At 60.3% G+C, this 228,194-nt stretch carries 206 protein-coding genes (2 of these 206 only partly in view); 123 read left to right on the top strand and 83 right to left on the bottom strand.

Features of this window, described 5'->3' with window-relative positions; genetic code table 11:
• From prlC to BLU71_RS22500, 3 genes are all read left to right on the top strand, one after another.
• Positions 1–1,360 carry the 3' portion of an oligopeptidase A gene (gene prlC / locus BLU71_RS22510; RefSeq protein ID WP_065616974.1) on the top strand. The gene continues 692 nt to the left of window position 1, outside the view, so 1,360 of the gene's 2,052 nt are visible here — the last part of the coding sequence; its start codon lies off the left edge, out of view; the stop codon is at positions 1,358–1,360.
• On the top strand, positions 1,357–1,647 hold the full coding sequence (locus BLU71_RS22505; RefSeq protein ID WP_016772316.1) for a YheV family putative zinc ribbon protein: 291 nt from the start codon (positions 1,357–1,359) through the stop codon (positions 1,645–1,647). The genes prlC and BLU71_RS22505 overlap by 4 nt, the downstream gene beginning before the upstream one ends.
• Before the next feature lie 113 nt (positions 1,648–1,760).
• Positions 1,761–3,782, top strand: coding sequence for a M3 family metallopeptidase (locus BLU71_RS22500; protein WP_083353922.1), 2,022 nt, complete (start codon positions 1,761–1,763; stop codon positions 3,780–3,782).
• Between the two features lie 5 nt (positions 3,783–3,787).
• Here the strand turns inward: BLU71_RS22500 and BLU71_RS22495 are convergent, their stop codons facing one another.
• Positions 3,788–4,435 (bottom strand): tyrosine-protein phosphatase, encoded by a 648-nt coding sequence (locus tag BLU71_RS22495; protein ID WP_083353921.1) that lies wholly within the window; start codon positions 4,433–4,435, stop codon positions 3,788–3,790.
• Between the two features lie 278 nt (positions 4,436–4,713).
• Here BLU71_RS22495 and BLU71_RS22490 point away from each other — a divergent pair, with 278 nt between their 5' ends.
• From BLU71_RS22490 to BLU71_RS22480, 3 genes are read left to right on the top strand one after another with little or no spacing between them, the layout of a single operon-like run.
• Positions 4,714–5,460, top strand: coding sequence for a gluconate 2-dehydrogenase subunit 3 family protein (locus BLU71_RS22490; protein WP_083353920.1), 747 nt, complete (start codon positions 4,714–4,716; stop codon positions 5,458–5,460).
• Between the two features lie 2 nt (positions 5,461–5,462).
• A complete protein-coding gene (locus BLU71_RS22485; protein ID WP_064365248.1) occupies positions 5,463–7,247 on the top strand; it encodes a GMC family oxidoreductase in 1,785 nt (594 codons plus the stop codon).
• Positions 7,248–7,259: 12 nt separating this feature from the next.
• Positions 7,260–8,561, top strand: a complete 1,302-nt coding sequence (locus tag BLU71_RS22480) for a c-type cytochrome (RefSeq protein WP_083353919.1) — start codon at positions 7,260–7,262, stop codon at positions 8,559–8,561.
• Positions 8,562–8,628: 67 nt separating this feature from the next.
• On the opposite strand, the gene BLU71_RS22475 is transcribed toward BLU71_RS22480, so the two are convergent.
• Positions 8,629–8,931 (bottom strand): hypothetical protein, encoded by a 303-nt coding sequence (locus tag BLU71_RS22475; RefSeq protein ID WP_042608998.1) that lies wholly within the window; start codon positions 8,929–8,931, stop codon positions 8,629–8,631.
• 246 nt (positions 8,932–9,177) lie between these two features.
• Between BLU71_RS22475 and BLU71_RS22470 the strand changes: the two genes are divergently transcribed.
• From BLU71_RS22470 to BLU71_RS22460, 3 genes are all read left to right on the top strand, one after another.
• Complete coding sequence (locus tag BLU71_RS22470) at positions 9,178–10,236, top strand: PA0069 family radical SAM protein (protein WP_083353918.1); 1,059 nt, start codon at positions 9,178–9,180, stop codon at positions 10,234–10,236.
• 237 nt (positions 10,237–10,473) lie between these two features.
• Entirely contained in the window at positions 10,474–11,202 is a 729-nt protein-coding gene (locus BLU71_RS22465) for a carbonic anhydrase (RefSeq protein WP_064365244.1), read from the top strand.
• 90 nt (positions 11,203–11,292) lie between these two features.
• Positions 11,293–12,819, top strand: a complete 1,527-nt coding sequence (locus BLU71_RS22460; RefSeq protein WP_083353917.1) for a SulP family inorganic anion transporter — start codon at positions 11,293–11,295, stop codon at positions 12,817–12,819.
• A gap of 129 nt (positions 12,820–12,948) precedes the next feature.
• On the opposite strand, the gene BLU71_RS22455 is transcribed toward BLU71_RS22460, so the two are convergent.
• A complete protein-coding gene (locus BLU71_RS22455) occupies positions 12,949–13,599 on the bottom strand; it encodes a hypothetical protein (protein ID WP_083353916.1) in 651 nt (216 codons plus the stop codon).
• Between the two features lie 370 nt (positions 13,600–13,969).
• On the opposite strand from BLU71_RS22455, the gene coxB reads away from it, so the two are divergent.
• The 4 genes from coxB to BLU71_RS22435 all read left to right on the top strand — a co-directional run bounded on the left by coxB (position 13,970) and on the right by BLU71_RS22435 (position 18,386).
• The gene (gene coxB / locus BLU71_RS22450) at positions 13,970–15,097 is read left to right on the top strand and encodes a cytochrome c oxidase subunit II (RefSeq protein ID WP_042609003.1); all 1,128 of its coding nucleotides are present in this window, start codon (positions 13,970–13,972) and stop codon (positions 15,095–15,097) included.
• An 82-nt stretch (positions 15,098–15,179) separates the two neighbouring features.
• Positions 15,180–16,766, top strand: a complete 1,587-nt coding sequence (gene ctaD, locus BLU71_RS22445; protein ID WP_042609004.1) for a cytochrome c oxidase subunit I — start codon at positions 15,180–15,182, stop codon at positions 16,764–16,766.
• A gap of 155 nt (positions 16,767–16,921) precedes the next feature.
• Entirely contained in the window at positions 16,922–17,473 is a 552-nt protein-coding gene (locus tag BLU71_RS22440) for a cytochrome c oxidase assembly protein (protein WP_039757111.1), read from the top strand.
• Positions 17,474–17,498: 25 nt separating this feature from the next.
• Positions 17,499–18,386 (top strand): cytochrome c oxidase subunit 3, encoded by an 888-nt coding sequence (locus BLU71_RS22435; RefSeq protein WP_042609005.1) that lies wholly within the window; start codon positions 17,499–17,501, stop codon positions 18,384–18,386.
• Between the two features lie 83 nt (positions 18,387–18,469).
• Here the strand turns inward: BLU71_RS22435 and BLU71_RS22430 are convergent, their stop codons facing one another.
• Complete coding sequence (locus tag BLU71_RS22430) at positions 18,470–18,673, bottom strand: twin transmembrane helix small protein (RefSeq protein ID WP_016772330.1); 204 nt, start codon at positions 18,671–18,673, stop codon at positions 18,470–18,472.
• A gap of 70 nt (positions 18,674–18,743) precedes the next feature.
• On the opposite strand from BLU71_RS22430, the gene BLU71_RS22425 reads away from it, so the two are divergent.
• From BLU71_RS22425 to BLU71_RS22405, 5 genes are read left to right on the top strand one after another with little or no spacing between them, the layout of a single operon-like run.
• The gene (locus tag BLU71_RS22425; RefSeq protein ID WP_083353915.1) at positions 18,744–19,484 is read left to right on the top strand and encodes an SURF1 family protein; all 741 of its coding nucleotides are present in this window, start codon (positions 18,744–18,746) and stop codon (positions 19,482–19,484) included.
• The gene (locus BLU71_RS22420) at positions 19,450–20,043 is read left to right on the top strand and encodes a hypothetical protein (protein WP_064365240.1); all 594 of its coding nucleotides are present in this window, start codon (positions 19,450–19,452) and stop codon (positions 20,041–20,043) included. The genes BLU71_RS22425 and BLU71_RS22420 overlap by 35 nt, the downstream gene beginning before the upstream one ends.
• Before the next feature lie 10 nt (positions 20,044–20,053).
• On the top strand, positions 20,054–21,133 hold the full coding sequence (locus tag BLU71_RS22415) for a COX15/CtaA family protein (RefSeq protein WP_042609008.1): 1,080 nt from the start codon (positions 20,054–20,056) through the stop codon (positions 21,131–21,133).
• Complete coding sequence (cyoE, locus tag BLU71_RS22410) at positions 21,121–22,020, top strand: heme o synthase (protein WP_083353914.1); 900 nt, start codon at positions 21,121–21,123, stop codon at positions 22,018–22,020. The genes BLU71_RS22415 and cyoE overlap by 13 nt, the downstream gene beginning before the upstream one ends.
• Positions 22,017–22,652, top strand: coding sequence for an SCO family protein (locus tag BLU71_RS22405; protein WP_083353913.1), 636 nt, complete (start codon positions 22,017–22,019; stop codon positions 22,650–22,652). Before cyoE ends, BLU71_RS22405 begins: the two co-directional genes overlap by 4 nt.
• A gap of 325 nt (positions 22,653–22,977) precedes the next feature.
• On the opposite strand, the gene BLU71_RS22400 is transcribed toward BLU71_RS22405, so the two are convergent.
• From BLU71_RS22400 to BLU71_RS22390, 3 genes are all read right to left on the bottom strand, one after another.
• The gene (locus BLU71_RS22400; protein ID WP_083353912.1) at positions 22,978–23,748 is read right to left on the bottom strand and encodes a MetQ/NlpA family ABC transporter substrate-binding protein; all 771 of its coding nucleotides are present in this window, start codon (positions 23,746–23,748) and stop codon (positions 22,978–22,980) included.
• A gap of 65 nt (positions 23,749–23,813) precedes the next feature.
• Positions 23,814–24,488: a methionine ABC transporter permease gene (locus tag BLU71_RS22395; protein ID WP_016772337.1), complete on the bottom strand. Its 675-nt coding sequence runs from the start codon at positions 24,486–24,488 to the stop codon at positions 23,814–23,816.
• Complete coding sequence (locus BLU71_RS22390; RefSeq protein ID WP_016772338.1) at positions 24,488–25,495, bottom strand: methionine ABC transporter ATP-binding protein; 1,008 nt, start codon at positions 25,493–25,495, stop codon at positions 24,488–24,490. Before BLU71_RS22390 ends, BLU71_RS22395 begins: the two co-directional genes overlap by 1 nt.
• A 262-nt stretch (positions 25,496–25,757) precedes the next feature.
• Here BLU71_RS22390 and katE point away from each other — a divergent pair, with 262 nt between their 5' ends.
• Positions 25,758–27,899, top strand: a complete 2,142-nt coding sequence (katE, locus tag BLU71_RS22385; RefSeq protein ID WP_083353911.1) for a catalase HPII — start codon at positions 25,758–25,760, stop codon at positions 27,897–27,899.
• Positions 27,900–27,994: 95 nt separating this feature from the next.
• On the opposite strand, the gene BLU71_RS22380 is transcribed toward katE, so the two are convergent.
• Genes BLU71_RS22380 through BLU71_RS22365 form a run of 4 tightly spaced genes read right to left on the bottom strand, consistent with a single transcriptional unit; the run spans position 27,995 to position 30,794 of the window.
• Complete coding sequence (locus tag BLU71_RS22380; RefSeq protein ID WP_042608299.1) at positions 27,995–28,708, bottom strand: PA5502 family lipoprotein; 714 nt, start codon at positions 28,706–28,708, stop codon at positions 27,995–27,997.
• Between the two features lie 37 nt (positions 28,709–28,745).
• Positions 28,746–29,534: a zinc ABC transporter permease subunit ZnuB gene (gene znuB, locus BLU71_RS22375; protein WP_016772340.1), complete on the bottom strand. Its 789-nt coding sequence runs from the start codon at positions 29,532–29,534 to the stop codon at positions 28,746–28,748.
• Positions 29,527–30,312, bottom strand: coding sequence for a zinc ABC transporter ATP-binding protein ZnuC (gene znuC, locus BLU71_RS22370; protein ID WP_039757132.1), 786 nt, complete (start codon positions 30,310–30,312; stop codon positions 29,527–29,529). The genes znuB and znuC overlap by 8 nt, the downstream gene beginning before the upstream one ends.
• Positions 30,312–30,794: a Fur family transcriptional regulator gene (locus BLU71_RS22365; protein WP_042608298.1), complete on the bottom strand. Its 483-nt coding sequence runs from the start codon at positions 30,792–30,794 to the stop codon at positions 30,312–30,314. The genes znuC and BLU71_RS22365 overlap by 1 nt, the downstream gene beginning before the upstream one ends.
• Positions 30,795–30,860: 66 nt before the next feature.
• On the opposite strand from BLU71_RS22365, the gene BLU71_RS22360 reads away from it, so the two are divergent.
• The gene (locus BLU71_RS22360) at positions 30,861–31,781 is read left to right on the top strand and encodes a zinc ABC transporter substrate-binding protein ZnuA (RefSeq protein ID WP_083354363.1); all 921 of its coding nucleotides are present in this window, start codon (positions 30,861–30,863) and stop codon (positions 31,779–31,781) included.
• 90 nt (positions 31,782–31,871) lie between these two features.
• On the opposite strand, the gene BLU71_RS22355 is transcribed toward BLU71_RS22360, so the two are convergent.
• Positions 31,872–32,825: a homoserine kinase gene (locus BLU71_RS22355; RefSeq protein ID WP_083353910.1), complete on the bottom strand. Its 954-nt coding sequence runs from the start codon at positions 32,823–32,825 to the stop codon at positions 31,872–31,874.
• Between the two features lie 53 nt (positions 32,826–32,878).
• Complete coding sequence (locus tag BLU71_RS22350) at positions 32,879–33,169, bottom strand: DUF2782 domain-containing protein (protein ID WP_042608295.1); 291 nt, start codon at positions 33,167–33,169, stop codon at positions 32,879–32,881.
• A gap of 74 nt (positions 33,170–33,243) precedes the next feature.
• Between BLU71_RS22350 and polA the strand changes: the two genes are divergently transcribed.
• Positions 33,244–36,048 (top strand): DNA polymerase I, encoded by a 2,805-nt coding sequence (gene polA / locus BLU71_RS22345; RefSeq protein WP_083353909.1) that lies wholly within the window; start codon positions 33,244–33,246, stop codon positions 36,046–36,048.
• Between the two features lie 416 nt (positions 36,049–36,464).
• On the opposite strand, the gene yihA is transcribed toward polA, so the two are convergent.
• Positions 36,465–37,109 carry a ribosome biogenesis GTP-binding protein YihA/YsxC gene (yihA, locus tag BLU71_RS22340; RefSeq protein WP_056791221.1) on the bottom strand — a complete coding sequence of 215 codons (645 nt, stop codon included), beginning with the start codon at positions 37,107–37,109 and terminating at the stop codon, positions 36,465–36,467.
• Positions 37,110–37,300: 191 nt separating this feature from the next.
• Here yihA and BLU71_RS22335 point away from each other — a divergent pair, with 191 nt between their 5' ends.
• The 7 genes from BLU71_RS22335 (at position 37,301) to BLU71_RS22300 (ending at position 44,570) form a co-directional block, all read left to right on the top strand.
• Positions 37,301–37,606: a c-type cytochrome gene (locus BLU71_RS22335; RefSeq protein WP_039757140.1), complete on the top strand. Its 306-nt coding sequence runs from the start codon at positions 37,301–37,303 to the stop codon at positions 37,604–37,606.
• A gap of 30 nt (positions 37,607–37,636) precedes the next feature.
• Positions 37,637–38,248, top strand: a complete 612-nt coding sequence (locus BLU71_RS22330) for a c-type cytochrome (RefSeq protein ID WP_083353908.1) — start codon at positions 37,637–37,639, stop codon at positions 38,246–38,248.
• 199 nt (positions 38,249–38,447) lie between these two features.
• Complete coding sequence (locus BLU71_RS22320) at positions 38,448–39,089, top strand: thiol:disulfide interchange protein DsbA/DsbL (RefSeq protein WP_064365235.1); 642 nt, start codon at positions 38,448–38,450, stop codon at positions 39,087–39,089.
• Between the two features lie 14 nt (positions 39,090–39,103).
• Positions 39,104–39,982 carry an endonuclease/exonuclease/phosphatase family protein gene (locus tag BLU71_RS22315; protein WP_083353907.1) on the top strand — a complete coding sequence of 293 codons (879 nt, stop codon included), beginning with the start codon at positions 39,104–39,106 and terminating at the stop codon, positions 39,980–39,982.
• Entirely contained in the window at positions 39,979–41,997 is a 2,019-nt protein-coding gene (locus BLU71_RS22310; RefSeq protein WP_083353906.1) for a diguanylate cyclase, read from the top strand. The genes BLU71_RS22315 and BLU71_RS22310 overlap by 4 nt, the downstream gene beginning before the upstream one ends.
• Before the next feature lie 101 nt (positions 41,998–42,098).
• A complete protein-coding gene (locus BLU71_RS22305) occupies positions 42,099–42,881 on the top strand; it encodes an N-acetylmuramoyl-L-alanine amidase (RefSeq protein WP_042608289.1) in 783 nt (260 codons plus the stop codon).
• A 75-nt stretch (positions 42,882–42,956) separates the two neighbouring features.
• On the top strand, positions 42,957–44,570 hold the full coding sequence (locus BLU71_RS22300; RefSeq protein ID WP_064365233.1) for an EAL domain-containing protein: 1,614 nt from the start codon (positions 42,957–42,959) through the stop codon (positions 44,568–44,570).
• On the opposite strand, the gene BLU71_RS22295 is transcribed toward BLU71_RS22300, so the two are convergent.
• Both BLU71_RS22295 and algB read right to left on the bottom strand, forming a co-directional pair.
• A complete protein-coding gene (locus BLU71_RS22295; protein ID WP_083353905.1) occupies positions 44,567–46,357 on the bottom strand; it encodes an ATP-binding protein in 1,791 nt (596 codons plus the stop codon). The genes BLU71_RS22300 and BLU71_RS22295 overlap by 4 nt on opposite strands.
• Positions 46,358–46,367: 10 nt before the next feature.
• The gene (gene algB / locus BLU71_RS22290) at positions 46,368–47,714 is read right to left on the bottom strand and encodes a sigma-54-dependent response regulator transcription factor AlgB (protein WP_024014980.1); all 1,347 of its coding nucleotides are present in this window, start codon (positions 47,712–47,714) and stop codon (positions 46,368–46,370) included.
• 428 nt (positions 47,715–48,142) lie between these two features.
• On the opposite strand from algB, the gene BLU71_RS22285 reads away from it, so the two are divergent.
• The 5 genes from BLU71_RS22285 (at position 48,143) to BLU71_RS22265 (ending at position 52,611) form a co-directional block, all read left to right on the top strand.
• Positions 48,143–48,427, top strand: coding sequence for a hypothetical protein (locus tag BLU71_RS22285; RefSeq protein WP_039757148.1), 285 nt, complete (start codon positions 48,143–48,145; stop codon positions 48,425–48,427).
• A 75-nt stretch (positions 48,428–48,502) separates the two neighbouring features.
• Positions 48,503–48,667 (top strand): DUF1328 domain-containing protein, encoded by a 165-nt coding sequence (locus tag BLU71_RS22280; protein ID WP_003177151.1) that lies wholly within the window; start codon positions 48,503–48,505, stop codon positions 48,665–48,667.
• Between the two features lie 2 nt (positions 48,668–48,669).
• Positions 48,670–49,134, top strand: coding sequence for an inhibitor of vertebrate lysozyme family protein (locus tag BLU71_RS22275; protein ID WP_042608286.1), 465 nt, complete (start codon positions 48,670–48,672; stop codon positions 49,132–49,134).
• Between the two features lie 716 nt (positions 49,135–49,850).
• Positions 49,851–51,182 (top strand): glutamate/aspartate:proton symporter GltP, encoded by a 1,332-nt coding sequence (gene gltP / locus BLU71_RS22270; protein WP_083353904.1) that lies wholly within the window; start codon positions 49,851–49,853, stop codon positions 51,180–51,182.
• 199 nt (positions 51,183–51,381) lie between these two features.
• Positions 51,382–52,611, top strand: a complete 1,230-nt coding sequence (locus BLU71_RS22265; RefSeq protein ID WP_042608285.1) for a nucleoside recognition domain-containing protein — start codon at positions 51,382–51,384, stop codon at positions 52,609–52,611.
• Between the two features lie 116 nt (positions 52,612–52,727).
• Here BLU71_RS22265 and BLU71_RS22260 read toward each other — a convergent pair whose 3' ends face one another.
• The 10 genes from BLU71_RS22260 to BLU71_RS22215 form a co-directional block, all read right to left on the bottom strand.
• Positions 52,728–53,354: an ABC-type transport auxiliary lipoprotein family protein gene (locus tag BLU71_RS22260; RefSeq protein ID WP_083353903.1), complete on the bottom strand. Its 627-nt coding sequence runs from the start codon at positions 53,352–53,354 to the stop codon at positions 52,728–52,730.
• The gene (locus BLU71_RS22255; protein ID WP_042608283.1) at positions 53,351–54,289 is read right to left on the bottom strand and encodes an MlaD family protein; all 939 of its coding nucleotides are present in this window, start codon (positions 54,287–54,289) and stop codon (positions 53,351–53,353) included. Before BLU71_RS22255 ends, BLU71_RS22260 begins: the two co-directional genes overlap by 4 nt.
• A 1-nt stretch (position 54,290) precedes the next feature.
• Positions 54,291–55,094 carry an ABC transporter ATP-binding protein gene (locus BLU71_RS22250; RefSeq protein WP_064365230.1) on the bottom strand — a complete coding sequence of 268 codons (804 nt, stop codon included), beginning with the start codon at positions 55,092–55,094 and terminating at the stop codon, positions 54,291–54,293.
• A complete protein-coding gene (locus BLU71_RS22245) occupies positions 55,091–56,239 on the bottom strand; it encodes an ABC transporter permease (protein WP_083353902.1) in 1,149 nt (382 codons plus the stop codon). Before BLU71_RS22245 ends, BLU71_RS22250 begins: the two co-directional genes overlap by 4 nt.
• 54 nt (positions 56,240–56,293) lie before the next feature.
• Complete coding sequence (locus BLU71_RS22240) at positions 56,294–57,322, bottom strand: DUF5924 family protein (RefSeq protein ID WP_083353901.1); 1,029 nt, start codon at positions 57,320–57,322, stop codon at positions 56,294–56,296.
• 232 nt (positions 57,323–57,554) lie between these two features.
• A complete protein-coding gene (locus BLU71_RS22235; RefSeq protein ID WP_083353900.1) occupies positions 57,555–58,949 on the bottom strand; it encodes a M16 family metallopeptidase in 1,395 nt (464 codons plus the stop codon).
• Positions 58,950–59,114: 165 nt separating this feature from the next.
• Positions 59,115–60,773 carry a Na/Pi cotransporter family protein gene (locus tag BLU71_RS22230; protein WP_042608278.1) on the bottom strand — a complete coding sequence of 553 codons (1,659 nt, stop codon included), beginning with the start codon at positions 60,771–60,773 and terminating at the stop codon, positions 59,115–59,117.
• 245 nt (positions 60,774–61,018) lie between these two features.
• The gene (locus tag BLU71_RS22225) at positions 61,019–61,648 is read right to left on the bottom strand and encodes a hypothetical protein (RefSeq protein ID WP_042608274.1); all 630 of its coding nucleotides are present in this window, start codon (positions 61,646–61,648) and stop codon (positions 61,019–61,021) included.
• Complete coding sequence (locus tag BLU71_RS22220; RefSeq protein ID WP_065616444.1) at positions 61,648–62,805, bottom strand: DUF2515 family protein; 1,158 nt, start codon at positions 62,803–62,805, stop codon at positions 61,648–61,650. The genes BLU71_RS22225 and BLU71_RS22220 overlap by 1 nt, the downstream gene beginning before the upstream one ends.
• A gap of 17 nt (positions 62,806–62,822) precedes the next feature.
• Positions 62,823–63,320, bottom strand: a complete 498-nt coding sequence (locus BLU71_RS22215) for a PAAR domain-containing protein (RefSeq protein ID WP_083353899.1) — start codon at positions 63,318–63,320, stop codon at positions 62,823–62,825.
• 545 nt (positions 63,321–63,865) lie between these two features.
• On the opposite strand from BLU71_RS22215, the gene BLU71_RS22210 reads away from it, so the two are divergent.
• Positions 63,866–64,231: a DUF6124 family protein gene (locus BLU71_RS22210; RefSeq protein WP_083353898.1), complete on the top strand. Its 366-nt coding sequence runs from the start codon at positions 63,866–63,868 to the stop codon at positions 64,229–64,231.
• 129 nt (positions 64,232–64,360) lie between these two features.
• Here the strand turns inward: BLU71_RS22210 and BLU71_RS22205 are convergent, their stop codons facing one another.
• Complete coding sequence (locus BLU71_RS22205) at positions 64,361–65,128, bottom strand: TerC family protein (protein ID WP_042608270.1); 768 nt, start codon at positions 65,126–65,128, stop codon at positions 64,361–64,363.
• Between the two features lie 85 nt (positions 65,129–65,213).
• The gene (locus BLU71_RS22200) at positions 65,214–66,521 is read right to left on the bottom strand and encodes a CitMHS family transporter (RefSeq protein WP_042608269.1); all 1,308 of its coding nucleotides are present in this window, start codon (positions 66,519–66,521) and stop codon (positions 65,214–65,216) included.
• Between the two features lie 334 nt (positions 66,522–66,855).
• Between BLU71_RS22200 and BLU71_RS22195 the strand changes: the two genes are divergently transcribed.
• Positions 66,856–67,260 (top strand): GFA family protein, encoded by a 405-nt coding sequence (locus tag BLU71_RS22195; RefSeq protein ID WP_083354362.1) that lies wholly within the window; start codon positions 66,856–66,858, stop codon positions 67,258–67,260.
• Here the strand turns inward: BLU71_RS22195 and BLU71_RS22190 are convergent.
• The gene (locus tag BLU71_RS22190) at positions 67,257–67,583 is read right to left on the bottom strand and encodes a DOPA 4,5-dioxygenase family protein (protein ID WP_083353897.1); all 327 of its coding nucleotides are present in this window, start codon (positions 67,581–67,583) and stop codon (positions 67,257–67,259) included. The genes BLU71_RS22195 and BLU71_RS22190 overlap by 4 nt on opposite strands.
• 81 nt (positions 67,584–67,664) lie before the next feature.
• On the opposite strand from BLU71_RS22190, the gene BLU71_RS22185 reads away from it, so the two are divergent.
• A complete protein-coding gene (locus BLU71_RS22185) occupies positions 67,665–68,330 on the top strand; it encodes an NAD(P)-dependent oxidoreductase (protein WP_083353896.1) in 666 nt (221 codons plus the stop codon).
• An 80-nt stretch (positions 68,331–68,410) separates the two neighbouring features.
• Here the strand turns inward: BLU71_RS22185 and BLU71_RS22180 are convergent, their stop codons facing one another.
• Positions 68,411–69,361: a choline sulfate utilization transcriptional regulator gene (locus BLU71_RS22180; protein WP_083353895.1), complete on the bottom strand. Its 951-nt coding sequence runs from the start codon at positions 69,359–69,361 to the stop codon at positions 68,411–68,413.
• 114 nt (positions 69,362–69,475) lie between these two features.
• On the opposite strand from BLU71_RS22180, the gene betC reads away from it, so the two are divergent.
• The 3 genes from betC to BLU71_RS22165 all read left to right on the top strand — a co-directional run bounded on the left by betC (position 69,476) and on the right by BLU71_RS22165 (position 73,636).
• The gene (gene betC, locus BLU71_RS22175; protein WP_083353894.1) at positions 69,476–70,990 is read left to right on the top strand and encodes a choline-sulfatase; all 1,515 of its coding nucleotides are present in this window, start codon (positions 69,476–69,478) and stop codon (positions 70,988–70,990) included.
• 16 nt (positions 70,991–71,006) lie between these two features.
• Entirely contained in the window at positions 71,007–71,927 is a 921-nt protein-coding gene (choX, locus tag BLU71_RS22170) for a choline ABC transporter substrate-binding protein (protein ID WP_083353893.1), read from the top strand.
• A gap of 140 nt (positions 71,928–72,067) precedes the next feature.
• A complete protein-coding gene (locus tag BLU71_RS22165) occupies positions 72,068–73,636 on the top strand; it encodes a SulP family inorganic anion transporter (RefSeq protein WP_083353892.1) in 1,569 nt (522 codons plus the stop codon).
• Positions 73,637–73,744: 108 nt separating this feature from the next.
• On the opposite strand, the gene aroE is transcribed toward BLU71_RS22165, so the two are convergent.
• Positions 73,745–74,566 carry a shikimate dehydrogenase gene (gene aroE, locus BLU71_RS22160; protein ID WP_042608261.1) on the bottom strand — a complete coding sequence of 274 codons (822 nt, stop codon included), beginning with the start codon at positions 74,564–74,566 and terminating at the stop codon, positions 73,745–73,747.
• Between the two features lie 9 nt (positions 74,567–74,575).
• On the bottom strand, positions 74,576–75,490 hold the full coding sequence (hemF, locus tag BLU71_RS22155; RefSeq protein WP_083353891.1) for an oxygen-dependent coproporphyrinogen oxidase: 915 nt from the start codon (positions 75,488–75,490) through the stop codon (positions 74,576–74,578).
• Between the two features lie 150 nt (positions 75,491–75,640).
• Here hemF and BLU71_RS22150 point away from each other — a divergent pair, with 150 nt between their 5' ends.
• Positions 75,641–76,618 (top strand): quinone oxidoreductase family protein, encoded by a 978-nt coding sequence (locus tag BLU71_RS22150; RefSeq protein WP_083353890.1) that lies wholly within the window; start codon positions 75,641–75,643, stop codon positions 76,616–76,618.
• A gap of 171 nt (positions 76,619–76,789) precedes the next feature.
• Here the strand turns inward: BLU71_RS22150 and BLU71_RS22145 are convergent, their stop codons facing one another.
• From BLU71_RS22145 to BLU71_RS22130, 4 genes are all read right to left on the bottom strand, one after another.
• Positions 76,790–77,503 carry a hypothetical protein gene (locus BLU71_RS22145; protein ID WP_231982433.1) on the bottom strand — a complete coding sequence of 238 codons (714 nt, stop codon included), beginning with the start codon at positions 77,501–77,503 and terminating at the stop codon, positions 76,790–76,792.
• A 217-nt stretch (positions 77,504–77,720) separates the two neighbouring features.
• The gene (locus tag BLU71_RS22140) at positions 77,721–78,278 is read right to left on the bottom strand and encodes an L-threonylcarbamoyladenylate synthase (protein ID WP_042608257.1); all 558 of its coding nucleotides are present in this window, start codon (positions 78,276–78,278) and stop codon (positions 77,721–77,723) included.
• A gap of 54 nt (positions 78,279–78,332) precedes the next feature.
• Positions 78,333–79,430, bottom strand: a complete 1,098-nt coding sequence (dprA, locus tag BLU71_RS22135) for a DNA-processing protein DprA (RefSeq protein WP_083353889.1) — start codon at positions 79,428–79,430, stop codon at positions 78,333–78,335.
• Positions 79,431–79,514: 84 nt separating this feature from the next.
• Positions 79,515–80,540 carry a LysM peptidoglycan-binding domain-containing protein gene (locus BLU71_RS22130; RefSeq protein ID WP_064365214.1) on the bottom strand — a complete coding sequence of 342 codons (1,026 nt, stop codon included), beginning with the start codon at positions 80,538–80,540 and terminating at the stop codon, positions 79,515–79,517.
• 159 nt (positions 80,541–80,699) lie between these two features.
• Here BLU71_RS22130 and def point away from each other — a divergent pair, with 159 nt between their 5' ends.
• The 5 genes from def (at position 80,700) to BLU71_RS22105 (ending at position 85,329) form a co-directional block, all read left to right on the top strand.
• On the top strand, positions 80,700–81,206 hold the full coding sequence (def, locus tag BLU71_RS22125) for a peptide deformylase (RefSeq protein WP_042608254.1): 507 nt from the start codon (positions 80,700–80,702) through the stop codon (positions 81,204–81,206).
• A gap of 57 nt (positions 81,207–81,263) precedes the next feature.
• Positions 81,264–82,223 (top strand): methionyl-tRNA formyltransferase, encoded by a 960-nt coding sequence (fmt, locus tag BLU71_RS22120; protein ID WP_042608253.1) that lies wholly within the window; start codon positions 81,264–81,266, stop codon positions 82,221–82,223.
• Positions 82,220–83,530, top strand: coding sequence for a 16S rRNA (cytosine(967)-C(5))-methyltransferase RsmB (rsmB, locus tag BLU71_RS22115; protein ID WP_083353888.1), 1,311 nt, complete (start codon positions 82,220–82,222; stop codon positions 83,528–83,530). Before fmt ends, rsmB begins: the two co-directional genes overlap by 4 nt.
• A gap of 21 nt (positions 83,531–83,551) precedes the next feature.
• Positions 83,552–84,928 carry a Trk system potassium transporter TrkA gene (gene trkA / locus BLU71_RS22110; RefSeq protein WP_042608251.1) on the top strand — a complete coding sequence of 459 codons (1,377 nt, stop codon included), beginning with the start codon at positions 83,552–83,554 and terminating at the stop codon, positions 84,926–84,928.
• Positions 84,929–85,014: 86 nt separating this feature from the next.
• On the top strand, positions 85,015–85,329 hold the full coding sequence (locus BLU71_RS22105) for a tetratricopeptide repeat protein (protein WP_083353887.1): 315 nt from the start codon (positions 85,015–85,017) through the stop codon (positions 85,327–85,329).
• Positions 85,330–85,386: 57 nt separating this feature from the next.
• Here BLU71_RS22105 and BLU71_RS22100 read toward each other — a convergent pair whose 3' ends face one another.
• Positions 85,387–86,274, bottom strand: a complete 888-nt coding sequence (locus BLU71_RS22100; protein WP_024014955.1) for a lysophospholipid acyltransferase — start codon at positions 86,272–86,274, stop codon at positions 85,387–85,389.
• A gap of 40 nt (positions 86,275–86,314) precedes the next feature.
• On the bottom strand, positions 86,315–86,872 hold the full coding sequence (gene tag, locus BLU71_RS22095; protein ID WP_042607974.1) for a DNA-3-methyladenine glycosylase I: 558 nt from the start codon (positions 86,870–86,872) through the stop codon (positions 86,315–86,317).
• A gap of 81 nt (positions 86,873–86,953) precedes the next feature.
• Between tag and glyQ the strand changes: the two genes are divergently transcribed.
• The 4 genes from glyQ (at position 86,954) to BLU71_RS22075 (ending at position 91,365) form a co-directional block, all read left to right on the top strand.
• Positions 86,954–87,907: a glycine--tRNA ligase subunit alpha gene (gene glyQ / locus BLU71_RS22090; RefSeq protein WP_003187265.1), complete on the top strand. Its 954-nt coding sequence runs from the start codon at positions 86,954–86,956 to the stop codon at positions 87,905–87,907.
• On the top strand, positions 87,904–89,958 hold the full coding sequence (glyS, locus tag BLU71_RS22085) for a glycine--tRNA ligase subunit beta (protein ID WP_083353886.1): 2,055 nt from the start codon (positions 87,904–87,906) through the stop codon (positions 89,956–89,958). The genes glyQ and glyS overlap by 4 nt, the downstream gene beginning before the upstream one ends.
• Before the next feature lie 4 nt (positions 89,959–89,962).
• Positions 89,963–90,502: a D-glycero-beta-D-manno-heptose 1,7-bisphosphate 7-phosphatase gene (gene gmhB / locus BLU71_RS22080; RefSeq protein WP_172667891.1), complete on the top strand. Its 540-nt coding sequence runs from the start codon at positions 89,963–89,965 to the stop codon at positions 90,500–90,502.
• 83 nt (positions 90,503–90,585) lie between these two features.
• A complete protein-coding gene (locus BLU71_RS22075) occupies positions 90,586–91,365 on the top strand; it encodes a lysophospholipid acyltransferase family protein (RefSeq protein WP_042607977.1) in 780 nt (259 codons plus the stop codon).
• A gap of 167 nt (positions 91,366–91,532) precedes the next feature.
• On the opposite strand, the gene BLU71_RS22070 is transcribed toward BLU71_RS22075, so the two are convergent.
• Positions 91,533–93,068: a sensor histidine kinase gene (locus tag BLU71_RS22070; RefSeq protein WP_042607978.1), complete on the bottom strand. Its 1,536-nt coding sequence runs from the start codon at positions 93,066–93,068 to the stop codon at positions 91,533–91,535.
• A 164-nt stretch (positions 93,069–93,232) separates the two neighbouring features.
• Between BLU71_RS22070 and BLU71_RS22065 the strand changes: the two genes are divergently transcribed.
• Both BLU71_RS22065 and BLU71_RS22060 read left to right on the top strand, forming a co-directional pair.
• Positions 93,233–93,952: a response regulator transcription factor gene (locus BLU71_RS22065; protein WP_064365207.1), complete on the top strand. Its 720-nt coding sequence runs from the start codon at positions 93,233–93,235 to the stop codon at positions 93,950–93,952.
• A gap of 47 nt (positions 93,953–93,999) precedes the next feature.
• Complete coding sequence (locus tag BLU71_RS22060; RefSeq protein WP_083354361.1) at positions 94,000–95,190, top strand: CgeB family protein; 1,191 nt, start codon at positions 94,000–94,002, stop codon at positions 95,188–95,190.
• Positions 95,191–95,259: 69 nt separating this feature from the next.
• Here BLU71_RS22060 and gyrB read toward each other — a convergent pair whose 3' ends face one another.
• From gyrB to dnaA, 4 genes are read right to left on the bottom strand one after another with little or no spacing between them, the layout of a single operon-like run.
• On the bottom strand, positions 95,260–97,677 hold the full coding sequence (gene gyrB, locus BLU71_RS22055) for a DNA topoisomerase (ATP-hydrolyzing) subunit B (RefSeq protein WP_024014948.1): 2,418 nt from the start codon (positions 97,675–97,677) through the stop codon (positions 95,260–95,262).
• Positions 97,678–97,682: 5 nt separating this feature from the next.
• Positions 97,683–98,786, bottom strand: a complete 1,104-nt coding sequence (gene recF, locus BLU71_RS22050; RefSeq protein ID WP_042607980.1) for a DNA replication/repair protein RecF — start codon at positions 98,784–98,786, stop codon at positions 97,683–97,685.
• A 14-nt stretch (positions 98,787–98,800) separates the two neighbouring features.
• Entirely contained in the window at positions 98,801–99,904 is a 1,104-nt protein-coding gene (dnaN, locus tag BLU71_RS22045; protein ID WP_016772390.1) for a DNA polymerase III subunit beta, read from the bottom strand.
• Positions 99,905–99,943: 39 nt separating this feature from the next.
• Positions 99,944–101,461: a chromosomal replication initiator protein DnaA gene (gene dnaA / locus BLU71_RS22040; protein ID WP_042607981.1), complete on the bottom strand. Its 1,518-nt coding sequence runs from the start codon at positions 101,459–101,461 to the stop codon at positions 99,944–99,946.
• Positions 101,462–102,027: 566 nt separating this feature from the next.
• Between dnaA and rpmH the strand changes: the two genes are divergently transcribed.
• The 5 genes from rpmH to mnmE all read left to right on the top strand — a co-directional run bounded on the left by rpmH (position 102,028) and on the right by mnmE (position 105,952).
• Positions 102,028–102,162, top strand: coding sequence for a 50S ribosomal protein L34 (gene rpmH / locus BLU71_RS22035; protein ID WP_003213577.1), 135 nt, complete (start codon positions 102,028–102,030; stop codon positions 102,160–102,162).
• A gap of 16 nt (positions 102,163–102,178) precedes the next feature.
• Entirely contained in the window at positions 102,179–102,580 is a 402-nt protein-coding gene (rnpA, locus tag BLU71_RS22030) for a ribonuclease P protein component (protein ID WP_039757776.1), read from the top strand.
• Positions 102,573–102,818 carry a membrane protein insertion efficiency factor YidD gene (gene yidD, locus BLU71_RS22025; RefSeq protein WP_027901580.1) on the top strand — a complete coding sequence of 82 codons (246 nt, stop codon included), beginning with the start codon at positions 102,573–102,575 and terminating at the stop codon, positions 102,816–102,818. The genes rnpA and yidD overlap by 8 nt, the downstream gene beginning before the upstream one ends.
• A gap of 2 nt (positions 102,819–102,820) precedes the next feature.
• On the top strand, positions 102,821–104,503 hold the full coding sequence (yidC, locus tag BLU71_RS22020; protein ID WP_064365205.1) for a membrane protein insertase YidC: 1,683 nt from the start codon (positions 102,821–102,823) through the stop codon (positions 104,501–104,503).
• 81 nt (positions 104,504–104,584) lie between these two features.
• Positions 104,585–105,952 (top strand): tRNA uridine-5-carboxymethylaminomethyl(34) synthesis GTPase MnmE, encoded by a 1,368-nt coding sequence (gene mnmE / locus BLU71_RS22015; RefSeq protein ID WP_064365204.1) that lies wholly within the window; start codon positions 104,585–104,587, stop codon positions 105,950–105,952.
• Between the two features lie 44 nt (positions 105,953–105,996).
• Here the strand turns inward: mnmE and BLU71_RS22010 are convergent, their stop codons facing one another.
• The 3 genes from BLU71_RS22010 to BLU71_RS22000 form a co-directional block, all read right to left on the bottom strand.
• Positions 105,997–108,432, bottom strand: coding sequence for a TonB-dependent siderophore receptor (locus BLU71_RS22010; RefSeq protein WP_083353885.1), 2,436 nt, complete (start codon positions 108,430–108,432; stop codon positions 105,997–105,999).
• Positions 108,433–108,550: 118 nt separating this feature from the next.
• Complete coding sequence (locus BLU71_RS22005) at positions 108,551–109,498, bottom strand: FecR domain-containing protein (protein ID WP_083353884.1); 948 nt, start codon at positions 109,496–109,498, stop codon at positions 108,551–108,553.
• Positions 109,498–110,004 (bottom strand): sigma-70 family RNA polymerase sigma factor, encoded by a 507-nt coding sequence (locus tag BLU71_RS22000; protein WP_064365201.1) that lies wholly within the window; start codon positions 110,002–110,004, stop codon positions 109,498–109,500. The genes BLU71_RS22005 and BLU71_RS22000 overlap by 1 nt, the downstream gene beginning before the upstream one ends.
• A gap of 571 nt (positions 110,005–110,575) precedes the next feature.
• Here BLU71_RS22000 and mnmG point away from each other — a divergent pair.
• From mnmG to BLU71_RS21910, 18 genes are all read left to right on the top strand, one after another.
• Positions 110,576–112,474, top strand: a complete 1,899-nt coding sequence (mnmG, locus tag BLU71_RS21995) for a tRNA uridine-5-carboxymethylaminomethyl(34) synthesis enzyme MnmG (protein WP_064365200.1) — start codon at positions 110,576–110,578, stop codon at positions 112,472–112,474.
• Entirely contained in the window at positions 112,471–113,115 is a 645-nt protein-coding gene (gene rsmG / locus BLU71_RS21990; RefSeq protein WP_064365199.1) for a 16S rRNA (guanine(527)-N(7))-methyltransferase RsmG, read from the top strand. The genes mnmG and rsmG overlap by 4 nt, the downstream gene beginning before the upstream one ends.
• An 18-nt stretch (positions 113,116–113,133) precedes the next feature.
• Entirely contained in the window at positions 113,134–113,931 is a 798-nt protein-coding gene (locus BLU71_RS21985; protein ID WP_016772400.1) for a ParA family protein, read from the top strand.
• A gap of 9 nt (positions 113,932–113,940) precedes the next feature.
• Positions 113,941–114,813, top strand: coding sequence for a ParB/RepB/Spo0J family partition protein (locus tag BLU71_RS21980; protein WP_042607989.1), 873 nt, complete (start codon positions 113,941–113,943; stop codon positions 114,811–114,813).
• A 148-nt stretch (positions 114,814–114,961) separates the two neighbouring features.
• Positions 114,962–115,369 carry a F0F1 ATP synthase subunit I gene (locus BLU71_RS21975; protein ID WP_042607990.1) on the top strand — a complete coding sequence of 136 codons (408 nt, stop codon included), beginning with the start codon at positions 114,962–114,964 and terminating at the stop codon, positions 115,367–115,369.
• Positions 115,370–115,385: 16 nt separating this feature from the next.
• Complete coding sequence (atpB, locus tag BLU71_RS21970; protein WP_042607991.1) at positions 115,386–116,255, top strand: F0F1 ATP synthase subunit A; 870 nt, start codon at positions 115,386–115,388, stop codon at positions 116,253–116,255.
• Positions 116,256–116,388: 133 nt separating this feature from the next.
• Positions 116,389–116,646, top strand: coding sequence for a F0F1 ATP synthase subunit C (atpE, locus tag BLU71_RS21965; protein WP_003097235.1), 258 nt, complete (start codon positions 116,389–116,391; stop codon positions 116,644–116,646).
• 58 nt (positions 116,647–116,704) lie between these two features.
• Positions 116,705–117,175: a F0F1 ATP synthase subunit B gene (locus tag BLU71_RS21960; RefSeq protein WP_016772403.1), complete on the top strand. Its 471-nt coding sequence runs from the start codon at positions 116,705–116,707 to the stop codon at positions 117,173–117,175.
• 12 nt (positions 117,176–117,187) lie between these two features.
• Positions 117,188–117,724, top strand: coding sequence for a F0F1 ATP synthase subunit delta (locus BLU71_RS21955; RefSeq protein ID WP_016772404.1), 537 nt, complete (start codon positions 117,188–117,190; stop codon positions 117,722–117,724).
• 21 nt (positions 117,725–117,745) lie between these two features.
• A complete protein-coding gene (gene atpA / locus BLU71_RS21950; protein ID WP_016772405.1) occupies positions 117,746–119,290 on the top strand; it encodes a F0F1 ATP synthase subunit alpha in 1,545 nt (514 codons plus the stop codon).
• Between the two features lie 50 nt (positions 119,291–119,340).
• A complete protein-coding gene (gene atpG / locus BLU71_RS21945) occupies positions 119,341–120,201 on the top strand; it encodes a F0F1 ATP synthase subunit gamma (protein ID WP_065616423.1) in 861 nt (286 codons plus the stop codon).
• A gap of 27 nt (positions 120,202–120,228) precedes the next feature.
• Positions 120,229–121,608 (top strand): F0F1 ATP synthase subunit beta, encoded by a 1,380-nt coding sequence (atpD, locus tag BLU71_RS21940; RefSeq protein ID WP_007911961.1) that lies wholly within the window; start codon positions 120,229–120,231, stop codon positions 121,606–121,608.
• A gap of 45 nt (positions 121,609–121,653) precedes the next feature.
• Positions 121,654–122,079, top strand: coding sequence for a F0F1 ATP synthase subunit epsilon (locus BLU71_RS21935; protein ID WP_016772407.1), 426 nt, complete (start codon positions 121,654–121,656; stop codon positions 122,077–122,079).
• A 119-nt stretch (positions 122,080–122,198) separates the two neighbouring features.
• Positions 122,199–123,566, top strand: a complete 1,368-nt coding sequence (gene glmU, locus BLU71_RS21930) for a bifunctional UDP-N-acetylglucosamine diphosphorylase/glucosamine-1-phosphate N-acetyltransferase GlmU (protein ID WP_064365197.1) — start codon at positions 122,199–122,201, stop codon at positions 123,564–123,566.
• Positions 123,567–123,771: 205 nt separating this feature from the next.
• Positions 123,772–124,548, top strand: a complete 777-nt coding sequence (locus BLU71_RS21925) for a DeoR/GlpR family DNA-binding transcription regulator (RefSeq protein ID WP_083353883.1) — start codon at positions 123,772–123,774, stop codon at positions 124,546–124,548.
• A 2-nt stretch (positions 124,549–124,550) separates the two neighbouring features.
• Positions 124,551–126,383 (top strand): glutamine--fructose-6-phosphate transaminase (isomerizing), encoded by a 1,833-nt coding sequence (gene glmS, locus BLU71_RS21920; protein WP_064365195.1) that lies wholly within the window; start codon positions 124,551–124,553, stop codon positions 126,381–126,383.
• A gap of 75 nt (positions 126,384–126,458) precedes the next feature.
• Positions 126,459–127,385, top strand: coding sequence for a LysR family transcriptional regulator (locus tag BLU71_RS21915; RefSeq protein ID WP_042608016.1), 927 nt, complete (start codon positions 126,459–126,461; stop codon positions 127,383–127,385).
• Between the two features lie 103 nt (positions 127,386–127,488).
• Positions 127,489–128,115: a glutathione S-transferase family protein gene (locus BLU71_RS21910; protein WP_083353882.1), complete on the top strand. Its 627-nt coding sequence runs from the start codon at positions 127,489–127,491 to the stop codon at positions 128,113–128,115.
• Here the strand turns inward: BLU71_RS21910 and BLU71_RS21905 are convergent.
• Positions 128,098–129,534: a glycosyltransferase family 4 protein gene (locus tag BLU71_RS21905; protein ID WP_083353881.1), complete on the bottom strand. Its 1,437-nt coding sequence runs from the start codon at positions 129,532–129,534 to the stop codon at positions 128,098–128,100. The genes BLU71_RS21910 and BLU71_RS21905 overlap by 18 nt on opposite strands.
• Positions 129,535–130,059: 525 nt before the next feature.
• Between BLU71_RS21905 and BLU71_RS21900 the strand changes: the two genes are divergently transcribed.
• The 6 genes from BLU71_RS21900 to BLU71_RS21875 all read left to right on the top strand — a co-directional run bounded on the left by BLU71_RS21900 (position 130,060) and on the right by BLU71_RS21875 (position 138,346).
• A complete protein-coding gene (locus BLU71_RS21900; protein ID WP_231982431.1) occupies positions 130,060–131,637 on the top strand; it encodes a glycosyltransferase in 1,578 nt (525 codons plus the stop codon).
• Positions 131,631–132,932: a glycosyltransferase gene (locus tag BLU71_RS21895; RefSeq protein ID WP_083353879.1), complete on the top strand. Its 1,302-nt coding sequence runs from the start codon at positions 131,631–131,633 to the stop codon at positions 132,930–132,932. The genes BLU71_RS21900 and BLU71_RS21895 overlap by 7 nt, the downstream gene beginning before the upstream one ends.
• Positions 132,929–134,083: an acyltransferase family protein gene (locus BLU71_RS21890; protein ID WP_083353878.1), complete on the top strand. Its 1,155-nt coding sequence runs from the start codon at positions 132,929–132,931 to the stop codon at positions 134,081–134,083. Before BLU71_RS21895 ends, BLU71_RS21890 begins: the two co-directional genes overlap by 4 nt.
• The gene (locus BLU71_RS21885) at positions 134,077–134,904 is read left to right on the top strand and encodes a class I SAM-dependent methyltransferase (RefSeq protein ID WP_042608021.1); all 828 of its coding nucleotides are present in this window, start codon (positions 134,077–134,079) and stop codon (positions 134,902–134,904) included. The genes BLU71_RS21890 and BLU71_RS21885 overlap by 7 nt, the downstream gene beginning before the upstream one ends.
• 135 nt (positions 134,905–135,039) lie before the next feature.
• Positions 135,040–136,224: a DUF3142 domain-containing protein gene (locus BLU71_RS21880; RefSeq protein WP_083353877.1), complete on the top strand. Its 1,185-nt coding sequence runs from the start codon at positions 135,040–135,042 to the stop codon at positions 136,222–136,224.
• Positions 136,211–138,346 carry a hypothetical protein gene (locus BLU71_RS21875; RefSeq protein ID WP_083353876.1) on the top strand — a complete coding sequence of 712 codons (2,136 nt, stop codon included), beginning with the start codon at positions 136,211–136,213 and terminating at the stop codon, positions 138,344–138,346. The genes BLU71_RS21880 and BLU71_RS21875 overlap by 14 nt, the downstream gene beginning before the upstream one ends.
• On the opposite strand, the gene BLU71_RS21870 is transcribed toward BLU71_RS21875, so the two are convergent.
• Complete coding sequence (locus BLU71_RS21870; protein ID WP_042608024.1) at positions 138,343–138,972, bottom strand: LysE family translocator; 630 nt, start codon at positions 138,970–138,972, stop codon at positions 138,343–138,345. The two genes, BLU71_RS21875 and BLU71_RS21870, sit on opposite strands and share 4 nt — an antisense overlap.
• Before the next feature lie 143 nt (positions 138,973–139,115).
• On the opposite strand from BLU71_RS21870, the gene BLU71_RS21865 reads away from it, so the two are divergent.
• A complete protein-coding gene (locus BLU71_RS21865; protein WP_024014870.1) occupies positions 139,116–139,589 on the top strand; it encodes an Lrp/AsnC family transcriptional regulator in 474 nt (157 codons plus the stop codon).
• A gap of 101 nt (positions 139,590–139,690) precedes the next feature.
• Here BLU71_RS21865 and lpdA read toward each other — a convergent pair whose 3' ends face one another.
• Complete coding sequence (gene lpdA, locus BLU71_RS21860; protein WP_083353875.1) at positions 139,691–141,091, bottom strand: dihydrolipoyl dehydrogenase; 1,401 nt, start codon at positions 141,089–141,091, stop codon at positions 139,691–139,693.
• A gap of 202 nt (positions 141,092–141,293) precedes the next feature.
• Between lpdA and hflK (BLU71_RS21855) the strand changes: the two genes are divergently transcribed.
• From hflK (BLU71_RS21855) to cfaB, 5 genes are all read left to right on the top strand, one after another.
• Positions 141,294–143,255 (top strand): protease modulator HflK, encoded by a 1,962-nt coding sequence (hflK, locus tag BLU71_RS21855; protein ID WP_083353874.1) that lies wholly within the window; start codon positions 141,294–141,296, stop codon positions 143,253–143,255.
• Positions 143,252–144,292, top strand: coding sequence for a protease modulator HflC (gene hflC / locus BLU71_RS21850; RefSeq protein WP_083353873.1), 1,041 nt, complete (start codon positions 143,252–143,254; stop codon positions 144,290–144,292). Before hflK (BLU71_RS21855) ends, hflC begins: the two co-directional genes overlap by 4 nt.
• Positions 144,289–145,338, top strand: a complete 1,050-nt coding sequence (hflK, locus tag BLU71_RS21845) for a protease modulator HflK (RefSeq protein WP_083353872.1) — start codon at positions 144,289–144,291, stop codon at positions 145,336–145,338. Before hflC ends, hflK (BLU71_RS21845) begins: the two co-directional genes overlap by 4 nt.
• On the top strand, positions 145,335–147,245 hold the full coding sequence (locus BLU71_RS21840) for a cation-translocating P-type ATPase (protein WP_083353871.1): 1,911 nt from the start codon (positions 145,335–145,337) through the stop codon (positions 147,243–147,245). The genes hflK (BLU71_RS21845) and BLU71_RS21840 overlap by 4 nt, the downstream gene beginning before the upstream one ends.
• 177 nt (positions 147,246–147,422) lie before the next feature.
• On the top strand, positions 147,423–148,610 hold the full coding sequence (gene cfaB, locus BLU71_RS21835; RefSeq protein WP_064365182.1) for a C17 cyclopropane fatty acid synthase CfaB: 1,188 nt from the start codon (positions 147,423–147,425) through the stop codon (positions 148,608–148,610).
• 11 nt (positions 148,611–148,621) lie between these two features.
• Here cfaB and cls read toward each other — a convergent pair whose 3' ends face one another.
• The gene (gene cls / locus BLU71_RS21830; RefSeq protein ID WP_083353870.1) at positions 148,622–150,061 is read right to left on the bottom strand and encodes a cardiolipin synthase; all 1,440 of its coding nucleotides are present in this window, start codon (positions 150,059–150,061) and stop codon (positions 148,622–148,624) included.
• A 131-nt stretch (positions 150,062–150,192) separates the two neighbouring features.
• Between cls and BLU71_RS21825 the strand changes: the two genes are divergently transcribed.
• Positions 150,193–150,711, top strand: a complete 519-nt coding sequence (locus BLU71_RS21825; protein WP_042608032.1) for a DUF3617 domain-containing protein — start codon at positions 150,193–150,195, stop codon at positions 150,709–150,711.
• Between the two features lie 83 nt (positions 150,712–150,794).
• Here the strand turns inward: BLU71_RS21825 and BLU71_RS21820 are convergent, their stop codons facing one another.
• The 5 genes from BLU71_RS21820 to BLU71_RS21800 form a co-directional block, all read right to left on the bottom strand.
• The gene (locus BLU71_RS21820) at positions 150,795–151,670 is read right to left on the bottom strand and encodes a metal ABC transporter substrate-binding protein (RefSeq protein ID WP_083353869.1); all 876 of its coding nucleotides are present in this window, start codon (positions 151,668–151,670) and stop codon (positions 150,795–150,797) included.
• 11 nt (positions 151,671–151,681) lie between these two features.
• Positions 151,682–152,545 (bottom strand): metal ABC transporter permease, encoded by an 864-nt coding sequence (locus BLU71_RS21815; protein ID WP_371919850.1) that lies wholly within the window; start codon positions 152,543–152,545, stop codon positions 151,682–151,684.
• Between the two features lie 5 nt (positions 152,546–152,550).
• Entirely contained in the window at positions 152,551–153,219 is a 669-nt protein-coding gene (locus BLU71_RS21810; protein ID WP_083353867.1) for a metal ABC transporter ATP-binding protein, read from the bottom strand.
• A complete protein-coding gene (gene folE2, locus BLU71_RS21805; protein ID WP_083353866.1) occupies positions 153,216–154,112 on the bottom strand; it encodes a GTP cyclohydrolase FolE2 in 897 nt (298 codons plus the stop codon). Before folE2 ends, BLU71_RS21810 begins: the two co-directional genes overlap by 4 nt.
• Positions 154,113–154,195: 83 nt before the next feature.
• Positions 154,196–154,573: a glutamine synthetase gene (locus tag BLU71_RS21800; RefSeq protein ID WP_083353865.1), complete on the bottom strand. Its 378-nt coding sequence runs from the start codon at positions 154,571–154,573 to the stop codon at positions 154,196–154,198.
• A 209-nt stretch (positions 154,574–154,782) separates the two neighbouring features.
• On the opposite strand from BLU71_RS21800, the gene zigA reads away from it, so the two are divergent.
• Both zigA and BLU71_RS21790 read left to right on the top strand, forming a co-directional pair.
• Positions 154,783–155,988 carry a zinc metallochaperone GTPase ZigA gene (gene zigA / locus BLU71_RS21795; protein ID WP_083353864.1) on the top strand — a complete coding sequence of 402 codons (1,206 nt, stop codon included), beginning with the start codon at positions 154,783–154,785 and terminating at the stop codon, positions 155,986–155,988.
• Positions 155,988–156,638, top strand: coding sequence for a DUF1826 domain-containing protein (locus tag BLU71_RS21790; protein WP_083353863.1), 651 nt, complete (start codon positions 155,988–155,990; stop codon positions 156,636–156,638). Before zigA ends, BLU71_RS21790 begins: the two co-directional genes overlap by 1 nt.
• Positions 156,639–156,641: 3 nt before the next feature.
• Here BLU71_RS21790 and BLU71_RS21785 read toward each other — a convergent pair whose 3' ends face one another.
• The gene (locus BLU71_RS21785; RefSeq protein ID WP_042608130.1) at positions 156,642–156,998 is read right to left on the bottom strand and encodes a hypothetical protein; all 357 of its coding nucleotides are present in this window, start codon (positions 156,996–156,998) and stop codon (positions 156,642–156,644) included.
• Between the two features lie 41 nt (positions 156,999–157,039).
• On the opposite strand from BLU71_RS21785, the gene BLU71_RS21780 reads away from it, so the two are divergent.
• A complete protein-coding gene (locus BLU71_RS21780; RefSeq protein WP_083353862.1) occupies positions 157,040–158,005 on the top strand; it encodes a CobW family GTP-binding protein in 966 nt (321 codons plus the stop codon).
• Between the two features lie 6 nt (positions 158,006–158,011).
• Here the strand turns inward: BLU71_RS21780 and BLU71_RS21775 are convergent, their stop codons facing one another.
• Positions 158,012–158,425: a DUF3301 domain-containing protein gene (locus BLU71_RS21775; RefSeq protein WP_042608041.1), complete on the bottom strand. Its 414-nt coding sequence runs from the start codon at positions 158,423–158,425 to the stop codon at positions 158,012–158,014.
• A gap of 117 nt (positions 158,426–158,542) precedes the next feature.
• Here BLU71_RS21775 and pdxY point away from each other — a divergent pair, with 117 nt between their 5' ends.
• On the top strand, positions 158,543–159,415 hold the full coding sequence (gene pdxY / locus BLU71_RS21770) for a pyridoxal kinase PdxY (RefSeq protein ID WP_083353861.1): 873 nt from the start codon (positions 158,543–158,545) through the stop codon (positions 159,413–159,415).
• A gap of 107 nt (positions 159,416–159,522) precedes the next feature.
• Here pdxY and BLU71_RS21765 read toward each other — a convergent pair whose 3' ends face one another.
• Complete coding sequence (locus BLU71_RS21765; protein WP_016772447.1) at positions 159,523–160,005, bottom strand: acyl-CoA thioesterase; 483 nt, start codon at positions 160,003–160,005, stop codon at positions 159,523–159,525.
• 279 nt (positions 160,006–160,284) lie between these two features.
• Here BLU71_RS21765 and BLU71_RS21760 point away from each other — a divergent pair, with 279 nt between their 5' ends.
• A complete protein-coding gene (locus BLU71_RS21760) occupies positions 160,285–162,048 on the top strand; it encodes a cation:proton antiporter (protein ID WP_083353860.1) in 1,764 nt (587 codons plus the stop codon).
• 21 nt (positions 162,049–162,069) lie between these two features.
• Here the strand turns inward: BLU71_RS21760 and BLU71_RS21755 are convergent, their stop codons facing one another.
• From BLU71_RS21755 to uvrD, 3 genes are all read right to left on the bottom strand, one after another.
• Positions 162,070–162,477 carry an SMI1/KNR4 family protein gene (locus BLU71_RS21755; protein WP_038359443.1) on the bottom strand — a complete coding sequence of 136 codons (408 nt, stop codon included), beginning with the start codon at positions 162,475–162,477 and terminating at the stop codon, positions 162,070–162,072.
• A gap of 136 nt (positions 162,478–162,613) precedes the next feature.
• Positions 162,614–163,489, bottom strand: coding sequence for a Tim44 domain-containing protein (locus tag BLU71_RS21750; RefSeq protein ID WP_016772449.1), 876 nt, complete (start codon positions 163,487–163,489; stop codon positions 162,614–162,616).
• Between the two features lie 300 nt (positions 163,490–163,789).
• Positions 163,790–165,973 (bottom strand): DNA helicase II, encoded by a 2,184-nt coding sequence (gene uvrD, locus BLU71_RS21745; protein ID WP_064365169.1) that lies wholly within the window; start codon positions 165,971–165,973, stop codon positions 163,790–163,792.
• 257 nt (positions 165,974–166,230) lie between these two features.
• Here uvrD and BLU71_RS21740 point away from each other — a divergent pair, with 257 nt between their 5' ends.
• The 3 genes from BLU71_RS21740 (at position 166,231) to BLU71_RS21730 (ending at position 170,535) form a co-directional block, all read left to right on the top strand.
• Positions 166,231–169,104: a GGDEF domain-containing phosphodiesterase gene (locus BLU71_RS21740; protein WP_083353859.1), complete on the top strand. Its 2,874-nt coding sequence runs from the start codon at positions 166,231–166,233 to the stop codon at positions 169,102–169,104.
• A gap of 127 nt (positions 169,105–169,231) precedes the next feature.
• The gene (hexR, locus tag BLU71_RS21735; RefSeq protein ID WP_007962240.1) at positions 169,232–170,098 is read left to right on the top strand and encodes a transcriptional regulator HexR; all 867 of its coding nucleotides are present in this window, start codon (positions 169,232–169,234) and stop codon (positions 170,096–170,098) included.
• 233 nt (positions 170,099–170,331) lie between these two features.
• Positions 170,332–170,535: a PA3496 family putative envelope integrity protein gene (locus tag BLU71_RS21730; protein ID WP_082530340.1), complete on the top strand. Its 204-nt coding sequence runs from the start codon at positions 170,332–170,334 to the stop codon at positions 170,533–170,535.
• Here the strand turns inward: BLU71_RS21730 and BLU71_RS21725 are convergent.
• On the bottom strand, positions 170,477–171,439 hold the full coding sequence (locus BLU71_RS21725) for a LysR family transcriptional regulator (RefSeq protein WP_083353858.1): 963 nt from the start codon (positions 171,437–171,439) through the stop codon (positions 170,477–170,479). The two genes, BLU71_RS21730 and BLU71_RS21725, sit on opposite strands and share 59 nt — an antisense overlap.
• Before the next feature lie 190 nt (positions 171,440–171,629).
• Between BLU71_RS21725 and BLU71_RS21720 the strand changes: the two genes are divergently transcribed.
• Complete coding sequence (locus tag BLU71_RS21720; RefSeq protein WP_024014853.1) at positions 171,630–173,045, top strand: acetyl-CoA carboxylase biotin carboxylase subunit; 1,416 nt, start codon at positions 171,630–171,632, stop codon at positions 173,043–173,045.
• 11 nt (positions 173,046–173,056) lie between these two features.
• Positions 173,057–174,865 (top strand): sodium-extruding oxaloacetate decarboxylase subunit alpha, encoded by a 1,809-nt coding sequence (gene oadA / locus BLU71_RS21715; protein ID WP_083353857.1) that lies wholly within the window; start codon positions 173,057–173,059, stop codon positions 174,863–174,865.
• Between the two features lie 194 nt (positions 174,866–175,059).
• Here the strand turns inward: oadA and BLU71_RS21710 are convergent, their stop codons facing one another.
• Positions 175,060–177,255, bottom strand: a complete 2,196-nt coding sequence (locus BLU71_RS21710) for an autotransporter outer membrane beta-barrel domain-containing protein (protein ID WP_083353856.1) — start codon at positions 177,253–177,255, stop codon at positions 175,060–175,062.
• A gap of 369 nt (positions 177,256–177,624) precedes the next feature.
• On the opposite strand from BLU71_RS21710, the gene BLU71_RS21705 reads away from it, so the two are divergent.
• Both BLU71_RS21705 and BLU71_RS21700 read left to right on the top strand, forming a co-directional pair.
• Positions 177,625–178,974, top strand: a complete 1,350-nt coding sequence (locus BLU71_RS21705) for a HipA domain-containing protein (protein ID WP_083353855.1) — start codon at positions 177,625–177,627, stop codon at positions 178,972–178,974.
• Positions 178,971–179,249, top strand: coding sequence for a helix-turn-helix domain-containing protein (locus tag BLU71_RS21700; protein WP_024014849.1), 279 nt, complete (start codon positions 178,971–178,973; stop codon positions 179,247–179,249). Before BLU71_RS21705 ends, BLU71_RS21700 begins: the two co-directional genes overlap by 4 nt.
• A 15-nt stretch (positions 179,250–179,264) precedes the next feature.
• On the opposite strand, the gene BLU71_RS21695 is transcribed toward BLU71_RS21700, so the two are convergent.
• Positions 179,265–180,101, bottom strand: coding sequence for an amino acid ABC transporter permease (locus BLU71_RS21695; protein ID WP_083353854.1), 837 nt, complete (start codon positions 180,099–180,101; stop codon positions 179,265–179,267).
• Positions 180,098–180,916 (bottom strand): ABC transporter substrate-binding protein, encoded by an 819-nt coding sequence (locus tag BLU71_RS21690; RefSeq protein WP_064365162.1) that lies wholly within the window; start codon positions 180,914–180,916, stop codon positions 180,098–180,100. The genes BLU71_RS21695 and BLU71_RS21690 overlap by 4 nt, the downstream gene beginning before the upstream one ends.
• 113 nt (positions 180,917–181,029) lie before the next feature.
• Here BLU71_RS21690 and BLU71_RS21685 point away from each other — a divergent pair, with 113 nt between their 5' ends.
• On the top strand, positions 181,030–181,932 hold the full coding sequence (locus BLU71_RS21685; protein WP_065616396.1) for a homocysteine S-methyltransferase family protein: 903 nt from the start codon (positions 181,030–181,032) through the stop codon (positions 181,930–181,932).
• A 121-nt stretch (positions 181,933–182,053) separates the two neighbouring features.
• Here BLU71_RS21685 and BLU71_RS21680 read toward each other — a convergent pair whose 3' ends face one another.
• The 3 genes from BLU71_RS21680 to BLU71_RS21670 are packed head-to-tail and all read right to left on the bottom strand — an operon-like array spanning position 182,054 to position 183,818.
• Positions 182,054–182,725, bottom strand: a complete 672-nt coding sequence (locus BLU71_RS21680; RefSeq protein WP_083353853.1) for a GNAT family N-acetyltransferase — start codon at positions 182,723–182,725, stop codon at positions 182,054–182,056.
• 12 nt (positions 182,726–182,737) lie between these two features.
• Entirely contained in the window at positions 182,738–183,184 is a 447-nt protein-coding gene (locus tag BLU71_RS21675; protein WP_083353852.1) for a GNAT family N-acetyltransferase, read from the bottom strand.
• Positions 183,185–183,194: 10 nt separating this feature from the next.
• Entirely contained in the window at positions 183,195–183,818 is a 624-nt protein-coding gene (locus BLU71_RS21670) for an FMN-binding negative transcriptional regulator (RefSeq protein ID WP_042608058.1), read from the bottom strand.
• Between the two features lie 92 nt (positions 183,819–183,910).
• Here BLU71_RS21670 and BLU71_RS21665 point away from each other — a divergent pair, with 92 nt between their 5' ends.
• The gene (locus tag BLU71_RS21665; RefSeq protein WP_083353851.1) at positions 183,911–185,464 is read left to right on the top strand and encodes a PLP-dependent aminotransferase family protein; all 1,554 of its coding nucleotides are present in this window, start codon (positions 183,911–183,913) and stop codon (positions 185,462–185,464) included.
• On the opposite strand, the gene BLU71_RS21660 is transcribed toward BLU71_RS21665, so the two are convergent.
• The 4 genes from BLU71_RS21660 to BLU71_RS21645 all read right to left on the bottom strand — a co-directional run bounded on the left by BLU71_RS21660 (position 185,421) and on the right by BLU71_RS21645 (position 193,532).
• The gene (locus tag BLU71_RS21660) at positions 185,421–190,025 is read right to left on the bottom strand and encodes a dermonecrotic toxin domain-containing protein (protein WP_083353850.1); all 4,605 of its coding nucleotides are present in this window, start codon (positions 190,023–190,025) and stop codon (positions 185,421–185,423) included. The genes BLU71_RS21665 and BLU71_RS21660 overlap by 44 nt on opposite strands.
• Positions 190,026–190,163: 138 nt before the next feature.
• Entirely contained in the window at positions 190,164–191,258 is a 1,095-nt protein-coding gene (locus tag BLU71_RS21655; protein WP_064365155.1) for a polyamine ABC transporter substrate-binding protein, read from the bottom strand.
• The gene (locus BLU71_RS21650; RefSeq protein ID WP_083353849.1) at positions 191,255–192,280 is read right to left on the bottom strand and encodes a histone deacetylase family protein; all 1,026 of its coding nucleotides are present in this window, start codon (positions 192,278–192,280) and stop codon (positions 191,255–191,257) included. Before BLU71_RS21650 ends, BLU71_RS21655 begins: the two co-directional genes overlap by 4 nt.
• Positions 192,281–192,536: 256 nt before the next feature.
• The gene (locus BLU71_RS21645; RefSeq protein WP_083353848.1) at positions 192,537–193,532 is read right to left on the bottom strand and encodes an AraC family transcriptional regulator; all 996 of its coding nucleotides are present in this window, start codon (positions 193,530–193,532) and stop codon (positions 192,537–192,539) included.
• Between the two features lie 405 nt (positions 193,533–193,937).
• Here BLU71_RS21645 and BLU71_RS21640 point away from each other — a divergent pair, with 405 nt between their 5' ends.
• Positions 193,938–194,369 carry a hypothetical protein gene (locus tag BLU71_RS21640; RefSeq protein ID WP_065616390.1) on the top strand — a complete coding sequence of 144 codons (432 nt, stop codon included), beginning with the start codon at positions 193,938–193,940 and terminating at the stop codon, positions 194,367–194,369.
• Positions 194,370–194,441: 72 nt separating this feature from the next.
• On the opposite strand, the gene BLU71_RS21635 is transcribed toward BLU71_RS21640, so the two are convergent.
• The 3 genes from BLU71_RS21635 to aspA all read right to left on the bottom strand — a co-directional run bounded on the left by BLU71_RS21635 (position 194,442) and on the right by aspA (position 198,988).
• Positions 194,442–195,446: an asparaginase gene (locus tag BLU71_RS21635; RefSeq protein ID WP_083353847.1), complete on the bottom strand. Its 1,005-nt coding sequence runs from the start codon at positions 195,444–195,446 to the stop codon at positions 194,442–194,444.
• Positions 195,447–195,616: 170 nt separating this feature from the next.
• Positions 195,617–197,065, bottom strand: a complete 1,449-nt coding sequence (locus tag BLU71_RS21630; protein WP_042608066.1) for an alanine/glycine:cation symporter family protein — start codon at positions 197,063–197,065, stop codon at positions 195,617–195,619.
• A gap of 498 nt (positions 197,066–197,563) precedes the next feature.
• Positions 197,564–198,988 carry an aspartate ammonia-lyase gene (aspA, locus tag BLU71_RS21625; RefSeq protein WP_016772472.1) on the bottom strand — a complete coding sequence of 475 codons (1,425 nt, stop codon included), beginning with the start codon at positions 198,986–198,988 and terminating at the stop codon, positions 197,564–197,566.
• A 180-nt stretch (positions 198,989–199,168) separates the two neighbouring features.
• Between aspA and BLU71_RS21620 the strand changes: the two genes are divergently transcribed.
• The 5 genes from BLU71_RS21620 to BLU71_RS21600 all read left to right on the top strand — a co-directional run bounded on the left by BLU71_RS21620 (position 199,169) and on the right by BLU71_RS21600 (position 202,980).
• Complete coding sequence (locus BLU71_RS21620) at positions 199,169–200,077, top strand: LysR substrate-binding domain-containing protein (RefSeq protein ID WP_083353846.1); 909 nt, start codon at positions 199,169–199,171, stop codon at positions 200,075–200,077.
• A 330-nt stretch (positions 200,078–200,407) separates the two neighbouring features.
• Entirely contained in the window at positions 200,408–200,899 is a 492-nt protein-coding gene (gene purE / locus BLU71_RS21615; protein WP_007920220.1) for a 5-(carboxyamino)imidazole ribonucleotide mutase, read from the top strand.
• A 10-nt stretch (positions 200,900–200,909) separates the two neighbouring features.
• On the top strand, positions 200,910–201,992 hold the full coding sequence (locus tag BLU71_RS21610; protein WP_042608067.1) for a 5-(carboxyamino)imidazole ribonucleotide synthase: 1,083 nt from the start codon (positions 200,910–200,912) through the stop codon (positions 201,990–201,992).
• A gap of 112 nt (positions 201,993–202,104) precedes the next feature.
• A complete protein-coding gene (locus tag BLU71_RS21605; RefSeq protein WP_016772475.1) occupies positions 202,105–202,350 on the top strand; it encodes a GlsB/YeaQ/YmgE family stress response membrane protein in 246 nt (81 codons plus the stop codon).
• Positions 202,351–202,443: 93 nt separating this feature from the next.
• Positions 202,444–202,980, top strand: coding sequence for a DUF3299 domain-containing protein (locus BLU71_RS21600; RefSeq protein WP_065616388.1), 537 nt, complete (start codon positions 202,444–202,446; stop codon positions 202,978–202,980).
• 85 nt (positions 202,981–203,065) lie between these two features.
• Here BLU71_RS21600 and BLU71_RS21595 read toward each other — a convergent pair whose 3' ends face one another.
• Complete coding sequence (locus BLU71_RS21595; protein ID WP_064365147.1) at positions 203,066–203,965, bottom strand: D-hexose-6-phosphate mutarotase; 900 nt, start codon at positions 203,963–203,965, stop codon at positions 203,066–203,068.
• Positions 203,966–204,022: 57 nt separating this feature from the next.
• Positions 204,023–204,427: an acyl-CoA thioesterase gene (locus tag BLU71_RS21590; RefSeq protein WP_003229628.1), complete on the bottom strand. Its 405-nt coding sequence runs from the start codon at positions 204,425–204,427 to the stop codon at positions 204,023–204,025.
• 377 nt (positions 204,428–204,804) lie between these two features.
• Between BLU71_RS21590 and BLU71_RS21585 the strand changes: the two genes are divergently transcribed.
• The 8 genes from BLU71_RS21585 to BLU71_RS21550 all read left to right on the top strand — a co-directional run bounded on the left by BLU71_RS21585 (position 204,805) and on the right by BLU71_RS21550 (position 215,630).
• Positions 204,805–206,103 (top strand): MFS transporter, encoded by a 1,299-nt coding sequence (locus BLU71_RS21585; protein ID WP_064365146.1) that lies wholly within the window; start codon positions 204,805–204,807, stop codon positions 206,101–206,103.
• 231 nt (positions 206,104–206,334) lie between these two features.
• Positions 206,335–207,333 (top strand): phosphate ABC transporter substrate-binding protein PstS, encoded by a 999-nt coding sequence (locus BLU71_RS21580; protein WP_042608073.1) that lies wholly within the window; start codon positions 206,335–206,337, stop codon positions 207,331–207,333.
• Positions 207,334–207,839: 506 nt separating this feature from the next.
• A complete protein-coding gene (locus BLU71_RS21575) occupies positions 207,840–209,873 on the top strand; it encodes an ABC transporter permease subunit (protein ID WP_172667892.1) in 2,034 nt (677 codons plus the stop codon).
• Positions 209,874–209,889: 16 nt separating this feature from the next.
• Entirely contained in the window at positions 209,890–211,560 is a 1,671-nt protein-coding gene (gene pstA / locus BLU71_RS21570; RefSeq protein WP_064365145.1) for a phosphate ABC transporter permease PstA, read from the top strand.
• Positions 211,561–211,691: 131 nt separating this feature from the next.
• Positions 211,692–212,525 carry a phosphate ABC transporter ATP-binding protein PstB gene (gene pstB, locus BLU71_RS21565; protein WP_016772482.1) on the top strand — a complete coding sequence of 278 codons (834 nt, stop codon included), beginning with the start codon at positions 211,692–211,694 and terminating at the stop codon, positions 212,523–212,525.
• A gap of 119 nt (positions 212,526–212,644) precedes the next feature.
• Entirely contained in the window at positions 212,645–213,406 is a 762-nt protein-coding gene (gene phoU, locus BLU71_RS21560; protein ID WP_016772483.1) for a phosphate signaling complex protein PhoU, read from the top strand.
• Between the two features lie 187 nt (positions 213,407–213,593).
• On the top strand, positions 213,594–214,547 hold the full coding sequence (locus BLU71_RS21555; protein ID WP_083353845.1) for a response regulator: 954 nt from the start codon (positions 213,594–213,596) through the stop codon (positions 214,545–214,547).
• A 186-nt stretch (positions 214,548–214,733) separates the two neighbouring features.
• Positions 214,734–215,630 carry a peptidoglycan DD-metalloendopeptidase family protein gene (locus BLU71_RS21550; RefSeq protein WP_083353844.1) on the top strand — a complete coding sequence of 299 codons (897 nt, stop codon included), beginning with the start codon at positions 214,734–214,736 and terminating at the stop codon, positions 215,628–215,630.
• A 107-nt stretch (positions 215,631–215,737) separates the two neighbouring features.
• Here BLU71_RS21550 and BLU71_RS21545 read toward each other — a convergent pair whose 3' ends face one another.
• The 3 genes from BLU71_RS21545 to phoB all read right to left on the bottom strand — a co-directional run bounded on the left by BLU71_RS21545 (position 215,738) and on the right by phoB (position 219,318).
• Positions 215,738–217,078, bottom strand: a complete 1,341-nt coding sequence (locus BLU71_RS21545) for a hemolysin family protein (RefSeq protein WP_042608078.1) — start codon at positions 217,076–217,078, stop codon at positions 215,738–215,740.
• Positions 217,079–217,201: 123 nt separating this feature from the next.
• Entirely contained in the window at positions 217,202–218,524 is a 1,323-nt protein-coding gene (phoR, locus tag BLU71_RS21540) for a phosphate regulon sensor histidine kinase PhoR (protein WP_083354360.1), read from the bottom strand.
• A gap of 104 nt (positions 218,525–218,628) precedes the next feature.
• Positions 218,629–219,318 carry a phosphate regulon transcriptional regulator PhoB gene (phoB, locus tag BLU71_RS21535; RefSeq protein ID WP_007896474.1) on the bottom strand — a complete coding sequence of 230 codons (690 nt, stop codon included), beginning with the start codon at positions 219,316–219,318 and terminating at the stop codon, positions 218,629–218,631.
• A gap of 151 nt (positions 219,319–219,469) precedes the next feature.
• On the opposite strand from phoB, the gene BLU71_RS21530 reads away from it, so the two are divergent.
• The gene (locus BLU71_RS21530) at positions 219,470–219,853 is read left to right on the top strand and encodes a hypothetical protein (protein ID WP_065616386.1); all 384 of its coding nucleotides are present in this window, start codon (positions 219,470–219,472) and stop codon (positions 219,851–219,853) included.
• Between the two features lie 112 nt (positions 219,854–219,965).
• Here the strand turns inward: BLU71_RS21530 and ubiA are convergent, their stop codons facing one another.
• Positions 219,966–220,856 (bottom strand): 4-hydroxybenzoate octaprenyltransferase, encoded by an 891-nt coding sequence (ubiA, locus tag BLU71_RS21525; protein ID WP_064365141.1) that lies wholly within the window; start codon positions 220,854–220,856, stop codon positions 219,966–219,968.
• Positions 220,856–221,416, bottom strand: a complete 561-nt coding sequence (locus BLU71_RS21520) for a chorismate--pyruvate lyase family protein (protein ID WP_083353843.1) — start codon at positions 221,414–221,416, stop codon at positions 220,856–220,858. The genes ubiA and BLU71_RS21520 overlap by 1 nt, the downstream gene beginning before the upstream one ends.
• 201 nt (positions 221,417–221,617) lie before the next feature.
• Between BLU71_RS21520 and BLU71_RS21515 the strand changes: the two genes are divergently transcribed.
• The 3 genes from BLU71_RS21515 to BLU71_RS21505 all read left to right on the top strand — a co-directional run bounded on the left by BLU71_RS21515 (position 221,618) and on the right by BLU71_RS21505 (position 223,420).
• Complete coding sequence (locus BLU71_RS21515; protein WP_016772491.1) at positions 221,618–221,785, top strand: rubredoxin; 168 nt, start codon at positions 221,618–221,620, stop codon at positions 221,783–221,785.
• Between the two features lie 20 nt (positions 221,786–221,805).
• Positions 221,806–222,954, top strand: coding sequence for an NAD(P)/FAD-dependent oxidoreductase (locus tag BLU71_RS21510; protein WP_083353842.1), 1,149 nt, complete (start codon positions 221,806–221,808; stop codon positions 222,952–222,954).
• Positions 222,955–223,144: 190 nt separating this feature from the next.
• Positions 223,145–223,420 carry an HU family DNA-binding protein gene (locus tag BLU71_RS21505; protein WP_003213368.1) on the top strand — a complete coding sequence of 92 codons (276 nt, stop codon included), beginning with the start codon at positions 223,145–223,147 and terminating at the stop codon, positions 223,418–223,420.
• Between the two features lie 94 nt (positions 223,421–223,514).
• Here the strand turns inward: BLU71_RS21505 and BLU71_RS21500 are convergent, their stop codons facing one another.
• The gene (locus tag BLU71_RS21500) at positions 223,515–223,871 is read right to left on the bottom strand and encodes a hypothetical protein (protein ID WP_083353841.1); all 357 of its coding nucleotides are present in this window, start codon (positions 223,869–223,871) and stop codon (positions 223,515–223,517) included.
• Positions 223,872–224,547: 676 nt separating this feature from the next.
• Between BLU71_RS21500 and tssA the strand changes: the two genes are divergently transcribed.
• The 4 genes in view from tssA to tssE are tightly spaced (at most 32 nt apart) and all read left to right on the top strand, a layout consistent with a single transcriptional unit that may run on beyond the window.
• On the top strand, positions 224,548–226,110 hold the full coding sequence (gene tssA / locus BLU71_RS21495) for a type VI secretion system protein TssA (RefSeq protein ID WP_083353840.1): 1,563 nt from the start codon (positions 224,548–224,550) through the stop codon (positions 226,108–226,110).
• A gap of 32 nt (positions 226,111–226,142) precedes the next feature.
• Positions 226,143–226,646: a type VI secretion system contractile sheath small subunit gene (tssB, locus tag BLU71_RS21490; protein WP_064365136.1), complete on the top strand. Its 504-nt coding sequence runs from the start codon at positions 226,143–226,145 to the stop codon at positions 226,644–226,646.
• 28 nt (positions 226,647–226,674) lie between these two features.
• Positions 226,675–228,150, top strand: a complete 1,476-nt coding sequence (gene tssC, locus BLU71_RS21485; protein WP_016772499.1) for a type VI secretion system contractile sheath large subunit — start codon at positions 226,675–226,677, stop codon at positions 228,148–228,150.
• 9 nt (positions 228,151–228,159) lie between these two features.
• Positions 228,160–228,194 carry the 5' portion of a type VI secretion system baseplate subunit TssE gene (tssE, locus tag BLU71_RS21480; protein WP_007920274.1) on the top strand. 373 nt of this gene lie beyond the right edge of the window, so only the first 35 of its 408 coding nucleotides appear in the window; it begins with the start codon at positions 228,160–228,162; the stop codon falls past the right edge of the window.

The following is a 228,194-nucleotide window of genomic DNA, read 5'->3' as shown; positions in this document are numbered from 1 at the left end:
CCGCGCGCTGCGTGAAGAAGTCTACGCCGCCTACTGCACCCGCGCCTCGGACCAGGGCCCGAATGCCGGCCAGAACGACAACGGCCCGGTGATGGAAGAGATTCTCGACCTGCGCCAGGAACTGGCACGACTGCTGGGCTTCGCCAGTTTCGCCGAGCTGAGCCTGGCGACAAAAATGGCCGAATCCAGCGATCAGGTGCTGAGCTTCCTGCGTGATCTGGCCCAGCGCAGCAAGCCGTTCGCCGCCCAGGATCTGCAACAGTTGCGTGCATACGCCGCCGAACAGGGCTGCGCCGATCTGCAAAGCTGGGACAGTGGCTTCTACGGCGAAAAACTCCGCGAGCAGCGTTACAGCGTCGCTCAGGAAACCCTGCGTGCTTACTTCCCGATCGATAAAGTCCTGAGCGGCCTGTTCGCTATCGTCCAGCGTCTGTACGGGATCGAGATCGCCGAGCAGAAAGGCTTTGATACCTGGCACCCGGACGTGCGCCTGTTCGAGATCAAGGAAAACGGTCAGCACGTCGGCCGCTTCTTTTTCGACCTGTATGCCCGCGCCAACAAGCGAGGCGGTGCTTGGATGGACGGCGCGCGCGACCGGCGCCGCACCGTCGACGGCGTGTTGCAAAGCCCGGTGGCCAATCTGGTGTGCAACTTCACCCCGGCCGACAGCGGCAAACCGGCGCTGCTGACCCACGATGAAGTCACCACCCTGTTCCATGAATTCGGCCATGGCCTGCATCACCTGCTGACCCGCGTTGATCACGCCGGCGTGTCCGGCATCAACGGCGTGGCATGGGACGCGGTCGAGCTGCCGAGCCAGTTCATGGAAAACTGGTGCTGGGAGCCGGAAGGCCTGGCGCTGATTTCCGGCCACTACGAGACTGGCGAACCACTGCCGCAGGACTTGCTGGAAAAAATGCTCGCGGCGAAGAATTTCCAGTCCGGCCTGATGATGGTCCGTCAGCTGGAGTTTTCGCTGTTCGACTTCGAACTGCACGCCACCCACGGCGATGGCCGCAGCGTGGCGCAAGTGCTCGAGGGCGTGCGCGACGAGGTCTCGGTGATGCGTCCACCGGCGTACAACCGCTTCCCGAACAGCTTCGCGCATATTTTCGCCGGTGGTTACGCGGCCGGTTACTACAGCTACAAGTGGGCCGAAGTGTTGTCCGCCGATGCCTTCTCCAAGTTTGAAGAAGACGGCGTGCTCAACGCAGAAACCGGTCGTGCCTTCCGCGAAGCGATTCTGGCGCGCGGCGGTTCGCAGGCACCGATGGTGCTGTTCGTCGACTTCCGTGGCCGTGAACCATCGATCGACGCGCTGTTGCGCCACAGCGGTCTGAGTGAGGACGCGGCAGCATGAGTGACGGCCCTGTGATCACCAAGAAGCGCTTTATCGCCGGGGCGGTCTGCCCGGCGTGCAGCGAGCCGGACAAGTTGATGATGTGGAACGAGGACGGCGTGCCGCACCGCGAGTGCGTGGCCTGCGGTTACTCCGACACACTCAACGAGCAGGGCCTGTCGGTGCCCAAAGAGCTGGGTACACGGGTCAATACCAGCGCGCTGAAGCCTGCCGCCGACAAAAAGGTTCAGGCCGTGCAGTTTTTCCCGAACCCGAAGCTCAAGAAAAAGCCTGACGAGCAACAGTAACAACTATCGCCACCTGCCGATGATCGTCGGCAGGTGGCGGTAACTATTTACCCCTTCGCCCCCGCGCTTCCTGATTAGTCTGGTCAATCCAGCCCTCTCTCACGGAAGACGCCATGCCTGACACCAATCCCCTCCTGCAACAATGGCAGTTGCCGCCCTGGTCGGAGGTACGCGCCGAGCACTTGCTGCCGGCGGTCGAGCGCATCGTCGCCGACAACCTGCTGATTATCGAAAACGTTATTGCCACTCAGGTCGATCATCCGAATTGGGATGATGTGGTCATCGCCATCGATGAAGCCGACGCGCGCCTGGGAGAAACCATGGCGGTCATCGAGTTCCTGACGGTGATCCGCTCCAAGGATCCCGACTGGGTACAGCAGAGCGCCTTGAGCAGCGCAGTTGCAGAGCAATTCCTGGGCGCAAAAGCCAGAAATCCTGCGTTGTCACAGACCTTTCAGCGGCTGGCAGGCAGTTCGATCGCGGCCAGTTTCAGTGATTCACGCAAAGCCTCACTGGCGAAGATCCTGCGCGGATTCCACATGGCGGGAGCCGGGTTGGCCAACGCTCAAAGCGAAAAACTGGGGCAATTGAACACGGAGATCGCGCTCATGCAGAAACTGTTCATGAGCAATCTCAAAGCTGCCAGCGCCGCCTGGAGCAAGCACATTGCAGACATCACGTTGCTGGCAGGGCTGAGGCCCGATGTGCAGGAGCATCTGGCTGCCAATGCAAGACAGGCAGGACTCACCGGCTGGCGGCTGACGCTGGAGCAGAACACTCATCAGCAGATCATGACCTTCGCGCAGAATCGTGCGCTGCGCGAGGAATGTTACAACGCTTATTGCACACGCGCCTCGAATCACGGGCCTGATGCGGAGCACTTCGACAATGAGCCGGTATTGATGGTGTTGCTGTTCTTGCGTCACGAAAAAGCCCGGACATTGGGCTTCGACAATTTCGCTCAATTGCGCTTGCACGATCGTATGGCTACAGACACCTCGCAGGTCGGCGCTTTCCTGCGTCGGCAAATAGCCCTCAATGCAGCCTCGCTGGCCCAGGAAACCAAGGAACTGCAGACGTTTGCCCAGAAGCAGGGTATCGAGCAGGTCGAGCCATGGGATCACGATTTCCTGGCTGAACAACTCCGTCGCCAGCGGGCGGACGGCGCACTGGATGACCTGCGCCAATATTTCCCGTTGAACACCGTATTGCGCAGCCTATGCCGGTTCAGCGAGCATTTGCTTGGGATCAGGATCAGCGAAGACACGCAGCGTGATCGCTTCGACGAGAACGTCCGCCTGTTCGAAGTCAGCGAGCACGGTCAACCGATTGGCTACGTTTACATCGACCTCTTCCGCCGCGAGGCTGGCAATGACTTTGCATGGTCGGGCGTGTTGCGTAACCGTCGGGTCAACGCCGAAGGCCGGCCAGCATTGCCGATTGCCTCGCTTCACAGCAACTTTACCGCCGCAGCCGCCGGCCATGAAAACCTGCTTTCACACCAGGATCTGCGCGTACTGCTGCACGAGTTCGGGCACTGCCTGCATCACGTACTGACTCGCTCCCCGCATTACAACCTGTCCGGCATCTCGCAATTGAGCCGCGACGCTGCCGAATTTATCGGGCAGTTGTTCGAACACTGGGCGCAGTCAGCCGAGTTTTTGCGCTGGCTGGGCATCCATCACAAAACCGCCGAAGGTCTGTCCGAGACCCGGATCAAGGTCGCGTTGTCCGCTCTGGGCGCGCAACGAAGCCGGGAAACGGCGATCTTGTTGATGGGCGCGCTATTCGATCTGGAGCTACATAGCGGTGACGGTCGCAGCATTCAGCAGGTGTTCGATGATGTGCAGCGGGAGTTTGCCCACCTGCCGATACCCGCCGATTGCCGGTTCGCCAACAGTTTCGATTTTCTGGCGACCGGCTATGAAGCGTCGGTGTACGCCTACAAATGGTCCGGCGTGCTGGCCAGTGAGGCATTCAAACGCTTTGAGCGCGAGGGCGTATTCAACCCCCGGACGGGCCGCGATTTGCGTGAAACACTGCTTTCGGGTGACATGAAGTCACTGCCCGAGGCGCTGCAAGCCTTTCTTGGCCAACCGATCAACCCAGAACTATTTGCCGCGATGCCGGGCTGAGCCGATCAACGCTGGACATGCGCCGAGTCGAACCAGTTCTTCATCGAGCACATGGCGAATGCACTGGTGCTGCATTCGCCATTGACCAAGGCTTCGTGCAAGCGGTCGACGTCGGCTTGCATCACGTAACGCACGCTGTCGTGAAAGTGCTGGCTGTCACCAAATCCGCCCTCGGTCATCTCCTTGAGCGCCTGCTCTTTGCTCCAGCCCTGCACCACCACCCGGTACATCGCCGCCATCAGACCGGTGCGATCAGAACCGTGCTTGCAGTGCATCAGCACCGGGCCGTCAGCTTCGGCGGACTGAATCGCCCGCAGGGCTTTAAGCACGTCGCTGTCGTCGACGTGACTGGTGCGATACGGCAGTTGCACCTGCCTGATTCCGGGCACGGAGAGCCAGTCGCTATCAGCATCAGGCAGGAAGTTGATCACCGTGACGACATGCAGACTGTTCAACAGCGGCATCGCGCTACGACTCGGCAAGGCGCTGCGATACAGGGTCGGCGACATCCGAAACAGATTGAACTGCGCCTCGACCGGCTGCGCCCACTCGGCCGGGCGAGGCGGCGTGGCGTCGGCAGCCCGGGCGGCAATGCCATGCAGCAGCGCGACAAGCGAAAAACACAACGCGGGAAAAAAACGCACTCGAGACATGCTGGGCTGACCGTTCGGCAATCATCATTGCGGGAATTGCAGCTTCGCTAGTGAGCGGTCAATGCACCGTGAGCCGGCCGTCAAAGAAACGTGAATCGTCGCCTCGCCGGGCTTTTTTCCGCTCAAGCAGTATTTCTTGATGCTTAGCCTGCTACCATTTGTCACATGATGTTGCAGACGTGACGCCCTTCGACGGGCAAGACCCTCGTCATCGCGACGCAAAATTTCTCGAGCCGCTCGCAGAAGCGGCTGCCATCTATGCCTGATGAGGTACTCCCATGTCTGATCAAGATCGAGACAACCCGCGGCGTGAATTCTTGCGCAAATCCCTGACCCTGATTCCGGTGGTCACGCTTGCCGGGACCGGCCTGGGCAGCAGTGTGCTGCAAGCCGCCCCTGAAAGCGCACCGGCGCCTGCCGCGGCAAAAACCGCCCCTGCCAGTGCAGGTGAATATCAGCCAAGCTTTTTCACCGCCGAAGAATGGGCGTTCATCAACGCCGCCGTTGCGCAGTTGATCCCCAGCGATGCGCAAGGCCCCGGCGCCCTCGAAGCCGGCGTGCCGGAATACATCGACCGGCAGATGAACACCCCGTATGCCGCCGGCGCCCTTTGGTACATGCAAGGCCCGTTCAATGCCGACGCTGCGCCGGAAATGGGCTGGCAGAGCAAACTGGTGCCAAAAGACATCTACCGCCTCGGCATCGCCGCCACGGATCAGTGGGTAAAAGGTCTCAGCGGTAAAACATTTGCCGAGCAAGACAGCGCTACCCGAGACGATTTGCTCAAGCAGCTCGAAGCCGGCAAGCCACAGTTCGATGCGGTGCCGGCGAAGATTTTCTTCAATCTGTTGCTGCAAAACACCAAGGAAGGTTTCTTCTGCGACCCGATCCACGGTGGCAATAAAGGCATGGTCGGCTGGACCATGATCGGTTTCCCCGGCGCCCGCGCCGATTTCATGGATTGGGTGGAACGCAACGAGCAATACCCCTTCCCGGCAGTGTCGATTCGCGGCGAGAGGGCGTAAGCATGGCAACGGTAATGAAGAAGGTAGATGCAGTCATCGTCGGTTTCGGCTGGACCGGCGCGATCATGGCCAAGGAACTCACCGAGGCCGGTCTCAACGTGCTGGCGCTGGAGCGCGGGCCGATGCAGGACACCTACCCCGACGGCAACTATCCACAGGTGATCGACGAACTCACCTACAGCGTGCGCAAAAAACTCTTTCAGGACATCTCGAAAGAGACGGTGACCATTCGCCACAGCGTCAACGATATCGCCCTGCCCAACCGCCAACTGGGCGCGTTCCTGCCGGGCAATGGCGTCGGCGGCGCCGGACTGCACTGGTCCGGCGTGCACTTTCGTGTCGATCCGATCGAGTTGCGCATGCGCAGCCATTACGAAGAACGCTACGGCAAAAGCTTCATCCCCAAGGACATGACCATTCAGGACTTCGGCGTCAGCTATGAAGAGCTGGAGCCGTTTTTCGACTTTGCGGAAAAAGTCTTCGGCACCTCTGGCCAGGCCTGGACCGTGAAGGGCCAATTGGTCGGTCAGGGCAAGGGCGGCAACCCTTACGCGGCAGATCGCTCCAACCCGTTCCCGCTTGAAGCGCAGAAAAACACCGTGTCCGCCCAGCTGTTCGGAAAAGCGGCGACGGAAGTCGGTTACAAACCCTACAACCTGCCTTCGGCAAACACCTCGGGGCCGTACACCAATCCCTACGGCGCACAGATGGGCCCGTGCAACTTCTGCGGATTCTGCAGCGGCTACGTCTGCTACATGTATTCCAAGGCCTCGCCGAACGTGAACATTCTGCCGGCGCTCAAGCCGCTGGCGAATTTCGAGCTGCGGCCCAACTCCCATGTGCTGCGAGTCAACCTCGACAGCAGCAAAAGCAAAGCCACCGGGGTCACCTACATCGACGGCCAGGGCCGCGAGATCGAGCAGCCGGCGGATCTGGTGATCCTCGGCGCGTTCCAGTTGCACAACGTGCGTCTGATGCTGCTCTCCGGGATCGGCAAACCCTACGACCCGATCAGCGGCGAAGGCGTGGTCGGGCGTAATTTCGCTTACCAGAACATGGCGACCATCAAGGCGTTCTTCGACAAGGACACCCACACCAACAACTTCATCGGCGCTGGCGGCAACGGCGTGGCGGTGGACGATTTCAACGCCGACAACTTCGATCACGGCCCGCACGGCTTCGTCGGCGGCTCACCGATGTGGGTCAACCAGGCCGGCAGCCGGCCGATTGCCGGCACCTCTAACCCGCCAGGCACACCGGCGTGGGGCAGTGCATGGAAACGCGCTACCGCCGATTACTACACCCATCAGGTGTCGATGGACGCCCACGGCGCGCATCAGTCCTACCGCGGCAACTATCTCGATCTCGATCCGGTGTACCGCGACGCCTACGGTTTGCCGCTGCTGCGCATGACCTTCGACTGGCAGGAAAACGACATCAAGATGAACCGTTTCATGGTCGAGAAAATGGGCAAGATCGCCGAAGCCATGGGCCCGAAAGCCATTGCGGTGATCGGCAAGCAAGTGGGCGACCACTTCAACACCGCCTCATACCAGACCACCCACCTCAACGGTGGCGCGATCATGGGCACCGATCCGAAGACCAGCGCGCTCAACCGTTACCTGCAGAGCTGGGATGTGCACAACGTGTTCGTCCCGGGCGCGTCAGCCTTCCCGCAGGGCCTGGGCTACAACCCGACCGGTCTGGTCGCGGCGCTGACCTACTGGTCGGCGAAAGCGATCCGCGAGCAATACCTGAAAAACCCCGGCCCGCTGGTGCAGGCTTAAGGAGCGATGACCATGAAAAATTTCGTTATCGCCACCGTCGCCCTGCTCGGCAGCACTGCAGTTTATGCGGCTGAAGCTGATCAAAATCTGATCAAACAAGGCGAATACCTCGCCCGCGCGGGTGACTGCGTAGCCTGTCATACGGCCAAGGGCGGCAAGCCGTTCGCCGGTGGCCTGCCAATGGAAACCCCGATCGGCACGATCTACTCGACCAACATCACCCCGGATAAAACCGGCCTCGGCGATTACAGCTTCGAGGACTTCGACCAGGCCGTGCGCCATGGCGTCGCCAAAAACGGTAGTACGTTGTATCCGGCGATGCCGTATCCGTCCTACGCCCGCGTGAACGAAAGCGATATGAAAGCGCTGTATGCGTATTTCATGCACGGCGTCGAACCAGTGGCGCAGGAGAACAAGGCCAGCGACATTCCATGGCCGTTGAGCATGCGCTGGCCGCTGATGGGCTGGCGCTGGCTGTTTGCACCGAAGGTCGAGGATTATCAGGCCACAGGCAGCGACGCGGTGATCAATCGCGGCGCGTACCTGGTCGAAGGCCTCGGCCACTGCGGCGCCTGCCACACCCCGCGCGCGCTGACCATGCAGGAAAAAGCCCTGAGCGCGGCGGACGGTGAACATTTTCTGGCCGGCAGTGCACCGCTGGAAGGCTGGATCGCCAAGAGCCTGCGTGGTGATCACAAGGATGGCCTCGGCAGCTGGAGTGAAGAGCAACTGGTGCAATTTCTCAAGACCGGACGCAGTGATCGCAGCGCGGTGTTCGGCGGCATGAGCGATGTGGTCACTCACAGCATGCAATACATGAGCGACGCCGACCTCACCGCGATTGCCCGCTATCTGAAGTCACTGCCGGCCAATGATCCTGCGGATCAGCCGCATCGGTACGACGAGAAAGCAGCGAAAGCCCTGTGGAACGGTGATGACAGCCAGCGTGGCGCGTCGGTGTACATCGACAACTGCGCGGCCTGCCACCGCACCGACGGCCATGGCTACACCCGGGTGTTCCCGGCGCTGGCGGGCAACCCGGTGCTGCAGACGGACGATCCCACTTCGCTGATCCACATCGTGCTCAAGGGCGGAACATTGCCGGCTACTCACACGGCGCCATCGACGTTCACCATGCCCGGCTTCGCCTGGCGCCTGTCGGATCAGGAAGTGGCGGATGTGGTGAGCTTCATTCGTGGCAGTTGGGGCAATAAAGGTGCGCCGGTCAGCGCCAAGGACGTTGCGCATCTGCGCAGCGAAGATATGCAAAATACCTCCGGCGATGATCTCGGCCAGGTCACCCAACATAACTAAAAACAAACCCCCTGCATGATGTACTCACGCAGGGGGTTTTTATTGGGTTTGTGACGATAATTTCAGCTTACGGATTAATGATGGCCACATAAGCTTTGGCCAGGGCGATCAACTTTGCCTTGTCATCGCTATCAATATCGCCGTCACCGTCGACATCTTTCTTATCGGTGCGAATGGTAAAGGTCTTGCCTTTGTCGGCCGATACCGCCACGACGTAAATCGAATCGACCAGCGCTTCGGTCGACAGCTGTTGCTCTGCGTTCCAGCCCAGTTCCTTGCGTGCCAGTTGCAGCGAAACAATAGTGTTGGAATCGGTAATATTCGGCTGCATCATTTGCAGGAAAACACCGCGTTGATTCAAGTAAGACATTCAATCAAATCCTTTTAATTAGTCGGCCGGAGTCTGTTGCCGGTAGTTCCAGAGCCTATATAGCGGACCTGCGTTCAGCAATTAGGCATCTGTATCCTGGCTTGTCGTCAGTCAGCGAAAAACTTGTCGCACCCAGAACTTCCTCGAAGAAAGACACCGCCATTTTCAATAGCATCGCTGAACGGTACTGGATCACAGCGCACGCCCTCAGATACTGTATGCATATACAGAGCAGAGGTTCGTTCGATGATCACTTCAGTCCCGCCCCGCGGTCGCGGCACCGCCACCAATCCGCACAACCGCTTTGCGCCCAGTCGTTCGGTGGCCGAGGACGACGGCTGGTATCAGGAAGTACCGGCGACGCAAAACACCGAAGTGATCATCGAAAAGGCCAAATCGATCATCAGCCGCAACACCTCGCCGGATCTGCCCTTCGACCGTTCCCTCAATCCCTATCGCGGCTGCGAACACGGCTGCATCTATTGCTACGCACGCCCCAGCCACGCCTATTGGGACATGTCGCCGGGCCTCGACTTCGAAACCCGCCTGATCGCCAAGACCAACGCCGCCCAGGTCCTGGAAGAACAACTGAGCAAACCCGGCTATCAATGCGCGCCGATCAATCTGGGCTCCAACACCGACCCGTATCAGCCGATCGAGCGCGAATATCAGATCACCCGACAGACTCTGGAGGTGCTGCTGCGCTATCGCCATCCGGTGACCATCGTCACCAAAGGTTCGCTGATTCTGCGCGATCTCGATCTGCTCACTGAGCTGGCACAACAGCGGCTGGTTTCGGTAATGATCAGCCTGACCACCCTGGACGACGAGCTTAAACGCATCCTCGAACCGCGCGCCGCGGCGCCCAAGGCGCGCCTGCGCGCGATCCGGGTGATGCGCGAAGCGGGCATTCCAGTGGGTGTGCTGTGCTCGCCGATGATTCCGATGATCAATGACAGCGAAATCGAAAGCCTGCTCAGCGAGGCCCACGCTGCCGGTGCGCAAAGCGCCGCCTACATGATGTTGCGCCTGCCGCTGGAAGTCGCGCCGCTGTTCGAGGAGTGGTTGCAGGCGCACTATCCACAACGCGCCGCGCATGTGCTGAGCCTGATTCGCCAGAGTCGCGGCGGCGAACTCTACGACAGCCGTTTCGGTGCGCGCATGCGCGGTGAAGGACCGTTTGCCGACCTGCTCGCACAAAGATTTGCCAAGGCCATCAAAAAGCTGGGGCTGAACAAACGCGAGGGCTATAACCTCGATTGCACGGCCTTCTGTCCGCCGGGTCGCCAGATGTCGTTGATTTAGCGACAATTGGCTTTGGGTTGACGGGTTGGAATCCTTCCGCCGAAACACGCCAGTCACGTTTTTTGTGACCTGGAACACACGTTCTAGAGCGTTTGATTCAGTTTCAGTTAAGTTTCGGCGGCTACCTTGTTCATCGAGTGACTGACGGGTCGGGATGACCCGGATGGTTTAAACAGCCACTGGCTTCATACCGGAATACCGGGGAAGACTCCCTGAATCCGCACAAGAGGATGAATCATGAGTGACAAGGATAAACAGTCGTTGGCTGCCTCGGCGCAAAGCCCTGAAGCACAATCCGCCGATGCAGCACTGCGACAGATCGTTGATGGCTTTTTACGCTTTCACCATGACGTTTTTCCGCAGCAGGAAGAACTGTTCAAGAAGCTCGCCACCGCCCAGGCGCCCAAGGCGATGTTCATCACCTGCGCCGACTCGCGCATCGTTCCCGAGCTGATTACCCAGAGCTCGCCGGGCGATCTGTTCGTCACCCGTAACGTCGGCAACGTGGTTCCGCCCTACGGTCAGATGAACGGCGGCGTCTCCACCGCGATCGAGTACGCGGTACTGGCACTGGGCGTGCAACACATCATCATTTGCGGCCACTCCGATTGCGGTGCCATGCGCGCGGTACTCAACCCCGACAGCCTGGAAAAAATGCCGACGGTCAAAGCCTGGCTGCGCCACGCCGAAGTCGCGAAAACCATGGTGCACGACAACTGCAACTGCACCGATGAAAAAGAAAGCATGCCGATCCTCACCGAGGAAAACGTCATCGCCCAACTGCAGCACTTGCGTACCCATCCTTCGGTAGCCTCGCGCATGGCGAACGGTCATCTGTTCATCCATGGCTGGGTCTACAACATCGAAACCAGCGAAATCAAAGCTTACGACGCGGACCAGGGTCGTTTCCTGCCTCTCGACGGCAGCCATCCGATTCCTGTGGCGACGCCCAAAGCGCGCTTCTAAATCTTCCCAACAATCTGTGTGGTATGACGCCGGCCGCTGATTCAGCGGCCCGGCCTCGCCACGCCTGAAGAAAACTTCGGGAGAATCGCCATGCGTGCGGCTCAATTGAAAGCTGTGTTGCCACGGGAGCTGCTCGCCTCCGTGGTTGTGTTTCTGGTCGCCCTGCCGCTGTGCATGGGCATTGCGATTGCGTCAGGGCTGCCGCCGGCCAAGGGTCTGATCACCGGCATCATCGGCGGTCTGGTGGTCGGTTGGCTGGCGGGTTCGCCGTTGCAGGTCAGCGGTCCGGCGGCGGGGCTGGCGGTGTTGGTTTTCGAACTGGTGCGCCAGCACGGCATCGAGATGCTCGGGCCGATTCTGTTGCTCGCCGGATTTCTGCAACTGGTCGCCGGACGTCTGAAGCTTGGCTGCTGGTTCCGGGTGACGGCGCCAGCGGTGGTCTACGGCATGCTCGCGGGCATTGGCGTGTTGATCGTGCTGTCACAGGTGCATGTGATGCTCGATGCCAAGCCGCAACCGTCAGGTCTGGACAACCTCACGGCGTTCCCGGCAGCCGTGGCGCAAGCCTTGCCATCGTTCGGCTGGCAAGCCGGTCTGCTCGGTCTGTCGACGATTGCCGTGATGTGGCTGTGGGAAAAATTCCGCCCGCATTCGCTGCGCTTCATTCCCGGCGCATTGCTCGGTGTGGGTCTGGCCACAGTGGCGAGCCTGATGCTGGCGTTGCAGGTCAAGCGCGTGGAGGTACCGGCGAATCTGGCCGAGGCGATCGATTGGCTGAAACCTGCCGACCTGATGAATCTGGCCGACCCGACCCTGCTGATTGCCGCCTTTGCCGTGGCGTTTATCGCCAGCGCCGAGACGCTGCTGTCCGCCGCAGCGGTGGATCGCATGCACAGCGGTGTGCGTTCGGATTTCGACCGTGAGCTGTCGGCGCAAGGTGTCGGCAACATGCTCTGCGGTCTGGTCGGCGCGTTGCCGATGACCGGGGTGATCGTGCGCAGCTCGGCCAACGTTCAGGCCGGGGCGACCACACGTTATTCGACGATTTTCCATGGCCTGTGGCTGCTGGCATTCGTGTTGTTGCTGTCGAGTGTGCTGCAGAGCATTCCGGTGGCGAGCCTGGCGGGTGTGCTGGTGTATACCGGTTTCAAACTGGTCGACCTCAAAGCCTTCCGAGGTCTCGGCCGTTACGGACGGATGCCGATGTTCACCTATGCCGCCACGGCGTTGGCGATCATCTTCACTGACCTGCTCACCGGTGTGCTGATCGGCTTCGGTCTGACCATGTTGAAGCTGGCATTCAAGGCTTCGCGTCTGAAGATCAGCCTGATCGACCTGCCGCAGGAAGGCGAGATGGAGTTGCGCCTGGTGGGAGCAGCGACGTTCCTCAAAGTGCCGGCGCTGACGCAGGTGCTGGGCAGCATCCCTCACGGCACCACGGTGCATGTGCCGCTGAACAACCTGAGTTACATCGACCATTCGTGCCTGGAATTGCTGGAAGAATGGGGCCGGGCGAATGCGGCGAAGGGTTCGAAGCTGTTGATTGAGTCGCGCGGGTTGAAGCGCAGGCTGGAAGGACGGGTGCGAACCAATACCGGGATTGGTGCGGCAGGATAAATCTCCGGGTTGAACTCGACCCCTGTAGGAGTGAGCCTGCTCGCGATGGCGATGGAACATTCAACATCTTCGTTGATTGATCCACCGCTATCGCGAGCAGGCTCACTCCTACATTGGATCGTGTATGACTCAGGCAGCAGGCTGATCCAGCTCCAGCCCCACGCCCAACCGGCGGCTCATGCACGGCCAGCGTTTCCACGCCGCGCCGGTATCCGGGCTGCTGAGTTTTTCGCGGTAGGCTTCTACCGACTCCAGGGCAAAACTCTCGTCATTGAGCATCTCGTCAATCGCGTGATGCACCGCCTCGTCCAGTTGGTTGGCGAACTCCTCACCGATCAACTGGTGCGCAATCAGGTTGGCGACCGTCATGTCCAAAGGGATCAATGGCTGGCCGAAGTGTTTGATGTACAGATCGTTGACCTCTTCGACAAAACGGTGCGCCAGGTAGGCTTCGTCGAGCAGGCTGTCCAGGCCGACATGTCCGGCCATGATCGCCGGCGGCTGGAGGAAATACTGCTCGGCGATTTTCAGCACCGGTTTGATCTGCGATTCGATTCCCGCTTCCCTGGCGACTTCATTGGCTGCGTCCAGCAGGTCGGGTACTTCATCGATGTAGGCGGCGACAAAACGCGTCAGCACGCCCTGGGCGTCGGCTTCCGGCAACTGGATCGCCGGATGCAGGTGAGGCAACTTGCTTTCCAGCTGACGGGTCAGCAGGCCGGTGTCTTTTTCGTGCTGTTGGGCTTTTTGGGTCTGCTCGCGCAATGCGGCGGTGTTCATGAAAACTCCAGGAAACAAGGCAGTGAAATAGGGAAGACATAACTTAGCTGGCTTACAAAAAACGCTAAGACGCATTTGTCATAATTATTTCATCCTTGATGCAGCTGCGTTATATCCATTTGCCACCACTCGTCTGCATCCTTCTCCAATCGGGCACTTGAACGCAAGCGCCAGTTGTTGCAGCTCATTTACCTGCGCAAGTTGCATTTCCCGGGCGCTGTCTATACTCGCCAATGAATGGAGTTAGCTGATGACGCCCGACTGCACCCGCAGCAAGGCCCGGCGATTCAAGTTCGTAGTCTGATGCAGCCGCTCCCTTGCCGCAGGCGATACGCCGGCGGGATAACAAGAACGATAAGGGGAACCCGCAATGATGCGACATCCACATGTCTGGATGGGCCTCCTGTTGTGGTCGATTTTCAGCCCGGCCAATGCGGCTTGGACTGTGAATATGGCGCCTGGAGCGACTGAAATCAGTCACGCAGTATTCGACCTGCACATGACCATTTTCTGGATCTGTGTGGTGATCGGGGTGGTCGTCTTCGGCGCCATGCTCTGGTCGATGATGGTGCACCGCCGCTCCACCGGCCAGGTCGCGGCGAAATTCCATGAAAGCACTGGCGTCGAGATCATGTGGACCATCGTGCCGCTGCTGATCCTCGTGGCCATGGCCGTCCCCGCCACCGCGACGCTGATCAAGATGTACGACACCAGCGAGCCGGACATCGATATCCAGATCACCGGTTATCAGTGGAAGTGGCACTACAAATACCTGGGCCAGGACGTCGAGTTCTTCAGCAACCTGGCCACCCCCGCCGAGCAGATCCACAACAAGGAAGCCAAAGGCGAGCATTACCTGCTCGAAGTCGATAAGCCGCTGGTGCTGCCGACCGGCGCCAAGGTGCGCTTTCTGGTGACCTCCGCCGACGTCATTCACTCCTGGTGGGTACCGGCGTTTGCGGTCAAGCGCGATGCGATCCCGGGATTCGTCAACGAAGCCTGGACGCGGATCGACAAGCCCGGCCTCTACCGGGGCCAGTGCGCCGAATTGTGCGGCAAGGATCACGGCTTCATGCCGATCGTGGTCGAGGTCAAGGAACCGGCCGATTACGAAAAATGGCTCGCCGAGCGCAAGGCCGAGGCCGCGCAACTCAAAGAACTGACCAGCAAGGAATGGACCCTCGACGAGCTCAAGGAGCGCGGCGACAAGGTCTACCACACCACTTGCGTTGCCTGTCACCAGGCTGAAGGCCAGGGTCTGCCGCCGATGTTCCCGGCGCTCAAGGGCTCGAAAATCGCCACCGGGCCGATCAAGGATCACCTGGGCATTGTCTTCCACGGCAAACCCGGCACCGCCATGGCGGCGTTCGGCAAACAGCTGTCGGAAGTCGATATCGCAGCGGTCGTGACCTATGAACGTAACGCCTGGGGCAACAATAAGGGCGACATGGTCACGCCAAAAGAAGTGCTGGAGCTGAAACAGGCGGAAAGCAAATGAGCCGGTCAATTGCGTACTCAGTGAACCGGTCGGGGCAGCACGTCCCGGCCTGCCCCGTGCACTTTCGTGAAGGAGACCGGCCATGAGCGCTGTCATCGATGACCACGGTCACGCCGACCACGCCCACGGCCCCGCCAAAGGCCTGATGCGCTGGGTGCTGACCACCAACCACAAGGACATCGGCACGCTGTACCTGTGGTTTGCCTTCTGCATGTTCCTGCTCGGCGGCTCGTTCGCCATGGTCATTCGCGCCGAGTTGTTCCAGCCCGGCCTGCAGATCGTGCAGCCGGAATTCTTCAACCAGATGACCACCATGCACGGCCTGGTCATGGTGTTCGGTGCGGTGATGCCGGCGTTCGTCGGCCTCGCCAACTGGATGATCCCGCTGATGGTCGGCGCGCCGGACATGGCCCTGCCACGGATGAACAACTTCAGTTTCTGGCTGTTGCCGGCAGCATTCCTGCTGCTGGTCTCGACGCTGTTCACCCCCGGTGGCGGGCCGAATTTCGGCTGGACCTTCTACGCGCCGCTGTCGACGACCTATGCACCCGAGAGCGTGACGTTCTTCATCTTCGCCATCCACCTGATGGGGATCAGTTCGATCATGGGTGCGATCAACGTGGTCGCGACCATCCTCAATCTGCGCGCCCCCGGCATGACCCTGATGAAAATGCCGCTGTTCGTCTGGACCTGGCTGATCACCGCGTTTCTGCTGATCGCAGTGATGCCGGTGCTGGCCGGCTGCGTGACGATGATGTTGATGGACATCCACTTCGGCACCAGTTTCTTCAGCGCTGCCGGCGGCGGTGACCCGGTGCTGTTCCAGCATGTGTTCTGGTTCTTCGGCCACCCCGAGGTGTACATCATGATCCTGCCGGCGTTCGGCGCGGTCAGCCAGATCATCCCGACCTTCGCGCGCAAGCCGCTGTTCGGCTACACCTCGATGGTCTACGCCACGGCGAGCATCGCGTTCCTGTCGTTCATCGTCTGGGCGCACCACATGTTCGTGGTCGGCATTCCGCTGGTGGGCGAGTTGTTCTTCATGTACGCGACCATGCTGATCGCCGTGCCGACCGGGGTGAAAGTCTTCAACTGGGCGAGCACCATGTGGCAAGGCTCGATGACCTTCGAGACACCGATGCTGTTTGCCGTGGCGTTCGTCATCCTGTTCTCGATCGGCGGATTCTCCGGGCTGATGCTGGCGATCGCCCCGGCGGACTTCCAGTATCAGGACACCTACTTCGTGGTCGCGCACTTCCACTATGTGCTGGTGCCCGGGGCGATCTTCGGCATCTTCGCCTCGGCCTATTACTGGCTGCCGAAATGGACCGGACACATGTACGACGAAACCCTCGGCAAGCTGCATTTCTGGCTGTCGTTCGTCGGCATGAACCTGACCTTCTTCCCGATGCACTTCGTCGGGCTGGCCGGGATGCCGCGACGGATTCCGGACTACAACCTGCAGTTCGCCGACTTCAACATGGTCTCGTCGATCGGCGCGTTCATGTTCGGCGCCACGCAGATCTTTTTCCTGTTCATCGTCATCAAGACCATCCGTGGCGGCGAACCGGCCCCGGCCAAACCGTGGGATGGCGCCGAAGGGCTGGAGTGGAGCGTGCCGTCACCGGCGCCGTATCACACCTTCACCACACCGCCGGAAGTGAAATGAAACGCTCTTCTGCTACCACATCCCCTGTGGCGAGGGAGCTTGCTCCCGCTGGGTTGCGCAGCAGCCCCAAAGACTCTGTGGGCGCTGCGCACCCAAGCGGGAGCAAGCTCCCTCGCCACAAAAGCTTGCTCGCAGTTTCGGAGGAGGCATGAACCATGGCTGACTCGATCTCGCTGAAGAAACTCGTCACTCGCCTGCTGCTGGTGGTAGTGGCGATGTTCGTCTTCGGTTTCGCGCTGGTGCCGATCTACGACGTGATGTGCAAAGCCTTCGGCATCAACGGCAAAACCGGCGGCCAGTACGAGGGCGAGCAAGTCGTAGACACCTCGCGCCAGGTGCGGGTGCAGTTCCTGTCGACCAACACCGCCGACATGCCGTGGGACTTTTACCCAAAACACGACGAGCTGACCGCCAACCCCGGCGCAGTCAACGAGATGGTATTCATCGCGCGCAATCCCACCGACAAACCGATGAGTGCGCAAGCGGTGCCGAGCATCGCGCCGAGCAATGCGGCGGCGTTTTTCCACAAGACCGAATGCTTTTGTTTTACCCAGCAGGTGCTGCAGCCCGGTGAACAGATCGAGATGCCCGTGCGTTTCATCGTTGACCGCGACATGCCCAAGGAAGTGAAGCACCTGACGCTGTCTTACACGCTGTTCGATATCACCGCCCGACATCCTCCGGTGGCTGTTAACACTGGCGGTTGAGCGTGGCCGATAAGGAGAACAAGAAATGGCAACTCATGAGCATTATTACGTCCCGGCCCAGAGCAAATGGCCGATCGTCGCCACGGTCGGGATGTTCGTCACCGTGTACGGCCTCGCCACCTGGTTCAACGATCTGAAGGCCGCGCGTCCGGAATCCCACGGCCCGCTGATCTTTTTCGTCGGCGGCCTGCTGCTGGCGTACATGCTGTTCGGCTGGTTCGGTGCGGTGATCAAGGAAAGTCGCGCAGGGTTGTACAGCCCGCAACTGGATCGCTCGTTCCGCTGGGGCATGAGCTGGTTCATCTTTTCCGAAGTGATGTTCTTCGTCGCCTTCTTCGGCGCGCTGTTCTACGTGCGCCACGTATCCGGGCCGGCGCTGGGCGGTGAAGGGCCGAAAGGCATCGCGCACATGCTCTGGCCGAACTTCGAATTCGTCTGGCCGCTGCTGCACACGCCAGACCCGAAACTGTTCCCGCCGCCCAAGGACGTCATCAGCCCGTGGGGCCTGCCGCTGCTCAACACGATCCTGCTGGTCAGCTCCAGCGTGACCATCACCATCGCCCACCATGCGCTGAAGAAAGGCCATCGCGGCGCGCTGAAACTGTGGCTGGCGATTACCGTGCTGCTGGGCATCGCGTTCCTCGGTTTCCAGGCCGAGGAATACATCCACGCCTACAAGGAGCTGGGGCTGACCCTTGGCTCGGGCATCTACGGCGCGACGTTCTTCATGCTCACCGGGTTCCACGGCGCCCACGTGACCATCGGCACGATCATCCTGTTCGTGATGCTGATGCGGATCATGAAGGGCCACTTCGACAACGAGCACCAGTTCGGCTTCGAAGCGGCGAGCTGGTATTGGCACTTCGTCGACGTGGTGTGGATCGGCCTGTTCTTCTTCGTTTATGTGCTTTGACAGCAGCTGCAAGTGGCGAGCTGCAAGCTTCAAGTCAAAGCGGGATGGCTTCTAACTTGTAGCTTGCCGCTTGCAGCTTGCAGCTACCACGGCGCATGGGACACCAGTTGGCCGCTGTAGAAACCCCAGGCCATCAGGCCGACGGTGACCACGGCCAGTGCCACCCGAACACTCAGGGCGATGACCAGGCGATTGGAGCTGCTGTCGTCCTTGACCAGGAAAAACAGGCCGCTGAACAGGCTGACGACCGTGGCAATCAGCATCAGGACGATCGCTGCTTTGAACATGGCAAGACTCCGGGGGACAGGCGATGCACTTGAGTATAGCGATCGCGGTGACTGACTTTATGGCGCGGCCATGAAGCGCTTTCGCCCGGGCGTGATTCCCACTGTCGTGGTGGCACTGTTGCTGCCACTGATGGTTGCGCTGGGCTTCTGGCAACTGGGCCGGGGCGCGGAGAAAACTGCGCTGCTCGCCAGTTACGCCGAACGTCGGGTAGGCGAACCGATGGCCAGCAGTGAATTGCTCGGCAGCGCCGACCCGGCTTATCGCCGCGTGCGCCTGCACGGTCAGTTCGATGCCGCTCACAGCCTGTTGCTCGACAACCGCCAGCGTGGCGGCAAGGTCGGCGTCGAGTTGCTGCAACCGTTTCAGGATCAGCGCAGCGGCCTGTGGCTGCTGGTCAATCGCGGCTGGCTGCCATGGCCCGATCGGCGCGTGCCGCCGCAATTCACGACACCCGCCGAGACACTGACGCTCGATGCCTGGGTTTATGTCGCTCCCGGCGCGACGTTCCAGTTGCACGCCGATCCAGTCAGCAGTGTCTGGCCGCGAACCATCACCGCCGTCGAGCCGAGCAAATTGTGGCAGACCCTGGAGCGCGACGGTTTCGCCTTTGAGCTGCGCGCCGAACCCGGCCCGGCCAGCTATCAAACGGACTGGCCGGTGGTCGCGATGGGCCCGGAAAAACACCTCGGCTATGCCGTGCAATGGTTCGCCATGGCCACGGCGTTGCTCGGTCTCTACCTCTATTTGGGCTGGCACAACGCAAAGGAGAAACGCCATGGGAAGCGCCATGAATCCACCCAGCATGTCTGAGGCCAAACCTGCCCCCAGCCGCCGGCGCGGGCGCATTCAGTTGCTGTTGATTGTGCTCGGTGTAGTGGGGCCGATGCTCCTCGCCACCGGCATGTACAAATTGCAGTTCTGGGTGCCGGAAGGACGCAGCTACCACGGCGAACTGATCGGCAACGGCCAGACCCGCGCCGGCCTTGGCGTGCAGGCCGATGAGCAGCGCTGGCAGATTCTGGTCACGGCGCCGAAGGACTGCGCTGTCGATTGCCAGCAACTGGTGTATCTGGCGCGGCAGATCCAGATCAGCCTCGGCCGCGAAGCCGGGCGCGCCAGCCACGCCCTCGCCGCCGCGCAACCTTTGAGCACCGACTACGCCGCCAAGCTCGACCGTGAATACCCGCAACTGCAGCGTTACCCACTGGATGCCGGGGTGTTCGCCAGGACCACCGGCGACAAAGCCGTGCCGCAGCTGTGGATCGTCGACCCCCACGGCAATCTGGTATTGCGTTACGAGCCGAATGTGAAGGGCAAGGATCTGCTCAACGACCTGCGTCATCTGCTGAAACTGTCGAACATCGGATAAGGGCATCGTCATGGCCAAACCTGGATTTCGCCTCGCGCTGTTTGCCACCCTGCTGGCACTGGTTGTGGTGCTGCTCGGTGCCTACACCCGCCTGACCCACGCCGGCCTCGGCTGCCCGGACTGGCCGGGCTGCTACGGGTTTATCAGCGTGCCGAAAAGCGAGGCGCAACTGGCCCATGCCGAACTGCATTTCCCTGATGCGCCGGTGGAGGCGCACAAGGGCTGGAACGAGATGATCCACCGCTACTTCGCCGGCACCCTCGGTTTGCTCATTTCAGTGCTGGCCGGGCGCGCGTGGGTCAATCGTCGCGATCCGGGGCAACCGGTAAAGTTGCCGCTGTTTCTGCTGGCAGTCGTCATCGCCCAGGCGGCGTTCGGCATGTGGACGGTGACGCTCAAGCTCTGGCCGCAAGTGGTCACCGGGCATTTGCTCGGCGGTTTCGCCACGTTGAGTCTGCTGTTTCTGTTGACGCTGAGGTTGTCCGGCGTGCTGCCAGCGCTGACCGTGCCCAAGCGCCTGCAATATTGGGCGACGGCGGGTCTGTTGCTGGTGATCGGCCAGATCGCGTTGGGCGGCTGGGTCAGCTCCAATTACGCAGCGGTGGCGTGCATCGACTTCCCCACCTGCCATGGCCAATGGCTGCCGCCGGCGGATTTCGCCAACGGTTTTCACCTGACCCAGCACATCGGTCCGAATTATCTCGGCGGCCAACTGGACAGCGACGCGCGCACGGCGATTCACCTGACCCACCGCATCGGCGCTCTGCTGGTGACGGTCGTGCTGCTCGGTCTGGCCTGGCAATTGAAGATGGTCGGCATGACGCGCCTGGCCGGGCTGGTGCTGATCGCCCTCGCCGCGCAGATCACCCTCGGCATCAGCAATGTGCTGTTCCATCTGCCGCTGCCGGTGGCCGTCGCCCATAACGCCGGCGGGGCCGCGCTGTTGCTAACCTTGGTGCTGGTCAATTATCACGCGCGCACCAGCCTGTTGCGGGTGACCCAACCGGTACTCGCGCGCTGGCGCTTCAGTGCGCACAAACCCGCCGTCGCGCCCATCGCATTGAAAGGAGAAACTCCATGGCGAGTCTGATCGGCGAGCGTCCGGCGCAAGCGCTGTGGCGCGATTATCTGGAGCTGACCAAACCGAAAGTCGTGGTGCTGATGCTGATCACTTCACTGGTCGGCATGTTCCTCGCCACCCGCGCCGGGGTGCCGTGGACGGTGCTGGTGTTCGGCAATCTTGGGATTGCTCTGTGCGCAGGCGGCGCGGCGGCGGTCAATCATGTGGTCGATCGGCGCATCGATGCGGTAATGGCGCGCACGCATAAACGGCCATTGGCCGAAGGCCGGGTTTCGCCTGCAGGGGCGCTGAGCTTCGCCCTGGTGCTGGCGCTGCTTGGCCAGGCGCTGCTGCTGACCTTCACCAATCAGCTGACCGCGTGGCTGACCCTCGCCTCGCTGCTCGGTTACGCGGTGGTCTACACCGGTTTTCTCAAACGTGCGACGCCGCAGAACATCGTCATCGGCGGCCTCGCGGGCGCAGCCCCACCGCTGCTCGGCTGGACCGCCGCCACCGGCCATGTCAGCGCCGAACCGCTGTTGCTGGTGCTGATCATCTTCGCCTGGACCCCGCCGCATTTCTGGGCGCTGGCGATTCATCGCAAGGAAGAATATGCCAAGGCGGATATTCCGATGCTGCCGGTGACTCACGGCGAGCACTACACCAAAGTGCACATTCTGCTGTACACCTTTGCGCTGTTGGCGGTGAGTCTGCTGCCCTACGTGATTCACATGAGCGGCGTGCTCTATCTGGTCTGTGCGCTGGCCCTGGGCGCGAGGTTTCTGCAATGGGCCGTGGTGCTGTACCGTGGCACTCGGCCGCACGCGGCGATCAACACCTTCAAGTACTCTATTTGGTACTTGTTTCTGCTGTTCATCGCCCTGCTCGTAGACCACTACTTACTGTTGAACCTATGACTCGAACCCAGAAAACCGTCTTCATCCTCGTCGCCGTGATCGCGCTGATCCTGGGACTTACCGTCAACAAAGTGCTGAGCGGCAAGGGCCAGGGCGACCCGACTGCGCTGATCGACGCCGGCATCATCCTGCTGCCGCAGAGCCGCAACTTGCCGGACGTGACGATGACCGATCAGGACGGCAAACCGGTGGCCATCGACGAGTTGAAGGGCAAGTGGAGCCTGCTGTTTTTCGGCTACACCTTCTGCCCGGACATCTGCCCGACCACGCTGGCGCAGCTGCGGCAGATCAAGAGTGAATTGCCCAAGGACGCTGTGGACAAGTTGCAGATCGTACTGGTCAGCGTTGACCCGAACCGCGATAACCCGAAGCAGTTGAAGCAGTATCTGGGCTATTTTGATCCGCAGTTTGTCGGCCTGACACCGACCTCGATTGAAGAGCTGCAGAAGGTCGCGAACGCGGTGAGTATTCCGTTTATTCCGGCGGATACCAGTAAGCCGAATTACACCGTCGATCATAGCGGCAATCTGGCGGTGATCGGGCCGGACGGGACGCAGCGTGGGTTTATTCGGGCACCGTTGAACAACGCCAAACTGGTTGCGCAACTTCCGGTGATGCTTAACCGCAAATAAAAGCTGAAGAGCGAAAAGCCCCTCACCCTAGCCCTCTCCCAGAGGGAGAGGGGACTGATTGGGGGATATTGGGGAGCCACACCGAATTGAACGTCCTGCTTTGAATCCATAATCGCCAAGATCGGTCAGGTCGATGTGCTGTGCCGAATCCATAATCGACTCGATCTTTCAGGTCGATGCATAGCGCAAGACATCTCGGTCGGCCCCCTCTCCCTCCGGGAGAGGGCTGGGGTGAGGGGTCGCTTCACAACAGCTCTAAAGCCAAGCATCAGACAAAAAAAGGGGCGCATATAAATGCGCCCCTTTTTCATTGCAGCAACCCAAATCAGAACGCCGGCAATACCGCGCCTTTGTACTTCTCGGTAATGAACTGCTTCACTTCCGGGCTGTGCAGGGCTGCAGCCAGTTTCTTCATCGCGTCGCTGTCCTTGTTGTCCTGACGGGACACGAGGATGTTCACGTACGGCGAGTCGTTGCCTTCGATCACCAGCGCATCCTTGGACGGATCAAGCTTGGCTTCCAGCGCGTAGTTGGTGTTGATCAGTGCCAGATCGACCTGGGTCAGCACACGCGGAATGGTTGCGGCTTCCAGTTCACGGAATTTCAGGTCTTTCGGGTTCGTCGCGATGTCCTTGAGGGTCGACAGAATATTGGTCGGGTCCTTCAGGGTGATCACGCCCGCCTTGGCCAGCAGCATCAGTGCACGGCCGCCGTTGGTGGCGTCGTTCGGGATTACCACGTTCGCACCGCTAGGCAGCTCTTCGATTTTTTTAAGCTTGCTCGAGTACGCACCCAGCGGTTCCAGGTGCACGCCGGTCACAGCGACCAGATCAGTGCCCTTGGCCTTGTTGAACTCATCAAGGTACGGCTGGTGCTGGAAGAAGTTGGCGTCGAGGCGCTTTTCCGCAACCTGTACGTTCGGCTGAATGTAGTCGGTGAAGACCTTGACCTTAAGATCCACGCCTTCCTTGGCCAGGGCCGGCTTCACGAACTCAAGGATTTCCGCGTGCGGCACCGGGGTGGCGGCGACGGTCAGGGTTTCGGCGTGGGCCGAGAACGCAGCAACGGCAGCGAAAGCAGCGATCAGTTTTTTCATTCAGCTAACTCCTGTTCAGGGCGCCCGCCATCTTGGCCAGCGCCTCTCTAGATGATCGAAACCAGTTATTTGCGCGAGAAATGCACGACCAGACGGTCGCCGACCATTTGCAGCACCTGCACCAGAATCAACAGCAGCACCACGGTGACGATCATCACGTCGGTCTGGAAACGCTGGTAGCCGAAACGGATCGCCAGGTCACCCAGACCACCAGCGCCAACCACACCGGCCATCGCCGTGTAGGACACCAGTGTAATCGCTGTCACCGTAATCGCTGCGAAGATGCCCGGACGGGCTTCCGGCAGCAAGGCGTTCATGATGATCTGCCGCGTGGTCGCGCCCATCGACTGGGTCGCTTCGATGATGCCGCGATCGACTTCGCGCAGCGCGGTTTCCACCAGACGCGCGAAGAACGGCGTGGCGCCGACCACCAGCGGCGGAATCGCCCCGGCCACACCCAGCGAGGTGCCGGTGATCAGCACGGTGAACGGGATCATCACGATCAGCAGAATAATGAACGGCAGCGAACGCAAAATGTTCACCACCAGCGACAGCACGGCGTAGAGGCCACGGTTCTCCAGCAACTGACGCGGGCTGCAGAGAAACAGCAGCACGCCCAGCGGCAGGCCGAGCAGCACGGTGAACAGCAGCGAACCGCCGAGCATCAGCATGGTGTCGCCAGTCGCCAGCCAGATTTCGTACCAGTCGATATTGGCGAAGAAACTCATCAGATCAGCCATTAGCGCAACACCTCCATGTGAACGTCAGCGGCGGTGAAGCGGGCAAACGCCGCCTCCATGTCGCCACCGGTGACAGCGAGGGTCAGTTGCCCGTACGGAATGTCTTTGATGCGGTCGATGCGACCGGCAAGGATGCTGTAGTCAACGCCGGTTTCCCGGGCGACAGTGCCGAGCAACGGCGCGTAGGTCGCTTCGCCCTGGAAGGTCAGGCGCACGATGCGCCCGGGTACATGGGCGAAATCGTCGCGCTGTTCGCTCTCGTCGATCTGCTCGCTTTCCTGGACGAAACGCTTGGTGGTCGGGTGCTGCGGATGCAGGAACACATCGGCTACCGGACCCTGCTCGACGATCACGCCGGCGTCCATCACCGCGACCTGGTCGCAGACGCGACGGATCACGTCCATCTCGTGGGTGATCAGGACGATGGTCAGTTTCAGTTCGCGGTTGATTTCGGCCAGCAGTTGCAGGACGGAAGCGGTGGTCTGCGGGTCGAGGGCGCTGGTGGCCTCGTCGCACAGCAGGATCTTCGGTTTGGTCGCCAGCGCACGGGCGATGCCGACGCGCTGTTTCTGGCCGCCGGACAATTGCGCCGGGTACTTCTTCGCGTGGTCGGACAGACCGACCCGCGCCAGCAACTCGGCGACGCGTTGGTTGATTTCACTGCTCGACAGCTCACCGGCCAGGGTCAGCGGCAAGGCAACGTTGTCGGCGACTGTCTTGGAGGCGAGCAGGTTGAAGTGCTGGAAGATCATCCCGACCTGCTGGCGGAAACGGCGCAGGCCGTTGGCGTCCAGTGCAGTGACTTCTTCGCCGTCGACGATGATCTTGCCGCCACTGGAGTCTTCCAGGCGATTGATCAGACGCAGCAGGGTACTTTTGCCCGCACCGGAATGGCCAATCAGGCCGAACACCTGGCCGTTCTCGATGGCGAGACTGGTCGGGTGCAGCGCGGGAATATCCTTACCGGCGACGCGGTAAGTCTTGTGGACGTTTTGAAACTCGATCACGTAGCGAACCTTGTGGGGCGCGTTGGAAAAGGATCAGCGGTTAGCCGGGCGCGCATTTTAGCCTGTCCGTATAGAGGTTCTTAGCATTTATTTCGCAATTATCCTTCGATTTGGCAATAACGCGATCAAAGGTCAGATAAACGGAACGGCTGAAACGCTCATCAGTCACTACTTAAGCGACTTGAAACCCTGGGTGCCGTGCCCGGGAATCACTCAAGGGTCTGCGGAAGGCATCCGGGGCCAAACGAGGAGTTTACGTCTGATGAGCATCAAAAAGCCTGCACCCGATAAAAGCGAAATGGCCGGGACCGATACCCCGGATCGCGCCAACACCAACTCCAAGCTCGACAGCCTGGAAGAATTCCGTTCCGACGCCACCGGTCAGGCCCTGCGCACCAACCAGGGTGTGAAGATCGCGGACAACCAGAACACCCTCAAAGCCGGGCCACGCGGGCCTTCGCTGCTGGAAGACTTCATCATGCGTGAAAAGATCACGCACTTTGACCATGAGCGGATTCCGGAGCGCATCGTCCACGCACGTGGTACCGGCGCCCACGGTTTCTTTCAGACCTACGAGAACCATGCAGCGCTGACCAAGGCTGGTTTCCTACAGGATCCGGGCAAGAAGACGCCAGTGTTCGTGCGCTTTTCCACGGTGCAGGGACCACGCGGTTCCGGCGACACCGTGCGTGACGTGCGTGGCTTTGCGGTGAAGTTCTTTACCGACGAGGGCAACTTCGACCTGGTCGGCAACAACATGCCAGTGTTCTTCATTCAGGACGCGATCAAGTTTCCTGATTTCGTGCACGCGGTGAAACCCGAGCCGCACAACGAAATCCCCACCGGCGGCTCGGCTCACGACACGTTTTGGGACTTCGTTTCGCTGGTGCCGGAATCTGCGCACATGGTGATCTGGGCGATGTCCGACCGGGCCATCCCGAAAAGCCTGCGCAGCATGCAGGGTTTCGGCGTGCACACCTTCCGCCTGATCAATGCCGAGGGTAAGTCGCGCTTCGTCAAATTCCACTGGCGCCCAACCGCCGGCACCTGTTCGCTGGTGTGGGACGAGGCGCAGAAGCTCGCCGGGAAAGATACCGACTACCACCGTCGCGACCTGTGGGAAGCGATCGAGATGGGTGACTACCCGGAATGGGAACTGGGCGTGCAGATCGTCGAAGAAGAGAACGAACACGACTTCGACTTCGACATCCTCGACCCGACCAAGATCATTCCCGAAGAAATCGTGCCGATCACCCCGCTGGGCAAAATGACCCTGAATCGCAACCCGGACAACTTCTTCGCGGAAACCGAACAGGTCGCCTTCTGCCCAGGCCACATCGTGCCGGGTATCGACTTCTCCAATGACCCGCTGCTGCAAGGTCGGCTGTTTTCCTACACCGACACGCAGATCAGCCGGCTCGGCGGGCCGAACTTCCATGAGCTGCCGATCAACCGTCCGGTCGCGCCGTTCCACAACGGCCAGCGCGACGCGCAACACCGCACCACTATCGACAAGGGCCGCGCTTCCTACGAGCCGAACTCGATCGACGGCGGCTGGCCGAAAGAGACCCCGCCGGCGGCACAGGACGGTGGTTTCGAGAGCTATCCAGAGCGCATCGACGCCGCGAAGATCCGTCAGCGTAGTGAGTCGTTCAGCGACCACTTCTCTCAGGCGCGCCTGTTCTTCAACAGCATGAGCGACCATGAGAAAGAGCACATCATCGCCGCGTACAGCTTCGAGCTGGGCAAGGTCGAGCGTGAGTTCATCCGTGCCCGTGAAGTGAACGAGATCCTCGCCAATATCGACCTGAACCTGGCCAAACGCGTGGCGGAGAACCTCGGTTTGCCGGCGCCAGCCAAAGGCACGGTCGAAGTGCGCAAGACCTCGCTTGAGCAGTCGCCAGCGCTCAGCCAGGCGAACCTGCTGCCGGGCAATATCAAGACGCGCAAAGTGGCGATCCTTGCTGCCAACGGTGTTGACGCTGCGGCCATCGATGCGATGAAACAGGCGCTGGAAGCGGAAGGCGCCCATGCGAAACTGCTCGGCCCGACCTCGGCGCCAGTGAAGACCGCTGATGGCAAGGCATTGCCGGTGGATGCGTCGATGGAAGGCATGCCTTCAATTGCGTTCGATGCGGTGTTCGTACCGGGTGGCGCAGCGTCGATTACCGCGTTGAGCGGTGACGGTGTGGCGCTGCATTACCTGCTCGAGGCGTACAAGCACCTGAAGGCGATCGCACTGCACGGCGAGGCCAAGCAATTGCAGGACTTGTTGAAGCTGGATGCGGATGCGGGGTTGTTGCAGGGCGCTGATGTCGGCGCGTTGACCAAGCCGTTCTTCGCCGCAATTGGCGAGCATCGGGTCTGGGCGCGGGAGCCTAAGGCCAAGGCGATTCCGGCTTAAGATCTTTATTGGCTGAGAGGACGCTTTCGCGAGCAGGCTCGCTCCCACAGGTATGCTGTTGCACCTGTGGGAGCGAGCCTGCTCGCGAAGCTTTTTTAGGGTTTACGCGGGCTCAACACCATCTGCGCCGGCACCGTGCGCAAGATCTGCTTCTCGATCTGCAAATCAAAGTCAGGATCGAGCTTCTTCACTCGCTTGGTCAGCAAGGTCGCCAGCCACGGATAATCCGCGGTGCGTGGGGCCTGGATGCTGACGGCGCACTCATAATTCACCACATCGGCGGCAATCGCATCGAGTTGGCGTTGCAGCTTGTGAATATCACCAATGTTCAGCGCAACCGTGGTGCTCTCGGCAGTGGGGTCGATGACCTTGGCTTTCGGCCGGGCCTCGGCAGCCAGCAGCGCGGCTTCAGCCTTTTCCAGCTCGGCCTTGCGCGCTTCAGTGATCGCGCCGTTGACACCGCCAGTCAGCGCGGGGGCCTTGGGCATCAAGGCGCGGGCACGGCTCAATGCAGTGGCCGCAGCGTTGACATCACCTTTCTGCAGGACGATCTGGCTGCGGCGCAGGTACGCCTCCGCCAACTGCCGCTGATACTGCTCGAGGGATTGATCGTTAGGGGTTTCGGCCTGCAACGCGGCCAACTGGTCTTCGGCGGTGGCCAGTTCGCTGCTGGCCAGGCTTTGCTCCAGCTGTGCGATGGCCGTAGCCCGCGCATCCGGGACTTCAGCCACCGGCGGCGTGCTTTGGCAGGCGCCCAGCAGCACTGAAAATGCGACAAGGAGCAGATAACGGGAGGCGAACGGCTTCATTCCTGCGACTCTCTAATTGCGCAAAAAGCGGCCAAGTCTACACCCCACGACGGGGCAGAACAAAACTCAACAGAAACAGCGCGGCCGCCGTCACCACGATCGACGGCCCCGCCGGGGTGTCCTTGAACCATGACAACGCCAGCCCGCCGCACACCGCGAGCATGCCCAGCAGGCTCGCGCCCAGGGCCATCTGCTCCGGCGAACGGGCGTGACGCTGTGCCGCAGCGGCCGGAATGATCAGCAGCGAAGTGATCAACAATACCCCGACGATTTTCATCGCCACTGCGATCACCACCGCGATCAACAACATCAGTGCCAAGCGCAGACCGGCCACCGGCAGGCCCTCGACCCGCGCCAGTTCTTCGTGCACGGTGACCGCCAGCAGCGGCCGCCACAGCGTCACCAGCAACACCAGCACCGCCGCGGTGCCGCCGAGGATCCACGCCAGGTCGCTCGGACTGATCGCCAGCAGATCGCCAAACAGATAGGCCATCAGGTCGATCCGCACTTCATGCATGAAGCTTAGTACCACCAGGCCGAGAGAGAGCGTGCTCGGCGCAAGAATTCCCAACAGCGTGTCAGACGCCAGTGGCTGGCGCTGTTGCAGGGTCACCAGCAGCACCGCCAGCAGCAGGCACCCGACCGTCACCGCTACAGTCGGGCTGACATCCAGCAGAAAGCCCAGTGCCACGCCGAGCAGCGCGGCGTGGGACAGGGTGTCGCCGAAATAGGCCATGCGCCGCCACACCACAAACGAGCCGAGCGGTCCGGCCACCAGCGCCAGCGCCAGACCTGCAAGCAGGGCATACAAGAGAAAATCAGCCATGCTTGCAGCCGTCTCCATGAACATGAGGTTGCCCGCTCAGCGGGCCTTTGACCACCGAACCGTGCAGGTCGTGGGCGTGGTCGTGATGGTGGTGATAGATCGCCAGGCTCGGCGCATTCTTGCCGAACAGCTCGACGAATGCCGGATCACCGCTGACCTGCTCGGGATGCCCGGAGCAGCAGACGTGGCGGTTGAGGCAGACCACCTGATCGGTGGTGCTCATCACCAGATGCAAATCGTGGGACACCATCAGCACGCCGCAACCGTGGCGGTCGCGCAGACGGGTGATCAGGCTGTACAGCTCGGCCTGCCCAGCCACGTCGACGCCCTGCACCGGTTCGTCGAGCACCAGCAGCTCAGGCTCACGCAGCAGGGCCCGAGCCAGCAGCACGCGCTGCATTTCGCCGCCGGAAACACTCTGCACCGGGCTGTCGATCACGTGTTCGGCGCCGACTTCCTTCAATGCCGCCAAGGCACGCGGGCGATCCACACCGGGTACCAGGCGCAGAAACCGCAGGACTGACAGCGGCAGCGTCGGATCGACGTGCAGCTTCTGCGGCATGTAGCCAACGCGCAGTTTCGGCTTGCGCCAGACGCTGCCGCTGTTCGGCTTCAACAGCCCGAGCACGGCGCGCACCAGCGTGGTCTTGCCGGCGCCGTTGGGGCCGATCAGGGTGACGATCTGCCCCGGCTCGACGCTCAGCTCGATGTTGTCCAGCACAGTCTGCCCGGCAAACGTGACGGCGACCTGCTCCAGACGGATCAGCGCATTGCTCATCAGGCCCCCTGGCAACCGGCGCACAGGCCGACCACTTCGACCGTCTGCGCTTCGACGATGAAGCCGACGTCTTTGGCGCTGCTGATAATTGCGTCGCTGATCACTTTTTGCTCAAGTTCGATAGCGGCGTGACAGTCGCGGCAGATCAGGAACTGACCCTGATGCGCATGCTCGGGATGCACGCAGCCGACGAAGGCGTTGAGCGACGAGATGCGATGAACCAGGCCGTTTTCCAGGAGGAAATCCAGCGCGCGGTACACGGTCGGCGGCGCGGCCCGGCGGCCGTCCTGCTCGCTGAGCACGGCGAGGATGTCGTAGGCACCCAGTGGCTTGTGGCTCTGCCAGACCAATTCCAGCACGCGGCGGCGCAGAGCGGTCAGACGCAAACCTTTTTGCGCGCACAAGGTATCGGCCTCGGACAAAGCGCTGTGCACGCAATGGGAGTGGTCGTGGGGACGGCTGGCAATCGGTGTAATAGGCATGAGCGGCGACGAGATTTGCTGGAGACGTTATTATGTTACCCGTTCTCGCTTCCTTGAGTGGTCATCGTGTCCCGACTTTTTTCTGTTTTTGTGGCCTTTGTTGCCGTTTTTCTGCTGACCGGTACGGCTCAGGCCGAGGTCAAAGTGCTCACCAGCATCAAACCGTTGCAGTTGATTGCCGCTGCCGTGCAGGACGGCGTGGCGATTCCCGAGGTGCTGTTGCCACCGGGTGCCTCGCCGCACAATTACGCCCTGCGCCCCTCCGACGTACGGAAGGTGCAGTCGGTCGATCTGCTCTACTGGATCGGCCCGGACATGGAAGGCTTCCTGCCGCGGGTGCTCAGCGGTCGCAGCCTGCCGAGTGTCGCGGTGCAGGATCTGCCGGGGCTGAAATTGCGCCATTTCGGCGCAGACAACCATTCCCACGCCGAAGAGGCCGATGAGCATGACCACGACCATCGCCCCGGCTCGCTGGACGCGCACTTATGGCTGTCACCGGTCAACGCCCGGGTGATCGCCGAGAAAATGGCCGCCGATCTCAGCGCGGCCGACCCGGCCAATGCTCAGCGTTATCAGAGCAACGCCAAAGCCTTCGATGAACGTCTGGGTGCGCTGGATCAGCGCTTGAAGAAGCGTCTGGCCAATGTCGAAGGCAAGCCGTACTTCGTCTTTCACGAGGCGTTTGATTATTTCGAAGACGCTTACGGCCTGAAGCACGCCGGGGTGTTCGCCGTCGCGGCTGAAGTGCAGCCAGGCGCTCAGCATGTGGCGGCGATGCGCAAGCGCTTGCAGGAAGTGGGCAAGACTTGCGTATTCAGCGAGCCACCGTTGCGTCCGCGTCTGGCGGAAACGCTGGTGGCCGGTTTGCCGGTGAAACTGGCCGAGCTGGATGCGCTGGGTGGGTACACCCCGGCGACGGCTCAGGGGTATGAGCAGGTGCTGGAAAAACTCGGCAATGATCTCGCCGGATGCCTGGAATCGCTTTAGGGCTGATTCGGCTTCGCCTCAATCGCGAGCAGGCTCACTCCTACATTTGGAATGCATTCCCTTGTAGGAGTGAGCCTGCTCGCGAAGCTTTTAAAGGGCGAAAGGCAACGGTGTGCTGACCTTCTGCCGCTGTACCAGCCGCTGCTCGAACTCCCGCGGGTCGTGAATCAACACGTCCTGCCCGGCGAACTGCTCGGCGGCAATCAAGCGTGACAACCAGAACCGCACACAAGCCACGCGCAGCATCGTCGGCCACAGTTCAGCTTCCGCCGCCGTGAATGGGCGCAGCGCGGCGTAGGCACCGAGAAACGCTCGGGCCCGCGGGCCATCGATCACGCCCGCTTCATCCGAGCACCAGTCGTTCAACGCGATTGCCACGTCGTACAGCATCGGCCCCGAGCAGGCGTTGTAGAAGTCGATCAGCCCGGTCAGGTGAGTGCCTTCGAACATCGCGTTGTCGCGGAACAGATCGGCGTGGATGTTTGCCCGCGGCAGCGCGAGGATTCTGTCCTTCTGCGCGGTGATTTCGTCCAGCGCCTTTTGCAGCAAGGCCTGCGGCTCTTCGCTCAAGTGGGACAACAACTCGCCGCCCTCCTCCAGCATCCAGTCCAGACCGCGATCGGTCTTGCGCTTGATCATGCGCTCGCCCTGGGTCGCCAGGTGGAGATGTGCCTGCAATTCGCCGACCTGGGCGCAATGCTGGGCATTGGCGACCTTGATGTGCTTGCCCGACAGGCGCGGTTGCAGCAGCGCTGGCTTGCCTTTGAGTTCACGCAACGCCACGCCGTCACTGGTGCGCAGGGCATACGGCACCGGCAGGTCGGCTTCGTGCAGCACGTCGAGCAGGTCGATGAAGAACGGCATCTCCTGCACCGGACCGCGCTCGACCAGGGTCAGGACGAATTCGCCCTGCTCCAGGCTGATAAAGAAGTTGGTGTTTTCGCTGCCGGCGGCGATCCCCTGGAAATCAAGCAGGCGGCCAAGCCCGTATGGGGCGAGAAAGGTTTCCAGCTCGGGCCGAGCCAGGGGAGTGAACACAGACATGTCTTAACTGCCAGTACGGGCGCCGCAACGGCGGCGCCGGGTGAATTAAAAACCTACTTCCATTCGAAGATCTTCCATGACGGGATCAGCATATCCGGCTGATCCGAGCGGATGAAATTGGCATCCGTCCCGTCGGCGCGCACCAGAAAATACGGCGGCGCGCCCTTCGGCGTGACTTTGATCGCATACAGGAAACCGTTCTGGCGGTACTCCTGAATGGTCTTGTCGCCCTCCGTGCGGATGGTGACGTCGGGGTCGGCGCCAGGCGCATCATCCGCCGCCATCGCGGCCAGTGGTGAGACAGCGATCAACCCGACCAGCAGCAAGCGATTTAACGTACGCATGATAACCTTGTCCCTTTGTCGTCAACGGTCCCGCTATTCTAGCCCCGGACCCGCCGAAAAGGTTGATCCTGCTCATGAGCCAAGCCCCCCTCGTCCTGGTGGACGGTTCGTCTTACCTGTACCGCGCCTTTCATGCACTGCCACCACTGACCACGTCCAAAGGCCTGCCGACCGGTGCGGTCAAAGGCGTGCTGAACATGCTCAAGAGTCTGCGCAAGCAGTACCCGGACAGCCCGTTCGCCGTGGTATTCGACGCCAAAGGCGGGACATTTCGCGATGAGATGTACGCCGAATACAAGGCCAACCGCCCGAGCATGCCCGATGACATGCGCGTGCAGATCGAGCCGCTGCACCAGAGCGTGATCGCCCTCGGCTTCCCGCTGCTGTGCGTGGACGGCGTCGAGGCCGACGACGTGATCGGCACCCTGGCGCGCAGCAGCGCGGCGGCGGACCGCCCGGTGATCATCTCCACCGGTGACAAGGACATGGCGCAATTGGTCGACGGCCACATTACCTTGGTCAATACCATGTCCGGTAGTTCGATGGATGTGGAGGGCGTCAAAGAGAAATTTGGCGTCGCACCGGAGCAGATCATCGATTATCTGGCGCTGATGGGCGATTCCTCCGACAACATTCCGGGCGTGCCGGGCATCGGCCCGAAGACGGCGTCCGGCCTGCTGGTCGGCGTCAACGGCGGTCTGACCGAGCTGTACGCCAACCTCGACATCGTGCCGACCTTGCCGATTCGTGGGGCGAAAACCCTGGTGGCCAAGCTCGAAGAGCACAAGGAGATGGCTTTCCTCTCCTATCAACTGGCAACCATCAAGATCGATGTGCCGCTGGATATCGGCCTCGATGATCTGCAGATGGGTCAGGAAGACCCGGCCAGACTCTACGAGCTCTACACCCTGCTGGAATTCAAGAGCTGGCTCAACGACCTCGATCGCGATGCCAAACGCCTGGAACTGAGTGCGGCTGCCGAACCTGCGCCCGTGCATGATCTGTTCAGCGCCCCACCCGCCGAGGCAGCCGTTGCTCCTGTCGAAGCCGCGTACGAAACCATCCTCGATCAGGCCCGCTTTGACGTCTGGCTGGAAAAACTGCGCAACGCCAAGCTGATCGCCTTCGACAGCGAAACCACCGGCATCGACGCGCAGCGGGCACAACTGGTCGGTCTGTCGTTCGCCGTACAGGCCAACGAAGCCGCCTACATTCCGCTGACCCACTCCTACATCGGCGTACCGGAGCAACTGGATCGCGACACCGTGCTGCGCGCACTCAAGCCGATCCTGGAAGACCCGAACAAGCTCAAGGTCGGCCAGCACGCCAAGTTCGACATGAATATTCTGGCCAACTGCGCCATCGGCGGCGACCAGAACGAAGGCATCAGCGTGCGCGGCATCGCCTTCGACACCATGCTTGAGTCGTACGTGCTCAACTCCACCGCGACCCGTCACGATATGGACAGCCTCGCGCAGAAGTACCTCGACCACACCACGGTGAGCTTTCAGGACATCGCCGGCAAAGGTGCCAAGCAACTGACCTTCGACCAGATCGCCCTGGAACAGGCCGGTCCCTACGCCGCCGAAGATGCCGACATCACCCTGCGTCTGCACCAGGCTCTGTTCGAGAAGCTAAGCGCGATTCCGAGCCTGGCCAGCGTGCTGACCGACATCGAAATCCCGCTGGTACCGGTGCTGGCGCGCATCGAGCGCCAGGGCGCGTTCGTCGATGCCGAGTTGCTCGGGATCCAGAGCATCGAGCTGGGCAACAAAATGGTCGCGCTCGAGCGAGAGGCCTTCGAGATTGCCGGGGAGGAATTCAACCTCGGCTCGCCGAAGCAACTGGGGGTGATCCTCTATGAAAAGCTTGGCCTGCCGGTGCTGAAGAAAACTGCCAAAGGCCAGCCGTCCACCGCTGAAGAAGTGCTGGCGAAACTCGCCGAAGACGATCACCGCTTGCCGAAAGTGCTGATGGAGCACCGTTCGATGAGCAAGCTGAAAAGCACTTACACCGATCGCCTGCCCGAGCAGATCAACCCGCGCACCGGGCGCATCCACACGTCCTATCATCAAGCCGTGGCTTCGACCGGTCGCTTGTCCTCCAGTGATCCGAACCTGCAGAACATCCCGGTGCGCACCGCCGAAGGCCGGCGCATTCGTCAGGCGTTCGTCGCGCCGAAGGGTTACAAACTGCTGGCGGCGGACTACTCGCAAATCGAGTTGCGGATCATGGCGCACCTGTCCCGCGACGAAGGCCTGATGAACGCCTTCCGCAACAACCTCGACGTGCACACCGCGACCGCCGCCGAAGTGTTCAAGGTCGAGCTTGAGCAAGTGACCTCGGACCAGCGCCGCAGCGCCAAGGCGATCAACTTCGGTCTGATCTATGGCATGGGCGCGCAGAAGCTCGGCAAGGACATCGGCGTCGACACCAAGACCGCCAAGGCTTACATCGATACTTACTTCGCCCGTTATCCAGGCGTACGCGAGTACATGGAGCGCACTCGCGCACAGGCGGCCGATCAGGGCTACGTCGAAACGTTCTTCGGTCGTCGCCTGTACCTGCCGGAGATCAACTCGAACAAGCCGCAGGAACGCGCCGCCGCAGAACGCACGGCGATCAACGCGCCGATGCAGGGCACGGCGGCGGACATCATCAAGAAAGCCATGGTCGCCGTGGACAACTGGCTGGCGACGTCGGGGCTGGATGCCCGGGTCATCCTGCAAGTGCACGATGAACTGGTGCTGGAGGTTCGCGAGGATCTGGTCGAGCAGGTCAGCACCGAGATTCGCCTGCACATGAGCGAAGCGGCGAAACTGGACGTGCCGCTGCTGGTGGAAGTCGGCGTCGGCAACAATTGGGATGAGGCGCACTGAGCAGGGTGCAGCGTGGCCGCGACACGGCGTCGCGGCAAGCCCGGGAAACCGGCTTAGACCGATAAATGCTTGAGGCTATTCCAAAGCTTTTTGAAAAAAATCTGAACTAATCTGCCGGTGGAACACTCAGAGGTACTGAATGGCTGGTGAAGCCCTTCGATGCTCCTATGTTGTGTTAAGTGTTGGCAGATATCTGAACCCCGCCCTAGCGGTTCGGAACTTAGACCCCGGAATTCTCCCTCCCCAATGAATCCCGGGGCTTTTTTTGCCTCAAAACTGGCTGTGATGCCGTCATGCCGCGTTAAAAGCACCGCTAAAAATGCTCATTTAGGTCCCCTAAAGTCGAGCGCGACCCCGGCCGTTTTAGCGGTGCTTTTGCCTTGCCTGACAGCACCACAGACAGTTTTGAACTTGTCTTACTCGGCGGCGGCCTCGGTGTTTTTGTCTGCCAGTTCCATCCAGTCGGCCAGTACGGTGTAAGCCTCTTCCAGGCCCATGCGTTTTGGCGCGGAGAAGAGTTGGATGGTGATCGAGTCGCCCCAGCCTTTGCGGATTTCCGACTGTACTTTCAGCAGTGTGTTCTTGGCTGCGCCGTAGGTGAGCTTGTCGGCCTTGGTCAGCAGGATGTGCATCGGCATGCCGGCGGCGACGGCCCAATCGAGCATCAGCAGGTCGAAGTCGGTCATCGGATGGCGGATGTCCATCATCAGAATCAGACCTTTCAAACTCTCCCGACCGCCGAGGTAAGCCTCGAGGTGGCGCTGCCAGTGTTGCTTGAGCGGGATCGGTACTTTTGCATAACCGTAGCCCGGCAGGTCGACCAGACGGCGATCATCGTCTAGCTTGAAGAAGTTCAACAGCTGTGTGCGACCCGGAGTTTTCGAGGTGCGCGCCAGACTGGCGTGGGTCAGGGTGTTCAGCGCGCTGGATTTGCCAGCGTTGGAACGACCGGCAAACGCCACTTCGAAGCCTTCGTCGTCCGGGCATTGGTCGACTTTGGCGGCACTGAGCATGAATGTGGACTGTTGGCACAGGCCGAGGATGGGATTCTTGAGTTGCATGGGATTTCCGATGTGGGCGGCGCCGGGAATGGGCGCGGAACGCGGTGTCGCTTCCGTTTCAGTGACGCCAGTATATAATGCCGCAGATTTTGTGTGTGCTTTGTCCCAGCGAAGGATGAAGTTCACGAGAGCGCCAGACTTTGATTGCGCATTAGAACGCAGAACGCTCTCAACCCTGAAAAGGTCGTTTTATGACGAAATGGCTGCTGGCTGCCGGAGTCTTGGTGCCGCTTTACAGCGCACAGGCTACACAGGATCCGGAAGCTGTGTACAACCGTGTTTGTGGTGCCTGTCATTCCGGCCAACTACCCATGGCGCCCGCAAGAGGCGACCAGGAAGCTTGGACGCCGAGGTTGGCGAAAGGTATGGGGACGCTGGTGCAACACGTGACCCAGGGTTTCAAGGCGATGCCGCCGCGTGGTTTGTGCATGGACTGCAGTGCCGAGGATTACCAGGCCATCATCCTGTGGATGAGCGAGAGTAAGCCCGGTCCATAACTTAACCCTTAGCCGTAGTTGGATTAGCTGATGAACAAATTGATCGTGAGTCTGCTGTTGACCGTGGGAATTTCAGGCGTCGCCCATGCTGCCGGCGATGCCGCAGCAGGCCAGGCCAAAGCCGCCGTGTGCGGGGCCTGCCATGGCCCGGACGGCAACAGCATGGCGCCGAACTTTCCGAAACTGGCAGGTCAGGGTGAACGCTACCTCGACAAGCAATTGCACGACATCAAGTCGGGCAGACGCGTGGTTCTGGAAATGACCGGGCTGCTGACCAACCTGGATGATCAGGATCTGGCCGATATCTCCGCATACTTCGCCAGCCAGAAAGGCAGCGTCGGCGCCGCCGATCCGAAGATCGTCGCGCGCGGTGAAGCGCTGTTCCGTGGCGGCAACCTGGAAAAAGGCCTGCCAGCCTGCACCGGTTGCCACTCGCCGAATGGCGCCGGCAACGCCGCCGCAGGCTTCCCGCATCTGGGTGGCCAGCACGCTCAATACATCGCCAAGCAGCTGACCGATTTCCGCAAGGAAGTCGACGGTCGTGCCAATGACGGTGATGCCATGACCATGCGCACCATCGCGCGCAAGCTGAGCGACGAAGACATCGCTGCGGTTTCCAGCTACATCCAGGGCCTGCACTGAGGCCCTTGTTCGAGTGTTGAGCGAGGCGCGCAACGCCTGCCACGTTAACGCTCGATTAATCCTTCGCAGCAAGTATAAAAAGGGTGGCTTTGGCCGCCCTTTTTTGTGGCCGCTACCGTTACACTACAGCACTCATGCCCGCCAGGATCTGTGTCGAAACAGGTCGAGCGAGGCGACCCAAATTGTCCAGGAGTAAAGCATGCGTAATCTGATCATCAGCGCCGCCCTCGTCGCTGCCAGCCTGTTCGGCTTCACCGCCCAGGCCGCTGAAGCCCCTGCCGCCCCTTATGTCGAACTGGCCAACCCGGTCCCGGTTGCAGTGCCTGGCAAGATCGAAGTGGTCGAGCTGTTCTGGTACGGCTGCCCGCATTGCTACGCCTTTGAACCCGTCATCAACCCGTGGGTTGAAAAACTGCCGTCCGACGTCAACTTCGTCCGCATTCCGGCGATGTTCGGCGGACCGTGGGACGCTCACGGCCAGATGTTCCTGACCCTCGAAGCGATGGGTGTCGAGCACCAGGTTCACGCTGCGGTATTCAACGCGATTCAGAAAGAACACAAGAAGCTCACCGACAAGAACGACATGGCTGACTTCCTCGCCACTCAAGGCGTGGACAAGGACAAGTTCCTCGCCACCTTCGACTCGTTCGCGATCAAAGGTCAGATCAACAAGGCGAAAGAACTGGCCAAGAAGTACGAAATCACCGGCGTGCCAACCATGATCGTCAACGGTAAATACCGCTTCGACATCGGCTCTGCCGGCGGTGCCGAGCAAGCGCTGAAACTGGCTGACGATCTGGTCGCCAAAGAGCGAGCAGCAACCAAGGCGGCTGCCAACTAAGCGCGGCATTCGCCATGCGCCGCTGGAAGTCCGAACGCATCGTTGGCCTGCATGATCCGCAGGTCAACGAGCATCACCTGGCGTCTACGGGCCTGCCCGCAGACCAGCGTCTGCGCTTGCTCAGTTTCAACATTCAGGTCGGCATCAGCACCGAGCGCTATCGGCATTACCTGACCCGCAGCTGGCAGCATCTGCTGCCGCACACCGGGCGTTCCGGCAATCTGCAGAAGATCGGTGACCTGCTCGGCGACTTCGATCTGGTCGCCCTGCAGGAAGTCGATGGCGGCAGCCTGCGTTCGGGCTACGTCAATCAGGTCGAACACCTGGCCCACCTCGGCGCCTTCCCCTACTGGTATCAACAACTCAATCGCAACCTCGGCCGGCTGGCCCAGCACAGCAATGGTGTGCTCAGTCGCCTGAAGCCGTGGGCGATCGAGGATCACCCGCTGCCCGGTCCAAAAGGTCGCGGCGCAATCCTGCTGCGCTTCGGCGAAGGTCCGGAAGCGCTGGTGGTGGTGATGATGCATCTGGCCCTTGGCGCGCGGACGCGCAGCCTGCAACTGGCCTACATTCGTGATTTGATCAGCGGCTACAAGCATCAGGTGCTGATGGGTGACATGAACACCCACGCCAGCGACCTGCTCGAACACTCGCCGTTACGCGATCTCGGCCTGCTGGCCCCGCAGGTGGAAGCGACCTTCCCCAGCTGGCGCCCACAGCGTTGCCTTGATCATATTCTGCTCAGCCCGACCCTGACCCTGGAAAAGGTCGAGGTGCTGGCCCAGCCCATTTCCGATCACCTGCCGGTCGCGGTGGAAATTCGTCTGCCGGGTTCGCTCACGGCCGACGCATTGCCCGCGTTGAGCCCTGCCCCTTGCGGAACCTGTGAATGAGCGACGACGCCCAGCGCTGGAAAGAGAAGTACCTCAAGAGCATCGAACAGCAGGACAAGCTCGAACGCCGCTGGGCCGCGCGACTCGACCTGCTGCGGCGCGGGCTGGTGCGCAGCACGCTGGCGGCCGAAGGCACCGACAAGGCTGTCGATCAGTGCATGAAGGAAATGCGCGAAGTCGTGCGCACCGATGACATGGACGCAGGGCTCGCCGCCCTGCTGCCGCGCCTGGAAAAAGCCGTGCTCGATTCCGAGCAACGCCGCGAAACCCGCATCGATCAGGTCAGTACCGCGCTGACCGCACTGGTCACCCAGTTGCAGGCCCTTCCCTTGCCGCGGGAAGTCGCGCAACCGCTGAAGAAATTTGCCAAACAACTGGACAGCCGCGTCGGTCAGGCGCGGGAAATGCCCCTGCTGCTGAGCGAGCTCAGTGGCTTGCAGGGCAAGGCCTTGAGTCAGCTAGAGACGCCTGCCGAATCGGGCCGGCCGGGGTTGTTGCAGCGTCTGTTTGGCAGTCGCGAGAGTGAGGAAACCACCGCACCCACGGCAGACATTCCAGCACCACCCGTGCCGCAGCCGGTCGAAGCTCAGCAACCCGAACCGCAACCCACGCAAACGGCAGCGGTCACAGACCCTGAACCGGCGATTGATGCTCCCGCCGCGACCGTCGAGACGCCTGTGCAGGTCGCGCCCGAACCGGAAGTCGTCGCGTTCGCGACGCCTGTTGTCACTGTTGAAGCCGAACCAGCGCAGATTGAGCCAGGCGCATCCGCGGCGCCAGGCGCCTCGGCGCAATCGCCCACCACCGAGGCAGTCAATCCCGACGAACTGAGCCACCCCGGCGATCCGGCCGCGTTGATTCTCGACAGCCTGCCTTTGCCCGAGCCGATCGCCCAGGCTTTGGCCGCCATCGACCCGGATCAGCCGGAACACGACATCCTCTTCGCCTTGCCGGACTCGCCGGAGCCGTCCTACAGCTCCGTGGCCAGGCATATCGAAGACACTCTGATCGGCCTGCTCGACGACCTGACCCTGCCCGAGCGTCACCGGCCCCAAGCCGAAGCCATGCGCGAACGGCTGAAGCACGGCTTGAACTGGTACGAATTGCTGCCGATCCTCGACGATCTCGCAACCTTGATGCTGGCGATTACCGACAGCGGTCAACATGAGTTCGAAGCCTATCTGCAACAGCTCAACGAACGCCTCGAAGCGTTTCAGAGCAACCTGCAAGCGGCCAGCGAAGGGCATGCCGACAACAGCTCGGCGGCGCGGGCCATGGATTCGCAGATCCGTGAACAGGTCGACGGCTTGCAGAGCAGCGTCCAGCAAGCAGCCGACCTCGATGACCTCAAGCATGTGCTGGAGAATCATCTGGAAGGCCTGCTCGGCACCATGGATCAGCACCAGAAACAGCGCGACGCCCGCGAGCAGGAAGTCGCCGCCAGACTGAAGAGCCTGTCGGAGCGCGTGGCGCATATGGAACAGGAAGCTCTGGGTTTCCGCGAACATCTCGAGGAGCAGCGGCAGAAAGCCCTGATCGACCCGCTGACCGGCCTGCCCAACCGCGCGGCGTGGAGTGAACGCCTCGAGCATGAAATCCAGCAGTGGCAGCAACACGGCAATACCTTGAGTCTGGCCATGCTCGACCTCGATCACTTCAAGCGCATCAACGACAGCTACGGCCACCTGGCCGGCGATAAAGTCCTGAAGATCATCGCCACGGTGCTGCGCAAACGCCTGCGCGGCTCGGATTTCATTGCTCGCTTCGGCGGCGAAGAGTTCGTGCTGTTACTGCCGGCAACGCCGCCAGCGGCAGGCGCGAAGCTGCTGGAAACCCTGCGTGCGGCGATTGAGGCCTGCCCGTTTCACTTCAAGGGCGAGCGGGTGACCATAACGATTTCCATGGGGCTGGCTTCTTTCAGGGTGGGCGAACACAGCGATCTGGTGCTGAAAAGAGCCGATCAGGCGCTGTATCGGGCGAAAAACGCCGGACGCAACCGCGTGGAGCTGGGCTGAGGCAATTGTTCCATTTTGTTTAAATCCGCCCGCTGGCGGACTCTGGCCAGATCCATACGTTACACTGTTGCATTATTGTCTTTTGCGTATCGTCCTTTGCCATGAAATTCTTTGCCCTGTTTGCCTCGCTGCTCGTCCTCGCTGGTTGCGCCAGCGGCCCGCGCTACGACACCAGCCATCCTTCGACCAATTACGACAGCCGCATCCAGTTCGTCGTGGTGCATTACACCTCGGCATCGCTGGAGCGTTCGCTGCAATTGCTGACCCATGGCGAGGTCAGCAGCCATTACCTGATCGGCGATGACAAGGGCGCCACGATCTATAAGTTGATGGACGAAAACCAGCGCGCCTGGCACGCCGGCGAAAGTCAGTGGCAGGGCCGTACCTGGCTTAACTCCAGCTCCATCGGCATTGAAATCGTCAATCCCGGCTACAAGGACACCCCGACCGGGCGCCTGTGGTACCCGTACAGCGAAGCGCAAATCCAGTCGCTGATCACCCTGCTCAAGGACATCAGCCAACGCAACGGCATCAGTCCCCGACACATCATTGGTCACAGCGACATCGCGCCTCTGCGCAAGCTCGATCCGGGTCCACTGTTCCCGTGGAAACGTCTCGCGGATGAGGGCTTGGGCCTATGGCCGAACGAACAAGCCGTGGCGCGTCAGCAAGCGGTGTTCAACAGCAGTCCACTGCCGGAAATCGGCTGGTTCCAGGCGCAACTCGCCCGGCTGGGCTACGACACGCCGCAGACCGGTGAGCTGGATGTAGCCACCCGCCATGTCCTTGCCGCATTCCAGATGCACTACCGCCCCGCCCGTTTCGACGGCACGCCGGATGCGCAAACGGCCGCACTTCTTTTGGTCCTCAACCAGACAAAATAATGACGCCCGCCCGACGGTCAGGGCGAAATCGCAATCAGCAGCTATAACTCATGGTAATTCTTCGGAAATTCCTTGATGGCTGCTACCCGAGAAACGCTGCGTAGCTGGTTTTATCGCCCCGGTTTTTTGGCGATGATCGCGGCTGTCCTCAGTGCCAGCCTGTTGATCGCCGGCAGTATGTTCGCGGCGATGCGGCAGATGGAGTTGCGCGAGAGCCAGGAAATGAACGCGCAGGGTGAGCGTTTCCTCGCCCGCCTCGAACAATTGTTCGGCCAGTTGCGCGAAAGCCTCGACGATCTCGAAGCCCAGCCCCTGCGCGGCTGCGACGAAGAAATGATCGCGACCTTGCAGCAAGTCACTTTCAACTATCGCTTCGTCTACGAGGCCGCCTACATGGACGCCTCGCGGTTCTGCTCCAATCGTCCGCGTCAGGAAGGCCTGTCGCTGGATCGTGCTCCGGACATCCAGGGCCCGACATACAGTTATTGGCTGAACACCACCACTGAACCTGATGAAAACCGCGCGGCGCTCATGCTCGGTCGCGGCAATTTTCGCGTCGCCACCTCGCGCGGGCATTTGACCGACATGGTCGATCTGTCGCCCGGCAGCAGCCTGCTGGTGGTGCTCGATCACGGCACTCGCGCGATCCCGGTACTTGGCTTTGCACAGGTCTGGCCGCCCACCGAACCCTGGCCACCGAAAAGTCGTGATGCACTGCAGGTGACGCAAACGCGGTTGATCTATCGCATGCCCACCGATAATCCGGAATACCAGCTGGTATTGATTACGCCGCGCACTGGCGTGCATATCCCTGCGGTGTGGTGGTGGCTGTTGCCGGTGTGCCTGATTGCCGGGGCCATTGTCGGGTTTCTGACCTTCCTGCTGGTGCGCCAGCGGCAATCGCTGGATGCCGAGTTGCACGGGGCGATCCGTCGGGGTGAGTTACAGGTGCTGTATCAACCGATCTTCGACCTCGACAGCCGCAACTGCGTCGGCGCCGAAGCCCTGCTGCGCTGGCGGCGCCCGGACGGCACGCTGACCAGCCCCGACCTGTTCATTCCGATGGCCGAGAACACCGGACAGATCCGGCAGATGACCGACTTCGTGTTGCAGCGTTTGCTCGAACAACTGGGCCAGTTATTGCGCGCCAATCCGCAGCTGTATATCTCGGTGAACCTCGCGGCGTGCGATGTCATGGTGCCGCGCATCGGCCAGGTCATGGCGCGCCTGCTGGCGCTGCACCGTGTTGCGGCGCGGCAGATTGCCTTCGAAGTCACCGAGCGCGGCCTGATCGATGTGGTCGTCGCTCGGGAAAACCTGCAAGCCTTGCGCGACGTTGGCCATCAGGTACTGATCGACGACTTCGGCACTGGCTACTGCAGCCTCGCCTACCTGCAGACCCTGCCAGTGGATTGCCTGAAGATCGACAAGGCCTTCATTGATGCGCTGGGCCATGACGCGGCAAGCAGCGGCGTCGCGCCGCACATCATTCACATGGCGCAGGCGCTGGATCTGAAGGTGATTGCTGAAGGCATCGAACTGGAATCCCAGGCGACCTTGCTCAGCAGTGAAGGGGTGAAATTCGGTCAGGGCTGGTTGTTCGCCCATGCGCTGAGCGCCGTGCAGTTCATCGAACTGATCACCCGCGGACGCCGGCTCGCAGGACGGCGTATGGACGACGAAGCCTAAACCGCCAGCGCCATGTAGAACTGGGTGCCCTGCCCCGGCCGCGAATAAACGCCCATGCGTCCGCCGTGTAACTGGACGATTTCCTTGCACAGCGCCAGGCCGAGCCCGGCGCCACCCTTCTTGCGACCGACCTGCACGAACGGCTCAAAGATCCGCCCCTGCTGGCCGTAGGCAATGCCTTCACCGTTGTCTTCGACGCTGATGATCACCCGCTCGCCATGACGACGCGCCTGCAGACGGATCTGCCCATCGCGTGCAGTGTGGCGCAACGCGTTGTCGATCAGGTTGTCGAGGACACGATCGAGTTGCGCCTGATCGGCCTGCAAACGTGGCAACGGCCCTTGAATCTCGACGTTCAGCGCCACACCTTTGGCCGCCGCCGCTTCGGCAAAGCGCAGCTGCGCCTGCTCCAGCAAGTCCTCGATGGAACATGGCGCCAGGGTGAGTTTCTGCAAACCGTTCTGGTAGCGCGAGAAATTGAGCAAGTCGTTGATCAACTGCATCAGGCGCTGCATTTCCTCGTTGACCGTATCCAGCAGGTCAGCCTCGCGCGACTCCGCCGGAAACTTGGCCCGCTCACGAAACAGCCCGAAAGCCATGTGCATGCCCGTCACCGGCGTACGCAATTCATGGGAAGCGCGCAGAACAAATTCGCTGCGAACCCGCTCGAAGGCACGTTGTTCGGTGACGTCGTGCAGCACCATGACCGCGCCGAGAATATGCCCCTGGGTGTGGCTGACCGGCGTCAGGCTATAAGTCAGAAGGCGCGATTCACCATCGACTTCGATACTCAGATCTTCCGGCGCCCGCTCCAGCGTGCCGCCGCGCAGCACCAGTTGCAGTTGTGCATCCAGTTCCGGGCGACCGAGTGCGGTGCCCAAGCCCTGGCCGAGACGATCATCTTCCCAGCCCAACTGACGCTGAGCGACCGGGTTGAGGTGTTCGAGCTGGCCTTGGCGATCGATCATCAACAAACCGTCGTCGATACTGTCGAGCACCGCTTGCAGGCGTTGCTGACCGGCCAACAGCTCGTCGACATTCATCGCCTGGTGTTCGCGCAACGCCTCGGCCATCAGACCGAAGCGCCGCGACAGCAGGTTGACTTCCATGGCGGTGGAAATCGGCAGGGTCACGTCATAGTTACCCTGCCCTATGTTATCGGCAGCCTTGGCCAGCGCTTCGATCGGCGCGCCGAAGCGGCGGGCAATGCCTTGCGCTGTGACAAAACCGATGATCAGCACCGCCAGCCCGACCAGACCGAGCAGCCCGGCGATCAGCAAGGCACGTTCGCGGGCGGCGTGCTGCACCTCGTTGATACTGTCCAGCGCGTGCTTGTGTTCCGCAATCAAACCGTTGCGCAGGATATTGAAGCGCTCGCGGAAATCCGCGCTGGTACTGGCATCCTTCGCCGCTTCGGCGCTGACATCGAAGGAGTCGAGGAAGTTAAGGTAATCGGCCTTGGCCTGGCGGAAACCGTAAGGCTGATCTTCACCCTCCGACTGCTGGGCGATGCCTTGGTCGAGCAACCGGAAGTAATGCTGCTTGGACGCTTCGAAGGCAACGGGGTCGGGCTTTTCCGCGAGCATGATGATCAACTGATCGCCGAGGGTCTGGCGCAATTTGAGGCCCAGATCCAGGGTGACGAAGTTGCTGCGCACCAGCGCTTCCTGCGACCCGGCCATCTGCATCACGCTGACCAGCCCGAGCAGAAGCCCGAGCAAGGCCACGGTGATCAGTGCAGAAATGCTCAGGAACAGGCGCGTGCGCAGCTTGATCGCCAGTTTCATCGCGCAGTGCTCACAGGTTGTACTGCTTGCGTTTGCGATACAGGGTCGAGGCGTCGATGCCGAGGGTTTTCGCCGCTTGATCCAGTGTGCCAGCGGTGGCCAGAACCGCCCCGATGTGCGCTTTCTCCAGCTCATCCAGGCTCAGCGCCGCACCGACCCGTGGCGCGTTGTTGGCCGGTTGTTCGGCCATGCCCAGGTGGCTGATTTCCACGCGCTCCTGCGGGCAGATGATGCTCGCCCGCTCGACCACGTTGCGCAGCTCGCGAATGTTGCCCGGCCAGCGATAACCGAGCAGCGCTTCGCGCGCCTCATCGCTGAAGCCGCGCGCTGGACGCGCGTACTCTTTGACGAAACGTGCGAGGAAGCGATCGGCAAGGGTCAGGATGTCTTCGGCGCGCTCACGCAATGGCGGCAGATGCAGGGTGATGACGTTGAGACGATAGAGCAGATCCTCGCGGAAGCGACCGTCGCGGACCATGTCTTCGAGGTTGAGGTTGGTCGCTGCGAGAATGCGCACATCGGCACGGCGAGTGACCGGGTCGCCCACCCGCTCATATTCCTTGTCTTGGATGAAACGCAGCAACTTGGGTTGCAACGTCAGTGGAAAGTCGCCGATCTCGTCGAGAAACAGCGTGCCACCGTCAGCCTGGTTAACCCGACCGAGCGTGCTTTCGCTGGCCCCGGTGAAGGCGCCACGGCTATGGCCGAACAGCTCGCTTTCCATCAGCTCGGCAGTCAGCGACGGGCAGTTGATGGTCACGCAGGACTTCTTCTCGCGCTTGCTCCAGCCGTGGATTGCACGGGCCAGTTCACCTTTACCGGTGCCGGATTCGCCGAGGATAAGAATGTTGGCGTCAGTGCTCGCGACCTGGCGGGCTGTCTCCAGTACGACCTTCATCGCCGGGCTATGGGAATCGAGGCCGTCTTTCGGTTTGCGGATCTCGCCTTCGAGGGCTTCAAGACGCGCCGACAGCTGCCGCACTTCCAGCTGCTTGGCGGTGGCCAGACGTAGTTGGTCGGGGCTGCACGGTTTGACCAGATAGTCGGCGGCGCCGGCCTGGATGGCATCAACGGCGGTGTCGACCGCCGAATGCGCGGTGACGATCACCACGCGCATCCAAGGCGCCTGAATGCGCATTTGCGCCAGGACGTCGAGACCGTTGTCCTCGCCCAGGCGCAAATCGAGGAAGCACAGGTCGAAGACCTGGCGTTGCAGCAAAGCATCGGCTTGCGCCGCGCTGTTGGCCGTGGCGACCGTATAGCCTTCGTCTTCGAGGCAATAACGAAACGTACGCAGGATGGCGGATTCATCGTCCACCAGCAGAATGCGGCCTTGTTGCTCAGTGGCAGATTCCATTTTTCCTACGCTCCATAGTGATTAGTCTTGGGTTAGTCCCGGAAAAATCGGGCAAGTTGCATGGTTGATTCTGAACGATACCAGCCATAGGAGGGTAGCTCTCTACTGCCATAACGGCCAATTCATTGATTTCGTTGAGTTTTAAAACAGCCAGCGATTTGCAGGGCAGATCCTGCGTCCTCTTCTGACATCTGCGTACCGGTAGCAATTCCATATCATCGAAATTTCCCACGAAATAATCGTGCATTGCGCACGACCGCAGAAGAGCCATCGTGCAGGATGCGTCGCAGGAAATTTCTCAAGCGTACGTAAGCCATTGTTTTTATTGATATTTTCAGACAACAAAAAACTGGCATGCAGGCTGCAATACCTCACTCAGCCCGGGCAGATCAGCACTGCCCCAACCGAACAAGCGTGAGGAACACAGGATGACTCGCCCAACTGCCGCCCAAGTACGTATCTCGCCACTGCAGATCCAGCAAGGTCTGTTCGGCGTACTGGCGTTGTTGATCACCCTGATCGTCTGCCAGCAATACATGAGCTGGGAAAACAGCCGCAAACCCGAGCCACTCATTTCGATGCAGCACAGCACTCAAAAGCACTTCAGTGCCGTGAGCAGCAGCCAGGCCGAAAACGCTTCGATGCACATGATCGATGTAGACCAGGCGCAACCGCTGGACCAACTGCCACGGGAAGAGCGCTGGGTTTTCTAAGTCGTTGAACAGATTCGGACGCCTGAGCGTCGGAAACCGCAAACACCCCTAAATAGAGAAGTAAGGAGAATCACCATGTTGAGCTGGGCAATTACATTCTTGATCATTGCCATCATCGCCGCCGTACTGGGCTTCGGTGGTATCGCGGGCACCGCCACGGGTATCGCCAAGATTCTCTTTGTCGTGTTCCTGGTGATGTTCATCGCTTCCTTCTTCTTTGGCCGTCGCGGCCGAGGTTAACGATGATCGGTCTCAAGACATTGGCCGCCGCCCTGCTTCTGGGCGGCAGTGCCATGGCCATGGCGGCCAATGACGGCCAGGCCCGGGTCAACGAACTGCTCGCTTCCGACGAGCAGTATCGCGAAACCTGGGAAGGTGTGATCAAAAAGGAAGAGCGCGTACCGGAGTGGGTGATCAACCTGTCCGGAACCTCTGAGCAACAGATGAATGCCGTTACGGAAGATGGCGACAAGTATCTGGTCGGTCCGCTCTGCGAGAGTCAGGACAAATGCCTGAATCACCGTTTGATCGTTGCCTTCAGCTTCGACAAGGATGACGCCTACGCCATGCTGGTCGATGTCCCGGAAGGTCTGCCGCAGGACAAGTCGCCAACGCGACACGCGACGTATCGCTTCTTCGGCAAACCTGATCAGGGCATGCAGGATCTGCTGATGGAAACCCTGAAGAAAGATCCCAAGTGGTACTGATGCAGGACGCACAGGATTCTTGAACACGAAAGCAGCGCCCCGCTGCTTTCCATTGCGCCACCCGATGAGGGCCGGTGCATGACCAGGGGGCCGGGACGTTCTGACTGCTACAGGGTCGGAGTGACCTACGGGTACAGGGAGTACCTGCGCAAGGGCCGGGTCAGGGTAAAAGCTGCGCCGCAGGTTCGTCGACCCGATGGTCTGACGAATCTGCGCTGGGCTTTGAATCAGCCAAATCATTGATCCAGCACGCTAATCCTCTTCTTCGAATCGTCGACACTGCGCGGGAAAACATTTCGCGGTGTTTCCTGACGACCGTATATCGACAAAGATCGCGCTCGATTCGTGTGACTTATAGGCTTTCAATTCAGACTTTTTCCGGAAATTTCCGCCGATTCTCGCTGTGCGAAATTTAACCAGCCTACGCTGTAATGGCCGGTTCACGGCACTTATGCCGGCTGAAATGTCACAATCGAACCGCTTGGGACGCCAGTTTCAATTGAAAAAGCTCATGCCGATTCGGCATAGGGCAGGCGTTTACGGCATTAGACGGCGCCACCTTGCATCGGAATAGTTGCGCCTTTTTTCGCCTGCCGAAGAGCCGTAAATACGCACTTCGGGGCACCTTATACGGAGGCAGATGCACAGACTTTTCCGCTGATGAGCGTTCCAGTTCCTGCATGTGCCTGAGTCAAACGCAAGTAAGGGTAAAGATAATGAAGAAGGCAAAAATCAGCCTCGCCTGGCAGATCCTGATAGGTCTGGTTCTGGGGATTGCACTGGGTGCGTTGCTCAACCACTTCAGCGCCGAGAAGGCCTGGTGGATCAGCAACGTCCTGCAACCGGCAGGCGATATCTTTATCCGTCTGATCAAGATGATCGTCATCCCGATCGTCATTTCTTCTCTGATCGTCGGCATCGCCGGCGTGGGCGACGCCAAGAAGCTCGGGCGTATCGGCCTGAAGACCATCATCTATTTCGAAATCGTCACCACCATCGCCATCGTGGTCGGCCTGGCGCTGGCCAACGTGTTCCACCCGGGCACCGGCATCGACATGAGCACTCTGGGCACGGTCGATATCTCGAAGTACCAGGCGACCGCCGCTGAAGTGCAGCATGAACATGCGTTCATCGAGACCATCCTCAACCTGATCCCGTCGAACATCTTCGCAGCCATGGCCCGCGGCGAAATGCTGCCGATCATCTTCTTCTCCGTTCTTTTCGGTCTCGGCCTGTCGAGCCTGCAGTCGGACCTGCGCGAGCCTCTGGTGAAGATGTTCCAGGGCGTCTCGGAAAGCATGTTCAAAGTCACCCACATGATCATGAACTACGCCCCTATCGGCGTGTTCGCCCTGATCGCGGTGACTGTCGCCAACTTCGGCTTCGCCTCGCTGCTGCCGCTGGCGAAACTGGTGATCCTGGTTTACGTCGCCATCGCCTTCTTCGCCTTCGTGGTGCTGGGCCTGATCGCCAAGCTGTTCGGCTTCTCGGTGCTCAAGCTGATGCGCATCTTCAAGGATGAGCTGGTGCTGGCCTACTCCACCGCTTCCTCGGAAACCGTGCTGCCACGGGTGATCGAGAAAATGGAAGCCTACGGCGCGCCGAAAGCCATCTGCAGCTTCGTGGTGCCGACCGGTTACTCGTTCAACCTCGACGGCTCGACCCTGTACCAGTCGATCGCGGCGATCTTCATTGCCCAGCTGTACGGCATCGACCTGTCGATCAGCCAGCAACTGCTGCTGGTGCTGACCCTGATGGTCACCTCCAAAGGCATCGCCGGTGTACCGGGCGTGTCCTTCGTGGTGCTGCTGGCGACGCTGGGCAGCGTCGGCATTCCGCTGGAAGGCCTGGCGTTCATCGCCGGTGTCGACCGCATCATGGACATGGCGCGTACCGCACTGAATGTGATCGGTAATGCCCTGGCGGTGCTGGTTATCGCGCGCTGGGAAGGCATGTACGACGACGCCAAGGGCGAGCGCTACTGGAACTCCCTGCCGCACTGGCGCAGCAAGGAAAAACTGCCAACTGGCGAAATTTCCAAGAACTGACACAAAAACCCTGTAGGAGTGAGCCTGCTCGCGATGGCGGTGTATCAAACAACAGAGATGTTGAATGTGCCGCCCTCATCGCGAGCAGGCTCACTCCTACAGTGGACCGAGTCAGCCATACAAACCCCGGAGCAATCCGGGGTTTGTCGTTTCTGGCGACCCCGCTATCATTCGCCGCATTCTTCGGGGGATTTGACTGATGCTTAATGGCCTGTGGCTTGGCTTCTTCATCGTGGCAGCCGTGTCGGCGCTGGCGCAGTGGCTGATCGGCGGCAATGCCGGGATCTTCGCGGCGATGGTGGAGAGCATTTTCGCCATGGCCAAGCTCTCGGTCGAAGTCATGGTGCTGCTGTTCGGCACCCTGACCCTATGGCTGGGCTTTCTGCGCATAGCCGAGAAAGCCGGGATCGTCGAATGGCTGGCCAAGGTGCTCGGCCCGCTATTCCTGCGGCTGATGCCGGAAGTCCCCGCCGGCCACCCTGCCCTTGGCTTGATCACGCTGAACTTCGCTGCCAATGGCCTCGGCCTGGACAACGCCGCCACGCCGATCGGCCTCAAAGCCATGAAAGCGCTGCAGGAGCTCAACCCCAGCGCCACCATCGCCAGTAACGCGCAGATCCTGTTCCTGGTGCTCAATGCCTCGTCGCTGACCCTGCTGCCCGTGACCATCTTCATGTACCGCGCCCAACAAGGCGCGCCGGACCCAACCCTGGTGTTCCTGCCGATTCTGCTGGCGACCAGTTGCTCGACCATCGTCGGTTTTCTCTCCGTGGCCTTCATGCAACGGCTACGGATCTGGGACCCGGTGGTGCTGGCCTATCTGGTGCCCGGCGCCCTGATCCTCGGCGGCTTCATGGCGCTGCTCGGCACGCTTTCTGCCACTGCGCTGGCGGGATTGTCGTCGATCCTCGGCAATCTCACGCTGTTCGGCCTGATCATGCTGTTTCTGCTGATCGGTGCAATGCGCAAGGTCAAGGTTTACGAAGCGTTTGTCGAAGGCGCGAAAGAAGGCTTCGATGTGGCGAAAAATCTTTTGCCCTATCTGGTCGCGATGCTATGTGCGGTTGGCGTACTGCGCGCCTCTGGAGCGCTGGATTTTGGCCTGGACGGCATTCGCCATCTGGTCGAGTGGGCCGGTTGGGACACGCGCTTCGTCGACGCATTGCCGACGGCGATGGTCAAACCGTTTTCCGGCAGCGCCGCGCGGGCAATGCTCATTGAAACCATGAAGACCTCAGGCGTCGACAGCTTCCCGGCACTGGTCGCCGCAACGATTCAGGGCAGTACCGAGACCACGTTCTATGTGCTGGCGGTGTACTTCGGCGCGGTGGGGATTCAGCGGGCGAGGCATGCGGTGGGCTGCGCGTTGCTGGCGGAGTTTGCTGGTGTGGTCGGCGCCATCGGGGTCTGCTACTGGTTCTTCGGCTGATCACAGATCCACTGTAGGAGTGAGCCTGCTCGCGATAGCGGTTTTTCAGTCGCCATCATCGGTGATTGAAAAACCGCTATCGCGAGCAGGCTCACTCCTACAGGGGTTGTGGTGTGTCAGCGGGGTTGTGGGGCCAGTTTCTGGCCTTGTTCGACTGCCCAAGCCACAACCCTGGCCGTGAGGCGATCACTGGCCTGGCCAAACCCGGCAACCACCGCCGGCACCTGCACATCATTCAACGCCTGACGCTCTTCAAAACGGCGGCTGGCGAGAATGCGCTGATCGTAGCCACGCACCAGCAACGCATCGACCCGCACCACGACGCCGGCCTGGGTGCCCTGATATTCGGTCTGGAAAGCCTGCAAACTGCCGCCCAGCTCCAGATCCGCCTGGAAGTTGCTGTCGTCGGTGCTCAGCAGCGTCACCCGACCATCCCGCGCAAAGCCATCCAGCAAGCGATTGCGCAGCAGCACCGGCGCCGGATCGCTCCAGCGCGAGCCCTTGTAGCTGCTGATCACATCGCCCTGCGGGATCACAGCAATGCTCGGCCGGTTCAGCGCTTCGCTGGCCTGCAATTTATTCAAGCGCAGCGACCACGACTGAGCCGTCGTCGGGCTGGCCGAGGCGGGCGCCGGTGCGGCGGGCAGCCGATAGACATCCGAGGGTTCCGACTCGGGCAAAATCGAGCACGCGCCGATCAGGATCAGGCCGGCGCCGAGGAGGGCGATTCGAGTCAACTTCATGGGGTGAATTCCTTGTTCTTGTCGCTGCCCAGCAGATACCCGCTGGGATTGGCCTCGAGGCGTTGGGAAATGGCACGCAGCGAGGTCAGCGTCTCGCGCAGTTCGCGAATCGCCGGGGCCAGGCCGTTGAGACCCTGCATGCCGTTATCCAGCGAATTCTGGTTTTTGCTGAGCAAACCATTGATGGTCACGCTGCTTTGCTCCAGCGATTTCATCGCCTGTTCGGCGCTGCCCAAGGCCTGCTTGCCCTGATCGTTGAGCAAGCCATTGGCGTTGCGCATCAGCAGCGAGGTCTGCTCGAGCATGCTGCCGGCCTGTTTGCCCACCGTCGCCAGTTGCTGCATCGCTTGTTTGATGTCACCGCGCTGGTCGTTGATGGTGCCGGTGGTTTGCTCCAGATGAGCGAGGGTCTTGCTCACGCGCTCGACGTTTTCCGCGGAGAACATATGGTTGGCGTTCTGTAGCAGAGCGCTGATGCCGGTCATCAAGTCGCTGCTGTCGTTGAGCAGACGCGAAATCGGCGAGGGCGAGGCGATCAGGGTCGGCAACTGACCGTCATGCCCGCGCAGTTTCGGACTCTGCGGGGTGCCGCCACTGAGCTGGATGATCGAGGTGCCGGTGATCCCGGTCAGTGCCAGTTTCGCTTGGGTGTCTTCCTTGACCGGCGTGTCGCCCGCCAGACGAATCCGCGCCAGGACCCGACGCGGGTCCTGCGGGTCGAGGCGCAGGCTGACCACATCACCGACCTTGATCCCGCTGTACTGCACCGAGCTGCCCTTGGACAGACCGCTGACCGCCTCGTTGAACACCACTTCGTAATCCTTGAACTCGGTGTCGACGCTGGATTTGGCCAGAAACAGGCCGAAGAGCAGGGCGCCGGCCACGACGATCACCGTGAACAGGCCGATCAACACATGATGGGCTCGGGTTTCCATATCAGACCTCGTTGAGCAGTTTGGCGGCGTCCAGCGCCGAGCGGCCGCGCGGGCCGTGGAAGTATTCGTGAATCCACGCGTCGTCGGTTTCCGAGACGACGTCGATCGGGCCGGCCACCAGCACTTTCTTTTGCGCCAGCACCGCCACGCGATCGGTGATGGTGTAAAGCGTGTCGAGGTCGTGGGTGACCAGAAACACGCTCAGACCCAGCGCATCGCGCAGGGTCAGGATCAGTTGATCGAATTGCGCCGCGCCAATCGGATCGAGGCCGGCGGTGGGTTCGTCGAGAAACAGGATGTCCGGGTCCAGCGCCAGGGCCCGCGCCAGCGCCGCGCGCTTGATCATGCCGCCGGACAGTGACGCCGGGTACTTGTCCGCCGCCGACAACGGCAGCCCGGCCAGCGCCAGTTTCACCGCCGCCAGATGCTCGGCGTCCTGACGGCTGAGGCCGGCGTGTTCGATAAGGGGCAGGGCGACGTTCTCGGTCACGGTCAGCGACGAGAACAGCGCGCCTTTCTGGAACAACACACCGAAGCGCCGTTCGATCAGCGAGCGTTCATGCTCGGGCAGATTCGGCAGGTTCTGGCCGAAGACTTTGACCATGCCTTCGCTGGGCCGATTCAGCCCGACGATGCTGCGCAGCAGCACCGATTTACCGGTGCCGGAGCCGCCAACCACGGCGAGGATTTCGCCTTTGTACACGTCCAGATCAAGGTTCTCGTGCACGCTCTGCGGGCCAAAGCGATTGCACAGGCCACGGACTTCGATCACCGCCTCGGAAGGCGCGCGGGGTAGACGACTCACCAGCCCATCTCCATGAAAAACAGCGCAGCCACCGCATCGAGCACGATCACCACGAAAATCGACTGGACCACGCTGGAGGTGGTGTGCGCGCCGACCGATTCAGCGCTGCCGCTGACCTTGAAGCCTTCCAGGCAACCAATCGCGGCGATCAGGAAGGCAAAGATCGGCGCCTTCACCAACCCGACCAGAAAATGCTGGATGCCGATGTCCGATTGCAGCAACGAAAGGAACATCGCCGGCGAGATGTCCAGCGACACTGCGCAGACCACGCCGCCGCCGACGATCCCAGAGAGCATCGCCAGAAACGTCAGCATCGGCAGCGCCACCAGCAGCGCCAGCACCCGCGGCACCACCAGCAATTCGATCGGGTCGAGGCCGAGGGTGCGGATTGCGTCGATCTCTTCGTTGGCCTTCATCGAGCCGATCTGCGCGGTGAACGCACTGGCGGTGCGCCCGGCCATCAGGATCGCCGTGAGCAGCACGCCGAATTCGCGCAGGAACGAGAAGCCGACCAGATCCACGGTAAAAATCGTTGCGCCGAAACTGGCCAGTACCGTGGCGCCAAGAAACGCCACCACCGCACCGACCAGAAACGTCAGCAAGGCCACGATCGGCGCAGCGTCGAGGCCGGTCTGCTCGATGTGCGCGATCATCGGCGTGATGCGCCAGCGCCTGGGCCGGAACAGGCCGCGGACGATGACTTCGAGAATCAGCCCGACGAAGCCGAGCAGCTGCAGCGTGTCGTTCCAGACCTTATCTACTGCGCGGCCAATGCGCGTCAGCAATTGCACGCTGACGCTGACTTCCGGCTCTTTGATCGGCACGCAGAAATCGTTCAGCGAGCAATACACGGTTTGCAGCAACGCGCGGTCGGCCGTAGAAAGGGTGCAATCGGGGTGTTCAGCGGTCTTGCCCAGGCGTTCCGACCCGAGCAGTTCGACCAGCAACGAGGCGCCAGCGGTGTCGAGGGCACCGAGGCCGTTGAGGTCGATCGGGGTATTGGCGTCGTACTGGCCGTGGAGCTTTTCGCTCAGGTGCTTGAGCGCCGTGTAGTGGGCAAGCGTCCAGTCACCGCTGACCCGCAGGCGGGCAGGGCTGAGCGCGGTGTCCAGGTGGGCACTGCCGGGGGTTGGGCTGCTGGTCATAAGCTCCGTGCTTGTACGGCCGTTACGAGATCCTACGTAATAGCACGAACCGGATTACTTTTCTTTGGCCGGTGTGCTGTCAGTGATCGCGAAGCGCAGCACACCGATCAACTGCCCGTCCTCGGTCAGCACCCGCACCTGCCACTTGCCCGACGGGTTGCCGGGGAAGTTCTGCTTGTGCGTCCACGCCCGGTAACCCTCCTTGCGCCCGCCATGGATATCGAGGGCGATGCGGTCGACCTCTTTGCCGTTGAAGGTCCAGACGTGATAAATGCGCTCGTCGAGACCGCGCGGCGCGTTGATCGCGGTGTAGGCGTAGAGCCCGCCGCTGCGGATCTGCTCGGCGCTGACGGTATCGAGGCTGGCGCCGGGGGTGCGATCCTGCAGTTGCGTGCTGATCGCCACGTCGGTCATCCACAGCGTCGCCGGTGGCACCCACGAACGCAGCGCCCAACCGACGCCGCCGATGCCAAAGGTGATGAACAGAATCGCCAGGGCGTTGCGCACGGTGCGGATCGGGAAGATCGACGCCAGGCTCGGGAACGACAGCAGCACGGCAATCCCCAGCGCCCATTTGAAACTCTGCGCGGTGGTCAGGTGCATGATCACCGGCAACGCGGTGAGCAGGGCGGCGAACAGGGTCAGGGTATGCAGCGCGAGAAACGCCCAGCGCCGTGGCGCCAGCCATTTGTAGTACAGCGGATCGACGATGGAGATCAGTGCGGCAATGCCGAGCAGCCCCGTGAAAATCAACTGGCCGCTGTTCCAGGTGGTGGTGATGAAGAAGAACGGCAGAACGAAAAACAGACTTTCCTGATGGATCATCTGCGTCGCGTAGCGCAGCAGCGGCTGGGGAATCTCGCGCTTGAAGATCCGCGTGAATAGCCCGGTGAGGGTGTTTTCCAGCATCAGCCAGATCCAGCTGAGCAGCATGATCACCGTGATCCAGCTCGCCAGCCCCTGTTGGCGATCAACCAGGATGAAACTGCCGACTCCGGAAATGAAACCACCCGCCGCAATAACCCCGGGGTAGCGCTTGATCAGCTCGAGAATGCGCTGGACCAGGAGGGTTAGTTTCGACATGTGGGCGCTTCACTGCAGGCTAAGGAAATACCCCGACAGAGTAGCGTCCGCCGGGCGTTGTGGCGAGGTTCACGGTTAGCAACCCCCACGAGAACCTGTGGCGAGGGGGCTTGCTCCCGCTCGACTGCGCAGCAGGCGCAGGATTTGCGGACACGGTGTCTCTGGAATGTTGAGTCGCCTGAATCGGGGCTGCTTCGCACCCCAGCGGGAGCAAGCTCCCTCGCCACAGTGATCAGGTGTTTCCCGCTGGTTTTCGGTGGCGATGCAGGCGCCAGCCGATCACGATCAGCAGCAAGACCCCGACACCACCCGCGACCAGCCACAACACCTGATCATCACTGATCAAGGGCTTCTCGATCCTGATGTACCCCGGCTGTAACAACAGTTCGCGCATGGCCTTGTTCGCCGCGTCCAGCGTAACCCCTTGCAGCTCACGCGCCGGGTTGGCAAAGCGGCCGTCCTGATAATCGGCCAGGGCGCTCCAGTAATAGTCCGCCAGTGCGCTGTTGCCCTGCACGGCCCAGGCCTGATGGGCGATGGCGGCTTGTTTGATGCGGGCGAAGGTGTCTGCATCGAGGCCGTTTTTCAGCAAGTCGGCCTTGAGGTCTTCCAGCACTTGAATGGCTTCGTCGACGTCATCGCGATCGAGGTCAGCGTTGAGGCTCATGAAGCCGACCCCGCCGAACACTTCGCGTTCGGCCCATGGCCCGTACGACAAACCGTGGTTGAGGCGAATCTGCCGATACAGCGCCCAGTCGAGGTAATCCTTGAGGATGTCGAACGTCTGGTCGTACTGATCGTTGAGCACCGGTTCCGGCACCAGCCAGTGCAGCTTGGCGCTGTCGCCGATGAAGCCCCGGGTGAGGGTGCGTTCATGGGCGGCGCTGGTGCGGATGTCCGGCAACGCCCGGTGTTCGCTGGGCTCGACCGGCTCCAGCTCGCCCCACGTGCGCTCGAGATAGGCCGGCAGCAGTTTGTCGAGTTCGCCGACGACGATCAGGGTCATGTTGTTCGGTGCGTACCAGGCCTTGCGCACTTTCTCCAATTGCTCTTGGGTCAGATGGCCGACTTCGGCGCGCTGCGGGCATTTCAGTCCCAGCTCGACAGCCAGCTGATTGCTCGCAGTGTGGCCGAGGTCCTGACGGTCGAGGAAACGCTGCAGTTTGGTGTAGTGCCCGCCGTCCTCACGCTCGACCACCCGTTTCGCCGCGTTGATTGCGTTGTCGTCAATGCGTGTCTGGGTCAGCAGCGCGAGCAGCAGGTCGAGCACCTTGCGCTGGTTCTTCGCCGGGGCTTCGATGACGAACGTGGTGTCGGCATTGCTGGTGAACGCGTTCCAGTCACCACCCAACGCCTGCATGCGCTCTTCCAGACCGCCTTCACCGGTGGCATCGATGCCGCTGAACAGCAGGTGTTCGAGCAAATGCGGCAGCTCCTTTTCGTCGCAGTCGAAGTCATCGAGACCGACGCCGACCACCAGCCGGATCGCCACATGGCCACGTTCGGTGCCGGGTTTGAGCATCAGTTGCAAACCGTTGGGCAGCGCATAGCCTTCGACCTGAAACCGATCCAGGGCGAAGGCGGGCAGGGAACCGAGCAACAGACAGGCGAACAACAGGCAACGCATAACAGGCTTCCATACGGCTGATTTGGAGATCCGTGTCGTGGTCAGCCACCAGCGCGGGCTGACCCGACTCTACATTTGGAATGCAATCCCTGTAGGAGTGAGCCTGCTCGCGATAGCGGTCTCAAGGCTGAACCACTGTAACTGACTGACCCCAGCCCCAGACGTTCAAGGCGAATGCGTAATGTCCGCCATGTCATCCACCGCCAGCGCGCCAGTGTCCGCCGTTTCCAGCACCACATAGGCGCTGCTGCAGAACAGCGAATTGAGCCGCTTCATGTCGGCGATCAACTCCAGATGCAGCGAACTGGTCTCCAGACTCTGGACGATCTTGCGTTGCAAACGGCTGACATGCGCATGGGCCAGACGCCGTTCCTGCGCACGAAACCGGCGTTTCTCCCGCAACAACTGCCGCGCGCTTTCGCGGTCGCCACTGAGAAACACCGACAGGCCGAGCCGCAGGTTGGCGATCAGTTGCTGTTGCAGCCCGGCGAGGTCTTCCAGGCCCTCTTCGGAAAACGAACGGCGTTGCGAGGTCTTCTGCTGCTGGATCTTGCGCAGCATGCGCTCGATCAGGTCGGCGGCGAGCTTCAGGTTGATCGCCAGCTCGATGATTTCGGCCCAGCGCCGACTGTCCTGCTCGCCGAGATCCTCGCGAGGCATCTGCGCCAGATACAGTTTGATCGCGCTGTACAGCGCCTCGACGTCGTCGGTCAGTCGACGCATTTCCTGAGTGACGGCGGTCTGCTTGCCGCGCAGCACATCGAGGGAAGCGTCGAGCATGTTGTCGAGCAGATCGCCCATGCGCAGGGTTTCCCGCGCGGCATTGGCCAGCGCCAGACTCGGCGTGACCAGCGCGGTCGGGTCGAGATGACGCGGTTTGGCGGTGCCGTTGACTTCCGGGCGCTCCGGCAGCAGCCACGCACAAAGCCGCGCCATCGGCCCGACGCTCGGCAGCAGGATCAGGCAGCGCGCGGTGTTGTAGAGCAGGTGGAAGCCGATGACCATTTCCTGCGGGCTGAAATCGAGGCTGTCGATCCAGTGCACCAGCGGGTCGAGCACCGGGATGATCAGCAGCAGGCCGATCAGTTTGTACAACAGACTGCCCAGCGCCACCTGGCGGCCGGCAGCGTTCTGCATGCTGGTGCTCATGAAGGCGAGGATGCCGCTGCCGATGTTCGCGCCGATCACCAGACCGATCGCCACCGGCAGGCTGATCACCGCAGCGCCGGCCAAGGTGGCGGTGAGCAGCACGGCGGCGAGGCTGGAGTAGGAAATCATCGCGAACAACGCGCCGACCAGCGCATCAAGGAGGATGTCGCCAGTCAGCGAGGCAAAAATCACCTTCACCCCCTGCGCATGGGTGATAGGCGCAGCGGCCTCGACGATCAATTGCAGGGCGAGAATGATCAGCCCCAGCCCGATCGACACTCGACCCATCTGTCCGAGCCGCGTCTGTTTGCGCGACAGAAAGAAAATCACCCCGAGGAAAATCAGCAGCGGCGACAGCCACGACAAGTCAAACGTCAGCACCCGCGCCATCAACGCGGTACCGACGTCGGCGCCAAGCATGGTCGCCAGCGCCGGGGTCAGCGCCATCAGGCCCTGGCCGACAAACGAGGTGACCAGCATCGCCGTGGCGTTGCTGCTCTGCACCATCGCGGTGACGAGAATACCGGCGATGAACGCCAGCCATTTCCTCGACATGTTCTGGCCGATCACATGTCGCAGATTGGTGCCGTAAACCCGCAGGATGCCGGTTCGGACGATGTGCGTGCCCCAGATCAACAGGGCGACGGCGGATAGCAGATTGAGCAGGGTGAGCATGCAGACCCCCTGTAGTAGCAGCGCCCCAGAGGGGCAAGTGGACGGCACCGCGCGGTTTCTACGTTTTTGATACTTAAGCTGTAGTTGGCTAACGGTCTCGGCGCCAGCATTGCACAGCTAAAGCGTGGATTGAAACAAAAGTGTCATGAACAAGTTCACCACCCAGCAAAATCGTAGCGGCGCCCATCGACAGCCAATGCTTACCTGCCAAAGCCGTCGACTTCCTCTAAGACGATTGAAAACGGTCAATCACTGAAGTGATCTTCACCAAAACCCACATCAATCAAATATTTGGCCGTATCAGGATTTCGTTCGTCGCAACGTGCGTAGCATTTGATGTGGAGGAACAGGCTGTACTTATGCGGAATCAACAGAATGACACCGTCCAACTGGTCAAAAAGCTTGGCTTGAAGGCGCACCTTGTCTTCTTGAGTTTCAGTCTTGAGCCAATCATTCCCTTCAACAGCTTCTGGCGACCAGCCTGCCTTTTTGAACGTCTGCTGCAGCACTCCCAGCAGATTCACTGCCTGCTCGAAAGGTAACGTTTCCAGCATTGGTGAGGTAGAAAGGGTGATCGCTTTGAAATCAGACCAGCCAATCGCACCGAATTTTGTAACGGGCAACGTGAACCCGTGTTGTTCGTCATCGAATGTGATGACCACTGGGCTACTGATCCAAGTCGAACTTGGGTGAGGTGGATCACCGGGATAGATGGCAGTTTTATCCGTCACAGGAAATGATGAGTCGCGCACGACATCGTCATATGTTTTTCCAATGTGGAAAGAAATTTGTTGCGGACCTCTTCCGAAATAGAAGGTTAGCGCGATAGCTCCCAATACGGCGGCGGCAGCAACGTAGAAACTGCGTCTATGCATCACTTAACCCCCCCGCCAGCTGCAATTTCTCGGATAGATTGCTCAAGTTTTGCGCGAGAGGACGGCTGTTTAAGCAGTTCGTTGAATTGAGTGGCAGCGCGCAGTACGAACTCCATTCGCTGATCCTTATCGGCAAGGTTAGCCAGCGGATTGCTGCCAAACGCGACTTTTCGACTGTCGGGCGCTTTACATTGGCTAGCGAGAGTAAGCTGGATCTCCTCGGCAGCACCTGGCAACAATCCGGTCACAACAGAAATCACGTCACCGCCATGTGTGCCTCGCATCAACAGGGCAAAGTGGGTTTCGTCGTACATCGCCGGCTGAAGGATGTTGACTTGTTCATGAAGCGCCATTTGTTCAACGCTACCTGAAATGTTCCCTTGATCAATGGCTTTGAAGGTCGCGTAAATCTCAGGATTATCACGGCCAAACTCTACCTTCTCAGCAATCGGCCACATTACATCCTTCCCAATGCCACGCCGGCTTCTCAAACACTTTTCCATTTCCTTGTACCCCCGCACCATGAAAAACCGGTGCAACGGATAAACGTCGAGAAACAGCGACGTATTACCCAGCGCCAACATCTCATACACATAGTCCAGTTGCTGCTGAACCACTGAGCGTGGGTTGTCGCCGAAGGTGATGTCCTCCGTCGGCATCGGATTGGCTGCCCGAGCCTTGGCCAGCTCCTGCTCTGCCTCGGGATTGGTCTTGCTGAACTTGAACCCAAAGCCTTCGAACAGAGTTTCCGATGGTGCGGTTCGCAGCTTTTCCTGTGCCGCCTTCTGTGCAGCGATGGCGGTCTGCAGTTTGGTGGCGTGGATCAGCCCACACCCCACCTGCTTAGAAGCAAACGCCGCCAACCCTGCCCACTGAAAGCGGTTATCCGCCAACCACAACTGCGCGTAAGCGGCGTTGATCTTGCGGTTACGGGCCTGGGGGTCGGCGATGAGGACGCCGCCGGGGGCGACCCAGTCTTCGGCTTCTTTCTGGAAGCGGCGCCACAGGCAGTTGCAGGTCAGCAGCGGGACTTCGACGCGGGTTTTCGGGTTGGGGCCGGCGGTGCTGGTTTCGCGTTTGCAAGTGGGCAGCTCACAGGTGCTGTCCCAGAGCTTTTTCATGTCCAGGTCGTCTGGAGCGATGCATTGTCCGGTCATTGTTTCTTCCTTGAAGCTCAGGCGGTCCAGCGAACGATGGCGAGATCGGGCTGCAGGGTGGCGACGCTCTGGGTCATGCCCTGCGCATTGGTCAGGCCTGTGACGATACGGCCTTCGGCGGTTTCGATTTCATAACCCTGTTCGGCGATGGGTTCGCCATTGCCGGCGCTGACTGCTTTGAATTCGACCAAGGGCTGGCCGATGATTGGTAACGGTGGAACGAACGGAGCAGGGGTGTGCGAGCTGCCGATGATCACATTAGCCGAGCCGCCAATTACGACGCCGCCATGGCTGGCGGTGCTGTCGAGGGTCATGGCGTTCTTGCCATTGATGAACACGGTGGACGAAAAGGCACCGCTGAGCGCCTGGCCGCAGGTGCATTTGTCGCCCAGGCGAGCGGCGGCGAGGCCGTTGAAGAAAACGTCGCCGGAACCGCTGGCAATCGGGTTGGTACCGTGGCCGGGAATCGGGCAAGTGGTCGGGTCCGTGACGCGCGCGGCGGGTTTTCCAGACATGAACGTTCCTTGTTTGTCGTTTGAGGCGAGCGGGGGACGCTAACGATCATTGCTTTGGGCGTCAACCTGTAGGAGTGAGCCTGCTCGCGATTGCGGTCTGACAGCCACCATTACTGTTGAATGAGAAAATGCTATCGCGAGCAGGCTCACTCCTACAGGTTTTGCGGTGATGTTTTGAATGGGGATAAACACGGATTGCGCTGGGTGTTTATGCACACGCCGTGTTACGCGGCGACAGGCTACAAATCCTTGCGCCGTTGCCTACGGCTACGCCAGAATCCGCCGGCTTGTGCGCTTTGGGGCTGGTCTCTATCGTTTGCTGACCACTGCTCATCAGTGGTCGGGTTTAGTCGCCCGTTTGTTCCACGACGTACAAATCTCTGTCAGTCAGGTATCTCTTCCTGCACTTGATGGTGGCTGTGCGCAGGGCGCCTTCGGGCGCGCCGATTTCGTGGCTCATCGGTCGACTAACCTGCGTACAGCTGCCTCCCATTCGTTTAGTCGCGAGCGGTTTGCAGCCTCACTCTGTAAAGAGAATAGAGCCAATGACAAAGATAACGCCCGATCCACCCGATACCGATTTCTCCCGCCACGACCCCGACCTCGAAGCGCAAAGACTCAAACAAGCCGCCGACCGCGCCCTCGATTTCTACCTATGTCCCGGTCTCAAGCAAGACCCCGGCGCCGCGCGCAAGCCCAGCACCATTTTCCTCGTCGATCCGGCTGTGGATAACGAAACGCTGCTGGTGCACGCCTGCGAATCTTTGGCGTCGGCGAGCATCATGGCCAGCGATCTGGCCGGGTTTATTGATGGACCGCAACGCAATTCACTGCTGGGGATCCAGCAAGTCATCATGTTGGGTGAGCTGGCCGTCAACCGCGTCCTCGACAACCTCGTTCCTCCTGCCTGAACGCAGAAACAAATGTAGGAGTGAGCCTGCTCGCGATAGGGCCCTCAGCTTCAACATCATCGTTGACTGACAGACCGCTATCGCGAGCAGGCTCACTCCTACAAGGGGTGTTGCCTGAAGACTACCGGGTTATTGGCCCGGCACATCCTTGCGCAGTTTCACTGGATCCTGCTGTTGTTTCTTCTTGGCCATCGCGCCGCGCAGTTTGATGTTGATCGCTTCCACCGCCAGGGAGAACGCCATGGCGAAGTAGACGTAGCCCTTTGGCACGTGCACGTCGAACGATTCGGCGATCAGCACGGTGCCGACCACCAGCAGGAACGACAGGGCGAGCATTTTCAGCGACGGGTGCTTGTCGATGAATTCGCTGATCTTGCCCGACGCCAGCATCATCACCAGCACCGCCACGATGATCGCCGCGACCATCACCGGCACATGGGAAACCATGCCGACTGCGGTGATCACCGAGTCCAGCGAGAAGACGATATCGATGATCGCGATCTGGATGATGGTGTAGAGGAAGTTGCCGCCCTTGCCCGAAGGCGCGTCGTCGCTTTCGTCTTCGCCTTCCAGCGCGTGGTACATCTCCTGCGAGCTTTTCCACAGCAGGAACAGGCCACCGAAGAACAGGATCAGGTCACGACCGGAAATACCCTGGCCGAACACTTCGAAGAGGTCGGCGGTGAGGCGCATGACCCAGGTGATCGACAGCAGCAACAGGATCCGCGTGACCATGGCCAGGCCAAGCCCGAAGATCCGGGTGCGCTGCTGCATGTGCTTGGGCATGCGGCTGACCAGGATCGAAATCATGATGATGTTATCGATGCCGAGGACGATTTCCAGGGCGGTCAGGGTAAAGAAGGCAACCCAGATTTCGGGGTTGGTCAGCCAATCCATGTGTATTCCTTTGAGCAATTGTTGAACCGCAAAAGGTCCGGGCTTCAAACCGCGAAGCCAGGACCCGCAACGGTGAGTCTTGGGCTTATAGAGTGCTGAACACCGGGAAAGTCCCCAACAGCAGTGCAGCAATCAGAATGCAGATACACACCAGGATCGCCCATTTCAGGGTGAAACGCTGGTGATCACCAAAATCGATGCCGGCCAGCGCCACCAACAGATAGGTCGACGGCACCAGCGGGCTCAGCAAGTGGACGGGCTGGCCGACGATCGAGGCACGGGCCATTTCCACCGCAGTGATCCCATAGTGGCTGGCCGCTTCGGCCAGCACCGGCAACACGCCATAGTAGAACGCGTCGTTGGACATGAAGAAGGTGAACGGCATGCTCACCAGCGCCGTGATCACCGCCAGGTACGGGCCGAGGAACTCCGGAATCACCGCCAACAGGCTTTTCGACATCGCATCGACCATGCCGGTGCCCGACAGGATACCGGTGAAGATACCGGCCGCAAAGATCAGCCCGACCACTGCCAGCACGCTGCCGGAATGCGCGGCGACGCGATCTTTCTGCATTTGCAGGCAGGGATAGTTGACGATCATCGCGATACTGAACGCCACCATGAACAGCACTGGCAGCGGCAACAGGCCGCCGATCAGCGTGCACATCAGGCCGAAGGTCAGCGCAGCATTGAACCAGATCAGCTTCGGACGGCGTGCGTCGGGGAATTGCGAGACGCTGATTTCGCTGTGATCGATCTCGTCGCCGACCAGATGCAGCTCGCCGAGGCGGGCACGTTCGCGTTTACCGTAGAAGTAGGCAATCAGCAGGATCGCCACGACACCGGCGGCCATGGCCGGGATCATCGGTACGAAAATGTCCGACGGATCGACATGCAGCGCACTCGCGGCGCGGGCGGTCGGGCCGCCCCACGGGGTCATGTTCATCACGCCACCAGCGAGGATGATCAGACCGGCCATGATCCGCGGGCTCATGCCGATGCGGCTGTACAGCGGCAGCATCGCGGCCACGCAGATCATATAAGTGGTCGCGCCGTCACCATCGAGGGAAACGACGAGCGCCAGAACGGCGGTGCCGACCGAAACTTTCAGCGGATCGCCCTTGACCAGTTTGAGGATCTTGCGCACGGCCGGGTCGAACAGGCCGGAGTCGATCATCAGGGCGAAATACAGAATAGCGAACATCAACATCACGCCGGTCGGCGCCAGTTTGGTGATGCCCTCGAGCATCATCGGACCGATCTTCGGCGCGAAACCACCGAATAGGGCGAACAGAATCGGGATGATGATCAGGGCGATCAGCGCAGACAGGCGCTTGGTCATGATCAGGAACATGAACGTGATGACCATGGCGAAGCCAAGGAAAGTCAGCATGGGAATACTCCAGGCGTAGCGCGGCTAATGGAATGAGCGGATCGGGCGGGATCAGCGCAGAACGGGAGGCGCGAGGCGTACGGGCGGAGTAATAAGCAGGAAGCGGGAGAGACGGCGGGTTGCAGAGGACATCAGAATCACCATTGTTGTTGTTAATTGGGCCGGGCCTGTGGGGAAAACACAGGCCTTGGGCCAACCGGTCTGTTGCCGGGAGTGAGGCGATCCTAATCGGGGAAGCTTTCAGCTACCTTTCGCTAATGAACACGAAGAATGAACGGTCAACCGGCGGTCGGATGCAGCGAGCGTCAATAAAAACGGGAGAAGGGCGGTGGAAATCAACCATGCATACAACGGCGGCTGTCACTGCGGACACATCCGCTATCAGTTCAGCGGTCCGTTGCGCGATATCGCTCATTGTCACTGTTCGATCTGCCGCAAGGTCAGCGGCGGCATCGTCACCACCTGGATCACCGTGCCGGCGGCGAACTTTCAATGGCTGGCCGGGACGCCGGCACGCTATGACTCGTCGGCCAGTTGCGCGCGGTTCTTCTGCGCAAACTGCGGCGCACAACTGGCGTTGGTGACCTCGCTCAGCCCCGACAGCATAGACGTGACCATCGCCACGCTGGACCACCCGCAAACGGCGCCGGCCGAGCGGCATATCTGGACCGACAGCCGCTTACCCTGGCTGCATCTGGATGAACATCTGCCCGGCGAAGCTGAAGAAACCCTCGATTAAAACACCGACAGATTCAGAGGCCGCACCGCGCCCATCCAGATCGCATGTTCGGTGTGGTCGAGCAAGTCATCGCCCGTGTCCGGGTGCAGGAACACCACCAGGCCCTTACGGTTGAGCGCCAGCCACGGCAGCACCTCGCCGATCAGCTCGGGGCCGAAGGCCAGTTGGCAGCTCCAGTCGGGGTGCGGCCCTACCGGGCGTTCGTGCACGCGGCCCATTTTCAGCGCAAACAACTGCGCGGCCTGTTCGCACAAGGCCCGCGCCTGGCCGATGGTTTTCGCGTCGAAATAGACATGGGCGTGATAGCCCTTGATCCCTTGCATCGTGTCGCCTCTCAATCGGTTCGAACCCTTGGCTGATTCCACCGTCACAGGCCATATAGGACAACTATAAGGAAAACAGCCATGAAAAATGCCGAAACCCCAGTGGTGAAAGTGGTGCTCTATGGTGCCATGGCCAGCCTGGGCGGTGCGTTGATGGCTGAATTGCTGCGCCGCCAACACGAAGTCATCGCCATTCTCGACGATCTCACCGCACTCGCGCCGCGTCCGGGGTTGCGCACCAAGACCGGCGATCTGTTCGATGCCGAGCGGGTCAATCAGAGCGTCGCCGGCAGTTCGGCGGTGATTTGTCTGCTGGACGCGCCGGGGCTGCCGTTCAGCAGCGACCATGTCGAGCGCTCGGTGACACTGGGGCCGGTCGAGCAGGTGCTGGCAGTCGACGCACTGGTCGAAGGTTTGCAACTGGCCAGCGTGCCGCGCTTGTTCCTGGTGGGCAACTTTGGCGTGCTCGACGAGCCTGACAGTGATGATCGCCTGCAACGGCACGCCGCCGAAGAAATCCTCGAAGCGGTGCAAAGCAGCTCACTGCGCTGGACCTTGGTCAACGCGCCGCATGGCGTTGCCGGGTTGAGCATTGAGCACTTCAGTCAGGTTGGCGGCAATCTCGAACCGGGTCTGGCCGAACCGCTGGAACGCTTGAACCGTGTGGCGGTGGGGATTGCCGATGAGCTGCGGTTGAATCTGCATGTCGGTGAACATGTGAATTTTGTGGCGGCTTCTGATTCGTAAAAGATCGCAGCCTGCGGCAGCTCCTACATGAGATGGCATTCCATTTGTAGGAGCTGCCGAAGGCTGCGATCTTTTGCTCTTCATACCGCAATAGAAGGCAACGCCAAGCCGTTCAACGATTGCGCACTGCTGGCCTGCTCGGCCATCAACCAGTCAACGAACAGTTGAATCAACGCACCGCGGCGCTTGCGTTGCGGCAACACCACGTAATACCCCAGCCGCGACAACGTGGTTTGCGCCAGCGGCCGGCACAGCAGCCCCTGCACCAGCAAGTTATCCACAAGGTGACGCCAGCCGATCGCCACGCCTTGCCCGCCAATCGCCGCTTGGATCAACAACGTGTAATTGTCGAAGCGCAACTGCCCCGGCGCCGGCGGCGTGGTCAGGCCCAGTTGGCGGAACAGCCCGCTCCAGTCAAACCAGTTGCTGCTGTTTTCGCCGCGCAAATGCAGCAGTGGAAATTCCAGCAAAGCCTGCGCGGGCAGCGGCAGTGAGCGGTCCTTGAGCAACAGCGGACTGCACACCGGGAAGACTTCTTCACTGAACAGCCAATGGCTCTCGCCCTGCTTGAAGCGACCGTCGCCAAACAGGATCGCCACGTCGATATCGGTGCGCAGCATATTGTGGTTGCGCTCGCTGGTGACCAGGCTGACATCAATGTGCGGATTGGCCTCGTGGAAGCGGTGCAGGCGCGGCATCAACCAATAGGCGGCGAAAGCGAAATCCGTGGCTACCTGAAGCACTTCATGTTGCTGCTGCGCGCTGATTGCGTTCAAGCCTGCGTCGATATTCTGCAAACCGAGGGCAACTTGCTCGAAGAGCAGGGCGCCGACTTCTGTCAATTCGATGCCCCGATAAATCCGGTCGAACAGACGCGTGCCGAGCTGTTCTTCCAGGCGCTTCATCTGCTGGCTGATCGCCGGTTGCGTGGTACCGAGCTCTACCGCAGCGGCGGTAAAGCTGCGATGACGTGCCGCCGCCTCAAAGGCGCGCAGTAGATCGAGGGACAGGTCACCGAGGGCGTCATACATAAGCTGTGCTTATCCTAGTCATTGTCCGGCGCGGGCTTTACCGGAACAGGCATGGACTCCATGCTCGATCGCAGCACTCTCGCATAAATATTCAACATGGAATGCCGCGATCACATGAAGCGCAAGAACATTCTTTTCATCATGGCCGATCAAATGGCCGCGCCAATGTTGCCGTTCTACGGCCCGTCGCCGATCAAACTGCCGAATCTGTCCCGCCTCGCCGCCCAAGGCGTGGTCTTTGACGCTGCCTATTGCAACAGCCCGCTGTGCGCGCCCTCGCGTTTCACCCTGGTCAGTGGTCAGTTGCCCAGCAAGATCGGCGCCTACGACAACGCTGCTGATTTCCCTGCCGATATCCCGACTTACGCGCACTACCTGCGCCGTCTCGGCTACCGCACCGCGCTGTCGGGCAAGATGCACTTCTGTGGGCCGGATCAGTTGCACGGTTATGAAGAACGCCTGACCAGCGATATCTATCCGGCCGATTACGGTTGGGCGGTGAACTGGGACGAGCCGGATGTACGGCCGAGCTGGTATCACAACATGTCGTCGGTACTCCAGGCCGGGCCGTGCGTGCGCACCAATCAGCTGGATTTCGACGAAGAGGTGGTGTTCAAGGCGCAGCAATATCTGTTCGATCACATTCGCGAGGACGGCGATCGGCCGTTCTGCCTGACCGTGTCGATGACCCACCCTCACGATCCGTACACGATTCCCAAGGCTTTCTGGGATCTGTATGACGATGCCGATATCCCGTTGCCTACAGCCTTGAACCAGGACGAACTCGACCCGCACTCGCAACGGCTGCTCAAGGTTTACGACCTGTGGGACAAGCCACTGCCTGTGGATAAAATCCGCGATGCGCGTCGCGCCTACTTTGGCGCTTGCAGTTATATCGACGCCAACGTCGGCAAATTGCTGCGAACCCTTGAGGAAACCGGACTTATCGACGACACCATCATCGTCTTCTCCGGTGACCATGGCGACATGCTCGGCGAGAAGGGCCTCTGGTACAAAATGCACTGGTTCGAGATGGCTGCGCGGGTCCCGCTGCTGATCAGCGCACCGGGACAAATCAAGGCGGGCCGGGTCAGCGCCGCCGTTTCCACCGCCGACCTGCTGCCGACTTTCGTTGAACTGGCCGGAGGCACGCTCGAACCGGGCTTGCCCCTGGACGGCCGTTCGTTGCTGCCGCATCTGCAAGGGCAGGGCGGGCACGACGAGGTGTTCGGCGAGTACATGGCCGAAGGCACCGTCAGCCCGTTGATGATGATTCGCCGGGGCGCCTATAAATTTATCTACAGCGAAAGCGACCCGTGCCTACTCTTCGATGTGGATAACGATCCGCGCGAAGAAGAGGAACTAAGCCAATCGGCGCAACATCGTCAGCTGTTCGAAGAGTTCCTCGCTGAAGCGCGGGCCAAATGGGACATTCCAGCGATCCATCGGGATGTCCTGGCCAGCCAGCGCCGACGCCGTTTCGTCGCCGACGCTTTAACCATCGGCAAGCTGAAGAGCTGGGATCACCAGCCGCTGGTCGATGCCAGTCAGCAGTACATGCGCAACCACATCGATCTTGATGACCTGGAGCGCAAGGCCCGTTATCCACAACCCTGCCAAAACCAATAATGTTAAGGGGAAGTCCATGCGCAAGTTATCCACAGCTGTGACCGTCGGCCTGATTGCGTTGAGCAGCGCTTCGGCCTTCGCCGAACAGGGCTGCGAAACCGTGAAAATGGCCGATCCGGGCTGGAGCGACATCGCCGCGACCAATGCCATCACCGGTTTTCTGCTGGACGGCATGGGCTACAAGGCCAAGGTCGACACCCTTGCGGTGCCGATCACCTTTGGCGGATTGAAGGATGGTCAGGTTGACGTGTTTCTCGGCAACTGGATGCCAGCGCAGCAGGGCTTCTACGACAAGTTCGTCGCCCCCGGGGACGTGACGCAGTTGGCGAAAAATCTGGAAGGCACGGAATTCACCCTCGCCGTTCCTGACTATGTCTGGGAGGCAGGTGTGCATGACTTTGCTGACCTGAACAAATTCGCCGACAAGTTCGACAAGAAAATCTACGGCATCGGTTCGGGGGCGCCGGCGAACATTTCGTTGCAGGAAATCATCAAGAAGAACGACTTCAACATGGGTCAGTGGAAGCTGATCGAATCCAGCGAGCAGGCGATGCTCGCCGAAGTATCGCGGGCGGTGAAGAAACAGAAATTCGTCACCTTCCTCGGCTGGACCCCGCACCCGATGAACGTGCAGCTGAAAATGCACTACCTGAAGGGCGGCGAAAAATACTTCGGCGACACCGGCAACGTCTTTACCCTGACCCGCAAGGGCTACGCCGAGGCCTGCCCGAATGTGGGCAAGTTGCTGACCAATCTGGCATTCACCCAGGACATGGAGAACAGCATCATGGCCGAGGTGGTGAACAGGAAAGTCAGCAATGCCGAAGCGGCAAAGGCGTGGATCAAGGCGAACCCCGCGGTGCTGGACAAGTGGCTGGATGGCGTGAAGACCATGGATGGCAAGGATGCGTTGGCGGCGGTGAAGGCCAAGCTTTGATCTCAGGGTTGTTTTTCAGGTCGATGTTCCCAGCTCAAACACCGCGGTCAGTTCCCTCTCCCTCCGGGAGAGGGCTAGGGTGAGGGGCTTTTCCACCTGACACCCTGATAACCTTGAACAAAACCCAACCGCGAGGACCCATGGCCTTTCCCAGCCGTCATTCCCTATTCCCGTTCCTGACCTGGCTGCCACGACAGACCCGCGCCAGCGTCGGGCGGGACCTGATTGTCGGCCTCAGCGGTGCGATTCTCGCGTTACCCCAGTCGATCGCCTACGCACTGATCGCTGGTCTGCCGCCGGAATACGGCCTGTACGCGGCGATCCTTCCGGTGTTGATCGCCTGCCTGTGGGGTTCCTCATGGCACCTGATCTGCGGTCCGACGGCGGCAATTTCGATTGTCCTGTACGCCAGCGTCAGCCCGCTCGCTGTGCCGACGTCTGAGGACTACATCACCCTGATTCTGCTGCTGACGTTCCTCGCCGGGATTTTCCAGTGGCTGCTCGGTCTGCTGCGCTTCGGCGCGCTGGTGAATTTCGTTTCGCATTCGGTGGTGCTCGGCTTCACCCTCGGTGCCGCCGTGGTGATCGCCATCGGGCAATTGCCCAATCTGTTGGGGCTGGAATTGCCGGCCAACACCACGGCGCTCGCCAGCCTGATGGACCTGTTGCGGCATCTGGGGGCTGTGGATAAACCGTCGCTGATGCTTGGCGTCGCAACGGTGATCGTCGGCGTAATACTGAAAAAACTCCTGCCGCGCTGGCCGACGCTGTTGATCACGCTGGTGCTGGCCAGCCTGCTGGTGTGGCTGTGGCCGGCGATGTTCGGCCATGTGCATCTGGTCAGTGCTTTCGTCGGGCGCTTGCCGCCGTTCAGCACTTTGCCGCTGGATCTTGAAGTGATCCTGCGCCTGCTGCCGAGCGCCGTGGCGGTGGGCATGCTCGGGCTGGTGACCAGTCTGTCGATCGCCCGTTCGATTTCGGCGCGCTCGCAGCAGCTTCTTGACGCCAATCAGGAAGTCCGCGCACAGGGCTTGTCGAACATTGTCGGTGCGTTCTTTTCCGGGTCGCTCTCAGCCGGATCGTTTACCCGTTCGGGCCTGAGCTACGAGGCGGGCGCCTGCTCGCCGCTGGCCGGGGTGTTCTCGGCGATCTGGGTGGCGTTGTTCGCAGTGTTCGGCGCGGGGCTGATCGCGCACATTCCGATCCCGGCGATGGCCGGCAGCATCCTGTTGATCGCCTGGGGCCTGATCGATCACCGCGGCATCCGCGCCTTGCTGCGAGTCAGCCGCGCCGAGTTCGTGGTGATGGCTTTGACTTGCCTTGCGACCTTGCTGCTGGAATTGCAGACGGCGATCTACGCCGGGGTGCTGGCGTCGCTGTTCTTCTACCTCAAGCGCACCTCGCAACCACGGGTGCAGCACTGGCGCGACGGTGACGACGATGTGCTGCGGGTGGGCGGCTCGATCTTTTTCGGCGCCAGCCATTATCTGCAAGTGCGCCTGCAACGCTTGCACGGCGCGCGAGTGGTGATCGAGGCGCAGCAGATCAACTTCATCGATTACTCGGGGGTGGAGATGCTGCATCAGGAAGCGCGGCGCCTGCTGGGCCAGGGGCGCAGCCTGACCTTGCGCCGGGCACGGCCGCCGGTGGTGGAGGAGTTGAGGAAGCTGGAAGGGGCGCAGAAGTGTCCGATCCGGTTTGAAGACTGAGCACCGCATGCCCCCTGTAGGAGTGAGCCTGCTCGCGATTGCGGTGTGTCAGTTGAAACTTTGTGCCTGACACACCGCAATCGCGAGCAGGCTCACTCTTACAGGATATTATTGCGCCAACTGGCGGCGCAGCTCGGCCAGTACCGGCGCGGTATCCGGGCGCACACCGCGCCACAGCCAGAACGCCTCGGCCGCCTGTTCGGCGAGCATGCCCAGACCATCCATCGCCAGCGCCGCGCCGTGCTCAGTGGCCCAGCGGCAGAACGCGGTCGGTTCCTTGCCGTACATCATGTCGTAGCACAGGGTCTGGCCCGGCTCGATCAGGCTTGGCGCGATCGGCGGCACGTCGCCGGTCAGGCTGGCGGAGGTGGCGTTGATGATCACGTCCACCGGCTCGCGCAGCCAGTCGAAACCACTGGCCGACACCGGTCCCAGGTCGCAGAACAACTCGGCGAGCAGCTCAGCCTTGTCCACCGTGCGATTGGCGATGATCACCGAGGCCGGTTTCTCCGCCAGCAACGGCTCCAGCGCACCCCGCACCGCGCCACCGGCGCCAAGCAAAAGGATACGTTTACCTGTCAGGCTGAATCCGGCGTTCACCGTCAGATCGCGGACCAGCCCGGCGCCGTCGGTGTTGTCGCCGAGCAGTGAGCCGTCGTCCAGTTTGCTCAAGGTGTTCACTGCACCGGCGCGCTGCGCGCGTGCGGTCAGGCTGTTGGCCAGACGGTAGGCATCTTCCTTGAACGGCACCGTCACGTTGGCGCCGCGCCCCTCTCGAAAGAACGCGGTGGCGCAGCCAGCAAAATCGTCGAGCGGCGCCAGCAGCGTGCTGTAGTCGAGGCGCTGACCGGTCTGCTCGGCGAACAGCTGGTGAATCATCGGCGACTTGCTGTGGCCGATCGGGTTACCGAAAACAACGTAACGATCCATCACCCGTCCTCAGGCCTCGGCCAGCCAGTCGCGATCCTGCAGGAAGTACTCGGTCAGGCGCGCCTCTGCGCTGCCAGGTTCAGCCTTCCAGTCATAACCCCAGCGCACTTGCGGCGGCAGCGACATCAGAATCGATTCGGTACGCCCGCCAGATTGCAGGCCGAACAGGGTGCCACGGTCGTAAACCAGGTTGAATTCGACGTAGCGGCCACGGCGGAATTCCTGGAATTCGCGCTGCTGAGCGGTGAAGGCGTCTTTCTTGCGCCGTTGCACAATCGGCAGGTACGCCTCGATGTAGGCGTCGCCGATAGCCCGCATGAACGCAAAACTGGTGTCGAAATCCCACTCGTTCAGATCATCGAAGAACAATCCGCCAATGCCGCGCGGCTCGTGCCGGTGCTTGATGTGAAAGTAGGTGTCGCACCAGGCCTTGTAACGCGGATAGACGTCCGCACCGAACGGTGCACAGGCTTGCTCGGCGACGCGGTGCCAATGAATGCAATCTTCCTCAACGCCGTAATACGGGGTCAGGTCGAAACCGCCGCCGAACCACCAGACCGCTTCTTCGCCTTCTTTTTCAGCGATGAAAAAGCGCACGTTGGCGTGGGAGGTCGGCACATGCGGGTTGTGCGGGTGGATCACCAGCGACACACCGAGCGCCTCGAAACCACGTCCGGCCAATTCCGGCCGATGGGCGCTGGCCGATGGCGGCAGGCCGCTGCCAAACACGTGGGAGAAATTGACGCCGCCCTTTTCGATCAGCGTGCCGTTTTCCAGCACACGGGTACGCCCGCCACCGCCCGCCGGCCGGGTCCAGGCGTCTTCGACGAAGCATTTTCCGCCGTCCTCGGTTTCCAGCGCAGCGCAGATGCGGTCTTGCAGATCGAGCAGATAGGCCTTTACGGCGTCGGTGCGGGTCGTCATGGCTTCACCTTGAATCGGGCGGCGCCCCGGCAGGCGGGCGGCGCAAATGGGCGCACAGCATACCATCGCAGACCGCCGCGCCGCAGTTGACGAAGATCAACCAGCGGAGTTGGATAGAGGGCTTACCGAAGACCCAAGGAGAGCAGGCAGATGGCAAAGCGTATCCAGTTCCGCGCCCACGGCGGTCCCGAAGTGCTCGAATATGTTGACTACGAACCCGCTGCGCCCGGCCCTAATCAGGTGCGCGTGGCCAACCAGGCGATCGGCCTGAACTTCATCGACACCTATTACCGCAGCGGCCTCTATGCCCCACCCGCGTTACCGTCTGGTCTGGGTTCGGAAGGCGCCGGCACCGTCGAGGCAGTGGGCAGCGACGTCACCCGGTTCAAAGTCGGCGATCGCGTGGCATACGGCAGCGGCCCGCTCGGCGCCTACAGCCAGGTGCATGTGCTACCGCAGGACAATCTCGTGCACCTGCCCGATGAAATCAGTTTTGAAACCGCCGCTGGGGTCATGCTCAAAGGTCTGACCGTGCAGTACCTGCTGCGCCAGACCTACGAACTGCAGGGCGACGAAACCATTTTGTTCCACGCCGCGGCGGGCGGCGTCGGGTCGCTGGCCTGCCAGTGGGCCAAGGCGCTCGGCGTGAAGCTGATTGGTACCGTCAGTTCGAAGGAAAAAGCCGAACTGGCCAAGGCCAACGGCGCCTGGGCCACCATCGATTACAGCCACGAGAACGTTGCCGAGCGCGTGCTGGCCCTGACTGACGGCAAGAAAGTCCCGGTGGTGTATGACGGCGTCGGCAAGGACACCTGGTTCACATCCCTGGACAGCGTGGCGCCACGTGGCCTGCTGGTGAGTTTTGGCAATGCTTCGGGCGCGGTCGACGGCGTCAATCTGGGCATTCTTGCCGCGAAGGGCTCGCTGTACGTCACCCGGCCTACGCTGGCGACCTACGCCAACAGCGCCGAGAACCTGCAGCGCATGGCCGACGAACTGTTCGATATGATCATCAGCGGCAAGCTGAAGGTCGACATCAGCCAGCGCCATGCATTGGCGGATGCGGCGAAGGCACAAACCGAACTGTCGGCACGGCGCACCACCGGCTCCACGATCCTGTTGCCGTAAGTTGATAATCGGCGAACTCTTCCATGAGTTCGCCGATTATCTTCCAGCTATATCAAGTACATCTTCCGGTGAAGTTTCTTCGCCGCCGGCCTACGACCGGCAAACTTCCTGCGCAACTTCTTCGATTCATATACAAGCCATTTCTCCGCCCACTCTTCGATCACTGGCGGATCAATACTGACGGTTATATTCATCACGATACTCCGGCTGATGCGCGTTCATGTTCACAGGCTGATCCAGAGCCATCAATATCTGTCGCCACTCGGCGGACAACAGCCAATAATCGCCCCGGGCCCGTTGTTCGATATGCATCGCGTGCGAAGCGATCGGACTCAGGCCGAATCGCTGAAACAGTTGCCGCTGCGGCGTTCTGCACAGAGCCGTCACCCCCTGATAGCCACGATCGATCGCCCATTGCGCGGCGGTGGCGAGCAGGCCATTGATCGACACTGGGCGGTGCTGTTGAGAATGGGTGATCAGGCGACTGAACTCGACGTGCCGGGCCAATGCCACGGTAGGAGAAACATGATGCTGCGCCAGTGAGGCCCATTCGAACGGCGCCGGGGTTGCCCGCAGCACTGCAATGAGTTGATCTCGCTGGTACAGCAAAAAGTGCGTGCTGCGTGAGGCGATCGCCAAGCGGGTATCCAGTGCCCGGGCTCTGGAGGTCAGCATGTAATGCTGCAATCGCAGGCGAAACTGCCGATTGATGAAGCGTTCAAATTCCCCGGCATCCGACCCGGCCTCAAGAATGGCCACACGGTAATCAGCCTGTTGATTCTTGAGTGTCTCCTGAAAGCCCTGCAGATAATCCTTGAGGTGTAAATCCGTAATATCCATTACTTCTCCGCAGCCATTAACATTTCGAAGTTGTTTCAAGCACATTGAAAGAATGGATGCTTTTGGAAATCTCGCCACTGCACGCGTTCTGATAATCCCGTGGGAAAATTTACGGCTATTTCAGACTCAGAGATTCATCTGACGCAGGAAAGAACAATGGCGACGGATAAGTGTTAAACAGATGCAGGACTAAATTGCAGGCATGCGCAGAACTCCTCGTCTATACCGCCGAGGAGTGCGCAAAAAATATAAAAGAATGGCGTCAGTCAGGACGAATGACGTTACCGCTGGCCAGATCGCGGATCACGCTGGGATTCTTGCGTCCGCCAAGGCTGCCGCCCAGCACCAGGTCGACCTGCCCACGGAAATACTGCTCGACGCGCAAGCGCGTGCGCGCTGGCGGTCGCCCCTGGGGATTGGCCGATGTCGAGATCAGCGGCCCGACCAGCGAGCACAAATCGCGCACTTGCGGGTGGTCACTGACCCGCAGCGCCACGGTGTCATGCACACCTGTCACCCATTCCGGCAACAGGTTCTGATGGGGTACCAGCCAGGTGTTCGGCCCTGGCCAGGTGCTGGCCATGCGGTCGATCCAGTCCTGCGGAAAGTCTTCGAACAGGAAATCGAACTGGCGGATATTGTCGGCGACCAGGATCAGCCCTTTGCTGACCGAGCGATTCTTGATCGCCAGCAAGCGATCCACTGCGTCTTCATTCCACGGGTCGCAACCCAGCCCCCAGACGGCTTCGGTTGGATAGGCAATCACCGCGCCGGCGCGAACTTCACGCGCGGCTTGTTGCACACGCCAACTGTTGACCATGAAAAACTCTCCACAAACAGGTTTCGCGCAGTTTACCGATCTTCCCCGTAAAACCTAGCTCGACCGTGCCAGCCAGCGACCGTTTTCGCATACCGCCCGGCCGTCGATCTCAAGTTCGGTCAGCGTCGCCAGCACTTTGGACAGCGCCCAGCCACAGCTCGCGGCCAAGGCTTCGCTGGTGTGCGGCGCCGCGTGAAGCAGCGCAAGCAACGGATGGTCGGCCTGGGTTGGCGCTGTGGATAACAGCGGCTGCTGCCAGCCACGCAGGGCTTCGAGGATGTGTTCGATGGTTTCCACGAGCACCGCGCCGTCGCGGATCAACTGGTGACAACCACGCGCACCGGGATGATGGATCGAGCCCGGAATCGCATAAACTTCACGCCCTTGCTCAGCCGCCAGTCGCGCGGTGATCAATGAGCCGCTGGCTACGCTGGCCTCGACCACCAGCACACCGAGGGACAAACCGCTGATGATGCGGTTGCGCCGTGGAAAGTTGCTCGCGGTTGGCCCGGCGTCCAACGGGAACTCGGAAAGCACCGCGCTGCCCGAGGCAATCATCGCCTCAGCCAGGCGTTTATTGCGTTGTGGATAAAAATTTTCCAGCCCGGTGCCGAGCACGCCCACGGTGAGCCCGCCGACGTCCAATGCCGCCTGATGCGCAGCAGCATCGATGCCCAGCGCCAGCCCACTGGTGATGACAAAACCGGCCCCGGCCAGACTGCGGGAAAACGCAGCCGCCGTGTCCATGCCCGGACGCGAAGCGCGGCGGCTGCCGACCATCGCCAGCTGCGGCTTTTCCAGAATCGACGGATCGCCGGCGACGAACAACAGCGGCGGTGGATCGGGAATTTGCGCCAGCAACGCTGGATAATCCGCTTGATCCCACATCAGCAAATGCTGATCGGGACGCTCTAGCCAGCGCATTGCGTGGCTGGCGCCGTCGCGCACCGTCGGACAACGCCGTGCCTCGGCACAGGCCGCCGGCAACCCCAGCGAGCGCCAGGCACTGGCCGGCGCACTGATGGCTTTCGACGCCGAGCCGAAGGCTTCGAGCAGTTTGGCAAAACGCTTGGGGCCGATATCCGGCATGCGGTGCAGGCGCAGACGCGCCTCCAGTTCCGCCGGGGAAATGGCCGTACTGACAGACAACATGAATGGATCATCCTTGATCGTTCTATGCTCCGAACCATTCGGAACAAGCTGTGGATAACTCTGTTGGTAACTTGTTAAGCAAGCTTACGGATTTCGCACCTTGTCGAGCACCGCCAGCGAACGTGAAGCGTTGAGCACCAGGCCGTAACTGAGTTTGTCGTAGGTGCGGAATACCATCAGCAGGCCGGCGCGTTCATCGGGAATCTTCAGCGGCTGGCCGGTGATCCGGTCACGCACCGTTTCACCGGTTTTCATCACCGCCAGTACGTTGCCTTCGGCCAGTCCGTCGCGTTTGCCCTTGTTCAGGGTGACCACGTCCATCGCGCCGATCTGCGTGACACCGCGGGGCACATCGATGATCAGACCGTCGATCGAACGCTTCGGCGCGCTGGGCATGAAAGTCGAATTGATCGAGCGTTCTTCACCGCCGAACAGGCGGTCACCGAGGCGCACTTCCTGGGTGGTGCGCTGCAGGGCGAGGGTGGCGACGTCGCCTTCGGTCGCAACAATCTCGCCACCACCGATATCGTCGGCGTTGATGCCGAGAAACTCCTTGGTCTGCGGGTCGGTGTAGACCTTGCCCTGGCGGAAGATGCCGTACACCGGCTGCTCCGGATCGAAATGGCCGCGTGCGAAGATGCGGTCACCGGTGCCACTGAGCACCCGCTCGGCATCGCCGGCGACGATGTACGGCGCCTTCTCGAAGTCTTCGGCCTTGTCGACGATGCGGTTGCTCAGCAGAAAGCTGTTGATCGATTTCAGCGGAATGCTCGGAATCGCCTCGGCCACCGGGCTGGTGCGAATTCGTGGCGAGAGCTTGATGGTGCCGCGCGACTCGCCACGATTGACGGTCAGTTGCGGCTGGCCGTCGACGTAGCTGAGGGTCAGCGTGTCACCGGGATAGATCAGGTTGGGGTTTTCGATCCCCGGGTTGGCGCGCCACAGTTGTGGCCATTGCCAGGGCTCGCGCAGGTATTTGCCGGAAATGTCCCAGAGGGTGTCTCCGGAAACCACCGTGTATTGCTGTGGAAAACCATCCCTGAGTTGCACTTGCCCTTGAGCGGCGCCGGCCGAAGCCAGAAGCAGCAGGGCGAGTAGTGTTTTCCTCATGCAGTGAATCCCTTTATCATGTGCATTCGCGTGAATCGTCAGAGCCCCCGTGGCTCGCTTCTGTTTTTCAGAAGCTACGCTTCACAACGGTAGCCTGCATCTTCGGACCCGCCAGGCCATCGACCCGACTTTACTCAACGTGTGCAGCAATCGAAGCCTATGGCCATTTTAAACATCCTCGAATTTCCGGACCCACGTCTGCGCACTATCGCCAAACCAGTGGCCGTAGTGGACGACGAAGTGCGTCAGTTGGTCGACGACATGTTTGAAACAATGTATGAAGCGCCGGGCATCGGCCTCGCCGCGACCCAGGTCAACGTGCACAAACGTATCGTCGTGATGGACCTGTCCGAAGACCGAACCGAGCCACGGGTGTTCATCAACCCCGAGTTCGAACCGCTGACCGACGACATGGACCAGTACCAGGAAGGCTGCCTCTCGGTACCGGGCTTCTACGAAAACGTCGACCGCCCGCAGAAGGTCAAAATCAAGGCGCTGGACCGCGACGGCAAGCCCTATGAGCTGATCGCCGAAGGCCTGCTCGCGGTGTGCATCCAGCACGAATGCGACCACCTCAACGGCAAATTGTTCGTCGATTACCTGTCCACGCTCAAACGCGACCGGATCAAGAAGAAGCTGGAAAAGCTGCACCGCCAGAACGCTTGATGCCCCTCTTCAAAGGCTTGCTGCGGCAAGCCTTTTTCTTTTTATGAGACGCCTTTCATGACTGAGCCACTGCGCATTGTTTTTGCCGGTACCCCGGAATTTGCCGCCGAACACCTCAAGGCCCTGCTGAGCAGCCCGTACGAGATCGTCGCGGTCTACACCCAGCCGGATCGCCCGGCCGGCCGTGGGCAAAAACTCATGCCGAGCCCGGTCAAACAACTCGCGTTGGAAAATAATATCCAGGTGTTGCAACCGCCGACCTTGCGCAATGCCGACGCCCAGGCTGAACTGGCCGCGCTCAAGCCGGACTTGATGGTGGTGGTCGCCTACGGTCTGATCCTGCCGCAAGCGGTGCTGGATATTCCGCGCCTGGGCTGCATCAACAGCCATGCGTCGCTGCTGCCGCGCTGGCGCGGTGCGGCGCCGATCCAGCGCGCCGTCGAACACGGCGATGCCGAAAGTGGCGTAACCGTGATGCGCATGGAAGCCGGCCTCGATACCGGGCCGATGCTGCTCAAGGTCGTCACTCCGATCAGCGCCGAAGATACCGGCGGCAGTCTGCATGATCGCCTCGCCGAGATGGGTCCGCCCGCCGTGGTCCAGGCGATTGCCGGTCTGGCTGCCGGCACGCTTGAAGGCGAGGTGCAAAACGATGAGCTCGCCACCTACGCGCACAAACTGAACAAAGACGAAGCGCGCATCGACTGGAGCCGTCCGGCGCTTGAGCTTGAACGCCTAGTACGCGCCTTCAACCCGTGGCCGATCACCCACAGCACGCTCAATGGCGAAGCGTTGAAAGTGCTGGCCGCGACAGTGGCCGAAGGCACTGGCGCTCCGGGCGAAATCCTCAGCGCCAGCAAGGACGGCCTGATCGTCGCCTGCGGTGCCCAAGCGCTATGCCTGACCCGCCTGCAACTGCCCGGCGGCAAAGCCCTGAACTTCAGCGATCTGTTCAACAGCCGCCGCGAGAAGTTCGCCGTCGGCAGCGTGCTCGGCGCAGCGGTGGACGCGCAATGAACCCGCGTCTGGCCGCCGCCAAGGCCCTCGCTGCCGTACTCAGCGGCAAGGCTTCGCTGAACAGCTCACTGCCGACGCAACTGGACAAGGTCGAGGATCGCGATCGCGGTTTCACCCAGGATCTGGCCTTCGGCACCGCACGCTGGCAGCCGCGTCTTTCAGCGCTGGCGGAAAAACTGCTGCAGAAACCATTCAAAGCCGCCGACGCCGATGTCGAGGCGCTGCTGCTGGTTGGTCTGTATCAATTGCTCTACACCCGTGTACCGGCCCACGCCGCCATCGGCGAAACCGTCGGTTGCGCCGACAAGCTGAAAAAGCCTTGGGCCAAAGGTCTGCTCAACGCCGTGCTGCGAAATGCCCAGCGCGAAAGCGAGACGATTTTCGCCGAACTAGAACGCGACCCCGTAGTGCGCACCGCTCACCCGCGCTGGCTGCAAAAATCCCTGAAAGCCTTCTGGCCGGAACAATGGGAAGCGATCTGTGCAGCGAACAACGCGCATCCGCCGATGATCCTGCGGGTCAACCGCCGCCATCACAATCGCGACGCTTATCTCGCGCTGCTGGGGGAAGCCGGGATCGCCGCGACACCTTGCGTGTACAGCCGCGACGGCATCGTCCTCGAAGCCGCCGCCGATGTACGCAGCCTCCCGGGTTTCGCCGAAGGCTGGATCAGCGTGCAGGATGAAGCCGCGCAACTGGCCGCCGATCTGCTCGATCTGGCGCCCGGCCAACGGGTGCTCGACGCCTGCTGCGCCCCGGGCGGCAAGACCTGCCATATCCTCGAAGCCGAACCGGCGCTGGCCGGCGTAGTCGCGGTGGATCTGGAAGCCAAACGGCTGGTGCGCGTTAAGGAAAACCTCGAACGCCTCGGCTTGAACGCTGAACTGATCGCCGCCGACGGCCGCGATACGGCGAAGTGGTGGGACGGCAAACCGTTCCAGCGCATCCTCCTCGATGCGCCGTGCTCGGCCACCGGGGTGATCCGCCGCCATCCGGACATCAAGCTGACCCGCCAGCCCGACGACATCGTCGCCCTCGCGCAACTGCAAGGCGAACTGCTCGACGCCATGTGGAAAACCCTTGAGGTCGGCGGCATCCTGCTCTACGCCACCTGCTCGACGCTGCCGACCGAGAACACTGAAGTCGTCGCCGCGTTCCTTGAGCGCACTCCGGGTGCCCGCGAACTGGATCTGGCCACCAGCGCCGGGATCAAGCAGCCCCATGGTCGCCAATTGCTGGCCCAGCAGGGCGGGCATGACGGGTTCTACTACGCCAAGCTGATCAAGATCGCTGCCGCGCGCGGCTAAACGGATTCATGGAGTGACTGGATGAAAATCATCATCCTCGGTGCGGGACAGGTCGGCGGTTCGCTGGCCGAACATCTGGCCAGCGAGGCCAACGACATCACCGTGGTCGACACCGACGGCGAGCGCCTGCGCGACCTCGGCGACCGCCTCGACATCCGCACTGTGCAGGGCCGCGGCTCGCTGCCGTCGGTGCTGCGTCAGGCCGGTGCCGACGACGCCGACATGCTGGTCGCGGTGACCAACAGCGACGAGACCAACATGGTCGCCTGCCAGGTCGCGCACACGCTGTTCCACACGCCGACCAAGATCGCCCGGGTGCGCGAAGCGTCGTACCTCAACCGCGAGGAACAGCTGTTCCAGAACGAAGCGATTCCGGTCGACGTGCTGATCAGCCCCGAGCAAGTGGTGACCAATTACATCAAGCGCCTGATCCAGCATCCCGGCGCCTTGCAGGTGATCGACTTCGCCGAAGGCGCGGCGCAACTGGTGGCGGTGCGCGCCTATTACGGCGGGCCGCTGGTGGGTCAGCAACTGCGCCAGTTGCGCGAGCACATGCCGAACGTCGAAACCCGCGTGGCGGCGATCTTCCGCCGTGACCGGCCGATCCTGCCCCAGGGCGACACGGTGATCGAAGCCGATGACGAAGTGTTCTTCATCGCCGCCCGTGAGGACATCCGCGCGGTGATGAGCGAAATGCGCCGTCTCGACGAGACCTACAAACGCATCGTCATCGCCGGTGGCGGGCAGATCGGCGAGCGCCTGGCCGAGGCCATCGAAAGCCGCTATCAGGTGAAGATCATCGAGATGAGCCCGGCGCGCTGCCGCTATCTCTCCGACACCCTCGACAGCACCGTGGTCTTGCAGGGCAGTGCCTCGGACCGCGATCTGCTGCTGGAGGAGAACATCGCCGACGCCGATATCTTCCTCGCCCTGACCAATGATGATGAAGCCAACATCATGTCCTCGCTACTGGCCAAACGGCTGGGGGCGAAGAAGGTCATGACGATCATCAACAACCCGGCTTATGTCGACCTGATCCAGGGCGGCGACATCGACATCGCCATCAGCCCGCAACTGGCGACCATCGGCACCTTGCTCGCCCACGTGCGCCGCGGCGATATCGTCAGCGTGCACTCACTGCGACGGGGCGCGGCGGAAGCGATTGAAGCGATTGCCCACGGTGATGCGAAATCCAGCAAGGTGATCGGCAAGCCGATCGAGAAGATCGGCCTGCCGCCGGGCACCACCATCGGCGCGGTGATCCGCAACGAGAAAGTGATCATCGCCCACGACCACACGGTGATCGAAGCGGGCGACCATGTGATTCTGTTCCTTGTGGATAAAAAACATATTCGCGATGTGGAGAAGCTGTTTCATGTGGGTCTGAGCTTTTTCTGATCCGATTTTCGTGTGTCCAGCCTGCTCGCGAAAGCGGTATGAAAGACTCGCAGGTTCTCTGACGAACAAAAGAAAGGAATCCACCAATGCTCGAATCCCTGGAAAAAATGCTCGCCAAGGGTGTGGATAACGCTCTGTTGCGCTTCGGCCTGGGCAAGGGTTATCTGGATCTGGGTGAAAACGCCAGGGCTGCCGAGCATTTTCAGCGCTGTGTGGCGTTCGATCCGAAATACTCGGCAGCGTGGAAATTGCTGGGCAAGGCGCAGCTGGCGCTGGGCGATCACGCCGCTGCGCGTCAGGCCTGGGAACAAGGCCTGGAAGCGGCCCGCGCCCAGGGTGACAAACAGGCCGAAAAGGAGATGACGGTGTTCCTGAAGAAGCTCGAGCGACAGGCGCCTTGAGCTACCGATTGAGCAAGGCGAGCCCGTCTGCATCAACCGTCACGCTATCGAGGTTGCTCAGTACCAACGCGCCTCACCCGGCGGACGCTTCTTGAAGCGTTTCATGCTCCACATGTACTGGCTCGGATACGCCGCGACGTAACGCTCGACCACTTTGCTCATGGCTGCGCAGGACTCTGCGGTATCGGTGCTGTACATCGCTTCTGGCGCGGCTTCGAGGATCACTTTGTAGCCTGAGCCGTCAGGCAGGCGCAGGGCGTGCAGGAACACTCCGACCGCTTTGCCGCCGGCGAGCATGTTCGGCACGAATTTGCTGGTCAGTGCCTGAGTGGCGAAGAACGGCACGAAAATCCCGGCGGACTCGGCCGGTTCCGGGTCGGCGGGAATGCCAACTGCACCACCCTTGCGCACTTCCTTGATCACACTGAGGATGCCCTCCTTGGTGGAAGCAGCGACCTTGTTGCCCAGTTGCACGCGCTGTTTGCGCAGCAATTCATCCACAGCCTTGAGCTTCGGCGGACGGTAGAAAATGATCGGTTTGCACTGGCTGCAATAGAAATGGTTGAGCACTTCCCAGTTGCCCAGGTGGCTGGTGATGCCGACCACGCCTTTGCCCGAAGCCAGCGCATCCTTGAGCACATCGAGGCCTTCGACTTCGCGGACCAGATCAATCGAACGCTGCGCCGGCCAGATCCATGCGCAGGCGCTTTCTGTCAGCGACTTGCCGATGTCCTTCAGACTCTGACCGACCAGACGCTCGCGCTCGGCCGCATCCATCTGTGGAAAACACTTGGCAAGGTTGATCCGCACCACGTCGCGGGAGCGGTTGGGGGTTTTCCACATGATCCAGCCGATCGCCGAACCCACGGCTTGCACGGCTCGCCATGGCAGCAGGGCAAACAGCCGCAGAGCGCCTACCAGCAAGGCGCCTTTAAACTTTTCCACAGGTCACTCCTGATTATGTGCGATGCGCGAGGCGGGCATTCTAACCGCCGTTGGCAAGCTGCGCGTAGCGGTCGCAATCCTGGGTGTGGTCCATGACCATGCCCGAGGCCTGCATCAGCGCGTAGCAAATGGTCGGGCCGACGAAGGTGAAGCCGGCCTTTTTCAGCGCTTTGCTCATCGCCAGCGCTTGGGGGGTGATCGCCGGGACTTCGCTGCGATCCTTGAAATGATTGATGATCGGTCGGTCGCCAACGAACGACCAGAGGAACGCCACCGGATCCTCCAGCGCCAGCCAGGCTTGCGCATTGCGCCGGGCAGCGTTGAGTTTCAGGCGGTTGCGGATGATGCCAGGGTCGAGCATCAGTTCATCGATCTCGGCGTCGCTCATCTGCGCCACGCGCTGCACATCGAAGCCGAAGAGCACCTGACGATAACGCTCGCGCTTGCGCAGCACGGTGATCCACGACAGCCCGGCCTGGAACCCTTCGAGCAAAAGCAACTCGAACAAACCCTGCGCATCGCGTAGCGGCGTGCCCCACTCCTGATCGTGATAAGCCATGTACAGCGGATCTTCGGTACACCAAAAGCAGCGTGGCATAAGGCTCCAGGGGGCGTGCGCAGCAACGAATCGGGTATACTCCCGCTCTTTAAATCGCAGCCCAAGAAACAGGTGAATTTCGTGAGCCAGCCTACGCCAGCCGTGCGTACCTTCCAAGACTTGATCCTCGCGCTCCAGCAATACTGGGCCGAGCAAGGTTGTGTGGTACTTCAGCCCTACGATATGGAAGTAGGCGCCGGCACTTTCCACACCGCGACCTTCCTGCGCGCCATCGGCCCGGAAACCTGGAACGCCGCTTACGTACAGCCAAGCCGCCGTCCGACTGACGGCCGTTACGGCGAAAACCCGAACCGTCTGCAGCACTACTACCAGTTTCAGGTGGTGCTCAAGCCGAACCCGGACAACTTCCAGGAACTGTATCTGGGCTCGCTCAAGCATGTCGGCCTCGATCCGCTGGTCCACGACATCCGTTTCGTCGAAGACAACTGGGAATCGCCGACCCTCGGCGCCTGGGGTCTGGGCTGGGAAGTCTGGCTCAACGGCATGGAGGTCACCCAGTTCACCTACTTCCAGCAAGCGGGGGGCATCGAGTGCTACCCGGTGACCGGCGAGATCACCTACGGTCTCGAGCGCCTGGCCATGTACCTGCAAGGCGTCGATTCGGTCTACGACCTGGTCTGGGCTGACGGCCCGTTCGGCAAAGTCACCTACGGCGACGTGTTCCACCAGAACGAAGTGGAGCAGTCCACCTACAACTTCGAACACGCCAACGTCGACAAACTGTTCGAACTGTTCGACTTCTATGAAAGCGAAGCCAAGCGCCTGATCGAACTCGACCAGCCGCTGCCGTTGCCAAGCTACGAAATGGTGCTGAAGGCTTCGCATACCTTCAACCTGCTGGATGCGCGCCGGGCGATCTCGGTGACTGCGCGTCAGCAATACATTCTGCGCGTGCGCACCCTGGCGCGTTCCGTTGCGCAAGCCTACCTGCTGGCACGCGCCAAGCTGGGCTTCCCGATGGCGACCCCGGACCTGCGTGACGAAGTACTGGCCAAGCTGGAGGCTGCACAATGAGTGCGCAAGATTTTCTGGTTGAACTGGGCACCGAAGAACTGCCACCCAAAGCCCTCAATACGTTGGCTGAAGCGTTCCTCGCCGGTATCGACAAGGGCCTGCAAGCCGCCGGCCTGAGCTACGAAAGCAAAACCGTTTATGCCGCGCCGCGTCGCCTGGCCGTGCTGATCACTGCGCTGGCCACTCAGCAGCCGGATCGCAGCATCAACCTCGACGGCCCGCCACGTCAGGCCGCGTTCGACGCTGACGGCAATCCGACTCAGGCCGCCCTCGGCTTCGCCAAAAAGTGCGGCGTCGACTTGAGCGAAATCGATCAAAGCGGTCCGAAACTGCGCTACAGCCAGAACATCGCCGGCAAACCGACCGCGAGCCTGCTGCCGACCATCGTCGAAGATTCGTTGAACGACCTGCCAATCCCGAAACGCATGCGTTGGGGTGCGCGCAAGGAAGAGTTCGTGCGTCCGACCCAGTGGCTGGTGATGCTGCTCGGTGACCAGGTCATCGACTGCACCATCCTCGCGCAGAAGGCTGGCCGAGATTCCCGTGGTCACCGTTTCCATCATCCGGAAGCCGTGCGCATCGGTTCGCCGTCGAGCTACCTCGCCGACCTGCGTGCCGCGTACGTATTGGCCGACGCCAACGAGCGTCGCGAAATCATCAGCAAGCGTACCGAAGAACTGGCCACGCGCCAGGAAGGCACTGCGATCGTGCCACCGGCGCTGCTCGACGAAGTGACCGCGCTGGTCGAATGGCCGGTTCCGCTGGTGTGCTCGTTCGAGGAGCGTTTCCTCGACGTGCCGCAGGAAGCGCTGATCACCACCATGCAGGACAACCAGAAGTACTTCTGCCTGCTGGATGCCGACGGCAAGTTGCTGCCACGTTTCATCACTGTGGCCAATATCGAAAGCAAAGACCCGCAGCAGATCATCGCCGGCAATGAGAAAGTCGTGCGCCCACGTCTGACCGACGCCGAGTTCTTCTTCAAGCAGGACAAGAAGCAGAAGCTCGAAGCGTTCAACCTGCGCCTGCAGAACGTGGTGTTCCAGGAAAAACTCGGCAGCGTCTACGACAAGGCCGAGCGCGTATCGAAACTGGCCGCGTACATCGCCGCACGCATCGGCGGCAACGCTTCGTGGGCTGCCCGCGCAGGCCTGCTGTCGAAGTGCGACCTGGCCACCGAAATGGTCGGCGAGTTCCCGGAGATGCAAGGCGTCGCCGGTTATTACTACGCCCTCAATGACGGCGAGCCGCAGGACGTCGCGCTGGCATTGAACGAGCAGTACATGCCACGCGGTGCCGGCGCGGAATTGCCGGCGACCCTGACCGGTGCAGCCGTCGCCATCGCCGACAAACTCGACACCCTGGTCGGTATCTTCGGTATCGGCATGCTGCCAACCGGCAGCAAAGACCCGTATGCCCTGCGCCGCGCGGCACTGGGTGTGCTGCGTATCCTGATCGAAAAGAAACTCGATCTCGACCTGAACGACGCCGTGGCCTTCGCCGTGACTGCGTTCGGCGGCAAGGTCAAGGCTGCCGGCCTCAACGAGGCGGTGCTGGAGTTCATCTTCGACCGTCTGCGAGCGCGCTATGAAGACGAAGGCGTCGATGTCGCCACCTACCTGTCGGTACGTGCGCTCAAGCCGGGTTCGGCGCTGGACTTCGACCAGCGTGTACAAGCGGTGCAGGCCTTCCGCAAACTGCCGGAAGCGGCAGCGCTGGCGGCGGTGAACAAGCGGGTGTCGAACCTGTTGAGCAAAGTCGAAGGCTCGGTACCCACTGTGGTCGAAGCCAAGTACTTCGACAATGCCAACGAGTTCTCGCTGTATTCGGCGATCCAGCAAGCGGATCAGGCGGTGCAGCCGATGGCCGCGGCGCGTCAGTACAACGAATCGCTGGCGCGCCTGGCGGCACTGCGCGAGCCGGTCGACGCGTTCTTCGACGCGGTGATGGTCAATGCCGACGACGCCAATGTGCGGGCCAACCGTTACGCGCTGCTGGCGCGCCTGCGTGGCCTGTTCCTCGGCGTTGCCGACATTTCGCTGTTGGGTTGAGGGATTGCTGTTGAAACTGCTGATTCTCGATCGTGACGGCGTGATCAATTACGACTCCGATGCCTACATCAAGTCGGTGGAGGAGTGGATTCCGCTGCCCGGCTCGATCGCAGCGATCGCGCAGTTGAGCAAGGCCGGCTGGACGGTGGCGGTGGCCACCAACCAGTCGGGCATTGCTCGCGGCTATTACGACCTCGCCACCCTCGACGCCATGCACGCGCGCCTGCGCGAGCTGGTGGCGGAGCAGGGCGGTGAAGTCGGCTTGATCGTTTACTGCCCGCATGGCCCGGATGAAGGTTGCGATTGCCGCAAGCCGAAACCGGGGATGCTGAAAACCATCGCCGCGCATTACAACGTCGAGCTGACCAATGTCTGGTTCGTCGGCGACAGCCTTGGTGACCTGGAGGCCGCCAAAGCCGTCGATTCACAGCCAGTTTTGGTGAAGACCGGAAAAGGCGAGAAGACTCAGGGCAAGACCCTGCCGGTTGGCACTCTGATTTTTGACGATCTGGCGGCGATTGCCGCAGAACTTATCCACAACTAGAGTACTTCTGAATTTCCTGGCCAGGGATTGCTCGGGAGTGCGCTTGAACAGTCGGGCATTGCCCCGTAACGGTAACCGTCGCCATGTCGATACTGCGGGCCTTCAGAATCTTTCTTTTCTATCTGCTGCTGGGCACAACAGCGTTGCTGTGGTGCAGCCTGAGCTTTTTCATTGCGCCCTTTCTGTCTTTCAAAGCGCGCTATCGTTTTATCAACGTGTACTGGTGCCGTTGCGCCCTGTGGCTGACCAAGGTGTTCCTCGGTATCCGCTACGAAATCAAAGGTGCGGAAAACGTGCCGGACCGGCCCTGTGTGATTCAGTCGAACCACCAGAGCACTTGGGAGACGTTTTTTCTCTCCGCTTATTTCTCGCCCTTGAGCCAGGTGCTCAAGCGCGAACTGCTTTACGTACCGTTCTTCGGCTGGGCCATGGCCATGCTGCGCCCGATCGCCATCGACCGCGACAACCCCAAAGCCGCGCTCAAACAAGTCGCGGCCAAAGGCGACGAGCTGCTCAAGGACAACGTCTGGGTGCTGATCTTCCCTGAAGGCACACGAGTGCCCTACGGCACCGTCGGAAAATTCTCCCGCAGTGGCAGCGCATTGGCAGTGAATGCGGCGCTTCCGGTGCTGCCGATTGCACACAATGCCGGCAAATTCTGGCCGAAAATCGGCTGGGGCAAACAGTCCGGAGTTATCACCGTGGTCATTGGCGAACCGATGTATGCCGAAGGTAGTGGGCCGCGGGCCATCGCTGATCTGAATGACCGAGTGCAAGCGTGGAACGAGAAAACCCAACGCGAGATGGGCTCGCTGCCACCGGCGCCACAGGCGCCGGCCGCAAGTGATCGACTGGCTGTCTGAATTTTGTGGATAACCTGTGTACGCTTTCGCCTGAAATGACCGTAATCGTTCTATAACTTGCTGATTTTTATACATATTTCAAAATCGATAAGTTGAACGAAATCCGTGCATAAGTTTTATTCGGATGTAAAAAAACCGGCCGTTATAGCCGGTTTTTTTGTGCCCCTTCATTCTGCAATCAGCGGCAACTCGATGCAGAAGGTGGTTCCCGCATCGACCACGCTGTGACACTCGATCGTGCCGCCATGATGATCGATCACCGCCTTGACCATCGACAGGCCCAGGCCCACGCCGTCGATGCCCTGGGCCGAGGAGAAGCGCCGATACTGGCTGAACAGGTCAGGCAATTCATCGGCAGCGATGCCCTTGCCCTGGTCGGTCAATTCGCAGCGCAGCCATGGCCCGTGACAAGTCACCTTCAGTTGCACAGTTGTGTCTGCCGGACTGTACTTGATCGCGTTCTCCAGCAGGTTGAACAGGGCGCGCGTCAGCAACCCCTGATCGGCGAGAATCAGCCGCTCCTGACATTCCTCGTCGACTTGATTCAGCAGTTCGATACGTTTCTGCTGGGCGATGGGTAAGGCCTGATCCAGCACGTCCAAGACCAGCATCGCGAATAACGTCGGGCGGAACTGGTAGGTCTCGGACTCAGCTCGCGCCAACAGGACAAAACCATCGGTCAGATCCAGCGCGCGGCGAACCTGGCGTTCGATCTGCTCGAACAACGGTGCGTCGGCCCCCGCCTGGTGACGATGCACATCGAGCAGGGCGAGGATCGCCGAATGGGGGGCGCGCAGGTCGTGGGAAAGAAAACGCAGCAGCACGCCGCGCTGTTCCTCCGCCGCGCGTTCAGCGCTCAAGTCAGTCAGGCTGAGCAGCCAACCGATTGGCGTATCGCCGTCGACCGGCAGCAGCGCCGCTCTTTCCAGGCGCAGACTGCGTTCCTTGTGATCACGAAATTCCAGCAGCGCCAGCGTTGCCAGCGCTGGTCGCGGCGCTGTGGATAATTCCGGATAGCCGAGTCGTGCCAGTTGATCGAGTACGTCATCGCCCACCAACGGATCGTCGAACAACTCACGTGCTTTACGATTGCCTAGCAGAATCTTGCCCTGCGGGTCGCTGATCAGCGTCGCCACAGGCAAATACTCCAGGCCATCGGCAATGAAGCGCCGCGTATCGCGGGTGCGGCTCATGGCTTGTTCGAGCGCCATGATCTGTCCCTGCAAACGGTCAGCGCCGGTGAAGCGGGTCCGGCGTCGCTCCGGGAAGACCTTCGGTTCGCTGTCCAGACGCGCCAGCTCCCAGCCGAAGTAGGTGAGCACCACACTCAGGCGCCGCCAGTTCCAGATCAGGTAACCGAACAACATGCCCAGCGCGGCAGACGTGGGCGACCACCAGTAGCGAATCTCAGCGAGTATGGCGCTGCTGATCAGCGTACACGCCATACCAGTCAAGGTTACCCACAGCGCCCAACGCGGCCGCCACAGCAATAATCCCAGCACACCCGCGACCATCGCCACCGACAGCAGCGCGCCAGAGGCAGGAGAGGGATTGTGCAGATTGTCCTGGGCGCGATAAGACAACAGGGCAGTCAGCGGCAATAGCACTAGACTTATCCACAACCACTCGCGCACCAGTCGCCGGAATAGACGCTGCACCTGGCTTGGCTCACGACTTTCATGTCGGCGTTGAGGTTTACGCATGGCGCGAACGGCAAGGCCGTGTGGTGGGTTTCATAGGTCTCAGGTCTGAGGCGTGGACCCGAAGAATCATAGCGGACGTCGAACGCCAACGGGCCGCTTCTTTCATCGTGGCTGTAGAGTGGTTATTGTCGACATCCCAGCCCCAGCGACAAGGAACACCGCCGATGCGCGTTGCCATTCTGGACGACGAACCCGCCGAGCTGCGCCGGGTCGAGCAAACCCTGGAGCAAATGGCCGAGGCCGGAGAACAGCCATGGTCACTGCACAGCTTCGAGCGCGGCGAAGACTTGTTGCGCCAGCTGCGTCGGGAGACTTTCGACCTGCTGATCCTCGACTGGCAACTCCCCGACCTGACAGGTCTGGCGCTGCTGCGCTGGACCCGCGAACACATGGATGCGCCACCGGCAGCGATCATGCTGACCAGCCGCGATGGCGAGAGCGATATCGTTCAAGCCTTGAATGCCGGCGCCGATGATTATGTCAGCAAGCCGTTTCGCCCCAACGAGTTGAAGGCGAGGGTGGCGGCGGTATTGCGTCGGCATAGCCAACCGCGCAGCGCGGCGGGTGAAGTGCAGACCTTTCACGATCTGACTTTCGACGACGCCGAACTGACCGTCACCCGTGAAGGCAAACCGATTCTCATGACTGAACGCGAGTATCGCCTGGCGCGGTGTCTGTTCAGTAATCTGGGTCGGCCGTTGTCGCGGGATTATCTGTATGAGCGCTTCTGGCCAAACGAAGAGACCACTTCCTCGCGACCGCTGGATACGCACATCTACCGGCTGCGCAACAAGCTCGGGCTGACCGCGGATCGGGGTTGGCAACTGCTGACGATTTATGGCTATGGGTATCGGTTGGAGAGTGTGGCGACCGGGAATGAGTGAGCCACGACGGCCGGAAAATTATCAAAGATGAAAAAGGTCTGAGGGAATTGACTGCGTATTCCGAACAATCAAAAACCGCCGCCTCTATAGTAGTGTTCGAGGCCACCGTCATCTCGGGTGACTGTGCCGAGGCATTGCAGGCCCTGGGTCTGCGCGTGACAACGCTGGCGCTGAACGAAGACAACGTCATGGGCCTGATGAGCACGCGACCCGACTATGTGCTTACCATCAACTTCAATCAGTACATCAGTGAAGTCTGCGAGCTGCTGAAAATCCCTTACCTGGCCTGGGTGATCGATACCCCGTGTTACCCGATCTACGACAAGGCCATCAATCATTCGCACAGCTTTACCTTCATCTACGACGCGGCAGTGGCCCGGCGGCTGAGGCAGAGCGGGGTTCGTCAGGTTTACCATCTGCCGGTCGCGGCGAACCTGGAGCGCATCAGCCAGATCGATGTTCACGAGCAGCATTCACTGGCGGAACATGACATCAGCTTCGTTGCGAACCTGACCCGCACTGAGTTTCGCACCTCGATATTGCCGCATCTGTCGTCGCAGACCGGTGAGCGTTGCAAGCGACTGATCGACTCGCTGGATCAGTCCGACGGTTTCTTCAACCTGTCGGCGCAACTGGCTGATGAGTTCATCAGCACCATCAAGCTGGAGTCCAACTACCCGCTGGCGGGCGATCGCTATTTGTCGGTGGCGGAAAAACTCGCTTACCTGCTGGGTAGAGAGCACTCGTGGCAGGAACGCATCGAGGTCATCCAGCGGCTTGAAAAACGTTTCAGGGTTGCCGTGTATGGCAATGATGAATGGCAGGCCCAGGTAAGCAGCTATGTCCAACATGCCGAGCACTTCACTGAGATGCCAAGGATTTTCCAGCGCTCGAAAATCAACCTCAACATCATCCGTTCGTTCGTCGAATCCGGTCTGCCGATGCGCGTCTTCGATGTGCTCAGCTGTGGCGGCTTCCTTGTCACCAACGACAAGGAGGATCTGCACAGGCTGTTCACCGATGGCAAAGATCTGGTGATCTACCGGGACACTCAGGACTTGCTGGAGATCTGCGCTTATTACCTCGAGCACGATGATGAGCGCAGGACGATTGCCCGGCAGGGGCGGGTGACATTGGCGCAAAACCATACGTTTGTGCAGCGCATGAGCGACATGTTGACCACGGTGCAGAGCGAGCTGCGCGGAGAGCCGGGGGCGCTCAGCCGCTGGTATCGCTGAGCTCGTTCCTTCAGACATAAAAAACCCCGGCGCACTGGCCGGGGTTTTTCTGAGCGGGTAGCAACCAGATCAGAAGTCCAGGTTGGATACTGCCAACGCGTTGCTTTCGATGAAGTCCCGGCGAGGTTCGACCGCATCACCCATCAGGGTGTTGAAGATCTGATCTGCGCCGATGGCGTCTTCGATGGTGACTTTCAGCATGCGGCGCACGCTTGGGTCCATGGTGGTTTCCCACAGTTGATCCGGGTTCATTTCGCCCAGACCTTTATAGCGCTGGATAGTGTGGCGCTTGGTACTTTCGGCCATCAGCCAGTCGAGCGCTTCCTTGAACTCGGTAACGGCTTTCTTGCGTTCTCCACGCTGGATGTACGCACCTTCGTCGAGCAGGGTGCTGAGTTGCGCGCCCAGGGTGACCACGGTTTTGTAGTCGTTGCTGCCGAAGAAGTCGCGGTTGAAGGTGACGTAGTTCGACAGGCCGTGGGAGATCAGCTCGACCTCTGGCAGCCAGACGCCACGTTCACGGTCTTCGCGCAGGCTGGCCTTGTAGACCAGGCCGGACTTCTCGTTGGTACGCAGGCGAACTTCGTACTGGGCCAGCCACTCTTGCATCGCTGCGTGGTCGCCCAGTGTTTCCAGGCTGACGGCTGGCAGGTAGATGAAGTGCTCGGTCAGCTCCTGTGGGTACAGGCGCGACAGACGCTTGAGGGTCTTCATGACCATGCGGAAGTCATTCACCAGACGCTCCAGCGCTTCACCGGAAATGCCCGGGGCTTCTTCGTTGAGGTGCAGGCTTGCATCTTCAAGGGCCGACTGCGTCATGTACTCTTCCATGGCGTCGTCGTCTTTGATGTATTGCTCTTGCTTGCCTTTCTTGACCTTGTACAGCGGCGGCTGGGCGATGTAGATGTAGCCCCGCTCGATCAGCTCCGGCAACTGACGGAAGAAGAAGGTCAGCAGCAGGGTACGGATGTGCGAACCGTCGACGTCAGCATCGGTCATGATGATGATGTTGTGATAGCGCAGCTTGTCGATGTTGTACTCTTCGCGACCGATGCCGCAGCCCAGCGCGGTGATCAGCGTGCCCACTTCCTGGGACGAGATCATCTTGTCGAAACGGGCCTTCTCGACGTTGAGGATCTTGCCCTTCAACGGCAGGATCGCCTGGGTCTTGCGGTTACGTCCCTGCTTGGCAGAGCCGCCCGCGGAGTCACCTTCCACGAGGTACAGTTCGGACAGCGCCGGGTCTTTTTCCTGGCAGTCAGCGAGCTTGCCCGGCAGGCCGGCGATGTCCAGCGCGCCTTTGCGGCGGGTCATCTCACGCGCCTTGCGCGCGGCTTCACGGGCACGCGCGGCGTCGATCATCTTGCCGACCACCAGCTTGGCTTCGTTGGGGTTTTCCAGGAGGAAGTCGGAGAAGTATTTGCCCATCTCCTGCTCAACCGCAGTTTTCACTTCGGAAGACACCAGCTTGTCTTTGGTCTGCGAGCTGAACTTCGGATCCGGGACTTTCACCGAGATGATTGCGGTCAGGCCTTCACGGGCATCGTCACCGGTTGTGGCGACTTTGTGCTTCTTCGCCAGACCTTCCTGCTCGATGTAGTTGTTCAGGTTACGAGTCAGTGCCGAACGGAAGCCCACCAGGTGAGTACCGCCGTCGCGCTGCGGAATGTTGTTGGTGAAGCACAACAGGTTCTCATTGAAGCTGTCGTTCCACTGCAGGGCGATTTCCACGCCGATGCCGTCTTCACGCTGGATATTGAAGTGGAACACCTGATTGACCGCAGTCTTGTTGGTGTTCAGATATTCAACGAATGCACGCAGGCCGCCTTCGTACTTGAACAGCTCTTCCTTGCCGCTGCGCTCATCCTTGAGGACGATGCCGACACCGGAGTTGAGGAAGGACAGTTCACGAATGCGCTTGGCGAGGATGTCCCAGCTGAAGTGAATGTTCTTGAAGGTTTCGCTGGAAGCCTTGAAGTGAATCTGCGTACCGGTGGTCTCGCTGTCGCCAACGATGGCCATTGGCGCCTGAGGTACGCCGTGGACGTAGGTCTGTTCCCAGATCTTGCCGCTACGGCGAACGGTCAGAACCAGCTCTTCGGACAGCGCGTTCACTACCGACACACCTACACCGTGCAGACCGCCGGATACTTTATAGGAGTTGTCGTCGAACTTACCGCCAGCGTGGAGGACGGTCATGATGACCTCGGCGGCGGACACGCCTTCCTCTTTATGCACGTCTACCGGAATGCCACGACCGTTGTCTTTAACGGTGATGGACTCGTCCGGGTGGATGATGATGCTGATGTCGTCGCAATGGCCGGCGAGGGCTTCGTCGATCGAGTTGTCGACCACCTCGAACACCATGTGGTGCAGACCGCTGCCATCGTCGGTGTCACCAATGTACATACCGGGACGTTTGCGTACGGCATCCAGGCCTTTCAGCACTTTAATGCTCGTTGAGTCGTACGTATTTTCTTCGCTCAATGCCTTCACTCCCGATGGTCGTGGGTCTGGGTGATACGGCCCTGTTCCACGTGGAACAAAGCGACCGGCGTTTCCGTCTGCCAGCCTTCCCTCAGTAATTCGTGATCTACACAGGTGATGAACACCTGGCAGCGTAAGTCTTCCAGCAAGCGGCACAGCGCGCGACGATGGCTCTCGTCCAGTTCGGACGGCAAGTCATCCACCAGATAAATACACTGACCGCGGCGGGCCTGGCTGACCAGGTGGCCTTGGGCAATCCGCAGCGCACAGACCACCAGCTTCTGCTGACCCCGGGACAGGATGTCCGCGGCATTGTGTGCGCCCAATCTGAGACGCAAATCAGCGCGTTGCGGGCCGGCCTGGGTATGCCCCATCTGCTGGTCCCGTTGCACGGATCCAGCCAGTACGGCGCTCAAATCGCGGTCCTTGTCCCAGCCTCGGTAATAGCTGAGCGTCAAACCCTCGAGCTCAACCAGTTCGCTCAAGGTCTGTTCGAAGACCGGTTTCAAGGCTGTGATGTAAGCGCGGCGGTATTCATCGATTTCAGCGCTGGCCTGGCACAGTTCCCTGTCCCAAACCGCTTGCGAAACGGCGTCAAGTGTACCATGCCGCAGCCAAGAATTTCTCTGGCGCAAGGCCTTCTGAAGCCGCTGCCATGTGGCCATGAAACGCGGTTCGACGTGGAACACGCCCCAATCGAGAAACTGCCGGCGAATCTTCGGCGCACCTTCCAGCAGACGGAAACTGTCCGGGTTGATCAACTGTAGTGGCAGGATCTCGGCCAGTTGTGCAGCGCTGCGGGCGTTCTGGCCATCGATGCGAATCTGGAACTCGCCCTGACGGTCTCGAGAAATCCCCAAGGCACTCTGACCACCTTCCGCCAGTTCAACCTGACCGAATACGGTACAGGCGAGTTGTTCGTACTGAATGACAGGCAACAGCCGCGTGCTACGAAACGAACGGGCAAGCCCCAGCAGGTGAATGGCTTCCAGAACACTGGTTTTGCCGCTGCCGTTGGCGCCGTAAAGGATGTTGATGCGGGGGGAGGGGGAGAAGGTCACCGGGTGCAGATTGCGCACCGCGGTGACCGAAACACGACTTAACGACATTCAGGATCAGCTGATTACAGACGCATCGGCATGACAACGTAAGCCGAGTCGTCATTGTCGGACTCTTGCACCAGCGCACTGCTGTTGGAGTCGGACAGGATCAGGCGTACCTGCTCGGTGGTCATCACGCCCAGCACGTCGAGCAGGTAGCTCACGTTAAAGCCGATTTCCAGGGAACCGCCGTTGTATTCAACACCCACTTCTTCTTCCGCTTCTTCCTGCTCCGGGTTGTTGGCCTGGATTTTCAACTGACCGCTGGCCAGTTGCAGACGGATACCGCGGTACTTCTCGTTGGACAGAATCGCGGTACGGCTGAACGCTTCACGCAATGCCTGACGATCGCCGAGTACCAGCTTGTCGCCACCTTTCGGCAGTACGCGCTCGTAATCCGGGAATTTACCGTCGACCAGTTTCGAGGTGAAGGTGAACTCGCCGGTGGTAGCGCGGATATGGTGCTGACCGAGGACGATGCTGACGTTGCCATCGGGCTCGGTGAGCAGACGCGCCAGTTCGAGGATACCTTTGCGCGGCACGATCACCTGATGACGATCCGGCTGACCGATATCGGCCTGCATCGAGCACATGGCCAGACGGTGACCATCGGTGGCCACGGCGCGGATCACGCCCGCGGAAACTTCCAGCAGCATGCCGTTGAGGTAATAACGCACGTCCTGCTGAGCCATGGCGAAGCTGGTGCGCTCGATCAGTCGACGCAGTTTGCTCTGCTCCAGGCTGCAGGTCAGCGAGCCCGGGCCTTCTTCGACGGTCGGGAAATCGTTGGCCGGCAGGGTCGACAGGGTGAAACGGCTACGGCCGGCCTTTACCACCAGCTTCTGCTCGTCGACCTTGATGTCGATCAGCGCATCGTTGGGCAGGCTTTTGCAGATATCCATCAACTTGCGCGCAGGCACGGTAATGGAACCAGTTTCGGCCGGCTCTTCAAGTTGCACACGACCGACCAGTTCGACCTCAAGGTCGGTACCGGTCAGCGACAATTGCTGGCCTTCGACGACCAACAGCACGTTGGACAGTACCGGCAAGGTCTGTCGACGCTCGACGACGCCTGCGACCAGTTGCAGGGGTTTCAACAGGGCTTCGCGTTGAATGGTGAAATGCATGGTCTAGTCCCTTGCCTTAATAAGCTGCGCTGGTGTTCATCAAGTGGTCAGTGTACGCAGCAGGTTCTTGTAGTCCTCGCGGATGTCCGCGTCGGATTCCTTAAGTTCGTTGATCTTGCGGCAGGCGTGCAGCACGGTGGTGTGGTCGCGGCCGCCAAACACATCGCCAATTTCCGGCAGGCTGTGGTTGGTCAGCTCCTTGGACAACGCCATGGCCACCTGACGCGGACGTGCCACCGAGCGCGAACGCCGCTTGGACAGCAAGTCGGAAATCTTGATCTTGTAATACTCGGCGACGGTGCGCTGAATGTTATCCACAGAGACCAGTTTGTCCTGCAATGCCAACAGGTCTTTCAGGGATTCGCGAATCAGCTCGATGGTGATGTCGCGGCCCATGAAGTGCGAGTGGGCGATCACGCGTTTCAGCGCGCCCTCCAGTTCGCGGACGTTGGAACGGATGCGCTGGGCAATGAAGAACGCGGCGTCATGGGGCAACTCGACTTTGGCCTGGTCGGCCTTCTTCATCAGGATCGCCACGCGGGTTTCGAGTTCCGGCGGCTCGACGGCCACCGTCAGGCCCCAGCCGAAGCGGGATTTGAGGCGTTCCTCAAGACCTTCGATTTCTTTCGGGTAGCGGTCACTGGTGAGAATGACCTGCTGGCCACCTTCAAGCAGAGCGTTGAAGGTGTGGAAAAACTCTTCCTGGGAGCGCTCCTTGCGGGCAAAGAACTGAATGTCGTCGATGAGCAAAGCGTCCACCGAACGATAGAAACGCTTGAACTCGTTGATCGCGTTCAGTTGCAGCGCCTTGACCATGTCGGCCACGAAACGCTCGGAATGCAGGTACACGACCTTGGCATTCGGATTCTTCTTTAATAGATGGTTGCCCACCGCATGCATCAAGTGGGTCTTACCCAGACCGACGCCACCATAAAGGAACAGCGGGTTGTAACCGTGCTTGGGATTGTCCGCCACCTGCCAGGCCGCCGCACGGGCGAGCTGGTTCGACTTGCCTTCGACGAAATTCTCGAAGGTGAAGGTGCGGTTGAGATAACTGGTGTGCTTGAGCGCACCTTCTACCTGCACGGTGCGCTGTTCGGCGCGAACCGGGGCCTGCTGCGAAGCGGCACCGGCCATCGGGTCGAAGCTGTCGCGGGACGGCTCTTCGCTGACTTCAGCGGTTTTCTGCGTGGAACGCTTGGCCGGAGCGGGCGCGGGCGCCGGGTTACTCGCAGGTACGTTATTAGCCTGCGCCTGGGAAACCTGCGCGGCCGCCAGTGGCGCGTTCGGTGCGGCACGGGGTGCCGAGCTGCGTTTGCTGCCTATTAACAAGGACAACGCCGGCGTCGAGCCATTGCCGTGCTCATCCAGCAACTCAATGACGCGACCCAGGTACTTTTCGTTGACCCAGTCCAGCACGAAACGATTCGGTGCGTAGACGCGCAACTCGTCGCCTTCGGCTTCGACCTGTAGTGGACGGATCCAGGTGTTGAATTGTTGGGCAGGCAGCTCTTCGCGCAAAAGCTCCACGCACTGCTGCCAAAGTTCCACTGACACGGATATCCCCTAAGTTGAAAGCCGGTGAGGCAAAAACAAGCGGCCATTGTAGCGGCGAGCGGTTCACTTATCCACATGCAGGTAGCGCCGTCGCCATCATTTATCAATGCACTATCGCTGCTAAAAGCGACCAACGGCGTGTGAATAAGCCCTGTGGATAAACGCCCTTGAGGGCACTGGACAACTGGGGGGTGAACTCGGTGGATAACCTCGCTGTGGATAACCACCCATTCCACACACAGCTTATCCGAGGGCGCAGCACAGGCTGAACACGGTTTTCCACTGTAGTTGTCATTCTCTGTACACCAGAAGCAACAAGGCCTGGTGGCACTTATCCACAGAAGATGCCGTGTCTAGCTTTTACAAGCTTTACAGAAAAGCTTTAAATACTTCCCTTCTTTATTTCTATATCTGGCGGACAGGCTTTCGAGCTGAAACCGTGCCGAGATCTATTTATAAGGAAACGCTGGTTGGAAATTGACCTGAAGGCTTGCTTTCTCTAGAATCCCCGGTCTCTTAAAACGGGGGCCATTCCGGCCCGTTGTGGACGAACCAGGTAACACGACATGAAACGTACTTTCCAACCAAGCACTATCAAACGCGCTCGTACCCACGGTTTCCGTGCTCGCATGGCTACCAAGAACGGCCGCGCAGTCCTGTCGCGTCGTCGCGCCAAAGGTCGTGCGCGTCTGGCAGTTTGATAATCCGGTACTGGAGGTGAGTCAGGACTTCAGTCGGGAAAAGCGTCTGCTTACCCCCCGGCATTTCAAGGCAGTCTTTGACTCCCCTACCGGCAAGGTTCCGGGGAAAAATCTCCTGCTCCTTGCACGCGACAACGATCTTGATCACCCCCGTCTCGGGCTGGTTATCGGGAAAAAGAGCGTAAAGCTTTCCGTTGAGCGCAATCGCCTCAAACGTCTGATGCGCGAATCGTTCCGTCTGCACCAGGATTCACTGGTCGGCTGGGACATCGTTATCGTCGCGCGCAAAGGTTTGGGTGATGTAGAAAACCCCGAATTGATTCAGCATTTCGGCAAACTCTGGAAGCGTCTGGCGCGCAACAAGCCCGTTCCGGCAGTCAAAACCGAAACTGTAGGGGTAGACAGTACCGATGCGTAAACTGGCCCTCGTTCCGATCCAGTTTTATCGCTATGCCATTAGTCCTTTAATGGCCAGCCACTGTCGCTTCTACCCCAGTTGTTCCTGCTACGCGTATGAAGCCATTGAAAATCATGGCCTTCTGCGCGGTGGCTGGCTGACCTTTCGTCGTTTAGGTCGCTGTCATCCGTGGAATCCCGGTGGTTATGACCCGGTTCCACCTGTCCCTACCTCCCGTTCTTCTTCGATGGCCGAGTAATCATGGATATCAAACGCACGATCCTGATCGTCGCCCTGGCAATCGTGTCCTACGTCATGGTTCTTAAATGGAACCAGGATTATGGCCAGGCTGCCCTGCCGACTCAGAATGTTGCTTCCAGTACGACTACATCCGGTTTGCCGGACACCGCCACTGGCACCAGTACTGCCGCCAGTGACGATATTCCGCGCGCCGCCAGCGATACCACCGCACCAGCCGAAACGCCGGTCGCCGCCAGCAAGGACCTGATTCAGGTCAAGACCGATGTGCTCGATCTGGCGATCGATCCACAGGGTGGCGACGTTGCACAACTGACTCTGCCTCTGTATCCACGTCGCCAGGACCGTCCTGATGTGCCGTTCCAGTTGTTCGATAACGGCGGCGAACGTGTATATCTGGCTCAGAGCGGTCTGATCGGCACCAACGGCCCGGATGCAAATCCGGCCGGTCGTCCGGTTTACTCGTCGGAGAAGAAGGTTTACCAACTGGCTGACGGTCAGGATCAACTCGTCGTTGACCTGAAATTCAGCAAGGATGGCGTCAACTACATCAAGCGTTTCACCGTGAAACGTGGCCTGTACGACGTGGCTGTCTCCTACATTGTGGATAACCAGAGCGCTCAGCCCTGGAACGGCGCAATGTTTGCCCAGTTGAAGCGCGACGCCAGCGCTGATCCATCGTCGACAACTGCTACCGGCACCGCGACTTACCTGGGCGCCGCCCTGTGGACAAGTTCCGAGCCGTACAAGAAAGTGTCGATGAAGGACATGGACAAGGCGCAGCTCAAGGAAACCGTCACCGGTGGTTGGGTGGCCTGGCTGCAGCACTACTTCGTGACTGCGTGGATTCCGGCGAAGGGCGAAAACAACATCGTCCAGACCCGTAAAGACAGCAAAGGCAACTACATCATCGGTTACACCGGTCCTACCTTGACCGCTGCTCCGGGCGCCAAGGTTGAAACCAGCGCTGTGCTGTATGCCGGTCCGAAAAGTCAGGCGGTACTGAAAGAGTTGTCCCCAGGTCTGGAACTGACTGTCGACTACGGCATCCTGTGGTTCATTGCCCAGCCGATCTTCTGGTTGCTGCAGCACATCCATGCCATCGTTGGTAACTGGGGCTGGTCGATCATTTTCCTGACCATGCTGATCAAAGGGATTTTCTTCCCCCTGTCGGCGGCCAGCTACAAATCGATGGCGCGCATGCGTGCCGTGGCACCGAAACTGGCAGCGCTGAAAGAGCAACATGGCGATGACCGGCAGAAAATGTCGCAAGCCATGATGGAGCTGTACAAGAAAGAGAAGATCAATCCGCTGGGCGGCTGCTTGCCGATCCTCGTGCAGATGCCGGTCTTTCTGTCGCTGTACTGGGTTCTGCTGGAAAGCGTGGAAATGCGCCAGGCGCCGTTCATGCTGTGGATCACTGACCTCTCGATCAAGGATCCGTTCTTCATTCTGCCGATCATCATGGGCGCGACCATGTTCATCCAGCAGCAGTTGAACCCGACTCCTCCGGATCCGATGCAGGCGAAAGTGATGAAAATGATGCCAATCATCTTCACCTTCTTCTTCCTGTGGTTCCCGGCGGGCCTGGTACTGTACTGGGTTGTGAACAACTGCCTGTCGATTGCACAACAGTGGTACATCACGCGTAAGATCGAAGCGGCGACGAAAAAAGCCGAGGCGTAACTTGCACTGTGGATAACACCACTCAAAACGCCCCCTAGTGGGGCGTTTTGCTATCTGCCACTTTTGTCTGGATGCCGCTTTATGAGCACACCCCGTGAAACCATCGCCGCTGTCGCCACCGCTCAAGGTCGCGGCGGTGTGGGCATCGTCCGTATTTCCGGGCCGTTGGCCAGCGTGGCGGCAAAGGCCATCAGCGGCCGCGAACTGAAACCGCGTTACGCCCATTACGGGCCGTTTTTCAGTGACGATCAGCAGGTACTGGATGAAGGTCTGGCTCTGTATTTCCCGGGTCCGAACTCGTTCACCGGCGAAGACGTTTTGGAATTGCAGGGCCACGGTGGCCCGATCGTATTGGACATGTTGCTCAAGCGCTGTCTGGAACTGGGTTGCCGCCTCGCTCGGCCAGGGGAATTCAGCGAACGTGCTTTTCTCAATGACAAACTCGATCTGGCCCAGGCCGAGGCGATTGCCGATTTGATCGAAGCGAGTTCCGCACAGGCTGCGCGCAATGCCTTGCGCTCATTACAGGGTGCGTTTTCCCAGCGTGTTCATAACCTGACCGAACAGTTGATCGGCCTGCGTATCTACGTCGAAGCCGCGATCGACTTTCCGGAAGAGGAAATCGATTTCCTTGCCGATGGCCACGTGCTGAGCATGCTCGACAAAGTGCGCAATGAGTTATCCACAGTGCTTCGCGAAGCCGGGCAGGGTGCGCTGTTGCGCGATGGCATGACGGTGGTGATTGCCGGTCGGCCGAATGCCGGCAAATCCAGCCTGTTGAATGCATTGGCGGGGCGCGAAGCCGCCATCGTCACCGAGATCGCCGGTACCACGCGGGATATCCTGCGCGAACATATCCACATCGACGGCATGCCATTGCACGTGGTCGATACTGCAGGGCTGCGGGACACCGATGATCATGTGGAAAAGATCGGGGTGGAACGGGCGTTGAAAGCCATTGGTGAAGCGGATCGGGTTTTACTGGTGGTCGATGCGACCGCACCGGAGGCATTGGATCCCTTTGCTCTTTGGCCGGAATTCCTCGAAACCCGACCGGACCCGGCAAAAGTGACGCTGATCCGTAACAAGTCCGACCTCTCGGGCGAAGCGATCGCTTTGGAAACCAGTGACGACGGTCATGTAACCATCAGCCTCAGCGCCAAATCCGCGGAAGGCCTCGACCTGCTGCGGGACCATCTCAAGGCGTGCATGGGTTACGAGCAGACGTCGGAAAGCAGCTTTAGCGCACGTCGCCGGCATCTGGAAGCACTGCGTCACGCCAGCGCGGCATTGGAGCACGGCCGCGCCCAACTGACCCTGGCCGGTGCGGGCGAATTGCTCGCCGAGGATTTACGCCAGGCTCAGCATTCGCTTGGAGAAATTACCGGTGCGTTCAGCTCGGATGATTTGCTGGGGAGGATTTTCTCCAGCTTCTGCATCGGCAAATAATGAAAAGGGGCTGTGGATAATTCATCCACAGTCCCTTTTTTTTTTCACCAGTTATAAGACACCGTACCGAGCAGGGTACGATCCTCACCCCAATAACAGCGGCCTGCGTCGTTGCAGCCCGACACATATTCCTTGTCGAACAGGTTTTTCGCATTCAGATCGACACTCCAGTGTGTATCGATCTGATAACCAACCGCCGCGTCTACCAACGTGACGTCGCCGGCATCCAGCTTTCCGTACAGCGAAGGCGATGTATAAGCGAATGCGCTATCGAAATAACGCACACCACCCGCGACATACAAGCCTTTCAGATCACTGTCGAGGAAGCGGTATTTCGCCCAGACCGAGGCCTGATTACGCGGCACTCCGGTCATTTGATGGCCCTTGACCAGCGACGTCGCCGCATCCTTGGTGATTTTTGCATCGGTGTAGGTATAAGCCGCCGTGACATTGAGGTTCTGCGTCAGATTGCTGTTGAGTTCCAGCTCCACACCCTTGGCACGGCTTTCACCCACCTGGCGATAGGTCGACGTCGTTGCGTCGAAATAGGTGTCGTCCTTCTTGCGCAGGTCATACACCGAAGCGGTGAAGGCTGTATCCCAGCCGATCGGTTCGTATTTGAGGCCCACTTCGTACTGGCTGCTGGTAATCGGATCAAGTGGGGCGCCGGCATTGGAAATCTGCTGCACCGGCACGAATGCTGTGGAATAGCTGACATACGGCGTCATGCCGTTGTCGAACTGATACATCACACCGCCCTGGTACGTGAACTTCTTGTCTTCGGAGCTGATGTTGCTGCCTCGGGCCACCTTGTCGCGGAAGTCGCTGTCGACCCAGTCCTGACGCCCTCCCAGCAGGAACAGCCAGTGGTCGTACTTGCTCTGGATCTGTGCATACACGCCCTTCATCTGCTGCTCGAGCAAGGTGTTTTGCACGGCAATCGGCGTGGTCGGATCGCGCAGGTAAACCGGGTCATACACATTGATCGGTCCGACAACCCCGGCATTCCAGTCCTGATTGAACGAGGTGCGATCGTAGCTGGCGCCAAACAGCACGGTGTTTTCCAGCTCGCCCGCCTCGAACTTGCCTTCCAGCTGGTTATCCAGCGAATACACCATGGATTTGTTGAAGCGATCATACGCAGTCATGTTCAACCGCGTGCCGAAGCCTGCGTTGTTCAGATTGCCCGGCCAGGTTTCGTGACGGGTAATGCGCGACTGCATGTAGCGCGAGTTCTGGCGGAACTGCCAGTCATCGTTGAACGAGTGGCTGAACTCGTAACCGGTGCTCCAGGTTTCCCGCTCGAAAGTATTCCAGTCCGGGTCACCGAGCATGGTGTCCTTGGACAGCTTGCCGTTGGGGTTGCTCAGCAACGTGCCGGCGGCCGGCAGACCGAGCTCCATATTGGTATGGTCTTTCTGGTAGTTGGCCAGCAGGGTCAGCGTATTGAAATCGTCGAAATTGAGGGTCAGCGAAGGGGCGATATAAATGCGGTCGTCAGGAACGTGATCGGTCTGGGTATCGGATTTGCGTCCGAGCATCACCACGCGCCCGAGCACATTACCGCTGTCATTGAGCGGGCCGGAGACATCGACGCCGATCTGCCGGCGGTTGTTCGAGCCGTAGCCCAATTGCACTTCGCCCCGTGGCGCGGCCGTCGGGCGCTTGCTGACCAGATTGACCAGACCGCCCGGCGCGTTTTCGCCATACAACAGCGAAGAAGGACCACGGAATACTTCGACGCGTTCAAGTCCGTACGGCTCGGTGCTGGTGTCATAGCGATTGCCCTGCACGCGCAGTCCATCCCGGAGCAGGCCATAGCCGTAATCGGTGGCGTTGAAACCGCGGATGTAAAACAGATCGCCGGCCAGACTGTCGCCGGCAGCGAACGGCGGGGCGAAGATTCCCGGCACGTAGCCGAGTACGTCGGTGAGTGTCTGGGATTTCTGATCCTTGATGCGCTGCCCGGTCACTACTGACACCGAACGCGGCGTTTCCGACAGCGGTGTGCTGGTTTTCGTACCGATCCGGCTGTTTTGCGCTTTGTAGCCAACGTCGGCGGCGTAATCCAGATCCATTGGATTGGCCAACTGTGCATTGATGTTGGTCGGCGCCAGTTCCAGGGTATCTCCCTCAGGCAAGGGCTGCAGGATGTAGCTGCCGGGTGCTTGCGGCACCGCCTGTAAACCAGAACCTTGCAGCAACTGGGCGAAGCCTTGTTCGACGCTGAAGTCACCGCTTAACCCGGCGCTGCGCAGGCGGCTGGTCTGTTGCGGCGAGAACGACAGAATCACATTCGCGGTAGAGGCGAACTGGCTCAACGCATTGTCCAACGGGCCGGCAGCGATGGCATAGCGCTGGGATGCGGTCGCCGCGAAGGCGCTGTGGCCGGTGACCAGACAGGACACAGCGCTGGCCATCAATAAGCTGTAGGCAATGCAGTGGGGAGAAAAACGCTGACGGAACGTGGGAAGACGCATGTGTGGATTAGCCCTGAAGGTGGCGAAGAGCCGCGTTTATCGCGATTACCTGTAGGGCCGGGTCAGGGCAAAAAAAGATAACCCTGTCGGCAATTATTTTTCCCTGGCCTTGTTTCAATCAAGCGCTGTAGCTGATCGAGACCCAGTAACGGCTGAAATAGCGCACGTTGATTGGCAACGAAGCCTGAAGGTTGGCCAGCACCGCGTCGGTCGAATCGAGCCGGAAGGTCCCGGAGACGCGCAGATCCCTTGCCCGACGATCGCAATGCAATACACCGCTGCGATAGCGTCCCAACTCTTCGAGGACATCGCCCAAGCGGGCATCGAGGACGATCAACTGGCCGTTGATCCAGGCCACTTCTGCTGACTGGAAGGGATGAACAAGGCCGACATGCCGACTATCGAAATCCGCACCTTCGCCTGCTTTCAGCATGAGCGGAGCAATGGAGGACTGCGCAGGTTGAACGCTGACTCGATCTTCCAGCACCCCGACCCGTGTTGAGTTGGGCATTTGATGCACCGAGAAGCGGGTGCCCAACGCTTGGATCCGCCCGTCACGGGTCTGCACATAGAAGGGTCGCTGATCCCCGAGCTTGCCGGTTTGAACGAGAATTTCACCGCCGCGCAGTCGAATCAGGCGTTGCGCTGCGTCGAAAGAAACATCGATCGCAGAGTCGGTGTTGAGCTGGATCTGGCTGCCATCGGCCAGGCTGATGGTGCGACGCTGGCCCACCCCGGTTTTATAGTCGGCCCAGACGTTTCCGAGGGACGTGTGTCGTTCAACATTCCAGCCCACGAAGCCTGTACCCGCTACGAGCAGCAACAGCTTGAGTACCTGTCGCCTGTGTTGGCCGCTATTGAGCGCACGTCGCTTCAGATCCTGCGGCAGCGTTCCCAAGTGGCGCTGCAATTGTTCCATCTGGTTCCACGCCGCCAGATGCGCCGGATCGCTATCTATCCACAGCTGCCAGGCTTTTTGTTCGGCAAGGCTCGGAGGCTGGGATTGAAACTGCACATACCAGCTGGCAGCGGTTTCGAATACCTGGCGGTTGGCAGCGACGGCCATCAGTGCTGCGCCATGATCAGGGCGCATTCCGTGAGGGCGCGGATCATGTGTTTCTTGATTGTGGTCAGCGATACCTTCATCTGCAGAGCGATCTGTTGATAAGTCAGGCCGTCGACCTGCGAGAGGATGAATATCTGCCGTGTGCGCGTGCCCAGCCCGGCCAGGGCTTTATCCACAGCGAGCAGGGTTTCGATGATCAGCGCCTTGTCCTCTTCGCTGATAACCGCCGCTTCGGGCCGTGTGGCCAGTGTCTGCAAATACGCGGCTTCAATGGCGCACCTTCTATAGCGGTCGATGACCAGACCGCGTGCGATGGTCGCCAGATAATCCCTCGGCTCTCGAATATGCGCAGCATTGCGCGCCGCCAGAATGCGCAAAAAGGTGTCATGCGCGACATCGGCTGCATCGCAGGTGTTGTGTAGTTTGCCTTTGAGCCAGCCATACAGCCACGAATGGTGTTGCTCGTAGATTTGCTCGATCGCAGCGGTATGGGCGGGTAGGGGCATGGGAGAAACTGGCAAGTTAATGATAATGGCTATTATTAGCCTCTGTTACGTTCTCTCACAATAGCCTTTTGATGTCCTGTCGCAGGCTTTCCAGGCGTCACCGATCCTTCGGTGACGTTTTTTCTTTGCGCATGGAAACATCCATCCAGCGGTTTTTTGCAGATCAAGCCCTGTGAATAACTGGCGCTAAGGTCGGTTGATAACAAGGCCTGAAAACTGGCTATAATCCTCCCTGTGGATAAGCATACCTTTAATCCACAGGCTTACACCGGTTATCCAAGGGCCTCCTCGGCACCTGAGCACAGGGTTTTGAATCCCTGTACACATTGATAAATAAGGCGTGTAGCGATCTATCCACAGAAAGGTTGCTCAGTAAGAATAAACATAAAAACAAAGGTTTTATAAATTTCTCTCTTTTTTATTCTTTTAACCTCGAGTTCTCCACAGCTGGTTAAATTTTGTGCAGAGGGTTCTTTAGAAAGGGCGAAGTCCCTATACTTGCCGACCAGGTCCAGAAACCTGAGCTCAAATTTTTCCTGAATGACCTACTTAAGCAGGCACGAGGTGCGTGGTGGATTTCCCTTCCCGTTTTGAAGTGATCGTCATCGGCGGCGGTCATGCCGGTACCGAGGCAGCACTGGCGTCAGCACGCATGGGGGCAAAAACCCTGTTGCTGACGCATAACGTGGAAACCCTCGGTGCCATGAGTTGCAACCCGGCCATCGGTGGCATCGGCAAGAGCCATCTGGTCAAGGAAATCGATGCCCTCGGCGGCGCGATGGCTACGGCCACAGATTTGGGCGGCATCCAGTTCCGTGTGTTGAACAGTCGTAAAGGCCCGGCGGTACGGGCGACCCGTGCGCAAGCCGACCGGATTCTGTACAAGGCAGCTGTCCGTGAAATCCTGGAAAACCAGCCGAACCTGTGGATATTCCAACAAGCTGCTGATGACTTGATCGTCGAGCAGGAACAAGTCCGCGGTGTTGTCACGCAAATGGGTCTGCGTTTCTTCGCCGATTCCGTGGTGTTGACCACCGGTACGTTCCTCGGCGGACTTATCCACATTGGTTTGCAGAATTTTTCCGGCGGTCGCGCCGGTGATCCGCCGTCAATCGCGCTGGCTCATCGTTTGCGTGAACTGCCACTGCGTGTCGGTCGCCTGAAAACCGGCACACCGCCGCGTATCGATGGCAAGTCTGTGGATTTCTCGGTTATGACCGAGCAACCAGGTGATACACCGATTCCAGTGATGTCGTTCATGGGCAACAAGGAACAGCATCCACGGCAAGTCAGTTGCTGGATCACTCACACCAATGCCCGCACCCACGAAATCATCGCGGCGAACCTTGATCGTTCGCCGATGTATTCCGCTGCCGGTGAAATCGAAGGCGTCGGCCCGCGCTATTGCCCGTCGATCGAAGACAAGATCCACCGCTTTGCCGACAAGGAAAGCCATCAGGTGTTCATCGAACCGGAAGGTCTGACCACCCATGAGCTGTATCCGAACGGGATATCCACAAGCCTGCCTTTCGACGTGCAATTGCAGATCGTGCAATCGATCCGCGGCATGGAGAACGCGCACATCGTGCGTCCGGGTTATGCGATCGAGTACGACTACTTCGATCCGCGCGATCTGAAGTACAGCCTGGAAACCAAAGTCATCGGCGGTCTGTTCTTCGCCGGGCAGATCAACGGCACCACCGGTTACGAAGAAGCCGGCGCTCAAGGTCTGCTCGCCGGGGCCAACGCTGCGCTGCGCGCCAAGGGCAAAGAAGCCTGGTGCCCACGCCGCGATGAAGCGTACATCGGGGTATTGGTCGACGACCTGATCACCCTTGGTACCCAAGAGCCGTACCGCATGTTCACTTCTCGTGCCGAGTACCGCCTGATTCTGCGCGAGGACAATGCCGATCTGCGTCTGACCGAAAAAGGTCGCGAGCTCGGTCTGGTCGATGACGCGCGTTGGGCGGCCTTCTGCAAGAAGCGCGAAAGCATCGAACTGGAAGAACAGCGCCTGAAAAGCACTTGGGTTCGTCCGAATACCCCTCAGGGCGATGCGATTGCCGAGAAATTCGGCACGCCACTGACTCACGAATACAATTTGCTCAACCTGTTGAGCCGTCCGGAAATCGACTACGCCGGTCTGGTCGAAGTGACCGGGCAGGGCGCGGAAGATCCACAGGTCGCCGAGCAGGTGGAAATCAAGACCAAGTACGCCGGTTACATCGACCGTCAACAGGACGAAATCGCCCGTCTGCGCGCCAGTGAAGACACGAAATTGCCTGTGGATATCGATTACACCAACATCTCCGGCCTGTCCAAGGAGATCCAGAGCAAGCTCGGCGCCACGCGTCCGGAGACACTGGGCCAGGCGTCGCGGATTCCAGGGGTAACCCCGGCGGCGATCTCGCTGTTGATGATTCATTTGAAAAAACGCGGCGCGGGCCGTCAGTTGGAGCAAAGCGCTTGAGTGCCAAGGTCACTTCGCAACACGCCGAAGAGTTATCCACAGGAGCCCGCGAGCTCGGGGTCGATCTCACCCCAATCCAGCACGAACGGCTGCTGGGCTATCTGGCCCTGTTGATCAAATGGAACCAGGCCTACAACCTGACCGCCGTACGAGATCCGGACGAAATGGTTTCGCGCCACCTGCTCGACAGTCTCAGCGTGATGTCGTTTATCGAAAACGGTCGCTGGCTCGACGTCGGCAGCGGTGGCGGCATGCCTGGCATTCCGCTGGCCATCCTGTACCCGGACTCGCAGGTGACCTGTCTGGACAGCAACGGCAAGAAAACCCGCTTCCTGACTCAGGTCAAACTCGAACTGAAGCTGGATAACCTGCAAGTTATCCACAGTCGCGTCGAAGCTTTCCAGCCTGCACAGCCTTTCAACGGAATCATTTCCCGGGCATTCAGCAGCATGGAAAACTTCACCAACTGGACTCGCCACCTCGGCGATGCCGATACACGCTGGCTGGCAATGAAGGGCGTTCATCCCGCCGATGAGCTGGTAGCATTGCCGGCAGATTTCAAACTCGATAGCGAACACGCCCTGGCCGTCCCCGGTTGCCAAGGCCAACGCCATCTGCTGATACTGCGCCGCACGGCATGATTGGGAACACAAGCAAGAATGGCTAAGGTATTCGCGATAGCGAACCAGAAGGGTGGTGTGGGCAAGACCACCACCTGCATCAACCTCGCAGCATCCCTGGTCGCGACCAAGCGCCGGGTGCTGTTGATCGATCTCGATCCACAGGGCAACGCCACCATGGGTAGCGGTGTGGATAAACATGGCCTGGAAAACTCGGTTTACGATCTGCTGATCGGTGAATGCGATCTGGGCCAGGCCATGCACTTTTCCGAGCACGGCGGTTATCAGCTGCTGCCGGCCAACCGCGACCTGACTGCGGCTGAAGTGGTATTGCTGGAAATGCAGATGAAGGAAAGCCGTCTGCGCAGTGCGCTGGCGCCCATCCGCGATAACTACGATTACATCCTGATCGACTGCCCGCCGTCGCTGTCGATGCTCACGCTCAACGCTCTGGTCGCCGCTGACGGGGTGATTATCCCCATGCAGTGCGAATACTTTGCCCTCGAAGGCTTGAGCGACCTTGTGGATAACATCAAGCGCATCGCTGAGCTGCTCAATCCGAACCTGAAAGTCGAAGGCCTGCTGCGGACCATGTATGACCCGCGCCTGAGCCTGATGAACGATGTCTCGGCGCAACTCAAGGAACACTTCGGCGATCAGCTGTACGACACGGTGATCCCGCGCAACATTCGCCTGGCCGAAGCACCAAGCTACGGCATGCCGGCGCTGGCTTACGACAAGCAATCGCGTGGCGCCCTGGCCTATCTGGCTCTGGCGGGCGAGATGGTTCGCCGTCAGCGCAAAAATTCACGCATTGCTGCTGCTCAGCCAACTTAAGGAATCCCCATGGCCGTCAAGAAACGAGGTCTCGGACGTGGACTGGATGCACTGCTGAGTGGTCCGACGGTCAGCGCGCTGGAAGAACAGGCAGCGCAGGCTGACACCCGTGAACTGCAACATCTGCCGCTGGACCTGCTGCAGCGTGGCAAATATCAGCCGCGCCGCGACATGGACCCGCAGGCACTGGAAGAGCTGGCGCAATCGATCAAGGCTCAGGGCGTGATGCAGCCGATCGTGGTGCGCCCGATTGGCGGCGGTCGTTTTGAGATCATCGCCGGTGAACGCCGCTGGCGCGCCAGTCAGCAGGCCGGGCAGGAGACGATCCCGGCGATGGTCCGCGATGTGCCGGATGAAACCGCCATCGCGATTGCGCTGATTGAGAACATCCAGCGCGAAGACCTCAATCCGATCGAAGAAGCGGTGGCTTTGCAGCGTTTGCAGCAGGAATTTCAGCTGACCCAGCAGCAGGTCGCCGAGGCTGTGGGTAAGTCGCGGGTGACTGTGGCTAACCTGTTGCGACTTATTGCACTGCCCGAAGTCATCAAAACCATGCTCTCGCACGGTGACCTGGAAATGGGTCATGCGCGCGCCTTGCTCGGTCTGCCGGACAATCAGCAGGTTGAAGGGGCGCGACATGTTGTCGCACGAGGGCTGACCGTGCGCCAAACCGAGGCACTGGTTCGGCAGTGGTTGAGTGGCAAGCCGGAGCCTGTGGAAGCAACAAAACCCGATCCGGACATCGCTCGCCTCGAGCAGCGCCTGGCCGAGCGGCTGGGCTCTGCGGTGCAGATTCGCCACGGCAAGAAGGGCAAAGGCCAACTGGTGATTGGTTATAACTCTCTCGATGAGCTTCAAGGTGTGCTCGCACACATCCGCTGAAACATTTCCTCATGTAGCGCGCAGTCGGAAATCACTACCTGACAGTTGAATAGGGGCAGAACCGCCCCTATACTCTGCGCGCATTTTGTCGGCACAAATTATGCCAAGTTATTGAATTTTGGCAGCCGACCATTGGAGAGCAATTGTGATGGAAACCCGCACGCCAAACCGCTTGCCTTTCCATCGCCTGGCGGTTTTTCCGGTGTTGATGGCTCAATTTGTCATTTTGCTCATTGCCGCTTTGGCGCTCTGGCAATGGCATGGAGTCGTTGCCGGATACTCGGGACTCTGCGGAGGCCTGATAGCCTTGCTGCCCAATGTTTATTTTGCTCACAAGGCATTTCGGTTTTCCGGCGCCCGAGCAGCCCAGTCCATCGTCCGGTCTTTCTATGCCGGCGAGGCAGGCAAACTGATTTTGACGGCAGTGCTGTTTGCACTGGTGTTTGCAGGTGTGAAGCCACTGGCGCCGATCGCAGTATTCGGCGTGTTCGTGCTGACGCAGTCGGTCAGCTGGTTCGCTCCCCTGCTGATGAGAACAAGACTTTCGAGACCTTAGGGCGTTTGAGGCAACCATGGCAGAAACAACCGCTTCGGGCTATATCCAGCACCACTTGCAGAACCTGACTTTCGGTCAGCTACCCAACGGCGGCTGGGGCTTTGCCCACACCGCAGCAGAGGCCAAGGAAATGGGCTTCTGGGCTTTCCACGTCGATACCCTCGGCTGGTCGGTCGCGCTGGGTCTGATCTTCGTTCTTCTTTTCCGCATGGCGGCAAAGAAAGCGACGTCGGGTCAGCCGGGTGCCTTGCAGAACTTCGTTGAAGTATTGGTCGAATTCGTCGATGGCAGCGTGAAAGACAGCTTCCATGGCCGTAGCCCGGTGATTGCACCGCTGGCACTGACCATCTTCGTCTGGGTGTTCCTGATGAACGCCGTCGACCTGGTACCGGTCGACTGGATTCCTCAGTTGGCCATCCTGATCTCCGGCGACCACCACATCCCGTTCCGCGCCGTGTCGACTACCGACCCGAACGCGACCCTGGGCATGGCGTTCTCGGTGTTCGCACTGATCATTTTCTACAGCATCAAGGTCAAGGGCATCGGCGGCTTCATCGGCGAACTGACCCTGCACCCGTTCGGCAGCAAGAACATCTTTGTTCAGGCGCTGCTGATTCCGGTGAACTTCCTGCTGGAATTCGTCACCCTGATCGCCAAGCCGATCTCTCTGGCTCTGCGTCTGTTCGGCAACATGTATGCCGGCGAGCTGGTGTTCATTCTGATCGCTGTGATGTTCGGCAGCGGCCTGCTCTGGCTCAGCGGCCTGGGCGTTGTTCTGCAGTGGGCGTGGGCGGTGTTCCACATCCTGATCATCACCCTGCAGGCGTTCATCTTCATGATGCTGACCATCGTCTACCTGTCGATGGCGCACGAAGAAAACCATTAAGGCCAGTCTCGACTAGTCTGATGTTCCTCCCGGTCAAACGGGAGGGAGCTCCTTGCGGGGCAACTGAAACGATTTGTTTTACCGCTTTAATCTAAAAAACCTAAACCATACGACGTAAAAGTCGGGAGGAAAGATGGAAACTGTAGTTGGTCTAACCGCTATCGCTGTTGCACTGTTGATCGGCCTGGGCGCACTGGGTACCGCAATTGGTTTCGGCCTGTTGGGCGGCAAGTTCCTGGAAGGCGCAGCGCGTCAGCCAGAAATGGTTCCAATGCTGCAAGTCAAAATGTTCATCGTTGCCGGTCTGCTCGACGCCGTAACCATGATCGGTGTTGGTATCGCTCTGTTCTTCACCTTTGCGAACCCGTTCGTTGGTCAGATCGCTGGCTGATTACTCGGATCTTCCGGGTAATTTGGTGTGATGGACAACGTAACTGCGAGGTGTTGGCGTGAACATTAATGCGACCCTGATTGGCCAGTCCGTTGCGTTCCTGATTTTTGTACTGTTCTGCATGAAGTATGTATGGCCTCCGGTCATCGCTGCTCTGCACGAACGTCAAAAGAAGATCGCTGATGGTCTGGACGCTGCCAGCCGTGCAGCTCGCGACCTGGAGTTGGCCCAAGAGAAAGCGGGTCAGCAACTGCGCGAAGCGAAAGCTCAGGCAGCTGAAATCATCGAGCAAGCCAAGAAACGCGGTAACCAGATCGTCGAAGAGGCTGTTGAAAAAGCCCGTATCGACGCTGACCGTGTGAAGGTTCAGGCTCAAGCCGAGATCGAACAGGAACTGAACAGCGTCAAAGACAAGCTGCGTGCCCAAGTGGGCTTGCTGGCTGTTGGCGGCGCCGAGAAGATCCTGGGTGCCACAATCGATCAAAACGCGCACGCAGAGCTGGTTAACCAACTGGCTGCTGAAATCTAAGCGAGGGCGATCATGGCAGAACTGACCACGTTGGCCCGACCTTACGCTAAGGCGGCCTTCGAGCACGCTCAGGCCCACCAGCAACTGGCCAATTGGTCAGCCATGCTCGGCCTGGCAGCAGCGGTGTCGCAAGACGACACCCTGCAGCGCGTGCTCAAGGCCCCGCGACTGACGAGCGCAGAAAAGGCCGCCACGTTCATTGACGTGTGCGGCGACAAGTTTGATGAAAAGGCACGCAATTTCATCAACGTCGTTGCCGAGAACGACCGTCTCCTGCTTCTGCCGGAGATCGCCGCTCTGTTCGACCTGTACAAGGCCGAACAAGAGAAATCGGTAGACGTTGAAGTAACCAGTGCATTTGCATTGAACCAAGAACAGCAAGACAAACTCGCCAAGGTTCTCAGTGCACGACTCAACCGGGAAGTGCGCCTGCAAGTTGCGGAGGACGCTGCCTTGATTGGTGGTGTCGTGATCCGCGCCGGCGACCTGGTTATCGATGGCTCGATTCGCGGCAAAATCGCGAAACTTGCCGAAGCATTGAAATCTTGAGTTTGAAGGGGCAGCAGAGCAATGCAGCAACTCAATCCTTCCGAAATAAGTGAAATTATCAAGGGCCGCATCGACAAGCTCGATGTGACCTCCCAAGCCCGTAACGAAGGCACTGTCGTCAGCGTATCTGACGGCATCGTGCGGATTCACGGTCTGGCCGACGTCATGTACGGCGAGATGATCGAGTTTCCGGGCGGCGTCTACGGTATGGCCCTCAACTTGGAGCAGGACTCCGTAGGTGCCGTGGTATTGGGCTCCTACCAGTCGCTGGCTGAAGGCATGAGCGCCAAGTGCACCGGCCGCATCCTCGAAGTTCCTGTTGGTAAGGAATTGCTGGGCCGCGTAGTCGATGCTCTGGGTAACCCTGTTGACGGCAAAGGTCCACTGGGCAACACCGAGACCGACGCGGTCGAGAAAGTTGCTCCAGGCGTGATCTGGCGTAAGTCGGTAGACCAGCCTGTACAGACTGGCTACAAGGCAGTCGATGCCATGATCCCTGTCGGCCGTGGCCAGCGTGAGCTGATCATCGGTGACCGTCAGATCGGTAAGACCGCTCTGGCGATCGACGCGATCATCAACCAGAAAGACAGCGGCATTTTCTGCGTCTACGTAGCCATCGGTCAGAAGCAATCGACCATCGCCAACGTGGTTCGCAAGCTGGAAGAAAACGGCGCACTGGCCAACACGATCATCGTGGCTGCCAGTGCTTCGGAATCTCCTGCGCTGCAATTCCTGGCACCGTACTCCGGTTGCACCATGGGTGAATTCTTCCGCGACCGCGGTGAAGACGCGCTGATCGTTTATGACGATCTGTCCAAGCAAGCAGTGGCTTACCGCCAGATTTCCCTGCTGCTGCGCCGTCCACCAGGCCGTGAAGCTTACCCAGGCGACGTGTTCTATCTCCACTCCCGTCTGCTGGAGCGCGCATCCCGCGTTTCGGAAGAATACGTAGAGAAGTTCACCAACGGCGCAGTGACCGGCAAAACCGGTTCCCTGACCGCACTGCCGATCATCGAAACCCAGGCTGGCGACGTTTCCGCGTTCGTTCCGACCAACGTGATTTCCATCACCGACGGTCAGATCTTCCTGGAATCGGCCATGTTCAACTCGGGCATCCGCCCTGCAGTGAACGCCGGTGTTTCGGTATCCCGTGTGGGTGGTGCCGCTCAGACCAAGATCATCAAGAAGCTCTCCGGTGGTATCCGTACCGCTCTGGCTCAGTACCGTGAACTGGCGGCATTCGCCCAGTTCGCTTCTGACCTGGACGAAGCGACCCGCAAGCAACTTGAGCATGGTCAGCGCGTTACCGAGCTGATGAAGCAGAAGCAATACGCACCAATGTCGATCGCTGACATGGCGCTGTCGCTGTATGCCGCTGAGCGTGGGTTCCTGACTGACATTGAAATCGCCAAGGTCGGCAGCTTCGAACAAGCGCTGATCGCTTTCTTCAACCGCGATCACGCCGATTTGATGGCCAAGATCAACGTTAAAGGTGACTTCAATGACGAAATCGACGCTGGCATGAAAGCCGGTATCGAGAAGTTCAAGGCCACCCAAACCTGGTAAGCCGCAGCGGGAGCCGCGAGGCTCCCGCTTGCTAACCTGATAGGTGTTACATGGCAGGCGCAAAAGAGATTCGCAGTAAGATTGCGAGCATCAAAAGCACGCAAAAGATTACCAGCGCCATGGAAAAAGTGGCGGTCAGCAAAATGCGCAAGGCACAAATGCGCATGGCTGCTAGCCGTCCTTATGCGGAGCGTATCCGCCAGGTAATTGGGCATCTGGCCAACGCCAACCCGGAATACCGCCACCCGTTCATGATCGACCGCCAAATCAAGCGCGTCGGTTATGTCGTCGTGAGCAGTGACCGTGGTCTGTGCGGCGGCTTGAACACCAACCTGTTCAAGGCCCTGGTCAAGGACATGGCGGTAAACCGCGAAAACGGCGTCGAGATTGATCTGTGTGTAGTCGGTAGCAAGGGTGCGGCCTTTTTCCGCAACTTCGGCGGTAACGTCGTTGCAGCTATCAGCCACCTGGGTGAAGAGCCGTCGATCAATGATCTGATCGGCAGCGTCAAGGTGATGCTGGATGCCTACCTGGACGGCCGTATCGACCGCCTGTCCGTGGTGTCCAACAAGTTCATCAACACCATGACGCAACAGCCTACCGTGGAGCAGTTGATTCCACTGGTGGCGACCCCGGATCAGGATCTCAAGCACCACTGGGACTATCTCTACGAACCGGACGCCAAAGAGCTGCTTGACGGCTTGATGGTCCGTTACGTCGAGTCGCAGGTCTACCAGGCGGTGGTCGAGAACAACGCGGCTGAACAGGCTGCGCGGATGATCGCGATGAAGAACGCTACCGACAACGCCGGTGATTTGATCAGCGATTTGCAGCTGATCTACAACAAGGCGCGTCAGGCTGCGATCACCCAAGAGATCTCGGAAATCGTCGGCGGCGCTGCCGCGGTTTAACGGTTCAAATATTCAGAGGATCCAGCTATGAGTAGCGGACGTATCGTTCAAATCATCGGCGCCGTTATCGACGTGGAATTTCCACGCGACAGCGTACCGAGCATCTACAACGCGCTGAAAGTAGTGAGCGCGGCTGAAACCACTCTGGAAGTTCAGCAACAGCTGGGCGACGGCGTGGTTCGTACCATTGCGATGGGTTCCACCGAGGGCTTGAAGCGCGGTCTGGAAGTTACCGACTCTGGCGCAGCCATCTCCGTACCGGTCGGTAAAGCGACCCTGGGCCGGATCATGGACGTCCTCGGTAACCCGATCGACGAAGCAGGCCCGATCGACACCGAAGAGCGTTGGGGCATTCACCGTCCAGCGCCTTCGTTCGCTGAGCAAGCAGGCGGCAACGACCTGCTGGAAACCGGCATCAAGGTTATCGACCTGGTCTGCCCGTTTGCCAAAGGCGGTAAAGTCGGTCTGTTCGGTGGTGCCGGTGTAGGCAAAACCGTAAACATGATGGAACTGATCCGTAACATCGCCATCGAGCACAGCGGTTATTCCGTGTTCGCCGGTGTGGGTGAGCGTACTCGTGAGGGTAACGACTTCTACCACGAGATGAAGGACTCCAACGTTCTGGACAAAGTGGCACTGGTTTACGGTCAGATGAACGAGCCGCCGGGAAACCGTCTGCGCGTAGCACTGACCGGCCTGACCATGGCCGAGAAGTTCCGTGACGAAGGTAACGACGTTCTGCTGTTCGTCGACAACATCTATCGTTACACCCTGGCCGGTACTGAAGTATCCGCACTGCTGGGCCGTATGCCTTCGGCAGTAGGTTACCAGCCGACCCTGGCTGAAGAGATGGGCGTTCTGCAAGAACGTATCACTTCGACCAAGGAAGGTTCGATCACCTCGATCCAGGCGGTATACGTACCGGCGGACGACTTGACCGACCCGTCGCCAGCGACCACCTTCGCCCACTTGGACGCCACCGTCGTTCTGTCCCGTGACATCGCTTCCCTGGGTATCTACCCGGCGGTAGATCCACTGGATTCGACTTCGCGCCAGCTGGACCCGAACGTGATCGGCCAGGACCACTACGACACCGCTCGCGGCGTCCAGTATGTTCTGCAGCGTTACAAAGAGCTGAAAGACATCATCGCGATCCTGGGTATGGACGAGCTGTCGGAAGCCGACAAACAGTTGGTTAACCGTGCTCGTAAGATCCAGCGCTTCTTGTCGCAGCCGTTCTTCGTGGCTGAAGTCTTCACCGGTGCTTCGGGTAAATACGTTTCCCTGAAAGACACCATTGCTGGCTTCAAAGGCATCCTCAACGGTGACTACGACCACCTGCCAGAACAAGCGTTCTACATGGTTGGCGGCATCGAAGAAGCGATCGAGAAAGCCAAGAAACTGTAATCCCGGCGCCCGGCAACGGGCGCTAATTTAGGTTGAGGCAATCAGATGGCTATGACAGTCCATTGCGATATCGTCAGCGCGGAAGGGGAAATCTTTTCCGGCCTGGTCGAGATGGTGATTGCGCACGGTGCACTGGGTGATCTTGGTATCGCTCTGGGTCACGCGCCGCTGATCACTAATCTCAAGCCGGGTCCGATCCGCCTGATCAAGCAAGGCGGGGAAGCCGAGGTGTTCTACATCTCCGGTGGTTTCCTCGAGGTTCAGCCGAACATGGTCAAGGTACTTGCCGATACCGTGCAACGTGCCGCCGACCTGGATGAAGCTCAGGCTCAGGCAGCTCTCAAGGCTGCCGAGAATGCCCTGAACGAAAAAGGCGCGGACTTCGATTACGGCGCCGCTGCCACTCGTCTGGCCGAGGCTGCAGCCCAGCTGCGCACCGTCCAGCAGATCCGCAAGAAGTTTGGCGGTTAATCCGTCAGCCGCTTGTTGTGCGATTGATAAAAAAGGGTAGCCTCGGCTACCCTTTTTTCTTTTCCGAATTCCCCAAAAACCGGTCGCAGTCGCTGACCACCCAGGATTGGTAGCCAGTCATGTCTCTTGAAATCGTTATCCTCGCGGCCGGTCAAGGCACTCGCATGCGCTCGGCGCTGCCCAAGGTGCTGCACCCGATTGCCGGCAACTCCATGCTCGGTCACGTTATCCACAGCGCTCGGCAACTGGATCCCCAGCGCATTCATGTGGTGATCGGTCACGGTGCCGATGTGGTGCGCGAGCGCCTGGCGGCCGATGACTTGAATTTCGTGCTTCAGGACAAGCAACTGGGCACAGGCCACGCCACTGCTCAGGCCGTGCCGTTCATCGATGCCGACACCGTGCTGATCCTTTACGGTGACGTGCCACTGATCGAAGTCGAAACCCTGCAGCGTCTGCTCAAGCACGTCGTGCCGGGACAAATGGGCCTGCTCACCGTAGAGCTGGATGACCCGACCGGTTATGGCCGCATCGTGCGCGATGCCGACGGCAAGGTTGCGGCGATCGTCGAGCACAAAGACGCCAGCGAGGCGCAACGTGCGATCACTGAAGGCAACACCGGAATCCTCGCCGTGCCTGCCAATCGCCTGGCTGACTGGATGAGTCGCCTGTCGAACAACAATGCGCAGGGCGAGTATTACCTGACCGACGTGATCGAAATGGCGGTCAGCGATGGTCTGGTGGTTGCCACCGAACAACCGCATGATCCGATGGAAGTGCAGGGCGCCAATGATCGCAAGCAATTGGCCGAACTCGAGCGTCATTATCAGTTGCGCGCTGGCCGTCGCCTGATGGCTCAAGGCGTGACCTTGCGTGACCCGGCGCGTTTCGACGTGCGTGGTGAAGTCACCGTCGGCCGCGATGTGCTGATCGATATCAACGTAATCCTTGAAGGCAACGTGGTCATCGAAGACGACGTTGTGATCGGTCCGAACTGCGTGATCAAGGACAGCACCTTGCGCAAGGGTGTGGTGATCAAGGCCAACAGTCATATTGAAGGCGCGATTCTCGGCGAGGGCAGCGACGCCGGTCCATTCGCACGTCTGCGCCCAGGCACGGTGCTCGAAGCTCGCGCCCATGTGGGTAATTTCGTTGAGCTGAAAAATGCGCACATGGGCGAAGGCGCGAAGGCTGGCCACCTGACTTATCTGGGCGACGCTGAGATCGGCGCGCGCACCAACATTGGCGCCGGCACCATCACCTGCAACTACGATGGCGCCAATAAATGGAAGACAGTAATGGGCGCTGATGTATTCATCGGTTCGAACAACTCGCTGGTTGCGCCTGTGGATATCTCCAGCGGTGCAACCACTGCGGCCGGCTCGACCATCACGCAAAATGTGGATAACGCCCAACTGGCGGTGGGCCGTGCGCGTCAAAAGAATATCGACGGCTGGAAGCGTCCGGAAAAAATCAAAAAATCCTGAGTTATCCACAATCTCTGTGGGAGCGAGCCTGCTCGCGAATGCGGCTGATAAGCCACTTATTCAGTGGCTGATCCCCCTTTCGCGAGCAGGCTCGCTCCCACAGCAGCTTCTATCTTTCTGAATTTTTCTCCTCGCGTCTTGACGGCAACCTTTCGATAGAGTTTCATTGCTTCACGTTATCTTTCGAATCGAAACTTAAGCCGCCATGTCCAAGCGCAACACACCCCAGCGTCGCCACAACATTCTCGCCCTGCTCAACGAGCAGGGCGAAGTCAGTGTGGATGAACTGGCCAAGCGCTTCGAAACTTCCGAAGTTACGATTCGCAAGGATCTCGCCGCGCTGGAAACCCACGGCCTGTTGCTGCGTCGTTATGGCGGAGCGATCAGCATGCCGCAGGAACTTGTCGCGGAAACTGCGCAGACTATCTCCAGTTACAAGCAGGCGATTGCCCGCGCAGCGGTCCAACGCATTCGCGAACACGCACGCATCATCATCGACAGCGGCAGCACCACCGCCGCAATGATTCCCGAACTGGGCCAGCAACCGGGGCTGGTGGTGATGACCAACTCCCTGCACGTCGCCAACGCCCTGAGTGAACTCGAACACGAGCCAGTGCTGCTGATGACCGGCGGCACCTGGGATCCGCATTCGGAATCCTTCCAGGGTCAGGTCGCCGAGCAGGTACTACGCTCTTACGACTTTGATCAACTGTTCATCGGCGCCGACGGCATCGATCTGGTTCGCGGCACCACGACCTTCAATGAATTGCTCGGTCTCAGCCGAGTGATGGCTGACGTTGCACGCGAAGTCATCGTGATGGTCGAGGCGGACAAGATCGGCCGCAAGATTCCCAATCTGGAGCTGCCGTGGAGCAGCATCCATACCCTCATCACCGATGATCGCCTGCCTCAAGAGGCGCGCGATCAGCTTCAGGCCCGCGGGATCACCTTGATCTGTGCGGCTGTCAGTCAGGAGAAATAACCATGTGTGGCATTGTCGGCGCTGTAGCTGAACGTAATATCACCGCCATCCTCCTCGAAGGCCTGAAGCGCCTCGAATACCGCGGCTATGACAGCGCCGGTGTGGCGGTTTATACCAACGATGAAACCCTGGAACGCATGCGCCGTCCGGGCAAGGTCAGTGAACTGGAAACGGCGCTGGCCGAACACCCGCTGGCCGGCCGTCTCGGTATTGCCCACACCCGTTGGGCCACCCATGGCGCGCCGTGTGAACGTAATGCCCATCCACATTTTTCCGGGGACATTGCGGTGGTGCACAACGGCATCATCGAGAACCACGAAGCCCTGCGCGAACAACTCAAAGCACTGGGTTATGCGTTCAGCTCGGACACCGACACTGAAGTTATCGCCCACCTGTTGACGCACAAGCTCAAGGAACAACCGGACCTGGCGGCCGCACTCAAGGCTACGGTCAAGGAACTGCATGGCGCTTACGGGCTGGCGGTGATCAATGCGCAGCAGCCGGATCGTCTGGTCGCCGCGCGCAGTGGCAGCCCACTGGTGATCGGTCTGGGCCTGGGCGAAAACTTCCTCGCTTCCGACCAGTTGGCCCTGCGGCAGGTCACTGACCGTTTCATGTATCTGGAGGAAGGCGATATCGCTGAAATCCGTCGCGACAGCGTGCAGATCTGGGACGTGAACGGCAACGCTGTCGAGCGCCAGACCGTGCAGTACACCGATGGTGCCGAAGCCGCCGACAAGGGTGAGTTCCGCCATTACATGCTCAAGGAAATCCACGAGCAGCCGGCCGTGGTCCAGCGCACCCTCGAAGGTCGCCTGGGCAACAATCAAGTGCTGGTTGAGGCCTTCGGTCCTCAAGCCGCCGAACTGTTCGCCAAAGTGCGCAACGTGCAGATCGTCGCCTGCGGCACCAGCTATCACGCCGGCATGGTCGCGCGTTACTGGCTCGAAGAGCTGGCGGGTATTCCGTGCCAGGTCGAAGTCGCCAGCGAGTTCCGTTATCGCAAAGTCGTAGTGCAGCCAGACACGTTGTTCGTCACCATCTCGCAATCCGGCGAAACCGCTGACACCCTCGCGGCCTTGCGCAATGCCAAAGAGCTGGGTTTCCTCGCCAGCCTGGCGATCTGCAACGTTGGCATCAGCTCGCTGGTGCGTGAATCCGATCTCACCTTGCTGACCCAGGCCGGTCGCGAAATCGGCGTGGCCTCGACCAAAGCCTTCACCACGCAATTGGTCGGTCTGTTGCTGCTGACGTTGTCGCTGGGTCAGGTCCGCGGGACTTTGGCTGATGGCGTCGAGGCGACGCTGGTCGAAGAGCTGCGTCGTCTGCCAACTCGCCTGGGCGAAGCGCTGGCGATGGACAGCACCGTGGAAAAAATCGCCGAGCTGTTCGCCGAGAAAAACCACACCCTGTTCCTCGGCCGAGGTGCGCAATTCCCGGTGGCGATGGAGGGTGCCTTGAAGCTCAAGGAAATCTCCTACATCCACGCCGAAGCCTACCCGGCCGGAGAATTGAAACACGGCCCGCTGGCGCTGGTGGATAACGACATGCCGGTGGTCACCGTGGCGCCAAACAACGAACTGCTGGAAAAGCTCAAATCCAACCTGCAGGAAGTCCGCGCCCGCGGCGGCGAGCTGATCGTGTTCGCCGACGTAAAAGCTGGCATGACCGACGGCGAAGGCACTCACGTGGTACAAATGCCGCACATCCACGACATCCTCTCGCCGATCCTCTACACGATCCCGCTGCAACTGCTGTCGTACTACGTGGCTGTGCTCAAGGGCACTGACGTCGACCAGCCGCGTAACCTGGCGAAATCGGTGACTGTGGAATAAGTTATCCACCGTTGATCTACGCTCTCACAATCGCAGCCTCGGCTGCGATTGTCGTATCCGCCGCCGAGGAATCCCATGGACCGCTTTCAGGAAATGCAGATCTTCGTTGTCGTCGCCCAAGAGCAAGGCTTTTCGGCGGCGTCGCGGCGTCTGGGGCTGTCGGCGGCGAGTGTCACCCGCGCAGTAGCGGCGCTTGAGCAGCACATCGGTACGCAGTTGCTGGTGCGCACCACGCGCACGGTGCATCTGACCGAAGCCGGGCAGCGTTACTGCGATGACTGCCGACGGATTCTCGCCGAAGTCCAGGAGGCCGAGGATTCGGCGGCAGGCAGTCATGCGTTGCCGCGGGGGCAGTTGACGATCACTGCGCCGGTGCTGTTCGGCGATCTGTTCGTAACCCCGGTGATGGCCGATTACCTGTGTCGTTATCCGGATGTGTCGATCAACGCGCTGTTGCTCGACCGGGTCGTCAATATGGTCGAGGAGGGCATCGATGTCGCGGTGCGCATCGGCGAACTGCCGGACAGCAATCAGCATGCGATCCGCGTCGGCGAAGTGCGGCGAGTGATCTGCGCCTCGCCGGATTTTCTCGCCAGGCATGGCCGACCGGATCATCCGCAGGCGTTGGCCGGACTGCCGGTGGTGGCGACGTCGGCGATCGGTCAGCAACGCAATTGGCCGTTTCTCGACGCGGGTGAAGCACTCAGCGTGCGCACCGAACCGCGTCTCACCGTGACTGCCAATCAGTCCGCGATAACCGCTGCACGCAAAGGCCTGGGACTGACGCGAGTGCTGTCGTATCAAGTGGCGGACAAGGTTGCGGCAGGCGAACTGGAAATCGTCCTCGCCGAATTTGAATTGCCGCCGTTGCCGATTCATGTGGTGTATCAGGGGGGGCGCAAGGCGCCGGCGCGGATCCGCAGCTTTGTCGACTTCGCCGTGAAGGCGTTGCGCGAGCATCCGGCCTTGAACACGGCGGCGTTATTGCAGCCACTGAAATAATCGATTGCATTGGCTGGTGATTCTTTAGTTTTGCCGATCCGTAGATGATGACTCCATCGGCGCGCTCATTCCGTAGCGTCGTCACTTTCCAGCGGAGTCGACCATGCAACCGATCAAACTCTACAACTTCCCCCGTTCCGGCCACGCCCATCGCGTCGAGTTGATGCTGTCCCTGCTGCAGCTACCGACCGAGCTGATCTTCGTCGACCTGGCCAAGGGTGAGCACAAGCAGCCGCAGTATCTGGCGATCAACAGTTTCGGCCAGGTGCCGGCGATTGATGACAACGGTGTGGTGCTGGCCGATTCCAATGCGATTCTGGTGTATCTGGCGCAGAAGTATGGCAACGGTCGCTGGCTGCGCACCGATCCGGTGGGCGCAGCACATGTGCAGCGCTGGCTGTCGGCAGCGGCGGGGCCGATTGCCTTTGGCCCGGCGGCGGCACGCTTGATTACGGTGTTCGGTGCGCAACTGAATGCCGAAGAAGTCATCGGCCGCGCGCACAACCTGCTCAAGGTCATGGAGCTGGAGTTGGGCAAGACCGCCTATCTGGCAGGCGATGAGCCAACCATCGCTGATGTGTCTGCCTACAGCTACATCGCGCATGCGCCGGAGGGCAATGTCTCGCTGGAGGAATACGCCAATGTCCGGGCCTGGCTGGCACGCATCGAGGCCCTGCCCGGTTTTGTGGCGATGCCGCCTACCGCGGCCGGGCTACTGAAAACTGCCTGACGCGCGCATTCGTGAATACTCAGGGGGCGTCGGCAACGCTTCACCCGGTGCACTGATGCCCTCAAGCGTAACGGCCGGTTGCGCCGCCTCTCCTAGCAGGACATGCCGCGCGCTGCGCTCGACCAACTGTTGGCTGGCTTGGCGCCAGTCAATCCAGCGCCAGTCGCGTACATCCTTGCCGGCGGGGAACTGACCACTGGCCTCGAAGGCCGTGATCAGTTCGGTCAGGCTCTGCGGCTCCTGCAGATCGAAATAGGCCATGTACTTGCCGCCGATTTCGCGAAACACCGGGATGTCACTGCCCATTGCCGGCAAACCGCGCTGCATGGCTTCCACCAGCGGCAGGCCAAAGCCTTCGACGAATGATGGGAAAACCAGCGAACTGGCGTGGGCGTAAGCATGCTCCAGACTGGTGTCGCTGAGGTTGTTGAACATGAACAGGCGCCGGTTCAATTCCGGATGGTGGCGTATCCGTGAGAGCAGCTCGTCGCACTTCCAGCCGATATGTCCAGCGATACACAACCTGGCGCTGGAACCACCTGCCCAGGCACGCTCGAAAGCATCCAGCAGATAAGCATGGTTCTTGCGCGGCTCGATCGTGCTGACCATCAGGAAAACCGGGCCGGGTGCCTCGAACATCTGGCGCAACGCCGGTTCCACGGCCGCGGTCGAGCTGTGCAAGTCCAGCTCGGAACCCAAGTGAAAGTAGTCGAACCAGCGTTTTCCCGCCTGCAGGGGCCCAAGCCGTCGCTGCAGCTCATTGCGCACCTCGTCGCGCACGGTGGCGGAAATGGCCATGTAGCCGTCGGCAGTGCGGCAAATCCAGTCAAACCATTCCCCGAACACCTGCGCCGGTCGGGTTTCGTAAAAGTGTGGATGCGTCATGGGAATCAGGTCATAGATCACCGCAATGATCCCGACGCCATCACGCTTGAGTCGCTCGACATGAGGAAAGAAATCCGAATGCCACGAGGAGTCGAGCAGTATCAATTGATCATCGGCCTGATGCTGCAAGGGCGAGCAGCGCTTGAGCAACTGCAAGTGCCTCAGGCGTTTGAACAGCCTCAACGGGATCCCGAATGCGGTGAACGAGGTCAGGCGGTAGGCAACATATACAGCGCGGCGAGCCAGCTTCGACTCACATTGGGCCTCGCGCCGCTGGTGCCATTGCCCAAAACGATGGGCAAGGCGTTCCAGGCGGTCAGCGAATGTCGCGAAGGCGTTGAAAACCGGCGTGTTCAGAGGGGCCAGGCGCAAGACCCGGTAGAGTTGGCCGTTGACGAAAACCACCGGCATGCATTCGACATCAGCAGCACCGGACGGCAATTTATTGATGACATTGCGCACCACCCGCTGAATCCCCGAGTTGAGTTTCGGGTGGTTGAAAACGTGGGTGCACTCCACCAACAGTCGAGTCATAGCGCGCGCTCCGTGTTCGCCGATCCGGCGGGCAACAGGGGTGTCCGCAGAGGGTATTGCGCGAAACTGGCGAGACCTGTGGCGACCAGGCAATTTTTCAAAACCGCGACCCCTTGGGCTTATGTTTCGCTATTTCCTACAGCTGGTGTAGGAGGGTCTGTCAGACCGAGACGAAAGCTCGGTAGGACAACAGGCGAAACAGTTGTTGTATTTGTTCTGCGATCAATCTGTGCCAATTACACGACAATTTCAACAGGGCAAACCGTGACCGGTCAGTTCTGGACAGCGTAGACCGAATTATTCACGCCCGATGGTTCCCGAACCCTCAATGGATGTGTTTAGAATGCCCCTCGTCGCGATATTCCGAAGTTGAACACGGGGGTTGCGACGCAGAGTGAAACTGACCACTAAAACAAGAACTAAGACGTGTCTGATGAAGGACGCCGTGTCGGGATTCCCGGCCCGATCCATCTCTGGCCGTCACAGCATGAAGTTGCCGGAATGGCAGCTTTATCGTGGGATGCCATGAATTTCATTCTTTACTCGGACGTCAGCGACAGCTCCATCAGCCAGAGTCTCGGCCGTCCCGAATACAGTTATTACTTCGTGCTCAAGGCCTATCGTCCGTTGCTGGAAAGTCTTGGTCGTGTGCATGTCGTATCCGCCCCGGCAGAAGTCGATCCCCTCTACCGCCGATTGCTCGCCGCAGGCGAAGACAGCGTATTCCTGTCGTTTGCCCCACCGCAGAAAACCCCGGCCGATCTGCAATGCCCGACGGTCTGCGTCGTGGCGTGGGAGTTCGACTCGATTCCCGATGAACAGTGGGACAACGACCCGCGCCAGGACTGGACGCAAATGCTCGCGCGCCAGGGCCGGGTCATCACCTTGTCGAGCCACACTGCCCGGGCGATCCGGCGGGCCATGGGTGAGGATTTTCCGGTGCTGGTGCTACCGACAGCGCTATGGGAAAGGTTTTCGGATATCCGCCAGGCGCATGTCCCGACACCGATCAATGCGGGGGTAACCCTGGCGATCAGAGGCTGTATTTTCGATAGCCGCGAACTTGGCTTGTCCGCCGATGCGCTGAGTCCCGTCCCTTTGACACCTGAAGAAGAAGCTGCGCTGGCGGCTGAAATAGAAGCCGCGCGTCCACCGCCGCTGACCCTGAAGCGCCGGTTCGTCATCGCCCGGCATTATCTGCGGCTATGGGCACTGGATCTCGGGCGTGACCTGGCAGAGCCGGTCCCACGGGTGAAATACCTGCAGAACTGGTACTGGGAAGGGGTTCGTGATCGCGTTCCCGACAACCTTCACGCCTGGCTCGAGCAACGTCTGCCCGCCATTTGCGGCGCGCAACCGATTCCGCTCAGCGAACCACCGCCGCTGGACCTGCCGGCCACCGACGGCATCGTTGAAACCCGTGTCGACGGTGTGGTGTACGTCTCGGTCTTCAATCCCAAGGATGGCCGCAAGAACTGGCATCAACTGATTACCGCGTTTTGCTGGGCATTTCGCGAGCAGCCGGACGCGACCCTGGTGGTCAAGATCACCCAGAACGATCTGGCCTTGTATTACAGCGAATTGATGACGTTGCTCGCGCAGCTCAGCCCGTTCGCTTGCCGCGTTGTGGTGATGCACGGCTACCTTGACGACGCGCAGTATGCCGAGCTCTACAAGGCGGCGACGTTCTACGTCAATGCCTCGCGCTGCGAAGGCCTGTGCCTGCCCTTGATGGAGTTCATGTCCAGCGGCAAACCGGTGATCGCGCCGGCCCACACCGCCATGGAGGATTACATCGACGACTCGGTGGCATTCGTGGTCAGGTCCAGCGAAGAGTTGACGATCTGGCCCCAGGACACGCGGATTATTTACCGCACCCTGCGCTACCGACCGGACTGGGGTTCGCTGAAAAGCGCCTACGAAAACAGTTACCGCATGGCCACTGCGCACCCGCAGGACTATCAGCGGATGTCGGCCGCCGCCATCGAGCGGATGCACGATTACTGCGCGTTCGCGCCATTGCAGACACGCCTGGCGGATTTTTTCGCGCTGGCTCCCACGGCCGCTGATATCGAGCCTGTTCTGGATAACGCCTCATGCTGATCATCATTCATTCTGAAACCAATCAGCACACCATCACGCAAAACCTGGGGCGTTCCGAATACAGCTATTACTTCGTCCTCAAGGAATATCGACCGGTTCTCGAACGAATCGGGCGGGTTATCGAAGTGGCTGATCCGCAGACGCAAGTCGATGCGCTCTATGGCGAATGCCTGGCTCGGGGCGAGCCCTGTGTGTTCCTGTCGTTTTCCCCGCCGCACCGTACGCCCGTTGATCTGGCGTGTCCGACCGTGCCGGTGTTTGCCTGGGAGTTCAGCACGATCCCCAACGAGCCGTTCGCCGGTGAGCCACGCAACGACTGGCGCAGCGTTTTGCACGCCTGCGGCGCGGCTGTCACCCATTCCAGTTATACCGTCGCTGCGGTCCGCGAAGCCATGTCCGCGGACTACCCGATCAGCGCTATCCCGGCGCCGGTGTGGGACCGCTTCGCCGCACGCGGCAGGCAAGCACAGGATCATTGCGCTGCCGAGCCGCTGCGGCTGACGATCAAAGGGGTGGTGGCCGACAGCCGTCAGCTCGACTTGAATGCCTTCGCCCCAGAGCATTTGCGCAGCGGCGAGGGGATTGATTTTGCCGCACCAGTGACCGAGCAGACCCTGTCCCTTGAGGGCGTGGTGTATACGTCAGTGTTCAATCCCGGCGATGGCCGCAAGAACTGGGAGGACATGCTCAGCGCGTTCTGTGTGAGCTTTCGCGAAGTCGAAGACGCTACCCTGGTGCTGAAACTGACGCACTTCGATGCTGAAGAGGCGCTGGCTGACATCCTCCATCATTTGTACAAAAACCAGTCCTATCGATGCCGTATCGTGTTGATTCACGGCTATCTCGCCGATCCGGACTACGAGCGACTCGTGCAGGCGACTCGTTATGTCGTGAACACGTCCTACGGGGAAGGCCAGTGCCTGCCTCTGATGGAATTCATGTCTTGCGGCAAGCCCGCAGTAGCGCCTCGAACCACGGCAATGATCGATTACCTGAACGCTGAGAACGCGTTTCTGATCGAGTCCACCGACGAACTGACCGCCTGGCCGCACGATCCGCGCAAGGCATTTCGCACGCTGCGGTACGTGACCAACTGGGCATCATTATGTGAGGCCTACCGGGCCAGTTACGACGTTGCAAAAAACCAGCCGCAGCGTTATGCCGCGATGTCCGCACAAGCGGTCGACAGCCTGCAGGCTTTTTGCAGTCAGGCTGTGGCCGAGCAGCGCCTGCGGGCATTTCTTGCACAGTTGTTCGAACACCGTGCCGCTGCGGGGGAAGCCTGCCAAGCATGAACGGCAAGCGCATCATGGATATAGAAGTGCTGCGCGCCGTCGCCGTGCTGGGGGTATTGTTCCATCACCTGCAGGGCAGTCTGTTCGCGGACCCGGTGCCTTTGCTGGACAGCATTCACGGCAGTCTGCAAACGTGGTGGGGCGTCGATCTGTTTTTCGCCATCTCCGGCTTTGTCATCGCTCGCAGCCTGGTTCCGGCGTTGCAAGGTTGTACCAGTCGCCAGGAGTGCTGGCAGCAGACGCGCAACTTCTGGCTGCGCCGCGCCTATCGCCTGTTGCCGTCGGCCTGGCTATGGCTCGCGCTGATGCTGCTGGCCTGTGTGTTCCTCAATCGCTCCGGCGCTTTCGGTACCTGGCATGCCAACTTGCAAGCGACCCTGGCCGGCGTGTTGCAATACGCCAATTTCCGTTTTGCCGACAGCTTCTTCCGATACGAATACGGCAGCAGTTTTGTCTACTGGAGCCTGGCGCTGGAGGAACAGTTTTATCTGCTGTTTCCGCTGCTGATTCTGCTGTTTCGCCAGCGTCTGGTCTGGGCACTGCTGGCGCTGGTCGCGGTGCAGATTCTGACCGTGCGCACCCCGTTGCTGATGGTGGTGCGCACCGACGCGCTGGCCCTTGGCGTGCTGTTGGCGATGTGGAGCGCACGGCCCGGCTATCAGCGCTGGCAGCCAACCTGGCTGGCGCGGCCGTGGGCCGGGATTTCAGCCTTCATCGCCATCGCATTGCTGCTCAGCTTCATGGCCACCGATCGTTTCACCTTCGCGCCTTATCGCATCGGTTCAATCGCGCTGCTCAGTGCCGTGCTGGTGTGGATCGCTTCATACAACCGCGATTACCTGGTGCCTGCCGGTGCGGTGCAACGGTTGCTCGCGTGGGTCGGCAGCCGCTCCTATGGCATTTATCTGATCCATATCCCGGCCTATCAACTGGTGCGTGAACTGATTTTCCGTTTGCAGAGCGCCGGTCTGCCGAGTCCGGCCGGGCATCCGGTGGTCACGCTGTTGCTGGGATTCGGCCTGATCGTGCTGTTCAGTGAACTGAATTACCGCTTGATCGAAATGCCGATGCGCAACCGTGGCGCCGCGCTGGTCAAGCGCCTCGGCACGCCCCGATCCGCCCTTCCATCCCCTGGAGCCACCTCATGCTGAGCCTTTTGAAGAAACTCACGAACGCCACGCCGGCGCAGCCTGTTGTGGCGGTTGCCGAGAAGACCGACCCGTACATGCTCGGCCTGCACGATGCGATGCTCAGCGGCTGGTTCAATCAGCAAACCGGCGAACTGTTCACAGGGTTCCCGGTGACCCCCGACGACACGCTGCTCGATGTGGGCTGCGGCGATGGCGGTAACGTGCATTTCTGCGGCATGCGCGGGGCGAAGATCATCATTGCCGATATCGATGCGGCCAAGGTCGAAGCCACCCGTCAGCGCTTGAGCGATACCCCGGCGCGCGAAGTCGAGTGCCACGTCACCGATTGCAATCCGCTGCCGATTGCCGACGCCACGGCGACACGTGTGGTCTCGACGGAAGTGATCGAACATGTCGACGACCCTGCGCAGTTTCTCGCTGAGCTGGTGCGGGTCGGAAAGCCTGGCGCGTTGTACCTGCTCAGCGTGCCGCACCCAAGCTCCGAAGACCTGCAAAAGGACATCGCCGCGCCCGAGTACTTCCAGAAACCCAATCACATACGCATCATCAGTGAAGAGCAGTTCAAGGCAATGGTCGGCGACGCCGGGCTGGAAATCATCAGCCATAGCCAATACGGCTTTTACTGGTCGATGTGGATGATGCTGTTCTGGGAAGCCAAGGTCGAATTCAGCAACCCTGATCACCCACTGCTCAATCACTGGGCCGACACGTGGCAAGCGGTACTCGACTCCCCGCGCGGGGCGCAGATCAAACAGGCGCTGGATGCGGTGGTGGCGAAGAGTCAGGTGATCATTGCGCGCAAGCCTGCGGCATCCCTGTAGGAGCTGCGGCACGCTGCGATCTTTTGATCCTGATTGTTAACGCACGATCAAAAGATCGCAGCCTCGTTTCACTCGTCAGCTCCTACGGGGTTTTTGTGTAACCTTGCGGCTTGTGGTCTCAGGGATTTTCAGGGTATGCGGTTTATCGTGGGTCTGTTTCTTGGCGTCTTGCTTGCGGGTTGCGAGCAACACGTCGCACCTGCCCTGGACCAGCAACTCTATGTCTGGCAGCGCCAATGGACGTCCGCGCACGCGCCGGCATTGAGCGACAGTCGCAGTGACTTCTCGACGTTGCGGGTGCTGGCATTGCAGGGTTTTCCCGGTACCCGTTGGAGCAGGGCGCAGGTCGATCCAGCGTTACTGAAAGCGGATGACCGACCTTTGATCGCGGTGGTTCGCCTCGACGGTCAGCTTCGATCGCTGGATCAGGAGCAGGTCACCGCGCAGATTCTGCAAGTCATCGCCGACTGGCAGGCGCGGGGCCTCACGCTGAGCGGCGTCGAGATCGACCACGATGCCGGCAATGCGCGGCTGCCCGCATACGCTGACTTGCTCAAGCATCTACGCTCCGTCTTGCCGCCATCTCTGCCTCTGAGCATCACCGCGCTGCCGGCCTGGCTCGACAGCCCTCGGCTGCCGGCACTTTTGCAGAGCGTCGACAGCAGCGTGCTGCAGGTTCACGCGGTGAGCGATCCGCGACGAGGTCTGTTTGATCCACAGCAGGCCTTGAAGTGGGCCAAGGCCTGGGCACGTGCCAGCGACAAACCGTTCTATCTGGCGCTGCCGGCTTATGGCGTTGCGCTGTTGGCAACTGACGGTGGTGCGCCGGTGGTGGAAAGCGAAGTGCAACTCGAGCGCGGCGGACAGCGCCGGGAGCTGCTCGCCGATCCGCTGCAACTCAGCCAATTGGCCAAGACCTTGCGCGACGACCCGCCCGAGCATCTCGCCGGGCTGATCTGGTTTCGTCTGCCGCTGGCCAACGATCGTCGCGCCTGGAGCCTGACGACTTTACGCGCCGTGGCTCGAGGTGATTTGCTCAGCAGTCATTTCGGCCTGTCGCTCAAAGAGCAGGCGGGACTCTATGACATCCAGCTCGAAAACCGCGGCAATCTCGACATCCCGTGGCCCGCGCAAATCACGCTGAAGGTGCAGGACTGTGCTGGCGCCGATGCGCTCGCCGGTTACTCGTTGCAACAAAGTGCCAATCTGCTTACCTTCACCCGCCTGCGTGACGGCCGCTTGCCGGCGGGCGGGCAGCGCGCTATCGGTTGGGCGCGTTGTGCACATATTGATCAAGGAGGTTCGCATGTTGACCCGTAACTGGCCCCGCCATCTGCTGTGCCTGAGCCTCAGCCTGCCGCTGGGCTCGGCGTTGGCCTGCGGCCCGGACTTCCCGATGCGCCTGCTCGACAATCGCGCGCAGACGTTGGCCGATTTGCCCGAAGGCAGCTTCAGCTTCGAAATCAGTCGCCTCGGCAAAACCATTGCCGGGCTGAAAAATGTCACCGCCGCGACCCATAACCCCAACGATTACGCCGAAGACAACGCGTCGGAGCTGGCACGGGAACAGGCTGAACAGGTCGGCCTGAGCGCCGAGCAGCAAGCCTTGGTCAAGCGCTTGCGCGGGCTCAACGACGCGCGTCAGGCTGACGAGCAGGGCGCCGGTCTGCCGGCGGAAATCCGTTTGTACGTCGCCGGCGCAGTGGCCTTTGCCAGCGGCGATCAGCAATCGGCCACGGATTATTTCAACAAGGTGCTGGCGCTGCCGGCAGAGCAGCGTCCGTTGCGCAGTACCTGGGCGGCGTATTCCCTGGGGCGCATCGCTTTCGCCATGAGCACCGAGGCGCATGACCGTATCGAAGCGCTGGAACAGGCGCGCGCTGCCTTTCGTCAGGCCCGGCAGCTGAGCATCGATGGCTTCAGCGATCCGCTGGAACTGGGCGTTGCCAGCCTCGGTGAAGAAGCGCGGGTGTTGCGCAGCGCGGGCGACTGGAGCGGCGCCATCGAACTGTACGAAGCGCAGAACCTGCACGGCTCGGCGGTCGGTTACACCTCGCTCAAGCAACTGATGAACGAACTGGCTGAATTGCCCCAAGCCCAATTGGCGAAGCTGCTGCAGCAGCCAGCGGTGCAGCAACTGGTCACGGCGTCGCTGGTCAGTCGTCAGGGCTGGTCATTCGGTGAACAGCCGCCGAATGAAAAGAAACTGGTAAGACTGTTGCAGAACAGCACACATGGCAGCCTCGACAATGCCGATCGATTGGCGGCAATGAGTTATCAACAGGGCGATTACGCGTCTGCCAAGGCCTTCCTGGAAAATGCCGGGGACGGCGGGCTCGCTTGGTGGTTGCGGGCAAAACTGGCGGTGCGTGATGGCGACACGACTGCCGCCGCGGCAGCCTACGCCAAAGCCGCCCAGGCTTTCCCGCAGAACGAAGACTGGGGTTATCGCCGCACACCGGACTGGGCGTTTGAAACCGTGCAGCCGAAATGCCGGGTCGAGGGCGAAAGCGCGATCCTGGCGTTGCAACGCGGCGAATACCTGCAAGCCTTTGTCCAGTTGTACCGCAGCAACAGCATTTACTGGTTCGATGCCGCCACCGTTGCCGAGCGGGTGCTGACGGTCGATGAGCTTAAACAGTATGTTGATGAGAACGTGCCGGCGCCGCCGCCATTGACGCAGCAGGAACGCGATAACTACGTGCCGCTGTCGGTGGCCGCCAATCTGCGCAACCTGCTCGGTCGACGGTTGCTGCGTGAGGGACGTTACGAGGAAGCGGTCAGTTACTTTGCCAGTGACGATCTGCAGCACAAGGCCCGGCTCTATGGCGAGCAACGGCTCAAGGCCAAGGCGGCATGGTGGCCGAGCAAACGCGCCAGTGCGTTGTACAACGCCGCATGGACAGCCCGGGAGTGGGGCATGGACATCCTCGGTTATGAGATGGCGCCTGATTACGCCACATTCGGCGGCAGCTACACGCTGGAGAGCACGAAGCTGGATGTCGGCCCGCTGATTTCCGCAGCGGAAGTGCAGCGCCAGCAGGCCAGCGCCGCGCAACCGGATCAGCGTTATCACTATCGTTTTGTCGCCACGGCATTGGCCAGTCGCGCCGCCGATCACCTGCCGCACACCAGCCAGGCATTTGCCGCGGTGCTGTGCAACGCTGCCGGCTGGAACAGCAGCCTTGCAGACCAGAGTGCGCTTTATCAGCGCTACGTCAAAGAAGGTCCTTACGTGGCGTGGGCGCAAGACTTCGGCAATCAATGCCCGTACCCGGACTTCGAAAATGCCGACAAGCGCTACGTCACCCAAGTCACCGACGCGGTGCGTGCGACGCTGCGACCTTACAAGTGGCCGGTGCAGATTGGCGCGATGGTGCTGGTCGCTCTTGCCGCGCTTGTGTTGATCACCCGTCGTCAACGCAAGGTGCGCCAGGCTTAAGCCTGCTGAAGGAAGCTCAGGCGTACGGCGAAGCCGATCAACAGGCTGCCGAACAGCCATTGCTGAACGCGCTGGGCTGTTGGACTGTGTTGCAGCCAACGGCCCAGTGCCGCGCCGGTCAGGGCGACAACACTGTCAAACAGCAGGCCGACGCTGACCAGCACCAGGCCAAGTACGGCGAACTGGCTCAACACCGGCGCGCCGTGACTGACGATGAATTGCGGCAGCAGCACCGAGCAGAACAACAAGGCCTTGGGGTTGAGCAGGTTGGTCAGCAGGCCGCGCTGGATCGCTTCGCGCCAGTGGCCGTGTGCAGGTGCCCGCTCTTGGGATTGCAGGCTCGGCACCAGCGAGCTGCGAAAACATTGAATGCCGATCCACAGCAGGTACGCCGCACCCGCGATGCGCACCACATCAAACGTCCACGGTGCCGTTTTGAACAGCGCTGCCAGCCCCAGCGCCGCCAATGCCACATGACAGGCCCGTGCGATGGCCAGGCCCACGGCTGTGGCCAAGGCAGCGCCGCGCCCCTGCCGCGCACCGGTTTGCAAGAGCAGGATCATGTCCGGCCCCGGCAATAAAAGCACCACAGCCAGGGTCAGGATAAACAGCCAGAGACTTGCCACGTCGCGCCCTCTCATTGTCGATTTGGTCGCGCCAGTCTAGAGCGAGAGGGCAGGGCAGGTGCTTGCGTAGTCAGCTTCAAAACCCTCCGTGTTTGGCATAACCTGCTGGTTTTCCAGCGTGTAACTATCGGAATCTGCCAAAGATGAAACTTGACGCCTATGACCGCAAGATTCTCGCTGCGCTGCAGCGCAACGGCCGCCTGAGCAACGTCGAGCTGGCGGAGGAAATCGGCCTGTCAGCCTCGCCCTGCCTGCGGCGGGTGCGCATGCTTGAAGAAGCAGGAGTGATCCGCGGCTACCAGGCCAATCTCGACCGTGATGAAGTCGGGCTGGGGCTGACGGTGTTTGTCGGGGTCAAGGTCGAGCGGCATAACGAAGAACGCGCCGAGGCTTTTTATGCCGCTGTCACTGCGTTGCCTGAAGTGGTCTCAGCGTTTCTGGTGTCCGGGGAGTCGGATTTCCTGTTGCAAGTGGTGGTGCCAGACTTGCGCGCTTACGACCGCTTTGTCAGCGCGCACCTGCTGAAGCTGCCGGGGGTGAGCGATATTCGTAGCAACTTTGCCATTCACACAGTGAAAGCGCCGGGGGCGTTGCCGTTGGGGCATCTGCCGCTGTAGACCGGGTGGTGCCATTCGCGAGCAGGCTCGCTCCCACAGGGGTAACGCATTCCAATGTGGGAGCGAGCCTGCTCGCGAAGGAGCGCGCAAGGCTTGGAGATTTACATCTGCGTCGCCATCCCCTCGACATTCATCGCTGCCTGACGCAAAGCTTCCGAGCGCGTCGGGTGGGGATGGCAGGTCAGGGCGATGTCCTCGGCCGATGCGCTGAACTCCATCGCCACACAAAACTCGCCGATCATCTCGCTAACGCTCGGGCCAACTAGGTGCACGCCGAGCACTTCGTCCGTGCGCTCGTCGGCGAGGACTTTGGCAAAGCCTTCTGTTTCGTGATTGATCTTCGCCCGGCTGTTGGCAGTGAAGGGAAACTTGCCGACCTTGTAGGCGCGCCCTTCGGCCTTGAGCTGTTCTTCGGTCTGGCCGACGCTGGCCAGTTCCGGCTGGGTGTAGATGACGTTGGGAATCAGCGCGTAATTGACTTCGCCGGCCTTGCCGTGGATCTGTTCGACGCAGGCCATGGCTTCGTCTTCGGCCTTGTGCGCGAGCATCGGCCCGGACGTGACGTCGCCAATCACCCAGATCCCGGCGGCTTCGGTGCGATGTTGCTTGTTGGCGAGCATGCCGCGTTTATCGGTGCTCAGGCCGACATTCTCCAGACCCAGGCCTTGGGTGTACGGCCGGCGCCCGATGGCCACCAGCACATAATCGGCTTCAATCAGCTCGGCAGCGCCGCCTGCGGCAGGTTCGACACTCAGCTGCACGCCTGAAGCGGAGCTGGTGGCGCTGGTGACCTTCGAGCTCAATTTGAAGGCAATGCCTTGTTTGCTCAGCGCGCGTTGCAAGGTTTTGCCGGCCTCGCCATCGACGCCGGGGCAGATACGATCAAGGTATTCGACCACGGTGACCTGCGCGCCGAGTCGCCGCCATACCGAACCCAGCTCCAGGCCGATCACTCCGGCGCCAATCACCACCAAATGCCTGGGCACTTCACCGAGCGACAGCGCGCCGGTGGAATCGAGGATGCGCTGGTTGTCGATCTCGACCCCGGGCAGGGGAGTGGGCTCGGAGCCGGTGGCAATGATGATGTCCTTGGCGCTGAGCTCGGTCTTGTTGCCTTGAGCGTCGGTCACCGTGACCTTGCCCGGGCCGTCGATATGGCCCCAGCCCTTGATCCAGTCGACCTTGTTCTTGCGAAACAGAAACTCGATGCCCTTGGTCAGGCCGGCGACGCTTTCGTCTTTCTGTTTCATCATCTGCGCCAGGTTCAGCGTCGGTTTGACCTCTATGCCGAGGTTGGCGAATTCCGTACCGGCCGCAGCGGCGTATAGCTCCGAAGCGTGCAGCAAGGCTTTGGACGGCATACAACCGACGTTCAGACAGGTGCCGCCGAGGGTCGAACGTCCTTCGACGCAAGCGGCTTTGAGGCCGAGCTGGCCGGCGCGGATGGCCGCGTTATATCCACCGGGGCCACCGCCCAGAATCACCACGTCATAGTTGCTCATGCGCTTGCTCCAGATTGCTCGATGGGGATAGCCAAGATTAGTTGCGATAAAAATTATGTGCGTAATATGAGCGTTGACGAACATTTCGGTCAAGGCTTCAGGCAAGCGACAGCTGCGGCGTCTTTGAATAAGTGTAATTGTGTACGAATATTTCACAGCCTTCGTTATATCGTAACGTCAAGAACAATGTAGCCGGGGTGATATGCAAGTCGATCTTGAGTTGGACGCCACGCCAGTGACCGGGCTGCCACGCTTTCAGCAAGCAGCCGCGCAGGGACGCCAGTTGCGTCGGCTGGCTTATGGCCTCGGTGGATTAACAGCGGTGGGCTGGGTGTTGGCGTTTTTCGTCGGCCTGTTTGCGCCACGATCACTGTGGTTGCCATTGTTGATCAATCAAAGCGCAGCGTTGCTGGTGCTCGTCGCCGGGTTGCAATCGGCCTGGTGGGTGACGCAATGGCGCGCGCGAGTACTGCATCCGTTGAGTTCGCAACCGGCAGTTGTGGAGGAGGGCGCCACAGCCGATGGCTGGTACGAAAGGCTTCTGGAGCGCCTGAATCAGCGCAGCCGGCATCTGCTCGGACAAATCGGCGCGCCGACGTTGTGGCTCGGCGGCTGGGCGTTGCTGGTCCTGCTCAGTATCGAGCAAGTATGGAATCTGGCGTTACCCACAGCGGCGTTGGGTATTTCGGCGAGCATCGCTGCGGCATTGGCGTTGTTGATGGCGTTCGCCTTGCTGGTGCTGGAGCGGCACCTGGCACAGGAGCCGCCGGCGCAATGGCCGGAAGCGGCGGCGCTCGGGCAACTGGCCCGGGTGGTGATCTTCTCGCTTCTGATCGGTGCACTGTGTCTGTTGTTCGCCAGTGAACACGCGGTTTGGCCAGTTCGCATCGCGGTGATCAGCGCGATTCTGCCGATGTTGGTTGCCATCGAACTGTTGTTGCGCGCGGTGCTGTCAGTCTTCAGCCCGCGCCGCGAACAACTCGAACCGACCCTGCTGGCGCGCAGTTTTATCGCCGATATGCTGCGCTGGCCGCCGCAACCGTGGCTGGCGCTGCAGCATGAAATGCACAACCGTTTCGGCATCGATCTGCGCCAGATCTGGGCGTTCAGTTACATGCGCCGGGCCCTGTTGCCAGTGATGGCAGTGGTCGCACTGGTCGGGTGGATGCTGACCGGCTTACATGAAATCCCTCTGCAAGGTCGCGGCATCTATGAGCGCTTCGGTAAACCGGAGCAGGTGTTCGGCCCAGGTTTGCACGCCGGATTGCCTTGGCCGTTGGGGCGCGTGCTGAGCGTTGAAAACGGCGTCGTCCACGAACTGGCAACCAGCGTCGGCGACAAGCCGTTGGCCGTGCAGTCCGATTCCGCTGAAGGCCCGGCACCGCTGACCTCCAACCGTTTGTGGGACGCCAGCCACGTCAATGACAAATCCCAGGTCATTGCCAGCAGCCGCGACGCGCAACAGGGGTTGCAGATCGTCAATATGGACGTGCGCTTTGTCTATCGCATCGGTCTGAACGACGAGGCGGCGCTTGCAGCGACCTATAACAGCGCCGATGTACCGACGCTGCTCCGCAGCACTGCCAGTCGCATTCTGGTTCACGATTTCGCCTCGCGTACCCTCGACGGATTGCTCGGCGACGATAGGGCAGGGCTTGCCGAGGAAATCGGTCGCGCGGTGCAAAGCGATCTGAACCAACTGAACAGCGGTGTGGAGATCCTCGCCACCGTTGTCGAAGCAATCCATCCACCGGCCGGCGCGGCGAATGCCTACCACAGTGTGCAAGCGGCGCAGATCGGCGCCCAGGCGTTGATCGCTCGCGAACGCGGGGCGGCTGCGCAGGCCAGCAACGAAGCGCAGTTGCAGGCGAGCACGGTTCGCGACCAGGCGACGGCAAACGCTCGGGAGATCAATGCCGCCGCGCAAACCGCGGACCTGAAATTCAGTGCCGAACAGAAAGCCTTCGCCAGTGCCGGCCAGGCTTTCGTGCTGGAGCAGTACTTCGATCAGCTCAGTCAGGGCTTGAGTAAGGCCAGGTTGCTGGTACTCGATCATCGACTCGGCGGCAGCGCCAATGCGCCAACCATCGATCTGCGCACTTTCACGCTGCCGGCTGATCCGTCGCCCGCACGTATCAACGCTCAACCAGGAGCCACCCATTGAGCCAGTCGCCTGTGCATGACGTTCACGACCACCGCAGCCACGACCATGGCCACGGCGGGCATCACCATCACCATGGTCACCACCATCATGGCGATGCCCAGGACGCCGGGCCATTTCCCTGGCGGCGCATGGGTTGGGCGGCGTTGCTGGTGGCGTTTGCCATCGCTGCCGCGAGTCTGGTGCAAGTGCGCTCCGGCGAAGCCACGGTCATCACCCGTTTCGGTAATCCCTCGCGGGTCTTGCTTGATCCCGGATTGAGCTGGCGCTGGCCTGCGCCGTTCGAGGCGGCAATTCCGGTGGACTTGCGTCTGCGGACAACCTCCAGCGGTTTGCAGGATGTCGGTACTCGGGACGGTTTGCGCATCATCGTTCAAGCGTATGTGGCGTGGCAGGTGCAGGGTGATCCTGAACACGTGCAGCGCTTCATGCGTGCAGTGCAGAATCAGCCGGACGAAGCGGCCCGGCAGATTCGTACCTTTGTCGGCTCGGCCCTGGAAACCACGGCCAGCAGTTTCGACCTGGCCGATCTGGTCAACACCGATGCCAGCCAAGTGCACATCAGCGATTTTGAAGCGCAGTTGCGTCAGCAGATCGATCAACAATTGCTCGCCACTTATGGCGTGCGCGTGGTGCAAGTCGGCATTGAGCGGCTGACGTTACCTTCGGTCACGCTCAGTGCAACGGTCGATCGTATGCGCGCCGAGCGTGAAACCATCGCCACCGAACGCACAGCGATCGGCAAACGCGAGGCGGCGCAGATCCGCTCCGCTGCCGAACGCGATGCGCGAATTGTCCAAGCCGATGCCACGGTAAAAGCCGCCGACATCGAAGCGCAGTCACGGGTAGAGGCTGCGCAGATTTATGGTCGCGCCTACGCCAGCTCGCCGCAGCTGTACAACCTGCTGCGTTCGCTCGATACCCTCGGCACCATTGTCACACCGGAAACCAAACTGATTCTGCGCACTGATGCCGCGCCGTTCCGCGTGCTGGTCGATGGCCCCCCGAGTCTCGACAGCAAATCCGGATCGCAACCATGAATGAACAAGTTCCACGTGGAACACATGCGTTGAACAGTCCGTGGATTCAGGCGGGGCGTCTGGCGTTTATCGCCCTTTACGCGGTAACCGTGTTGGCCGCCTTGGCGTGGGCGTGCTCGAATGTGCGGCAGATCGATCCGCAGAACCGCGCCGTGGTGCTGCACTTTGGGGCGCTGGATCGCGTGCAGAATGCAGGTCTGTTATGGGCATGGCCGCAACCCTTTGAACAGGTAATTCTGTTGCCAGCTGCGGATCGGGTAATCGAGCGTCGGGTGGAAAATCTGTTGCGCAGTGACGAGGCGCTGAAGGCTGATCGTGTGGCTTCTTTCGCCACGCCATTGAGCGATGCTCTCGCCGGGTCTGGTTATTTATTAACCGGTGATGCCGGCGTGGTGCAACTGGACTTGCGAGTGTTTTACCAGGTCTCCGATCCCTATGCGTTCGTGTTGCAGGGCGAGCATGTGCTGCCAGCGCTCGACCGGGTGGTGACACGCAGTGCGCTGGCGCTGTCCGCCGCGCGGGATCTCGACACTATTCTGGTCGCTCGTCCGGAGCTGGTGGGCGCCGACAATCAGGCGGCCGAGAGCCGCGAGCGATTGCGCGGTGATCTGGTGCAAGGCATCAACGCGCGTCTCGCTGAGCTGAAAGCGAGCGGGCAGGGCATCGGCATCCAGGTGTCGCGGATGGATGTGCAATCGAGCCTGCCGGAACCGGCGGTCAGTGCCTTCAACGCCGTTCTGACCGCCAGTCAGCAGGCCGATAAAGCGGTAGCCAACGCGCGTACCGATGCAGAAAAACTCACTCAATCGGCCAACGAACAGGCCGACCGTGCGCTGCAAGTGGCCCACGCGCAGGCGGGTGAGCGTGTTGCAAAAGCTTCGACCGATACCGCAACCGTCTCGAGTCTCGCCACGTCTGCCGACCCGCAAATGCTCCTGCGTCTGTATCGCGAACGCGTGCCAAAGATTCTCGGCCAGGCCGGGTCGGTCACCACTGTTAACCCGAAAGACGATTCCCGGTTGATCATTCAAGGAGCCAGTCAATGACGGCGACCACCGCAGCGCCGAGTCTGTTGTCCTCGGCCGAACAACGCCGCGCCGCGCGCCAATTGACCCTGGCGATGCTCGCGCTCGGGCTGTTGGGTCTGGGGCTGGTCTGGCGCTGGATGCTGCCGGAGCAGGTAGGTGTCAGTCAGTTATTGCTCGGTTCTGCTTCTTTATTGGTAGCGGTTCCGGTGATGCGTTCGGCGTGGTACAGCCTTCGTTACCCCAGCCTGCACGGCATCACCGATCAGTTGATCGCGCTGGCCATGCTTGGTGCCTGGGCGACCGGCGATTTGCTCACCGCAGCGTTGTTGCCGATCATCATGATCTTCGGCCATGTGCTGGAAGAGCGCAGCGTCATCGGTTCCCAGGAAGCGATTCACGCACTCGGCCAGTTGACCCGCAGCCATGCGCGCAAGCTGCAAGCAGACGGCTCGATCATCGAAGTGGACAACGGCACGCTCAGCACTGGCGATATCGTCGAAGTGCGGGCCGGCGATCGGGTACCGGCGGACGGTCGTGTGTTATCCGGACAGGCGAGCCTCGACACCGCGTCGATTACCGGTGAGTCGGTGCCGGTGGAAGCTGGCCTCGGCATGCCGGTCTTCGGCGGTGCGATCAACCTCGATGGATTGCTGCGCATCGAAGTCACCCGCACTGGCGGCGAATCGACCTTGGGCAAAGTCATCGCTCTGATGCAAAACGCCGAACGCTCGAAACCGCCGATCACCCGTTTGCTCGAACGCTACGCTGGTAGTTACATGGTGCTGGTGTTGCTGCTGGCGGCGGTGACCTGGTTCGTCACCAATGATGCCCAGGCGATGCTCGCGGTGCTGGTGGCGGCGTGTCCCTGTGCGCTGGTGCTGTCTGCCCCGGCCACGGCGATTGCCGGTGTCGCCGTCGCCGCGCGCCATGGGATTCTGATTCGCAGCTCGGCGTTCCTTGAAGAACTCGCCGATCTGACCTCGCTGGTGGTCGACAAGACCGGCACGCTGACTTACGGCACTTTGCGTTTGCAGTCGATCGCCAGCCTGAACGCGGACGCCGGCGAAGTGCCGGAGCTGGCCGCCAGTCTTGGCGCGGCGAGCAGTCATCCGGTGAGCCGGGCGCTCTCTGGATTGGTCGATCAGCAAGCCTATTGGCCTCTAACCAATATCCATGAGCGCCAAGGCTTGGGTGTAGTGGCGATGACAGAGAAGGGCGAAGCTGCGCTCGGTCGGCCTGAATTATTCGCGCAGCTGGGTATCACAACGACCCTTGTTCCTGAACACGACGGCCCGATCGCGGGTCTGGCTTTGCACGGTGAATTCCTCGCATGGCTGTTGCTCGCTGACAGCATCAAACCTGAAGCACGCTTTGCCTTGAGCGAACTGCGCGAGCTGGGGCTGGGTCGACAACTGCTGCTGACCGGTGATCGTCAGAGTGTGGCCCGAACCCTGGCGCAAGAAGTCGGACTCAACGAAGTCCAGGCGCAAGCGCTTCCCGAGGACAAGCTCAATCGAGTGCTCAAGGAAATCGATCACGGCTTCCGCCCGATGGTGGTTGGCGACGGTATCAACGATTCCCTCGCGCTCAAGGCCGGTGTGGTCGGCGTGGCGATGGGCGCTGGTGGCGCCGACATTGCTCTTGCGTCGGCAGACATCGTCTTGATCGGCAGCGATTTGCGTCGCCTCGGTACTTGCATCCGCTTGAGCCGTCAGTGCCGGCGTACCTTGCAGGTCAATGTGGTGATCGGCCTGGGCTGGACGCTGGCAATTGTGGTTTTTGCAGCTTTCGGCTGGCTCGGCGCGGCTGGGGCGATGATTGCGGCCCTGCTGCACAATCTGAGCACCCTGTTGGTGTTGGGCAACGCCGGACGTTTGCTGCGCTTTCAAGAGCCTTTGCTCAAGGCAGATGCTCAGGAGAGATGAAAGAAAATTCATCGAACCGCAGGCTGCAAACCCAGTCATCTGTCGTGTGGCGCGTGGTGTCTGGCGTGCAGCCGCGGCGCCGGTAATGATAGACAAGGCTAATCGAATCGATAGCCTGCTATTTTTCCAGGTTGGTCTACCCTCAGATCAGACGTCTGAAACAAGGGGGGATTTTCCATGCTCGCGCAACTTCCACCGGCCTTACAGAATCTGCAGCTCCCACTGCGCCTGCGACTCTGGGATGGCCACGAGTTCAACCTGGGCCCGGCGCCCAGCGTGACCATCGTGGTCAAGGACCCGCAGATGGTCACCCAGTTTACCCACCCGAGCCTGGATGCGCTGGGTGCGGCGTTCGTCGAGGGCAAGCTGGAACTGGAGGGCTCGATCAGCGAAGTCATCCGCGTCTGTGACGAGTTGAGCAGTGCGCTGCTCGACGAAGACGAAGGCAGTCAACCGGTGCGTGCGCATCACGACAAGGACACCGACGCCAAAGCCATTTCCTACCATTACGACCTGTCGAATGCGTTCTACCAGCTCTGGCTGGACAGCGACATGGCCTATTCCTGTGCCTATTTCGAAACCGGCAGCGAAACTCTCGAACAGGCTCAGCAAGCCAAATTCCGCCATTTGTGCCGCAAGCTGCGCCTGCAGCCGGGTGAGTATCTGCTGGATGTCGGCTGTGGTTGGGGCGGTCTGGCGCGGTACGCGGCGCGAGAGTTCGGCGTGAAGGTGTTCGGTATTACCTTGAGCAAGGAACAATTAGCGCTCGCGCAGGAGCGGGTCAAAGCCGAAGGCCTGGAAGATCAGGTCGAACTGCAGTTGCTCGATTATCGCGATCTGCCGCAGGACGGTCGTTTTGACAAAGTCGTAAGCGTTGGCATGTTCGAACACGTCGGCCACGCCAATCTCGCCGAGTACTGCAAAACATTGTTCGGTGCGGTGAAGGAGGGTGGTCTGGTGATGAACCACGGGATCACCGCCAAGCACACCGATGGCCGCCCGGTTGGGCGCGGTGCCGGAGATTTCATCGAGAAATACGTGTTCCCCAACGGCGAGTTGCCGCATCTGGCGATGATCTCCGCCCAGATCAGTGAAGCAGGGCTGGAGATCGTTGATGTCGAGAGTCTGCGTCTGCATTACGCACGTACGCTTGATCACTGGAGCGAGCGGCTGGAGGACAACCTCGAAGCTGCGGCGAAACTGGTACCGGAGCAGGCGCTGCGGATCTGGCGTCTGTACCTGGCCGGCTGCGCTTATGCTTTCGCCCGAGGCTGGATCAATCTGCATCAGATCCTTGCCGTGAAAGCGCACCCGGATGGCAGCCACGAACTGCCCTGGACCCGCGACGACATCTACAACCCCTGAGACCGGGACGTTCAAAGTATCGGCGAAATCAGCCGGGCGATCCGCATGCCGACCTGTTGCAGGCGGTGGATCTCCCGGCTTTCTTCTTTGGCTACTTCATCGGCCTGAGCGAAATCATCATTGAGCATGTGTTCCACAGCGGCGGCGAACGCGCTGTCGACGGTGAGCAGCATCACTTCGAAGTTCAGGCGGAACGAGCGGTTATCCAGATTGGCGCTGCCGATAGCGCTGATCTCGCTGTCGATCAACACCACTTTCTGATGGAGGAAGCCCGGTCGATAGCGGAACACCCGAACGCCGGCCCGCACCGCTTCAAACGCATACAGGCTGGACGCTGCATAGACGATTCTGTGATCCGGCCGCGACGGCAACAGCAGGCGCACATCGACCCCACGCAAAACCGCCAGCCTCAGGGCGGCGAAGACGGCTTCGTCCGGGACGAAGTATGGGCTGGTGATCCATACCCGCTGCGTCGCCGCGTGAATGGCTTCGACGAAAAACAGCGAGCAGGTTTCGTAGGCATCGGCCGGGCCGCTGGCGAGCAATTGACAGAGCACGCCGTCCGCCGGGTACTCATCCGGCAGAATCAACGGCGGCAAAGTGCGTGCGGCCCAGAACCAGTCTTCGGCGAACGATTCCTGCATACACGCCACCACCGGCCCGCGTACTTTGACGTGGGTATCGCGCCAGGGCGCCAGCGGCGGTTTCTCGCCCATGTATTCGTCGCCGACGTTATGCCCGCCGACAAAGCCGACCACGCCATCGACCACGACGATTTTGCGGTGGTTACGGAAATTCACCTGAAAGCGGTTGAGCCAGCCACTGCGCGTAGCAAAGGCTTTGACCTCGACACCACCATCGCGCAGCGCCTGCACGTAGTGATGGGGCAGGGCATGACTGCCAATGCGGTCGTAGAGCAAGTGAATGGACACCCCTTCGGCGGCTTTCTTCAACAGCACATCACGCAAGCGCTGGCCGAGGCGATCATCGTGGATGATGAAGAACTGGATGAGCACTGCTTCCTTCGCTTGTTCGATCGCCTGAAAAATCGCCTCGAAGGTCGCCGTGCCGTTCACCAGCAGTTGCACTTCGTTATTCGCCAGGCACGGCATGCGCCCCAGTTTCGGCATCGCGCGGAGTGAGGCGTAGGCACTCGAAGCGCGGGCGGCCAGGGCTTCTTCCACCCACGGGCGCCAGTTCAGTTCGGATATCGCCAGGCGCATCTGCTCGTTGGCCTGGCGCCGCGCCTTGATGTAACCATCGAAGGTGCTGCGACCGAACACCAGGTACGGAATAAGCGTGAGGTAGGGAATGAAGATCAGCGACAATGCCCAGGCGATCGAGCCTTGTGCGGTGCGCACGGTAAGCACTGCATGGATCGCAGCGATCGAACCGAGTGTGTGCAACAGGGCGATCAGGTAACCGAAAATATGCGGTCCGAAAAAATCCATGGGGCAGCCTTGCTCCGCGAGATGCAATGCTTAACAGACCATGTTCTGCTGCGAATGTCTCTATTTAATCGGTGCATGAACCGACGCAACCGGCCGGCGTCTAACGGCCACAACTGATCAGGAGTTTCTCGATGAACGTTCGTCTGCTGGGTTTGGCGCTGGGCCTGGGTTTGGCATTACCGGTGGTTGCGCAGGCGCAAATGCTGCAGCCGGGGTTGTGGGAGATGACTTCAAGCAATCTGAAGGTCGATGACCAGGCCATGGACGTGCAATCGATCCTTGGCCAGATTCAGGGCCAGATCACCCCACAGCAGCGGGCGGCGCTGGAAAAGAACGGCATCAATATCGGCGGTAAAGGCATCCGCGCCTGCCTGACGCCACAGCAAGTGGCGACCAACGATATCCCGTTGGCCGATCCGCAATCGGGCTGCAAGCAGCAGATCACCGAGCGTACCGGCAACCAATGGAAATTCCGCTTCAGCTGCCCGAAGGCCCAGGGCACCGGCGTAGCGACATTCCTCAGTGACCGCGAATTTACCACCGTCGCCAATGGCACCTTCAACGCCATCGGCATCAACCAGAAGGGCAGCCTGGAAACCCGTGCGGTGTGGCTGGGTCAGGATTGCGGCACCGTTAAACCCCGCGCTTAAAACCTCTGCGACTCCCACAGCTGGAACCCATTCCAACTGTGGGAGCGAGCCTGCTCGCGAATAGATCGGAAGTTCGCCTCTGGTCATGGCTGACTCAACGCCTTGTACAGCGTATTGAGGTTGTATTCGAACAGCCCGGTAAAGGTGCTCGCCGGGCCACTCGCCGCCAGCGCATCCGAATACAGCGTGCCGCCGATGTGCGCGCCGCTTTCATCCGCGATCTGCTTGAGCAGACGCGCGTCCTTGATGTTCTCCATAAACACCGCTTTGACTCTGGCCTGGCGAATCTGCGTGATCAACGCAGCGACTTCAGCCGCCGACGGTTCGCGTTCGGTGGACAACCCCTGTGGCGCCAGAAAGTCGATGCCATAGGCCTGGCCGAGGTAGCCGAACGCATCGTGGCTGGTAACGATCTTGCGGTTGCCTGGCGGCAGCGCACCGAGTTTGTTTTTGGCTGCGGCGAGCAGCGCGTAGATCTGTTTGAGATAGTTCTGGCTGTTGCGCTCGTAGTCGGCCTTGTTGGCCGGGTCGGCAGTGACCAGTGCCTTGGTGATGTTGCCGACATACAACTCAGCATTCGCCAGATTGTGCCAGGCGTGTGGATCCGGCACGGTTTCGCCGTCCTCATCGAGCGAACGTGGAATCACCCCGCGACTGGCAGTGATCACCGTCGCCTTACTGTCGGTGCTGGTCACCAGCCGATCCAGCCAAGGCTCGAAACCGAGCCCGTTCTTGATGATCAGCCGCGCCCTGAGCAGGGCCTTGGCATCGTCCGGGGTCGGCTCGTAGGTGTGCGCATCGGCGTCCGGGCCAACCATGCTGGTGATTTGCACGTGCTCGCCGCCGACCTGCTGAACCATGTCGGCGAGGATGCTGAAGCTGGTGACCACCGGCAGTTTTTCGGCAGCCGACAACGTCATCGACAGCATCAGGCTGAACAGCACGAGTAGAGCGCGCATCGGGAAACACCTCATTGGGATGTGAGCAAGGGCGGACGGTGCAGCAAACCGTGAACCGGCCCGAACACCACTGAAAGCAGATAGCCGACCCCGGCGACCAGCACGATGGCCGGGCCGCTAGGCAGCGAGTAGTAGAACGACAGCAGCAAGCCGAGCCACACCGACAGGCAACCCATGACGGCGGCGACAGCAATCAGTACCGGCAGGCGGCGGCTCCAGAACCTTGAGGCAGCCGCAGGCAGCATCATCAGTCCGACCACCATCAGTGCGCCGATGGCTTGAAAGCCGATCACCAGATTCAGCACGACCAGAGTGAGAAACACGGCATGGGCCAGCGGCCCGAGACGGCTGACCGTGCGCAAGAACAGCGGGTCTAGTGTGTCCAGTAACAACGCTTTGTAGATCGCGGTCATGGCCACGAGGCTGAGGGCCGAGACCCAAAGCATGCCGGTCAGCGTCGGCCCGTCCACGGCCAACGCAGAGCCGAACAGCAAATGCAAAAGGTCGAGGCGTTTGCCGGCCATGCCAAGAATCAGCACGCCGCTGGCCAGTGAGATCGGATAGACAGCGGCGAGGCTGGCGTCTTCGCGTAGGCCCGTGCGCCGGGTGATCCAGGCGGCGAGACCGGCCATGCTCAGACCGGCGCCGAGGCCACCGAGCGTAAGGGCGGGGAGGCTCAAACCGGCGAACCAGAATCCCAATGCCGCACCGGGGAGAATGCCGTGGGCCACCGCGTCGCCGATCAGGCTCATTCGCCTGAGAATCAGGAACACGCCCAAGGGCGCCGTGCTGCATGCCAGCACCAGTCCGCCGAGCAAGGCGCGGCGCATGAATACGAATTCGCTGAAGGGCTGCCAAAAATGGCTGACGGTCATGAGCATCAGGCCACCCGCATGGACGGTGTCGGCTGGATCAATTCTCGGCTGGTCCCGTACACGCAGTGGCCGTTTCTGATCAGCAGCGCATGCGGAATATGTTGTCGCACCGCGACCAGGTCATGGCAGACCACAACCAGTGTTCGGCCCTCCGCCTGCCAGTGGTGAATGTGTTGCCAGAGCAATTGCTGCCCGAGTTCATCGAGTGCGGCATGCGGTTCATCCAGCAACAGCACTGGGGCGTCTGCGAGACTCAATCGCGCGAGCAGCGCGCGCTGTAATTCACCGCCGGACAGGGCCATCAAAGGACGCTGTTCAAGTCCACTCAAGTGCCAGTCTTCCAGTGCGTTTTTCAAGCGCTGCGTGCGCAATTGAGTCGAGAGCCGACGACCCCAGAAACCTGCAGCGATGAGTTCTTCGAGGCTGATCGGGAATTGTCGATCCAGGTGCTGCTGTTGCGGCAGAAAGGAAATGCCGCTTTGCCGTGGAACAGCCATTTCCACTTTGCCAGCCAAGGGCTTTTGCAATCCGGCGATGACTTTCAGCAAACTGCTTTTGCCGCAGCCGTTGGCGCCGATGACGGCAGTCAGGCTGGCGCTTTCGAACTCCAGGCTCAGAGGTGTCGTCAACGGTTGTCCGGGCGCGCCCCAGACCAGCGATTGGCAGCGGATCATGGTTGCTCCCGCCGCCAACTGCTCTCGGCAACGGCGTCGTGAGCGTGCAGGCTTTCGGCATGGATCACGCGGATATGGAATCGGTTGATACCCGGCGTGCGCTGCAGTGCCAGGTTGAGACGGCGGGCTGCGTCTTCGCAGAACATCAGATTTTGCCCGTTGGCGAGAGCGAAGGCCTGCTCGTCGGGGCGCTTTACTGCGGTCTGAACGGCGGTGCCGAGAGCGGCTTCGGCGTCATTGATGATTGCGGTCAGCGGAAGCTCATCGATGAAGTCATCAAGATGCAGGCGAAGTTGCGCATAACTGCGTTGGCTATGCGGTGTCGCTACGATCCCTTTGGTTGAGCCGAGCCATGCCAACACCTCAGCGTGCTGCAGAGACTTATTGGCGAAATCGTCGACGAATTGCTGCTGGATCAATTGCCTTGCCAAGGCTGCGGAGCACGGGCATGTCGAGGAATAAGGCACCTCGACTTTTAGTTCCACGTGGAACATCCGCTGTTTCAGGCTGGCTGAGATGGTAGCCGGATAGGATTTCCAGCCTGCCAAGGGACTGATCAGCGCGGGTCGCTTGAGTAGCAAGTCAGTATGAATGTTCAGATATGCGCAGTCGGACAGACCTTGATGACTGGCCAGAAAACGCTTAAGTACTTCCCGCAACTGCGCCGGGGAAAGGCTTCGCTGCTCGAGCGTATCGAGTGCCAAGTACAACCGCGACATGTGAATACCGCGCGCTTCACCATCATCAAGGCTCACGCCAGCGTCTACTTTGGCACTGAGGCGTTGGCCTTCAAGCAAAACAGGTAGGGCAATCCCACGCATGCCTACCCAATCGAGTGGCAATGCCTGGCGTGCAGATTGGTTGGCGATATCCGGTAGCGTAAGAGCGTTCATGGTTGAGACCGTCGTGTTGATCTCATTTTACGTTACATTATAACACTGCATGCAGCGAAGCTTTTTTCATGAAAAGGTTTTCACTAGCAGCCCGTCATCCGGCTGCAAGTGAACCTTGCGCTGTTGCCTCCCGAGCTTGAGAAGCGGTTGATGGTCGTCCAGCCAACACGCCGGGTATAGCCGACCCAAGCCTCGCCATCCGAGGCAATGCCGGTAAAAAACGTCAGTTGGCCGAACCGGCTGTTGGTTTGCGCCCAGTAACGATGGCCATTCTTTTCGAATCCCCTGAGATACAGCGTGGTGCCGACCGTATTGACGCTATAGGCGTTGCCTTCGGCGTCCACGCAAGCCAGCAGGTTAGCGCTGCGCGTGCAGTGCGCGAGACCGGGAACGTGCGCTTCGGCTTGGCCGGTGAGCGCCATGCCGGAACTCAAAAGCAGGTATTTCAGCGCATTGTTCATCGCGGTTTCCAGGATAGGTGGCGAGACAAATCGTGAAATCTTCCCGCTCGGGCTAGCAACTCTGCATTGTTACACTATAACATAAAGCGCAAACCAGCCGGAGCTGCCGATAACAACCGTTGCCTTCTTCACTCCCAAGACATGAAGCGCAATACGTCATGCGCAAATCACCAAAGCGCATATCGGCGGCAATCAACGAGGATTATCCAATGTCAGAGAAACTGCCCGTCACCGTACTTTCAGGATTTCTCGGCGCCGGTAAAAGTACGCTTTTGAATTACGTACTACGTAACCGCAAAGGTCTGCGCGTTGCGGTAATCGTCAACGATATGAGCGAAATCAATATTGATGGTAGCGAAGTCCAGCGTGATGTCAGCTTGAACCGCGCAGAAGAAAAACTCGTTGAAATGAGCAACGGCTGCATTTGCTGTACGTTACGTGAAGACCTGCTTGAAGAGGTCAGCAAGCTCGCAAGGGAAGGACGTTTCGATTACCTGCTGATCGAATCCACCGGCATCTCCGAACCGCTTCCAGTCGCCGAAACTTTCACCTTCCGCGATGAACACGAACAAAGCCTCGCCGACATCGCCCGTCTCGACACCATGGTCACAGTCGTCGACGGCGTGAACTTCCTGCTCGATTACCAGGCCGCCGAAAGCCTCGCCTCTCGCGGCGAAATCCTCGGTGAAGAAGACGAGCGTTCCATCACGGACCTGTTGATCGAACAGATCGAATTCGCCGACGTCCTGCTGATCAGCAAAATCGACCTGATCAGCCAGCATGAGCGCGAAGAGCTCATAGCGATCCTCAAGCGCCTGAATGCCCAGGCTGAAATCATTCCAATGGTGATGGGCGAGGTGCCGTTGGAGAAAATCCTCAACACTGGCCGTTTTGATTTTGAAAAAGCCGCACAAGCACCCGGATGGCTACAGGAATTACGCGGTGAGCACGTCCCGGAAACTCAAGAGTACGGCATCGCCTCGACGGCGTACCGCGCCCGCAGGCCCTTCCACCCACAGCGCTTTTTCAGCTTCATCGACCGCCCATGGCTGAACGGCAAGCTGCTGCGCTCCAAAGGCTTCTTCTGGCTCGCCAGCAAGCCTACCGATGCTGGCAGTTGGTCGCAGGCCGGTGGTTTGATGCGGCATGGATTTGCCGGTCGCTGGTGGCGTTTCGTGGCGAAGAATCAATGGCCTGAGGATCAGGAAAGCGTACAGGCCATCATGGGAAGCTGGACTCCGAGCGTAGGAGATTGTCGCCAGGAACTGGTTTTCATCGGTCAGAACATCGATTTCCTACAGCTCGCAGCCGAGCTGGATGCCTGTCTGCTCACCGATGAAGAAATGGCAGTGGGTGTCGAAGGCTGGCGCTTGCTGCCTGATCCCTTCGGCCCTTGGCACGAAGAGGCCGCCTGATGCTCGCACTCAAAGATCAGCACCTCCTTACCCGTCATCAGCATCAGGGCCTGAGCCCGCAAACGCTGACGCGAATCCTTGAGGACGGAACCAATCTCGCCGTCTGGCAACGCCAGCTGCCTTTGCACATCGCCGATTTCGCACAATTAGTGCTGTCGCTCAACGAGCCCTTGGCCGAGTCGCTTTGCCTGGAATTACCTGACGAAGACGCCGAACCGGATCTCGACGGACTGGCTTCAGGGCTGCGTGATCTTCAAGGTTACGAAGGTTTCATGAGCGACCTTAAATGGCTGATCAGTGCCTTCGCCTGCCTGCTCGGCGCGCGGCGTATCGGCGTGCGCTTGCGCGTGCTGGACAAGGCCATGTGTCCGCGCTTCCACGTCGATCACGTACCCGTGCGCCTGATCACGACCTATGCCGGGGTCGGTAGCCAGTGGCTTGAAGAGGGGGCGATGGATCGCATGCGACTTGGTCAGGCCAATGCCGAACCGCAAGATGCAGCGACGATTCGTCAGCTCGACAGCGGCGACGTCGCGCTGGTCAAAGGCGAAAAGTGGCACGGTAATGAAGGCTTCGGCCTGATCCATCGTTCGCCGCAACCGGCACCCGGTGAGCGCCGTCTGTTGCTCACCCTCGACTGGCTCGGCTGACACTCAGGGCTTGCGCCAGGCACCCTGGCTCTGGCCTTCGCAATACGGCTTGAGATACGCCGCATCAGTGGCCACGCCGTAATAGTGGATATCCTGGCGATAGGGCATATTGGCGACTTGCGCGTTGCTGCACACACCGAAAGCCCCGCTCGGGCACTGATCGACGTATTGCACCTCGACCTTCTGCCCGGCCAGCGTCGGTTGGCAGAAGCCGTCGTTGAACAATTTCTGCGGAATCGTCCTGTTCTGCTGACAGACTTTGACGTCGAGCCGTTCGCCCTGTGTGTGCACCACGCAGGCCTGGGCCCACGCTTCACTCGACAGCAGCGTCAACAGCAACGACCATCCCCACCAGCGCATCATCAGTCTCCTCAATAACTGTCCGCAGAAAAGTACCCGCCATGTTGCAGAACATTCCGACCCACGTCATCGCCGGCCCGTTGGGCGCGGGCAAGACCAGCCTGATTCGCCAGTTGTTGGCGCAGCGGCCCGCGGACGAACGCTGGGCGGTGCTGATCAACGAGTTTGGCCAGATCGGTCTGGATGCCGCGCTGCTGACTCGCGATGCCGATGGTATCGCACTGGGTGAGGTGGCCGGGGGCTGCCTGTGTTGCGTCAATGGCGCGCCTTTCCAGATCGGCCTTGGCCGCTTGCTGCGCAAGGCCCGACCGGATCGACTGTTTATCGAGCCATCCGGGCTGGGCCATCCCGCACAGTTGCTCAAGCAATTGAACACGGCGCCTTGGCTGGGCGTGCTGGCGGTTCAGCCGTGTGTTCTGGTCCTGGATGCTCAGGCATTGCATGCAGGTAGAGGCTTGCCGGAGCCCCAGCAGCAAGCGTTGGCCAGCGCGGGGTTGTTGCTGTTGAACAAGGCAGACGACCTTGATGAAACGGTTCGGGAGAACATCGCTCGCCAGCTGCCACCGGTCAGGATGATCTGGACGCAGCAAGCCCAGTTGCCTCTGGATGAGCTGCCGGGGATGACAGAAAAAGCAACCGAAGGCGTGGTTAATCTGCCGCTGCCCACGGGCTTGGCGCAGCTGCCGGCCGTCTGGAGCGACCCGAGCGTGCCGATTTGCCTGAGCCAGGCGCAGGAGGATGGCTGGAGCATCGGGTGGCGCTGGCATCCTGGACAGATATTTGACCAAGGACGCATCGTTGATTGGCTGGCCGCTCTCGAGTGGAAGCGGGCCAAACTGGTTATCCACGGCAGGGATGGCTGGGTTTCAGTCAATGCGCTGGAAAATGCAGATCTGATTTGGCAGGCCAGCGAATGGCGAAAAGATTCGCGAATTGAGCTGATCTTTACCGGGCCGCAGAACATCGAACAGCTAGACGCCGATTTGACTCAATGCCGAGTTCGGTGAATCAGCTCAAGGCTTCCACTTGGTATGTTCCTGCCGCCACTGGCTCAGCTCGATGACTTCCGCGCGAGGCTTGTGCACTTCGACCACCGGCGGCGTATCGTCGAACGGTGCCGGGTAGGGTGCCAATTCAATCTGCGCACTGTGCGCGCCGAATTGGGTCACGGTGCCGTTGTGGCGGCTCTCGCCAGTCACGGTGAATTCGAAGTTGTACACCCGCGCCAGTCGGCGGCGACCGTTGGCATCCTTGATCAAACCGATCTTTTTCAGCGCGACGTTACCGTCCAGCAATTCGACGCCGACGTTGCTGCAATGCTGTTTGACCCGCTCCAGCGCGCGCTCGCGCAAGCCGTGGTTGTGCCAGAACCAGGCACCGGCAGCGGCGAACAGCATCAGCACGAAGATGTTTTCCAGGGTCAGCATCTACATCGAACTCCAAAAGATGGCGTCAGCTTAACTGTCTCGCCGGTCTGTCGTACAGGCTGTGTTTCGTCGCATACTGCGCGGCTTGAATTTCAATCGTTTTACGGAATGACCCGAATGAAACGTACGCCTCATCTGCTCGCCATCCAGTCCCACGTGGTGTTTGGCCACGCCGGCAACAGCGCTGCGGTTTTTCCGATGCAGCGCGTCGGGGTCAACGTCTGGCCGCTCAACACCGTGCAGTTCTCCAACCACACCCAGTATGGTCAGTGGGCCGGTGAAGTGCTGGCGCCGCAGCAGATTCCCGAACTGATCGAAGGCATCGCCGCGATTGGCGAGCTGGGCAACTGCGATGCGGTGCTGTCCGGCTATCTCGGCAGCGCCGCGCAGGGCCGGGCGATTCTCAGCGGTGTGGCGCGGATCAAAGCAGTCAATCCGAAGATGTTGTATCTGTGTGACCCGGTCATGGGTCATCCAGAGAAGGGTTGCAGCGTGCCCACCGAGGTCAGCGATTTCCTGCTCGATGAAGCGGCCGCCGTGGCGGACATCATGTGCCCGAACCAGTTGGAGCTGGACAGTTTTTCCGGGCGCAAGCCGCAGTCGCTGTTTGATTGCCTTGCCATGGCGCGGGCGCTGCTGGCGCGCGGGCCGAAAGCAGTGCTGGTCAAGCATCTGGATTACCCGGGCAAACCGGCCGATGGTTTCGAGATGCTGCTGGTGACGGCCGAGGGCAGCTGGCATCTGCGCCGTCCATTGCTGGCGTTTCCGCGTCAGCCGGTGGGCGTGGGCGATCTGACATCCGGCCTGTTCTTGGCGCGGATACTGCTGGGCGACACGCTGTTGGCGGCATTCGAATTCACTGCAGCGGCGGTGCATGAGGTGTTGCTGGAAACCCAGGCGTGCGCCAGTTATGAGCTGCAACTGGTGCGGGCGCAGGACCGGATTGCCCATCCGCGGGTGAAGTTCGAGGCGACAGCGATCAGTCTCTAAGAGCTAGTCGTCTGTATTCGCGAGCAGGCTCGCTCCCACAGGAACAATGCATTCCCAATGTGGGAGCGAGCCTGCTCGCGAAAGCGATCAATCGAGCGCTCTCCATTTCAAGCGTCGCCCTTGATCTCCTGATAACGCTTCTCCAGCTCCTGACGAATCTGCCGACGCTGTTGCGCCTGCATGAAGCGGCGCTTGTCTTCGCTGTTCTGCGGTTGCAGCGGCGGTACGGCGGCCGGTTTGCGCTGGTCGTCCACGGCGACCATGGTGAAGAAGCAGCTGTTGGTATGGCGCACCGAGCGTTCGCGGATGTTTTCCGTGACCACTTTGATGCCGACTTCCATCGACGTGTTGCCGGTGTAGTTGACCGAGGCGAGGAAGGTCACCAGTTCGCCGACATGAATCGGCTCGCGGAAAATCACCTGATCAACCGACAGTGTCACCACGTAGCGCCCGGCATAACGGCTGGCGCAGGCGTAGGCCACTTCGTCGAGGTATTTGAGCAGGGTGCCGCCGTGGACATTGCCAGAGAAGTTGGCCATGTCGGGGGTCATCAGTACCGTCATCGACAGCTGGGCGTTTCCGGGTTCCATAACGTTCTCACGGGTCAAGGCTGATGGCTGGAAGCGCCTCTGCGGGCGCTTGGTGGCTTTTCAGAAAGCACCGTTATCGGGACGCCGGGCAACGGGCCGCCGTCACGCCGGTAGCGATCTGTTTCCATATATTGCACCGGCTTCCAGAGCGAAGTCGCGGTGTTAACCTGCAAAAGCCCTGCCCAAGGGCAATTCCCACATCTAAAGCGGATTTTTAACCTGCTCGCGCGGACTTTTCTGACGTCTGCCTGCGACTGTCGTGATCAAGGAGCCCACGCCATGCATGCCATCAGTTTTATTCAGGATCTGGCAGTGATCATGCTGGTCGCAGGTGTGGTCACCGTGCTGTTCCACCGTTTCAAGCAACCGGTGGTGCTCGGCTACATCGTCGCCGGGTTCATCATCGGCCCGCACACACCACCGTTCGGCCTGATCCACGACGAAGAAACCATCAAGACCCTGGCCGAACTCGGGGTGATTTTCCTGATGTTCTGTCTCGGTCTGGAGTTCAGCCTGCGCAAGTTGTTCAAGGTCGGGGCCACAGCGTTTATTGCCGCGTTCCTCGAAATCATTTTGATGATCTGGATCGGCTACGAGATTGGCCGCTGGTTCGACTGGAACACCATGGATTCGCTGTTCCTTGGCGCGATTCTGGCGATTTCCTCAACCACCATCATCGTCAAAGCCCTCAACGATCTGAAGATGAAGAACGAGCGTTTCGCGCAGTTGATCTTCGGGGTATTGATTGTCGAGGACATCCTCGGCATCGGCATCATTGCGCTGCTGTCGAGCATCGCGGTCAGCGGCACGGTGAGCTCGGGCGAAGTGTTCTCCACGGTCGGCAAGCTGTCGCTGTTCATGATCGTCGCGCTGGTCATCGGCATCCTCCTGGTGCCGCGTCTGTTGGCGTATGTAGCGAAATTCGAAAGCAACGAGATGCTGCTGATCACTGTGCTTGGCTTGTGTTTCGGCTTCTGCCTGCTGGTGGTCAAGCTCGAATACAGCATGGTCCTCGGCGCCTTCCTGATCGGCGCGATCATGGCCGAGTCGCGACAGCTGCTGAAAATCGAGCGCCTGGTCGAGCCGGTTCGTGACTTGTTCAGTGCGATCTTTTTCGTCGCGATCGGGCTGATGCTCGACCCGCTGATTCTCATCGAATACGCCTGGCCGATTGCGGTGATCACCGTCGCCGTGGTGCTGGGCAAGATGTTGTCCTGCGGCCTCGGAGCATTTATCGCTGGCAACGACGGACGAACCTCGCTGCGGGTCGGCATGGGCCTGTCACAGATTGGCGAATTTTCCTTCATCATCGCCGCGCTGGGCATGACCTTGCAGGTGACCAGCAACTTCCTCTATCCGGTCGCGGTGGCCGTGTCGGTGATCACCACGCTGCTGACGCCGTACTTGATTCGCGCGGCGGATCCGCTGTCGATCAAGCTCTCGGCAGCCGTACCCAAGCGTCTCGGCCGGGTGCTCGGCATGTATGGCGAATGGTTGCGCAGCATTCAGCCGCAAGGCGAGGGCGCGATGCTGGCGTCGATGATCCGGCGGATTCTGTTGCAGGTCGGGGTCAATCTGGCGCTGGTGATTGCGATCTTCTTCGCCGGCGCGTATTTCGCCGAGCGCATGTCGTTGTGGCTGCAGGACTGGATCAGCGATCCGAGCTGGCAGAAGGCGTTGATCTGGGGCGGGGCGTTGTTGGTTTCGCTGCCATTCCTGATCGCGGCATATCGCAAGCTCAAAGCGCTGTCGATGCTACTGGCGGAGATGGGCGTCAAGCCGGAGATGGCCGGGCGTCACACGCAGCGAGTGCGCCGGGTGATCGCCGAAGTGATCCCGATTCTCTCGCTGCTGGTGATTTTCCTGCTGTTGGCGGCGTTGTCGGCCAGTATCCTGCCGACCAACAAGCTGCTGGTGCTGATCGCCGTAGTCGCCGCTGCGGTAGCGGCGCTGCTCTGGCGCTGGTTCATCCGCGTGCACACGCGCATGCAGGTGGCCCTGCTGGAAACCCTCGACAACCACAACGAGTCGTCGGGGCACTGACCACCCGGGGCGTCTGGCGGATCAGCTCTCCAGCCAGACGTCCCGCGCCCAGTGCCATACCGATTCCCAGGTTTCCTCGGCGATCAATTCTTCTTCGGCCTGCCACAGCACCACGGTGCCGTCTTCTTCGACACAGTAGTAGTCGTCGCCGTCCTGACAGATCGGGATCAAGCTGCGATCAACGCCCACATCCCACGCATTGGCCGCGACGTCCGGCAAATAGGTGTGTGACTGCGGGTCGGTGACCGTCACGGGTTCGAGGCTGCCATAGACCACATCGCTGACGGTCAGCAAAAATTCCTTGAAGACAAACGGAATGTCGATGAACAGTTGTTCTTCGATTTCCACCAGCAGGTCTTCGTCAGGCAATTCCAAAGGAACCGGCACGGGTTCGTTGGCTTCGCGCAGTTGTTCGATAATTTCTTCCACGTCCGGGATCCTCTTGCTTGAATGGCGCGGTTTATATGGGCCGGTTTATACAGTAGCTCGCTACAGATGCAACCGTGAAATGAAAAACCCCGGCCGGGGCCGGGGTTCTGTTACCGCAAGTGAAGCGCAGCAGGGATCAGCCGTTCTGGCGGATACCGGCGACCAGCCAAGGCTGGTTGTCGCCCTGCGGACGTTCCATGTTCCAGCTTTCGCTGAACACTTCGCCCTGGTCGAAACGCGAGGTTTTCGACACGCCGGTGAAGGTCAGGGTGGCGATGGTCTTGTCGGCACGATCGTCGACGCCGTCCAGCTGCACCTGCAGATTGTCGATGTAGGTCGACTGGAAGCCGTCGCCCAGATCGGCACGCTCACGCTTGAGGAACTCGAGCATTTGCGGGGTCACGAACTCGGCGATCTTGTCCATTTCGTTGGCGTCCCAGTGCTGCTGCAGCGACTGGAAGTGGCTGCGTGCGGCTTCAAGGAAGCGCTCTTCGTTGAACCAGGCCGGTGCGTTTATCACCGGACGGGCGGCAGCCGGAGCAGCCGAACCACCGAAGATCGAACCCATGGCGGCTGGCTTCTGCTCGAACACTTCACGCTGCATCGGCGCGCCGGCCGGAGCGAATTGCTCCTGCTGCTTGCGACGACGGGCGGCAATGAAGCGGAAGATCACGAACGCGATCAGCGCCATGATCAGGATGTCGAAGATCTGCATGCCCTGGAAGCCGTCGCCCATGAACATCGACGCGAGCAAGCCACCGGCGGCGATGCCCGCCAGAGGGCCGAGCCAGCGCGAAGCACCGCCGGCCTTGGCCGCGGCGCCAGCAGCACCGGCAGCGCCAGCGGTCGCTGCTGCACCGCCCACGCCTGGAGAAGAAGGAGCCATCTGGCTGGTCTGGTGCGTCGGCGCAGCGCCGGCGCTTTTGCCACCACCAAAGCGCTTGGCGTTGGCGTCGAGGCTCATCGTCAGGCCGATGCACAACGCCATGGCGATGCTAAGAAAACGTTTCATAAAGGGTATTCCCGTTTTGTGGAGACACGCGCGCCATGTTGCACAGCTGAAGTGTTACTGGCTAGCGAGAGAGTGTTTCGGGCTTTTGCCTGACAGGTTGCGTTCAGCTTGGCGAGGCAATCAGCCGATGTACTTTTGTCTGTAGGAAAAGGCGATAGGTTCAGAGCGATTGTGGGTCAGAACACCGAACTCTGTGGGAGCGAGCCTGCTCGCGAAAGCTGCACCGCGGTGTATCAGATCAACCGCGTTGATTTCATTCGCGAGCAGGCTCGCTCCCACAAACAAACAAACAAACCGGGGTCAGATGGCTTCCAGCTTGGCATAGCCGAGCATCAGCCATTTGCTGCCTTCGCTGAAGTTCACTTGGACTCGGGCCTGGGCGCCGGAACCTTCGAAGTTGAGGATCACCCCTTCGCCGAAGATCGAATGACGTACGGCCTGACCCAGCACAAAACCGGTTTCCGGTATCTCGCTGCCGCTGAACAGATTGCTGCCGCTCATCGACTGGTTGCCGCCGAACGGTCGGCTGACGCTATTGGACAGACGCACTTCCTGAATCAGGCCCTTCGGCACCTCGCGTACGAAACGCGACACCTTGTTGTAGGTTTCGCTGCCGTACAGACGCCGGGTTTCCGCGTAGGTCATCACCAGATTCTGCATGGCCCGAGTGATACCGACGTAGGCCAGACGCCGTTCTTCTTCAAGACGCCCGGGCTCTTCCAGGCTCATCTTGTGCGGGAACAGGCCTTCTTCCATGCCCACCAGGAACACGTAAGGGAACTCCAGACCTTTGGCGCTGTGCAGGGTCATCAGCTGAACGCTGTCTTCGTGCTCGTCGGCCTGAGTGTCGCCGGCTTCCAGCGATGCGTGGCCGAGGAATGCCGCCAGTGGCGTCAGCTCTTCGTCCTCTTCGGTGTTCTCGAAGTTGCGCGCGGCGCTGACCAGTTCCTCAAGGTTTTCCACTCGAGCCTGACCTTTTTCACCTTTTTCCGCTTCGTGATAGGCGATCAGGCCGGACTGCTCGATGACGGTTTGCGTCATCAGGTGCAGCGGCATCTCGGCGCACTTGGCGGCGAGGTTCTCGATCAGCTCGATGAATGCACCGAGCGCACTGGCGGCGCGGCCGGTCAGGCCTTTGTTGGCGACCAGTTGGCGCATCGCTTCCCACATCGATACATCGCTGTGTCGCGCGTGCTCGCGGATCGCTTCGACGGTTTTCTCGCCGATGCCACGGGCCGGCACGTTGATCACCCGTTCCAGCGCCGCATCGTTGCCGCGACCTTCAAGCAAGCGCAGGTAGGCCATGGCGTTCTTGATTTCCGCGCGTTCGAAGAAGCGCTGCCCGCCATAGATGCGGTACGGAATCCGCTCGCGCAGCAGGGCTTCTTCGAGCACTCGCGACTGGGCGTTGGAGCGGTACAGAATCGCGATATCGCTACGGGCCAGGCCGGTTTTCAGCGCACTTTCGATGGTTTCGACCACGTAGCGTGCTTCGTCGTGTTCGTTGAACGCCGCGTACAGGTTGATCGCTTCGCCGTCGCCGCCGTCGGTCCACAGCTCTTTGCCCAGGCGCCCGGTGTTGTTGGCGATCAAGGCGTTGGCGGCTTTGAGGATGCCGGCGGTGGAGCGGTAGTTCTGCTCCAGGCGAATCGTCTCGGAATCCGGAAAATCCGAAGAATACTGATGGATGTTTTCAATCTTCGCGCCGCGCCAGCCGTAAATCGACTGATCGTCGTCGCCCACCACCATCAGGCTGTCACCGCCCTTGCCGAGCAGGCGCAACCAGGCGTACTGCACGGCGTTGGTGTCCTGGAACTCGTCGACCAGAATATGACGGAAACGCTTTTGATAGTGGGCCAGCAGGCCCGGATGATCACGCCACAGGTCGAGGGCGCGCAGCAGCAGCTCGGAGAAATCGATCACGCCGGCACGCAGGCACGCCGCCTCGTAGGCTTCGTAGATGCCGCGCATGGTGGCGAGGAACAGGTCGCCGCTGGCCTGAATGTGTTGCGGTCGCAGACCTTCGTCTTTCTGGCCGTTGATGAACCACTGCGCCTGACGCGCCGGCCAGCGTTGCTCATCCAGACCCAGTTCGCGGATCACCCGCTTGACCAGACGCTGCTGGTCATCGCTGTCGAGAATCTGAAAGGTCTGGCTCAGGCCCGCTTCCTGCCAGTGCGCCCGCAGCAAGCGGTGCGCGAGGCCGTGGAAGGTGCCGACCCACATGCCGGCCGGGTTGATGCCCAGCAACTGCTCGATGCGATGACGCATCTCGGCAGCGGCCTTGTTGGTGAAGGTCACCGACAGGATGGAGTGAGGCGAGGCGTTCTCGACCTGGATCAACCAGGCGATACGGTGCACCAGCACTCGGGTTTTACCGGAACCGGCGCCGGCCAGGACCAACTGACGGCCAACGGGGGCCGCTACGGCCTGGCGTTGGGCATCGTTGAGGGAGTTCAGCAGAAGGGAGAGATCATCGCGCATCGGGGCATTCTAGGGTGCGCCGCGGGCCCGGGCAAACCGCGCGTTGCATTAGCCGATGAAAGTGCTGCCGAGGACGACCGGTCGGTCATTGGCTGCAGGCTTCGGCCTGTCTCGCCTGGGGGGTGGCAGCGGGGCGTTGGCGGCGGAAATTTTCCCTGCAATTGTGATCGGCAGCAGTTTGGCAACGGGGTCGGCTTGTGTATGCTCCGTCCACGTTTCGGGCGCACGCCCTCCTTATAAGAACAAGAACGTTGCCCATGACCCTCAGCGCCGAACTGTCGGGGCCCTCCGTGGACCCTCGGGTGATCCGCAAGCACTATGCCGTCGAAATGGCGGTGGAGCGCACGCGTCTGCTGTATCAGGGCTCGTTGTTGCCCACGCTGTTCATGTTGATCAATGGTCTGGTCTGCGCCGCTTTGCTCTGGAGCCCGCAGCGCTACTTCGTGGTCAGCGTCTGGCTGGTGTGGCTGCTGTCGCTGGTCGCGTTGCGGGTGATCCAGGTGGCCGCGTTCGATTCGGCGATTCCCGATCGCCAGGCCCGGCCGATCTGGTTTCGCATGTTTCTGCTCGGTTCGACCATGACCGGTCTGACTTTGGCCGGTGCCGGCATCGCCCTCGTTCCCGCCGACAATTTCATTCAGCAGGCCTGGGTATTCGGCCTGATCGGCGCGGCAACGCTGTCGGCCAGTGTCGCCTACGCCGTGAGCCTGCCGGCGTTCCTGTCGTTTACCTTGCCCTGTCTGCTGCCAGCGATCGGCTACCTGTTCTGGGGCGGCGACGATCAGGCACGGGGCTGGGGCTGGCTGGGGTTGATCCTGCTCGGTTCGCTGAGCGTGGTCGCGTGGCAGGTCAATCGGCTGATCGATCGCGGTTTGCTCCGGCGTTTCCAGAACCAGCACCTGATCGAGCACCTTCAGCAAGCACAGGCCCGCAGCGAACAACTCAATCAGGAACTGGGCAAAGAGATCGAGCAGCGCCGCTGTGCCGAAGCCCGGTTGCGTGAAGCGCAGGTTGATCTCGAAGATCGCGTGGCCCAGCGCAGCCGCGAACTGGATGCAGCCAACCAGGCCTTGAGCAAAAGCGAAGCGCGGTTGGCGCTGGCACTGAAGGCCAGTGAGCTCGGCTTATGGGACTGGAATCTGCAGACCGACGAAGTCCACCACACGCAGGTTCAGGAACTGTTCGGCCTCGCCCCGGAATACGTGACTGCGCTTCTGCGCGATCTGAAACCGCGACTGCACCCCGAAGACGTGCCGTCACTCCAGTTCGCGCTGGTCGAGCATTTGAAGGGGCGCACCGAGGATTATCAGGTCGAATATCGCTTGCGCCACGGCGACGGCCACTGGGTGTGGATCGAGGACCGCGGCCGCGCCGTCGAGCGCAGCGCCAGCGGCCGGGTGATCCGCATGGTCGGTACCCGCCGCGATATCAGCGCCGGCAAAAGCCTCGAAGAGCAGCAACGGCTGGCGGCGACGGTGTTCGAGGCGGCCAGCGAAGGCATCGTGATTCTCGATCCTGACTACGCGTTGATTGCGATCAATCAGGCTTTCAGCCGGGTTACCGGTTACGAGATTGACGACATGCTCGGGCGCAACGTTGTCGAGTTGCCGTGCAGCCGCGATGCCCGTCGTCACTACGTGGCGATCCGGCATGCGCTGGAGCAGCACGGCAGCTGGCAGGGCGAACTGGTGGAAACCCGCAAGAACGGCGAGTTGTACCCGCAATGGTTGCAGCTCAATGCGGTGCGCGACAGCCGCGGCAATGTCAGCCATATCGTTGGTTTCTTTGCCGATCTCTCGGCGCGGCGGGCGTCGGAAGAACGCCTGCGCTATCTGACCCATTACGACGAGCTCACCGGTCTGGCCAACCGCTCGCTGTTCCGCGAGCGCCTGCATGAAGCCCATCAGCGGGTTCGCCAGGGCGGGCGCCGCAGTCTGGCGTTGCTGCACATCAATCTGGACCGTTTCAAATTGCTCAATGACAGCCTTGGTCATGAAGTCGCCGATCAGTTGCTGCAGAAGATGGCGCGCCGGCTGGTCAATGCCTTGCCGGAGGCCGACACCATTGCGCGCTTGTCGGGAGACGAGTTTGCCGTGCTGTTCGATGCCTACGGCAATCTGTCGAGCCTGGCCCGGGTCGCCACACGGTTGTCGGCCAAGCTGCGTTTGCCGCTGAGTGTTGACGGGCATGAGCTGGTGGTGAGTGCCTCGATGGGCATCAGTCTGTTGCCCGACAACGCGCGGGAGATCTCGACGCTGGTCAGCCAGTCGAACATGGCCATGCAACATGCCAAACATCTGGGCGGCAACAACTTCCAGTTCTACACCGACAGCCTGCAAGCCAGCACACTCGAGCGTTTGCAGCTGGAAAACCACTTGCGCCGGGCCATAGAAGAGCAGCAACTGACGGTGTTCTACCAACCGAAACTGTGCCTGCAAAGCGGTCGTTTGAATGCTGCCGAGGCGCTGGTGCGCTGGGATCATCCGAGCATGGGCCAGGTGCCGCCGGCGGATTTCATCGGCCTCGCCGAAGAGACCGGGCTGATCGGCCCGATCGGCGAATTCGTCCTGCGTCAGGCGTGCTGGCAAGCGTGCGAATGGCAGCGTCAGGGCCTGGCGCCGATCCGCGTGTCGGTGAACCTTTCCGTGCATCAGCTGCGTCAGGGCAAACTGGTCAGCCTGGTGCGGCAAGTGCTGGAAGAAACCGGCCTAGCGCCGCACTGCCTTGAGCTCGAGCTGACCGAAAGCCATTTGCTCGACAGCGTCGAACACATCATTGCGACGTTCCAGCAACTGCGCGATCTGGGGGTGAAACTGGCGATCGATGATTTCGGTACCGGTTATTCGTCTTTGAGTTATCTCAAGCGTATTCCGGTGGATTACGTGAAGATCGATCAAGCGTTCATTCGCGGCTTGAGCGCGGGCAGTGCGGACGCCGCGATCACTCGCGCGATCATCGCCATGGCGCACGGGCTGGCCCTGAAAGTCGTGGCCGAGGGCGTCGAACGGCAGGATCAACTGGAATTTCTCCGCGTCGAGCGTTGCGACGAGGTGCAGGGATACCTGATCAGCCGGCCAGTGGACGCTGCCAGTCTGGCCGGGCTTTTGCGCGGTCAGGAAAATCCGCAGTAAGGGCTACATGCACCTCAGCAGGCCTGATACAGGGACATTGAGTTACGCATTGAGCAGGCAAAATGCCCATTCATGTAGTATAACTACAAGCTTGCTACATCCTTGCCCACAAGAAGAGTCCAGCCCCTTGAATCTGCTGCAACACATCGCCCAGTCACGTCACCTGTTACGCAAGTCGGAGCTCAAGGTCGCCGACCACGTGCTGCTTGACCCTGCGGCAGTGATGCACAGTTCCATGGCCGACCTGGCTCACAGCGTCGGCATCAGCGAGCCGACCATCGTGCGTTTCTGCCGCGCGATCGGTTGTTCCGGCTTTCAGGACCTCAAGCTGAAACTGGCGCAAAGCCTGGCCGCCGGCGCCAGCTTCGGCCAGTTCGCGATCCACGAAGATGACTCCGTCGCCGACTACAGCCTGAAGATTTTTGACACCACGCTGCACACCCTGATGGAAGTGCGCGAGAAGCTCGATCCAGTGGAGCTGCAGCGCGCGGTGACGCTGATGTCCCAGGCGCAGCGTGTCGAGTTCTATGGCTTCGGTGCTTCCGGAGCGGTGGCCGCGGATGCACAGCACAAGTTTTTCCGTTTGCTGCTGACCGCGGCGGCGTATTCCGATCCGCACATGCAGGCGATGTCGGCTGTGACGCTGAAGCCGACCGATGTGGCGATCTGTATTTCCCAGTCAGGGCGCTCCAAGGATTTGCTGATCACCGCTAACCTCGTTCGCGAGAGCGGGGCATCGCTGATCACCCTGTGCCCGAGCCAGACGCCGTTGGCCGAACTGTCGACCGTCAATCTGGCGATCGATGTGCATGAAGACACCGAAATCTACACGCCGCTTACCTCGCGAATCGCCCATCTGGTGGTGATCGACGTGCTGGCGATGGGCGTGGCCATGGCGCGCGGGCCGAGCCTGGTCAATCATCTCAAGAGCGTGAAGCGCAGTCTGCGCAGTCTGCGTTTGTCGCCCAAGGCCGTGAAAGCGCTGGACGATTGAGCAAGGTCGTTCCGACCTTGTTCGCGAGCAGGCTCGCTCCCACAGGGGGGCTTCTGAGAACATAAATTCTGGGTCATAACGGGATCAAATGTGGGAGCGAGCCTGCTCGCGAAAGCGTCCTCAACAACAGCACATCCCTGCGCACATTTCATCACATTGTCATCCCCGCGCAGCCAAACCGTCATCCCCCACGCCTATCGTAAAACTCCCGTACTCGCCCTGGGAGACTCGAAATGGCTCAGCCCTACGAAGAACGCAACAGCGCCGCGAAAACCCGTCGTCAGCAGGAAGATCAGCGCCGCATGGAATTTCGCCGCGCAATCGAGGATCGCTTCGAACTTCGCCAGCTTCAGGCCGAGATCGGCGATTTTCCCGAGATCACGCATTGGCAGGCAACGCCCGCCGCTTCCCGTCGAAACGCTCAACCAGCGCAATAATCTGCGCCCGCTCGCTGCGGATGAACGCCAGGAAGGCGTGCGCCACCGGTGACAGCCGTTTGGCTTTGGCTTGCACCAGACACCAGCTGCGCATCAGCGGCAACTCTTCGACCGGCAGCTCGACCAGGCCGCCGGTCGCCAGCTCCAGGTTCAGGGCGTGGCGCGTCAACAGCGCCAGGCCCAGGCCCGCCACCACGCATTCACGCTGAGCTTCGGCGGACGCCACCTCTTGGGTCTGAGTGAAGTGCACGCGCTTTTCCTTGAAGTATTCCTCGCAGGCCAGACGCGTACCCGAGCCCGGCTCGCGGATCAGCAGCGTATACGGCTCCAGATCCTGCAAGCGCAACGGGCCCATGTGCGCCAGCGGGTGATCCGGACGCGCCACGGCGACAATCGGATTGTTGAGGAACGGCAGAAATTCCAGGCCCATGTCCTGCGGCACCATCGACATGATCACCAGATCATCGCGATTGTCCGAGAGGCGGCGGATGACCTGGCCACGGTTGACCACGGTCAGCTGCAAATTGACTTCCGGATGCTGGCGCTTGAACGCGGCGAACAGATGCGGCACGAAATATTTGGCGCTCGATTCCACCGCCAGTTTCAGCTGACCCTGCAGTGAACCCTGCATGTCCGACAGTTGCATGTCGAGGTTTTCCAGGCGCCCGAAAATGTCGCGGCTGGCGCGCTGAAGCGCTTCTGCCGCCTCGGTCATGTAGAGTTTTTTGCCGACATAGTCGAACAGCGGCTGGCCAATCAGCTCTTCCAGCTGACGAATCTGTAGGCTGACGGCCGGTTGTGTGAGGGACATTTCCTCGGCGGCGCGACTGTACGAGCGTAAATCACACACCTCATTGAAGATCTGCAATTGACGCAATGTCATACGCATCAATGACTTACGCATAGTTTTCAGGCTCGGTCAGCGGTCAGTTGTTTCAACTATAAGTGTTTGCTTATGCCTGACCCAATTTTTATTCATTTTTGTTAATCCCTCAGCAGCGCTAGTGTGGACCTGCGACTGAATTGAAACATTTGGTCACGCGTCGACCTGGGTCTAGCAGGTCGTGGTGCCACCGGCTCAAGGGAACCTCCAAGTGATAAAAAAGATCCTGATCGCCAACCGTGGTGAGATTGCCGTACGCATCGTACGAGCCTGCGCCGAAATGGGCATTCGCTCGGTTGCGATTTTCTCCGACGCCGATCGCCATGCCTTGCATGTGAAGCGTGCGGACGAGGCCCACAGCGTGGGTGCCGAGCCACTGGCCGGCTATCTGAACCCGCGCAAGCTGGTGAACCTGGCGGTGGAAACCGGCTGCGATGCGCTGCACCCCGGCTACGGCTTCCTTTCGGAAAACGCCGAGCTGGCGGAAATCTGCGCCGAGCGCGGCATCAAATTCATCGGCCCGTCGGCGGAGGTCATCCGGCGCATGGGCGACAAGACCGAAGCGCGCCGCAGCATGATCAAGGCCGGCGTACCGGTAACGCCCGGTACCGAGGGCAACGTCTCCGGCATCGAAGAAGCCTTGGTCGAAGGCGACCGCATCGGTTACCCGGTAATGCTCAAGGCCACCTCCGGTGGTGGCGGTCGCGGTATCCGTCGCTGCAACAGCCGCGAAGAACTCGAACAGAACTTCCCCCGGGTCATCTCCGAAGCCACCAAGGCGTTCGGTTCGGCGGAAGTGTTCCTGGAAAAATGCATCGTCAATCCCAAGCACATTGAAGCGCAGATCCTTGGCGACAGCTTCGGCAATGTCGTGCACCTGTTCGAGCGTGACTGCTCGATCCAGCGCCGCAACCAGAAGCTGATCGAGATCGCGCCGAGCCCGCAGCTGACCCCGGAACAGCGCGCCTACATCGGCGACCTGTCGGTACGTGCAGCCAAGGCTGTGGGCTACGAGAACGCCGGCACCGTGGAGTTTCTGCTCGCCGAGGGCGAGGTGTACTTCATGGAAATGAACACGCGGGTGCAGGTGGAACACACCATCACCGAAGAAATCACCGGCATCGACATCGTCCGCGAACAGATTCGCATCGCTTCCGGCCTGCCGCTATCGGTGAAGCAGGAAGACATTCAGCACCGTGGCTTTGCATTGCAGTTCCGTATCAACGCCGAGGATCCGAAGAACAACTTCCTGCCGAGCTTCGGCAAAATTACCCGTTACTACGCCCCCGGCGGCCCGGGCGTGCGCACCGACACGGCGATCTACACCGGCTACACCATTCCGCCGTTCTACGACTCGATGTGCCTGAAACTGGTGGTCTGGGCGCTGACCTGGGAAGAGGCGATGGACCGTGGCCTGCGCGCCCTCGACGACATGCGTCTGCAGGGCGTGAAGACCACCGCCGCGTACTACCAGGAAATCCTGCGCAACCCGGAATTCCGTAGCGGCCAGTTCAACACCAGCTTCGTTGAAAGCCACCCGGAGCTGACCAACTACTCGATCAAGCGCAAACCCGAAGAGCTGGCCCTGGCCATCGCCGCCGCCATCGCCGCCCACGCAGGCCTGTGAGGAATACAAGAATGAGCAAGAAAATCTTCGTAACAGACACCATCCTGCGCGACGCTCACCAATCGCTGCTCGCCACCCGCATGCGCACCGAAGACATGCTGCCGATCTGCGACAAGCTCGACAAGGTCGGCTACTGGTCGCTGGAATGCTGGGGCGGCGCGACGTTCGACGCCTGCGTGCGCTTTCTCAAGGAAGACCCGTGGGAGCGCCTGCGCCAACTGCGTGCGGCGCTGCCCAACACCCGCCTGCAAATGCTCCTGCGCGGGCAGAATCTGCTCGGCTATCGCCACTACAGCGATGACGTGGTCAAAGCTTTCGTCGCCAAAGCAGCGGTGAACGGCATCGACGTGTTCCGCATCTTCGATGCGATGAACGATGTGCGTAACCTGCGCGTTGCCATTGAAGCAGTGAAAGCTGCCGGCAAACATGCGCAAGGCACCATCGCCTACACCACCAGCCCGGTGCACACCATCGACGCTTTCGTCACCCAGGCCAAGCAAATGGAATCCATGGGCTGCGACTCGGTAGCGATCAAGGACATGGCCGGTCTGCTGACCCCGTATGCCACTGGTGAACTGGTGCGTGCTCTGAAAGCCGAGCAGTCGTTGCCGGTGTTCATCCACTCCCACGACACCGCCGGCCTGGCCGCCATGTGCCAGCTCAAGGCGATCGAAAACGGCGCCGATCACATCGATACCGCAATCTCCAGCTTCGCCTCGGGCACCAGCCACCCGGGCACCGAATCAATGGTCGCCGCGCTCAAGGGCACCGAGTACGACACCGGCCTGAATCTGGAGCTGCTCCAGGAAATCGGCCTGTACTTCTATGCCGTACGCAAGAAGTACCACCAGTTCGAAAGCGAATTCACCGCCGTCGATACCCGTGTGCAGGTCAACCAAGTGCCGGGCGGGATGATCTCCAACCTCGCCAACCAGTTGAAAGAGCAGGGCGCTCTGAATCGCATGGGCGAAGTGCTCGCAGAAATCCCGCGCGTACGTGAAGACCTCGGCTTCCCGCCGCTGGTGACCCCAACCTCGCAAATCGTCGGCACCCAGGCGTTTTTCAACGTACTGGCCGGCGAGCGCTACAAGACCATCACCAACGAAGTGAAGCTGTATCTGCAGGGCGGCTACGGCAAGGCACCGGGCGTGGTCAATGAAAAGCTGCGGCGTCAGGCGATCGGCAGCGAAGACGTCATCGACGTGCGCCCGGCCGATCTGCTCAAACCGGAAATGACCAAGCTGCGTGCCGATATCGGCGCACTGGCCAAATCCGAAGAAGACGTACTGACCTTCGCCATGTTCCCGGACATCGGCCGCAAGTTCCTTGAAGAACGCGCCGCCGGCACTCTTACGCCGGAAGTGCTTTTGCCGATCCCGGAAGCGGGCGCCGTTGCCTCGGCGAGCGGCGAAGGTGTGCCGACCGAGTTTGTCATCGATGTGCACGGCGAAACCTACCGCGTCGACATCACTGGTGTCGGCGTCAAGGCCGAGGGCAAGCGCCACTTCTATCTGTCCATCGACGGCATGCCGGAAGAAGTGGTGTTCGAACCGCTCAACGAATTTGTCGGTGGTGGCAGCAGCAAACGCAAACAGGCCTCGGCACCGGGCCATGTCAGCACCACCATGCCGGGCAACATCGTCGATGTGCTGGTCAAGGAGGGCGATACCGTCAAGGCAGGCCAGGCGGTACTGATCACCGAAGCGATGAAGATGGAGACCGAAGTCCAGGCTGCCATTGCCGGCAAAGTCACCGCGATCCATGTGGCCAAGGGCGACCGGGTCAACCCGGGCGAAATCCTTATCGAGATCGAAGGCTGAGATAACGGCCGCGATCCAACGCTTTAAACCTCGGGGGGGCATGTGCTCCCCTTTTTTTGCCTGTGATTTACCGCGATGACGAAGATCCCTTGTAGGAGTGAGCCTGCTCGCGATGGGGTCGTGTCAGTCAATGATTGCTCGTCTGACACACTGCTATCGCGAGCAGGCTCACTCCTACACAGGAACGCGCTCCGTCAGAACGCCATGCGCCATTGGCCCGCCACGCCATACGTTCGGCTGTCATTACCCAGCTCACCGGTTAAGCCCACGCCCAGCGTGTGCGCCGCCGACAGGCCAAGATCGAGCCCCGCATCCACCGACAGACTGTTCCGGTCCAGCGCCGCGCCGGTCACTTCGAAACGCTTGCCGCCCTTGCGCAGTTGCTGGTGGGTGTCGCTGTCGATGTCGCCGAAGGTATGTTTCCAGCCTGCGCTCAATCGCGGCGTCAGGCGCATGCCGTTATCCAGCGTGTTGACCTGCGCAAGCCGTAGACCGAAGGTGCTGCTGAAGTTGTCGCGGGTCTGCCCATAAACTTTCAGCGCTGCGTCGCCACCTTTCTCGTTATAGCTGTCGCGTTGATAACGTTGATAGCCGAGGCTGGCGTAGGGTTCGAGGGTTACGCTGTCGCGGCCCAAATTGAACCCGGCTTCGGCGAATGCCTGCTGAGTATTGGCGTCGTAGTTGCCCTTCAGACGATCGCTGAAACCCTTGAACGCGACCCGTCGTGTGCTGCTACCGTCATGGCTGGCGTAGGTGGCGCCGAGACGCAACGACAGTGGGCCGTCCTGACGCACGGCGTAGGCGCCCAAGTGCCAACTGTCGAGATCGCCGTCGTACTGGCGAGCATCCAGTTTCGTCTGTGATTTGCCGCCGAGCAGGCCGACGTGCCACTGCTCGTCGAGTCGCCAGTCAGCGCCCACGACCAGACCTTGCGTGGAGTGTTGGAGGATGCCGTCACCGTCCCGATCAACCTTGCCGCCGTTACCCAGCGCTTGAATCCACACCCGCCCGGAGTCTCCGCTGCCTGCGGCCTGACCCGGTGAACTGCGCGATCCGTCCGTTGCGCCGGGACGGTTGTCCAGTTGCCGCATCGCCGAGAGCATGCTCGCACTGACCGGTGTGACACTGTTCAGAGTGGCTTTGGCGAGGTTGGCATTGCTGCCGGCAGCGAGTTGGTCGAGCGCGATAGGCGCGGTGGTTTTATCGCTGGTCAGCAGTGCGGCTACAGCGGCGTTAGCAGGCTTTGTAAGTTCAGGCACAGGCTGGGCGGCGGCTTCGCTGGTTTGCGCAGTCACGATTTCGTTTAGTGTCGATGATCCCACCAATGCGGAGTCTTCAATCAAGTTCGCGACTGAGGTCGGGACCGGCGCTGGAGCTGCGATCACCGCTGTCAGTGAGGCGGGAGCAGGCGTTGGCGATATGGGTGTTGAGATCGGGTCGGGCTCTGGCTCGATGATACTGCCTGCAAGCGCGCCTGCATTTTCGGTAGGCGCGAGGCTTTCAAGCGCTACGTCATTGCGAGCGTACGTCAGTGCAACCGATTTCTTGTTGTATTGAGCCGTGGCCGTCATATACGCCAGATCATTCTCGATCCTGCCAAACTCGCCTTTCACCTCACGGGCTTCGATGATTTTGTACTGGCTGCTCTGCGGAAATTCACCCGCAGCTGCGACGACCTTGAGGGTGGCGCCGTCAAGCTGGGCTGTGCCATCAACCTTGATTGTAGGGCTACCGGTGGGTGTGACCTCGTAAGCCAGTTCGGCACCAGGCGCCAAATGCAAATTGCCTTTTACTCGGGGAGCGCCAAGCGCTGCATTGACGGTGAGCAGCCCACCCACCTCAAGATTTGCCACCGTGCCTTTACCGGCGAAACTGCCGCCATTCTGTACATACACATCACCCTTGATGCTGCCGAGGTTGGTCAGCGCTCCGCCACTATTGACCATAACGCCTTCATGAAAATCACCTTTGGGACTCAGCGTCCAGTCTCCTTGGGCGACGAATAATCCATTGAAGTTGCGTGTGTCGCTCAACGTGCCGCCGTTCGCAGCATCCAGGAACAGCACATTGTCGCCCTTGCCCCCATCCAGTCGGCCAGTGAAGCTCGCGCCGTCTTTAAGGGTAATCAAGTCGTTGACGTCAGTACCCTTGAATACAGTTTCCGGTGTAATGAAGGTAATCGGAACCGTGCTTGCGGCGTTGAGAAAACCCTGGAGCCGTTCCAACGCCTGTTGCTTGGGGCGGGTTTCGAGCTGCTCTATCGTTTCCACGCTTTGAGGCTGCTCGATTGCTTCGCTGGATTGCTCGGCATTAGCCAGCGCTACGCCACCCAGCGCCAGTGAAATAGCCAGAGCCAGGTGTTTTGGTGCGAATAGGTGTTGAGTGGGCATGAGGTTCGATTTCCGTATCGAGAAAACCCAACTCTATTGCTGCCCGAAAAAAACCGATGTCGGCTGCTTCCCCCAGCCACGCAGGCGACGTCGGATCGTTTTGTGGAAAATCCTCACTGGCTTTCGCAAACAATTCTTTTGCGCGGCGCCAGTTGTTCTTTTTCCTACAGCTTTCGCTTGAAGAAGGCATTTTTATCCGCGTGATGTTAAATGCTTTTCTGCATTATTTTGCACTTAGTAAGTCAATAGCGAGGGCTGATGTGCATTTTGTTGCAGATTCACAGCGTGTTTAGCTGCAAGAATGCACTATATTGCAATTATCGAAGATTTCGCTTTTTTGAAACGCATTAAAATGCACACGGAATCAACATGTATAACCTGACACTCCAGATCTTCACCGCCGGGCAATGGCACGACGCGATGACTCTTGACTTCGATGATCCGGAAAAAGGCTTTGAAAGCCGCTGCAGTTTTGGCTATGAAGCGGACTATCTGGTGGAAAACATTGAGTTGATCGGGTCGCCTTTTTCCCAAGCCGTGAGTGCCCTGTATCCGCTGGATTGGGAAGGTCGGCGCGCGAAGACACCAGCCTTTGTCCACGACATCGCACCGGCAGGCGCAGCCAAGCGGTTTCTCCTCGCCCGCCTGGGTCAGGAAAGACCCGCCGAGATCAGCGCCGATCTGTTTCTGCTGGGTCGCAGTACACCGGCTCCCATTGGCAACATGCGAATAAAGGAATCGGCGGAAGCAGTCGATGAGAGGAAGCCGATCGGATTCAAGCGCGAAGAGGTCATTAGCCGCGACAACCGCTTTCTTGAATATGCCTACGAGCTGGGCGCGGCCATCGGTGGCGCGACGGGGGCAGGTGGTGAAGCTCCGAAGCTATTACTGGCAGAGAACAGCGCCGGGCTTCTGTATCCCGACGCGGTATTGGACGATGAAGAAGTGCGACAGCACTGGTTCGTGAAATTCGCCAGAAACAGGGGCGGGCAGACCGATCAGGACATCCTGCGCAGCGAATTCCATTACTACAAAGCGCTGCAGACATTGGGCATCGAAACGGTCGCGGCAGAAGGCCTGGCCTTGGAAGAGGCGAACAAACCGAGTTTGTGGATGCGGCGTTTTGATCGACAAGTGGAAGATGGGGCGGTGTCGCGTTTTGCCGTCGAATCGATTTATTCGCTGGCTGAAGTGACGACGCCTGGCAGCGCCATGAATCATCTGGACGTGATCCGCATGCTCGCCGGGCTATGGCGCAAAGCGGGTCAGGCCAGCCAGATTCCCGGCCTCGTCGCCGATTACCTGCGTCGCGACCTGATCAATAAAATCCTCGGAAACTCCGATAACCACGGTCGTAACACGGCGATCATCCGGCAAGAGAACGCTTTCCAACTCGCGCCTATTTATGACCTCGCCCCGATGGTCATGGATGACGAAGGCGTGACGCGTACGACCAAATGGCCAAAAGAGTTGGAGCGGGCGGGCGATGTCGATTGGCGAGGTGTCTGCCGCGTATTGGCCGATAGCGCAGATCCGCACGATTCGTTGGCGGGGCTGGATGCCTCTGCGCTGTTCGAAGGCCTGCGCGCGGATGCCCGCCGTCTGGCCGCACTGCCGGATATTCTTGCGGCCAGCGGTTTGCCCGCCAGAACCATGAATCACCCGAGCGTTCATCTGAAAAACCTCGAGCAACGTTTGAAAGAGTGGGACCTGCAATGAGTCTGACCGTCCTCGAGCGCACGGCGCTCATCGAAAGCATTCAGCAATCACTGGCCGAAGGCACTCTGGAAATCGGTGACGCCGTGCGCCGTTTACGGGTCGAAGTCACCGGTCTGCATCAGACCCAGTTTGCGAAGATGTGCAAGATTTCAGTGCGCACGCTGGTGCATATCGAACATGGCGAAGGCAACCAGACATTGAAGTCGCTGAACGCGGTGTTCCGCCCATTCGGCATGAAAATGGGTGTTGTGCGAATACGCCGGGACACCGTTTAAAACCTGCGCGACTGTTTAACCACGCCGCACATACGCCTTGCCGTAATGCCGCTCCATCCGTGCCTGAATCAGCTCCAGCCCGATCGACATCAGCCAGTAGATGATCGCCGCGGTGGTGAGCATTTCGATGTAGCGATAGCTTGAGCGGCCGTAGGACTGGGCGAGAAACATCACTTCCCAGACGCCCATCACCGAGATCAGCGACGAGTCCTTGAGCATCGAGATGAACTGATTGGTGGTCGGCGGGATGATCGTGCGCATGGCCTGGGGCAGGGTGATGCGCCAGAAGATCACGCTTTCGCGCAGGCCCAGCGCCAGGGATGCTTCGCGTTGGCCGTGATCGACGCCGAGGATGCCGGCGCGGAAGATTTCGCTCAGGTAGGCGCCATAGTTCAGCGACAGGGCAATGATGCCGGCGACGATGGCGCCGGGGACGATGCCCAGTTGCGGCAGGCCGAGGTAGATCAGCAGGATCTGGATCAGCAACGGCGTGCCACGGAAGAACGAGGTGTAGAAACTGGCAATGCCAAACGCCACGGCGCTGTTGGACAGGCGCGCCAGCGCGGTGATGAAACCGAGCAGCGACGACGCGATGATCGAGCAGGCGCAGAGGAACAGCGTCAGCGCTGCGCCCTGCAGGAAGCCGTTCGGCGCCAGCTTCAGGCCAACGAGGTTGGGCAGCTTGTCGAGGATGATCGCGAACTTCAGGTCGAAGCTGAGGAAAAATCCGGCAAACAGACAGAACAGCGCAGCCCACGTCAGGTACAGGCGCGTACGGAACCCGAAAAGCTTTTGCAGGCGGGTTTCAGCCACCGGTTGCGGTGGCTGTGGCGGGGTTGGAAAAGAACTCATTGGCTGATGTCGGCGCCGATCCATTTCTGCGACAGCTTGCTCAGGGTGCCGTCCTGTTTCAGCTGGGCGAACACCTCGCGCACCCTGGCGTCCCACTGCGGGTCACCCTTTTCGATGGCCACCGAGTTCGGCTCCGAGTACAGCGGTTCGCCGGCCAGTTTGAAGCGCTGGTCCTGGTTCAAACGCGGTTGTGCGGTGACCAGATTGGTGAGGATCGCATCCAGGCGCACGCCGGCGCCGAGACCCAGATCCTGAAAGGCGACGTTGTCGGTGTCGTACGGAGCGATCTGCACATCCTCGAACGGATACTGCAGCTGTGTATCCTCGGCGCCTTCGATGACCAGATTCTTGTTCAGATAACTTTCATAGCTGGAGGCGCTGGTCAGGCCGACTTTCTTGCCGCTCAGGTCCTTGGCGCTGTGGATCCGCTCATCCTTGGCATTGACCACGATCACTGCTGGCGAGGCGTAGTACTCGACCGGGAAATCGAACACTTCGGCGCGGGCCTTGCTCGGGGTCATCGAGCAGATGCAGATGTCGTAGCGCCCGCTCCAGCGGCCGGCGGCGATCACGTCCCAAGACGGCGTTTCCAGACGAAGTCTGACCCCGAGCTTATCCGCCACCGCTTTGGCAACGTCGACATCGAAACCGTCGAGTTGATTCTGTTCATTGAGGAACGAGAAGGGCGGATAACTCTCCATCAGCACGCCAACCAGTTCTTTTTTCTGCTCGACACGGTCCAGCGTCGCGCCGCCGAAGGCTTGGGTGGAGGCCAGAACGGTCAGGCCCAGGGCCAATAGCGGTTGGAATTTCACAGTCGCTTCCTGTTGAAAAAAGAGGTTGTTATTAACCGAGTGGTGCGTATTAAATAGTTATAAGAACGGCTCCGATAGTGAGTTATTTTCATAAGCATATGAGTGAAACGCATATGAGCGCAGCAGGAACGGTCATTCTCGATGGCGGCATGGGCCGTGAGTTGCAACGCGCCGGTGCGCCATTTCGCCAGCCCGAGTGGTCGGCACTGGCGCTGAGCGAAGCGCCGCTAGCGGTCGAGGCGGTGCATGCCGCTTACATCAATAGCGGCGCCAATGTGATCACCAGCAACAGTTACGCAGTGGTACCGTTTCACATTGGTGAAGAGCGCTTTGCCGCTGAAGGTCAGGCGCTTGCAGCACTGGCGGGGGAAGTGGCGCAGCGCGCGGTGCAGGCTTCAGGTAGATCCGTACGCGTTGCCGGCTCATTGCCGCCGCTGTTCGGCTCGTACCGTCCGGATCTGTTCGAGGCTGCTCGCGTGACCGAACTGTTGACGCCTTTGGTTAACGGTCTGGCCCCATATGTCGACCTGTGGCTGGCAGAAACGCAAAGCTCGATCGTCGAGGCGCGCGCCATTCACGCCGGGCTGCCGAAGGATGGCAAACCGTTCTGGCTGTCATTCACCCTCAAGGACGAAGACACCGATGAAGTGCCGCGCCTGCGCTCCGGTGAGCCCGTTGCCGAAGCGGCGGCGGTGGCGGCTGAGCTCGGCGTTGAAACGTTGCTGTTCAACTGCAGCCAGCCTGAAGTGATTGGCGCGGCCATCGACGCGGCGCGCGCAACGTTCGAGCGTCTCGGCGTGAACATCAACATCGGCGCGTACGCCAATGCGTTTCCTCCGCAACCGAAGGAAGCCACGGCCAACGACGGACTCGACCCGCTGCGTGACGATCTTGATCCGCCGGGGTATCTGCACTGGGCGCTGGACTGGCAACAGCGCGGCGCCACTCACTTGGGCGGCTGCTGCGGGATCGGGCCGGAGCATATTGCGGTGCTGGCGCAGGAACTGCGTCGATAAGCCTGACCCCGCCAATTGTGGGAGCGAGCCTGCTCGCGAAAGCGGTCAGTCAGTCAACATTCGCAGTGACTGACATACCGCCTTCGCGGGCAGGCTCGCTCCCACAGGGTATTTGAGAAATTCAGCTACGGCACTCGGCCAAGCCTTTCACTTGGCCACCCGGCGTCTGGTTTTCATCGCTCAACCAGCGCTCGAACCCGGTACCAATCGCCGGCCATTCCGCATCCAGAATCGAATACCACGCGGTATCGCGGTTCTGTCCCTTGACCACCATGTGCTGGCGGAACACTCCTTCGAAGCTGAAGCCCAAACGCTCGGCCGCGTATTTGGAGCGGGCGTTGCCGTTGTTGCACTTCCATTCCAGGCGCCGGTAACCCAGCTCGAACGAGTACTTGGCCAGCAGGTAAACCGCCTCGGTGCTTTTCGGCGAGCGCTGCATGGGTGCGCCGAAGGTGACGTGACCGATTTCAATACGACCTTGGGCCGGGACGATCGACATCAGGCTGAGGATGCCCTGGACCTGATCAGTCGCGCGGTCGATGACGCTGAAGAAATACGGGTCGCTGTTGGCCGCATGGTTGTTCAACCAGTCGTTGAACGCGCTGCGCTCGCGAAACGGCCCGTAAGGCAGATAATCCCAGAGTTTCGGATCGGCGCCCGGCCCTTCGAGGGCAGCGAAGAGTTGCTCGCCATGCCGCTCCGGGTCGAGTTTCTCCAGACGAATGAAGCGGCCGTCGAGCAGGGTGGCGGAGGGGGCGGGGACGCCTTTCCAGTCAGCGAGTGAAGCGGTCATGTGCGCGTCTCCTTAAAGGGCTTGGCGAAACTGAATGAGGCCTGGGCGTTCGGCGATGCGCTCGTAAAGCTGGATCGCGGTGGCGTTGGTTTCGTGGGTCAGCCAGTGGACTTTGCAGCAGCCATCAGCCTTGGCGGTAGCGTAGACATGTTCGATCAACAGGCGACCGACACCCGTGCCCCGCGACTCCGGCACGACCAACAGATCCTGCAGGTAGCAGGAGTTTTCGATGCTCCAGTTCGAGCGATGATAGATGTAATGCACCATGCCCAACGCTTTGCCATCAGCCCAGGCGATGGCCGCGTGGGTCGGTTCGTTCGGGTCGAGAAAGCGCTGCCAGGTGCTTTGGGTCACGGTGTCCGGCAGCTCGGTGTTGTAAAAGCGCAGGTAGGCCTGCCACAGCGGCAGCCAGGCGGCGTGGTCATTGGCGCTGACCGGGTGAATATCGATCTGGGTCATGCGGGTCTCCTTAGCGCATCAAGCGAGCGAGGGTCTGGTCGTTGGCGTCGGGGCTGGCGGCGAGGCCTTCGCGCACCCCGGCAATGTCTTCGGCGCTGCGGTTCTGGCTGAGCTTGCGTTTGCCTTCGAGGCGATCGATGGGAATGGCAAAACCGACAATGGCCTTGAGCATGCCGTCGATGTAATCGGCCGGCGCATCTTCCACCGACCAAGGCTGGGCGCGGCCCGCTTCGTGACGGTCGGTCAGGGTGCTGACGATGTCGAGCAGCCGCCCGCCATCGCTGAAGGTCTCGGCATGACCGTAGGCGTGTACGGCGATGTAGTTCCAGGTCGGCACGACTTTGCCGTGTTCGGCTTTGCTCGGATAGAAGCCTGGACTCACGTAGGCGTCTGGGCCAGCGAAGATCAGCATCGCTTCGGCGCCGTCGCGCAGGTCTTTCCACTGCGGGTTGGCTTTGGCCAGATGACCGTAGAGCGTGCCGTATTCGCCCTGTTCGCGATGCAGCAGCACTGGCACATGGCTGGCTTGCAGTCCGCTCTCACCGTGGCTGACCAGAATGGCCAGGCGAGTGGCAAGGATCAGTTCGTGCAGTTGGGACAAGTCTTCGATGGCAAAGGCGCGTGGTGTGTACATGGACAGATTTTCCTTGGCGAATGCCTGCATCCTAGGCAGGCTATTGGTCTGTTGTAAGAGCCATTGCCGAGCCATTTCACAGGTCCATTGCCATGTCTGATCTGCCACCGCTGTCGATGCCGTTCAATCCGGCCGGAATCGCGCTTGATCGCCGTCAGGGCTTGAGTCGCCAGCTCTATCAGGCGCTGCGTCTGCGTGTACTCGACGGACGTCTGGTCAGTGGCACGCGATTGCCGGCAAGCCGCGACCTGGCCTCGGCTCTGGGAATATCCCGCAACAGCGTGGTGCGCGCCTACGATCAGTTGTATGCGGAGGGCTTTATCGAGGGACGCGTGGGCGACGGCACCTATGTCGCGCAATTGGCTCAGGGTTCCACCTCGAAGAAAAAACTATCCACAAATCCATCCACAGGCTTGTCAACAGGCTTACCCACAGCCTTATCCACAAATTGGCTGGATTTACCTGTGAATCCATCCAGCAAAGTTATCCACAGTGGTGGATTTTCCCGTATCGAAAAGCATCATTTGCCCCGACCACCGAGCGGTCCGCCGCGGGCTTTTCGGGTGGGCGTTCCAGCGTTCGATCTGTTCCCTTTCGAGGTGTGGGCCAAGCTGAATGCGGCTTTCTGGCGCAAACCGGATCTGCAGCAACTGTGTTATGGCGACCCGTCCGGTGATGCGCGGCTGCGCGCAATGATCGCTGCTTATCTGCGCAGCTCGCGGGGCATGCAGTGCTCGGCTGAGCAAATTGTGATCACCAGTGGCGCGCAGCAGGGCATAAGCCTTTGTGCACAGCTGCTGGTCGAGCCGGGCGACGGGGTGGCGATCGAGAATCCGGGCTATCGCGCCGCCGGGCATGCCTTCGCCGTAGCGGGGGCGAAGTTGCACGGCGTGGCGGTAGACGGCGAGGGCATCGATTGCAGCGCCATGGCTCAGCTCAGCGACTGCCGTGTGGCCTACGTCACGCCGTCTCATCAGTACCCGACCGGCGTGGTGATGAGTCTGGCCCGGCGTCTGGAGTTGCTCGCCTGGGCCGAGCACGTCGGTGGCTGGATCGTCGAGGATGACTATGACGGCGAATATCGATACACCGGCGCGCCGCTGGCGCCGTTGGCCGCACTTGATCGTCAGGGTCGTGTGCTCTACGTCGGCACGTTCGGCAAAGTCGCCTTTCCGGCGTTGCGCCTCGGTTATCTGGTGCTGCCGCCAGCACTGGTCGAGGCGTTCTCGCAACGCCGTGCCGTCGACGTGCGGCATTCGGAAGTCAGCACCCAGGCGGTGATGGCCGAGTTCATGGCTGCCGGGCATTTTCAGCGGCATATCCGCCGGATGCGCCGGGCTGCGCTGAGCCGGCGCAATTGCTTGCTCGAAGGTTGGCCGACAGCAATCGCCGGTGTCGGTCAATTGCCCGCCGTGTCCGCCGGGCTGCACCTGACCGTCGCTGTGGACACCGTAGAGCGCGAGCAAGAGTTGATCGCTCAGGCCGCTGATGCCGATGTCGAGATCAACGGCCTGAGTACTTACTGGTTGCCGGACTCAACCACACCCATGGCCCGGCGCGCCGGCCTGGTGCTGGGTTTTGCCGCGGTGCCGGAGGCTGCGATCACAGCGGCACTGGCGCGCTTGCGCCAGGCTTGGGGAGGTTGAAGAACAACGCCTCGGCCGAGCGACTGGAAATTTCGCTGCGATGGATTTCAATCAGTTGCTGGTTGCTTGGCTGGCTGGGCTCGTAGGCGCCGCCCATTCGCTGTTGGGCGACGGTTTTCATGTGCCCGCGAACGAACGATGGATCATGCGCCTCAGCGCTGCTGTAGTGAAAATGGGCGTAGCACAGGACCTTGTCATTATGGGCATCACGAATCCGGTACTCGTCGAGGAAATCATGCTGACGGCGTCTGATCGGCCGTCGGGTGACGGTTTTGTCGATGGTTATTTCTCCCTTTTCCTTGAGCCATTGCATGCCCGCCGCCGTGGGTAATTGCTGTTTGACCAGGCGAATGCGCGTGCTGGTGCCTTTTTCTTCCAGGGTTTTCGCTGCTTTGTCGAGCGCGTGGCTGAGCGTTTCGGAGGGTTCATGCGGGCCCGCGGTGAGGTTCCTGGCGGTCAGTGCTTCGTCGATCGCCGCAATGGCCTTGCGCAAGAGTGCGGCATGCTGGTGGTATTCCTCCTCGACCTCCACCGGGATCCGCGCGCCGCGTTTGAGGCGCGCCTCGATGCGCCGATGAAATGCCGCCAGGCCATCGATCAGTGCCTGGCCCTCGCGAACACTGTTTTTCAAGTCGACGGGAGAGGTTGGCGCCGGCGCCGGCGGCGTACGCTGTTCGACCCAGACACCGGGCGACTCTTCGTGGAATGTGGCAATGACGCCCGTCAGATGGGTGCGCACTTCCATCGTTTCGGTAGCGTCATCGCCGACGCTTTTCTTGCGTTCGCCGACCACGGTGCCCCTAGATCGTGTGTGGATGATCTGTCGATTCGAGGCAGACGCGGATGGCGTTGACGGACCGGCCTGCGGCACGAGCAGATGCCGGTAGCGCAACAGGTCGGCGAGGCGATTGTCGGCGGCGGCCTTGAAGGCAATCACCCGCGCTTGTACATGTTTGAGTCGGTCTGTGTGGAGCTGGTCGGAATATTCGCTGGCCAGATCGCTGAAGCGTTTGTTCACTGAATCGAACTGCTGGGCAACGTTGCTCAAGGCATCGATGCGTCCACGCAAGTCGCCCAGGCTTTCATCGGCGCTCAAGTCCAGCGAGCTCTGGATATTCAGCGCAGCGTCTGCGATGAGATCGGCCAGTGCCTGTTGAGCGCTGGCATGGTCCGTGGTGTCGCCCGGCTTGATACATATTCTCTCGGCGAGGCTGATTTGCAGCACTTTGAGGTCGTTCAACCGGTAATCCGGCAAAGCGTCCCGATAGACACGCATGGCTTGCACGGCGTCTTTTCCCAACAGCTTCATTTCTTCGAAGCAGACGTGTGCCGCCTCGATTTTCTCGATGATGCTCTGAGTGGTGTCATTCAGGCTGACCGCCGCCTGGCTGAATGCTTCAGGCTCGACGGTGCGCCCATCCGCGATCATTGTCTGCATGGCCTCGACACTTTGTTGAAAGTGTGAGGAGTGCTCGTTGAGCCACTCCTGGCCCAGAAACAATTGCATTTGCAGGCGCTCGGTCATGACGGTGCGGTAATTGGGAATGGTCTGATTGAGATTCAACTCTCTGATCTGCTGAATGTTCGCTGCGTACTCCTTGTACTGGGCGTCGAGTGTGGCGAGGTACTGAGTGCGCGCCTGTGACTGCGCCTGCGGCAAAGCATCGCTCAAGGCATCACGGTCCGCGTTCAGACGTAGCTCCTTGGCATGCATGGTGTCATCGAAGGCGGTGATTTTTTCGGTCAACGCTTTGGCGACGGTCTGCCTGCTGCCACGGGATTTTTGCAGGGCCGAGTCCAGGCCCCCGCCGCGCAGACGCAGGCGCATATCGATCACCCACTCGCCCCTGACGGAATAGGCCAGTGTCGGACCGAAGCGGCGTGGTTGCTGGCGCGAGTCGATAATCTGCACTTTATCGTGTTCGTTGCGCATCACCTCGAACCAGCGCTCGCCGACCTGCACGTACCAGGTGTCGCGATGAGGGTGCAGGCCCCGGTGCGTGCCGTCGCTGGCGGCGGCGCCAAGATCTTTCGGTCGGTCGAGCTTGAAGCTGTCGAGAACCTTGGCCAGTGCCTGCGGCGAGCGTTTCAGTGCGGTGACGATATCGATGGTGGTCGCGTGTACGCCGGTCATTTCAGCGCCGATGACATCGGGCAATTGCAGCGCCTTGGGTACTTTTACGGCCGGGTTGAGGGACGTTGTTTGTTTTTCTGGCTGCGCCAACGATTCATGTGCTGGTGCCTCGCCGACTGCCGCGCGATGCGCAAGGACCATGCCCAGCGCCAGAAGGATGTCGGCAATTGCCGTCCACGCGATCTTGCCCGACTGCTGATTGGCAACGTCGGTGACTTCTTGCAGATCGTCCATGATTTGCCAGATCCACGCCGCCGTGCCGACGCTGCGCCCCAGAAACGGCAGAGCGGCATTGAACATCAGCCAGCCGCCCTGTTTCAGGCTGGCCCAGCGTGCCTCGGCGTTGGACACCGATTGCCGGTCGGCCTGGGTCAGCAGGGCCTGTACGTTGCGGTCATGAAGGGTCTCCAGCACGTCGCCGGTCAGCACTTGGGTACCCAGCGCGACGGGGCCCGACATGTCGAGTGCCGTCGTCGGATTGACCAGCATCTGTGGAATTGTCCACACCGACGGCAGCCTGGCGGTAAAGACAAACTGGCTGTAATTGAAACGTACGTCATCGGGCAACCACGCCAGCACCGAGTCGCGTAAATGTCGCGAATGCTCGATCGCGTAGAGGAGGTTGGCGTGCCCGGGATATTGCATCAACGGCATCTCGAACAGTGGACGGTACAGCAGGCAGGGGCCCTTGTTCGCTTCGCGCGGGCCGATGACGTACATGTTGACGACGCTGTCGGCCACGGAACTGCTGCGGTGCGTGACAAAGGCCAGCGGGCGGATCACGATTTCCTCGCCATCGACGTAGCGCTCTGCGCCGGTCGTCGCCAGCGCCGCTGCCACGTAGCGATACCCCGACTCATCAAGGCCGCCCCGGCCCTGGATCTTGTGCTGCAACGCCAGCAATGGCAGCTCGATGCGTAACTGGCTCTTGTATAACTCTTTCAAGGCCGACGCCTGATCGGTGTCGTCTACCAGGCATGCCTTCAAGTGCGCTGGATAGGTCTTGCCGATATCCACCGTCCTGACCAGTTTTTCCAGGTAGGCCACGGTCATCCACGCAGGCACTGCGCTGGCGTTTTTATAGCTCACGGTCTTGTTGCCCAGTGGCAGTCCGGCGAGATTCTGCAGGGCAAGTTCCGGCAACGTCAGGGACTGGACGCTGGTGTTGCCGGGCAATACGAACGTGCCCCAGACCACCAGGCTGGTGATGGTGATCAGAATGTCATCGGGGTTGATGTCCTTGGCGCTCGGCTGGTCCTTCGCCACCTGTTGCATCAAGGCGTCGCGGGTGTACGCGCGCAGGTCGATGACCTCGCTCTGGAACGATTTGCCGTCGTGTTCATGCGCAAACGTGGTCAGGTCCAGCAGATGCCGGCTATAGCGTGCCTGATCGACGGGCAGCGCATCGTTCAGCCACTGCGGCAGCATCGGTCGCAGTCGCTCGAAATGGGTCTCAAGGCGCGGCGTCGGTTCAGCCGTTTTGCCCAGGGTTCCGGTGTGCGGATAGACGCGGTTGAGCGGCCTTTCAGCAAAAAAATTGATCTCCCCCAAGGCGTCGGCCTCAAGCGAAATCAAGGTGCAGGCCTGATGATCGAAGAAATTGCCCTGCGGTTCGACTAGCCGCCACCTGAGGTGCGGATCTGCGCAAGTGGCACCGAAGCGTTGCTGCAGATCCTCGCCAAGCGCTTGCAGCGAGTCGAAGTGCTGGTAACCGCGAGTGACCGCGTGAGTGAGAATCACGCTGCGTTCCGCAACCGTGCCAATGATCACCGCCATATCGAGCAAGGCCAGGTGGGCGGGCTGTGCGGTGTCTTGCCGGTCGAGGTCGATCAGGCAGGCCCGTGTGTCGTAGGTGTCAGCGCTCATGCGTTGTTGCCTGTCGGGCTGGCGGAACACCGCCTCGGCGACGGCGGTTTGAGCGGCATCCCAGCCATGGCTGGCATCGGCTCTCCATAAATTGCGCAACGCTTGCGACAACTGCTGCCAGCGCGGCTGTCCCGGGTAGGTGAACTCATCCCAGTAGATGACGTGTCGATCCTTGTAGGCGATGAACAACAGCGGTGCGAGCTCGTTGAGCAGCAGACCGATGGCCTCGATTTTCACCGGCAACTGCACGGGGGCCGGCCAGGCAGGCTGCTGGGTCAGATAATGCTCGCCGTCCAGATAGGTCACGGTTTTGCCGGTCATGCCAAGGCGTACCAGCGCATCGGTCAGCGATTCAACGTTGGGCCGACCGGCGAAGACTTGATCGTCATCGATCTCCCAGGTCGGTTCTACGACCATGGCCAATTGCGGATCTATCTCAAGGTTGGGGTACAGCGTCTTGAGTGCCGGGCCCAGCGTTTTCGTGGCGACTTCATGGAGTGAGGGGCCGGTGACCAGTTGGGTCACGATATCGACGGCACTGGGGGAGGGGAGTTCGGGCATCAGTGATTCCTGCTCTGTCGGGCGCCGAATGCCGGCGGTTCAGGGCAAGTTAAAAGGCGCCACGTTCGCGCGTGCGGTACATAGATCTGCCGGGCAAAAAAAGACCCGCGTGCGCGGGTCTTGGAGGCGGTACGGGGATCAGGTTCCGGATTTGATTTTGGTCCACGCCCGCGTTCGTGCGCGTTCGGCATCCCGAGGCAGCGGCTGCAAGGTGTAGAGCGTGCTCATCGCCGCATCGGTCGGGTACAGGTTCGGGTTGTTGCGAATGGCCGGATCGACCAGACCGGTGGCGTCCTTGTTCGGATTGGGATATCCGACAAAATCGCTGACCGGGGCGATCACCGCAGGTTGCAGCAGATAGTTGATGAAGGTGTAGGCGTCCTCGGTATTCTTCGCACCTTTGGGGATGGCGAGCATGTCGAACCAGATCGGCGCCCCTTCTTTTGGCAGGCGCATGTCCACCACCACACCGTTTTTCGCTTCTTTGGCGCGGTTGGCCGCTTGCGAGAAGCTGCCGGAATAACCGACGGCCACGCAGATGTCGCCGTTGGCGATGTCGGCCATGTATTTGGAGGAATGAAAGTAGGTCACGTAGGGGCGGATCTTCATCAGCAGCGCTTCGGCCTTGGCGTAATCCGCCGGTTTCTTGCTGTTGGGGTCCAGACCCAGGTGTTGCAGGGCCAGCGGCAGAATCTCCGACGGTGAATCGAGCAGGGCGACACCGCACTGCTTGAGCTTGCTGATGTTCTCTTCCTTGAAGATCAGGTCCCAACTGTCCACTGGCGCGTTGTCGCCCAGCGCTGCCTTGATCCTGGCCGGATTGAAGCCGATCAGGATGGTGCCGTACATGTAAGGCACGGCGAATTTGTTTCCCGGATCATTGGCTTCGATCAGCTTCATCAGTTTCGGATCAAGGTGATTCCAGTTCGGCAGCTTGCTGCGATCCAGCGGCTGGAATACTCCGGCCTCGATCTGTTTGGCGAGGAAGACGTTGGACGGCACTACCACGTCGTAGCCGGAATTGCCGGTGAGCAACTTGGCCTCAAGGGCTTCGTTGGTGTCGAAGATGTCGTAGATCAGTTTGGTCTGGGTGTTCTGCGCCTTGAACTCGTCCAGCGCTTTGGGGGTGATGTAGTCGAACCAGTTGTAGACGCGCAGTGTGCGTTCTTCGGCGTGGGCGCCGGCGCTCAGCATGGCCGCGCACAGCGCCGAGGCGATCAGTCGCTTTTTCATTGTTCAAAACCTTCCAGCACGTTCACGGCGTTGATGCCGATCTCTTCAACGGCGTAGCCACCTTCCATGACGAACAGGGTCGGTTTGCCAAGGGCGGCAATGCGTTTGCCCATGGCCAGGTAATCCGGGCTGTCGAGTTTGAACTGCGAGATCGGGTCGTCCTTGAACGTGTCGACGCCGAGGGAGACGACGATGATGTCTGCGCCATAATTGTCGATTTCATCGCAGGCCCGATCCAGCGCCGCGCTCCACACGTCCCAGCCGGAACCGGCCGGCAGCGGATAATTGAAATTGAACCCTTCACCGGCACCTTCGCCGCGCTCGTCGTCGTAGCCGAGGAAGAACGGAAACTCCGCTTCCGGGTGGCCGTGGATCGAAGTGAACAGGACGTCGCTGCGCGCGTAGAAAATCGACTGGGTGCCGTTGCCGTGGTGGTAATCGACGTCGAGGATCGCGACTTTCCGGTGACCCTGATCGAGGAACGCTTGCGCGGCGATGGCGGCGTTGTTGAGGTAGCAATAACCGCCCATCAAATCGCTGGCAGCGTGATGACCCGGCGGACGGCACAGGGCGAAGGCCGCGCGGGCGCCACCCTGGATTTGCGCTTGCGCGGTCAGGGCCACCTGCGCTGCGCTGTAGGCCGCTTGCCAGGTGCCGGCGGTGATCGGTGCGCCACCGTCGAAGCTGTAATAACCGAGCTGGCCGTGCAGGCTGGTCGGTTTGATCGCACGCAGCGTGCGCGCCGGCCAGGTGTAGGGCAGCAGGTCGCCGTCGGTGTTGAACGCGGTCCAGCGATCCCACGCACCTTTGAAAAATTCCAGATAGTCACGGCTGTGAATGCGCGCGATCGGCTCCAGACCGAAATCCCTCGGCGCTTCGACGGCACCGAGATTCTGCTTCTGCACCCGTTGCAGTACGTGGTCGGCACGGGAGGGCATCTCGAAGCATGGCTTGAGCTGGCCATCGATGAGCTCACAGCGGCCATGGTGCAAGTGGTGATCGTCTGAGTAGATCGTCAGCATTTGTTGTTCTCCGCAGGGCTGATTCGGTGGTCTTCAGTGTTGCGGGGCGAGGTGAATCGGGGAACGTCGGGAGCGGCCAAAAGGGGATCGAAATGGCCAAAACCTCTGACCGCAATTCGCCCCTTGATAACGCTGGCTCAAGGGTGAAATACGAACCCTTGTAGGAGTGAGCCTGCTCGCGATAGCGGTCCGTCAGGCAAAGAATGTGTTGGATGATAAATGGCCATCGCGAGCAGGCTCACTCCTACAGGGAGGATCAATGCGGGCGGAACTGACTCGGCGCCACGCCGCTCCAGCGCACAAAGGCATGGCGGAAACTGGCGGTCTCACTGAAGCCCAGCGTCTCGGCGATCCGATAGATCGGCAACTGATCCTCACACAACATCTGTTTGGCCCGCTCGAAACGCAATTCATCGAGCAGTTCCTGATAGCTGCTGCCCATGTCTTTCAGATGTCGGCGCAGGGTGCGCGGTGAACACTTCATCTGCTGCGCGAGCCCTTCGAGTCCCGGCGCGGCATTCAATTGCGCGCTGAGCAGCTGACGAATCCGCCCCAGCCAGGCCTGACGTCCGGTGAACTCCAGATTCTGCTTGCGGCAACGTTCGGCCATGGCCTGATGGGTAATAGCGTCGGCCAGCGGCAACGGCTGATCCAGCCAGTGGCGGTCGAAGGCGAAGGCGTTGTCCTTGGCCGAGAACTGCAGCGGCGAGTTGAAAGGTTCAGCATAACTGTTGCGGTAATCGGGCGCGGCGTGCTCGAAACGCGTAGCGCGCAGCGGCAGCGCATGGCCGAGCAAGTCGTCGCAGATGACTTTCAGCGACACCAGACAAAATTCGGCGTTGAACACCGCCATGGCCGGACTCTCGCGATAGTCGGCGGCGACGAACCATACCTGCTCGCCATCGTCTTCCAGGCTCAGTTCGAACAGCGTTCCCAACAGCGCCGGATAACGGATCGCCAGGCGCAAAGCGTCACCGAAGGTGGCACAGGTCAGCAGGGCGTAACCGAGCATGCCGTAACAGGAGACGTGCATGCGCCGGCCCAGTTCGAGGCCGATGTCACGCTTGAGCGCGACCGCGTTGGTGCAGACCTGCATCTCCTGATGGGTGGTGATGCGCGTGTCGGCCCGCTGCAGATCCGCCGCAACGATGCCGCTGCCAGCCAGCAACGCCTCGCTCGACAGGCCTTCGGCCTTGAAGGTGTTGAGGATCAGCGAGACCGCGTTGAGGGTGGTGAGGTGGGAGTGGAGCATAAGAAGTTCCCCGATCATGGATGGGGATACACCAGCAATTTATGTGCCGCTCAAGATAATTTTTAATGTCGAGATTATATTGGAAGTTAAACTTCCAATCTCTGACGAGAGATTTGCAAGTTGCAAGTTATGTTTTTAAAGTTTCCTCTAAGCCGTTGAGTAATCAGAGCAGGACATGGCCCATGACAATTCTAAATATTAAGCTGCGCTTGGTCTACTGTCAGAAATCACAGGTTTTTGGCGAATTGTTAACCGTTTGTCGAATATTTTTATTTATAGGTATTTTTTTTGACAGCTACATAAGTCGGGTCTAGTTTGCCAGTGGATGTCGCTAATTGTTTATTGGATGTTGCGAGTTTTTCAGTAAATATGAATTTTGACCAATGTGTCGATAAGGAGATTTAAATGAGCGGTTCACAAGCTAAAAAATATTCGCTGGAATTTTTCAAAGGCAGCAAGAAGGCGCTTCAAGGCCAGATTACTGTGGAGGTTGATGGTCGCAAGCAAACGTTTCCGGTCATTCACGCCGAAGTTCGTGCTAATGAAATTGTTTTCGACTTCGATATGAGCGGCGGAGATCCGGGCCGCAATAATATTATCGGCGTGGTAATCGGCAAAGCTTATTTGAATACGAAAGTGGAGTTTGTAGCGCACGGCGACCCTGTTTATTTGTTGTTTCAGGATTCTGTGCAAGAGTGGGTGGCGACAAAGGGCTGGATTCGAGTGGAGTGGCAAGAGGGCAGTAAAAATATAGCTGGGTTGCTGGGTGATGTTCAAGGCGATAGAGACGGTAACTCCATACTCACCGGCGGAAAATTCGAAGTTACTTTAGATTAATTGTTTAAACCTTCCTGCATCAATTTTGCAGGAAGGTTTATTTATGATGAAAAGTGTATTGGACAGCGCTGGTCAGACCAGCTCTCCACACAGATCCAGCTCAACCAGTTGACGAACTTCCTGTGTGTTAAGCCCTGCGCCAAGCAGACCATGCAACTTGCCGAACGCCGCTTCGCGGGTCATGCCCCCACCGGACAACACGCCCACACTTCGCAAGCGGCTGCCCGCTTCGTACACATCAAGCTCAACGCCACCTTCATGACACTGCGTGACTGCAACCACGACCACGCCGTTATCCCGTGCGCGGCCAAGGCTGGCGAGGAATTGCGGGTTGTCGCTCGGCCCTGTGCCGCTGCCGTAGCACTCCAGCACCAGACCTTGAATGCCGCTGTCGGGCAGGCCGTCGAGCACCTCGGCGCTGATGCCCGGGAACAGTGGCAACACCGCCACCTTGGCCAGTTGCTTCGGCTGGTTGTAGTTCAACGACGCTGGAATCGAAGGCGCTTTCAGGCCACCGCCCTGACGCTCAAGTCGTTTGAACGGATGACGGCCAAAACTGCGCACTTTCGCGCAACGGGTCGGGGCCAGCAGTTCGCCGTGGAAGTACAGATGCACGCCGGGCGCCAAACCTTGGCCGAGGGCGACCAGCGCGCCGCCGAGGTTTTCCCAGGCATCGCTGTCGGTCACACCTGCCGGCAGCATCGAACCGGTGAAGCACACGCGGGCGTGCAGACCGAGCAATTGAAAACTCATCGCCGCTGCGCTGTACGCCAGCGTGTCGGTGCCGTGCAGGATCAGCACGCTGTCGCAGCCTTTTACGTCAACGGCATCGACCACCGCTTCGCGCAGTTGCTGCCAGTAGGCCGGGGTCATGTTGGCGCTGTCGATCAGCGGCGACATCTCGCGAAATTGCCACTGCGGCACCACCAGCTCAGGCTGGCTGTGCAGGTAGTCACGCATCCGCGCTTCGAAACCGGACGCCGGGGCCAGGCCGTTGGCGCTGGCCTGCATGCCGATGGTGCCACCGGTGTAGAGCACCATGACGTGTTGGGCGGCGGGATAGGAATGGGCAATCATCTGAGGTCTCCACAAGAGATGACATTGTAGGAGTGAGCCTGCTCGCGATAGCAGTCTTTCAGCCAACATAAATGTTGAATGATCAATCGCTATCGCGAGCAGGCTCACTCCTACAAGTTATTGCATCACAATAACTGACGGGCGCAGCGGATGCGCCCGTCATTCACCTGTCAGCGTTGCGCTGCAGGTACGCCTTGCGGCGCAGTTTCAGTCTGGCCCGCAGCGGCTGGCGGGTTGACTGGCCAAGCGTTGCGATCCAGATCCAGATCGGCAAATTTGCTGGAGTCAAATACTGGCTGTTTGACGCCGGCGCGGCGCTGTTCGTCGTAGTCGCGCATCACGCGCAGGCCGACCTTGAACAGCATGGCCAGGGCCACCAGGTTGACGAAGGCCAGGCAGGTCATGGTGATGTCGGCGAAGGCGAACACGGTCGACAGGTCCTGCATCGAACCCCAGACCACCAGCGCCAGCACCAGGCCACGGAACAGCATCAGCAGGGCGCGGTTGCGGCTGAGGAACTGCAGGCTGTTTTCGCCCAGGTAGTAGTTGTAGAGGATGCAGGTGAAGACGAACAGCGACAGCGCGACGCTGACGAACATGCGACCCCAGTCACCGACTACGGCAGCCAGCGAGTTCTGGGTCAGGACGATGCCGTCACCTTCGAAGCCCGGCGTATAGAAGCCCGACAGCAGGATCAGCAGTGCGGTGCAGGTGCAGATCACGAAGGTATCGAGGAACACGCTGAAAGCCTGGACCACGCCCTGTGCACCCGGGTGCTTTACGGCGGCCACAGCGGCGACGTTCGGCGCACTGCCCAGACCCGCTTCGTTGGCGAACACGCCACGCTTCACGCCCATGACGATGGCACTGCCGAGCAGGCCACCAAAGGCCGGATCGAGACCGAAGGCGCTCTTGAAGATGGTTTCCAGCATGGCCGGCACGTGTTCGATCTGCGTGCCGATCACATAAAGGGTCACGCCGATATAGGCCAGGGTCTTGATCGGGACCAGCAGGTCGGAGACCGAAGCGATGCGCTTGATCCCGCCGATGAAAGTGATGGCCAGCAGCACCGCGAGGACGATCCCGGTGTGGCGCGGGTCGAAGTCAAAGGCGTTCTGCAGCGAGTGGGTCACGGTATAGGACTGCAGGCCAATGAAGGCGAAGCCGTAAGTGACCAACAGCAGAATCGAGAAGACCACCGCCATGCCTTTGAGCTTGAGCCCATGCTGGATGTAGTAGGCCGGGCCGCCACGGTACAGGCCGTCGCCATCGGCGCGCTTGTAGACCTGGGCCAGGGTGCACTCGAAGAAGCTGCTGGACATGCCGACCAGTGCGGTCACCCACATCCAGAACACCGCACCCGGACCACCGAGGGTCACGGCGATGCCGACACCGGCGATGTTGCCTGCACCGACGCGGCCGGCGAGGCTGAGCATCAAGGCCTGGAACGAGCTGAGTTGCCCGGCGCTGCCTTTGAGGCTGTCGCGGAACACCGCGAACATGTGGAAGAAGTGACGCAGTTGAACGAAACGCGAGCGAATCGTGAAGTAGCTACCGAGCCCGACAATGAGCACGATCAGTACTTTCCCTGAGAGGAAGTCGTTGATGACTTCGAGCATGGATTTTTCCTCGCTGTTTTTTGTGGGTGCAAATGCTGGATCGGAGAAACATCGTGTTACACCGGTCTGCGCGCGGCACGACGGGTGAGGCGAAGGTTTCGTCCCGGATCCATATCGCGGGTTTTGTTATTAGTTCGGGTTTCGCATGGGTTATGGCCTCGTTACCGACGACCGCTCACGCGAAGAGGGGCGGCACTATACCGATCAGTGGCGCGCCCGTCTGCACGGTAGTGGTGCAAGCGACGAAACGAAGCGTTGAAACACCCGGCGTTACCGGCGCCGGGCTTTTGTAGGAGTGAGCCTGCTCGCGATGCAGGCGCTGCGGTTCTAATGGCACACCGCGTCATCGTTCATCGCGAGCGGGCTCACTCCCACAGAAGACGTTTGTCCTTCAAACAGTTAAAAAAAAGGGCTCGGGGACAAAATCCCCAAGCCCTCAAAAGGTGAGAGGTGTCTAGTCCCTCGACCTGGTGAGCGGTGCTGCAAGTTTGCGTCGGCTCAGGCTTTGAGCGGAACCAGACGCGGAGCGATCATGTTTTCCGGGCGCAGGATGTCGGCGAGCATGGCTTCGTCGAGCAGACCTTCTTCGCGCACCAGTTCCAGCACGCCACGGCCGCTTTCAAGGGCGATACGGGCGATGCGGGTGGCGTTCTTGTAGCCGATGTACGGGTTCAGTGCGGTGACCAGACCGATCGAGTGCTCGACCAGTTCACGGCAGCGCGCTTCGTTGGCGGTGATGCCGACGATGCAGTGCTCGCGCAGCATGTCCATGGCGCGTTGCAGCAGGCGGATCGAGTCGAGGATCTTGAAGGCGATCAGCGGCTCCATCACGTTCAGCTGCAACTGGCCGCCTTCGGCCGCCATGGTCAGCGCCAGATCGTTACCGATGACCTGGAACGCCACCTGGTTCACGGCCTCCGGGATCACCGGGTTGACCTTGCCGGGCATGATCGAGCTGCCTGGCTGACGCGCCGGCAGGTTGATTTCATTGATGCCGGTGCGTGGGCCGCTGGACAACAGGCGCAGGTCGTTGCAGATCTTCGACAGCTTGACCGCAGTGCGCTTGAGCATGCCGGAGAACAGCACGAACGCGCCCATGTCGGAGGTTGCTTCGATCAGGTCGGCGGCCGGTACCAGCGGTTGACCGCTGATCAGTGCCAGACGCTGTACCGCCAGTGCCTGGTAACGCGGGTCGGCGTTGATGCCGGTGCCGATCGCGGTGCCGCCCAGGTTGACCTCGGTCAGCAGTTCCGGGGCCAGCGTCTTCAGGCGGGCGAGGTCTTCGCCCATGGTGGTGGCGAACGCGCGGAATTCCTGGCCGAGGGTCATCGGCACGGCGTCTTGTAGCTGGGTACGGCCCATTTTCAGGACGTGATCGAACTCTTTGCCCTTGGCCGCGAAGGCCTGGATCAGGCTGTCGAGGCTGGCCAGCAGCGCGTCGTGACCCAACAGCAGACCCAGACGGATCGCCGTCGGGTAGGCGTCGTTGGTCGACTGCGCCATGTTCACGTCATCGTTCGGGTGCAGGTACTGGTATTCGCCTTTCTCGTGGCCCATCGCTTCCAGAGCAATGTTGGCGATCACTTCGTTGGCGTTCATGTTGGTGGACGTGCCGGCGCCACCCTGAATCATGTCGACCACGAACTCTTCGTGGTAATCGCCGCGGATCAATCGGGCACAGGCTTCGCTGATGGCTGCGTGCTTGGCTTCGCTCAGGTGACCCAGTTCACGGTTGGCGTCAGCGGCGGCCTGTTTGACCATCGCCAGGCCCACAACCAGTTTCGGGTAATGCGAAATCGGAACGCCCGAGAGGCGGAAGTTGTTCACCGCTCGCAGGGTCTGGATGCCGTAATACGCATGGGCCGGTACTTCGAGGGCGCCAAGCAGGTCGGTTTCTGTGCGGAAAGATGCAGCGGAGGACATGATAGAAATCATCTCGATAAGGACCCGGTCTGTGCCGGAACGCTGCGAATGCTAGGCTTGTGGGGATTTTTGGGCCAATGCTGTTCAGCACTGCCCTATGCACATTCGGCATAATGCCCATGTGACGCCGTCTGTGCGGCAGACGTGTGACCTGTTTTGGTGCGTGTCCGGGAGGACGTGATGAATCTGGAAAGCAAATGGCTCGAGGACTTCAGTGCCCTGGCCGCTACCCGCAGCTTCTCGCAGGCGGCCGAACGGCGCTTCGTGACCCAACCGGCGTTCAGTCGGCGGATTCGCAGCCTCGAAGCCGCATTGGGGCTGACCCTGGTCAATCGTTCGCGCACGCCGGTCGAACTGACGGCGGCGGGGCAGTTGTTTCTGGTGACCGCGCGCACCGTGGTCGAACAGCTCGGTGAAGTGCTGCGCCACCTGCATCATCTGGAAGGCGGGCAGGGCGAGGTGATGCAAGTCGCAGCGGCGCACTCGCTGGCCCTGGGCTTTTTTCCGCGCTGGATCGCCCAGTTGCGCAACGAAGGGCTGAACATTGCCACGCGGCTGGTGGCGACCAACGTTGGCGACGCCGTGCATGCACTGCGCGAAGGTGGCTGCGATCTGATGCTGGCGTTCTACGACCCGGATTCGGCGATGCAGATGGACCCGGAAATCTTCCCCTCGCTGCACCTGGGCCAGACCGAGATGCTGCCGGTGTGCGCGGCGGATCTGGATGGCAAGCCATTGTTCGATCTGGAAGGTGAGGCGAGCGTGCCGTTGCTGGCTTACAGCGCCGGGGCGTTTCTCGGCCGTTCGGTCAACGGCCTGCTACGCCAGCGCCAGCTGCGCTTCACCACGATCTACGAAACCGCCATGGCCGACAGCCTGAAGAGCATGGCGCTGGAAGGCCTGGGTATCGCCTGGGTGCCGCAACTGAGCGTACGCGCCGAACTGGCGCGCGGCGAACTGGTGGTCTGTGGCGGCCCGCAATGGCATGTGCCGCTGGAGATCCGCCTGTACCGCTGCGCCCTGGTGCGCAAGGCCAACGTGCGGTTGCTGTGGCGCAAGCTTGAAGGCGGCGCTGCACAGTCTTCCTGACCCTACGCGGACCCTTTGTAGGAGTGAGCCTGCTCGCGATAGCGTCTGCACATTCAACGATGATGTGACTGACACACCGCCATCGCGAGCAGGCTCACTCCTACAGGGATTTGTGGTGTTGCGGCGCTGACCTTCAAGTCAATAAAACCGGGCCTTTCGCTCATTTGACAGATGGTCGTTTCGGGGGCTGTTTATTGCTTTCTTTGCGGTATACTGCGCGGCCTTCGGCCGGCACGTCCGGCCATTTTTCGCACAATCAAGCCACGCAACCTGCGTGGCTTGTTGTTTTATGACGCGCCTGCGGGCGCTCCAGAGAGAAGAGGCGCGACGATGAGTGCACTGGTTGGCGTGATCATGGGCTCCAAGTCCGATTGGTCCACCCTTAGCCACACCGCCGATATGCTGGAAAAGCTCGGCATCCCGTACGAGGTCAAGGTGGTCTCCGCCCACCGCACCCCGGATCTGCTGTTCCAGTACGCCGAAGAGGCTGAAAGCCGCGGCATCGAGGTGATCATCGCCGGTGCCGGTGGCGCAGCCCACCTGCCAGGCATGTGTGCGGCCAAGACCCACCTGCCGGTGCTGGGCGTGCCGGTGCAGTCGGCCATGCTCTCGGGCGTCGATTCGCTGCTGTCGATCGTGCAGATGCCCGCCGGCATTCCGGTCGCCACCCTGGCCATCGGCAAGGCCGGCGCGATCAACGCCGCGCTGCTCTCGGCGAGCATCCTCGGCGCCAAGCATCCGCAGTTCCACGCGGTACTGAAAACCTTCCGTGCCGAGCAGACAGACAGCGTCCTGGACAATCCAGACCCACGTATTGCCTGAGGTTGTTGAGATGAAGATCGGTGTAATCGGTGGCGGCCAGTTGGGTCGCATGTTGGCCCTGGCGGGCACTCCGCTGGGGATGAACTTCGCTTTTCTCGACCCTGCGCCGGACGCTTGCGCCGCTGCGTTGGGCGAACACCTGCGGGCCGATTACGGCGATCAGGATCATCTGCGCCAACTGGCCGATGAAGTCGATCTGGTGACCTTCGAATTCGAAAGCGTGCCGGCGGAAACCGTGGCGTTTCTCTCGCAATTCGTGCCGGTCTACCCGAGCGCCGAAGCCCTGCGCATCGCCCGCGATCGCTGGTTCGAAAAAAGCATGTTCAAGGACCTCGGCATTCCGACCCCGGCCTTCGCCGACATCCAGTCGCAAGCCGATCTGGAAGCCGCCGTCGCTTCCATCGGTCTGCCGGCCGTGCTGAAAACCCGCACCCTGGGTTACGACGGCAAGGGCCAGAAAGTCCTGCGCAAGCCGGAAGACGTGGCGGGTACTTTCGCCGAACTGGGTAGCGTTGCCTGCCTGCTGGAAGGATTCGTGCCGTTCACCGGCGAAGTGTCGCTGATCGCCGTGCGTGCTCGCGATGGTGAAACGAAGTTCTATCCACTGGTGCACAACACCCACGACAGCGGCATCCTCAAGCTGTCGGTCGCCAGCACCGATCACCCGTTGCAGGCGCTGGCGGAAGATTATTCCAGCCGTGTGCTCAAGCACCTCGACTACGTCGGCGTGATGGCTTTCGAGTTCTTTGAAGTCGACGGTGGCCTGAAAGCCAACGAAATCGCCCCGCGCGTGCACAACTCCGGGCACTGGACCACCGAAGGCGCCGAGTGCAGCCAGTTCGAAAACCACCTGCGCGCCGTGGCCGGCCTGCCACTGGGTTCGACCGCCAAGGTCGGCGAGAGCGCGATGCTCAACTTCATCGGCGTGGTACCGCCGGTTGAGAAAGTCATCGCCATCGAAGACTGCCATCTGCATCACTACGGCAAGGCCTTCAAGGCCGGACGCAAGGTCGGCCACGCCAACCTGCGTTGCGCCGACATGGCCACGCTACAGGCGCAGATCATCAAGGTCGAAGCGCTGATCGCCGAGTAAAAACGGTTTCATGTGGCAGCGGCGGAACCATTCAAGGGCCGCCGTTCTCTCATGGCAGGATGCCAAAGTCTGTCTAGGCTTTCGCATATCTACCAAATCAGAGGGAAATGCCATGGGAATTATCGGAACCATCTTTATCGGCTTGATCGTCGGCCTGCTGGCTCGGTTCCTGAAACCGGGCGATGACAGCATGGGCTGGATCATGACCATCCTGCTCGGTATCGGCGGTTCGCTGGCAGCCACCTACGGCGGCCAGGCTCTGGGCATCTATCAGGCGGGCGAGGGCGCGGGTTTCCTCGGCGCACTGGTCGGCGCTGTCGTGTTGCTGGTGATCTACGGTCTGATCAAAAAGAACTGATCGAAAGCGACAAAGCACTCTCGGCCATCGCGGCCGGGAGGGCTAGAATGCGCGGCGACTCACCGTTCATTCCCTTGCCTGCCGAGCACCTTCATGCGCCGTCTTCTGTTGACTCTCCTTTTGCTGGGCAGCTATCTCGCCCACGCCGGCGAACTGCCGGAAACCGACTGGCTGGAACTGATGCCCAAGTCGGACCAGAAGGCCCTCGAGGCCATGCCTGAAATCGACCACAACTCCCCCGAGGCCACTGGCACTTTCACCGAGAAGGGCGGTATGAAGCAGGCCAAAGGTCTGCCGGCGGTGATGTATTCAACGAAAACCGTGGCGTCGATGAACGACAAGCACATCCGCCTCGGTGGTTACCCGGTGCCGCTGGAATCCGATGCCAAGGGCCGCAGCACGTTGTTCTTCCTCGTGCCGTATCCGGGCGCGTGCATCCACGTGCCGCCACCGCCGCCGAATCAACTGGTGCTGGTGCGTTATCCGAAAGGCTTGAAGCTGGACGACATCTATACACCGCTCTGGGTGACCGGCACGCTGAAAATCGAAAAGGTCAGTAATGACCTGGCGGATGCGGCCTATGCGCTGGAAGCGGATAAGGTGCGGGTGGTGCAGGAGGCTGACCTTTAAAGCAAAAGATCGCAGCCTTCGGCAGCTCCTACATGGGATTGATGTACGCCCTGTAGGAGCTGCCGAAGGCTGCGATCTTTTGATCTTAAAGTGGTTTGCTGGCGACGCTGACGCCCATGGTGTGGCTCGCACCCGGCGCCAGGCTCACGATGTCGTCCATCACATTCGCCGTCTCGATGCACAGCATGCGCTGCCAGCCGTCGTTGTCCATGTCGGGCAATGCGGCGGCGCGGTCGATCCACGGGTTCCAGATCACCGCAGTCCGCGAGCCTGTAGCCGTCAGCACGATGCGTCGTTCCCAGGTCGGATCAACGATGCTCAGCTGTGGCGGAGCGTCAAGGTAGATGCGGTCGGTCTCGCCACTGAAATGCAGATCGCCGCTCTGGCTGGCCGTGTTCCAGTCATCCAGGGTCTCGATGTAATTCAGCCCGGCCACGCCGTCGACATGCACAGTGCGCACGTCACTCACGGCGAAATACGTGTGCAGCGCCTGACTCAATGTGACGGTGTCAGTACCACGGTTATGGCTGGTCAGGCTGTAGTGCAATTGATCCGCCAGATGCAGGGTCAGGGTCAGATCGACCTCGTGCGGCCAGCCCGGCAGGCCGCCTTCCGGGTAGGGCAGCCTGAACTCGACCTTGATGCCGTCAGCCTCTGATTCGATGTTGCCCAACTCCCAGTCCATCGCCCGCACCAGACCGTGCGCGGGGGCCGGTTGTTCGCCGGTATACATGACCTGCACGCTGTGCGGGTTGCGTTCGAACTTGCCGAACCACGGCCAGCACACCGGCACACCGGCGCGAATGCTCTTGCCGGTCTTGAACTCGGCCTTGTCGTTGAGCCAGATGATCGGCGGCTGGCCGTCGATCTGATAACTGAGGATGTGCGCGCCTTGCTGGGCCACCAGCACTTCGGCCTTGCCGTGGCGGATGCGCCAGCAGTTCAGTTCATCCTGTTTGACGGCTTCAACGTTGGGCGTGTTCATGGGCAACTCTCGATCAGACACTGGGGACGACTATCGACCGCAAAACGGCCGCGAGGTTTAACGCGCGCGTGGCGGCACCGAGCGGGTGCGACCGCTGCCGTCGATGGCAACGAAGACGAAAACCGCTTCGGTAACCTTGCGCCATTCGCTGGACAGTGGGTCATCGCTCCACACTTCGACCATCATCTGGATCGAGCTGCGGCCGATTTCCAGGGTCTGGGTATAAAAGGACAACTGCGCGCCTACGGCGACCGGCACGAGAAACGCCATGCGGTCGATGGCGACGGTGGCGACGCGGCCACCGGCAACACGGCTGGCCATGGCGGTGCCGGCCAGATCCATTTGCGCGACCAGCCAGCCGCCGAAAATATCGCCAAAGCCATTGGTTTCGCGCGGAAGTGCGGTGATTTGCAGGGCCAGGTCGCCCTGTGGGATCGGATCTTCTTGTTCGAGCTCTATCATGCCGAGGGGCCTCTGACCCGTGACTCTTCGTGGGTATTGCGGGTGGTAGCCGTCTTCAAGAAAAACGATTCAACACCGAACACACTGCGTTCGTCACGTTTTCCATCAGGCGCCTAAAGGGAAACTCTGCGAAAAAGGCTAAATCCCGAGCAAAGGACGGGCCAACAACGTTTTCGCACAGTAACCTCTTACAAATCCTGCGCAGGTGGCGAGTATATCGGTCGATAGACCCCGCGACGACCACCCGGTTCTGATTTCGACCGTCAATTACGCACCTCTATGTGCTTTTTCGAACAATTTGCTATGGTGCCGAACCTGTCCAAGCCACCGCCAGCGTTGTTGTGGCGACAGATTCGACTATAAGAGAAGCCCTTGCCATGACCACAGCGCCTTCGAGCCTCGCGCAGCCCGAGCAACCCGCACGACCGTTGACCCGCAATGACTACAAGACTCTGTCGCTGTCCGCCCTTGGCGGGGCGCTGGAGTTTTACGATTTCATCATCTTCGTTTTCTTCGCCACCGTGGTCGGCAAGCTGTTCTTCCCGGCCGACATGCCCGAGTGGCTGCGCTTGATGCAGACCTTCGGCATCTTTGCGGCCGGCTATCTGGCGCGGCCGCTGGGCGGCATCGTCATGGCGCACTTCGGCGACCTGCTGGGGCGCAAGAAAATGTTCACCCTGAGCATTTTCATGATGGCCGTACCGACGCTGATCATGGGCCTGCTGCCGACCTACGCGCAGATCGGCATCTGGGCGCCGATCCTGTTGCTGCTGATGCGGGTGATCCAGGGCGCCGCGATTGGCGGTGAGGTGCCGGGGGCGTGGGTCTTCGTTTCCGAACACGTACCGCAAAAGCACATCGGCTACGCCTGCGGCACCCTCACCAGCGGTCTGACTGCCGGCATCCTCCTTGGCTCGCTGGTCGCCACGGCGATCAACAGCATTTATACGCCCGTTGAAGTGTCGGATTACGCCTGGCGAATTCCGTTCCTGCTTGGCGGCGTGTTCGGCCTGTTCTCGGTGTATCTGCGCCGCTGGCTGCACGAAACCCCGGTATTCGCCGAACTGCAACTGCGTAAGGCACTGGCCGAAGAAGTGCCGCTGCGCGCGGTACTGCGTGACCACCGCGGCGCCATCGCCATCTCGATGCTGCTGACCTGGTTGCTGTCGGCAGGCGTCGTCGTGGTGATTCTGATGACCCCGACCGTGCTGCAAACGGTCTACCACTTCTCGCCAACCACCGCGCTGCAAGCCAACAGTCTGGCGATCGTCTTCCTCAGCCTCGGCTGCATCGGCGCCGGCGCACTGGCTGATCGCTTCGGCGCCGGTCGCGTATTCGTGTTCGGTTGCCTGGGCCTGCTGATCAGCTCCTGGACCTTCTACCACAGCCTCGCCGACCACCCGAACTGGCTGTTCCCGCTGTACGCATTGACCGGTCTGCTGGTCGGCACGATTGGCGCGGTGCCGTACGTGATGGTCAAGGCGTTCCCTCCGGTGGTGCGATTCAGCGGGTTGTCGTTTTCGTACAACGTCGCTTACGCAATTTTCGGTGGCTTGACGCCGATGGTGGTGAGCTTGCTGTTGAAGGAAAGCGCGATGGGGCCGGCTTACTACGTAGCGGTGTTGTGCGGGATGGGGATGGTGGTGGGAGCGTGGCTGTGGAAGAAGGGTCGCTGACCCGAGATATCCTCCAGCAATTCCGACGTCTTCGCGAGCAGGCTCGCTCCCACAGTTGGAATGCATTTCAATTGTGGGAGCGAGCCTGCTCGCGAATGAGGCGCCACAAATCACTTAGCAATAACCGATGCTGGCCTTTCATCCAATTGTCATATTTCAGCCATAGAGTGTTCACATGGCCTGCCGATACTTGGCCCCGACTTAACACACCCTATCTGCTAGGAGTAAGGCATGAAACTGAAGCGTTTGATGGCGGCAATGACTTTTGTCGCTGCTGGCGTTGCGACTGCCAACGCGTTCGCCGCTGTTGACCCTGCTATCCCGAGCTACACCAAGACCACTGGTGTGTCGGGCAACCTGTCCAGCGTCGGTTCCGATACCCTGGCCAACCTCATGACCCTCTGGGCCGAGAACTACAAAAAAGAATACCCGAACGTCAACATCCAGATTCAGGCAGCAGGCTCGGCCACTGCACCACCTGCGCTGACCGAAGGCACCTCTAACCTGGGCCCGATGAGCCGCAAGATGAAGGACACCGAACTGGCGGCCTTCGAGCAGAAGTACGGCTACAAGCCCACTGCTATCCCGGTTGCCGTGGACGCCCTGGCGGTGTTCGTGCACAAGGACAACCCGATCCAGCACCTGACCATGGAACAGGTTGATGCGATCTTCTCGTCGACCCGCCTGTGCGGCGCCAAGGCCGACGTGAAAACCTGGGGCGATCTGGGCGTGACCGGCGACCTGGCCAACAAGCCAGTGCAATTGTTCGGCCGCAACTCGGTATCCGGCACCTACGGCTACTTCAAGGAAGAAGCCCTGTGCAAAGGCGACTACAAGCCTAACGTCAACGAGCAACCAGGTTCGGCGTCGGTAGTGCAGTCGATCAGCTCCTCGCTCAACGGCATCGGTTACTCGGGCATCGGTTACAAGACCGCCAGCGTGAAAACCGTACCTCTGGCCAAGAAAGGCAGCTCCGAGTTCATCGAAGACACCGAAGAAAACGCCCTGAACGGCAAGTATCCGCTGTCGCGCTTCCTCTACGTTTACGTCAACAAGGCCCCGAACAAGCCTCTGGCCCCGCTGGAAGCCGAGTTCGTGAAGCTGGTGCTGTCGAAACAGGGCCAGGAAGTGGTAGTGAAAGACGGCTACATCCCGCTGCCAGCCAAGGTTGCTGCCAAAGCTCTGGCTGACCTGGGTCTGCAGGAAGGCGGCGCGGTCGCCAAGAAATAACACTTTGGATCCGGGGGCAAAACCCGGACCTGCTGAAACCCTGTAGGAACTGACGAGGGAACCGAGGCTGCGATCTTTTGATCTGGCTTCTGATCGCAAGATCAAAAGATCGCAGCCTCGGTTCCCTCGACAGCTCCTGCACAGGTTTCACGACATCGAATTTTTCGATCCTCCTCCAGCATGCCGCTGGCGGCGGATTTGCTGCGTCACTGCACTGTCATCTTTCTGTCATACAGGATCGCTAGGGTGTGCGCATGAATGATCTGGCCAATTCCCCAATGACTACGTCTTCCCCTCCCAAGCGCATTGATTTCAATACGCCTGAGCTGCAACGCAAGCGTCGCATTCGCGCGCTCAAGGATCGCTTCACCCGCTGGTACGTCCTTGTTGGCGGCCTGGCGGTGCTCGCGGCAATCACCCTGATTTTCTTTTTCCTCGCGTATGTCGTTGCGCCCTTGTTCCAGGGTGCCGACCTGACCGCGAAAGACTCGATCACCCCGGCCTGGATGCAGGACGCCGGCAAGCCGCTGATGATCTCGCTCGAGGAGCAGAATCAGGTGGCCATGCGCGTCTCCGACAAGGGCCAGGCGCTGTTTTTCGATATCGACAGTGGCGCTGAACTCAAGCGCGTCGACCTGCCATTGCCGGCGGGCGCAACGGTGACTTCGATTGGCGAAGATCAGCCGGGCCATCCGCTGGTGGCCGTAGGCCTGTCCAACGGCCAGGCGCTGGTGTTCCGTCACACCTATAAAGTCAGCTACCCGGATGGCAAGAAAACCATCAGCCCGGCCATCGAATACCCGTACGGTGAGGCGCCGATCGCGCTGAATGAAAGCGGCGGCGCGCTGGAGCATGTCAGCCTCAACGCCACCGACTCGACGCTGATGCTGGTCGGCTCCACCGGTTCGCAACTCAACGTGCTCTCGCTGACCAGCGAAGAAAACATGATGACCGGCGAAGTCACCAACGAGCAGAAGCGTATCGATCTGCCGCAGATGACCGAGCCGGTGAAAAACATCTTCGTCGACCCGCGTCAGCAATGGCTGTACGTGGTCAACGGACGTGCCCAGGCCGACGTGTTCAGCCTGCGCGACAAGAGCCTCAACGGCCGCTACAAACTGCTGGAAAATGCCGACGCCGAAGTCACTGCGACCGGGCAACTGGTCGGCGGCATCTCGCTGATCGTCGGTGATTCCAAGGGCGGTCTGGCCCAGTGGTTCATGGCCCGCGACACCGATGGCGAGCTGCGCCTGAAGCAGATCCGCACTTTCCAGATGGGCACCACGCCGATCGTTGAAATCGCTGCCGAAGAACGCCGCAAAGGCTTCCTCGCCCTCGATGCCAGCGGCAAGCTCGGCGTGTTCCACAGCACCGCGCACCGCACTTTGCTGGTTGATCAGGTAGTTGAAGGCCAGGGCCTGTTCGGTCTGTCGCCACGCGCCAACCGGGTGATCGTCGAAGCCGGCGGCAAGCTGCAACCGCTGCTGCTCGACAACCCGCACCCGGAAGTATCGTGGAGCGCGTTGTGGAGCAAGGTCTGGTACGAGAACTACGACGAGCCTAAATACGTCTGGCAATCGACGGCGGCCAACACCGATTTCGAACCGAAACTGAGCCTGTCGCCGCTGACCTTCGGCACCCTGAAAGCCGCGTTCTACGCGATGTTGCTGGCGGCGCCACTGGCCGTCGCTGCGGCGATCTACACCGCGTACTTCATGGCCCCGGGCATGCGCCGCAAGGTCAAACCGGTGATCGAGCTGATGGAAGCGATGCCGACGGTGATCCTCGGTTTCTTCGCCGGCCTGTTCCTGGCGCCGTATGTCGAAGGTCATCTGCCGGGGATTTTCAGCCTGTTGATGCTGCTGCCGATCGGCATCCTCGTCGCCGGTTTCACCTTCAGCCGCCTGCCCGAGTCGATCCGCCTGAAAGTCCCGGATGGCTGGGAAAGTGCGCTGCTGATTCCGGTGATCCTGTTTGTGGGCTGGCTGTCGCTGTACATGAGTCCGTTCATGGAGAACTGGTTCTTCGGTGGCGACATGCGCATGTGGATTTCCCACGACCTGGGCATCACCTACGACCAGCGCAACGCTCTGGTGGTCGGTCTGGCCATGGGTTTTGCGGTGATCCCGAACATCTACTCGATCGCCGAGGACGCCGTGTTCAGCGTGCCGCGCGGCCTGACCCTGGGTTCTCTGGCCCTCGGCGCCACGCCATGGCAGACCATGACCCGCGTGGTGATCCTGACCGCCAGTCCGGGCATTTTCTCGGCGCTGATGATCGGCATGGGCCGTGCGGTCGGCGAGACCATGATCGTGCTGATGGCCACCGGCAACACCCCGGTCATGGAGATGAACCTGTTCGAAGGCCTGCGCACCCTGGCTGCTAACGTCGCGGTGGAAATGCCCGAGTCGGAAGTCGGCGGCAGCCACTACCGCGTGCTGTTCCTCTCGGCATTGGTGCTGCTGATGTTCACCTTCGTCATGAACACCCTGGCAGAACTGATTCGTCAGCGTCTGCGCAAGAAATACTCGTCGCTTTAAGCAAAGGTAGAAGTCTGTGAAACAGAACTCCCTGAAAGGATGGTTCAAGAGCGGCGCCCCCGGCGTCTGGATCAGCGGTGGCGCGGTGTCCATCGCGGTCATCATGACCATTGGCCTGTTGGCAGTGATTGCCGTGCGCGGTCTCGGTCATTTCTGGCCGGCGGATCTGATCCACGCGCATTACGACGTACCGGGCCAGGCCAATCACCTGGTGATCGGCGAAGTGGTGCAAAAAGAAGAAGTGCCGCGTGCCCGTCTGAAGAGTGCCGGCCTGCCGGTGCCGGACGAAGGCCCGGAATTCATGACCCGCGAGCTGATCAAGGTCGGCAACCGTGATCTGAACGGCAACGACTTCACCTGGATCGTCGGCGAGTGGCTGACCAATCAGACCACGCCGCCCGAGCTGATGGCGATCGAGCGTCGTGAGTGGGGCAACTTCTACGGCTACCTGGTCAACGTCAAACAGGACGGCAAGGTCATCGCCGAGGGCGAGGCCGCATGGCCTGAACTGCAAGCGCGCATCGACCGCGTGAACGGCCTCGCTGCACAACTGAAATCGCTGGAGAAAGTCGACATCGGCGCGATCAACGCCGGCCTCGAACGCATCCGCCTGCACGGCCGCAAGCTGGAGCTTGAAGGCAAACTCGACGCCACCGCACAAGCGGACATGGAATCCGAGCGCGCCGAGTTGAACGCGCGCTATCAGGACATCGAGGCGCGTCTGGCCGATCTGCATGCGCAGTTCAACCGCGACGCGTTGACCGCTCGCGATGCCAACGGCAAAGAGATTGAAATCGGTCTGGGCAAAGTGGTTCACGCCTACCAGCCGAACGCGATGAGCACGTTGACCAAGGTCGGTTTCTACTTCAGCAAGATCTGGGAATTCCTCTCCGATGATCCCCGTGAAGCCAACACCGAAGGCGGGATTTTCCCGGCGATCTTTGGCACCGTGATGATGACCCTGATCATGGCGATGATCGTCACCCCGTTCGGCGTGCTGGCGGCGGTGTACCTGCGTGAATACGCCAAGCAGAACACCCTGACTCGCGTCATTCGTATCGCGGTGAACAACCTCGCCGGCGTACCGGCGATCGTGTATGGCGTGTTCGGCCTGGGCTTCTTCGTCTACGTGCTGGGTGGTTCGGTCGACCGCTTGTTCTTCCCTGAAGCATTGCCGGCACCGACCTTCGGCACGCCGGGCCTGCTCTGGGCCTCGCTGACTCTGGCCTTGCTCGCAGTGCCGGTGGTGATCGTGGCGACCGAAGAAGGTCTGGCGCGTATCCCGCGTACCGTGCGTGAAGGTTCGTTGGCCCTCGGCGCGACCAAAGCGGAAACGCTGTGGAAAATCGTTATCCCGATGGCCAGCCCGGCAATGATGACCGGCATGATCCTCGCCGTGGCGCGCGCCGCCGGTGAAGTGGCGCCGCTGATGCTGGTGGGTGTGGTGAAACTGGCGCCGTCGCTGCCGGTGGACGGCAACTACCCGTACCTGCACCTGGACCAGAAGATCATGCACCTGGGCTTCCACATCTATGACGTCGGCTTCCAGAGCCCGAACGTCGAAGCCGCCCGCCCGCTGGTCTACGCCACCGCGCTGCTGCTGGTGCTGGTGATCGCGACGTTGAACCTGTCGGCGGTGTATATCCGCAACCACCTGCGCGAAAAATACAAAGCACTGGATAGCTGATTTCTCATGTAGGAGTGAGCCTGCTCGCGATGGCAACACCGCGGTTTGATAGACAAACCGCAGCGCCTGGATCGCGAGCAGGCTCACTCCTACAAAAAACGAACCGAATTTGTTAGCACAGGGAGCCTCCCATGCAGCACGAAACACACAGCCACGGCATCAACATGTCTGCCCTGGGCCGCGACAAGCAGAGCCTGGACCTGGCGCAGGAAACCGTTGCCATCGAAGTGCCGGGCCTGAGCCTGTACTACGGCGAGAAACAGGCGCTGTTCGACGTCAGCATGAACATCCCGAAGCAGCGTGTGACCGCGTTCATCGGCCCGTCCGGCTGCGGTAAGTCGACGCTGCTGCGTACCTTCAACCGGATGAACGATCTGGTCGACGGCTGCCGCGTTGAGGGCGCGATCAACCTGTACGGCAACAACATATATCGCAAGGGCGAAGACGTTGCCGAGTTGCGTCGTCGTGTCGGCATGGTGTTCCAGAAGCCCAATCCGTTCCCGAAGACCATCTACGAAAACGTGGTCTACGGCTTGCGCATTCAGGGCATCAACAAGAAGCGAATTCTCGACGAAGCGGTCGAGTGGGCGTTGAAAGGCGCGGCGCTGTGGGATGAAGTCAAGGACCGCCTGCACGACTCGGCCCTTGGCCTTTCCGGTGGTCAGCAACAGCGTCTGGTCATCGCCCGCACCATCGCGGTCGAGCCGGAAGTGTTGCTGCTCGACGAACCGTGCTCGGCCCTCGACCCGATCTCGACGCTGAAAGTCGAAGAGCTGATCTACGAGCTCAAGTCCAAGTTCACCATCGTCATCGTTACCCACAACATGCAACAGGCCGCGCGGGTATCCGACTACACGGCATTCATGTACATGGGCAAACTGGTGGAATTCGGCGATACCGATACCCTGTTCACCAACCCGGCGAAGAAGCAGACCGAAGACTACATCACCGGTCGCTATGGCTGATTGCAGCAGCGGCAAGCCGCAAGCTTCAAGCGGCAAGAAAGAATTGGTGCGATATCAGGACTTATACATAACTGCTTGAAGCTTGCAGCTTGAAGCTTGCAACTTTCGCGGAGCGAACAATGATTTCCAAAGAAGGCCTTACCCATCACATTTCCGCGCAGTTCAACGCTGAACTGGAGGAAGTGCGCAGCCACCTCCTTGCCATGGGCGGGCTGGTCGAGAAGCAGGTCAACGATGCGGTCACAGCGCTGATCGAAGCCGACTCCGGTCTGGCTCAGCAGGTCCGTGAGATCGACGATCAGATCAACCAGATGGAACGCAACATCGACGAAGAATGCCTGCGCATTCTCGCCCGTCGTCAGCCGGCGGCGTCCGACCTGCGTTTGATCATCAGCATTTCCAAGTCGGTGATCGACCTTGAGCGTATCGGCGACGAAGCCACCAAGATCGCCCGCCGTGCCATCCAGTTGTGCGAAGAAGGCGAAGCGCCGCGCGGTTACGTCGAGGTTCGTCACATCGGCGACCAGGTGCGCAACATGGTTCGCGATGCGCTGGACGCTTTCGCGCGTTTCGACGCTGATCTGGCCTTGTCGGTGGCGCAGTACGACAAGATCATCGACCGCGAATACAAGACCGCCCTGCGTGAGCTGGCCACCTACATGATGGAAGACCCGCGCTCTATCTCCCGGGTGCTGAGCATTATCTGGGTCCTGCGTTCGCTGGAGCGCATCGGCGATCATGCGCGCAACATCTCGGAACTGGTGATCTACCTGGTGCGCGGCACCGATGTGCGCCACATGGGCCTCAAGCGCATGAAGGAAGAAGTTGAAGGCACAAGTGCTGAAACCGCTAATGTTCCGGGCGAAGCTGACGATAAGTAAGATTGCCTGAGAAAAGCGCCCGGCCCTCTGGCCGGGCGTTTTTGTTTCTGCTTTTCAAAGGCGGAGGCGAATTAAAGCGAATTAAAAAGCAGCACCCGCGAACGAAAAGTCCCGGCGTGACTGAAGAGTTTTGGCAATGTGCCATCAGCCAGCGTTATGCTTGCCGGGATTTTAATAGGGGTGTTGGATGAGCAAGATCAGTGTGTTGGTCGTGGACGACGCTTCGTTCATTCGTGACCTGGTGAAAAAGTGCCTGCGTAATTACTTCCCGGGGATTCGCACCGAGGACGCCATCAACGGCAAAAAGGCCCAGGCCATGCTGGCCCGAGAAGCCTTCGACCTGGTGCTGTGCGACTGGGAAATGCCGGAAATGTCCGGCCTCGAACTGCTGACCTGGTGCCGCGAGCAGGACAACCTCAAGACCATGCCGTTCATCATGGTCACCAGCCGTGGCGACAAGGAAAACGTCGTGCAGGCGATTCAGGCCGGCGTATCCGGTTACGTCAGCAAGCCGTTCACCAACGAGCAATTGCTGACCAAGGTCAAGCAGGCGCTGAACAAGGTCGGCAAGCTCGACACCTTGATGAACAGCGCACCGACGAAGATGAATTCAGCGTTCGGCAACGATTCCCTGAGCGCACTGACCGGTGGCAAGCCTGCCGTGGTCGGCGGCGCCCCGGCCGCCGCTGCAGCCAACCCGTTTGCCAAGTCTGTCGCCGCTCCGGCAGCCGCCGCTGCACCCTCGCGTGGTTTGCTCAACAGCCCGCCGGTGCAGGCAGCTGGCGCCTCGAAAGCGCCGGTGGGTGGTCGCGGTCAGGGCCAGCTACGCCTGCCGAGCGGCACCCAGCAATGCGTGATCAAGGCCTTGAGCATCAAGGAAGCGCTGCTGGTAGTGAAGCGCACCGAAACCCTGCCGCAGATCCTCGACAGCGCCGTGCTCGATCTGGAGCAGGGCGACAACGCCGAGATCGCTCGCCTCAATGGTTACCTGCACGCCATCGTCGCCCACGAGCAGAAAGCCGACAGCGACTGGCTGCAACTGACTTTCCGCTTCGTCGACCAGGACGCACAGAAGCTCGACTACATCTCGCGCCTGATCGCCCGTGGCACGGCGCAGAAGCATTTCGTACCCGGCGCGTAACTGCAGCGGCCCAAAAGATCGCAGCCTTCGGCAGCTCCTACAGGGGATCGCATTCTCATGTAGGAGCTGCCGAAGGCTGCGATCTTTTGCTTTGTGTGCTGGCCAATTTGAAACATCTGTCGACTAGCCTGGTCTGTCTCAGCTGCTAGGCTGATTCCCAGGCCTTCCTTCGACAGACTCTTGCCCATGCTCGCGCGCCTGCTGTTTTTCTGCGGTCTCTGCCTGGCCTCCCAGCTGGCGATGGCCATGACCATCTACAAATCCACCGACGCCAACGGCGTGGTCTCGTACAGTGACCGCCCGAGCAAAGGCGCGAAAGTGTTCGTTTTTCAGGATCGCATGGTCGAACGCCTTGATCGCCAGGTGTACCTGGACATCAAGAAGCAGAAGGGCGTTGATGTGGTGTTTGCGCGCAACGATCTGTACGCGCCGGTCGAGGTTGCGCTGGCCTTCATCGGCACGAGCAATGTGCGTGGCGAGCCCGCGCAGGCGATCCGTCGCGTGCTGCCACCGCGCAGCAACACGCGGCTGGCGCTGCTGACAGCGATCAGCCGCGACCAGCCGCTGGTGTATTCGCCGCAGTTCCAGTATTCGCTGGGCGACCCCTCAGGCACCGCGCAGAGCTATCGCTATCCGCTGCCCTGGCGTGGCGGACCGTTCCGCCTCAGCCAAGGCGCCAACGGGCAGTACAGCCACTATGGACCGAAGAATCGCTACGCCATGGACATCGCCATGCCGGTGGGCACACCGATCATTGCCGCGCGAGCGGGGGTGGTGGTCAAGACCGAGAATGCCCAGAGCGGGCGCGGCACCGATGCCTCCGGCAATTTCGTCCGGGTGCTGCACGATGACGGCACCATGGGCGTGTACCTGCATCTGAAACAGGGTTCGGTGAGCGTGCGCGAAGGCCAGCGGGTCAAGGTCGGCAGCCCGCTGGCCCTGTCGGGCAATACCGGCAACAGCAGCGGCCCGCACTTGCACTTCGTGGTGCAGCGCAATACCGGCGAAGGGCTGGTGTCGATTCCCTATCAGTTCAACCAGCCGCTGGGGGCGTTGCCCAACTTTGCGCTGGGCAAGCAATAGAGCAAAAGATCGCAGCCTGCGGCAGCTCTTACATGGGAATGCGATCCCTGTAGGAGCTGCCGAAGGCTGCGATCTTTTGGCAGGCAACGCGGTTTCCCGCATTGCACTCAATCCAGCATCAACACCTTGGCCAAAACAATCTTCGGCCCTTTCATCTTCTTGATGATGATCCGCAGGCCTTCGACTTCCAGCACTTCTTCCTCTTCCGGCACCCGTTTCAGGGTTTCGTAGACCAGCCCGGCGAGGGTTTCCGCTTCGATGTGATCCAGATCGATGCCGAGCAGGCGCTCGACCTTGAACAACGGCGTATCACCACGTACCAGCAGCTTGCCCGGTTGATAGGCGAGAATGCCGCGTTCAGCCTTGCGGTGTTCGTCCTGAATGTCGCCGACCAGCACTTCCAGCACGTCTTCCATGGTCAGGTAGCCGATGATGTTGCCGTCAGCCTCCTCGACTACGGCAAAGTGCGAGCCGCCCTTGCGGAACTGCTCCAGCAACTGCGACAGCGGCATGTGCCGCGACACGCGCTCCAGTGGGCGGGTCAGCTCAGCCAGGTTGAACGACTCGGGAATGTGGTCCAGCGCCGCCAGTTCCAGCAGCAGATCCTTGATGTGCAGCAGACCGACGAACTCCTGGCGCTCGCTGTCGTACACCGGGTAACGGCTGAACTTGTGGCGACGGAACATCGCCAGGATTTCCTTCAGCGGCGCGTTGAATTCGAGGGTGATCAGGTCTTCGCGGGAGTTGGCCCAGTCGACCACTTCCAGTTCGCCCATTTCCACGGCCGAAGCCAATACGCGCATGCCCTGATCGCTTGGGTCCTGACCACGGCTCGAGTGCAGGATCAGTTTCAGTTCTTCGCGGCTGTAATGGTGTTCATGGTGCGGGCCGGGTTCGCCTTGCCCTGCGATACGCAGAATCGCGTTGGCGCTGGCGTTGAGCAGGTAGATTGCCGGGTACATGGCCCAGTAGAACAGGTACAGCGGCACCGCCGTCCACAGCGACAATAGCTCGGGTTTGCGGATCGCCCACGACTTTGGCGCCAGCTCACCGACGACGATGTGCAGGTACGAAATGATGAAGAACGCGGTGAAGAACGACACGCCTTTGACGACCTCGGGCGAGTCGACACCGATGGCGCTCAGCAGCGGCTCGAGAATGTGCGCGAACGCCGGCTCACCGACCCAGCCCAGGCCGAGGGAGGCGAGGGTGATGCCGAGCTGGCACGCCGACAGGTAGGCATCGAGCTGACTGTGCACGGTGCGCAGGATGTGTCCGCGCCAGCCGTTCTGTTCAGCGATGGCCTCGACCCGGGTCGAGCGCAGTTTGACCATGGCGAATTCCGCCGCAACGAAAAAGCCGTTGAGCAAAACCAGGATCAGAGCAAAAAGGATCATGCCGAAGTCGGCAAAAATGGTAGCGAGGGACAAGCCAGGGGAAGGGTCCATGATGGAGTTTTGCGGGTTCCGTGTGATTCGAAAGTAGGGACAGACAGCGCCTGAAAGGCAGGCACAAGTCAGCCAATGTAGCGGCTGACCGGGCGATTGCCTAGTGGCGCGTGCCGGGCGGCGTCACTCGGTGGCGCTGATGGCCCGTGCGCTGGCCACCTGGGCCGGGGCGAAATGGCAGGTGAACGTGCTGCCGTGGCCGGGCACGCTACTGATCTCCATGCGCGCGCGGTGGCGCAGCAACACGTGCTTGGCGATGGCCAGGCCGAGGCCGGTGCCGCCGGTGTTGGAGTTGCGACTGGAGTCCACACGGTAGAAGCGCTCGGTCAGGCGCGGCAGATGTTTGCTGTCGATGCCGATGCCGGAATCCTGCACGCTGAGGTGCGCGCCTTGCTCGTCGCCCCACCAGCGGATGCGGATGTTGCCCTCGGCCGGGGTGTACTTGACCGCGTTGAACACCAGATTGGAAAACGCACTGCGCAGTTCGGCCTCGCTGCCCTTGAGCACCAGGCGGGCGTCGGCTTCCAGGGTGATGCGCTGGTTTTTCGCGCCGGACAACTGCTGCGCATCGCTGGTGATCGATTGCAGCAGCGTGTCGATCTGCACCGGCTGGTTGTCCGACGGGTAATCGGTGGCTTCCAGCTTGGCCAACAGCAACAAATCGTTGAGCAGCGTCTGCATGCGCCCGCCCTGTTGCTGCATCTGTTGCAGGGCACGGCTCCAGCGCGGGTTTACTTCTTCGACGTTGTCGAGAAGAGTTTCCAGATAGCCGCAGATCACCGTCAGCGGCGTGCGCAACTCGTGGGAAACGTTGGCGATGAAATCCTTGCGCATCTGTTCCAGCTGATGAATACGCGTGACATCGCGGACCAGCATCAGGTGTTCATTGTTGCCGTAGCGGGTCAGGTACAGCTGAATGCGCACCCGATCATTGGTCGGCGAGGGAATCTCCAGCGGCTCGGCGAAGCTGTCCTGCTCGAAATACTCCTTGAAGCGCGGGTGCCGCACCAGGTTGGTCACCGGTTGGCCGCTGTCCTGCGGAGTCTTCAGGCCGAGCAGGGTTTCGGCGGCGCGGTTCCACCATTCCAGATTGCCGTCGCTGTCGAGCATGATTACCGCGTCTTTCAGCGCAGCGGTGGATTCCTGCACCCGGTCGATCACCGCTTGCAGGCGCCCGCGTACCCGTTGGTCGCGACGTTGCAGGTGGTAGATGCTGTCGAACACCTCGCCCCACAGACCATAGCCATCGGGCGGCGCTTCGTCGGGCTGGTGCTGGCGCAGCCATTCGTGCAGCCGCAGCAATTGCTTGAGCGTCCAGGCCAGATAGAGACCCAGGCCGGCCGCGAGGCTCCAGCCGTAATAGCCGGTGATCAGGCCGATCACCAGGCAGGCGGTGACCAGCAACAGCATGTGGCGAATCAGGGTGCCATGCCAGTTTTGATTCACGAGGGCGTCCTTAGCCGCAGCTTCAAGTTTCAAGCCGCAAGCTCCAGGCTAAAACGGATCGGCTTTCACTTGCCGCTTGTAGCTGGAAGCTTGCAGCTGCTTTTTTACGCTTTTGTGGAGAACCGGTAGCCAGTGCCGCGCACGGTTTGTACCAGATTTTCGTAAGCGTCGCCGAGGGCCTTGCGCAGGCGGCGGATATGCACGTCGACCGTGCGCTCCTCGACATAGACATTGCCGCCCCAAACCTGGTCGAGCAACTGGCCACGGGTGTAGGCGCGTTCCTGATGGGTCATGAAGAATTGCAGCAGACGGTATTCGGTCGGGCCCATCTCGGCGGGTTTGCCGTCGATGGTCACGCGGTGGCTGATCGGGTCGAGCAGCAGGCCGCCGACTTCGATCGGCGCTTCGCCATCGGTCGGGCCGGCGCGGCGCAGCACGGCTTTGAGGCGGGCGACCAGCTCACGGGGGGAAAACGGTTTGGTGATGTAGTCGTCGGCGCCGACTTCCAGGCCCTGGATCTTGTTGTCTTCTTCGCCCTTGGCAGTGAGCATGATGATCGGGATGTCTCCGGTCAGCTCGTCACGCTTGAGGCGTCGGGCCAGTTCGATGCCGGAAGTGCCGGGCAGCATCCAGTCGAGCAGGATCAGGTCCGGCTTGCGGTCGACGATGATGGCGTGGGCCTGCTGCGAGTTCTCTGCCTCGAGGCAGTCATAGCCGGCCATTTCCAACGCCACGGCGATCATTTCGCGAATGGGCGCTTCGTCGTCGACGATCAGAATGCTCCTGCCAACCATGCGTTAATCCTCTTGTCATTTAACTGTCTTGCGCCGCATTAGATAACGGAATTATTGCAGTCGTGTGACAGTATTTCAGGCCGGCAACATTTGACCGCATCCTCGACTAAGCTCTAAGTCCGAATCCTGACAACCACAAAAGAAGGTTTCCATGACTCAGATGACTGCTTCTTTCAAAGCCCTGCTGATGGCCGCCGCCCTGACTCTGCCGGGACTGGCCATGGCTGCCGATCCGGTGATGGAGAAGGACGGCATGTACACCGATCACAAGGGCATGACCCTGTACACCTTTGCCAAGGATTCCGCTGGCAAATCTGCCTGCAACGACAAATGCGCGGCGAATTGGCCGCCGCTGAAGGCTGAGGCCGGCGATAAATCCATGGGCGACTGGACGGTGATCAAGCGTGACGACGGCACGATGCAGTGGGCCTACCAAGGCATGCCGCTGTACACCTTCGTGATGGACAAGAAGGCCGGTGACATGACCGGCGACGGCAAAATGGACGGCGCTTGGAAAGTCGCCAAAGCCAAATAACCACGGTCCCCTTGTAGGAGTGAGCCTGCTCGCGATAGCGGTGTGTCAGTCGATGCTTTCGTCAACTGACACACCGCTATCGCGAGCAGGCTCACTCCTACAGGGGTTGTATTTAGCGCAGTGCGTAATCCAGCACGATCCCGACAAAGATCGCCAACCCGGCCCAGTGATTGTGCAAAAACGCCTTGAAGCAACGCATGCGGTCCTTGCTGCGCGTGTACCAGAATTCCCACCCGTAACACCCGGCCGCCACCAGCAAGCCAAGGTGGAACCAGACGCCCAGCTCAAACTTCGACCCGGCCAGGACCAGGCAGCCCAGCGACAGCGCCTGCAAGCTGAGGATGATCACTCGATCGGCCTCGCCAAACAGAATCGCCGTAGATTTCACGCCGATCTTCAGGTCGTCATCGCGATCGGTCATCGCGTAATAAGTGTCGTAACCCACCGTCCACAGCAGATTGGCGATCCACAGCAGCCACGCCGCCGCTGGCAACTCGCCGGTCTCGGCGGTGAAGGCCATGGGCATGCCCCAGGAAAACGCCGCGCCCAGCACCACTTGCGGGTAGTAGGTGTAGCGCTTCATGAACGGATAAGTGAACGCCAGCGCCAGACCGCCGAGCGACAGCCAGATGGTCGGCGCGTTGGTGCACAGCACCAGCAGAAAACTGATGCCCATCAGCACGGCGAAGAACACCAGCGCTTCTTTTGAACTGATCCGGCCGCTGGCCAGCGGCCGTTGTGCGGTGCGTTTGACGTGGCCGTCGACCTTGCGGTCGGCCCAGTCATTGATCACGCAGCCGCCGGCGCGGGTCAGCACTACGCCGAGGACGAAGATGACGATATTGGCCAGCGACGGCGAACCCTTGCCGGCGATCCACAGTGCCCACAGCGTCGGCCACAGCAGCAGGTAAATACCGATCGGCTTGTCCATGCGCGTCAACTGAACGAAATCCCAGGCGCGCGGGTTCAGACGGTTGAGGGACTTGAGCAGGCTCTGATACATCAGCAGTTCTCCGGGTGGGCGCGGGCGGCGTCCCACAGGCTCGGCAGGAAGATTTCCGCGACCAGCACGCTCAGCGCGCCACGATCGAAACGCGAACGCCGGCCCCACAGCTCAGGGGCTCTCACCGCTGACGGCAGCCATTGTTCAGGGTAGTGGCAGACTTCAATCGCGCGACGCTGGAACGCCTGATCGCAAAACAGCAATTCGCCCAACGAGCGGCTGCCCAGTTCATCCATGTGCAGCCCATCGCCTTGCAGGGCCGCGCGCGCGGCGACGCTGCGGGCAAACACCCAGGCTTCGCCATGACCGCGCAGATACACCTCACGCACCCAGCCTTCGCTGCCCTCGGCCAGATCCAGCGCTGTGCATTCGTCAGCGCGCAGGGTGTCCCAGCCTTCGAACAACGGCGACACGCTGAAGCCATCCTCGGACAAACGGGTCAGACGGCGGGTCAGCGAACCTTCGTCGAACAGCCAGTCGAGGGTCAGCGGATCGGGGCGGGGCGTCAGGCGGTTCTGGCTCAGCCAGAGCGGGGCGGGGCAGGCATTTGAATGTTGCACAATGAGTCATTATTGGCCGCAAATGAGGCGCCGAGCTTACCATGGCGGGCGACAAGATCGAGTGGCGCCGGCCGCCGTTGCGCCGAACAGGCTTGCATCTGCCCGGCACCCTCAGTACAAAACGCCCTGAGCCGGGTGGCAGCGCAGCACCCATCGACCGTCCGCGCCGGCACTACGCCTGAACCCTGAGGAAGTACCTGAATGAAGAAGTGGCAATGTATCGTCTGTGGCCTGATCTATAACGAAGCCGATGGCTGGCCGGATGACGGCATCGCGGCGGGCACCCGCTGGGAAGACGTACCGGCAGACTGGCTGTGCCCCGACTGCGGCGTCGGCAAAATGGACTTCGAAATGATCGAAATCAACTGAAAACACACAAGGAGTAAGGCATGAGCGCACCAGTCGTCATCATCGGCACCGGGCTTGCGGGCTATAACCTGGCCCGGGAGTTTCGCAAGCTCGACAGCGAAACCCCGCTGTTGCTGATCACCGCCGATGACGGCCGCTCTTACTCCAAGCCGATGCTCTCTACCGGTTTCGGCAAGAACAAGGACGCCGACGGCCTGAGCATGGCCGAACCCGGCGCCATGGCCGAGCAGTTGAAGGCCGAAGTGCGCACCCACACGCGCATCAGCGGCATCGACGCCGGCCATAAACGCTTGTGGATCCGTGAAGAAGCCGTACCCTATCGCGACCTGATCCTTGCCTGGGGCGCGGAAACCGTGCGCGTACCGATCGAAGGCGACGGCAGCGATCTGGTGTTTCCGATCAACGATCTCGAAGACTACGCGCGCTTTCGTGCCGCCGCGGCGGGCAAGCGTCGGGTGTTGTTGCTGGGGGCCGGGCTGATTGGCTGCGAATTTGCCAATGACCTGATCCTTGGCGGCTACGAAGTGCAATTGGTCGCGCCGTGCGAGCAGGTCATGCCGATGCTCTTGCATCCCGCCGCTGCGGCCGCCGTACAGGCCGGGCTGGAAAGTATCGGAGCGAAGTTTCATCTCGGCCCGGTGCTGACCCGGCTGGAGAAAGTCACCGATGGCCTGGAAGCACACCTGTCCGACGGCCAGATCATCCCGTGCGATGTGGTCGTCTCGGCGATCGGCCTGCGCCCACGCATCGATCTGGCGGCGGCTGCCGGCGTGCAGATCAATCGCGGTGTGATGGTCGATCGTTACCTGAAGACTTCCCACGCCAACATCTTCGCCTTGGGCGACTGCGCCGAAGTCGATGGGCTCAATCTGCTCTACGTGATGCCGCTGATGAGTTGCGCTCGGGCGCTGGCGCAAACCCTCGCCGGAAACCCGACCGCGGTCAGTTACGGGCCGATGCCGATCACCGTGAAAACCCCGGTATGCCCGCTGGTGGTGTCGCCGCCGCCACGGGGCAGCGAAGGTGTATGGAGCGTCGAAGGGCAGGGCGCCGACATCAAAGCGCTATGCCACAGTGCCGACGGTCGGTTGCTCGGATACGCCCTGACTGGGGCGGCCGTCATGGAAAAACTGGCCTTGAACAAACAGCTGCCGCCGCTGCTGGCGTAAATGCCGGTCGTTCTGTCGCAATCACCGCTCTTTTGCCCCGACAAAGCTCTTGGGGAGACTGGCGCCGCCGTTGGCGGCGTGCCATTCTCACTCCCGTCTGCCGCAGAGTAGAGCCTGCGGCGCCTTGGGCGCTGTTCCAACGAGAACAGCACGGACATAACAACAAAAAACCGTCAAAGGGGCTTCACTAATGCGTAAACCAGAACTCGCCGCTGCAATCGCCGAAAAGGCAGACCTGACCAAAGAACAGGCCAACCGCGTCCTCAACGCCGTCCTCGAAGAAATCACCGGCGCCCTGCACCGCAAGGACAGCGTGACGCTGGTCGGCTTCGGCACCTTCCTGCAACGCCACCGCGGCGCCCGCACCGGCAAAAATCCGCAAACCGGCGAACCGGTCAAGATCAAGGCCAGCAACACCGTTGCGTTCAAGCCAGGCAAATCGTTGAAAGACAGCGTCAATCCTTGATGGCGGCGTACTTCCCTGAATAACGGGGAGAACCGCAAAAAAATGGGCACACCGATCGCGGTCGGTTGCCCATTTTTTGTGGTTGCCTGATGACTTACTGGCGGCGGAAGCAAGCCTTGCCGTTGCCGAAATCCACGGCCAGACAGTTTGGTTCGATTGCCAATTGCAGGTCCTGGAACAGCCCGCCCAGATCACTGTCGGAAGCGGGTTTGGTCTGGCTTTTCAGCCGCACTGTCTGGTTCTCTACTTTCCAGGTGCCTTTGGCAAAACCATCGGCACTGCCATACGCCATACCCGCGTCAAACGTCCCGTCCTTGCGCAATAGCAACTCAGCGCCCATTTCCACTGCGCCGGTCAGATAATAATGGCCGTCCAATGGTGGGGTTTGCGCTGACGCCTGGGTGATGGGCAGCCACATGAGCGCTGCGAAAAACAGAGGTTTCAATTCCATGAGTTAAAGCTCCTGACCTGCGTTTAATGAGGGGGGATTTGCTTGTGCCCGGCTCCGGAGCCAATCCCCTGCAAGATATGAATCTTTGTAAGAATTATCCCTGTCTTTTATCAGAGTATTTCCCGCCATTAAGTGCGATAGCTTATAAAAAAGCCGCACCGATAACTATCGACGTTGCAATGCGAGGGCGTATTTGTTGCAGAATGAAGTTTCAATAAGCAAGATGCCATCATTGTGATGGCACTTTTTGAACTGCTCGTTGTCGCGAACGATTGGTTGAAATATGCCGTTAGTCATTCGGAAGTGTCCTACTTCTATTTTTTTTTGAATTTGGCATGCTGCACGCCGCTCGAGGATGCGAGCGTCCGGTAAACTCGCCCGGCTACCGCGGGAGGCTCTGGGTCAATGGTTTGGCGGGAGCAGGGAAAATGCGCTGATTAATAAGCGGCCTCAGGGAAACCCCTGTGACATATAGGGCGATCTCCTACAGAGCCCACTGAACACTTCGTCTTGTTGTTTAATCAGATGCTTGCTAGTGGCCATCATAGTGATTACGATGCGCCCACTTGAAAGAGCACATCTCAATTGGATGAGTCGCTTCACTGCTCTTCGATACTGTCCCGCGTTGCTGAACTCCATTCGCGCGTCTGACTGTAATCCTTACTAAAGGCCATGGATGTCCTACTCAAGCAAACTTTCCGCCCATTACCTCGAACTCGCAAAAGTCTCTGTTTCCAAAGAGAATTTCGCGGGCGAAGACGTTCGTTTCTCGAGCGAATTCGAGGCGCTGGAAAGTGAGCTGGCCAAAGCTTCGTCGATGCACGAAAGCGGGCAGATCGACTGGCTGAAAATCCGCGAAAACAGCGAAAATCTGCTGCGTACCCAATCCAAGGATCTGCGTGTCGGCGCCTGGTTGACGTGGTCGCTGTATCAGCGCGAATCCTTTCCGGGGCTGCTCGCCGGCCTCGGTCTGCTGCACCATCTGTCGGAAAACCACTGGGCCGACGTCCACCCGCTCAAACCCCGCACCCGTGCCGCCGCAATTGGCTGGCTGGTGCCGCGTCTCGAGCAGGTCATCACCGAAAACATTGCGATCAAAGAGCAGCTGCCGATGTTCCGGCAGCTCTCTGAGCACCTGGCCGGCCTCGAGGCTGCCTGCACCGAACATCTGGGCGATGACGCGCCGCTGCTGCTGCCGATCTCCCGTCGCCTGAAAACCATGATCCAGCGCGCAGCCGACAACCAGCCGGCCCCCGGCGTGGTGGGTGCGGCGGTGGCGCAGGTCAAGCAGGCCGCGAGTCAATTGCTCGCCCCCGGTGCGCCGATCGACAACGAACGCGATGCGCACAAAGCCCTGCGCGCGCAGCAGGAAAGCGCCCGTCCGTTGTGCGCCTGGTGGCTCAAGCAGAAGGCCACCGACCTGCGCGCCCTGCGCCTGAACCGTACGCTGCTGTGGATGACCATTGATGCGGTGCCCGAGCGCAACGCCGAGCAGATCACCGTACTGCGCGGCCTGCCGCTGGAAAAACTCAAGCTCTATCAGGACCGTTTCGATCAGGGCAAATACGCCGACCTGCTGGTGGAACTGGAGGCGAGCCTGGCGAAGGCGCCGTTCTGGTTCGATGGCCAGAGGATGGTCTGGGAATGTCTGCAGAACCTCAACGCCGAGCTGGCCATGCGCGAAGTGGAAATCCACTTCGCGCTTTTGATTCAGCGCCTGCCGGGCATCATCGAGCTGCGCTTCCATGACGGCGTGCCGTTCGCCGATCCGTCCACCCGGGCATGGATCGCCGCCAACGTCATGCCGCACCTGCAAAGCGCCAGCGCACCGCGCAAGGTCGAAAGCGAAAACGTCGAAACCCAGCCGGCCTGGGAAAAAGCCCTCGAGGACGTCCAGCCGATCCTGCGCAAGGAAGGTTTGAAACCCGCCGTGCAGATTCTCAAGCAGGGTCTGCAATCAGCCTTCGGCGGGCGCGAACGCTTTTTCTGGCAGTTCGCCCTCGCGCGGCTGTGCTTCCTGGCCAAGAAATACGAACTGGCCAAGAACCAGCTCGAAACCCTCGATCAGACATTACTGGACTCAGGCCTGCACGCCTGGGAGCCGGAGCTTGCATTGCAAGTGCTGCACCTGCTGCACAGTTGCTGCGAGTTGTTGCCGCAGAACCATGCCGTACGTGAACGCAAGGAAGAGATTTATCGCAGGCTGTGCCACCTCGACCTCGAAGTGGTACTCGAATAGGCCCCAGGGCCACAACCGCAAGGAGAAAAGCCATGGCCAAAGAAGGCTCGGTAGCCCCCAAGGAACGCATCAACGTCACCTTCAAACCCGCCACCGGCGGTGCTCAGGAAGAGATTGAACTGCCGCTGAAACTGCTGGCAATCGGTGACTACACCCACCGCAAGGACGAGCGCAAGATCGAAGATCGCAAGCCGATCAGCATCGACAAGATGACCTTCGACGAAGTGCTGGCCAAGCAAGAGCTCAGCCTGACGATGAACGTGCCGAACCGTCTGCAGGAAGAAGGCAGCACTGAAGAGCTGGGCGTGCAACTGCGCGTCAATTCGATGAAGGACTTCAACCCGGCCAGCCTGGTCGAGCAAGTGCCTGAGCTGAAAAAACTGATGGAACTGCGCGATGCGCTGGTGGCCCTCAAAGGCCCGCTGGGTAACGCACCTGCGTTCCGTAAAGCGATCGAAGGCGTGCTCGCCGACGACGAATCCCGCGGTCGCGTACTCGGTGAGCTGGGCCTGAACGCCGCAGCCCCGGACGCCTGAGACTCCAGTAGCCAAGGAAGCCAACACAATGAGCACTAGCGCAGCACAAGAGAAGAGCGCCGCCAGCGGCGAATACAGCATTCTCGACAGCATCATCGCCGAAACCCGTCTGACTCCGGACGACGAAGCCTACGACATCGCCAAACGCGGCGTGTCGGCGTTCATCGAAGAGCTGCTCAAGCCGCAGAACAACGGTGAGCCGGTCAAGAAGGCCATGGTTGACCGCATGATCGCCGAGATCGATGCCAAGCTCAGCCGTCAGATGGACGAGATCCTGCACCACCCGGATTTCCAGGCACTGGAATCGTCGTGGCGTGGCCTGCAGTTGCTGGTCGACCGCACCAACTTCCGCGAAAACATCAAAATCGAAATCCTCAACGTCTCGAAAGAAGACCTGCTGGACGATTTCGAAGATTCGCCGGAAGTCATGCAGTCGGGCCTGTACAAGCACATCTACACCGCTGAATACGGCCAGTTCGGTGGTCAGCCGGTGGGCGCGATCATCGCCAACTACTACATGTCGCCAAGCTCGCCAGACGTCAAGCTGATGCAGTACGTGGCCAGCGTTTCGTGCATGTCCCACGCGCCGTTCATCGCTGCCGCCGGCCCGAAATTCTTCGGCCTGGAAAGCTTCACCGGCCTGCCGGATCTGAAAGATCTGAAAGACCACTTCGAAGGCCCGCAATTCGCCAAATGGCAGAGCTTCCGTACCTCGGAAGACTCCCGTTACGTTGGCCTGACCGTGCCGCGTTTCCTGCTGCGTAACCCGTACGATCCGGAAGAAAACCCGGTCAAATCGTTCGTGTACAAGGAAACCGTTGCCAACAGCCACGAGCACTACCTGTGGGGCAACACGGCCTACGCGTTCGGTACCAAGCTGACCGACAGCTTCGCCAAATTCCGCTGGTGCCCGAACATCATCGGCCCGCAGAGCGGTGGCGCGGTTGAGGATCTGCCTCTGCACCACTTCGAAAGCATGGGTGAAATCGAAACCAAGATTCCTACCGAAGTACTGGTTTCCGACCGTCGTGAATACGAACTGGCCGAGGAAGGCTTCATCTCCCTGACCATGCGCAAAGGCTCCGACAACGCGGCGTTCTTCTCCGCAAGCTCGGTGCAGAAGCCGAAGTTCTTCGGCATCAGCGCAGAAGGCAAGGCGGCAGAGCTGAACTACAAGCTCGGCACCCAACTGCCGTACATGATGATCGTCAACCGCCTGGCTCACTACTTGAAAGTGCTGCAGCGCGAGCAACTCGGTTCGTGGAAAGAGCGTACCGACCTCGAGCTGGAACTGAACAAGTGGATCCGTCAGTACGTTGCCGACCAGGAAAACCCGAGCGCCGAAGTGCGTGGCCGTCGTCCGCTGCGCGCTGCGCAAGTGATCGTCAGCGACGTTGAAGGCGAGCCGGGCTGGTACCGCGTGAGCTTGAACGTGCGTCCGCACTTCAAGTACATGGGTGCCGATTTCACCCTGTCGCTGGTTGGCAAGCTGGACAAAGAGTAAGAGCGACTCATGGACGGATACGGCAGCCTGTTCGAACGCCTCAA

The organism is Pseudomonas moraviensis (assembly GCF_900105805.1).
Taxonomy (GTDB): domain Bacteria; phylum Pseudomonadota; class Gammaproteobacteria; order Pseudomonadales; family Pseudomonadaceae; genus Aquipseudomonas; species Aquipseudomonas moraviensis_A.
Note: the sequence above shows the minus strand (reverse complement) of the source record. Positions and strands in the feature narration are given on the sequence as shown.

Excerpts from the sequence above, each read along its gene's own strand:
- BLU71_RS22505 (WP_016772316.1), top strand. The coding sequence starts at position 1,357 with ATGAGTGACGGCCCTGTGATCACCAAGAAGCGCTTTATCGCCGGGGCG.
- BLU71_RS22500 (WP_083353922.1), top strand. The coding sequence starts at position 1,761 with ATGCCTGACACCAATCCCCTCCTGCAACAATGGCAGTTGCCGCCCTGG.
- BLU71_RS22495 (WP_083353921.1), bottom strand. The coding sequence starts at position 4,435 with ATGTCTCGAGTGCGTTTTTTTCCCGCGTTGTGTTTTTCGCTTGTCGCG.
- BLU71_RS22490 (WP_083353920.1), top strand. The coding sequence starts at position 4,714 with ATGTCTGATCAAGATCGAGACAACCCGCGGCGTGAATTCTTGCGCAAA.
- BLU71_RS22485 (WP_064365248.1), top strand. The coding sequence starts at position 5,463 with ATGGCAACGGTAATGAAGAAGGTAGATGCAGTCATCGTCGGTTTCGGC.
- BLU71_RS22480 (WP_083353919.1), top strand. The coding sequence starts at position 7,260 with ATGAAAAATTTCGTTATCGCCACCGTCGCCCTGCTCGGCAGCACTGCA.
- BLU71_RS22475 (WP_042608998.1), bottom strand. The coding sequence starts at position 8,931 with ATGTCTTACTTGAATCAACGCGGTGTTTTCCTGCAAATGATGCAGCCG.
- BLU71_RS22470 (WP_083353918.1), top strand. The coding sequence starts at position 9,178 with ATGATCACTTCAGTCCCGCCCCGCGGTCGCGGCACCGCCACCAATCCG.
- BLU71_RS22465 (WP_064365244.1), top strand. The coding sequence starts at position 10,474 with ATGAGTGACAAGGATAAACAGTCGTTGGCTGCCTCGGCGCAAAGCCCT.
- BLU71_RS22460 (WP_083353917.1), top strand. The coding sequence starts at position 11,293 with ATGCGTGCGGCTCAATTGAAAGCTGTGTTGCCACGGGAGCTGCTCGCC.
- BLU71_RS22455 (WP_083353916.1), bottom strand. The coding sequence starts at position 13,599 with ATGAACACCGCCGCATTGCGCGAGCAGACCCAAAAAGCCCAACAGCAC.
- coxB (WP_042609003.1), top strand. The coding sequence starts at position 13,970 with ATGATGCGACATCCACATGTCTGGATGGGCCTCCTGTTGTGGTCGATT.
- ctaD (WP_042609004.1), top strand. The coding sequence starts at position 15,180 with ATGAGCGCTGTCATCGATGACCACGGTCACGCCGACCACGCCCACGGC.
- BLU71_RS22440 (WP_039757111.1), top strand. The coding sequence starts at position 16,922 with ATGGCTGACTCGATCTCGCTGAAGAAACTCGTCACTCGCCTGCTGCTG.
- BLU71_RS22435 (WP_042609005.1), top strand. The coding sequence starts at position 17,499 with ATGGCAACTCATGAGCATTATTACGTCCCGGCCCAGAGCAAATGGCCG.
- BLU71_RS22430 (WP_016772330.1), bottom strand. The coding sequence starts at position 18,673 with ATGTTCAAAGCAGCGATCGTCCTGATGCTGATTGCCACGGTCGTCAGC.
- BLU71_RS22425 (WP_083353915.1), top strand. The coding sequence starts at position 18,744 with ATGAAGCGCTTTCGCCCGGGCGTGATTCCCACTGTCGTGGTGGCACTG.
- BLU71_RS22420 (WP_064365240.1), top strand. The coding sequence starts at position 19,450 with ATGGGAAGCGCCATGAATCCACCCAGCATGTCTGAGGCCAAACCTGCC.
- BLU71_RS22415 (WP_042609008.1), top strand. The coding sequence starts at position 20,054 with ATGGCCAAACCTGGATTTCGCCTCGCGCTGTTTGCCACCCTGCTGGCA.
- cyoE (WP_083353914.1), top strand. The coding sequence starts at position 21,121 with ATGGCGAGTCTGATCGGCGAGCGTCCGGCGCAAGCGCTGTGGCGCGAT.
- BLU71_RS22405 (WP_083353913.1), top strand. The coding sequence starts at position 22,017 with ATGACTCGAACCCAGAAAACCGTCTTCATCCTCGTCGCCGTGATCGCG.
- BLU71_RS22400 (WP_083353912.1), bottom strand. The coding sequence starts at position 23,748 with ATGAAAAAACTGATCGCTGCTTTCGCTGCCGTTGCTGCGTTCTCGGCC.
- BLU71_RS22395 (WP_016772337.1), bottom strand. The coding sequence starts at position 24,488 with ATGGCTGATCTGATGAGTTTCTTCGCCAATATCGACTGGTACGAAATC.
- katE (WP_083353911.1), top strand. The coding sequence starts at position 25,758 with ATGAGCATCAAAAAGCCTGCACCCGATAAAAGCGAAATGGCCGGGACC.
- BLU71_RS22380 (WP_042608299.1), bottom strand. The coding sequence starts at position 28,708 with ATGAAGCCGTTCGCCTCCCGTTATCTGCTCCTTGTCGCATTTTCAGTG.
- znuB (WP_016772340.1), bottom strand. The coding sequence starts at position 29,534 with ATGGCTGATTTTCTCTTGTATGCCCTGCTTGCAGGTCTGGCGCTGGCG.
- znuC (WP_039757132.1), bottom strand. The coding sequence starts at position 30,312 with ATGAGCAATGCGCTGATCCGTCTGGAGCAGGTCGCCGTCACGTTTGCC.
- BLU71_RS22365 (WP_042608298.1), bottom strand. The coding sequence starts at position 30,794 with ATGCCTATTACACCGATTGCCAGCCGTCCCCACGACCACTCCCATTGC.
- BLU71_RS22355 (WP_083353910.1), bottom strand. The coding sequence starts at position 32,825 with ATGTCTGTGTTCACTCCCCTGGCTCGGCCCGAGCTGGAAACCTTTCTC.
- BLU71_RS22350 (WP_042608295.1), bottom strand. The coding sequence starts at position 33,169 with ATGCGTACGTTAAATCGCTTGCTGCTGGTCGGGTTGATCGCTGTCTCA.
- polA (WP_083353909.1), top strand. The coding sequence starts at position 33,244 with ATGAGCCAAGCCCCCCTCGTCCTGGTGGACGGTTCGTCTTACCTGTAC.
- yihA (WP_056791221.1), bottom strand. The coding sequence starts at position 37,109 with ATGCAACTCAAGAATCCCATCCTCGGCCTGTGCCAACAGTCCACATTC.
- BLU71_RS22335 (WP_039757140.1), top strand. The coding sequence starts at position 37,301 with ATGACGAAATGGCTGCTGGCTGCCGGAGTCTTGGTGCCGCTTTACAGC.
- BLU71_RS22330 (WP_083353908.1), top strand. The coding sequence starts at position 37,637 with ATGAACAAATTGATCGTGAGTCTGCTGTTGACCGTGGGAATTTCAGGC.
- BLU71_RS22320 (WP_064365235.1), top strand. The coding sequence starts at position 38,448 with ATGCGTAATCTGATCATCAGCGCCGCCCTCGTCGCTGCCAGCCTGTTC.
- BLU71_RS22315 (WP_083353907.1), top strand. The coding sequence starts at position 39,104 with ATGCGCCGCTGGAAGTCCGAACGCATCGTTGGCCTGCATGATCCGCAG.
- BLU71_RS22310 (WP_083353906.1), top strand. The coding sequence starts at position 39,979 with ATGAGCGACGACGCCCAGCGCTGGAAAGAGAAGTACCTCAAGAGCATC.
- BLU71_RS22305 (WP_042608289.1), top strand. The coding sequence starts at position 42,099 with ATGAAATTCTTTGCCCTGTTTGCCTCGCTGCTCGTCCTCGCTGGTTGC.
- BLU71_RS22300 (WP_064365233.1), top strand. The coding sequence starts at position 42,957 with ATGGCTGCTACCCGAGAAACGCTGCGTAGCTGGTTTTATCGCCCCGGT.
- BLU71_RS22295 (WP_083353905.1), bottom strand. The coding sequence starts at position 46,357 with ATGAAACTGGCGATCAAGCTGCGCACGCGCCTGTTCCTGAGCATTTCT.
- algB (WP_024014980.1), bottom strand. The coding sequence starts at position 47,714 with ATGGAATCTGCCACTGAGCAACAAGGCCGCATTCTGCTGGTGGACGAT.
- BLU71_RS22285 (WP_039757148.1), top strand. The coding sequence starts at position 48,143 with ATGACTCGCCCAACTGCCGCCCAAGTACGTATCTCGCCACTGCAGATC.
- BLU71_RS22280 (WP_003177151.1), top strand. The coding sequence starts at position 48,503 with ATGTTGAGCTGGGCAATTACATTCTTGATCATTGCCATCATCGCCGCC.
- BLU71_RS22275 (WP_042608286.1), top strand. The coding sequence starts at position 48,670 with ATGATCGGTCTCAAGACATTGGCCGCCGCCCTGCTTCTGGGCGGCAGT.
- gltP (WP_083353904.1), top strand. The coding sequence starts at position 49,851 with ATGAAGAAGGCAAAAATCAGCCTCGCCTGGCAGATCCTGATAGGTCTG.
- BLU71_RS22265 (WP_042608285.1), top strand. The coding sequence starts at position 51,382 with ATGCTTAATGGCCTGTGGCTTGGCTTCTTCATCGTGGCAGCCGTGTCG.
- BLU71_RS22260 (WP_083353903.1), bottom strand. The coding sequence starts at position 53,354 with ATGAAGTTGACTCGAATCGCCCTCCTCGGCGCCGGCCTGATCCTGATC.
- BLU71_RS22255 (WP_042608283.1), bottom strand. The coding sequence starts at position 54,289 with ATGGAAACCCGAGCCCATCATGTGTTGATCGGCCTGTTCACGGTGATC.
- BLU71_RS22245 (WP_083353902.1), bottom strand. The coding sequence starts at position 56,239 with ATGACCAGCAGCCCAACCCCCGGCAGTGCCCACCTGGACACCGCGCTC.
- BLU71_RS22240 (WP_083353901.1), bottom strand. The coding sequence starts at position 57,322 with ATGTCGAAACTAACCCTCCTGGTCCAGCGCATTCTCGAGCTGATCAAG.
- BLU71_RS22235 (WP_083353900.1), bottom strand. The coding sequence starts at position 58,949 with ATGCGTTGCCTGTTGTTCGCCTGTCTGTTGCTCGGTTCCCTGCCCGCC.
- BLU71_RS22230 (WP_042608278.1), bottom strand. The coding sequence starts at position 60,773 with ATGCTCACCCTGCTCAATCTGCTATCCGCCGTCGCCCTGTTGATCTGG.
- BLU71_RS22225 (WP_042608274.1), bottom strand. The coding sequence starts at position 61,648 with ATGCATAGACGCAGTTTCTACGTTGCTGCCGCCGCCGTATTGGGAGCT.
- BLU71_RS22220 (WP_065616444.1), bottom strand. The coding sequence starts at position 62,805 with ATGACCGGACAATGCATCGCTCCAGACGACCTGGACATGAAAAAGCTC.
- BLU71_RS22215 (WP_083353899.1), bottom strand. The coding sequence starts at position 63,320 with ATGTCTGGAAAACCCGCCGCGCGCGTCACGGACCCGACCACTTGCCCG.
- BLU71_RS22210 (WP_083353898.1), top strand. The coding sequence starts at position 63,866 with ATGACAAAGATAACGCCCGATCCACCCGATACCGATTTCTCCCGCCAC.
- BLU71_RS22205 (WP_042608270.1), bottom strand. The coding sequence starts at position 65,128 with ATGGATTGGCTGACCAACCCCGAAATCTGGGTTGCCTTCTTTACCCTG.
- BLU71_RS22200 (WP_042608269.1), bottom strand. The coding sequence starts at position 66,521 with ATGCTGACTTTCCTTGGCTTCGCCATGGTCATCACGTTCATGTTCCTG.
- BLU71_RS22190 (WP_083353897.1), bottom strand. The coding sequence starts at position 67,583 with ATGCAAGGGATCAAGGGCTATCACGCCCATGTCTATTTCGACGCGAAA.
- BLU71_RS22185 (WP_083353896.1), top strand. The coding sequence starts at position 67,665 with ATGAAAAATGCCGAAACCCCAGTGGTGAAAGTGGTGCTCTATGGTGCC.
- BLU71_RS22180 (WP_083353895.1), bottom strand. The coding sequence starts at position 69,361 with ATGTATGACGCCCTCGGTGACCTGTCCCTCGATCTACTGCGCGCCTTT.
- betC (WP_083353894.1), top strand. The coding sequence starts at position 69,476 with ATGAAGCGCAAGAACATTCTTTTCATCATGGCCGATCAAATGGCCGCG.
- choX (WP_083353893.1), top strand. The coding sequence starts at position 71,007 with ATGCGCAAGTTATCCACAGCTGTGACCGTCGGCCTGATTGCGTTGAGC.
- BLU71_RS22165 (WP_083353892.1), top strand. The coding sequence starts at position 72,068 with ATGGCCTTTCCCAGCCGTCATTCCCTATTCCCGTTCCTGACCTGGCTG.
- aroE (WP_042608261.1), bottom strand. The coding sequence starts at position 74,566 with ATGGATCGTTACGTTGTTTTCGGTAACCCGATCGGCCACAGCAAGTCG.
- hemF (WP_083353891.1), bottom strand. The coding sequence starts at position 75,490 with ATGACGACCCGCACCGACGCCGTAAAGGCCTATCTGCTCGATCTGCAA.
- BLU71_RS22150 (WP_083353890.1), top strand. The coding sequence starts at position 75,641 with ATGGCAAAGCGTATCCAGTTCCGCGCCCACGGCGGTCCCGAAGTGCTC.
- BLU71_RS22145 (WP_231982433.1), bottom strand. The coding sequence starts at position 77,503 with ATGTGCTTGAAACAACTTCGAAATGTTAATGGCTGCGGAGAAGTAATG.
- BLU71_RS22140 (WP_042608257.1), bottom strand. The coding sequence starts at position 78,278 with ATGGTCAACAGTTGGCGTGTGCAACAAGCCGCGCGTGAAGTTCGCGCC.
- dprA (WP_083353889.1), bottom strand. The coding sequence starts at position 79,430 with ATGTTGTCTGTCAGTACGGCCATTTCCCCGGCGGAACTGGAGGCGCGT.
- BLU71_RS22130 (WP_064365214.1), bottom strand. The coding sequence starts at position 80,540 with ATGAGGAAAACACTACTCGCCCTGCTGCTTCTGGCTTCGGCCGGCGCC.
- def (WP_042608254.1), top strand. The coding sequence starts at position 80,700 with ATGGCCATTTTAAACATCCTCGAATTTCCGGACCCACGTCTGCGCACT.
- fmt (WP_042608253.1), top strand. The coding sequence starts at position 81,264 with ATGACTGAGCCACTGCGCATTGTTTTTGCCGGTACCCCGGAATTTGCC.
- rsmB (WP_083353888.1), top strand. The coding sequence starts at position 82,220 with ATGAACCCGCGTCTGGCCGCCGCCAAGGCCCTCGCTGCCGTACTCAGC.
- trkA (WP_042608251.1), top strand. The coding sequence starts at position 83,552 with ATGAAAATCATCATCCTCGGTGCGGGACAGGTCGGCGGTTCGCTGGCC.
- BLU71_RS22105 (WP_083353887.1), top strand. The coding sequence starts at position 85,015 with ATGCTCGAATCCCTGGAAAAAATGCTCGCCAAGGGTGTGGATAACGCT.
- tag (WP_042607974.1), bottom strand. The coding sequence starts at position 86,872 with ATGCCACGCTGCTTTTGGTGTACCGAAGATCCGCTGTACATGGCTTAT.
- glyS (WP_083353886.1), top strand. The coding sequence starts at position 87,904 with ATGAGTGCGCAAGATTTTCTGGTTGAACTGGGCACCGAAGAACTGCCA.
- BLU71_RS22075 (WP_042607977.1), top strand. The coding sequence starts at position 90,586 with ATGTCGATACTGCGGGCCTTCAGAATCTTTCTTTTCTATCTGCTGCTG.
- BLU71_RS22070 (WP_042607978.1), bottom strand. The coding sequence starts at position 93,068 with ATGCGTAAACCTCAACGCCGACATGAAAGTCGTGAGCCAAGCCAGGTG.
- BLU71_RS22065 (WP_064365207.1), top strand. The coding sequence starts at position 93,233 with ATGCGCGTTGCCATTCTGGACGACGAACCCGCCGAGCTGCGCCGGGTC.
- recF (WP_042607980.1), bottom strand. The coding sequence starts at position 98,786 with ATGTCGTTAAGTCGTGTTTCGGTCACCGCGGTGCGCAATCTGCACCCG.
- dnaN (WP_016772390.1), bottom strand. The coding sequence starts at position 99,904 with ATGCATTTCACCATTCAACGCGAAGCCCTGTTGAAACCCCTGCAACTG.
- rpmH (WP_003213577.1), top strand. The coding sequence starts at position 102,028 with ATGAAACGTACTTTCCAACCAAGCACTATCAAACGCGCTCGTACCCAC.
- yidD (WP_027901580.1), top strand. The coding sequence starts at position 102,573 with ATGCGTAAACTGGCCCTCGTTCCGATCCAGTTTTATCGCTATGCCATT.
- yidC (WP_064365205.1), top strand. The coding sequence starts at position 102,821 with ATGGATATCAAACGCACGATCCTGATCGTCGCCCTGGCAATCGTGTCC.
- mnmE (WP_064365204.1), top strand. The coding sequence starts at position 104,585 with ATGAGCACACCCCGTGAAACCATCGCCGCTGTCGCCACCGCTCAAGGT.
- BLU71_RS22010 (WP_083353885.1), bottom strand. The coding sequence starts at position 108,432 with ATGCGTCTTCCCACGTTCCGTCAGCGTTTTTCTCCCCACTGCATTGCC.
- BLU71_RS22005 (WP_083353884.1), bottom strand. The coding sequence starts at position 109,498 with ATGGCCGTCGCTGCCAACCGCCAGGTATTCGAAACCGCTGCCAGCTGG.
- BLU71_RS22000 (WP_064365201.1), bottom strand. The coding sequence starts at position 110,004 with ATGCCCCTACCCGCCCATACCGCTGCGATCGAGCAAATCTACGAGCAA.
- BLU71_RS21985 (WP_016772400.1), top strand. The coding sequence starts at position 113,134 with ATGGCTAAGGTATTCGCGATAGCGAACCAGAAGGGTGGTGTGGGCAAG.
- BLU71_RS21980 (WP_042607989.1), top strand. The coding sequence starts at position 113,941 with ATGGCCGTCAAGAAACGAGGTCTCGGACGTGGACTGGATGCACTGCTG.
- BLU71_RS21975 (WP_042607990.1), top strand. The coding sequence starts at position 114,962 with ATGGAAACCCGCACGCCAAACCGCTTGCCTTTCCATCGCCTGGCGGTT.
- atpB (WP_042607991.1), top strand. The coding sequence starts at position 115,386 with ATGGCAGAAACAACCGCTTCGGGCTATATCCAGCACCACTTGCAGAAC.
- atpE (WP_003097235.1), top strand. The coding sequence starts at position 116,389 with ATGGAAACTGTAGTTGGTCTAACCGCTATCGCTGTTGCACTGTTGATC.
- BLU71_RS21955 (WP_016772404.1), top strand. The coding sequence starts at position 117,188 with ATGGCAGAACTGACCACGTTGGCCCGACCTTACGCTAAGGCGGCCTTC.
- atpA (WP_016772405.1), top strand. The coding sequence starts at position 117,746 with ATGCAGCAACTCAATCCTTCCGAAATAAGTGAAATTATCAAGGGCCGC.
- atpG (WP_065616423.1), top strand. The coding sequence starts at position 119,341 with ATGGCAGGCGCAAAAGAGATTCGCAGTAAGATTGCGAGCATCAAAAGC.
- atpD (WP_007911961.1), top strand. The coding sequence starts at position 120,229 with ATGAGTAGCGGACGTATCGTTCAAATCATCGGCGCCGTTATCGACGTG.
- BLU71_RS21935 (WP_016772407.1), top strand. The coding sequence starts at position 121,654 with ATGGCTATGACAGTCCATTGCGATATCGTCAGCGCGGAAGGGGAAATC.
- glmU (WP_064365197.1), top strand. The coding sequence starts at position 122,199 with ATGTCTCTTGAAATCGTTATCCTCGCGGCCGGTCAAGGCACTCGCATG.
- BLU71_RS21925 (WP_083353883.1), top strand. The coding sequence starts at position 123,772 with ATGTCCAAGCGCAACACACCCCAGCGTCGCCACAACATTCTCGCCCTG.
- glmS (WP_064365195.1), top strand. The coding sequence starts at position 124,551 with ATGTGTGGCATTGTCGGCGCTGTAGCTGAACGTAATATCACCGCCATC.
- BLU71_RS21915 (WP_042608016.1), top strand. The coding sequence starts at position 126,459 with ATGGACCGCTTTCAGGAAATGCAGATCTTCGTTGTCGTCGCCCAAGAG.
- BLU71_RS21910 (WP_083353882.1), top strand. The coding sequence starts at position 127,489 with ATGCAACCGATCAAACTCTACAACTTCCCCCGTTCCGGCCACGCCCAT.
- BLU71_RS21905 (WP_083353881.1), bottom strand. The coding sequence starts at position 129,534 with ATGACTCGACTGTTGGTGGAGTGCACCCACGTTTTCAACCACCCGAAA.
- BLU71_RS21900 (WP_231982431.1), top strand. The coding sequence starts at position 130,060 with ATGAATTTCATTCTTTACTCGGACGTCAGCGACAGCTCCATCAGCCAG.
- BLU71_RS21895 (WP_083353879.1), top strand. The coding sequence starts at position 131,631 with ATGCTGATCATCATTCATTCTGAAACCAATCAGCACACCATCACGCAA.
- BLU71_RS21890 (WP_083353878.1), top strand. The coding sequence starts at position 132,929 with ATGAACGGCAAGCGCATCATGGATATAGAAGTGCTGCGCGCCGTCGCC.
- BLU71_RS21885 (WP_042608021.1), top strand. The coding sequence starts at position 134,077 with ATGCTGAGCCTTTTGAAGAAACTCACGAACGCCACGCCGGCGCAGCCT.
- BLU71_RS21880 (WP_083353877.1), top strand. The coding sequence starts at position 135,040 with ATGCGGTTTATCGTGGGTCTGTTTCTTGGCGTCTTGCTTGCGGGTTGC.
- BLU71_RS21875 (WP_083353876.1), top strand. The coding sequence starts at position 136,211 with ATGTTGACCCGTAACTGGCCCCGCCATCTGCTGTGCCTGAGCCTCAGC.
- BLU71_RS21865 (WP_024014870.1), top strand. The coding sequence starts at position 139,116 with ATGAAACTTGACGCCTATGACCGCAAGATTCTCGCTGCGCTGCAGCGC.
- lpdA (WP_083353875.1), bottom strand. The coding sequence starts at position 141,091 with ATGAGCAACTATGACGTGGTGATTCTGGGCGGTGGCCCCGGTGGATAT.
- hflK (WP_083353874.1), top strand. The coding sequence starts at position 141,294 with ATGCAAGTCGATCTTGAGTTGGACGCCACGCCAGTGACCGGGCTGCCA.
- hflK (WP_083353872.1), top strand. The coding sequence starts at position 144,289 with ATGAATGAACAAGTTCCACGTGGAACACATGCGTTGAACAGTCCGTGG.
- BLU71_RS21840 (WP_083353871.1), top strand. The coding sequence starts at position 145,335 with ATGACGGCGACCACCGCAGCGCCGAGTCTGTTGTCCTCGGCCGAACAA.
- cfaB (WP_064365182.1), top strand. The coding sequence starts at position 147,423 with ATGCTCGCGCAACTTCCACCGGCCTTACAGAATCTGCAGCTCCCACTG.
- cls (WP_083353870.1), bottom strand. The coding sequence starts at position 150,061 with ATGGATTTTTTCGGACCGCATATTTTCGGTTACCTGATCGCCCTGTTG.
- BLU71_RS21825 (WP_042608032.1), top strand. The coding sequence starts at position 150,193 with ATGAACGTTCGTCTGCTGGGTTTGGCGCTGGGCCTGGGTTTGGCATTA.
- BLU71_RS21820 (WP_083353869.1), bottom strand. The coding sequence starts at position 151,670 with ATGCGCGCTCTACTCGTGCTGTTCAGCCTGATGCTGTCGATGACGTTG.
- BLU71_RS21815 (WP_371919850.1), bottom strand. The coding sequence starts at position 152,545 with ATGACCGTCAGCCATTTTTGGCAGCCCTTCAGCGAATTCGTATTCATG.
- BLU71_RS21810 (WP_083353867.1), bottom strand. The coding sequence starts at position 153,219 with ATGATCCGCTGCCAATCGCTGGTCTGGGGCGCGCCCGGACAACCGTTG.
- folE2 (WP_083353866.1), bottom strand. The coding sequence starts at position 154,112 with ATGAACGCTCTTACGCTACCGGATATCGCCAACCAATCTGCACGCCAG.
- BLU71_RS21800 (WP_083353865.1), bottom strand. The coding sequence starts at position 154,573 with ATGAACAATGCGCTGAAATACCTGCTTTTGAGTTCCGGCATGGCGCTC.
- zigA (WP_083353864.1), top strand. The coding sequence starts at position 154,783 with ATGTCAGAGAAACTGCCCGTCACCGTACTTTCAGGATTTCTCGGCGCC.
- BLU71_RS21790 (WP_083353863.1), top strand. The coding sequence starts at position 155,988 with ATGCTCGCACTCAAAGATCAGCACCTCCTTACCCGTCATCAGCATCAG.
- BLU71_RS21785 (WP_042608130.1), bottom strand. The coding sequence starts at position 156,998 with ATGCGCTGGTGGGGATGGTCGTTGCTGTTGACGCTGCTGTCGAGTGAA.
- BLU71_RS21780 (WP_083353862.1), top strand. The coding sequence starts at position 157,040 with ATGTTGCAGAACATTCCGACCCACGTCATCGCCGGCCCGTTGGGCGCG.
- BLU71_RS21775 (WP_042608041.1), bottom strand. The coding sequence starts at position 158,425 with ATGCTGACCCTGGAAAACATCTTCGTGCTGATGCTGTTCGCCGCTGCC.
- pdxY (WP_083353861.1), top strand. The coding sequence starts at position 158,543 with ATGAAACGTACGCCTCATCTGCTCGCCATCCAGTCCCACGTGGTGTTT.
- BLU71_RS21765 (WP_016772447.1), bottom strand. The coding sequence starts at position 160,005 with ATGGAACCCGGAAACGCCCAGCTGTCGATGACGGTACTGATGACCCCC.
- BLU71_RS21760 (WP_083353860.1), top strand. The coding sequence starts at position 160,285 with ATGCATGCCATCAGTTTTATTCAGGATCTGGCAGTGATCATGCTGGTC.
- BLU71_RS21750 (WP_016772449.1), bottom strand. The coding sequence starts at position 163,489 with ATGAAACGTTTTCTTAGCATCGCCATGGCGTTGTGCATCGGCCTGACG.
- uvrD (WP_064365169.1), bottom strand. The coding sequence starts at position 165,973 with ATGCGCGATGATCTCTCCCTTCTGCTGAACTCCCTCAACGATGCCCAA.
- BLU71_RS21740 (WP_083353859.1), top strand. The coding sequence starts at position 166,231 with ATGACCCTCAGCGCCGAACTGTCGGGGCCCTCCGTGGACCCTCGGGTG.
- BLU71_RS21730 (WP_082530340.1), top strand. The coding sequence starts at position 170,332 with ATGGCTCAGCCCTACGAAGAACGCAACAGCGCCGCGAAAACCCGTCGT.
- BLU71_RS21725 (WP_083353858.1), bottom strand. The coding sequence starts at position 171,439 with ATGCGTAAGTCATTGATGCGTATGACATTGCGTCAATTGCAGATCTTC.
- oadA (WP_083353857.1), top strand. The coding sequence starts at position 173,057 with ATGAGCAAGAAAATCTTCGTAACAGACACCATCCTGCGCGACGCTCAC.
- BLU71_RS21710 (WP_083353856.1), bottom strand. The coding sequence starts at position 177,255 with ATGCCCACTCAACACCTATTCGCACCAAAACACCTGGCTCTGGCTATT.
- BLU71_RS21705 (WP_083353855.1), top strand. The coding sequence starts at position 177,625 with ATGTATAACCTGACACTCCAGATCTTCACCGCCGGGCAATGGCACGAC.
- BLU71_RS21700 (WP_024014849.1), top strand. The coding sequence starts at position 178,971 with ATGAGTCTGACCGTCCTCGAGCGCACGGCGCTCATCGAAAGCATTCAG.
- BLU71_RS21695 (WP_083353854.1), bottom strand. The coding sequence starts at position 180,101 with ATGAGTTCTTTTCCAACCCCGCCACAGCCACCGCAACCGGTGGCTGAA.
- BLU71_RS21685 (WP_065616396.1), top strand. The coding sequence starts at position 181,030 with ATGAGCGCAGCAGGAACGGTCATTCTCGATGGCGGCATGGGCCGTGAG.
- BLU71_RS21680 (WP_083353853.1), bottom strand. The coding sequence starts at position 182,725 with ATGACCGCTTCACTCGCTGACTGGAAAGGCGTCCCCGCCCCCTCCGCC.
- BLU71_RS21675 (WP_083353852.1), bottom strand. The coding sequence starts at position 183,184 with ATGACCCAGATCGATATTCACCCGGTCAGCGCCAATGACCACGCCGCC.
- BLU71_RS21670 (WP_042608058.1), bottom strand. The coding sequence starts at position 183,818 with ATGTACACACCACGCGCCTTTGCCATCGAAGACTTGTCCCAACTGCAC.
- BLU71_RS21665 (WP_083353851.1), top strand. The coding sequence starts at position 183,911 with ATGTCTGATCTGCCACCGCTGTCGATGCCGTTCAATCCGGCCGGAATC.
- BLU71_RS21660 (WP_083353850.1), bottom strand. The coding sequence starts at position 190,025 with ATGCCCGAACTCCCCTCCCCCAGTGCCGTCGATATCGTGACCCAACTG.
- BLU71_RS21655 (WP_064365155.1), bottom strand. The coding sequence starts at position 191,258 with ATGAAAAAGCGACTGATCGCCTCGGCGCTGTGCGCGGCCATGCTGAGC.
- BLU71_RS21650 (WP_083353849.1), bottom strand. The coding sequence starts at position 192,280 with ATGCTGACGATCTACTCAGACGATCACCACTTGCACCATGGCCGCTGT.
- BLU71_RS21645 (WP_083353848.1), bottom strand. The coding sequence starts at position 193,532 with ATGCTCCACTCCCACCTCACCACCCTCAACGCGGTCTCGCTGATCCTC.
- BLU71_RS21640 (WP_065616390.1), top strand. The coding sequence starts at position 193,938 with ATGAGCGGTTCACAAGCTAAAAAATATTCGCTGGAATTTTTCAAAGGC.
- BLU71_RS21635 (WP_083353847.1), bottom strand. The coding sequence starts at position 195,446 with ATGATTGCCCATTCCTATCCCGCCGCCCAACACGTCATGGTGCTCTAC.
- BLU71_RS21630 (WP_042608066.1), bottom strand. The coding sequence starts at position 197,065 with ATGCTCGAAGTCATCAACGACTTCCTCTCAGGGAAAGTACTGATCGTG.
- aspA (WP_016772472.1), bottom strand. The coding sequence starts at position 198,988 with ATGTCCTCCGCTGCATCTTTCCGCACAGAAACCGACCTGCTTGGCGCC.
- BLU71_RS21620 (WP_083353846.1), top strand. The coding sequence starts at position 199,169 with ATGAATCTGGAAAGCAAATGGCTCGAGGACTTCAGTGCCCTGGCCGCT.
- purE (WP_007920220.1), top strand. The coding sequence starts at position 200,408 with ATGAGTGCACTGGTTGGCGTGATCATGGGCTCCAAGTCCGATTGGTCC.
- BLU71_RS21610 (WP_042608067.1), top strand. The coding sequence starts at position 200,910 with ATGAAGATCGGTGTAATCGGTGGCGGCCAGTTGGGTCGCATGTTGGCC.
- BLU71_RS21605 (WP_016772475.1), top strand. The coding sequence starts at position 202,105 with ATGGGAATTATCGGAACCATCTTTATCGGCTTGATCGTCGGCCTGCTG.
- BLU71_RS21600 (WP_065616388.1), top strand. The coding sequence starts at position 202,444 with ATGCGCCGTCTTCTGTTGACTCTCCTTTTGCTGGGCAGCTATCTCGCC.
- BLU71_RS21595 (WP_064365147.1), bottom strand. The coding sequence starts at position 203,965 with ATGAACACGCCCAACGTTGAAGCCGTCAAACAGGATGAACTGAACTGC.
- BLU71_RS21590 (WP_003229628.1), bottom strand. The coding sequence starts at position 204,427 with ATGATAGAGCTCGAACAAGAAGATCCGATCCCACAGGGCGACCTGGCC.
- BLU71_RS21585 (WP_064365146.1), top strand. The coding sequence starts at position 204,805 with ATGACCACAGCGCCTTCGAGCCTCGCGCAGCCCGAGCAACCCGCACGA.
- BLU71_RS21580 (WP_042608073.1), top strand. The coding sequence starts at position 206,335 with ATGAAACTGAAGCGTTTGATGGCGGCAATGACTTTTGTCGCTGCTGGC.
- BLU71_RS21575 (WP_172667892.1), top strand. The coding sequence starts at position 207,840 with ATGCAGGACGCCGGCAAGCCGCTGATGATCTCGCTCGAGGAGCAGAAT.
- pstB (WP_016772482.1), top strand. The coding sequence starts at position 211,692 with ATGCAGCACGAAACACACAGCCACGGCATCAACATGTCTGCCCTGGGC.
- phoU (WP_016772483.1), top strand. The coding sequence starts at position 212,645 with ATGATTTCCAAAGAAGGCCTTACCCATCACATTTCCGCGCAGTTCAAC.
- BLU71_RS21555 (WP_083353845.1), top strand. The coding sequence starts at position 213,594 with ATGAGCAAGATCAGTGTGTTGGTCGTGGACGACGCTTCGTTCATTCGT.
- BLU71_RS21550 (WP_083353844.1), top strand. The coding sequence starts at position 214,734 with ATGCTCGCGCGCCTGCTGTTTTTCTGCGGTCTCTGCCTGGCCTCCCAG.
- BLU71_RS21545 (WP_042608078.1), bottom strand. The coding sequence starts at position 217,078 with ATGGACCCTTCCCCTGGCTTGTCCCTCGCTACCATTTTTGCCGACTTC.
- phoB (WP_007896474.1), bottom strand. The coding sequence starts at position 219,318 with ATGGTTGGCAGGAGCATTCTGATCGTCGACGACGAAGCGCCCATTCGC.
- BLU71_RS21530 (WP_065616386.1), top strand. The coding sequence starts at position 219,470 with ATGACTCAGATGACTGCTTCTTTCAAAGCCCTGCTGATGGCCGCCGCC.
- ubiA (WP_064365141.1), bottom strand. The coding sequence starts at position 220,856 with ATGTATCAGAGCCTGCTCAAGTCCCTCAACCGTCTGAACCCGCGCGCC.
- BLU71_RS21515 (WP_016772491.1), top strand. The coding sequence starts at position 221,618 with ATGAAGAAGTGGCAATGTATCGTCTGTGGCCTGATCTATAACGAAGCC.
- BLU71_RS21510 (WP_083353842.1), top strand. The coding sequence starts at position 221,806 with ATGAGCGCACCAGTCGTCATCATCGGCACCGGGCTTGCGGGCTATAAC.
- BLU71_RS21505 (WP_003213368.1), top strand. The coding sequence starts at position 223,145 with ATGCGTAAACCAGAACTCGCCGCTGCAATCGCCGAAAAGGCAGACCTG.
- BLU71_RS21500 (WP_083353841.1), bottom strand. The coding sequence starts at position 223,871 with ATGGAATTGAAACCTCTGTTTTTCGCAGCGCTCATGTGGCTGCCCATC.
- tssA (WP_083353840.1), top strand. The coding sequence starts at position 224,548 with ATGTCCTACTCAAGCAAACTTTCCGCCCATTACCTCGAACTCGCAAAA.
- tssB (WP_064365136.1), top strand. The coding sequence starts at position 226,143 with ATGGCCAAAGAAGGCTCGGTAGCCCCCAAGGAACGCATCAACGTCACC.
- tssC (WP_016772499.1), top strand. The coding sequence starts at position 226,675 with ATGAGCACTAGCGCAGCACAAGAGAAGAGCGCCGCCAGCGGCGAATAC.